The organism is Rhodococcus globerulus, assembly GCF_019334125.1.
Classification (GTDB): Bacteria; Actinomycetota; Actinomycetes; order Mycobacteriales; family Mycobacteriaceae; genus Rhodococcus_F; species Rhodococcus_F globerula.
On record NZ_CP079698.1, the window covers coordinates 4,577,882 to 4,808,567 of the forward strand.

At 61.6% G+C, this 230,686-nt stretch carries 218 protein-coding genes, 5 tRNA genes, 1 other RNA gene and 1 pseudogene (2 of these 225 cut by a window edge); 135 read left to right on the forward strand and 90 right to left on the reverse strand.

The annotated features are described in order from the left end of the window. From KYT97_RS20765 to dprE1, 3 genes are all read right to left on the reverse strand, one after another. Positions 1-631, reverse strand: the 5' portion of a protein-coding gene (locus tag KYT97_RS20765; RefSeq protein ID WP_245006176.1) for a galactan 5-O-arabinofuranosyltransferase. It extends 1,214 nt beyond the left edge of the window; only the first 631 of its 1,845 coding nucleotides appear in the window; its start codon is at positions 629-631; its stop codon lies beyond the left edge, outside the window. Positions 632-722: 91 nt separating this feature from the next. Then, positions 723-1,484 carry a decaprenylphospho-beta-D-erythro-pentofuranosid-2-ulose 2-reductase gene (dprE2, locus tag KYT97_RS20770; RefSeq protein ID WP_033235147.1) on the reverse strand — a complete coding sequence of 254 codons (762 nt, stop codon included), beginning with the start codon at positions 1,482-1,484 and terminating at the stop codon, positions 723-725. After that, positions 1,481-2,914: a decaprenylphosphoryl-beta-D-ribose oxidase gene (gene dprE1, locus KYT97_RS20775; RefSeq protein ID WP_092805617.1), complete on the reverse strand. Its 1,434-nt coding sequence runs from the start codon at positions 2,912-2,914 to the stop codon at positions 1,481-1,483. Before dprE1 ends, dprE2 begins: the two co-directional genes overlap by 4 nt. A gap of 64 nt (positions 2,915-2,978) precedes the next feature. Here dprE1 and KYT97_RS20780 point away from each other — a divergent pair, with 64 nt between their 5' ends. The 4 genes from KYT97_RS20780 (at position 2,979) to KYT97_RS20795 (ending at position 7,079) form a co-directional block, all read left to right on the forward strand. Further along, entirely contained in the window at positions 2,979-3,452 is a 474-nt protein-coding gene (locus tag KYT97_RS20780) for a GtrA family protein (protein ID WP_219110613.1), read from the forward strand. Positions 3,453-3,535: 83 nt separating this feature from the next. Then, on the forward strand, positions 3,536-4,507 hold the full coding sequence (locus KYT97_RS20785; RefSeq protein WP_219110614.1) for a PIN domain-containing protein: 972 nt from the start codon (positions 3,536-3,538) through the stop codon (positions 4,505-4,507). Positions 4,508-4,526: 19 nt separating this feature from the next. Further along, positions 4,527-5,483: an alpha/beta hydrolase gene (locus tag KYT97_RS20790; protein WP_045066366.1), complete on the forward strand. Its 957-nt coding sequence runs from the start codon at positions 4,527-4,529 to the stop codon at positions 5,481-5,483. 93 nt (positions 5,484-5,576) lie between these two features. Beyond that, positions 5,577-7,079 (forward strand): HNH endonuclease signature motif containing protein, encoded by a 1,503-nt coding sequence (locus tag KYT97_RS20795; RefSeq protein ID WP_245005891.1) that lies wholly within the window; start codon positions 5,577-5,579, stop codon positions 7,077-7,079. Positions 7,080-7,107: 28 nt separating this feature from the next. Here KYT97_RS20795 and KYT97_RS20800 read toward each other — a convergent pair whose 3' ends face one another. The 3 genes from KYT97_RS20800 to rfbA form a co-directional block, all read right to left on the reverse strand. Next, complete coding sequence (locus KYT97_RS20800) at positions 7,108-8,241, reverse strand: S1C family serine protease (protein ID WP_219110615.1); 1,134 nt, start codon at positions 8,239-8,241, stop codon at positions 7,108-7,110. A gap of 155 nt (positions 8,242-8,396) precedes the next feature. Continuing rightward, a complete protein-coding gene (locus KYT97_RS20805) occupies positions 8,397-8,978 on the reverse strand; it encodes a dTDP-4-dehydrorhamnose 3,5-epimerase family protein (protein WP_219110616.1) in 582 nt (193 codons plus the stop codon). Position 8,979: 1 nt separating this feature from the next. Next, positions 8,980-9,855 carry a glucose-1-phosphate thymidylyltransferase RfbA gene (rfbA, locus tag KYT97_RS20810; protein WP_033235232.1) on the reverse strand — a complete coding sequence of 292 codons (876 nt, stop codon included), beginning with the start codon at positions 9,853-9,855 and terminating at the stop codon, positions 8,980-8,982. A 188-nt stretch (positions 9,856-10,043) separates the two neighbouring features. Between rfbA and rfbB the strand changes: the two genes are divergently transcribed. Continuing rightward, on the forward strand, positions 10,044-11,048 hold the full coding sequence (gene rfbB / locus KYT97_RS20815; RefSeq protein ID WP_219113057.1) for a dTDP-glucose 4,6-dehydratase: 1,005 nt from the start codon (positions 10,044-10,046) through the stop codon (positions 11,046-11,048). 5 nt (positions 11,049-11,053) lie between these two features. Here rfbB and KYT97_RS20820 read toward each other — a convergent pair whose 3' ends face one another. Together KYT97_RS20820 and KYT97_RS20825 are read right to left on the reverse strand one after the other, a co-directional pair. Further along, positions 11,054-12,067 (reverse strand): lysylphosphatidylglycerol synthase transmembrane domain-containing protein, encoded by a 1,014-nt coding sequence (locus KYT97_RS20820; RefSeq protein ID WP_219113059.1) that lies wholly within the window; start codon positions 12,065-12,067, stop codon positions 11,054-11,056. Positions 12,068-12,167: 100 nt separating this feature from the next. After that, entirely contained in the window at positions 12,168-12,884 is a 717-nt protein-coding gene (locus KYT97_RS20825; RefSeq protein WP_033235140.1) for a DapH/DapD/GlmU-related protein, read from the reverse strand. Between the two features lie 110 nt (positions 12,885-12,994). Between KYT97_RS20825 and KYT97_RS20830 the strand changes: the two genes are divergently transcribed. Both KYT97_RS20830 and KYT97_RS20835 read left to right on the forward strand, forming a co-directional pair. Next, positions 12,995-14,095 (forward strand): DegT/DnrJ/EryC1/StrS family aminotransferase, encoded by a 1,101-nt coding sequence (locus tag KYT97_RS20830; protein WP_219110617.1) that lies wholly within the window; start codon positions 12,995-12,997, stop codon positions 14,093-14,095. 2 nt (positions 14,096-14,097) lie between these two features. Further along, complete coding sequence (locus tag KYT97_RS20835; RefSeq protein ID WP_033235138.1) at positions 14,098-15,078, forward strand: Gfo/Idh/MocA family protein; 981 nt, start codon at positions 14,098-14,100, stop codon at positions 15,076-15,078. On the opposite strand, the gene KYT97_RS20840 is transcribed toward KYT97_RS20835, so the two are convergent. Next, positions 15,033-17,240 carry a hypothetical protein gene (locus KYT97_RS20840; protein WP_219110618.1) on the reverse strand — a complete coding sequence of 736 codons (2,208 nt, stop codon included), beginning with the start codon at positions 17,238-17,240 and terminating at the stop codon, positions 15,033-15,035. The genes KYT97_RS20835 and KYT97_RS20840 overlap by 46 nt on opposite strands. A 164-nt stretch (positions 17,241-17,404) precedes the next feature. Between KYT97_RS20840 and KYT97_RS20845 the strand changes: the two genes are divergently transcribed. Further along, positions 17,405-18,232, forward strand: a complete 828-nt coding sequence (locus KYT97_RS20845; protein WP_219110619.1) for a glycosyltransferase — start codon at positions 17,405-17,407, stop codon at positions 18,230-18,232. Between the two features lie 68 nt (positions 18,233-18,300). Beyond that, positions 18,301-20,181 carry a glycosyltransferase gene (locus KYT97_RS20850; protein WP_219113061.1) on the forward strand — a complete coding sequence of 627 codons (1,881 nt, stop codon included), beginning with the start codon at positions 18,301-18,303 and terminating at the stop codon, positions 20,179-20,181. 3 nt (positions 20,182-20,184) lie between these two features. Here KYT97_RS20850 and KYT97_RS20855 read toward each other — a convergent pair whose 3' ends face one another. The 6 genes from KYT97_RS20855 to KYT97_RS20880 form a co-directional block, all read right to left on the reverse strand. Continuing rightward, positions 20,185-21,012, reverse strand: a complete 828-nt coding sequence (locus tag KYT97_RS20855; RefSeq protein WP_219110620.1) for a TylF/MycF/NovP-related O-methyltransferase — start codon at positions 21,010-21,012, stop codon at positions 20,185-20,187. Between the two features lie 46 nt (positions 21,013-21,058). After that, on the reverse strand, positions 21,059-22,189 hold the full coding sequence (gene rsgA, locus KYT97_RS20860; RefSeq protein ID WP_219110621.1) for a ribosome small subunit-dependent GTPase A: 1,131 nt from the start codon (positions 22,187-22,189) through the stop codon (positions 21,059-21,061). A 160-nt stretch (positions 22,190-22,349) separates the two neighbouring features. Continuing rightward, positions 22,350-23,261, reverse strand: a complete 912-nt coding sequence (gene glfT1 / locus KYT97_RS20865) for a galactofuranosyltransferase GlfT1 (RefSeq protein WP_095887660.1) — start codon at positions 23,259-23,261, stop codon at positions 22,350-22,352. Next, on the reverse strand, positions 23,258-24,064 hold the full coding sequence (gene wzt, locus KYT97_RS20870; protein ID WP_033235133.1) for a galactan export ABC transporter ATP-binding subunit Wzt/RfbE: 807 nt from the start codon (positions 24,062-24,064) through the stop codon (positions 23,258-23,260). The genes glfT1 and wzt overlap by 4 nt, the downstream gene beginning before the upstream one ends. 11 nt (positions 24,065-24,075) lie before the next feature. After that, positions 24,076-24,948: a galactan export ABC transporter permease subunit Wzm/RfbD gene (gene wzm, locus KYT97_RS20875; protein ID WP_092805639.1), complete on the reverse strand. Its 873-nt coding sequence runs from the start codon at positions 24,946-24,948 to the stop codon at positions 24,076-24,078. A 64-nt stretch (positions 24,949-25,012) separates the two neighbouring features. Then, the gene (locus KYT97_RS20880; RefSeq protein ID WP_033235131.1) at positions 25,013-25,576 is read right to left on the reverse strand and encodes a bacterial proteasome activator family protein; all 564 of its coding nucleotides are present in this window, start codon (positions 25,574-25,576) and stop codon (positions 25,013-25,015) included. 131 nt (positions 25,577-25,707) lie between these two features. Between KYT97_RS20880 and KYT97_RS20885 the strand changes: the two genes are divergently transcribed. Beyond that, positions 25,708-26,910 carry a cysteine desulfurase-like protein gene (locus tag KYT97_RS20885; RefSeq protein WP_045066388.1) on the forward strand — a complete coding sequence of 401 codons (1,203 nt, stop codon included), beginning with the start codon at positions 25,708-25,710 and terminating at the stop codon, positions 26,908-26,910. 16 nt (positions 26,911-26,926) lie between these two features. Here KYT97_RS20885 and KYT97_RS20890 read toward each other — a convergent pair whose 3' ends face one another. Further along, a complete protein-coding gene (locus KYT97_RS20890) occupies positions 26,927-27,916 on the reverse strand; it encodes an NAD(P)H-quinone oxidoreductase (protein ID WP_219110622.1) in 990 nt (329 codons plus the stop codon). Here KYT97_RS20890 and KYT97_RS20895 point away from each other — a divergent pair. The 15 genes from KYT97_RS20895 (at position 27,915) to KYT97_RS20965 (ending at position 41,189) form a co-directional block, all read left to right on the forward strand. Further along, positions 27,915-29,159, forward strand: a complete 1,245-nt coding sequence (locus tag KYT97_RS20895) for an alpha-hydroxy-acid oxidizing protein (protein WP_095887663.1) — start codon at positions 27,915-27,917, stop codon at positions 29,157-29,159. The two genes, KYT97_RS20890 and KYT97_RS20895, sit on opposite strands and share 2 nt — an antisense overlap. A gap of 184 nt (positions 29,160-29,343) precedes the next feature. Beyond that, a complete protein-coding gene (locus KYT97_RS20900; protein ID WP_033235227.1) occupies positions 29,344-29,814 on the forward strand; it encodes a MarR family winged helix-turn-helix transcriptional regulator in 471 nt (156 codons plus the stop codon). A gap of 53 nt (positions 29,815-29,867) precedes the next feature. Further along, positions 29,868-29,957: transfer RNA gene (locus KYT97_RS20905), tRNA-Ser, on the forward strand. A 576-nt stretch (positions 29,958-30,533) separates the two neighbouring features. Beyond that, positions 30,534-32,210, forward strand: coding sequence for an ammonium transporter (gene amt / locus KYT97_RS20910; RefSeq protein ID WP_245005893.1), 1,677 nt, complete (start codon positions 30,534-30,536; stop codon positions 32,208-32,210). Positions 32,211-32,268: 58 nt separating this feature from the next. Beyond that, entirely contained in the window at positions 32,269-32,571 is a 303-nt protein-coding gene (locus tag KYT97_RS20915; protein ID WP_033235127.1) for an urease subunit gamma, read from the forward strand. Between the two features lie 45 nt (positions 32,572-32,616). Beyond that, positions 32,617-33,054: an urease subunit beta gene (locus KYT97_RS20920; RefSeq protein WP_033235126.1), complete on the forward strand. Its 438-nt coding sequence runs from the start codon at positions 32,617-32,619 to the stop codon at positions 33,052-33,054. Positions 33,055-33,089: 35 nt separating this feature from the next. Then, positions 33,090-34,808, forward strand: coding sequence for an urease subunit alpha (locus KYT97_RS20925; RefSeq protein ID WP_033235125.1), 1,719 nt, complete (start codon positions 33,090-33,092; stop codon positions 34,806-34,808). A gap of 9 nt (positions 34,809-34,817) precedes the next feature. After that, a complete protein-coding gene (locus KYT97_RS20930; protein WP_245005894.1) occupies positions 34,818-35,438 on the forward strand; it encodes an urease accessory protein UreE in 621 nt (206 codons plus the stop codon). Beyond that, positions 35,422-36,135, forward strand: a complete 714-nt coding sequence (locus tag KYT97_RS20935; RefSeq protein WP_219110624.1) for an urease accessory protein UreF — start codon at positions 35,422-35,424, stop codon at positions 36,133-36,135. The genes KYT97_RS20930 and KYT97_RS20935 overlap by 17 nt, the downstream gene beginning before the upstream one ends. A gap of 10 nt (positions 36,136-36,145) precedes the next feature. Beyond that, a complete protein-coding gene (ureG, locus tag KYT97_RS20940) occupies positions 36,146-36,787 on the forward strand; it encodes an urease accessory protein UreG (RefSeq protein ID WP_033235122.1) in 642 nt (213 codons plus the stop codon). Further along, positions 36,784-37,743: an urease accessory protein UreD gene (locus KYT97_RS20945; protein WP_219110625.1), complete on the forward strand. Its 960-nt coding sequence runs from the start codon at positions 36,784-36,786 to the stop codon at positions 37,741-37,743. Before ureG ends, KYT97_RS20945 begins: the two co-directional genes overlap by 4 nt. A 37-nt stretch (positions 37,744-37,780) precedes the next feature. After that, on the forward strand, positions 37,781-38,824 hold the full coding sequence (gene yut / locus KYT97_RS20950; RefSeq protein ID WP_219110626.1) for an urea transporter: 1,044 nt from the start codon (positions 37,781-37,783) through the stop codon (positions 38,822-38,824). 89 nt (positions 38,825-38,913) lie between these two features. Continuing rightward, entirely contained in the window at positions 38,914-39,435 is a 522-nt protein-coding gene (locus tag KYT97_RS20955; RefSeq protein ID WP_185993105.1) for a gluconokinase, read from the forward strand. After that, entirely contained in the window at positions 39,432-40,214 is a 783-nt protein-coding gene (locus KYT97_RS20960) for an SDR family oxidoreductase (protein WP_219110627.1), read from the forward strand. The genes KYT97_RS20955 and KYT97_RS20960 overlap by 4 nt, the downstream gene beginning before the upstream one ends. A 48-nt stretch (positions 40,215-40,262) precedes the next feature. Then, a complete protein-coding gene (locus KYT97_RS20965) occupies positions 40,263-41,189 on the forward strand; it encodes a D-isomer specific 2-hydroxyacid dehydrogenase family protein (protein ID WP_219110628.1) in 927 nt (308 codons plus the stop codon). On the opposite strand, the gene nac is transcribed toward KYT97_RS20965, so the two are convergent. Next, complete coding sequence (gene nac, locus KYT97_RS20970; RefSeq protein ID WP_138871407.1) at positions 41,183-42,106, reverse strand: nitrogen assimilation transcriptional regulator NAC; 924 nt, start codon at positions 42,104-42,106, stop codon at positions 41,183-41,185. The genes KYT97_RS20965 and nac overlap by 7 nt on opposite strands. 176 nt (positions 42,107-42,282) lie before the next feature. On the opposite strand from nac, the gene KYT97_RS20975 reads away from it, so the two are divergent. The 6 genes from KYT97_RS20975 (at position 42,283) to KYT97_RS21000 (ending at position 48,092) form a co-directional block, all read left to right on the forward strand. Continuing rightward, positions 42,283-43,086, forward strand: a complete 804-nt coding sequence (locus KYT97_RS20975; protein ID WP_219110629.1) for a LamB/YcsF family protein — start codon at positions 42,283-42,285, stop codon at positions 43,084-43,086. After that, positions 43,083-43,790 carry a 5-oxoprolinase subunit B family protein gene (locus tag KYT97_RS20980; RefSeq protein WP_245005895.1) on the forward strand — a complete coding sequence of 236 codons (708 nt, stop codon included), beginning with the start codon at positions 43,083-43,085 and terminating at the stop codon, positions 43,788-43,790. Before KYT97_RS20975 ends, KYT97_RS20980 begins: the two co-directional genes overlap by 4 nt. Next, positions 43,783-44,856, forward strand: a complete 1,074-nt coding sequence (locus tag KYT97_RS20985) for a 5-oxoprolinase subunit C family protein (protein ID WP_219110631.1) — start codon at positions 43,783-43,785, stop codon at positions 44,854-44,856. The genes KYT97_RS20980 and KYT97_RS20985 overlap by 8 nt, the downstream gene beginning before the upstream one ends. Then, positions 44,853-46,187, forward strand: coding sequence for an MFS transporter (locus KYT97_RS20990; protein ID WP_219110632.1), 1,335 nt, complete (start codon positions 44,853-44,855; stop codon positions 46,185-46,187). Before KYT97_RS20985 ends, KYT97_RS20990 begins: the two co-directional genes overlap by 4 nt. A 94-nt stretch (positions 46,188-46,281) precedes the next feature. Next, complete coding sequence (locus KYT97_RS20995) at positions 46,282-47,037, forward strand: SDR family oxidoreductase (protein ID WP_219110633.1); 756 nt, start codon at positions 46,282-46,284, stop codon at positions 47,035-47,037. 11 nt (positions 47,038-47,048) lie between these two features. Next, positions 47,049-48,092, forward strand: a complete 1,044-nt coding sequence (locus KYT97_RS21000; RefSeq protein ID WP_219110634.1) for an L-idonate 5-dehydrogenase — start codon at positions 47,049-47,051, stop codon at positions 48,090-48,092. A gap of 59 nt (positions 48,093-48,151) precedes the next feature. On the opposite strand, the gene KYT97_RS21005 is transcribed toward KYT97_RS21000, so the two are convergent. The 4 genes from KYT97_RS21005 to KYT97_RS21020 all read right to left on the reverse strand — a co-directional run bounded on the left by KYT97_RS21005 (position 48,152) and on the right by KYT97_RS21020 (position 51,264). Beyond that, entirely contained in the window at positions 48,152-48,820 is a 669-nt protein-coding gene (locus KYT97_RS21005; RefSeq protein WP_219110635.1) for a 4-carboxy-4-hydroxy-2-oxoadipate aldolase/oxaloacetate decarboxylase, read from the reverse strand. A 25-nt stretch (positions 48,821-48,845) separates the two neighbouring features. Continuing rightward, positions 48,846-50,054: an aspartate transaminase gene (locus KYT97_RS21010; RefSeq protein WP_219110636.1), complete on the reverse strand. Its 1,209-nt coding sequence runs from the start codon at positions 50,052-50,054 to the stop codon at positions 48,846-48,848. A 160-nt stretch (positions 50,055-50,214) separates the two neighbouring features. After that, positions 50,215-50,619, reverse strand: a complete 405-nt coding sequence (locus tag KYT97_RS21015) for a DUF4259 domain-containing protein (protein WP_033235119.1) — start codon at positions 50,617-50,619, stop codon at positions 50,215-50,217. A 27-nt stretch (positions 50,620-50,646) separates the two neighbouring features. Continuing rightward, positions 50,647-51,264, reverse strand: coding sequence for a LysE family translocator (locus KYT97_RS21020; protein WP_033235118.1), 618 nt, complete (start codon positions 51,262-51,264; stop codon positions 50,647-50,649). A gap of 359 nt (positions 51,265-51,623) precedes the next feature. Here KYT97_RS21020 and KYT97_RS21025 point away from each other — a divergent pair, with 359 nt between their 5' ends. After that, complete coding sequence (locus KYT97_RS21025) at positions 51,624-52,640, forward strand: alpha/beta hydrolase (RefSeq protein WP_172936877.1); 1,017 nt, start codon at positions 51,624-51,626, stop codon at positions 52,638-52,640. 4 nt (positions 52,641-52,644) lie between these two features. Here KYT97_RS21025 and KYT97_RS21030 read toward each other — a convergent pair whose 3' ends face one another. From KYT97_RS21030 to hisC, 3 genes are all read right to left on the reverse strand, one after another. Continuing rightward, positions 52,645-53,514, reverse strand: a complete 870-nt coding sequence (locus tag KYT97_RS21030; protein WP_045066402.1) for an MYG1 family protein — start codon at positions 53,512-53,514, stop codon at positions 52,645-52,647. Positions 53,515-53,550: 36 nt separating this feature from the next. Next, positions 53,551-55,233 (reverse strand): bifunctional metallophosphatase/5'-nucleotidase, encoded by a 1,683-nt coding sequence (locus KYT97_RS21035; protein ID WP_219110637.1) that lies wholly within the window; start codon positions 55,231-55,233, stop codon positions 53,551-53,553. Between the two features lie 100 nt (positions 55,234-55,333). Then, complete coding sequence (gene hisC / locus KYT97_RS21040) at positions 55,334-56,410, reverse strand: histidinol-phosphate transaminase (protein WP_045066851.1); 1,077 nt, start codon at positions 56,408-56,410, stop codon at positions 55,334-55,336. A 62-nt stretch (positions 56,411-56,472) separates the two neighbouring features. On the opposite strand from hisC, the gene KYT97_RS21045 reads away from it, so the two are divergent. The 3 genes from KYT97_RS21045 to KYT97_RS21055 all read left to right on the forward strand — a co-directional run bounded on the left by KYT97_RS21045 (position 56,473) and on the right by KYT97_RS21055 (position 57,532). Further along, positions 56,473-57,189 carry a dienelactone hydrolase family protein gene (locus KYT97_RS21045; RefSeq protein WP_033235114.1) on the forward strand — a complete coding sequence of 239 codons (717 nt, stop codon included), beginning with the start codon at positions 56,473-56,475 and terminating at the stop codon, positions 57,187-57,189. Positions 57,190-57,285: 96 nt separating this feature from the next. Further along, positions 57,286-57,377, forward strand: a tRNA-Ser gene (locus KYT97_RS21050). A gap of 82 nt (positions 57,378-57,459) precedes the next feature. Then, a tRNA-Arg gene (locus KYT97_RS21055) sits at positions 57,460-57,532 on the forward strand. 132 nt (positions 57,533-57,664) lie between these two features. Here the strand turns inward: KYT97_RS21055 and KYT97_RS21060 are convergent. Further along, complete coding sequence (locus KYT97_RS21060; RefSeq protein WP_245005896.1) at positions 57,665-58,894, reverse strand: metal-dependent hydrolase family protein; 1,230 nt, start codon at positions 58,892-58,894, stop codon at positions 57,665-57,667. A 239-nt stretch (positions 58,895-59,133) separates the two neighbouring features. On the opposite strand from KYT97_RS21060, the gene KYT97_RS21065 reads away from it, so the two are divergent. From KYT97_RS21065 to KYT97_RS21075, 3 genes are all read left to right on the forward strand, one after another. Continuing rightward, positions 59,134-59,967: a MurR/RpiR family transcriptional regulator gene (locus KYT97_RS21065; protein WP_092805663.1), complete on the forward strand. Its 834-nt coding sequence runs from the start codon at positions 59,134-59,136 to the stop codon at positions 59,965-59,967. A gap of 85 nt (positions 59,968-60,052) precedes the next feature. Continuing rightward, positions 60,053-60,694, forward strand: a complete 642-nt coding sequence (locus KYT97_RS21070; RefSeq protein WP_095887673.1) for a dihydrofolate reductase family protein — start codon at positions 60,053-60,055, stop codon at positions 60,692-60,694. Between the two features lie 67 nt (positions 60,695-60,761). Further along, on the forward strand, positions 60,762-61,949 hold the full coding sequence (locus tag KYT97_RS21075; RefSeq protein ID WP_219110638.1) for a cation:proton antiporter: 1,188 nt from the start codon (positions 60,762-60,764) through the stop codon (positions 61,947-61,949). On the opposite strand, the gene KYT97_RS21080 is transcribed toward KYT97_RS21075, so the two are convergent. Genes KYT97_RS21080 through KYT97_RS21100 form a run of 5 tightly spaced genes read right to left on the reverse strand, consistent with a single transcriptional unit; the run spans position 61,946 to position 66,382 of the window. Further along, positions 61,946-63,184, reverse strand: coding sequence for an alpha/beta hydrolase family protein (locus tag KYT97_RS21080; RefSeq protein ID WP_219110639.1), 1,239 nt, complete (start codon positions 63,182-63,184; stop codon positions 61,946-61,948). The two genes, KYT97_RS21075 and KYT97_RS21080, sit on opposite strands and share 4 nt — an antisense overlap. A 29-nt stretch (positions 63,185-63,213) precedes the next feature. Continuing rightward, entirely contained in the window at positions 63,214-63,909 is a 696-nt protein-coding gene (locus KYT97_RS21085) for a DUF998 domain-containing protein (RefSeq protein WP_045066414.1), read from the reverse strand. 10 nt (positions 63,910-63,919) lie between these two features. Continuing rightward, positions 63,920-64,324 (reverse strand): very short patch repair endonuclease, encoded by a 405-nt coding sequence (locus KYT97_RS21090; protein ID WP_092805926.1) that lies wholly within the window; start codon positions 64,322-64,324, stop codon positions 63,920-63,922. Positions 64,325-64,344: 20 nt separating this feature from the next. Continuing rightward, a complete protein-coding gene (locus tag KYT97_RS21095; RefSeq protein WP_045066418.1) occupies positions 64,345-65,223 on the reverse strand; it encodes a hypothetical protein in 879 nt (292 codons plus the stop codon). Positions 65,224-65,236: 13 nt separating this feature from the next. Further along, entirely contained in the window at positions 65,237-66,382 is a 1,146-nt protein-coding gene (locus tag KYT97_RS21100; RefSeq protein ID WP_172936952.1) for a DNA cytosine methyltransferase, read from the reverse strand. 248 nt (positions 66,383-66,630) lie between these two features. On the opposite strand from KYT97_RS21100, the gene KYT97_RS21105 reads away from it, so the two are divergent. After that, a complete protein-coding gene (locus tag KYT97_RS21105) occupies positions 66,631-67,218 on the forward strand; it encodes a putative glycolipid-binding domain-containing protein (protein WP_072782699.1) in 588 nt (195 codons plus the stop codon). A gap of 10 nt (positions 67,219-67,228) precedes the next feature. Here KYT97_RS21105 and KYT97_RS21110 read toward each other — a convergent pair whose 3' ends face one another. Beyond that, complete coding sequence (locus KYT97_RS21110; protein ID WP_219113066.1) at positions 67,229-68,200, reverse strand: prephenate dehydrogenase; 972 nt, start codon at positions 68,198-68,200, stop codon at positions 67,229-67,231. Positions 68,201-68,248: 48 nt separating this feature from the next. On the opposite strand from KYT97_RS21110, the gene KYT97_RS21115 reads away from it, so the two are divergent. From KYT97_RS21115 to KYT97_RS21130, 4 genes are all read left to right on the forward strand, one after another. Further along, entirely contained in the window at positions 68,249-68,788 is a 540-nt protein-coding gene (locus tag KYT97_RS21115) for a tRNA adenosine deaminase-associated protein (protein WP_033235104.1), read from the forward strand. Beyond that, positions 68,789-69,250, forward strand: a complete 462-nt coding sequence (locus KYT97_RS21120) for a nucleoside deaminase (protein ID WP_033235103.1) — start codon at positions 68,789-68,791, stop codon at positions 69,248-69,250. It abuts the gene before it with no gap. Positions 69,251-69,392: 142 nt separating this feature from the next. After that, positions 69,393-69,584 carry a CsbD family protein gene (locus KYT97_RS21125; RefSeq protein ID WP_033235102.1) on the forward strand — a complete coding sequence of 64 codons (192 nt, stop codon included), beginning with the start codon at positions 69,393-69,395 and terminating at the stop codon, positions 69,582-69,584. A 56-nt stretch (positions 69,585-69,640) separates the two neighbouring features. Continuing rightward, positions 69,641-69,731 (forward strand) — tRNA-Ser (locus tag KYT97_RS21130). Positions 69,732-69,874: 143 nt separating this feature from the next. Here KYT97_RS21130 and KYT97_RS21135 read toward each other — a convergent pair. The 9 genes from KYT97_RS21135 to KYT97_RS21175 form a co-directional block, all read right to left on the reverse strand. Then, on the reverse strand, positions 69,875-70,369 hold the full coding sequence (locus tag KYT97_RS21135) for a DUF1877 family protein (protein WP_033235101.1): 495 nt from the start codon (positions 70,367-70,369) through the stop codon (positions 69,875-69,877). Between the two features lie 367 nt (positions 70,370-70,736). After that, positions 70,737-72,299: an AMP-binding protein gene (locus tag KYT97_RS21140; RefSeq protein ID WP_051730583.1), complete on the reverse strand. Its 1,563-nt coding sequence runs from the start codon at positions 72,297-72,299 to the stop codon at positions 70,737-70,739. Positions 72,300-72,464: 165 nt separating this feature from the next. Then, positions 72,465-73,898: an aldehyde dehydrogenase family protein gene (locus KYT97_RS21145; protein WP_033235100.1), complete on the reverse strand. Its 1,434-nt coding sequence runs from the start codon at positions 73,896-73,898 to the stop codon at positions 72,465-72,467. Positions 73,899-73,916: 18 nt separating this feature from the next. Beyond that, positions 73,917-75,020 (reverse strand): NAD(P)-dependent alcohol dehydrogenase, encoded by a 1,104-nt coding sequence (locus KYT97_RS21150; protein WP_024488211.1) that lies wholly within the window; start codon positions 75,018-75,020, stop codon positions 73,917-73,919. Beyond that, positions 75,017-76,261: an NAD(P)/FAD-dependent oxidoreductase gene (locus KYT97_RS21155; RefSeq protein ID WP_045066429.1), complete on the reverse strand. Its 1,245-nt coding sequence runs from the start codon at positions 76,259-76,261 to the stop codon at positions 75,017-75,019. Before KYT97_RS21155 ends, KYT97_RS21150 begins: the two co-directional genes overlap by 4 nt. After that, the gene (locus tag KYT97_RS21160) at positions 76,258-76,452 is read right to left on the reverse strand and encodes a ferredoxin (RefSeq protein ID WP_033235099.1); all 195 of its coding nucleotides are present in this window, start codon (positions 76,450-76,452) and stop codon (positions 76,258-76,260) included. Before KYT97_RS21160 ends, KYT97_RS21155 begins: the two co-directional genes overlap by 4 nt. Positions 76,453-76,482: 30 nt before the next feature. Then, a complete protein-coding gene (locus KYT97_RS21165; RefSeq protein WP_045066434.1) occupies positions 76,483-77,766 on the reverse strand; it encodes a cytochrome P450 in 1,284 nt (427 codons plus the stop codon). Between the two features lie 94 nt (positions 77,767-77,860). Next, entirely contained in the window at positions 77,861-79,033 is a 1,173-nt protein-coding gene (locus KYT97_RS21170) for a thiolase C-terminal domain-containing protein (protein WP_141485429.1), read from the reverse strand. Further along, positions 79,030-79,443: a Zn-ribbon domain-containing OB-fold protein gene (locus tag KYT97_RS21175; RefSeq protein ID WP_033235097.1), complete on the reverse strand. Its 414-nt coding sequence runs from the start codon at positions 79,441-79,443 to the stop codon at positions 79,030-79,032. The genes KYT97_RS21170 and KYT97_RS21175 overlap by 4 nt, the downstream gene beginning before the upstream one ends. Positions 79,444-79,841: 398 nt before the next feature. On the opposite strand from KYT97_RS21175, the gene KYT97_RS21180 reads away from it, so the two are divergent. The 4 genes from KYT97_RS21180 to KYT97_RS21195 all read left to right on the forward strand — a co-directional run bounded on the left by KYT97_RS21180 (position 79,842) and on the right by KYT97_RS21195 (position 83,894). Beyond that, the gene (locus tag KYT97_RS21180) at positions 79,842-80,702 is read left to right on the forward strand and encodes a MaoC family dehydratase (RefSeq protein ID WP_233364875.1); all 861 of its coding nucleotides are present in this window, start codon (positions 79,842-79,844) and stop codon (positions 80,700-80,702) included. A 60-nt stretch (positions 80,703-80,762) separates the two neighbouring features. Further along, positions 80,763-81,677 (forward strand): SDR family NAD(P)-dependent oxidoreductase, encoded by a 915-nt coding sequence (locus KYT97_RS21185; RefSeq protein WP_045066436.1) that lies wholly within the window; start codon positions 80,763-80,765, stop codon positions 81,675-81,677. A 126-nt stretch (positions 81,678-81,803) separates the two neighbouring features. Continuing rightward, positions 81,804-82,463 (forward strand): TetR/AcrR family transcriptional regulator, encoded by a 660-nt coding sequence (locus tag KYT97_RS21190; protein WP_095887678.1) that lies wholly within the window; start codon positions 81,804-81,806, stop codon positions 82,461-82,463. 348 nt (positions 82,464-82,811) lie between these two features. Then, entirely contained in the window at positions 82,812-83,894 is a 1,083-nt protein-coding gene (locus KYT97_RS21195; RefSeq protein WP_219110640.1) for a porin PorA family protein, read from the forward strand. Positions 83,895-83,900: 6 nt separating this feature from the next. Here the strand turns inward: KYT97_RS21195 and KYT97_RS21200 are convergent, their stop codons facing one another. Next, positions 83,901-84,074 (reverse strand): hypothetical protein, encoded by a 174-nt coding sequence (locus tag KYT97_RS21200; RefSeq protein ID WP_165826333.1) that lies wholly within the window; start codon positions 84,072-84,074, stop codon positions 83,901-83,903. 156 nt (positions 84,075-84,230) lie between these two features. Between KYT97_RS21200 and KYT97_RS21205 the strand changes: the two genes are divergently transcribed. From KYT97_RS21205 to KYT97_RS21215, 3 genes are all read left to right on the forward strand, one after another. Further along, complete coding sequence (locus tag KYT97_RS21205) at positions 84,231-84,914, forward strand: YceI family protein (protein ID WP_045066440.1); 684 nt, start codon at positions 84,231-84,233, stop codon at positions 84,912-84,914. Positions 84,915-85,024: 110 nt separating this feature from the next. Further along, positions 85,025-85,375 carry a YidH family protein gene (locus KYT97_RS21210; protein WP_045066442.1) on the forward strand — a complete coding sequence of 117 codons (351 nt, stop codon included), beginning with the start codon at positions 85,025-85,027 and terminating at the stop codon, positions 85,373-85,375. A gap of 1 nt (position 85,376) precedes the next feature. Next, positions 85,377-85,739 carry a DUF202 domain-containing protein gene (locus KYT97_RS21215; protein ID WP_202026362.1) on the forward strand — a complete coding sequence of 121 codons (363 nt, stop codon included), beginning with the start codon at positions 85,377-85,379 and terminating at the stop codon, positions 85,737-85,739. Here the strand turns inward: KYT97_RS21215 and KYT97_RS21220 are convergent. After that, complete coding sequence (locus KYT97_RS21220) at positions 85,711-86,646, reverse strand: sterol desaturase family protein (protein ID WP_219110641.1); 936 nt, start codon at positions 86,644-86,646, stop codon at positions 85,711-85,713. The genes KYT97_RS21215 and KYT97_RS21220 overlap by 29 nt on opposite strands. Positions 86,647-86,758: 112 nt before the next feature. Between KYT97_RS21220 and KYT97_RS21225 the strand changes: the two genes are divergently transcribed. Continuing rightward, on the forward strand, positions 86,759-87,214 hold the full coding sequence (locus KYT97_RS21225) for an RrF2 family transcriptional regulator (protein ID WP_033235089.1): 456 nt from the start codon (positions 86,759-86,761) through the stop codon (positions 87,212-87,214). 71 nt (positions 87,215-87,285) lie between these two features. Here the strand turns inward: KYT97_RS21225 and KYT97_RS21230 are convergent, their stop codons facing one another. After that, positions 87,286-88,401, reverse strand: a complete 1,116-nt coding sequence (locus KYT97_RS21230) for a GGDEF domain-containing protein (protein WP_219110642.1) — start codon at positions 88,399-88,401, stop codon at positions 87,286-87,288. Between the two features lie 245 nt (positions 88,402-88,646). Between KYT97_RS21230 and KYT97_RS21235 the strand changes: the two genes are divergently transcribed. The 5 genes from KYT97_RS21235 to KYT97_RS21255 all read left to right on the forward strand — a co-directional run bounded on the left by KYT97_RS21235 (position 88,647) and on the right by KYT97_RS21255 (position 96,308). Beyond that, a complete protein-coding gene (locus KYT97_RS21235; RefSeq protein ID WP_033235087.1) occupies positions 88,647-89,261 on the forward strand; it encodes a TetR/AcrR family transcriptional regulator in 615 nt (204 codons plus the stop codon). 87 nt (positions 89,262-89,348) lie between these two features. After that, complete coding sequence (locus tag KYT97_RS21240; protein ID WP_045066448.1) at positions 89,349-91,697, forward strand: MMPL family transporter; 2,349 nt, start codon at positions 89,349-89,351, stop codon at positions 91,695-91,697. 135 nt (positions 91,698-91,832) lie between these two features. Continuing rightward, on the forward strand, positions 91,833-93,566 hold the full coding sequence (locus KYT97_RS21245; protein WP_033235085.1) for an ABC transporter ATP-binding protein: 1,734 nt from the start codon (positions 91,833-91,835) through the stop codon (positions 93,564-93,566). Then, positions 93,563-95,494 (forward strand): ABC transporter ATP-binding protein, encoded by a 1,932-nt coding sequence (locus tag KYT97_RS21250; RefSeq protein WP_092805708.1) that lies wholly within the window; start codon positions 93,563-93,565, stop codon positions 95,492-95,494. Before KYT97_RS21245 ends, KYT97_RS21250 begins: the two co-directional genes overlap by 4 nt. A gap of 70 nt (positions 95,495-95,564) precedes the next feature. Then, positions 95,565-96,308: an IclR family transcriptional regulator gene (locus KYT97_RS21255; RefSeq protein ID WP_092805710.1), complete on the forward strand. Its 744-nt coding sequence runs from the start codon at positions 95,565-95,567 to the stop codon at positions 96,306-96,308. Positions 96,309-96,314: 6 nt separating this feature from the next. Here the strand turns inward: KYT97_RS21255 and KYT97_RS21260 are convergent, their stop codons facing one another. Both KYT97_RS21260 and KYT97_RS21265 read right to left on the reverse strand, forming a co-directional pair. Beyond that, the gene (locus KYT97_RS21260; RefSeq protein ID WP_219110643.1) at positions 96,315-97,523 is read right to left on the reverse strand and encodes a multidrug effflux MFS transporter; all 1,209 of its coding nucleotides are present in this window, start codon (positions 97,521-97,523) and stop codon (positions 96,315-96,317) included. After that, on the reverse strand, positions 97,504-98,355 hold the full coding sequence (locus tag KYT97_RS21265; RefSeq protein WP_051730581.1) for an alpha/beta fold hydrolase: 852 nt from the start codon (positions 98,353-98,355) through the stop codon (positions 97,504-97,506). Before KYT97_RS21265 ends, KYT97_RS21260 begins: the two co-directional genes overlap by 20 nt. A 101-nt stretch (positions 98,356-98,456) precedes the next feature. Between KYT97_RS21265 and KYT97_RS21270 the strand changes: the two genes are divergently transcribed. The 15 genes from KYT97_RS21270 to KYT97_RS21340 all read left to right on the forward strand — a co-directional run bounded on the left by KYT97_RS21270 (position 98,457) and on the right by KYT97_RS21340 (position 112,092). Next, on the forward strand, positions 98,457-98,942 hold the full coding sequence (locus KYT97_RS21270; protein WP_033235081.1) for an FAS1-like dehydratase domain-containing protein: 486 nt from the start codon (positions 98,457-98,459) through the stop codon (positions 98,940-98,942). Beyond that, on the forward strand, positions 98,939-99,337 hold the full coding sequence (locus KYT97_RS21275; RefSeq protein ID WP_219110644.1) for a hotdog family protein: 399 nt from the start codon (positions 98,939-98,941) through the stop codon (positions 99,335-99,337). The genes KYT97_RS21270 and KYT97_RS21275 overlap by 4 nt, the downstream gene beginning before the upstream one ends. An 81-nt stretch (positions 99,338-99,418) precedes the next feature. Next, positions 99,419-100,708 carry an aromatic ring-hydroxylating oxygenase subunit alpha gene (locus KYT97_RS21280; protein ID WP_033235079.1) on the forward strand — a complete coding sequence of 430 codons (1,290 nt, stop codon included), beginning with the start codon at positions 99,419-99,421 and terminating at the stop codon, positions 100,706-100,708. A gap of 122 nt (positions 100,709-100,830) precedes the next feature. Next, complete coding sequence (locus KYT97_RS21285) at positions 100,831-102,174, forward strand: M20 family metallopeptidase (protein ID WP_219110645.1); 1,344 nt, start codon at positions 100,831-100,833, stop codon at positions 102,172-102,174. Continuing rightward, positions 102,174-103,130 carry a DODA-type extradiol aromatic ring-opening family dioxygenase gene (locus KYT97_RS21290; protein ID WP_092805720.1) on the forward strand — a complete coding sequence of 319 codons (957 nt, stop codon included), beginning with the start codon at positions 102,174-102,176 and terminating at the stop codon, positions 103,128-103,130. The genes KYT97_RS21285 and KYT97_RS21290 overlap by 1 nt, the downstream gene beginning before the upstream one ends. Positions 103,131-103,161: 31 nt before the next feature. After that, the gene (locus tag KYT97_RS21295; RefSeq protein WP_116103802.1) at positions 103,162-104,034 is read left to right on the forward strand and encodes an alpha/beta fold hydrolase; all 873 of its coding nucleotides are present in this window, start codon (positions 103,162-103,164) and stop codon (positions 104,032-104,034) included. A 102-nt stretch (positions 104,035-104,136) separates the two neighbouring features. Then, positions 104,137-105,093: an NAD(P)-dependent oxidoreductase gene (locus tag KYT97_RS21300; RefSeq protein WP_172936869.1), complete on the forward strand. Its 957-nt coding sequence runs from the start codon at positions 104,137-104,139 to the stop codon at positions 105,091-105,093. A gap of 187 nt (positions 105,094-105,280) precedes the next feature. Next, complete coding sequence (locus tag KYT97_RS21305) at positions 105,281-106,264, forward strand: ABC transporter substrate-binding protein (RefSeq protein ID WP_219110646.1); 984 nt, start codon at positions 105,281-105,283, stop codon at positions 106,262-106,264. Continuing rightward, positions 106,261-107,100 carry an ABC transporter ATP-binding protein gene (locus KYT97_RS21310; protein ID WP_051730580.1) on the forward strand — a complete coding sequence of 280 codons (840 nt, stop codon included), beginning with the start codon at positions 106,261-106,263 and terminating at the stop codon, positions 107,098-107,100. The genes KYT97_RS21305 and KYT97_RS21310 overlap by 4 nt, the downstream gene beginning before the upstream one ends. A gap of 44 nt (positions 107,101-107,144) precedes the next feature. Further along, complete coding sequence (locus KYT97_RS21315; protein ID WP_230590189.1) at positions 107,145-107,933, forward strand: ABC transporter permease; 789 nt, start codon at positions 107,145-107,147, stop codon at positions 107,931-107,933. After that, complete coding sequence (locus tag KYT97_RS21320) at positions 107,836-108,732, forward strand: class II aldolase/adducin family protein (RefSeq protein ID WP_261984518.1); 897 nt, start codon at positions 107,836-107,838, stop codon at positions 108,730-108,732. The genes KYT97_RS21315 and KYT97_RS21320 overlap by 98 nt, the downstream gene beginning before the upstream one ends. A 132-nt stretch (positions 108,733-108,864) precedes the next feature. Further along, on the forward strand, positions 108,865-109,875 hold the full coding sequence (locus tag KYT97_RS21325; protein ID WP_033235071.1) for an NAD(P)/FAD-dependent oxidoreductase: 1,011 nt from the start codon (positions 108,865-108,867) through the stop codon (positions 109,873-109,875). 3 nt (positions 109,876-109,878) lie between these two features. Further along, the gene (locus tag KYT97_RS21330; protein WP_033235070.1) at positions 109,879-110,199 is read left to right on the forward strand and encodes a DUF362 domain-containing protein; all 321 of its coding nucleotides are present in this window, start codon (positions 109,879-109,881) and stop codon (positions 110,197-110,199) included. Further along, positions 110,199-111,023, forward strand: a complete 825-nt coding sequence (locus KYT97_RS21335; protein ID WP_219110647.1) for an alpha/beta fold hydrolase — start codon at positions 110,199-110,201, stop codon at positions 111,021-111,023. The genes KYT97_RS21330 and KYT97_RS21335 overlap by 1 nt, the downstream gene beginning before the upstream one ends. 166 nt (positions 111,024-111,189) lie before the next feature. Further along, entirely contained in the window at positions 111,190-112,092 is a 903-nt protein-coding gene (locus KYT97_RS21340) for an IclR family transcriptional regulator (RefSeq protein ID WP_033235068.1), read from the forward strand. A gap of 3 nt (positions 112,093-112,095) precedes the next feature. Here the strand turns inward: KYT97_RS21340 and KYT97_RS21345 are convergent, their stop codons facing one another. The 5 genes from KYT97_RS21345 to KYT97_RS21365 all read right to left on the reverse strand — a co-directional run bounded on the left by KYT97_RS21345 (position 112,096) and on the right by KYT97_RS21365 (position 118,901). After that, complete coding sequence (locus KYT97_RS21345) at positions 112,096-113,619, reverse strand: crotonobetainyl-CoA--carnitine CoA-transferase (RefSeq protein ID WP_033235067.1); 1,524 nt, start codon at positions 113,617-113,619, stop codon at positions 112,096-112,098. 47 nt (positions 113,620-113,666) lie between these two features. After that, positions 113,667-114,614: a quinone oxidoreductase family protein gene (locus KYT97_RS21350; RefSeq protein WP_095887688.1), complete on the reverse strand. Its 948-nt coding sequence runs from the start codon at positions 114,612-114,614 to the stop codon at positions 113,667-113,669. 49 nt (positions 114,615-114,663) lie between these two features. Next, the gene (locus KYT97_RS21355) at positions 114,664-117,003 is read right to left on the reverse strand and encodes a CaiB/BaiF CoA-transferase family protein (protein WP_033235065.1); all 2,340 of its coding nucleotides are present in this window, start codon (positions 117,001-117,003) and stop codon (positions 114,664-114,666) included. A gap of 116 nt (positions 117,004-117,119) precedes the next feature. Further along, positions 117,120-118,091 (reverse strand): ABC transporter substrate-binding protein, encoded by a 972-nt coding sequence (locus KYT97_RS21360; protein ID WP_033235064.1) that lies wholly within the window; start codon positions 118,089-118,091, stop codon positions 117,120-117,122. Positions 118,092-118,118: 27 nt separating this feature from the next. Continuing rightward, positions 118,119-118,901, reverse strand: a complete 783-nt coding sequence (locus KYT97_RS21365; protein WP_172936864.1) for an enoyl-CoA hydratase/isomerase family protein — start codon at positions 118,899-118,901, stop codon at positions 118,119-118,121. A gap of 197 nt (positions 118,902-119,098) precedes the next feature. Between KYT97_RS21365 and tgt the strand changes: the two genes are divergently transcribed. Beyond that, on the forward strand, positions 119,099-120,388 hold the full coding sequence (gene tgt, locus KYT97_RS21370; protein WP_372472349.1) for a tRNA guanosine(34) transglycosylase Tgt: 1,290 nt from the start codon (positions 119,099-119,101) through the stop codon (positions 120,386-120,388). On the opposite strand, the gene KYT97_RS21375 is transcribed toward tgt, so the two are convergent. Together KYT97_RS21375 and KYT97_RS31190 are read right to left on the reverse strand one after the other, a co-directional pair. Next, the gene (locus tag KYT97_RS21375) at positions 120,379-121,104 is read right to left on the reverse strand and encodes a queuosine precursor transporter (RefSeq protein WP_033235061.1); all 726 of its coding nucleotides are present in this window, start codon (positions 121,102-121,104) and stop codon (positions 120,379-120,381) included. The two genes, tgt and KYT97_RS21375, sit on opposite strands and share 10 nt — an antisense overlap. A 122-nt stretch (positions 121,105-121,226) precedes the next feature. Next, positions 121,227-121,997 carry an RDD family protein gene (locus KYT97_RS31190; protein ID WP_095887689.1) on the reverse strand — a complete coding sequence of 257 codons (771 nt, stop codon included), beginning with the start codon at positions 121,995-121,997 and terminating at the stop codon, positions 121,227-121,229. A 156-nt stretch (positions 121,998-122,153) separates the two neighbouring features. Here KYT97_RS31190 and KYT97_RS21385 point away from each other — a divergent pair, with 156 nt between their 5' ends. After that, positions 122,154-122,747: a DUF4190 domain-containing protein gene (locus KYT97_RS21385; protein ID WP_219110648.1), complete on the forward strand. Its 594-nt coding sequence runs from the start codon at positions 122,154-122,156 to the stop codon at positions 122,745-122,747. On the opposite strand, the gene KYT97_RS21390 is transcribed toward KYT97_RS21385, so the two are convergent. The 5 genes from KYT97_RS21390 to KYT97_RS21410 all read right to left on the reverse strand — a co-directional run bounded on the left by KYT97_RS21390 (position 122,744) and on the right by KYT97_RS21410 (position 126,725). Continuing rightward, positions 122,744-123,535 carry an EAL domain-containing protein gene (locus KYT97_RS21390; RefSeq protein ID WP_045066463.1) on the reverse strand — a complete coding sequence of 264 codons (792 nt, stop codon included), beginning with the start codon at positions 123,533-123,535 and terminating at the stop codon, positions 122,744-122,746. The genes KYT97_RS21385 and KYT97_RS21390 overlap by 4 nt on opposite strands. Positions 123,536-123,720: 185 nt before the next feature. Further along, positions 123,721-124,668: a tRNA glutamyl-Q(34) synthetase GluQRS gene (gene gluQRS / locus KYT97_RS21395; RefSeq protein WP_219110649.1), complete on the reverse strand. Its 948-nt coding sequence runs from the start codon at positions 124,666-124,668 to the stop codon at positions 123,721-123,723. Next, on the reverse strand, positions 124,646-125,251 hold the full coding sequence (locus KYT97_RS21400) for a TetR/AcrR family transcriptional regulator (RefSeq protein ID WP_033235057.1): 606 nt from the start codon (positions 125,249-125,251) through the stop codon (positions 124,646-124,648). Before KYT97_RS21400 ends, gluQRS begins: the two co-directional genes overlap by 23 nt. A gap of 52 nt (positions 125,252-125,303) precedes the next feature. After that, entirely contained in the window at positions 125,304-125,864 is a 561-nt protein-coding gene (locus KYT97_RS21405; RefSeq protein ID WP_033235056.1) for a TIGR03086 family metal-binding protein, read from the reverse strand. Between the two features lie 186 nt (positions 125,865-126,050). Next, complete coding sequence (locus KYT97_RS21410; RefSeq protein WP_033235055.1) at positions 126,051-126,725, reverse strand: response regulator transcription factor; 675 nt, start codon at positions 126,723-126,725, stop codon at positions 126,051-126,053. 188 nt (positions 126,726-126,913) lie between these two features. On the opposite strand from KYT97_RS21410, the gene KYT97_RS21415 reads away from it, so the two are divergent. The 4 genes from KYT97_RS21415 to KYT97_RS21430 are packed head-to-tail and all read left to right on the forward strand — an operon-like array spanning position 126,914 to position 129,947. After that, positions 126,914-127,222 (forward strand): hypothetical protein, encoded by a 309-nt coding sequence (locus KYT97_RS21415; protein ID WP_033235054.1) that lies wholly within the window; start codon positions 126,914-126,916, stop codon positions 127,220-127,222. Further along, on the forward strand, positions 127,223-128,971 hold the full coding sequence (locus tag KYT97_RS21420) for an alpha/beta hydrolase (RefSeq protein WP_051730577.1): 1,749 nt from the start codon (positions 127,223-127,225) through the stop codon (positions 128,969-128,971). It begins immediately after the preceding gene. Next, the gene (locus tag KYT97_RS21425) at positions 128,968-129,537 is read left to right on the forward strand and encodes a hypothetical protein (RefSeq protein ID WP_033235053.1); all 570 of its coding nucleotides are present in this window, start codon (positions 128,968-128,970) and stop codon (positions 129,535-129,537) included. Before KYT97_RS21420 ends, KYT97_RS21425 begins: the two co-directional genes overlap by 4 nt. Beyond that, positions 129,534-129,947: a YbaB/EbfC family nucleoid-associated protein gene (locus KYT97_RS21430; protein WP_033235052.1), complete on the forward strand. Its 414-nt coding sequence runs from the start codon at positions 129,534-129,536 to the stop codon at positions 129,945-129,947. Before KYT97_RS21425 ends, KYT97_RS21430 begins: the two co-directional genes overlap by 4 nt. 71 nt (positions 129,948-130,018) lie before the next feature. Here the strand turns inward: KYT97_RS21430 and KYT97_RS21435 are convergent. Further along, positions 130,019-130,106, reverse strand: a tRNA-Ser gene (locus tag KYT97_RS21435). 135 nt (positions 130,107-130,241) lie between these two features. Here KYT97_RS21435 and ffs point away from each other — a divergent pair. The 4 genes from ffs to KYT97_RS21455 all read left to right on the forward strand — a co-directional run bounded on the left by ffs (position 130,242) and on the right by KYT97_RS21455 (position 133,713). Further along, positions 130,242-130,341, forward strand: an RNA gene (ffs, locus tag KYT97_RS21440) — signal recognition particle sRNA small type. Positions 130,342-130,384: 43 nt separating this feature from the next. Next, positions 130,385-131,677 (forward strand): aspartate aminotransferase type Ic, encoded by a 1,293-nt coding sequence (locus tag KYT97_RS21445; protein ID WP_033235042.1) that lies wholly within the window; start codon positions 130,385-130,387, stop codon positions 131,675-131,677. A 98-nt stretch (positions 131,678-131,775) separates the two neighbouring features. After that, complete coding sequence (locus tag KYT97_RS21450; protein WP_033235041.1) at positions 131,776-133,119, forward strand: glycosyltransferase 87 family protein; 1,344 nt, start codon at positions 131,776-131,778, stop codon at positions 133,117-133,119. Between the two features lie 18 nt (positions 133,120-133,137). Beyond that, on the forward strand, positions 133,138-133,713 hold the full coding sequence (locus tag KYT97_RS21455; RefSeq protein WP_033235040.1) for an HhH-GPD-type base excision DNA repair protein: 576 nt from the start codon (positions 133,138-133,140) through the stop codon (positions 133,711-133,713). On the opposite strand, the gene KYT97_RS21460 is transcribed toward KYT97_RS21455, so the two are convergent. After that, positions 133,714-134,622 (reverse strand): LysR family transcriptional regulator, encoded by a 909-nt coding sequence (locus tag KYT97_RS21460; protein ID WP_033235039.1) that lies wholly within the window; start codon positions 134,620-134,622, stop codon positions 133,714-133,716. A 101-nt stretch (positions 134,623-134,723) separates the two neighbouring features. Between KYT97_RS21460 and KYT97_RS21465 the strand changes: the two genes are divergently transcribed. Further along, positions 134,724-135,776, forward strand: a complete 1,053-nt coding sequence (locus KYT97_RS21465; RefSeq protein ID WP_154883486.1) for a YeiH family protein — start codon at positions 134,724-134,726, stop codon at positions 135,774-135,776. 6 nt (positions 135,777-135,782) lie between these two features. Here KYT97_RS21465 and KYT97_RS21470 read toward each other — a convergent pair whose 3' ends face one another. Beyond that, positions 135,783-136,811 (reverse strand): AraC family transcriptional regulator, encoded by a 1,029-nt coding sequence (locus tag KYT97_RS21470; protein ID WP_033235037.1) that lies wholly within the window; start codon positions 136,809-136,811, stop codon positions 135,783-135,785. A 199-nt stretch (positions 136,812-137,010) separates the two neighbouring features. On the opposite strand from KYT97_RS21470, the gene KYT97_RS21475 reads away from it, so the two are divergent. The 4 genes from KYT97_RS21475 (at position 137,011) to KYT97_RS21490 (ending at position 141,493) form a co-directional block, all read left to right on the forward strand. Next, positions 137,011-137,985: a quinone oxidoreductase family protein gene (locus tag KYT97_RS21475; protein WP_033235209.1), complete on the forward strand. Its 975-nt coding sequence runs from the start codon at positions 137,011-137,013 to the stop codon at positions 137,983-137,985. Positions 137,986-138,011: 26 nt separating this feature from the next. After that, on the forward strand, positions 138,012-138,902 hold the full coding sequence (locus KYT97_RS21480) for a TauD/TfdA dioxygenase family protein (protein ID WP_033235036.1): 891 nt from the start codon (positions 138,012-138,014) through the stop codon (positions 138,900-138,902). 45 nt (positions 138,903-138,947) lie between these two features. Then, the gene (locus KYT97_RS21485; protein WP_033237424.1) at positions 138,948-140,000 is read left to right on the forward strand and encodes a beta-keto acid cleavage family enzyme; all 1,053 of its coding nucleotides are present in this window, start codon (positions 138,948-138,950) and stop codon (positions 139,998-140,000) included. Positions 140,001-140,170: 170 nt separating this feature from the next. Continuing rightward, positions 140,171-141,493 (forward strand): MFS transporter, encoded by a 1,323-nt coding sequence (locus KYT97_RS21490; protein ID WP_219110650.1) that lies wholly within the window; start codon positions 140,171-140,173, stop codon positions 141,491-141,493. A 97-nt stretch (positions 141,494-141,590) separates the two neighbouring features. On the opposite strand, the gene KYT97_RS21495 is transcribed toward KYT97_RS21490, so the two are convergent. Genes KYT97_RS21495 through KYT97_RS21505 form a run of 3 tightly spaced genes read right to left on the reverse strand, consistent with a single transcriptional unit; the run spans position 141,591 to position 144,226 of the window. Next, on the reverse strand, positions 141,591-141,977 hold the full coding sequence (locus KYT97_RS21495; RefSeq protein WP_033237408.1) for a carboxymuconolactone decarboxylase family protein: 387 nt from the start codon (positions 141,975-141,977) through the stop codon (positions 141,591-141,593). A gap of 33 nt (positions 141,978-142,010) precedes the next feature. Further along, positions 142,011-143,582, reverse strand: coding sequence for a long-chain-fatty-acid--CoA ligase (locus KYT97_RS21500; protein ID WP_033237406.1), 1,572 nt, complete (start codon positions 143,580-143,582; stop codon positions 142,011-142,013). Positions 143,583-143,626: 44 nt separating this feature from the next. Beyond that, positions 143,627-144,226, reverse strand: coding sequence for an RBBP9/YdeN family alpha/beta hydrolase (locus KYT97_RS21505; RefSeq protein ID WP_033237405.1), 600 nt, complete (start codon positions 144,224-144,226; stop codon positions 143,627-143,629). A 464-nt stretch (positions 144,227-144,690) separates the two neighbouring features. Here KYT97_RS21505 and KYT97_RS21510 point away from each other — a divergent pair, with 464 nt between their 5' ends. The 5 genes from KYT97_RS21510 (at position 144,691) to KYT97_RS21530 (ending at position 149,944) form a co-directional block, all read left to right on the forward strand. After that, positions 144,691-145,743 carry a beta-keto acid cleavage family enzyme gene (locus tag KYT97_RS21510; protein ID WP_033237424.1) on the forward strand — a complete coding sequence of 351 codons (1,053 nt, stop codon included), beginning with the start codon at positions 144,691-144,693 and terminating at the stop codon, positions 145,741-145,743. Positions 145,744-145,909: 166 nt separating this feature from the next. Next, positions 145,910-146,935: an ABC transporter substrate-binding protein gene (locus tag KYT97_RS21515; protein ID WP_033235858.1), complete on the forward strand. Its 1,026-nt coding sequence runs from the start codon at positions 145,910-145,912 to the stop codon at positions 146,933-146,935. Further along, positions 146,932-147,819: an ABC transporter permease gene (locus tag KYT97_RS21520; protein WP_095887703.1), complete on the forward strand. Its 888-nt coding sequence runs from the start codon at positions 146,932-146,934 to the stop codon at positions 147,817-147,819. The genes KYT97_RS21515 and KYT97_RS21520 overlap by 4 nt, the downstream gene beginning before the upstream one ends. Continuing rightward, positions 147,816-148,628, forward strand: a complete 813-nt coding sequence (locus KYT97_RS21525; protein WP_095887704.1) for an ABC transporter ATP-binding protein — start codon at positions 147,816-147,818, stop codon at positions 148,626-148,628. The genes KYT97_RS21520 and KYT97_RS21525 overlap by 4 nt, the downstream gene beginning before the upstream one ends. A 368-nt stretch (positions 148,629-148,996) precedes the next feature. Further along, positions 148,997-149,944, forward strand: a complete 948-nt coding sequence (locus tag KYT97_RS21530; protein ID WP_051730654.1) for a DUF1254 domain-containing protein — start codon at positions 148,997-148,999, stop codon at positions 149,942-149,944. A 72-nt stretch (positions 149,945-150,016) separates the two neighbouring features. Here the strand turns inward: KYT97_RS21530 and KYT97_RS21535 are convergent, their stop codons facing one another. Then, positions 150,017-150,961, reverse strand: coding sequence for an AraC family transcriptional regulator (locus KYT97_RS21535; RefSeq protein ID WP_207787506.1), 945 nt, complete (start codon positions 150,959-150,961; stop codon positions 150,017-150,019). Positions 150,962-151,206: 245 nt separating this feature from the next. On the opposite strand from KYT97_RS21535, the gene KYT97_RS21540 reads away from it, so the two are divergent. After that, positions 151,207-152,031 (forward strand): SDR family NAD(P)-dependent oxidoreductase, encoded by an 825-nt coding sequence (locus KYT97_RS21540; RefSeq protein WP_219110651.1) that lies wholly within the window; start codon positions 151,207-151,209, stop codon positions 152,029-152,031. 47 nt (positions 152,032-152,078) lie between these two features. Continuing rightward, positions 152,079-153,104: an ABC transporter substrate-binding protein gene (locus KYT97_RS21545; protein ID WP_133637976.1), complete on the forward strand. Its 1,026-nt coding sequence runs from the start codon at positions 152,079-152,081 to the stop codon at positions 153,102-153,104. Positions 153,105-153,113: 9 nt separating this feature from the next. Here KYT97_RS21545 and KYT97_RS21550 read toward each other — a convergent pair whose 3' ends face one another. Continuing rightward, on the reverse strand, positions 153,114-154,433 hold the full coding sequence (locus KYT97_RS21550) for an ammonium transporter (protein WP_219110652.1): 1,320 nt from the start codon (positions 154,431-154,433) through the stop codon (positions 153,114-153,116). A 163-nt stretch (positions 154,434-154,596) separates the two neighbouring features. Between KYT97_RS21550 and KYT97_RS21555 the strand changes: the two genes are divergently transcribed. From KYT97_RS21555 to KYT97_RS21565, 3 genes are all read left to right on the forward strand, one after another. Then, positions 154,597-156,789, forward strand: a complete 2,193-nt coding sequence (locus KYT97_RS21555; protein ID WP_219110653.1) for a DNA polymerase III subunit gamma and tau — start codon at positions 154,597-154,599, stop codon at positions 156,787-156,789. A 141-nt stretch (positions 156,790-156,930) separates the two neighbouring features. Then, the gene (locus tag KYT97_RS21560) at positions 156,931-158,145 is read left to right on the forward strand and encodes an acetyl-CoA C-acetyltransferase (protein WP_033235863.1); all 1,215 of its coding nucleotides are present in this window, start codon (positions 156,931-156,933) and stop codon (positions 158,143-158,145) included. 44 nt (positions 158,146-158,189) lie between these two features. Continuing rightward, positions 158,190-160,313 (forward strand): 3-hydroxyacyl-CoA dehydrogenase NAD-binding domain-containing protein, encoded by a 2,124-nt coding sequence (locus KYT97_RS21565; RefSeq protein ID WP_095888102.1) that lies wholly within the window; start codon positions 158,190-158,192, stop codon positions 160,311-160,313. 108 nt (positions 160,314-160,421) lie between these two features. Here the strand turns inward: KYT97_RS21565 and KYT97_RS21570 are convergent, their stop codons facing one another. Together KYT97_RS21570 and KYT97_RS21575 are read right to left on the reverse strand one after the other, a co-directional pair. Next, a complete protein-coding gene (locus KYT97_RS21570) occupies positions 160,422-161,723 on the reverse strand; it encodes a class I SAM-dependent methyltransferase (RefSeq protein ID WP_033235865.1) in 1,302 nt (433 codons plus the stop codon). Next, positions 161,720-163,165: an FAD-binding oxidoreductase gene (locus KYT97_RS21575; RefSeq protein WP_219113070.1), complete on the reverse strand. Its 1,446-nt coding sequence runs from the start codon at positions 163,163-163,165 to the stop codon at positions 161,720-161,722. Before KYT97_RS21575 ends, KYT97_RS21570 begins: the two co-directional genes overlap by 4 nt. A 260-nt stretch (positions 163,166-163,425) precedes the next feature. On the opposite strand from KYT97_RS21575, the gene KYT97_RS21580 reads away from it, so the two are divergent. Then, entirely contained in the window at positions 163,426-163,860 is a 435-nt protein-coding gene (locus KYT97_RS21580) for an SRPBCC family protein (RefSeq protein ID WP_092805784.1), read from the forward strand. Between the two features lie 7 nt (positions 163,861-163,867). Here KYT97_RS21580 and KYT97_RS21585 read toward each other — a convergent pair whose 3' ends face one another. From KYT97_RS21585 to KYT97_RS21595, 3 genes are all read right to left on the reverse strand, one after another. Continuing rightward, on the reverse strand, positions 163,868-165,346 hold the full coding sequence (locus tag KYT97_RS21585) for an alpha/beta hydrolase (RefSeq protein ID WP_219110654.1): 1,479 nt from the start codon (positions 165,344-165,346) through the stop codon (positions 163,868-163,870). Positions 165,347-165,352: 6 nt separating this feature from the next. Then, a complete protein-coding gene (locus tag KYT97_RS21590; RefSeq protein ID WP_045066502.1) occupies positions 165,353-165,577 on the reverse strand; it encodes a hypothetical protein in 225 nt (74 codons plus the stop codon). A gap of 99 nt (positions 165,578-165,676) precedes the next feature. Next, positions 165,677-166,426 carry an Rv3717 family N-acetylmuramoyl-L-alanine amidase gene (locus KYT97_RS21595; RefSeq protein ID WP_245005897.1) on the reverse strand — a complete coding sequence of 250 codons (750 nt, stop codon included), beginning with the start codon at positions 166,424-166,426 and terminating at the stop codon, positions 165,677-165,679. Between the two features lie 121 nt (positions 166,427-166,547). On the opposite strand from KYT97_RS21595, the gene KYT97_RS21600 reads away from it, so the two are divergent. The 4 genes from KYT97_RS21600 to KYT97_RS21615 all read left to right on the forward strand — a co-directional run bounded on the left by KYT97_RS21600 (position 166,548) and on the right by KYT97_RS21615 (position 169,609). Continuing rightward, entirely contained in the window at positions 166,548-166,886 is a 339-nt protein-coding gene (locus KYT97_RS21600; RefSeq protein WP_033235869.1) for a YbaB/EbfC family nucleoid-associated protein, read from the forward strand. A 12-nt stretch (positions 166,887-166,898) separates the two neighbouring features. Further along, positions 166,899-167,519 carry a recombination mediator RecR gene (recR, locus tag KYT97_RS21605; RefSeq protein ID WP_033235870.1) on the forward strand — a complete coding sequence of 207 codons (621 nt, stop codon included), beginning with the start codon at positions 166,899-166,901 and terminating at the stop codon, positions 167,517-167,519. Further along, a complete protein-coding gene (locus tag KYT97_RS21610) occupies positions 167,519-168,079 on the forward strand; it encodes a TetR/AcrR family transcriptional regulator (protein ID WP_033235871.1) in 561 nt (186 codons plus the stop codon). The genes recR and KYT97_RS21610 overlap by 1 nt, the downstream gene beginning before the upstream one ends. Positions 168,080-168,166: 87 nt before the next feature. Further along, a complete protein-coding gene (locus KYT97_RS21615) occupies positions 168,167-169,609 on the forward strand; it encodes an MFS transporter (RefSeq protein WP_219110655.1) in 1,443 nt (480 codons plus the stop codon). Here the strand turns inward: KYT97_RS21615 and KYT97_RS21620 are convergent. Next, on the reverse strand, positions 169,599-170,189 hold the full coding sequence (locus tag KYT97_RS21620) for a TetR/AcrR family transcriptional regulator (RefSeq protein WP_033235872.1): 591 nt from the start codon (positions 170,187-170,189) through the stop codon (positions 169,599-169,601). The two genes, KYT97_RS21615 and KYT97_RS21620, sit on opposite strands and share 11 nt — an antisense overlap. Positions 170,190-170,368: 179 nt before the next feature. Between KYT97_RS21620 and KYT97_RS21625 the strand changes: the two genes are divergently transcribed. Genes KYT97_RS21625 through KYT97_RS21685 form a run of 13 tightly spaced genes read left to right on the forward strand, consistent with a single transcriptional unit; the run spans position 170,369 to position 184,518 of the window. Continuing rightward, entirely contained in the window at positions 170,369-170,923 is a 555-nt protein-coding gene (locus KYT97_RS21625) for an FAS1-like dehydratase domain-containing protein (protein WP_033235873.1), read from the forward strand. Further along, entirely contained in the window at positions 170,920-171,366 is a 447-nt protein-coding gene (locus tag KYT97_RS21630; RefSeq protein WP_219110656.1) for a Zn-ribbon domain-containing OB-fold protein, read from the forward strand. The genes KYT97_RS21625 and KYT97_RS21630 overlap by 4 nt, the downstream gene beginning before the upstream one ends. 3 nt (positions 171,367-171,369) lie before the next feature. Next, entirely contained in the window at positions 171,370-171,780 is a 411-nt protein-coding gene (locus KYT97_RS21635) for a hotdog family protein (protein ID WP_219110657.1), read from the forward strand. Continuing rightward, the gene (locus tag KYT97_RS21640; protein WP_033235875.1) at positions 171,777-172,958 is read left to right on the forward strand and encodes a lipid-transfer protein; all 1,182 of its coding nucleotides are present in this window, start codon (positions 171,777-171,779) and stop codon (positions 172,956-172,958) included. The genes KYT97_RS21635 and KYT97_RS21640 overlap by 4 nt, the downstream gene beginning before the upstream one ends. Before the next feature lie 35 nt (positions 172,959-172,993). Further along, positions 172,994-174,202: a DegT/DnrJ/EryC1/StrS family aminotransferase gene (locus KYT97_RS21645; protein ID WP_033235876.1), complete on the forward strand. Its 1,209-nt coding sequence runs from the start codon at positions 172,994-172,996 to the stop codon at positions 174,200-174,202. Between the two features lies 1 nt (position 174,203). Then, positions 174,204-175,076 carry an SDR family NAD(P)-dependent oxidoreductase gene (locus KYT97_RS21650; RefSeq protein ID WP_219110658.1) on the forward strand — a complete coding sequence of 291 codons (873 nt, stop codon included), beginning with the start codon at positions 174,204-174,206 and terminating at the stop codon, positions 175,074-175,076. Next, positions 175,073-176,203 carry a steroid 3-ketoacyl-CoA thiolase gene (locus tag KYT97_RS21655; protein WP_219110659.1) on the forward strand — a complete coding sequence of 377 codons (1,131 nt, stop codon included), beginning with the start codon at positions 175,073-175,075 and terminating at the stop codon, positions 176,201-176,203. The genes KYT97_RS21650 and KYT97_RS21655 overlap by 4 nt, the downstream gene beginning before the upstream one ends. Positions 176,204-176,238: 35 nt before the next feature. Then, positions 176,239-178,446, forward strand: a complete 2,208-nt coding sequence (locus KYT97_RS21660) for an acyl-CoA dehydrogenase family protein (RefSeq protein ID WP_045066509.1) — start codon at positions 176,239-176,241, stop codon at positions 178,444-178,446. Between the two features lie 24 nt (positions 178,447-178,470). After that, entirely contained in the window at positions 178,471-179,679 is a 1,209-nt protein-coding gene (locus tag KYT97_RS21665) for an acyl-CoA dehydrogenase family protein (protein WP_033235880.1), read from the forward strand. 1 nt (position 179,680) lies between these two features. After that, positions 179,681-180,802: an acyl-CoA dehydrogenase family protein gene (locus KYT97_RS21670; protein ID WP_092805798.1), complete on the forward strand. Its 1,122-nt coding sequence runs from the start codon at positions 179,681-179,683 to the stop codon at positions 180,800-180,802. Next, entirely contained in the window at positions 180,799-181,869 is a 1,071-nt protein-coding gene (locus KYT97_RS21675; RefSeq protein ID WP_051730655.1) for an MDR family NADP-dependent oxidoreductase, read from the forward strand. The genes KYT97_RS21670 and KYT97_RS21675 overlap by 4 nt, the downstream gene beginning before the upstream one ends. Positions 181,870-181,927: 58 nt before the next feature. Continuing rightward, on the forward strand, positions 181,928-182,851 hold the full coding sequence (locus KYT97_RS21680) for an SDR family NAD(P)-dependent oxidoreductase (RefSeq protein WP_072782768.1): 924 nt from the start codon (positions 181,928-181,930) through the stop codon (positions 182,849-182,851). Between the two features lie 8 nt (positions 182,852-182,859). Then, positions 182,860-184,518: an AMP-binding protein gene (locus KYT97_RS21685; RefSeq protein WP_045066513.1), complete on the forward strand. Its 1,659-nt coding sequence runs from the start codon at positions 182,860-182,862 to the stop codon at positions 184,516-184,518. Between the two features lie 50 nt (positions 184,519-184,568). On the opposite strand, the gene KYT97_RS21690 is transcribed toward KYT97_RS21685, so the two are convergent. Beyond that, positions 184,569-185,486 carry a 3-oxoacyl-ACP reductase gene (locus tag KYT97_RS21690; RefSeq protein ID WP_219110660.1) on the reverse strand — a complete coding sequence of 306 codons (918 nt, stop codon included), beginning with the start codon at positions 185,484-185,486 and terminating at the stop codon, positions 184,569-184,571. Continuing rightward, a complete protein-coding gene (locus tag KYT97_RS21695; RefSeq protein ID WP_219110661.1) occupies positions 185,479-187,626 on the reverse strand; it encodes an acyl-CoA dehydrogenase family protein in 2,148 nt (715 codons plus the stop codon). Before KYT97_RS21695 ends, KYT97_RS21690 begins: the two co-directional genes overlap by 8 nt. A gap of 170 nt (positions 187,627-187,796) precedes the next feature. On the opposite strand from KYT97_RS21695, the gene KYT97_RS21700 reads away from it, so the two are divergent. Further along, on the forward strand, positions 187,797-188,966 hold the full coding sequence (locus tag KYT97_RS21700) for a low temperature requirement protein A (protein WP_045066873.1): 1,170 nt from the start codon (positions 187,797-187,799) through the stop codon (positions 188,964-188,966). A gap of 207 nt (positions 188,967-189,173) precedes the next feature. On the opposite strand, the gene KYT97_RS21705 is transcribed toward KYT97_RS21700, so the two are convergent. From KYT97_RS21705 to KYT97_RS21730, 6 genes are all read right to left on the reverse strand, one after another. Beyond that, a complete protein-coding gene (locus KYT97_RS21705; protein WP_092805804.1) occupies positions 189,174-190,517 on the reverse strand; it encodes an MFS transporter in 1,344 nt (447 codons plus the stop codon). Positions 190,518-190,557: 40 nt separating this feature from the next. After that, the gene (locus KYT97_RS21710) at positions 190,558-192,861 is read right to left on the reverse strand and encodes a cytochrome P450/oxidoreductase (RefSeq protein WP_219113075.1); all 2,304 of its coding nucleotides are present in this window, start codon (positions 192,859-192,861) and stop codon (positions 190,558-190,560) included. A 157-nt stretch (positions 192,862-193,018) separates the two neighbouring features. After that, a complete protein-coding gene (locus KYT97_RS21715; RefSeq protein ID WP_033235886.1) occupies positions 193,019-193,702 on the reverse strand; it encodes an IclR family transcriptional regulator in 684 nt (227 codons plus the stop codon). 106 nt (positions 193,703-193,808) lie between these two features. Beyond that, positions 193,809-194,522: a type 1 glutamine amidotransferase gene (locus tag KYT97_RS21720; RefSeq protein WP_033235887.1), complete on the reverse strand. Its 714-nt coding sequence runs from the start codon at positions 194,520-194,522 to the stop codon at positions 193,809-193,811. Further along, positions 194,515-195,768, reverse strand: a complete 1,254-nt coding sequence (locus KYT97_RS21725) for a Mur ligase family protein (RefSeq protein ID WP_141485470.1) — start codon at positions 195,766-195,768, stop codon at positions 194,515-194,517. The genes KYT97_RS21720 and KYT97_RS21725 overlap by 8 nt, the downstream gene beginning before the upstream one ends. Positions 195,769-195,793: 25 nt before the next feature. Next, entirely contained in the window at positions 195,794-196,735 is a 942-nt protein-coding gene (locus tag KYT97_RS21730) for an EamA family transporter (RefSeq protein ID WP_033235889.1), read from the reverse strand. A 72-nt stretch (positions 196,736-196,807) separates the two neighbouring features. Between KYT97_RS21730 and KYT97_RS21735 the strand changes: the two genes are divergently transcribed. Beyond that, a complete protein-coding gene (locus KYT97_RS21735; RefSeq protein WP_219110662.1) occupies positions 196,808-197,701 on the forward strand; it encodes a LysR family transcriptional regulator in 894 nt (297 codons plus the stop codon). 72 nt (positions 197,702-197,773) lie between these two features. On the opposite strand, the gene KYT97_RS21740 is transcribed toward KYT97_RS21735, so the two are convergent. Both KYT97_RS21740 and leuA read right to left on the reverse strand, forming a co-directional pair. After that, complete coding sequence (locus KYT97_RS21740) at positions 197,774-198,154, reverse strand: SHOCT domain-containing protein (protein ID WP_033235891.1); 381 nt, start codon at positions 198,152-198,154, stop codon at positions 197,774-197,776. Positions 198,155-198,361: 207 nt separating this feature from the next. After that, on the reverse strand, positions 198,362-200,170 hold the full coding sequence (gene leuA / locus KYT97_RS21745; RefSeq protein ID WP_033235892.1) for a 2-isopropylmalate synthase: 1,809 nt from the start codon (positions 200,168-200,170) through the stop codon (positions 198,362-198,364). A 271-nt stretch (positions 200,171-200,441) separates the two neighbouring features. Here leuA and KYT97_RS21750 point away from each other — a divergent pair, with 271 nt between their 5' ends. The 4 genes from KYT97_RS21750 to KYT97_RS21765 all read left to right on the forward strand — a co-directional run bounded on the left by KYT97_RS21750 (position 200,442) and on the right by KYT97_RS21765 (position 203,516). Beyond that, a complete protein-coding gene (locus KYT97_RS21750; protein ID WP_092805810.1) occupies positions 200,442-200,810 on the forward strand; it encodes a DUF8021 domain-containing protein in 369 nt (122 codons plus the stop codon). Between the two features lie 101 nt (positions 200,811-200,911). Then, positions 200,912-201,160 (forward strand): hypothetical protein, encoded by a 249-nt coding sequence (locus tag KYT97_RS21755; RefSeq protein ID WP_092805812.1) that lies wholly within the window; start codon positions 200,912-200,914, stop codon positions 201,158-201,160. A gap of 49 nt (positions 201,161-201,209) precedes the next feature. Then, positions 201,210-202,475 carry an aspartate kinase gene (locus KYT97_RS21760; protein WP_019746567.1) on the forward strand — a complete coding sequence of 422 codons (1,266 nt, stop codon included), beginning with the start codon at positions 201,210-201,212 and terminating at the stop codon, positions 202,473-202,475. Positions 202,476-202,481: 6 nt separating this feature from the next. Further along, the gene (locus KYT97_RS21765) at positions 202,482-203,516 is read left to right on the forward strand and encodes an aspartate-semialdehyde dehydrogenase (RefSeq protein ID WP_045066523.1); all 1,035 of its coding nucleotides are present in this window, start codon (positions 202,482-202,484) and stop codon (positions 203,514-203,516) included. A 63-nt stretch (positions 203,517-203,579) separates the two neighbouring features. On the opposite strand, the pseudogene KYT97_RS31295 reads toward KYT97_RS21765, so the two are convergent. Both KYT97_RS31295 and KYT97_RS21775 read right to left on the reverse strand, forming a co-directional pair. After that, a pseudogene (locus tag KYT97_RS31295) lies at positions 203,580-203,920 on the reverse strand (Imm51 family immunity protein). Positions 203,921-203,963: 43 nt separating this feature from the next. Then, positions 203,964-204,605, reverse strand: coding sequence for a TetR/AcrR family transcriptional regulator (locus KYT97_RS21775; RefSeq protein ID WP_033235896.1), 642 nt, complete (start codon positions 204,603-204,605; stop codon positions 203,964-203,966). Between the two features lie 147 nt (positions 204,606-204,752). Here KYT97_RS21775 and KYT97_RS21780 point away from each other — a divergent pair, with 147 nt between their 5' ends. Next, positions 204,753-205,685: an oxygenase MpaB family protein gene (locus KYT97_RS21780; RefSeq protein ID WP_084702613.1), complete on the forward strand. Its 933-nt coding sequence runs from the start codon at positions 204,753-204,755 to the stop codon at positions 205,683-205,685. Positions 205,686-205,768: 83 nt separating this feature from the next. Here KYT97_RS21780 and KYT97_RS21785 read toward each other — a convergent pair whose 3' ends face one another. Next, positions 205,769-207,085: an HNH endonuclease signature motif containing protein gene (locus tag KYT97_RS21785; protein ID WP_033235898.1), complete on the reverse strand. Its 1,317-nt coding sequence runs from the start codon at positions 207,083-207,085 to the stop codon at positions 205,769-205,771. 268 nt (positions 207,086-207,353) lie between these two features. On the opposite strand from KYT97_RS21785, the gene KYT97_RS21790 reads away from it, so the two are divergent. Genes KYT97_RS21790 through KYT97_RS21800 form a run of 3 tightly spaced genes read left to right on the forward strand, consistent with a single transcriptional unit; the run spans position 207,354 to position 211,280 of the window. Beyond that, the gene (locus tag KYT97_RS21790) at positions 207,354-209,129 is read left to right on the forward strand and encodes a multicopper oxidase family protein (RefSeq protein WP_219113077.1); all 1,776 of its coding nucleotides are present in this window, start codon (positions 207,354-207,356) and stop codon (positions 209,127-209,129) included. A gap of 38 nt (positions 209,130-209,167) precedes the next feature. Beyond that, positions 209,168-210,382 (forward strand): CaiB/BaiF CoA transferase family protein, encoded by a 1,215-nt coding sequence (locus tag KYT97_RS21795; protein ID WP_172937702.1) that lies wholly within the window; start codon positions 209,168-209,170, stop codon positions 210,380-210,382. 1 nt (position 210,383) lies between these two features. Then, entirely contained in the window at positions 210,384-211,280 is an 897-nt protein-coding gene (locus KYT97_RS21800) for a hydroxymethylglutaryl-CoA lyase (protein WP_219110663.1), read from the forward strand. Positions 211,281-211,294: 14 nt separating this feature from the next. Here the strand turns inward: KYT97_RS21800 and KYT97_RS21805 are convergent, their stop codons facing one another. After that, complete coding sequence (locus KYT97_RS21805) at positions 211,295-212,923, reverse strand: multicopper oxidase family protein (protein WP_342393894.1); 1,629 nt, start codon at positions 212,921-212,923, stop codon at positions 211,295-211,297. Positions 212,924-213,310: 387 nt separating this feature from the next. Between KYT97_RS21805 and KYT97_RS21810 the strand changes: the two genes are divergently transcribed. Further along, complete coding sequence (locus tag KYT97_RS21810) at positions 213,311-213,862, forward strand: TetR/AcrR family transcriptional regulator (protein ID WP_033235901.1); 552 nt, start codon at positions 213,311-213,313, stop codon at positions 213,860-213,862. Between the two features lie 33 nt (positions 213,863-213,895). Here the strand turns inward: KYT97_RS21810 and KYT97_RS21815 are convergent, their stop codons facing one another. Beyond that, positions 213,896-214,951: a lipocalin-like domain-containing protein gene (locus tag KYT97_RS21815; protein ID WP_095887731.1), complete on the reverse strand. Its 1,056-nt coding sequence runs from the start codon at positions 214,949-214,951 to the stop codon at positions 213,896-213,898. Between the two features lie 10 nt (positions 214,952-214,961). After that, complete coding sequence (locus tag KYT97_RS21820; protein WP_219110665.1) at positions 214,962-216,212, reverse strand: oxygenase MpaB family protein; 1,251 nt, start codon at positions 216,210-216,212, stop codon at positions 214,962-214,964. 177 nt (positions 216,213-216,389) lie between these two features. Between KYT97_RS21820 and KYT97_RS21825 the strand changes: the two genes are divergently transcribed. From KYT97_RS21825 to KYT97_RS21855, 7 genes are all read left to right on the forward strand, one after another. After that, positions 216,390-216,914 carry a TetR/AcrR family transcriptional regulator gene (locus KYT97_RS21825; protein WP_230590310.1) on the forward strand — a complete coding sequence of 175 codons (525 nt, stop codon included), beginning with the start codon at positions 216,390-216,392 and terminating at the stop codon, positions 216,912-216,914. After that, complete coding sequence (locus KYT97_RS21830) at positions 216,911-218,395, forward strand: flavin-containing monooxygenase (RefSeq protein WP_172937708.1); 1,485 nt, start codon at positions 216,911-216,913, stop codon at positions 218,393-218,395. The genes KYT97_RS21825 and KYT97_RS21830 overlap by 4 nt, the downstream gene beginning before the upstream one ends. Then, positions 218,392-220,107 carry a GMC oxidoreductase gene (locus tag KYT97_RS21835; protein WP_219110666.1) on the forward strand — a complete coding sequence of 572 codons (1,716 nt, stop codon included), beginning with the start codon at positions 218,392-218,394 and terminating at the stop codon, positions 220,105-220,107. Before KYT97_RS21830 ends, KYT97_RS21835 begins: the two co-directional genes overlap by 4 nt. Then, positions 220,091-220,738: an acetoacetate decarboxylase family protein gene (locus tag KYT97_RS21840; protein WP_219110667.1), complete on the forward strand. Its 648-nt coding sequence runs from the start codon at positions 220,091-220,093 to the stop codon at positions 220,736-220,738. The genes KYT97_RS21835 and KYT97_RS21840 overlap by 17 nt, the downstream gene beginning before the upstream one ends. Positions 220,739-220,990: 252 nt before the next feature. Beyond that, entirely contained in the window at positions 220,991-221,479 is a 489-nt protein-coding gene (locus tag KYT97_RS21845; protein ID WP_219110668.1) for a Fur family transcriptional regulator, read from the forward strand. Positions 221,480-221,531: 52 nt separating this feature from the next. Next, positions 221,532-222,983 carry a catalase gene (locus KYT97_RS21850; protein WP_033235909.1) on the forward strand — a complete coding sequence of 484 codons (1,452 nt, stop codon included), beginning with the start codon at positions 221,532-221,534 and terminating at the stop codon, positions 222,981-222,983. A 295-nt stretch (positions 222,984-223,278) separates the two neighbouring features. Beyond that, positions 223,279-224,268 (forward strand): LLM class F420-dependent oxidoreductase, encoded by a 990-nt coding sequence (locus tag KYT97_RS21855; protein WP_033235910.1) that lies wholly within the window; start codon positions 223,279-223,281, stop codon positions 224,266-224,268. Here the strand turns inward: KYT97_RS21855 and KYT97_RS21860 are convergent. Together KYT97_RS21860 and KYT97_RS21865 are read right to left on the reverse strand one after the other, a co-directional pair. Then, positions 224,165-225,544 carry a sensor histidine kinase gene (locus tag KYT97_RS21860; protein WP_045066538.1) on the reverse strand — a complete coding sequence of 460 codons (1,380 nt, stop codon included), beginning with the start codon at positions 225,542-225,544 and terminating at the stop codon, positions 224,165-224,167. The two genes, KYT97_RS21855 and KYT97_RS21860, sit on opposite strands and share 104 nt — an antisense overlap. After that, positions 225,541-226,245: a response regulator transcription factor gene (locus KYT97_RS21865; protein ID WP_033235912.1), complete on the reverse strand. Its 705-nt coding sequence runs from the start codon at positions 226,243-226,245 to the stop codon at positions 225,541-225,543. The genes KYT97_RS21860 and KYT97_RS21865 overlap by 4 nt, the downstream gene beginning before the upstream one ends. Positions 226,246-226,412: 167 nt before the next feature. Here KYT97_RS21865 and KYT97_RS21870 point away from each other — a divergent pair, with 167 nt between their 5' ends. The 3 genes from KYT97_RS21870 (at position 226,413) to KYT97_RS21880 (ending at position 229,790) form a co-directional block, all read left to right on the forward strand. After that, the gene (locus KYT97_RS21870) at positions 226,413-226,877 is read left to right on the forward strand and encodes a light harvesting protein subunit alpha (protein WP_219110669.1); all 465 of its coding nucleotides are present in this window, start codon (positions 226,413-226,415) and stop codon (positions 226,875-226,877) included. Between the two features lie 244 nt (positions 226,878-227,121). After that, positions 227,122-227,922 (forward strand): metal-dependent hydrolase, encoded by an 801-nt coding sequence (locus KYT97_RS21875; protein WP_033235971.1) that lies wholly within the window; start codon positions 227,122-227,124, stop codon positions 227,920-227,922. 122 nt (positions 227,923-228,044) lie between these two features. Continuing rightward, positions 228,045-229,790, forward strand: coding sequence for a cholesterol oxidase substrate-binding domain-containing protein (locus tag KYT97_RS21880; RefSeq protein WP_245005898.1), 1,746 nt, complete (start codon positions 228,045-228,047; stop codon positions 229,788-229,790). Positions 229,791-229,815: 25 nt separating this feature from the next. Here KYT97_RS21880 and KYT97_RS21885 read toward each other — a convergent pair whose 3' ends face one another. Continuing rightward, positions 229,816-230,686 carry the 3' portion of a DHA2 family efflux MFS transporter permease subunit gene (locus KYT97_RS21885; protein ID WP_219110671.1) on the reverse strand. Its footprint extends 746 nt past the window's final position, so the window shows 871 of its 1,617 coding nt (coding positions 747-1,617); the start codon falls outside the window, past its right edge; it ends in the stop codon at positions 229,816-229,818.

Genomic DNA, 230,686 nt, shown 5'->3' on the forward strand with positions numbered 1-230,686 from the left:
GGATGAGCACCGGCGGGATCAGGAGGTTGACGACGGCGCCGTACGCCTCAGGGGAGTTGTACGCCAACACAACCGCGGTGACGGCCAGCGCCGCGACTACCGCCCAATCGCGTCGAATGAGCTTGGTCCACAACACGAGTGCAATCACGGCGACAACGGCGATCGAGCCGATCGCATAGGGCTTGAAGGCTTCCCAGCCGTCCATACCCAGCAAATTTGCGACGCGTCCACCGACCCAGAACCAGCCGGCCGGGTAGAACGGCGGGAGATCCACATACGTCATGTCTTGCAGCGCAGCGGAATCCGTGAGCCGAGTCAGGTATTCGGTGCGGAATTGTTGATCGACCGAAACCCCGTGCAGATACAGCGTGGTTGCGGCGAGGGGGAGTCCGAGCGTCGTGGTGACGAAGCCCGAAAGCCCCGCCCACGAGAGGAGCTTTGCAGTTCGCTGCGCTTTGCGGGCGCGGAACATCAGCACCGCGACGCCGATCACGGCGATACAGACAACCTGCAAGACCGTCGTGACGGCTTGAGTGACATTCGACGACGTGAACGCCGGCCAGTCGACCTGGCTGAACGCGAACAGTCCGACAGCGGCGACGACGACCGCTACCAGTGCCGCGAGCGCCATTTCCACCACCGTCGCCGCGGCATTACGCCACGGCGACGGGGAGGCAGTTGTCAGAGCTGGTTCAGCTGTTGTCTGTGACACGAAAAAGAGCTTAGACGGGCAGCTTCCGGAAGATAGGTCGCGGCACGTGGCGCAGAGCCATCATCACGAAGCGGAACGGGCCCGGGGCCCAGACAATTTCCTTGCCCTTGTCCGACGCTGCAACAGCAAGCCGCGCGACGTCTTCCTTGTTGACGGTCAGGGGTGCTTCCTTGACGTGGGCGCTGAACTTGGTGCGCACCATGCCCGGTCGAACCACCGTTACGCTCGGGCCGAACTCCGCCAAAGCCTCGCCGAGGCCCAGATAGAAGCCATCGAGACCGGCCTTGGTGGAGCCGTAGACGAAGTTGGCGCGCTTCACGCGCTCACCGGCAACCGACGACATCGCAATGATCTTGCCGAAGCCCTGAGCCTTCATCTTCTCGCCGATCAGCACGCCGACGGAGACTGCCGCGGTGTAGTTGACGTTTGCGACCAGGACAGCCTTGCGCTGGTTCTGCCACAGCTCCTCGGCGTCACCGTCCAAACCGAACGCAACGATCGCGACATCTACGTCGCCGCCGGCCCATGCCTTGTCGATGACGTCGGGGTGGCTGTCGAACTTCACAGCGTCGAAGTCGACGACCTCAACCTTGGTGGCGCCCTTGGCTTCGAGGCCCTTGACCGCGGCATCGGTGCCGGGATCGCCGGGCAGCGTCGCCAGAATGATGCGCAGCGGCGACTTCTTCAAGTACTCCTCGCACATCGCGAGGCCGATCTCGGACGTTCCACCGAGAAGCAAAACAGTTTGCGGGTTACCTACAGCGTTGATCACAGTTCCAGCCTTCTGGACATATCGGAGGCGAAAACGCCTGTGGGGTCGTACTTTCGGCGCGTCGCCATCCACTCGTCGATGCGCGGGTACATGGAATGGAAGGTCTCTGCGGACGTCCGCGAATCCTTGGCCGTGTACAGGCGTCCGCCGAATTCGAGGACTCGCTTGTCGAGTTCGGTGACAAATTCGTTGAGGCCCGGCTTGATGCGGAAATCGACGCAGATGTTCCAACCCGGGATCGGGAAGCTCAGAGGAGCCTGATTGCCCTCGCCGAACAGCTTGAACACATTCAGGAACGAGTGATGACCACTGCGCTGAATGTCGACGATGATCTTCTTGAACTCTTCGACAGCCTCCGGCGGAACCACGAACTGGTACTGCAGGAATCCGTTGGATCCGTAGGCGCGGTTCCACTCACCGAGCATGTCGAGGGGGTGGTAGAACTGCGTCAGATTCTGGGCCTTGTCGCGGTACGTCGCGGACTTGCGGAACCATGCCTCGGTCATTGCGCCGAAGATCAGCTTGTTGCCCAGCCCATTGGGGAGTCCGTTGGGAACGGTGAGAAGTTGGGGCGCGTCGAACCGGAGCGGGTCCTTCTGCAGCTTGGTCGGAAGCTGATCGAGCTTTGCCAGACTGCCCCGCGAAATAGCTGCCCGGCCGAGCTTCGGCGGCGCGGACATCGCGTCGAACCATGCGGAGGAGTAGGTGTAGTTGCCTTCGCTACCGTCGCTGTGGAAGGCGATGGTCTCGTCAAGGCTGTTGGTGACGTCGCCGTCGGCGATGAAATATGCCGTCTCGGTCGGCGTCATCTTGATGGTGGCCCGCAGGATGATGCCCGTCAGGCCCATACCGCCGATCGTGGCCCAGAACAGCGCAGCCTTGGGATCGTTACGCCCGCCCTTGGGGGTGAGGGTGCGAACCTTGCCGTCAGCCGTCAGCAGATCCAACGACACGACGTGGTTGCCGAAGCTGCCCGCGCTGTGGTGGTTCTTGCCGTGAATATCGGAACCGATGGCGCCGCCGATCGTGACCTGGCGCGTACCTGGCAGCACGGGAACCCACAGGCCGAACGGCAGAGCAGCCTTCATCAGCTGATCCAGGTTCACCCCGGCGTCGACGTCTACCAAAGCGGTGTCACGATCGATGCGATGAATACGGTTGAGCGCATTCATGTCGATGACCAAGCCGCCTGCGTTCTGCGCCGGATCACCGTACGAACGGCCGAGACCGCGCGCGATGACACCGCGTCGCAAATGCGACGGCTTGGACTCGTTCTTCTCCGCAACCTGGGCGACCGCACTTGCGATCACTTCCACGTCGGGGGTGGACAACACCTGTGCGGTGGTGGCGGCGGTGCGTCCCCAACCGGTGAGGGTGCGGGCTTGGGTGTGGAGAGCCTGCTTGGGCGTCTCTTCTGCTGTCGTGGACATCAACGTAGAGGTTACCTGGGAGTACAGCCGGACGGCTTGGGCTGGAGTCGTTACGCTCGTCGTCGTGCCCGAAACGCCTGCGAACCACCAGCACGAACCCCACGTCCCTCTGCCGGTGGAGGTTCCCGTCACGACGGACCTCGCCGATGACGCTCTCGACCTGAAAACGCAGATCGTCCGGTTTGTTGCGACGGGCGGGTTGTCGGCGATCGTGGACTACGGGCTGTATGCGCTGCTCCACGCGTTGGGGCTGTCGTACACCGCAGCAAAAGCTCTGAGCTTCGTTGCCGGTACCACCACGGCGTATCTGATCAATCGCCGGTGGACGTTCAAGGCCGAGCCGTCGCGCGCCCGGTTTATCGCTGTTGTCGTGCTGTACGCGGTGACCTTTGCCGTTCAGGTCGGGCTCAACGCAGTGATGTTGCATGTGCTCGCCGACGAATGGTGGCGCATGCCTCTGGCGTTTGTCATCGCGCAGGGCACCGCAACGGTCATCAACTTCATCGTCCAGCGAGCTGTGATCTTCAATATCAAGTAAGAGTTGCAGCAATTAAGGGCTGTGTGAATTAAGGGCCGCGTGAATTAGCGCATTCGTCCCGTTCTTGAGGGAGAATGCAGGTCATGATCATCGTCCTCGACTCCTCCGCCTTGGTCCGCGGCGCACGGTTCGACAATTCCGTCGCCGACGCCAAAGCTCGCGGACTCCGCGTTGTGGTCCCGCGCCTCGTTGCCCTCGACGTCGCAAATCGCTACCGCAAGGAATCCGCGGACATGATCGCCGCTCTCAGCGTGCAAGCGCGGATGTACGACCGACTCGGTCTACGCCGGGACCTCACCCGATTCATCGACGCCGCCCACGACAAAGCGGACGGCTATGTGCAAGATCTGGTCGACGATCTGCAGGGAATCGGCATAGAGGTCATCGACCCTGTCGACGTGCCGCACCTGCTCGTGGCCGAACGCGCGATAGCGATGCAACGGCCGTACGTCGACAAGAAAAAGCGTGACGGCTACCCCGCGACACTGAACTGGTTGACCCTGCTCGATCTGGCCGATCGGAATCCCGGCACCGAAATACTGTGGGTCAGCGACGACACACGGGCGTTCGGTGACACGCAGGAAGCGTCGTGGCATCCGGATCTACTGCGCGAACTCGACTCACGTTGGTTGGACAGCCGCGTCCGATGGGCGCTGGAATTCCCAGTCTTCGACGGGCCGGCGCAGGTTGAGGCGACGTTTGTTGAGGAGCGGGTTGTTGAGGCGCGGGTTGTCTTGCCGGAGCTAGTCGAAGTGCCCGAGCTTGTCGAAGTGGCTGAGGTTGTGGTGCGCGAGGTTGTCGTTCGCGAGGTTGTGGAAGTCGCTGAGTCGGTTGGATATGCCGCGCCGGCTGCTCCTGTTCCTGCTGCGCCGGTGGCACCCGCTCCTAAACCGGTACAACGTGCAGCCCGCACCCGCGTTGCACCCCAGCGCATTCCGCCCGCACCCAAGCCGACGTCCGGTGGACTACGCAACCTCGGGAAAGTGATCGGTGGGCGGAAGCGAAAAGTCACTATCGTCGAAGATCTTGACGAAGTCGACCTCGCCGGAAACTGACCGCCCTTAATCTAGGCGGATGTCCCTGTCTCCGATAATCACTCGCCGAACCGGCACGCGGTTCGGCAGCCCGAGTACCTCGTCGCGGATTCTGTACAACGTGTGTCGCGCGATGGTGCGTCCGGTTGTCGGAGTGGCGCCGTTGACATACGGCGCAATTCGGCGCGCAGCGGTATTGGACTCCGCGGCACGGATGCGAATTCCGTCGGGAATCGATCGAGAGATGATTCGTTTTCCTGATTCCGGCGGGGGATCGGGCTTCGACGGAGAACTGGTGCGCACAGCCGGTTCTACGGCCGATATTCGCGACGGAGCGGTTTTGTACCTGCACGGGGGCGGCTTCATGTGTTGTGGCCTCAACACACATCGTCCAGTGGTTGCGAGCATTGCCAAGCGGACAGGTTTGCCGGTGTTGCATCTTGCGTACCGGCAGTTGCCGTACACGAGCATCAGTGGATCGGTTGATGATTGCCTGAGTGCGTATCACTGGCTTCTCGCGCAGGGCGGATTACCGGAAAAGACTGTCTTCGCCGGTGATTCGGCGGGCGGATTTCTGGTGTTCGCAACAGCGTTGGCGGCGGCTGCCACTGATCTTGCGCCTGCAGGGTTGGTTGGGTTGTCGCCATTCCTCGACCTGGACTGCACCGCAAAATCTGCACATGCCAATGCTCGACGCGATGTCATCGCCCCGGTTTCTGCCTTGACAGCAATCGGTTCGTTGGGCGGCGTAATGCCGTCGCCGGTCGACGGAGACCTTGCAGGGCTTCCGCCGTCGCTGCTGATAGCAGCGGAATCCGAAGTGCTCAGAGTGGACGCGGAACTGATGGCGCAACGACTTTCGATAGCCGGTGTCGAATGTTCACTGCAAATCTGGGACGGGCAGATTCACGCTTTCCCAGCGGTGTGGCCGAGTCTTCCGGAAAGCCGTGCAGCTCTCCGTGACGTCGCAACGTTTATTCGGGCGCGCATCGCCTGAGTCTTGACGGTGTTCATCTGACGCTCGTCTTGCCGGAGTTTCTTGTCGGACCCTCGGAATAGGGTGTGGTGCAAGTTCGAACCGGGGGGTTCAGTGAGCGATATTGCACCAGATGACGGGGGTCATCGCCAGTTGGTCGATGTGTTGTCGTGCGCTGCCGAAGAATTGGTGCAGTGCTCGTCTGCGGCGTTGACCGACGACGGAATCATCTCTGCATTGCGAGATCTCGAGCGAACAGTTCGGCTGATCGATGCTGTTGGTTATCAACTCGTGGCCGAAGGAATGGAACGTAGCCTGCACGTGGGACAGGGGCTTCGGTCGCCGAATCAACTGCTCGTGCAGGTTCTCCGTATTTCTGCGTCGGACGCATCACGGCGTGTGCGGGCGGCACGGTCTGTGGTGCAACAAGTTTCGGCCTTCGGGGAGCAGACTCCCGCGGTGCTCCCCGAAACCGCTGATGCAGCACGTGACGGGGATATCGGCCGTGATCACATATCGGCGATCGCGGATGTCATGCACAAAGCGCCTGCGGCACTTGATTTCGAAGACCGACAAAGCCTCGAAATGGTGCTCGCCGAATACGCGCGCACGGGCACTCCGGAAGGAGTGACGGCTGCCGGCATCGAGGCATTGGCTTGGCTCAACCCAGACGGTGAACTAACCGATGACAGGGATCGGCGACGTCGGCGGTACCTCAGTGTACGCAGACAGGACGCAGATCTGATGGCACGGATCTCCGGTGAGCTCGATCCGGTTGCAAAGGCACAACTTGATGTTGTGCTGGCCAAATGGGCGAGACCAGGGATGAACAACCCGGATGATCCGGAATCACCTGGCGGGGACTGCTCTGAGGTGGGCGAGTCGGCAATTGCGGCAGCAGCGTCACGTGACACACGTACCGCCGGTCAGCGAAACCACGACGCATTTTCAGCGCTGTTGAAATGTGTCCTCGACGGAGGTGTGTTGGGCAACCATCGTGGCCTTCCCGCGACAGTCATCGTCACCATGACATTGGAGCAGTTGGAGGAATCGATCGGCGGCGTGGCAACCACGGCAACCGGCGGTATTCTGCCGATTCGGGACGCGCTCGCGATGTCCGAGAAATCCCATCCGGTGTTGGTTCTCTTCGATCATGACGGCCGCCCGCTGCATTTCGGTCGTGGGAAGCGCCTCGCGACTGTTGATCAGCGCCTGGCACTTATTGCAGCTGACCGGGGATGTACGCGGCCCGATTGCGACGCACCGCCCTCGCGGTGCGCCGTCCACCACATGACGGAATGGAATGATGACGGACTCACCGACATCGAAAACCTCACACTCGTCTGCGACAGCTGCCACAGCTTGGTCAAAAAGGGCCCGCAGGGCTGGATCACCAACGCGCGGAACGAGAACGACGGGTACACCGGAAGAACGGAGTGGACACCGCCGGCGCATATCGATCCGGAACGGCGGCCTCGAGTGAACTCCCGGCACCATCCACGAGAATTGCTGGAACGAGCGCATTCGATCATTGCGTGGCGCAAGAAACTACATCGAGGAGACCCGAATCGGCAGAGACGGTCTTCGACAGAGGATCAAGATCCTGAGCCGAATTGAAGAGCTTGATACAGGTCAACGTGGCAGTTCAACGCGGCGGTCCCTCGTCGAGGACAAGGGAACCTGACCGCTGTTGGCCTTGCGCGTCGAACCAGATCAGGTCGACCGTATCGCCAGGGTGACGCATGCTCATCGCGATATTCAGGTCGGACGTCGAGGCGATAGGAGCTCCCCCGAAATTCGTGATCACGTCACCTTCGGTCAACCCGGCAAGCTCTGCTGGCGAATCGAAGCTCACTGCAACCACTTCCGCACCAGGCGGGGAGCCCACGTGATCTTTGACTGCTACGCCGAGCACCGGCGTGGGGCCTACACGTACCGTCTCCGAGGAGCGACCACTGAGTACTTGGTCGACAATCGGAAGCGCCGTGTCGATCGGGATCGCGTAAGACTGCGGGGCGGGTGAGACTTCCGTTCGATCTTCGATGGCGATGGCATTGCCGGCGCTACTGACTCCGATCAATTCGGCAGCAGCATTCACAAGTGGTCCGCCGGAATCGCCGGGCCGGATGTCGGCATTGACCTCGATGAGGCCCTTCAGCTGATTTCGTGAGCCATCCGTCGAATTGCGAGTGTTGACTGTGACCCCGAAACCGGTGATAGTGCCGAGCGCAGGAAGTGGAACTCCTTCTCCATCGGCATTTCCGATGGCGGTAACGGGATCGCCTCGCGCGGCTGTCTGTGAGCTTCCCACGGTGGCAACTGGAAGGTCGGACGCTCCGACGAGCCGGAGTACTGCGAGGTCTTGGCCGCTGTCGTAACCGAGTACTTCTACGTCGTAGATCAGTCCATTGGACATGTTCACGGCCGTGATTTCGGTGCCACCGCTGATCACGTGATGGTTGGTCAAGACCACCCCGTCCGGAGACAGGACAATACCTGTTCCTGCCGTGGTGGTGAACCTGGCGGACGAAGTGATGGTGACAATGCTGGAGACGACCCGCGCGACCAGTTCCTGTGGCGTCAGCGAAATCGCAGGCGGCGGCGGGGTGGTGGTGATGACCGTGACGGGTGACTGGGCGTTCGGTTGCAGTGAGTTCGGTATTAGTGAGCTCGGTGTCAGCGGCGGCGCGGCCAGCGTGAGACCACCGAGTCCCAGGACGAGCAGTACGGCGATCCACAGGCCCCGTTTGGTGCCGCGGCTACCACTGTCTTCGCTCATCCGTGGACCCATGTCGTCGGTGTACCCATGTCGCCTGTGTACCCATGCCCGTCGGTTACCAGTACCGGTGTATCTATTTTGGTGCAGATTACCGATTCGGCGGTGGTGCGGTCACAAAACGGGGCACTAGAACCTGGGCGCCTAGAACCAGGCCCCTAGAACCTGGGCAAGAGTCCTTGCGTGCGAAGTGCCTCGAGTGATGGTGCGGCACTATCTTTTGCAGACAGTTCATAGGCCAGGGGGTGACCTGCCCGGTCGGTTGTTGGCCAGGCGATGTTCAGTTCCGGATCGAAAGGGTCGAGGTCGCGGTCGAATTGCGGGGAGTATTCGATGCTGCAGAGATACATGACAGTCGATCCGTCTTCGAGGGACAGAATGGCGTGCCCCAGGCCTTCGGACAGGTAGACCGCTTTGCGGTCGATGTCGTCGATCAGGACGGAATCCCATTCGCCGAATGTCGGGGATCCGACGCGCAGGTCGACGATCACGTCGAGGAACGCCCCTTTGACGCAGGTGACGTACTTGGCTTGCCCGGGAGGTGTGTCGGTGAAGTGGATTCCGCGCAGACTGCCCGCTGCAGAAACCGAGCAATTAGCTTGCGCCAGTTCGAGGTTGCGGCCTGTTGCGGCCGTGAACGCTGAGCTCTTGAACCATTCGAGGAAAACGCCGCGGTTGTCTCCGAACTGTCGGGGAGTGATTTCCCAAGCTCCGGGAATTTTCAGTTCGCGGATGTCCATGTCACCATTCCTTGCCGTGTTCGAGTAGGGCGAGGAGGTAATCGCCGTAGCCAGATTTACCCAATGTTTCCGCTTGGGAGCGCATTTGGTCGGAGGTGATGAATCCCTGCCTCCAGGCAACTTCTTCGGGTGAACCGATTTTGAGGCCCTGACGATGCTCGATTGTCCGCACGTAGTTGGCGGCTTCGAGAAGGGAGTTCGAGGTGCCGGTGTCGAGCCAGGCGGTTCCACGGGGGAGGATATCGACTTGTAGACGACCCGCGTCGAGGTAGTGGCGATTGACGTCGGATATCTCGAATTCGCCTCGGTCGGAGGGCTTCAGGTCTCGCGCGATGTCCACAACGTCGCTGTCGTAGAAATACAGTCCGGGTATGGCGTAGTTCGATTTTGGGGATTCCGGCTTTTCCTCGATGGAGATCGCGCGTCCGGCGTCGTCGAACTCGATGACCCCGTAGGCAGTGGGATCGGAGACCCAGTAGGCGAAGATCGCCCCTCCGTCGATGTCGGAGAATCGCTTCAACTGGGTGCCCAGACCCGGACCGTAGAAGATGTTGTCGCCCAAGACAAGTGCAACAGATTCGCTCCCGATGTGTTCGGCGCCAAGGACGAATGCTGTTGCGAGTCCGTTCGGTTCGTGCTGGATCGCGTAGGTCAGATTGACCCCGAATTGGGAACCGTCACCGAGTAGGCGCCTGAATTGTTCGGAGTCGTGCGGCGTGGTGATGATGAGAATGTCGCGAATGTTCGCCAACATCAGGGTGGAAAGCGGGTAGTAGATCATCGGCTTGTCGTAGATCGGCAGCATCTGCTTGCTCACTCCGAGAGTGATCGGGTGCAGGCGAGAGCCTGTGCCGCCGGCCAGAATGATTCCACGCATACGTGCAGTGTCCTTCACGTGCGCATATCGAAGCAAACGCATCGGGAACCGATGGGCAAACGGATCGGGCACCGATGTGCAAACGGATCGGGCACTAATGGGCAAAGCGGTCAGATCCGACGAGCAAACCGGTCAGGCGCCGACGGGCGGTAAGGTTCGAAGGGTTCGGCAAGCTTGAGGAGATGAACGTGCGACTGCTGGTCACCGGGGGTGCCGGGTTTATCGGCGCCAATTTTGTTCACCAGACGGTGACTTCGCGTCCGGGCGTCGAGGTTACGGTTCTCGATGCTCTCACCTATGCCGGTAATCGGAGCTCACTTGCCGAGGTGGAGGATCGTATCCACTTCATTCACGGTGACGTCGCCGATCATGGCTTGGTGGACGAGTTGGTATCGCGATCCGATGCGGTGGTGCATTTTGCGGCGGAGAGCCACAACGACAATTCGTTGAGTGATCCGGAACCGTTTATCCGAACCAACGTGATGGGCACGTTCTCGCTGCTGCAGGCTGTTCGGGCGCATGAGGTTCGGTATCACCACATCTCGACGGACGAGGTGTACGGCGATCTTGAACTGGATGACCCGACGCGATTCACCGAGTCGACGCCGTACAACCCTTCGAGTCCGTATTCGGCGTCAAAGGCGTCGAGCGATCTGATTGCGCGGGCATGGGTGCGTTCGTTCGGGATCGAGGCAACGATCTCCAATTGCTCCAACAATTACGGCCCGTTTCAGCATGTCGAGAAGTTCATCCCGCGCCAGATCACAAATCTGATCGACGGTGTGCGTCCCCGGTTGTACGGGGAAGGTCGCAACGTTCGCGATTGGATTCACGTCGACGATCACAATCGTGCGGTCTGGGACATCCTGGAACGAGGCAAGTCGGGCGAAACGTACCTGATTGGCGCGGATGGTGAAACGGATAATCGGACGGTGATTGCAGCCCTGCTCGAGATTTTCGGGCGCAAACCAGACGAATTCGACTTTGTCACTGACCGTCCAGGGCACGACATGCGGTACGCGATCGATCCGACGCGAATTCAACGGGAACTGGGATGGCAGCCGTTGTATCGCAATTTCCGCAGTGGATTGGAAGCCACCGTGGAGTGGTATCGCGACAACGAACAGTGGTGGCGTCCACAGAAGGCTGTCACCGAGGCAGGCTATTCAGCGTCGGAAGCTGTCGTGGACTGAGCGGCTTACTGGACTTTGTCAGCTCTGGCTTTGCTGGGATCGGGTACCCGGGAACGCTCGTGCACGAGAGCGTTGCGCAGGACCCGCGATCCCGAGAGCGCAGCCACGACGCCGGCAAAGACTTCGCAGAGGGTGAAGAGCAGCCTCGACGCCAGCGCGAGGCCGAGCGCGACGCCCGCATCCATGAACGGCGAAAGCGCCGCGACGATGACGGCTTCGCGGACACCGATTCCGGACGGGACGACAAATACCAGGACGCCCGCGCACATACCGAGGGCGAGAGCCCCGATGCATTGGACGAGCCCACGAATTTCGAATCCCGCCGAGCTGGACGCGAGCAGCCACAGTTGGATGCCGTAGAGCACCCAACTAGCTGCGCACCAGCCCAGCGCGAGGGCTATTTTGTGCATTGTGAGCGGTTTGTGCAGGGGTGCGCGGCGGAGCAATTTCAGCGCGAGGTTCACCAAACGGGTGAGGACGGGTGGGTACGCGCAGACCAATGCGATCGGTACCAGGATGATCACGCCGACCGCTGCTACCGTGCTGACCTCGAACAGAGCAGGTAGACCGAAGAGTCCCACGACCAACGCCGAAGTTGTACTCAACCCCACCGTGACCAGCACTGCGACAAAGCCTGCGGCCCGGGACACGCCGGCGCGCCTCACGAGTTCCGTTTGCAGCACAAATGCCCACACACTGCCGGGAAGGTACTTGCCGAGTTGGCCGACCAGATAAGCGCGGGCAGCGTCGAACGCCGGGATCGGTTGTTCCAGGGCACCGAGTGCGTGTTGCCAGGATCGCACTGCGGCGCCCATGCCGAGGAAGATGAACAGCGACGACGCAGCGAGCGTCCACCAGTTCAGTTCGGTGATCGTGCTTTTGACGGCGGCCCATTGGGACTTCACCGCAAAAATGATTGCGATGACGATCGCGACGGTGACCAGAACTTTGAATCCGTTGACGAGCAGTCCGCGCAGAGTGTTCGGCTTCGCGGCTGGCTCGACATCGTCGACCGGCATTTCGGGTTTGGGATGTTCGGATTCGGGGGGTGTACTCACGCGCCTGGAACTTCCCACCCGTTCGTCATTTGCCTGACGATACCAACCAGGGTTCTCCCAGCTACACAACGAGTGGTTTGTCGGCCCGTTCGCGCCACCAGGTGAAGGCGTCGCGCAGAGAATCCGGGAAGGCGGCTAAACCGTCGAAGCTTCCGGCGGCGTAGATCGCCGCAACTGCCTCGATAGCTTCTTCGGAGATGCCCGAACGGCTCATACCGATCCGGTTGACGCCGTGCAGTGACACCGGATTGCCGAAGGCCTTGGCAAACGGAGGAACGTCTTTGACCACCACGGTTCCCATTCCGATCATGGATCCGGATCCGATGACGCGTCGCTGGTGAGCGACGGTATGCATCCCCAGATTGACGCCGTCTCCGACGCTGACATGCCCGGCGAGCGTAGTCCCGGACGACACGACACACCGGTCACCGACCTGAACGTCGTGTTCGATGCCGACACGGTTCATCACGAAACAATCGTCACCGATTTCGGTGCGTCGTTCGCTGCCCTGGTGGACGGTGGTCAGTTCACGGATTGTGGTTCGGGCGCCGATGCGGATTCCGAGGCCCGCGCTGTCGGACCACGAGGTGGGATGGTGTGCGCCGAGGATCTCCGGTGGTGCTCCCAGCACGGCTCCCGCCCCGATCCAGCAGTCGTCGCCGATGTCGAGTGGACCGGTCAGGACCGCGTTCGGTCCGATCGTTACACCGGTCCCGATCAGTACTTCGGCGCCGACCAGGGCGGTGGGATGGATATGGCAGTCAGGTCGTGAAGACATGCGTGTTCCGGAATCCTCTCGAAGTATCGAATTGCGTTTCGATACGCTTCGTTGGTTGTCGGAGTATTTCGTTCCGACGACGGTCGGATGAATCTATCGGAGGTAACTCAGTGATCGCGATATCCAGTATCTCGTTCGGGGAAGAAGTCGAGCGCGAGGTGCTGGACACTCTGCGATCGGGGATCGTCGCGCAGGGCCCCAAGGTCAAGCGGCTCGAGGACGAGTTCGCGGCTTTGGTCGGTACTCGTCATGCGGTGGCGGTGAACAACGGCACCACGGCGCTGATCGCGGCACTTCAGGTTCAGGATCTGCAGCCCGGTGACGAGGTTCTGACCACGCCGTTCACATTTGTTGCCACGTTGAATGCGATTCTCGAGGCCGGTGCGACGGCCAGGTTCGCCGACATTTCCGAGTCCGATTTCAATCTGGACCCCGCTGCCGCTGCAGCCAGAATCGGCGATCGTACGAAGGTGCTGATGCCCGTCCACCTGTACGGCCAGTCGGCTGACATGGGGGCGTTGATGCCATTGGCCGCGACGCATGGCCTGACCGTCGTCGAGGATGCCGCTCAAGCTCACGGTGCGACCTTCGAGGGACGCGGCGCCGGCAGTTTCGGGTTGGGCTGCTTCTCGTTTTACGCGACGAAGAACCTCACGACCGCCGAAGGCGGAATGATCACCACTGACGACGACGCGACAGCCGACCGACTTCGTGTCCTGCGTAACCAGGGTATGCGGGCTCGCTACCAGTACGAGATGGTCGGCCAGAACTACCGGATGACCGACCTACAGGCAAGCTTGGCGCTGCCGCAGATGGCGACGTACATGCAGCAGGTCGAGGCGCGTCGACGCAATGCGGAAGCCTTACGAGTCGGTTTGAAAGATGTCGACGGGCTGATCCTGCCGGCTGAGCTGTCCGGCCGCGGACATGTCTGGCACCAGTTCACCTTGTTGTTGGCCGAGGACGCACCGATTTCTCGCGACGAATTGAGCGAGCGTCTCGCAGCGAAGGACATCGGCAGCGGGATCTACTACCCCAAGGCTGTGTACGACTACGAGTGCTACCGCGAACATCCCCGTGTGGTGATCGAGGACACGCCGGTTGCGACGTCGGTGGCGTCGCGGTGCTTGAGTATTCCGGTCCACGCGGCATTGTCCGCCGGAGATGTCGATCAGATCGTTGCCGCAGTGCGCGGCGCTATGGAGGCCTGAAAATGACCACGAGCAAGCCCCGTATTGCCCTTGTCGGCTCCGGCCAGATGGGTTCGCTGCATGCGCGTGTCATCGCGCAGTCGGCTTTGTGCGAGTTGGAGTTGTTGATCGAGCCGCGCGAGGAACAGGGCAAAGCTGTTGCGGAGCGGTTCGATACGCGCTGGGCTGCGGATTTCGACACACTCGACGGTATCGACGCTGTGGTGATCGCCGCAGCCACACCGGCCCACTACGAGTTGGCCGGACGGGTTCTCGATCTGGGTAAGCCCGTTCTGGTGGAGAAGCCGTTGGCCGCGACGTACGAGCAGAGCGTCGACTTGGTCGATCGTTCACGCGCGTCCGGTGTTCCGCTGATGTGTGGTCTCCTCGAACGTTTCAATCCGGCTGTTCGCACTGCGCGCGAGTTCTCCGGCGATGTGTGGCAGGTTAACGGTATTCGCCACTCTCCGTTCGTTTCTCGCATTCCTACGGGCGTCGCGACAGACCTGTTGATTCACGACATCGACTTGGCTATCGGATTTGCCGGTTCGGAGCCGAGTTTGGCTAAAGGCGAGTTCGGATACTTCCATCCGACTTCCGTGCAGAACCGGTCGGAAGATTGCGCCGACGCTGTTCTGCGTTTCGATTCGGGTGCGGTGGCGACTATTTCGGCCAGCCGAATCAGCCAGCGCAAGATCCGTCAACTGTCGTTGCTCGAGGCTGATCGACTCATCGAGATCGATCTGCTTCGTCGCGACATCACGATCTACCGTCACATCGACGACAACATGCCCACCGATCGGGACGGCTACCAGCAGCAGACGGTCATCGAGATTCCGACGATCCGTTACAGCGAGGAGCCGCTGGCAGCGCAGTTGACGCATTTCCTCGGGTTGGTGCAGGGAACGGGTGATGCGGACGGTGAGCGGGCGTCAATTCTGCCCGCTCACCGTGCGGTTCACGAAGTCACGGAATCTGCGCTCGCTGCGACGCTTTCTTCCTGATTGCGCCGCGTTCGGAACGCCCAGGCGCCTTGAGACAAGGCGACCAGTAGTCCGACGCCGGCGATGCCCCATCCGAATGTGCTTCCAGGCGGGGCGAATTCGATGGTGAGTGTCGATCCGGCGTCGGCGCTCGGCGGTAGATCGACTTGCAAAAGGCCGCCGGGGCTGGCCTTCGTTTCCACCGACTGCCCGTCTACGGTTGCGGTCCAGCCGGGCCAGGCGAGCAGGGCGAAGGTGACCGTGCCTGATCCGGTGTACTCGACGGTTTCCCGGGTGTCCGTTGCGGCGGCGTCGCCCTGAACCTCGAGTCCCGGTGTGGTTGCGGAGACACGACCGTCCGGCCACTGGTGATCGGTGGTGCGGCGGCCGACCGTGACGACGCGATCGGGCGAGACGGTCCAGTCGCTTTTGGGAAGGGCGTCGAGGGCGCGTTTTCCACCGTACGGTCCGGAATTCTGAACGACGACGGTATCGATGCGCATCGCGTCGAGCCAGGACACGCCGGTGCCCGGTGACTCGGCGAGTAGTCGATCGACTGCGTCGGGGCACTGGACGCCGCCGTAGTAGTTCAGGCACAGGGCTTGAACGAAGTCGTTGTAGCTGATTCCCGCGTAGCTGTTTACGGCGTCGACGCCCGCAGGCTGCCAGGCATTTCCGAACAGCAAATCGCCCCATTGTCCGGTTTGGTTGTCGAGCGGAATGTTGACGGGATCGGCGATGGCGAAAGTTGTTCCTTGGTATCGGTCTTCGAATTTCGATTCCAGGAACGCGATCTGCCGCGGGAACTTCCACGGTGTGACGTTGTAGTTTCCGGTGAACCAGAAGTTTGTCTGGGCACTGAGCACTACGACGATGCCGGCCGCGAGTGCACCTGCCAGGTAGCGGGGTTTCCGGTAGGCCACGATCAGAGCGACGGCCGTCAGAACCACGGTGATGAGCAGCGATGCGAAGTGAATGCCGATGTCTTCGGGGACATTCGACCAGGCGAGATAGAACTGGAGCGCCAACAATCCTGCGGTGATGATCGATCGCGCGCGGATTCGATCACGCTGCAAGCCCGCGGACAGAGCAACCGCCGTGACAACGATGGCGGGCAGTTGGCCGTATTCGAGAAGTCTTGCCGGCCAACGGAACAGCCACAGATTCGACGGGCCGAGAAGCAGCACCACGTAGATTCCGCCGAAGACGAAGAGCGAAACACTGTGACGCCCCAGCGCCTTGAGCGAACTCCATCGAATCCAGGGAGCAAGCGGGATCAGGAACCAAGCCAGGTAGACCAGGGGAATCGTCATGGCAGGTGATGCAAATGCCGTGACGTACGGCTGGTTGGAAGGTCCTGAAACGTTGATCAGATCACCGAGATCGGGGCGTAGCGAGCCGTCGTTCGCGATGCCGGACTGCGTGCGCACGGATACGCCGGTGGTGAACAGAAGTGGCAGGTACACGATCAGCGACATCATGATGATCGCCGTGGCACTGATGAGAAGTGACCGGATACTGCCTGCCCGTTTGATCGCGATGCATTCCGCGATGACGGCGATATAGACGACAGCGACGCCAACCGCTCCGTACGGGTTGCCGGTGGTCATGGCGAGATAGCCGAATGCTATCGGTACCAGCGGATTCACGCGCCCGAGTGCACTGGCCCGCGTCGACCACCACACGTGGGGGATCCACGCGAAGGCGATCAGTCCGGATGCCCAACTGGAAGCGTCGAAGTAGAGTGTGTAACCGGCGAATGGCATGGCAAATCCGGCGATGAATGCCATCGACCGGTTTGCGCCGTACTGCCGAGCCACGAGGTAGACACCGACGGCAAGTATCGCCATGAATTGCATTTTGACGAGCGTGATCCCGATGCCGAGGTTCGGAATGAGCGCGATGGCAACCGAATCCAGAAGGATCACGGGATTGTATGTCCCGTAAAGGGCTTCGGCGGTGACGTTTCCACCGGCCCACAATTCGGGAATGAGCGTCGGCCACGAACCGGACAGAATTCGTTCGCCGATCGTGTGCCATCCCGGCGTGAAAGCTGCTGCACTGTCGTCCCAGTAGTAGAACCAGCGATTGGAAATCAGTGGGATTGCCGCGACGATCGAAACCAGAGCGGCGAGCAGAATCGGCGGCACTACGCGTTGAGCAAGCGGCAAGTCAGATTTCACGATGTGCTTTCGTCGTCGAGTCGATGGCTGTACTTCGGAGCCCGGGGCGTGCCCTGTCCCTCAGAGCCCTGTTTCTCGGTGCCCCTGTTTCTCGGAGCCCATTTCCTTGGAGCGTAGTATTCCGACGAGTTCGAACTGCAGTCGGGGAAGAAGGAGATCGGCACGTGGCGACATCGCGGACGGAACCCGTTCGTGGGGAATCAGCTACGCCGGAGCTTTCGGTGGTCATCCCCGCATACAACTCAGGTGAGGTACTGGAGTCGACGGTGCGACAGTTCGCCGAGTACTTCAGCGCCAACCCTGCCAAGAGCACCAACCCTGCCAAGAGCACCAGCCCAGTCGAGATCATCGTCGTGGAGAACGGTTCCACGGATAACACTGCGGACGTGTGTGCCGCGTTGTCGGCTGCCTGGTCCTGGCCGGCCGTGACTTTCCGCCCCATGACCAGTGACAAAGGTATGGGTGCGGCACTGCGCGCGGGAATCATCGCGTCACGGGGAGCGCGGGTGTTGCTCACCGCGGACGATCTGCCGTTCGGTTTCGGCGACATCGAAGGCGCGAACCGTGTGATGGCTGATTTGGGGTCTGTTCCTCCTGTGGTCATCGGTTCGAAGGCCCACGCGGAATCCGAGGTGCAGCGTGGCCTGTTGAGAGCGATCATGACCGGTGGATTTGCCACCCTTCGGCGAGCCATATTGGGTACCCGGACGGGTGATCCGCAGGGAACGTTCATCGTCGACGGCACCTTGGTGCGCCAGATCGCGCCGGCTTTGGCCGAGCGAGGTTTTCTGTTTACGACGGAACTGGACTACGCGCTGGAATTGGCGGGCGTGCGCCCTGTGGAGGTTCCGATTCGTCTCAGTGACGATCACCTCGCGCATGCCAGCCGGATTTCGCCGAAGGACGTCATTCAAATGGCAAACGGGTTGTTGTCGCTTCGCCGGCGAAAGAAGGAGCTGGCCGCGGTGGCCGGCCCGGGGTACCGCGGGTAGAACCAGCGTGGCCTGGTGCTTGCCGCGGGGGTGAGCGGGTTCGCGATACCCTGCGAGGTGTGGATACCGTGAAAGTGACCGATGGCCAGTCCGACACCGGGCAGTCCGACAGCGGGGTCGAGTTGATCGAACATCGTGCGAGCTCGGATCGCCTGGTGGCGCAACGCACGTTGTTCACCGGAACCTCTCCCGTCGCCAGTGACGAGTTGTACGCCGTAACCAAGGTCGGCATGTCGACACGATCTCGGTTCGAATTGCGACTTCAGCCCGGAGCTGTTGCGCACACCAATACTTTCTTCGGTCGATTTCCGGCCAGCTACTGGCAGCGGTGGACGGCTGTCACCGAGGTCACCGTCACCGCGCGCGTCGTAGCCGAGACGGCCTGCCGCGTTCAAATTCAGGCGTCCGACATCGGTGGTCACCGTCGTATCGTGACCAATGTCGTTGTTACCGGAACCGAGCAGATTTCCATGACGGCGCCTCTCGACACTTTTGTCGACGGCGGCGCGCTGTGGTTGCAGTTCGAAGCGCAGGGCGGCGGCGCAGTTGTCGACGACGTCGAATGGTCCGTCGTTTCACCGAAGCTGATCCGGCCGGTAGCGGTAGCGATCTGCACGTTCAACCGCGCCGACGACTGTGCTCGCACCGTCGAGGCTCTTGCGTCCGACGAACGCGTGTTGGGGTTGCTCGACGCGTTGTACGTCGTCGATCAGGGCACCGATCCGGTGGAAAGCCGTGAGCTTTTCCAGGAAGTGTCGAAGAAGTTCGGATCGCGTCTGCAGTACCTGCGGCAGGCGAACCTGGGCGGTGCCGGCGGTTTCACGCGAGGACTGTACGAGGCTTCGGAGGCCGGACCGCACTCCGACGTGATTCTGATGGACGACGACATTCTGTGTGAACCGGAATCGGTCCTTCGGCTGAGTGCGTTTGCGAACATGACAACGGAACCGGCCTTGATCGGCGCTCAGATGCTTTTCCTGTTCAATCCCGACTACTTGTTGGCTTCGGGTGAACGCGTCGATCTGGGCACCCTTCAGCGCGGTGTGCCGACCGACGAGCACGGAGTCCGTAACCGGAGCGTGCTCGAGAAGCTGCCGGAACGCCGAGTGGACGCCGAATACAACGGCTGGTGGACGTGCCTGATCCCGGCTGAAGCCATCGAGCGCATCGGATTGCCCCTGCCGGTGTTCTTCCAGTGGGACGACGTCGAGTACAGCCTGCGCGCCGGGCGAGCCGGAATTCCGACCATCACGTTGCCGTCGGCTGCCGTCTGGCATGCCGACTTCTACTGGAAGGACGTCGACGGCTTTGCCCACTACTTCAGTACTCGCAACGGTCTGATCACCGCGTCACTCGATCCGGGTTTTGCGCCGAAGACACTGGCCAAGCAACTGGCCCGGGATATTTCGCATTCGATAGTCGGTTTGCAGTACGGCCTTGCGCACACACAAATCCGGGCGATCGAGGGATTCCTCGAAGGCCCGGCGGGCCTGGCCGACGGTGGGCAGAAGGCGCTGGCGACGATCAACCAGGAACGAAAGCGGTTCCCGGAGACGGTGACTCGTCCGGCGTCTGAGTTGCCGGGAAGGCTGCCGATTCGCCGCGTTGCGCCCAGTCCCAAGACCGGCCTGTGGACCGATCTCGTTCTTGCGAAACGCGCTGTGATGCAGGCTCGCAACCAGCTCGAGCGGGGTCCGGTGGCGATCTCCTACGAGGACGCGCAGTGGTGGCACGTCGGACGCTTCGATCATGTCTTCGTGACCGACGCTTCGCAGGGTGGCGTGCGTGAACGCCGCTTCGACAGTGAGACGGCTGCCGAGATGAGTGGTCGCCTTGCCGGCGTGATCAAGCGATTCCTGGCCGAATCGCCAAGTGTTGCTGAGGCATTCGCCCGGGAGTTCCCGCAGCTCACCAGCCGCGAGAACTGGGCTCGCCTGTACGAGAAGTGACTCTCACCTGATTATCTTGGCTATCACCTGTTCGTTGTCGAAGGTGTAACCGACGTACTCGAAGGAGATGCCGGTGCGTGTGACGTATTCCGTCCACGCCCGGTATTCGTGGTTCTGCCACCCGGGGTAGTTGAAGAATTCGTCGAACACGATGATCGATCCCGGGACTAGGCGGTCTCCGAGGAGATCGAGCACCGTTTTGGTCGACGAGTAGAGGTCGGCGTCGACGTGCAGGAACGCCACAGTTTCACGTTCCTGGTCGAGGAATGTCGGTAACGTTTCCTCGAAAAGCCCTGGAACAAGTTGTGCCCCAGGCACTTCGGGGAGAGACTCCTGAGCGAACTCGCCGGCCGGAAATCCGGTTCGCCATGTTTCCGGTAGCCCGGAGAACACGTCGAAGCCGGCAACGATGCCATCACGTTCGTGAAATTCGTCGGCGATGATCTTCAAGGTCGTTCCGGATGCGACGCCGAATTCGAGTGCCATTCCTGGAATCTCGACCAAATTCAGTGCGTGTCGCAGTGTGTCGTGAGGATGACCGAACGTCTGCGCCACCCGCATGTGTTCCAGGATGAACGACGCGCTCGACGCGGTTGCTTCCAAATCGACTGCGTAGGCAAGGTCGCGGCGTTGGCGGAATTCCAGTTCGTCGATCCTGCTCCGAAGGCCCGCGATATCTTCGCGGGCCCCGGCCAGTTCGTCGTGCGAGCGCGTTAGTTCGTCGAGAATCTGCCGTGTGCGCTCGGCATTATGGCGGTCGGCGTTCTCGATCACCTCGGATACCGCACGCTGAAGCTTGGTCCTGGCGCTGGAACGGAACTGCTCGAACATGGCAACCTCTCGTCGGGATCACTCCCATGCTGCCAGGGTTCGGCCGCTACTGCCTTCGGCCCCGGTAATGATCCTTGATGCGGCGGGAGAGCACCTTGATCTCTCGCGTGCGTTCCGCCTGCAGACGGGCGTCGCTGCGTGCGGCGTTCCAGGCGTTCTCCCGCTGTAGTTTCCGATAACTTCTGAGTCTCCGCTCGTCGATATCACCGCGTTCGAGTGCGCCCACGACCGCGCACCCAGGCTCGGAGTTGTGTGCGCAATCGGAGAACCGGCAGGCCGAGATCAGTTCCTCGATCTCGGGGAACGTCTTGTCGATACCCTCGCCGGCGTTCCACATGCCGACGCCCCGCAGCCCCGGAGTGTCGATGAGCGTCCGGCCGCCGGAAAACGGAATCAGTTCTCTTGTCACGGTGGTGTGGCGTCCTTTGCCGTCGCCGGCCCGCACCCGGCCCGTTTCGAGTACGCAGCTCGCGGCGGTATCACCGAGGAGCGCATTGGCAAGAGTTGATTTGCCGGCGCCGGAAGGACCGAGTATCGCCACGGTGCCGTCCAGAACTGCGTCGAGTATGTCCATTCCCTCGCTGGTTTCGGCACTGACGGCGAGCACTGTTGCGCCGGGTGCGACGGCGGAAACTTCGGCAAGAACGGCGGAAATATCAGGAGCTGCATCGGTTTTGGTGAGCGCGACGACCGGTGTTGCGCCGCTTTCCCATGCGAGTGCGAGTAGTCTCTCGATGCGTCCGAGGTCGACGTCGCCGTCCGACGCCGTGGTGATGACGACGGTGTCGACGTTTGCGGCCAGTATCTGACCTTCGGATTTTCCGGATGCCGCGGATCGAACGATGCTGCTCGATCGTGGGAGTATCGAAGTGACCGAGGGTGTTTCGGTCTCACTCGTGGTGTTGACGGGCGTGGTGTTGGCGGGCGTGGTGTTGGCGGGCGTTGTGTTGGCGCGCGTGACTTTGGAGACTGCAACCCAGTCGCCGGTACACAGTGCATTGCTGCCACTGAGTGCGCGGACGGTACCGGTCGCGACGGCAACGTCACACTGGCCGCGGTCCACGCGTATGACGCGCCCAGGTTCCGTGTCAGGTGAATTGACAAGCAGTGCGTCGAATGTTTCCGAAAGTGTTGCGTTCCAACCGTATTCGGTCAGTAATGTGCTGTTTTCTGGCATGGTGAAGGTGTCCTCGAGTACGAAGAATCGTGAGTATTGACGGTGCGATAGGTGCAGAACACGACAGTCATCAATACTCACTCCTCGAAAATCTCAGGACGCACCATGCGTCGGTGCAGAATCGTCTCAGACGGTGGCAGAGCGGTGCAACCGAATTAAATTAACTCGGGCGCTCGAACTTCTCTTCCCGACCGAGTTTGCGCAGTCGCATCCATTCTCGCAGGCCGGCGGGATCGCGCCGCGTGATCAGGAAGTACCAGCCGAACCGAATCCATTCCTGCGGAAGCAGTTTGCGCATTCCGGGCTGTGCAAGGATGTACCCACGGTTGCGGTAGGTGAAGAAGCGCTTCGTATCGTTGTCCGGGTATTGCGTGTGCATCCGCCCGCCGAGAATCGGCTTGAATTCCTCGGCGCCGTTGGGATGTACGTAGGCGGTCTTCAGGCACGTGCCGAATTTCAGGCCGGATCGTACGAGTCGACGGTGTACTTCCACTTCGTCGCCGCGGACGAACAACCGAAGATCCGGAACACCGACGGCGTCGATGGCGTCGGCGGTGAACAGTGCGCCGTTGAAGAGGGATGCGATCCCCGGCAGAAGGTCCTCGTCGCCGAGTTCGGAGGTGTCGAGTTCGCTACGCAACCGACGCCACGAGGTGCCGCGGCGCAGGGGGAACGCCAGGCGGTCGGGATCGTCGATGTCGCAGACGACGGGAGAGACCTCGGCAAGGTCGTGTCGGAGCGCGCACGCGAGCAGTGTTTCGAGCACTTCGGGTCCCTCGGGGCGACCGTCGTCGTCGGCGAGCCAAACCCGGTCTGCGCCGAGTGACAATGCATACAGAATGCCAAGGGCAAATCCTCCGGCACCGCCGAGGTTGTGCTTCGAACCGATGTAGCTGGTGGGCAGGGAAGCGCCTTCGACCAGTTCGCGCACCGCGTCTTCGTCGGCGTTGTCGACGACAACGAGGTGATCGAGCGGCCGGGTCTGCGTGCTGAGCACCTTCAGCGATTCGGCCAGCAGTTCACGACGCTTGTGTGTGACGACGACCCCGATGATCTTCTCGGGTGTGCTCACGCGGGCGTCTCCCGTTCCATGTCTCTGATCACGTGGCGGACATGTTCGGCGGCGTCGTCGCCCTCGTAGGCACGGACGACGTCTTCGATGTCACCGTGCATGCGGATCTGGCCGTGGTCGATCCACATCGCGCTGTTGCACAGTTGGGCGAGGAACTCGTTGGAGTGGCTTGCAAAAACCAGGATTCCGGAGCGTTCGACCAGTTTCTGCAGGCGTACGCGGGCCTTTTTCATGAATTCCGCGTCGACGGCGCCGATGCCTTCGTCGAGGAGCAGAATTTCCGGGTCGATGCTGGTGACAACACCCATGGCGACGCGCACGCGCATGCCGGTGGAGTAGGTGCGCAGTGGCATCGAGAGGTACTCGCCGAGTTCGGTGAATTCGGCGATCTCATCCATTTTCGCGAGCATCTGCTTGCGAGTCTGACCGAGGAACAGGCCCCGGATGATGATGTTCTCGTAGCCGGAAATCTCGGGATCCATACCGACACCGAGATCGAAGACCGGGGCGACGCGACCACGGATGGTTGCCGTTCCGCGGGTCGGTTCGTAGATCCCGGAGAGGAGTCGCAACAAGGTGGACTTGCCGGCGCCGTTATGGCCGACCAGTCCGATGCGGTCGCCTTCTTTGAGGGTCATCGTGATGTCGCGGAGAGCTTCGACGACAACAACATCGGAGTCGTTACGGCCGATGGATCCGCCGGCCTTACCGAGGAAAGCCTTCTTGAGCGAGCGGGATTTGGCGTCGAAGATCGGGAAGTCGACGCACGCGTTCTGCGTGTGGATGCTGACTGGCTGACTCATGTGTTTTTCCTCTAGACCCAGTAGGGCACGCGTGCCCGGTACTTGCGGAGTGCCAGGAGCGCGACGGCCCAGCCGACAACGGTGAGGGCGATGACGATGTACCAGTGGTATGCCTGCTGATCGGCTCCGATAAGTGGTGCTCGGATGATCTCGAGGTAGTGGTACAGCGGGTTGAGTTCGGCAAGCTTCACCCGCTCGGCAGCTTCCGGACTCTGGTCCTTGAGAGCCTGCGTCGTCCACATGATCGGTGTCAGCACGAACAGCAGCAGGGTGAGGCTGCCGAGGATGGGTGCGATGTCGCGGTACCGCGTGGAGAAGATGCCGAACACGATCGATACCCACAGTGTGTTCGCCACGATCAGCACGAATGCGGGTATTGCCGCGAGCGCCGTCCAGCTCATGTTCTGCCAGATGCTGAACGCGAACAGGAGGACTATGTAGATCGCGAAGTTGTGCGCAAAGAACAGCACTTGACGCCACACCAGGCGATACACGTGCACGCTCAGCGCCGACGGCAGCTGCTTGATCAGGCCCTCGTTGGAAATGAAGACTTCGGAGCCCTCGAGGATGCTGGCGCTGATCAGGTTCCAGACGATCAACCCGACCGTGACGTACGGCAGGAACTCCTTGAGCGGGATGTTCAGCAGAGCGGAGTACAGGAGGCCCATCGCCGCGGCCTGGACACCGGTGGCGATGGTGATCCAGAAGGGGCCGATCACTGACCGGCGGTACCGCTGCTTGATGTCCTGCCAACCGAGGCTCAGCCACAACTCGCGCTGCCGTAGTCCATCGCGCAGGTCTTTGAAAGCGCGATGGAAGGTCTGGGAGTCGGACACGGGCACAGGTTGCTCCGACGTCTCGGATTCGGTTGCGGATGCTGACACGGAGGTCGAGCCTACCGGCCCCGGTGCAGTGCGAACTTTTCCTCGGGTGTTGTGGTGGCCGGAGTTACAGATATTGGCCGGTGCCGGGGGACTGTTGATCGGGGTGCCCGGGGTTCCCCGGTGTGTGCGGGACGCCGATGCTCATGCCAGGAGGTAGTGCACCTTGACGCATTTGTTCGAGCTGGGCACGTGCCGCCATCTGCTGGGCGAACAGTGCTGTCTGAATGCCGTGGAAGAGGCCTTCCAGCCATCCGACCAGCTGTGCCTGTGCGATCCGCAGTTCTGCGTCGGTCGGAACGGAGTCGTCGGTGAAGGGCAGTGTCAACCGTTCGAGTTCTTCGCGGAGTTCCGGTGCGAGGCCCTGCTCGAGTTCGCGGATCGAGGATCGGTGGATTTCCTTGAGCCGTACTCGGCTGGCGTCGTCGAGCGGTGCGGCGCGCACTTCCTCGAGGAGCTGTTTGATCATCGTGCCGATTCGCATGACCTTGGCCGGCTGCTCGACCATGTCGGCGATCGATTCGCCTTCGGGCTCCCTGGCGTCTTGCCGATCGGTGTTCGTCTCCGCGCCGTTTGTCTCCGCGCCGTCGGGGCCGATGACCAGTATCCGTTCTTCCTCTGGCTTGTTCATAGCTCCATCTTGTCGTGTCAGGGCGACAAACTGCACTTAACCCCGAAAAGGTAACCGAAAAGTAACTGTACTGACGGGTATTTCGGTGTCTGCCTTCGACTACAGAGCCGCATGCCCCTAGAGTGTCGAGCATGGCTTACGACGTTGCCCGCGTTCGGGGATTGATTCCCTCACTCGGTGACGGCTGGATCCACCTCGACCCGCAGGCGGGTATGCAGATTCCCGACGCAGTCTCTCGGACAGTGTCCACCGCATTCCGGGCAGCCGCGTCGTCGTCGTCCGGTCGGCACGTCTCGAACCGTCGTAGCGCGGCAATCCTGGACAGTGCTCGTTCCGCCGTTGCAGATCTCGTCGGAGGTGATCCGGCGGGTGTTGTCCTGGGCTCGGACCGGGCGGTCCTGCTGGCCTGGCTGGCGGAGTCTCTGAGTTCGCGACTGGGCCTCGGTACCGGTCTGGTGCTCTCCCGGCTCGACGAAGAAGCAAATGTGGCGCCCTGGCTGCGCGTCGCCGGTCGGTACGGCGCACAGGTGCGTTGGGCGGAAGTTGAAATCGAGACGTGCGAACTACCTAGTTGGCAGTTCAACGAGCTTATTACCTCCACGACGCGACTTGTAGCTTTGACTGCGGCTTCGCCGATCGTGGGTTCGGCGCCCAATGTGCGTGCTGCGGCGGATCGGCTGCACGAATTCGGCGGCCTCATGGTCGTCGACGCTGTTGGTGCTGCTCCCTACGCGCATTTGGATATGGCCGAACTCGGCGCCGACATCATCGCGGTCAGTGCGCCGTCCTGGGGTGGTCCGCAGGTTGGTGCGCTGGTGTTCCGCGATCCCGGCCTGCTCGACCGTATCCCCGCCGTCTCGCTCAACCCGTACGCGCGTGGTGCCGAACGTCTCGAAGTGGGTGGGCATCAGTTCGCGCTGCTGTCCGGGCTCACCGCGTCGATCGATTTCCTCGCAGGCCTCGATGAATCGGCCACTGGCAGTCGCCGGGAGCGCCTCGAAACGTCGATCAGTTCACTGCAGAACTATCAAGACGGCCTTTTCGAGCACCTGCTGCGGTCCCTGTCCGCGCTGCCCCATGTCATGGTCATCGGGCATGCCCCGACGCGGGTTCCGACGGTCAGCTTCACGCTCGACGGTACGGCTGCCGACAAGGTGGCAGCGCATCTCGCAGACAAGCGGATTGCGGTCATGAGTGGCACTCACGGCAATTCACGCCTCCTCGACGCGTTGGGTGTCAACGACGAGGGTGGCGCGGTCACGATCGGGTTGGCGCCGTATACGACGCGATACGAGATCAACCAACTTGTTGCCGAACTCGGCACGCTCGGCTGATCTCGTACCTGTTACGTCACTTCACGGTGAGGATGACCTTGCCTACCGTTTCGGGCGAATCCAGCAATTGGTGAGCTAACGGCGCTTCGGCAATCGGAAGCTCAATGGAAACGACCGGTTGGACGGAACCGTCGGCGATCAACGGCCACAGTTTGGCTCGAACGTCGGCCACGATTTCGGCTTTTCCGCCTGGCCCCGTTATCGGACGCCCACGTAGGCCTGTCGCGGTGATGCTTCCGCGTTTCCCCAACAACTTGCCGATGTCGACTTCGCCCTTGCGTCCGCCCTGCATCCCGATGACGACGATGTGCCCGTCCGCCGCGAGGGCGTCCACGTTCCGGCCCAGGTACGACGCTCCCATGTTGTCGAGGATGATGTCCGCGCCGTGTCCGTCGGTGGCTTCGGCGAGAGCGGCGACAAAGTCCTGTTCGCGGTAGTTGATCGTGATGTCCGCACCCAGCTCACGGCAGCGCGCCAGTTTTTCCTCCGAGCCGGCGGTCACGGCGACTCGCGCACCGAGAGCTTTGCCGACCTGGATGGCGTGAGTTCCGATTCCGCCGCCGCCCCCGTGGATCAGCAGAGTGTGTCCGCGGCGCAGTCCGGCGCGCATGACCACGTTGGACCAGACCGTGCAGGCGACTTCCGGCAAGGAAGCAGCGACTCGCAGATCCACTCCCTCGGGTACCGGAAGGAGTTGTGTCGCAGGTACTGCGACCTTCTCGGCATATCCGCCACCGGCAAGCAGTGCGCACACTTCGTCGCCGACGGCCCATCCGGTGACACCTTCGCCGAGCTGGCTGATGACGCCGGAGCATTCGAGTCCGAGGACGTCACTCGTGCCGGGCGGTGGCGGGTAGAAACCTTGGCGTTGCAGGAGGTCGGCTCGGTTGACGGCGGTCGCTGCGACGTCAACCAGAACATGCCCGCGAGGCACTTCCGGATCGGGCTGCTGCGCCCAGGTCATGACCTCGGGGCCGCCGGGCTGGTCGATAGTGATGGCGTACATGGATACGACGCTAGCGAATCGCCCCGCAATAGGAGGGTTTGGCGCTACCGTCGCTGTCGTGACTTACTTCGGGAACATGCAGAACGAGATCTACCTGAGCGGCCTGGGCGGCACCGTCCCGTCGCTGCCCATGACAGCGGCTGGGCTGGAAGCTGCCGCGCGTGAGCAACTCTCACCCGAAGCCTTCGGATATATCGCGGGCAGCGCTTCGACCGAACGCACCGCAGCATCGAACCTCCGGGCGTTCGAGAAGCACGCGATAGTGCCACGCATGTTTCGAGGTGCCGCCGCCCCCGATGCCCGTGATCTGAGCGTCGAGGTGCTCGGTACGCGTTTGGCTGCGCCGATTTTGACCGCGCCGGTCGGAGTACTCGGCTTGGTACACGACGACGCAGAGGTTGCGGTCGGTTCGGTCACGTCGGAATTGGGTATCGGCTCGGTTTTGTCGACTGCGGCCTCGTCGACCATCGAAGATGTCGGCGCGGTGTCGGGAGATAACTGGTGGTACCAGTTGTACTGGCCGGCGGACGACGAGCTTGCCGAATCGCTTGTCCGCCGTGCTGACATCGCGGGAGCGAAGGCCATCGTGGTGACGGCCGATACGCCCGGCATGGGTTGGCGTCCAAGGGATCTGGAACTGGGGCACTTGCCGTTCCTGCGGGCGAAAGGCATCGCGAACTATCTGTCCGATCCGGTCTTCCGTGCAAAGTTGGCGACACCGCCCGAGGAAAGTGCGGAGGCACTGCAGATTGCGGTTCTGACGTGGGTGTCGCTGTTCGGCAATCACGCCGTTCGGATGGCAGATATCGCGAAACTTCGCCAGTGGACGTCACTTCCGATCGCGGTCAAGGGAATTGTCCATCCCGACGACGCTCGCGCCGCGGTTGCGGCCGGTGCCGACGGAATCATCGTGAGCAACCACGGTGGTCGTCAGGTGGACGGGGCGATATCCGCGTTGGACGCGTTGGGGCCCATAGCGTCGGCCGTCGGACACGAAGCTGACATCCTGATGGATTCGGGTATTCGGTGTGGTGCGGACGTGATCATCGCGCTGGCGCTCGGAGCAAAGGCGGTTTTGTACGGGCGGCCGTGGGTATACGGCTTGGGATTGGCCGGAGCGGACGGCGTCCGCCATGCTTTGCGGAGCCTGCTCGCCGATTTCGATCTCACGATGGGACTGGCTGGGGTGTCGTCGGTGGGGGAAATCGACAGGTCCCTATTGGTGGCCACTTCCGGACATTAGCGCCCTTGGCCGCTTCAGGACTTCAGGCCTGTGAAGAAGACTGAATGTGGCGTATGCAGGTCTAAACTGGGGAGCCGTGACAACTGACACTACAACCGACGAGGCACCCGTACTCCGGGAGCCGTCCAGCGTACCGGCGGAAACGTCGCCTTCGCAGCAGGAAATGCCGCCTTCGCAGCAGGAAATGCTGCCCGCGCAGCAAGAGACTCCGTGGCTGACGCCTGCCGAGATGCGTGCCTGGCGCGGCTACATGGACGGCAATCAGCGGCTCATGGAGGTCTTGAACCGGGAGCTGCAGGATTCGCATGATCTCTCGTTGGCGGATTACCGCATCCTCGTGATGTTGTCGGAAGCCCCGGACGGTTCAACTCGGATGAGTGACTTGGCAGACGGTGTCCTGTCCTCTCGTAGCCGCCTCACGCACCAGATCCGTCGCATGGAGTCTCAGGGCATAGTCGAGCGCACTACCTGCGCCGAGGACGGGCGTGGCGTGCTTGCGCAGATCACCGACGAGGGCCGACGACGCCTCGCTGCTGCCGCACCCACCCACGTCGCCGGCGTGCGCAAAAATCTCGTGGATTTGTTGACGCCCAATGAACTGGAAGTGCTGGCAGACGTCTTCTCGAAGGTTGACGCGGCCATCGGCGATCGCTGAGTAACGGGGAGCCGTTTTCACAGTTCGCGAGTGCACCGGATAGTATCGCCCACGGAAGCGTGGCAGAGCGGCCGAATGCACTCGCCTTGAAAGCGAGCGTGGCGTTAAACCCACCGGGGGTTCAAATCCCTCCGCTTCCGCCAACAGTCCCTCATCTGCTTGCGCAGGTGGGGGACTTTTTTTGTCGCCAGCTGCAGTGTTGTCTCTGCGTTCGACCGTCGATCGCAGGGACACGGTTCAATCTATTTGTTGCAGTACGCAACCTTGCGGGGATATTCAAGAATGAATCGCGGATTTGTGGATGTTCAACTGAACAGTTAGGCCACTAATTCGCGTAATTACCTGACCATTCGGATAGGTATTGACGTGGACTTGGGCAACTTTTATTTCCACTTCGATGTTTTGCAATCGAAAGCATATTAAAGAAGCGCCGCGATGCGGTGTCGCGCCGTAACTGTGCTGACTGACTATTGTTATTGTTCGGTGACCGAAAGAATGAAATAAGTTCTGTCCGTTACTGTTTCGACTCCGAATTCAGGAACTCTCCCTAAGTTGGCAGAGCAGAGCAACCCCACCATTCGGTACGAAATGTGCAACCATGGCACCGGCGCCTTCGGTTGGATATTCGCTGTCGGTGTTAACCGCGCACCGTCGTTCGTACGCGTAACGAGAAAAATCGAGACCTATTACGGTCTTATTACTCGGAGGTGGATTTACCGATGCTCGCCGAACCCGTTATAAATAGTGGTGACACGGCCTGGGTGCTCATTTCCGCAGGGCTAGTCCTCTTTATGGTTCCAGGTCTCGCGTTCTTCTACGCTGGATTGGTGCGCGGCAGTAACGCGCTGGTGATGTTGCAGCAGAACCTGGTTCCGCTCGGCTTGGTGTCCATCACCTGGGTTGTCTTCGGCTACAGCTTTGCGTTCAGCGGCGACTGGGGATCCGGCTTCCTCGGCGACTTGAAACTCTTCGGCTTGCAGGACATTCACACCGCAGCCGCACCGGGATTCCACTTGATCGAGGGGGCTGTTGCAGTCCCGACCTTGGCGTTTGTCGCCTATCAGATGATGTTCGCGATCATCACGCCTGCTTTGATCACCGGTGCCACGGCAAACCGTCTCAAGCCGTTGGGGTGGGCTGTTCTCCTTGTTCTGTGGTCGATCATCGTCTATCCCCCGATCGCCCACTGGCTCTTCAATCCTGAAGGCTGGTTGGCGCTCCGTGGGGCGCAGGACTGGGCCGGCGGAATCGTCGTCCACGCGTCGGCGGGCGCCGCAGCACTCGCGATCTTGTTGGTTGTCGGCAAACGCCCGGGCTGGCCGAACGCGGAAGCCGTTCCTCACTCCGTTCCGTTGGCTCTGGTCGGCGCTGGCATCTTGTGGTTCGGCTGGTTCGGTTTCAACGCCGGCGACGGTCTGGCTGCGGATGGTGTTGCGGCGCAAGCCTTGATCAACACTCACATTGCCGCTGCCGGCGGCATGGTCGTCTGGCTGGTCATCGAGCGATACACCGAGGGTAAAGCCACGGCGATCGGTGGAATCACCGGCGCGGTCGGAGGTTTGGCGACCATCACACCCTGCGCGGGCTTCGTGAGTACGTTCTCCGCCTTGGCAATTGGTGTGCTTGCCGGATTGATCTGCCACTTCGGATTGGCGCTCAAGTCCATTTTCAAGTTCGACGACGCACTCGACGTCATCGCCGTCCACTTTGTCGGCGGCATCCTCGGATCGCTGCTTCTCGGTCTGTTTGCAGAGAAGGCGATCAACCCGATCGGCCGCGACGGACTTCTGTTCGGTGGCGGACTCGGTCTACTCGGTGAGCAGGCTTTGGCTCTGATCACCGTCATCGCCTTCTCGTTTGTCGTGACCTGGTTGATCGCCATGGGAATCGAGAAGACGATCGGGCTCAAGCTGGCTCCGAAAGACCAGGTGAACATCGACCGTCGTCAGCAAGGGATGGACGCATACCGCTACAACCCGGCGTTTGTCGAAGCAGGTGGAGCACCGCAATCGACCGGGTTCGACGGGGGAGTCGTAGCCGACGGAGAAAAGCTTGCTCCACATCCCGATGCGCCGAAGCATGAACTGATCACTGCGGTCCTCCAGACCATCGAGTCGGAGAAGATGCGTGAGGCATTGCTGGCTGCGGGAGCGGAGTCGATCGTGGTTTCGGAAGCCCATGTGTCCGCGAGTGATTCGGATTCTCTCAAGTTCCGCGGCCAACGCAACGACGTCGTCTTCACCGACCGATTGCGGGTCGAAGTTCTTGTACCGTCCGAGCGCGCCCAAGCCGTGCTCGACGCAATCAACCGGCACTCCCTGGGAAGGAGGAGCGGATTTGTGCAGCAATCCGCGGAACCGTTGTCGGGGTCGCGCGCACCTGGTACCGGAACCTGACCAGCTTTCCAGCTGACCACACGGAAGTGAAGAGTATGAGCGAGAAGGAGTTGTCGGAATGCATCTGACACCGAGAGAACTCGACAAGCTGACCATCCTCATGTTGGCTGACGTGGCTCTGCGACGAAAAGCAAAGGGGCTCAAGCTTAATCACCCGGAGTCGGTAGCTGTCATCACGGCGGCTGCATTGGAGGGTGCTCGCGAGGGGAAAACTCTCGAGGAAGTCATGGCGGACGCGTCGCACGCATTGACCGTCGACGACGTCATGGACGGTGTCGCGGACATGATTCCGCGCGTGCAGGTCGAGGCGGTCTTCCTCGACGGTAGCCGCCTCGTCACCGTGCATTCGCCCATCCAGTAGCCGTAACGAACTCAGGCTGAAAGACCAACTCAGGAGCACCCGAAGATGGCAACAAAATCATCGAAGAAGAATTCCGGCGACGAGAAGAAGGTTCCGGTCGGGGGATACGTCCTGCGGGATGAACCGATCGAGATCAACGAAGGTCGGCCGCGTCTGAAGCTGCGTGTGCGAAATACGGGTGACCGGCCCATTCAGGTGGGATCGCACTATCACTTCATGGAGGTCAATCGAGCATTGTCCTTCGATCGTGAGAAGGCGTTCGGCTGGCGTCTGGACATCCCGGCCGGTACTGCCGTGCGCTTCGAACCGGGAGACGAGAAGGAAGTGACGTTGGTGCCGTTCGGCGGCAAGCAGCGCGCCCACGGATTCAACAGTTTGGTGGACGGTTGGGCTCCCACGCACGCCGCGTATCGCCCGCGCTTACCCCGTGCCGTCGCTCTTGCAGATGAGCTCGGCTTCTTGTCCGAACCACAATCCGACTGAGCCTCGTTCACGGTGGCCGAAGGAGAGCAATACTCATGACAAGCATTTCACGGCAAGAGTATTCGGGCCTGTTCGGTGTCACGAAAGGTGACCAGATCAGGCTCGGCAACACGGACCTGTACATCGAGGTCGAGGAAGATCTTCGAACCATCGGTGATGAGTCGATCTACGGCGGTGGCAAGACTCTGCGCGACGGTATGGGCCAGGATCCGGCGTCGTGTAGTCGCGATGGCGCACTCGATCTGGTGATCACCAACGTCGTGATCCTCGACGCCACGATCGGCGTCGTCAAAGCCGATGTCGGTATCAAGGACGGCAAAATCGTCGGGTGGGGCAAGGCCGGCAACTCGAGCACGATGGACGGGGTGACGCCGGGACTCACGACGGGACCGGCAACGGATGCCATCTCCGGTGAGCAGCTGATTCTGACTGCCGCTGGTATTGATCCGCACGTCCACCTCGTTTCTCCTCAGCAGGCGTACCACGCGCTCAGTGGTGGTGTGACGACGCTGATCGGCGGCGGTATCGGGCCGTCGGACGGTACCAACGGCACCACCATCACCTCGGGTATCTGGAACATGGAGATGATGCTCAAGGCCAATGAGGGTCTTCCCGTCAACATCGCCATGTTGGGTAAGGGCAACTCGTCCGGCTATCCGTCTTTGATCGAGCAGATCAAGGCAGGTGCCGCGGGACTGAAGGTCCACGAGGACTGGGGCGCAACACCAGCCGCGATCCGGGCGTCGCTGCGTGCGGCCGACGAGATGGACGTTCAGGTTGCCATACACACGGATACGTTGAACGAGGCCGGCTATGTCGAAGACACCATTGCGGCATTCGAGGGCCGCACCATTCACACCTATCACAGTGAGGGCGCCGGCGGCGGCCATGCACCGGATATCCTGAGGGTGACCGGTGAGGACAACGTTCTTCCAGCGTCGACCAACCCGACGTTGCCGTACGGCATCAACACGCAAGCCGAGTTGTTCGACATGATCATGGTTTGTCACAACCTCAATCCCAAAGTGCCGTCCGACGTTTCGTTTGCCGAGTCACGCGTTCGCGCGGAGACGATCGGTGCGGAGAACGTGCTGCAGGATATGGGGGTTATCTCGATGTTCTCGAGCGACTCGCAGGCAATGGGCCGTGTCGGGGAGAACTGGCTCCGGGCGATCCAGACAGCCGACTGCATGAAACGTGCCCGGGGAAAGCTGCCGGAGGACTCCAAGACGCACGACAACTTCCGGGTCCTACGGTACGTCGCGAAGACGACGATCAACCCGGCCCTGACATTCGGGTTGTCCCATGTCATTGGTTCCATCGCGCCGGGAAAAATGGCGGATCTTGTTCTCTGGGAACCCGCTTTCTTCGGTGCGAAGCCTAAAATGATCATCAAGAACGGAATGATCAGTTGGCACGCCATGGGAGATCCGAACGCATCGTTACCGACCCCGCAGCCGGTGATCTACCGGCCGATGTTCGGTGGGTTCGGTAAGGCACTGCCCGAGAGTTCGGTGTCGTTTGTGTCCCAGGCCGCGTTGGATGACGGCATCAAGGATCGACTAGGACTCGAGCGTCAAGTTCTTGCCGTCGAGGGCACTCGCACCGTGACCAAACGCGACCTCGTGCGAAACTCTGCGACTCCGGAGATCAAGGTCGATCCGGAGACCTTCGCGGTGACGGCGGATGGCGTTCACGCCTACGTCGAACCGGCCGAATCCATTCGCCTGAACCAACTTTACTTCTTCAGTTAGGGGAATCCTGTGTCTGAAACAATCGCACACACTCACGGCGAGATGACGGCGTCGACAGACAAGCCCACTCGAGTCGACGCGCTACTCGGGAAGGAGACTGACGAAGAGTGGGCCGGTCGACTCGAGAAGGCAGTAGTCGACGTACTTTCACTCGATCAGTGGGAAGCGCAGAAGAGCCGGTTGCGACGCACGACGGTCGGCGGACGTGAGTTGGCGGTGTCACTCGACCGCGGTGTTCAGTTGCAGGACGGCGACATTCTGCTGTGGGACGAGCCGGAGAACACCGTCGTTGTCGCGCGGATCAACCTCAAGGACGTTCTCGAGATCGACCTCAGTGCATTGCTCGACGTGACACCGGAGAAGATGATCCAGACGTGTCTCGAGTTGGGTCACGCTGTGGGTAACCAGCATTGGCCGGCAGTGGTGAAGGGGATGAAGGTCTATGTTCCGCTGACGGTAGACAAGGCGGTCATGGGTTCGGTGATGCGCACCCATGCGTTCGAGGGCATCGAGTACACCTTCATTCCTGGCTCCGAGGTCATTCCCTACATTGCTCCGCACGAGGCACGCCGACTGTTCGGTGCGGCAGCGCGCGAGGGTGAGGGGCATACCCATGACCCCCTCGTGTGAAGGGTCGCAGCTGAGCATCAACCGTGCGATGCGGATGATGCAGTTTTCCGATTCGATGTTCCCGGTCGGTTCCTTCTCGTTCTCGAACGGGTTGGAATCGGCCGTGGCGCAGGGAATTGTCACCGATGCTCCGTCGTTGCGGGAATTTGTTCTCTCGGCCGCGCATCAGGGTGCGACATGCGATGGTATCGCCGTGCTGGCCGCCCACCGGGGTGCGTCGGACGGTAATTTCTCGGCAATTCTGGCGGCGGATCATGCCGTGATCGAACGCAAACTGAACGAAGAGTCCCGAACGATGACTACCCGGATGGGTAAGAAACTGGCGGAGCTCAGCGGCCGACTCGCCGGTGAGACGTTGTTCGACAAGTGGCTATCGGCGATCGAGGCTGGAGAAACCCCCGGCACGTATCCGGCGGGTCTCGGAATTGCCTTCGCGGAGATGGGTTCTCCGGAGCATGATGCCTTTACCGTTCATCAGTACGGTGTGGCGATGACGTTGCTCGGTGCGGCGCTCCGTATCGTTCGGGTAGATCACCTTGCCACGCAGGAGATTCTGTTCGAGGTGAATCAAACCGCCGACGGCGAGTATGCGGCCGTTCGCGAGTACGGGCTTGATGACATGTCCAACTTTTCCCCGATGATCGACATTCTGGCAGCGGTTCATGTCAAGGCGCATGTCCGAATGTTCATGAACTAGAAGGAGAATCATGAAGAAGACAACGCGCATCGGAATCGGCGGTCCTGTGGGTTCGGGCAAGACTGCCCTCATCGAGGCGATTACGCCTGAATTCGTGAAGCGGGGAACCAGTGTACTGATCATCACCAACGACGTGGTTACCACGGAGGACGCCAAGCATGTGCGCAAGGCACTCAAAGGTGTTCTCGTGGAAGAACGTATCGTGGGAGTCGAGACTGGTGCGTGTCCCCATACCGCCGTTCGCGAGGACCCCAGTATGAACCTCGCGGCGGTCGAGGACATGGAACGCACGTTCCCGGACACGGATATCGTGTTCATCGAAAGTGGTGGTGACAACCTCACTCTGACGTTCAGTCCCGCTCTCGTCGACTATTTCATCTACGTCATCGATGTAGCTGCGGGAGATAAGATTCCGCGTAAGAACGGACCCGGGATCTCGCAGTCGGACATCCTGGTCATCAACAAGACGGATCTGGCACCGTACGTGAAGGCCGATCTGGGTGTCATGGATCGAGACTCGAAGGGAATGCGCGGTGACAAGCCGTTTGTCTTCACCAATTGCATGACCGGAGAGGGAATCAAGGAAGTGGTGGACCTCATCGTGCACGGTGTCCTCTTCGACGAAGAGGAAGTGGGAGCGAGCGCCAAGTGAGCGCTCCAGCTGCCTCGGGGGCCGCGCGGTCGCTCCCGGGGCCGATCCCGACCGTTCCGGAACTCGACCAGTACCAGGATCAGCCGAAGCAAGCCCCGGCCGGCAAGGTGGGCAAGACCGGGGTGCTCGAGATGCGTTTTGTCGATCGCGGCGACAAGACGATTCTCCGGGACATGTATCGGAAGACGCCTTTACTTGTTCAACAAGCGCTGTACTGGGACGAAGCGTTGCCGGCAATGCCGTGCGTCTACATGATCTCGACGTCCGGCAGTGTGCTGCAGGGTGATCGGCTGTTCCTGACCATCGACATGGAACCCGGATCCTTGGCGCACGTCACGACACAGTCGGCAACCAAGGTGCATCAAATGGATGCGAATCATGCGTCGCAGTTGCAGAAGGTGACCTTGGCTGAGAATTCGTATCTCGAACTGATGCCGGGTGTGACTATCCCGCACCGCAATGCGAGGTACTTCGCACGCACCGATGTCACGGTGGATCCGTCTGCAACGCTGCTATTTTCGGAAATTGTGATGCCTGGCCGTAAGTATCACAGGAGCGCCCAGTCCGATACGGAGCTGTTTGTCTACGACCTGTACTCCACCCTGATCAAGGCGCGGCGCCCGGACGGAGCGGATCTCTTCACCGAGAAACTGGTGATCGAACCGCGGCGTTTCCCGGTGCGATACAAGGGAATCATGGGGGAGTACGACGTCTTCGGCAACGTCATTCTGCTCACTCCGAAAGAGAATGCCGACGAGATACTGGAACAGGTTGTTCCGGGGCTCGACGGGAAGGTCTTCTCGGGTGCGAGCCGACTACCGAACGATGCCGGGTTGATCTTCAAGGTCCTGGGTCCCGAGAGCGAACCGGTCAAAGCCAAGGTCCGTGATTTCTGGGCGCTCGTTCGAAAGTCGGTTCTGGATACCACTATTCCGCCCGTCCCGCTCTGGGGATGACGCGGTTCGCCGGGAGAAGAAGTGTGAGGGATGTGCGATGACCACCATCACCAAACCCTGGGACGATATCGCGGACAAGAACGTCGTGCTGCGATTCATCGACACCAACCTCAAGGGCTCCGGGCAGGTGATGTTTCAGGGCAATGCACTGACCGGACTGCTGTTTCTCGTCGGTATTTTCTGGGGTGCGATAGCCGCCGACACGATCACCGTGGCGATCGGCGCGGTAGTGGGTCTGGTGGTGTCCACGGTTACCGGGATGCTGCTGCATTCGGATGACGATTCGATGCGCATCGGTTTGTACGGATACAACGGAATCCTGGTCGGCGCAGCATTTCCCACGTTCCTTGCCGGCGGCGTGATGCTGTGGATTTACCTGGTTGTCGGTGCTGCGGCGTCCACTATCGCATTTCTTGCGGTTGCCAACGTCTTCAAGACCTGGGGTGTGCCGGCGCTGACCTTTCCGTTCAACCTCGTCAACTGGTTCTTCCTTCTGGCCGCCTTCCAGTTCCTGCGGATCGAAACGTCGGACCTCAGTGCCGCACAGTTCCCGCAGCACATCGGGGATTCATCGGTTCACGCCGACATCACGTTCGGCTTCCTCTGGGACACACTGTTTCGCAACGTCTCCCAGATATTTCTGATCAACAACACCATCACCGGAATCATCTTCGTGGTCGCCTTGCTCGTTGCGTCCCGGTGGGCGGCGGTGTTCGCCCTCATCGGTTCCGCCGTAGCGATCGGTTCGGTACTTGCGCTCGGCGCAAACACCGTCGACATCGGTAACGGCCTCTACGGGCTCAGTTCGGTGTTGACGGCTATCGCCTTGGGGTCGGTGTTCTACAACCCGTCGTGGCGTGTGTTTGTCTATACGGTATTCGGGGTGCTGGTGACGGTAGTCATTCACGGCACCCTGGTCTCGGCCTTCGCACCGATCAGTCTGCCGGCGGGTACCGGTCCGTTCGTGTTTGCGACGTGGCTGTTCCTGCTACCGAAGAAGAAGTTCGTTCCCGTCCAGCACGACACCATCAAGGGCGGCGCCGCAGAGGGCAAGGACTCGATCGTGAAAGCAAATGGTTAAGGGGGCCTAGATCGTTCCGCTATGGCACCCTCGCGAACCGGTATCGCTCGAGTATTGCCTGGCCTGCGGTAGTCGGGCATGGTCGAAGGATGACGGTGCAGGTAGTTGTGATGGGTGTGGCGGGCGCTGGAAAGAGCACCGTGGCAGTAGGTCTCGCCACGTCCCTCGGTGCAGACTTCGTCGACGGCGACGATCTGCACCCCGAGTCCAATGTCGCCAAGATGAGATCGGGCACGCCGTTGACCGACGAGGACCGAGCGCCGTGGCTCGACGCAATCGCCGCCTGGCTGTCCGAACGCGCCGATGCCGGCCGTACCGGCGTCGTTGCCTGTTCGGCTCTGCGGAAGCACTACCGGGACAGGTTGCGCCCCGACGGTCTCGACGTGCAGTTTGTGCACCTGGACGGTGATTTCGAGACGATCGTGACCCGGATGCGTGCCCGCGCCGGTCACTTCATGCCGGAGAGTTTGCTCATCTCCCAGTTCGACGCCCTGGAACCGCTTACGGACGACGAGCGTGGGATCACGCTGAACGTTGTCTCGAAACCGAGCACACTGGTGGGCGAGGCAGCCGATTACATTCATACATCTCAGAGGAGCGTCACAGCGTGAGTAGCACCGTCAATCCCGGCCCGTTCGATATTTCCGGGAAGGTTGCCCTGGTGACGGGTTCGAGCCGGGGTATCGGTTCGGCACTTGCCACGGGACTTGCCGAGGCCGGCGCCGTGGTCGTTCTCAACAGTCGAAATGCCGAGGTGCTGGAGACGGAGCGTCGACGCATTGCCGAGGCGACCGGCGCGAGCGTGCACGCGTACGCGTTCGACGTCACCGATTCGGCTGCCGTCCGTGACGCGGCGACGCGCATCGAATCCGAGGTCGGTCCGGTCGAGATCGTTGTCAACAACACCGGTGTCCAGCATCGTGCTCCACTGCTCGAATTCGGCGACGACGATTTCCGGCGCGTCATGGATACCAATCTGACCAGCGCGTTCTATGTCGGACGTGAATTCGCTCGGGCCATGGTTGAGCGTGGACGCGGCAAGATCGTCAACATCTGCTCCGTGCAGAGCGAATTGGGCCGAGCGGGCATCGCGCCGTACGCGGCCAGCAAGGGCGGGCTCAAGATGCTCACCCGCGGCATGTGCGCCGACTGGGCACCGTTCGGTTTGCAGATCAATGCGATCGCACCGGGATACTTCGACACCGAACTGACTTCCGCACTGGTCAACGATCCGGAGTTCACAGCGTGGCTCTCCAAGCGGACCCCCGCCGGACGCTGGGGTCGCACCGAGGAGCTGATCGGATCGCTACTGTTCTTGGCGTCCCCGGCATCGGATTTTGTCAACGGTCAGATCCTCTACGTCGACGGCGGCATGACAGCAGTCGTTTGATCGTCCGTTGTTTGATCGCCCGTCACTCTCGAAACAGAAAGTACCCACATGACAGACGCCAGCGCCCCCCGCATCCATCTCGGTCCCGTCGAGGAGCCGCACCTTGCCGACGGAATTCGCCGGGCCGGTGGAGTTCTCGTTCCACTGGCCGAGGCCGAGGGCGTCGTCTGGGCGCAGGGTCCGGATACGTTCCCGTCGTCGCTGCCTGATGCGGTTCGCTGGGTACAGTTGCCGTTCGCCGGCATCGAGCCGTGGTTCGACGCCGGTGTCATCGACGACAAGCGGGTCTGGACATCAGCTGCCGGAGCCTATGCGGGCAACGTCGCCGAGCATACGATGATGCTCCTCCTTGCCGGAGTGCGTTCTCTCCCCGAACAATTGGCGGCGCAATCGTGGCGCAAGGAAGAGTTCGACCCGCGAGTGGGCACGTTGCAGGGCTCGACCGTGGCGATCATCGGCTGCGGCGGAATCGGCCGCGCGTTGATTCCGTACCTCGCCGCGTCCAAGGTCAAGGTCATCGCGGTCACCCGTTCGGGAACCCCCGTCGAGGGCGCTGCCGAAACCCTCTCGGCTGACCGTACCGGCGAAATCTGGTCCAAGGCAGATCACTTCGTGATCGCGGCGCCGTCGACATCGGCGACCCGCCATCTGGTCGGCAAGGCCGAACTGGACCAGATGTCGGAGTCCAGCTGGATCGTAAACATCGCGCGCGGCACCGTCGTCGACACGGATGCACTGGTCGACGCTCTCGAGGCCGGTTCGATCGGCGGCGCGGCACTCGATGTCACCGATCCCGAACCGCTGCCGGACGGACACCGGTTGTGGAAGCTGCCCAACGCGATCATCACTCCGCACGTCGCCAACCCCGCTACGACGCTCACCCGCGTTCTGGCAGATCACGTGGCCGCCAACGTCGCTCGATTCGCTGCGGGCGAGGACTTGGCTGCCGTAATCGATCCGTCGGCGGGCTACTGACCGCTCGCGTTGGTTCCCTTCACGTAGTCGGCCACGACGGTGCGCAGAACATCGCGTACCGCCTCGGCCGGCTTGGAGAGGGGCTGATTGGCCGGAGTGCCCAGGGAGACATGGACTTCGATGCCCGGCTCGATGCGTCGTAGCTCCAGGGCTTCGACGTCCATGACCCGGCGGGCAACCGACCACGGTAGGACCGTCGCACCCAATCCGGTGCGCACGGCTTCGGACAGTGTCATCACCGATTCCACTTCGGCCACGACGTTCGGTTGCTGCTCTGCACGGTCGAAAGCCTGCTCCACCACTTTTCGGATGGTGTGCATCCGTCCCGGAAGCAACAGGGGCAGTTCGGTGATCTCGGACAGGGAGATGTCGGATCCCGATTCGCCTGCCAGTCCGGTGCCGAACGGCGCGACCACCACCAATTCCTCGGTGAGCAGCCGTTCGAACGTCACGCCCTTGATCGGGCCGGCGTCGTACAACAATGCCAGATCCATGCGGCCGGTCATCATTGCTTCGCTGAGCACACCACCGAAGTTCTCGTTGATGTGCAACAAGATGTTCGGGTGCTGCTCGCGCACGCGGGCCAAGAGCGGCAAGGCAATTGCCGTCGCGGTGCTGTACGGAGCGAGGCCGACGGAGACGCCGCCCGCGAGCGCCCGCCCGACCACGGATACCTCGGCCTGCGCACTCTCCACCTGACGCAGAATCACCTGAGCATGCCGATACAGCGCATGCCCCGCATCGGTCGGTTCGACGCCCTGTTTACTGCGGATCAGGAGTTGCTGACCGAACTGCGTTTCGAGCGACGTCATCTGCTGGCTCAGCGCGGGTTGCGCGATATGCAGAATGTCGGCAGCTCGGGTGATGCTGCCGGCATCCACAATTCGTACGAACGAGTAGAGCCTTCTCGTATCCATGGTGTGCAAACTACCAGCTCAGCCGACATATCGAATTCCGATCACCCCAACGCAAAATGGTATTAACAACCCTTTGGAGATCCTGAGTAGCGTCCCAGAAACACAAAAGGCAACACACAGGACAACGACGGGCAACGGCGCCCGTACGACTCCGCAAACAAACCGGGAGGACCGAAATGGCAACCAGTGTTGATCTTGTCGCCGATCTCGGCGAAGGTTTCGGCGCGTGGACTATGGGCGCCGACGAAGCTTTGCTCGACACTCTGACGTCGGCCAATATTGCCTGCGGATTCCACGCGGGTGATCCACGCACGATGGATTCCACAGTTCGCGGCTGCGTGGCCCGCGGAATCGGAATCGGCGCGCACCCGAGTTTCCCGGATCTCGCCGGGTTCGGCCGTCGCGCGATGGATCTCAGCGAGAACGAGGTGCGCACCGATGTGCTGTTCCAACTGGGTGCACTCCATGCTTTTGCAGTCGCGCACGGAACATCGTTGTCCCACATCGCTCCCCACGGCAAGCTCGGGAATCTTGTTGCCGTACGCCAGGATTACGCCCGTGCCGTGGTCGATGCGGTCACGGCCTTCGATCCGTCGTTGATCGTGCTCGCCCAGGACGGGGCGTTGGCGGACGAGGCGAACGCCCGGGGATTGAGCGTCGGCATCGTCGGCATCGCGGATCGTGCCTACAACGCCGACGGAACCCTTGTGGCCCGCAGCGAGCCGGGAGCGGTGATTCACGACGTCGACGTTCTGGTCGAGCGGACTGTTCGCATGGTGGTCGAAGAAGTCATCGAAGCGGTGGACGGCACCCTGATCCCGGTTGTCGCCGATACCGTCCTCGTGCACGGTGACAATCCCGGCGCCGTCGCGAACGCAAAGGCGATCCGCGCCGCTCTCGAAGCCGCCGGTGTCACCATTGCGCCACTGGCCCAGGTCGTGGCGTCACGTCAGGCACGTGATGTCGGGTGTTCGGCGTGAAGACCGCCGTCGACGACTGCGGTGACGCCGCAGTCCGGGTCTGTGTCCGAGGCGGAACCGTCGAGCAGAACTGGGACACCGTCCGCTCGATCGCAGCACGCCTCGACCCCAGCTCGGACGGCATCGTCAGCGTCATCCCGACGTACGACGCCCTGCTCGTCGAGTTCGACAACCTCCTCACCGACCACGACGCCGTCCGCGCACTGGTGTCCGATGCAGCGGCCGCCCCCGAGCCACTGTGGGGCGCACCCCGGACGTTCGAGATCCCCGTCGTCTACGGCGGCGAGTACGGCCCAGACCTACGCGAGACGGCACAGTTCCTCGGTGTCTCCGACACCGAAGTGATTCGGCTGCACTCCGAGGCTCCGCTCGTCATGCGTTGTTACGGCTCGCCCGGCGGCGCCCCGATGCTCGACGGCCCGGCGTTCGGCCTTCCCATCCCGCGCCGATCGAGCCCGCGGCCCCGCGTCGCGGCCGGTTCGGTTGCGGTGGCCGGACGTCAGGCAGTCGTTTCGGCAAAGCCGGCACCCGGCGGTTGGGCCGTCATCGGCCGCACCCCACTCATCTTGGTCGATCCGACGGCGGAACAGATTTCTGCTTACCGCCCGGGCGATCTGTTTGTCTTCCGCGCGATCGACGCCGATCGCTGGGACGAATTCGACGGACGCTCGCTCCTGCCGATCGGAGGTGATTCCCATGGCTGAGACCATCACCGTCCTGACACCCGGAATCAGTTCCGTGCAGGATTTGGGCCGCGGATCGGCGTCGCAGTTCGGCCAGGCGACGGGCGGCGCAGCCGACCAGATCAGCGCGGAGATCGCCAACGCGTTGGTGGGTAGTAGGCGCGAGGCCCCGCTGCTGGAGTTGACGGCCCTCGACTTTTCAGCGTCGGCGTCCACGGATCTGCTGATCGCCGTCACGGGTGCACCCGCAACGGTGACCGTGGACGGACATCGGCAACCGCAGTGGGAACCGATCGTCTGGCGAGCCGGTCAGCGGCTTGCCGTCACCGGAATCCACGACGGGCTGCGCGTCTACATCGCCGTCCACGGGGAGTTGACGGCCGACTACCTTCTGGGGAGCTGCGCTCCCGACCAGGTGCTCGGATTCGGCCATCACCTGACTGCGGGGGAGTCGCTCGTCATCGACGTCGACTGCCCGCCGATCGACCACCCGGTGTTCCGGTTGCCGCTGTTCCGGCTGCTACCGGACCGGCCCGCCTTCGGCAGCGTGTGGACGCTCGACGTGACGGGCGGCCCCGACATCGAGGACTTCGGCGACAGCGCTGCCGCGCTCTTCGACACCGAATTCGTCGTGGGCGATCAGAGCAACCACATCGGGCTGAGGCTGGCGCCGACAGATCAGCGCCCGCTTCCACAACGCACCAGCACCGGCGAGGTCCTTTCCCGCGGCGTCCCCATCGGAGCCATCGAAGTACCCGCAGGCAACGAACTTCTGGTCCTGCATCGAGGTAGAGGCGTCACCGCCGGCTATCCGGTGCTGGCCGTCGTCACCACCATTTCACTCTCACAGCTGGGACAGGCCCGACCAGGGCACCGTGTCCGATTCCGGAACTGCAGCGTCGCAACGGCCGTTGCAGAGCACCGTGAACAGCAGCACCGCATCGCCTTGCTGAGGCGGCGTGTGGAGAACGTATTCACCACCCTCCGGATACCTCTTCACACCTCGGAAGCCCGAGTACCGAGCCACGTCGGCACCACACGCCCCGCGAGCGCTCCGCGCCGCGCGTCTATTTTGGAGACAGCATGACCAACACCATCGAAGCGGTAGACGGCCAGGTGGCCGACCCGCGCAAGGTCCGGAAAGTCGTCGCAGCGGGCTGCGTCGGCATCTTCGTCGAGCTCTACGACAACGGCGTCTTCGCGTTCATGGCGACGGCACTGGCCATCGTGTTCTTCGACGTCTCGAAGTCGAGCGACGCTCTCATGCTGGTGTTCGCCGGCTACGCGGTCTCGTTCTTCGTCCGGCCCCTCGGCGCGGTGGTCTGCGGCATCCTCGGCGACCGGATCGGCCGACAGAAGATGTTGGTGTTCGTCATCATGCTGATCAGCGTGGCGACCGCCGGTATCGGCTTGCTGCCCACCTACGCGGCCATCGGCATCGCGGCACCGGCGCTACTGATCTTCCTGCGGATCGTGCAGGGATTCTCCGTCGGTGGTGAAGCGGCCGGCGCCATGACGTTCCTCGCCGAGCACGCCCCGGAAGGCAAGCGCGGCGTGATCACCAGCTACGCGCAGATCGCGTCGTTCCTGGCACTGCTGACCGGAACGATGATCGCGTTTGCCATGTCACCGTGGCTCAACGCCGAAGCCATCAACGGCGGCGGACTCGCATCGTGGGCGTGGCGCATCCCGTTCCTCATGGCCATTCCGATGGGAATCATCGGCTGGTACATCCGTCGCGCGATCTCCGATACCCCGAACTTCGAGCGGCTCAAGGAATCCGGCGGCTTGTCGCGCAATCCGCTCAAGGAAGCGTTCTCCACTCCCGAGCACCGTCGCGCCATGATTCTCGCCCTGTTCATCCCGCTGATGAACGGTTCCGGCTACTACGTTCTGTTCTCATACATGCCCACGTTCCTCAAGGGCGATCAGATCGGATTCTCCACCAGCACGGCACTTCTCGTCACCGCCTCCAGTCTCGTGGCGATCTGTCTCGCGATCCCGTTCATGGGTGCCCTTTCCGACCGGATCGGCCGTAAGAAGGTCATCGCCGGTGCTGCTGCGGCAATGGCGATCGGCGCGATCCCCTGCTACGCGATGATCGTGACCGGTAACATCGGACTCGCGGTTCTCGGTGCCTGCCTCATGGCGGTGATCTTCGCCGGACACACGGCCGTCATCCACATCCTGATCGTCGAACTGTTCCCCACTCGGGTTCGCTACTCCGCCTACGGTTTGGGATACAACATCTCGTCCGCACTCTTCGGTGGTACCGCGCCGCTGCTGATGACGTGGCTGATCCCCGAATTCGGCATCTACGTTCCCGCGTTCTACGCGGTCATCACCGCAGTCGGCACCCTGATCGCGGTCAGCACCATCACCGATCGCGCCCACGTTCCGCTTCGCGACACTCTGTGACTTCATTCGTGAGTCACTCCTGAACCGGCCCGGTGGTCGCCTGCAGTTGCGGCGGCCGCCGGGTCATACCAATTTCTTCCTGTAGGAGCACACAATGCCTTTCTCCGATTACCGCACAGCACTCGTCACCGGCGCCAATACCGGGATGGGCGCCGCAGTCACCGAGATGTTCACCAAGCGTGGACTCACCGTCTACGGCGTCGCCCGCAATGCCGACAAGCTCGGTGAGGTTGCCGATCGCACCGGAATGATCCCGCTGCCCGTGGACATCACCGACACCGCCGCGCTCGCCGAAGCTGTTGGCGGACTGGAGATCGACATCCTGGTCAACAATGCCGGTGTGTCCGCTACGGGAAATATTCTCGACGCCGAAGAAGCGTCCGTCGACGCGATGGTGGACGTGAATCTTCGTGCCGTACTGCACCTGTGCCGCATTCTGCTGCCGGGAATGGTGGACCGCGATCTCGGCCACGTCGTCAACATCAGTTCCATCGCGGGCCTGTACAACTTCTACGGCCACACGGCCTACCATGCGACCAAGGCTGCGGTGCACCAGATTTCGCGTCAGCTGCGAAACGACTGCATCGGCAAGCGGATCCGCGTGACCGAGATCTGCCCCGGCCGGGTCGAGACCGAGATCTTCGGCCGCAACCTCGGTGGCACGCCCGAAGCCATGAAGGAAGCGTGGGAAACCTTCTACGAGGGCTACGAATCCATCACCACCAAGGACATCGCGGATACCATCGAGTTCGCGATCGACGCTCCCGGCCACGTCAACCTGGGTCTCATCGAGGTGCTCCCCACCTTCCAGGTTCCCGGTGGCCTCGACTTCATCCGCCGCAACGACTGAGAGAGCGCATCATGAGTTTTGCACTACCGGATACGACGCTCGGAGTGGTGGCCCACGCGGCCGGTGACCTGCGAGTTGAGCAACGCGCGCTGACCGCGCCGACCGCAGAGCAGGCAGTGGTCGAGATCGCCTACGGCGGCGTCTGTGGATCGGATCTGCACTACTGGACGCACGGCGCGGCGGGGGAGTCGATTCTCAAGGCACCGATGCTGCTCGGCCATGAGGTAGTCGGCACGGTCGTGGCGGCCGCCGCCGACGGAACCGGGCCGGCAGTCGGAACTTCCGTAGCCGTACACCCCGCAACGCCCGGCGGCACCACTCCGCGGTTCCCGAGCGATCGGCCCAACCTCTCACCCTGCTGCACATACCTGGGCAGTGCGGCGCAATACCCGCACACCGAAGGCGCATTCGTGAAATACGCGGTGCTCCCGACGCGCATGCTCCGCGAACTGCCCGAGGGGCTGGACCTGCGGACCGCGTCGGTGGCGGAGCCGGCAAGCGTTGCCTGGCATGCTGTTTCACGAGCAGGCGACGTTCGCGGCAAGAAAGCGCTGGTCGTCGGTTGCGGTCCCATCGGCGCCCTGGTCGTAGCCGTACTCAAACGAGCGGGCGCGCAGTCGATCACCGCGGTCGACATGCACGACGTCCCGCTGCAGATCGCGTCGACGCTCGGTGCGGATCAAGTTCTGAAGGCCACCGACGCGGATGCCGTCGCCGCATCCGATGCCGACGTGGTCATCGAGTGCACCGGTAATCATCGCGGACTCGAATCCGCCATCCGCGGCGCGACGCGAGGCGGACGGGTAGTCATGCTCGGGCTCCTTCCGTCCGGACCCCAACCGGTACACATCTCGCTGGCGATCACGCGAGAGTTGGAGTTGGTGGGCTCGTTCCGATTCAACGACGAAATCGACGAGGTGCTTCTCGCACTCGCCGACGGTTCCCTGGCTGTTGATGCTGTTCTCACCCACGAGTATCAGGTGACGGAGGCTCTGGAAGCCTTCGCGGTCGCGAAAGATGCGTCGGTGTCGGGGAAGGTGTTGTTGAGGTTCTAAGGCCTTCGGCCCTGTGCGCCTTTGTTAACCGCGGGCGGTTAACAAAGGCGCACACCAGGTTATTCGACCACCAAGCCCTTGGCTTCCAGGAGCGCTGTCAGATTGCTTACCTCGAGTGGGGTTTCGCCCTGCTTGTAACGCTCGATGTACCCGGCTTCGGCTTCGTCGCGGGCGCGCGAGAGTTCGATCGCCTCGGCAACCTCCTCACGGCGGATGACGACAACGCCGTCGCAATCGCCCTTGATGACGTCACCGGGGTAGATGACCTGATCGCCGAAGACGAGGGGATGGTTGATCGGGCCGAGTGATTCCTTGACGGTTCCCTCGATGTACACGTGCTTGGAGAAGACGGGGAATCCGAGTTCACGGATCTCGCGGGTATCGCGCACTCCGCCGTCGGTGACGAGCGCGGTAATGCCTCGTGCGACACAGGCATTGGCCAGGACGTCGCCGAACTGGCCGGCTGCCTGATCGCCCGACGAGACGATCAGAACGTCGCCCGGCTGGGCGTAGCTGATCGCGACCTGCAGCATGAGATTGTCGCGGGGGTGGCACTTGACGGTGAAAGCTGAACCGCAGAACTTCATTTCGCGATCGATCGGCTTGATCGCCGGATGCAATGAACCCTTGCGTCCCTGTGCCTCGTGAATCGTGGCCGCGGAGAACGTCCCCAGTTCGGCAATCAGGTCTTTGTCCGCGCGGTCGATCTTGGTCTTGACGTGAATCATCTTGTACTCCAGAAGGTATGGAAAATCAGGAAAGGCGTTCGACTGCGTCGGCGATCTGTGCCGCAGCCTTTTCGAGGACAGCCTCCGACGTGGCGAAGGAAATGCGGAAGTACGGCGATGCGCCGTAGGCCGAACCTTGAATGGTGGCAACCGACGCTTCGTCGAGGAGGTAGAGAACCAGATCCTGGTCGGACTCGATCACGGTGCCGTCCGGTGTTAGCTTGCCGATCAGGCCGGCGCAGTTGACGAAGAGGTAGAACGCACCCTGCGGAACGACGGGTTCGAGCCCGGGGATCGCACCGAGGAGGCGAGCGGAGAGGTCGCGCCGAAGGCGGTAGCTCCGAACGGATTCGGTGAGAAAGCTCTGGTCGCCGGTGAGAGCTTCCACCGCTGCGGCCTGGCTGATCGAGGACGGGCAGGAAGAACTCTGGCCCTGCAGTTTGTTGATGGCGCCGATCAAACCGGAATTACCGAGACCGTATCCGAGTCGCCACCCGGTCATGGCGTGAGACTTCGAAACGCCGTTGGTGACGAGCACCTGATCGCGAAGGTGCGGGGCGACCTGCAGCAGGCTCGGGACGGGAGCGTCGCCGAAGTTGATCTCGTCGTAGATCTCGTCGACCAGCACGCTGACGTGGGGGTTAGCCTCGATCACGTCGGCGATGGCCTGCAACTGCTCGCGGGTGTACACCGATCCGGTGGGGTTGCCCGGGGCATTGAGGATGACCCACTTGGTATTCGGGGTGATCGCAGCGGCGAGAGCTTCGGGGGTGAGAAGGAAGTTGTCGGACTCCTCGCAGTTGACGATCACCGGAGTTCCGTCGTGTGCGAGCACCATATCCGGGTACGAAACCCAGTACGGCGCGGGAACGATGACCTCGACGCCGGCTTCGACGGTCGCCATCAAAGCGAGGAAGATGACCTGCTTCGCGCCGCCGCCGACGGTGATCTGGTTGTCCGCGTACTGGATTCCGGTTCGCGAAGCCGCGCGCGCTGCGATCGCCTCGCGCAGTGCCGGGATGCCGTTGACTGCCGTGTACTTGGTCTGGCCGGTGTTGATGGCCGTGATCGCCGCCGACTTGATGTTGTCCGGTGTGTCGAAGTCGGGCTCACCGACCGTGAGGTCGAGTATCTCGCGGCCCTGTGCCTTCAGCTCGCGCACTCGTTGTGCGGCAGCCACACTCGGCGACTCCCTGATTCTGTCGACGCGCGCAGCCGGAACGAATGTCGCCATGATGGTCTGCTCCTGGGTCCGGGGTGAGCGTGGATTCCCGTCGTCGACGAGCCACAATTCTCACTCGGTGATCCGTTCGACCATAGGGGTCTACCAGGGCATCTGACCAAGACCGAACCGTTGTGGCCCGATAAGCAAACGTGATGGAGCGCCGGTGAAATCAGACCGACAGCACACGCAGATCCTCGAGACCGTCGACAACCGGGATCCGCCAGGCCGCAAGTTCTTCCGGTCCCTGCTCGTCCCAGAGCTCGAACAGTTCCGAGTCGGTCGACGCGATGGTGCGCTCCACCATCTCGATCAGCCACGTGAGCCGCTCGCTGGTCAAGGCGTCGGCAAAGGCGTCGAGATCAAGTTCCTCGACGGCAGGATCCCGTTTGCGATCGGCGCGCACAATGAGCACCAATTCGAGTAAGGCAACGGCGATCTGGCCGCCGTCCACCTCGAGGTAGTCGTCCTCGAACGCCCATTCCACGGACTCGAAGGTGAAATCACCGTGCCCGATGGATGCAATCAAATCCCCCGCACCGTCGTTCTCGAACGGTCCCGATCCCCACGCGCCCACTGTTGTGCTCTTCTCTGATGTGTCGACTCAGCGCGCTTCCAGCGCGATCTTCGCTCCGAATCCTAGAAGAACCGTGCCGGTCACACGTTCAAGTGCCTGCCGCACTTTCGGCTTCTCGAAGGTGCTACGGGCGCGGGAGAGAAGCACGACGTAGGCGCTGAGCCACGCGATGGAGATCGCTGCGTGGATGATCACCAGGAGTGCGAGTGACGGACCCGTCGGCCATCCCGCTGGAACCAGTTGCGGCAGCAGGCTGGTGTAGAAGACCGCGATTTTGGGGTTGAGAAGGTTGGTGGTGAAACCGGTTTTCCAGGTCCCGGCCTTCTGCGAACGCGGTGCGTCGACGCTGCGCAGTTGGGATGAACGGCTGCCCCACAGCGCTCGCGCCCCCAAATAGATCAGATAGGCAGCGCCGGCGAGTTTCACGGCGGTGTATGCCTCCGCGGAAGCGGCCAGCAACGCCGACAAGCCGAGCACGGTGAGCAAGCCCCATACGAGCAGTCCGCTGATGATGCCTACCGCTACCCGGAATCCGGACGATCGACCGCCGGTGAGCGCTGCCTGCGTCACGACGGCCATGTCCGGTCCGGGCACGAGTGTGAGGAGTGCCAGAACGGCGGCAGCGGCCAACAGGGCGGAGATCATGGACTCAGTATGGGGAGTTGCCTCCTTGTGAACAAATCATGTCGCGTTGGGTCGGAACTGCATGGACACGCCCGAAACGGCAACGGTTCGGCGAATCTGAGGACAAAGTTATCCACACTGTGTAGAACCTTGTTAGTCGAGGTAGGTGGAATAACCTTGATGTAATTCATGTAGTTGTGCACAGGTTATGCACAGTCGTGGGCTGGATGTGAATGAAGTTATCCACACCTGTGTGTGCATCGGTGGAGAACTTGCCAAGAGTGACGCATACCCGGCTTTTGATCGACTCAATCCTTCGGTCGAATCGGCAGCCACGACCGAACAGTCTGACACGGCGTTATGTGAGAAGGTGGCCACTTATGCGGACGTCAGTGGTACTCGGAGTGATTCTCTCGGTAAGTGCATTCGGCCTCGTCGGTGTCGCGCACTCCGATACAGCTGTCGCTCACGCCGAGACAGGGATAGCTCACATCGAGACAGAGATCGCTCATATCGCACGGATCGAGCAGTTGACGCCCACTCGCAGTGCAGTGTTTGTCGAGTCCGCGTCGATGCGCCGCGAAGTTCAGGTTCAGGTTCTGCACCCCGAGAGGGCGCCGGGCCCTCGCCCGACGTTTTATCTCCTCGACGGGGTCAGTGCCGGGTCGGAGTCGGGATACACCGAAAGTACGTGGACGCAGAACACCGACATCGAGGCGTTCTTTGCCGACAAGGACGTCAATGTGGTTCTACCGGTGGGAGGTACCGGCAGTTTTTATACCGACTGGCGCAGCGACGACCCGAACCTCGGTGTGAACAAATGGGAGTCGTTTCTGACGCGAGAGTTACCGCCCCTCATCGATGAGGCATTCGCCGGGAACGGCACCAATGTTGTCGGCGGCGTATCCATGGGCGCGCTGGCTGCGGGCAACCTGATCACTCGGAATCCGGACTTGTACACGGGATTGGCTTCGTACAGTGGGTGTCTCGACACCACGGCGCCGTACTCACAGGACTTCGTGCGCGCCACGGTTGCCAGCAAGAACGGCGACGCCACGAATATGTGGGGGCCGGCCGGGGATCCGGATTGGCGCAATCACAATCCGTCGGGCAATGCGGAGGCGTTGCGCGGCAAAACGATCTACAGCTCTGCGAGCACCGGATTGCCAGGAGCGCACAACACAGTCCTCACCATGGAAGGAGCGACGGCGATTGTCCGGGGTGGGCCGCTCGAAGCGCTCGTCCATTCGTGCACCCAGGCCTTCGAGAGCAGGCTCGAAGGCCTGGGCATCGCGGGAGTGTTTGCCTACCGGGACAGCGGAACCCATTCGTGGCCGTACTACCAAGACGCACTGCACGATTCCTGGCCGACGCTACAAACCGCGCTCGGCCGCTGAGGGTCTACGCGGCGAGAGCCAATTCCAGCAGTTTCATCGCATCGTCGCGAGTGTGCGCGGCAGCGATGAATCCGGCCTTGTGGCAGAACACAGACGAGTCGACACCGGTTTCGGCCGCCAGATCCGAACCGTTGAGGCCGCGCCACTGCTCCGGCAACAGCTTTCGTGAACCGAACTTCGAATCAGCCGGCTTGACGGTCTGAATCGACCAGCCGCCGTTGGTGTTCGGGAAGATCGTGAACAACAGCTCGGGCTGAGCCGACGCCGCCCGGCCGTGCGGAATGAAGCGTTCCAGGACGACAAATCGCGGATCCGACGCTTTGGCGTACGTGTCCGCGAACTCCTTCTCAGCCGCCGCGTCGCCGGCGTACTTGGCGCGCAAGCGAATCAGGATCTGGGTTGCGAGCGCAACTGCGAGTTCGAATTGTGTGTCGAACTCCTCGTCGGTGGACGAGATGGGATTGAACAGATCCAGAACTGCGGACAGGTCGAATGGCTTGGTGCCGAACTCGTTGAGGGTGTAGATCTCCTGACCGTTGTCGACGGCGTCGATGCCCTCGACCAGGCGGCCGTCGATGCGACGGCACACGGACTCGTCGCCGTTGCAGAACTTCAGGCCGTATTCCTGCCACAGCAACCCGAAGGCCGAGTACAGGATGCCGTTGTTGCGTTCGCCCGCACCGCGCTGGTGGTGGTCGAAACGGCCGGCTGCCGGCTCGTAGCGTCCGCCGACGTCGAGCACGATGTCTGCGCTGTTCAGGACGTCCTCGTCACGGGTGCGGACGACGGTGGCGTCGGGGTACAGCTGCTTCAGGAGCGATACGCCGAAGACGTCGTCTGCGTGGAACTTGCCGTTATGGGTCGCGATGATCACCAGTCGAGACTAGGCAATCGGCTCGCTGATGCCTATTCAGCCGACCGTGCGGATGCGATCGGTGGCCGGCGGAGCAACTGGTGAGCCGGAGGTGAACAGGGCAACCAGGGCGTCGAGGTCGTTGCCCGCCCCGGTTGTTTCGATGGCGCTGCGCAGGGCTGTGAACCCGTCGCCGCCTTCGGCGAGGAACTTGTTGACCGCAACACGATAAACCGTGTCCGGGTTGATGTTTTCGCCGTTCAGGCGCATTTCCGAGACGCGTGACCCGGCGGGGGCTTTGCGGTCGAGTGTGTAGGTGAAACCAGCAGACGGGGCGAGGATTCGTTCGAACGGCAAGTATTCCGGCGAAAATTGGAACTGCTGTTCCAGCGCGTCTTTCAGCGCCGCACCTGTGATGGACAGCACCTCGAGGCTGTTGCCGAACGGTTGCACCGCATGGGCCTGGCGGTAGGTCACTGTTCCGTTGTCGAGGTCTTCGCGGATTCCGCCCGGATTGGTCAGAGCGATTTGGGCTCCCCGCGCGGTGCCAGCCGCCAATTGAGCGTCGGCGATCAGGTTGCCAATGGCGGATTCTCCGCTGGAGGTCTGGTCGCGAGTCAGGTCGGCGGTGATTGTGCCGACGGGACGTTGTGCCACTTCGGCAGCCGCATTCCATGCTTGATCGGCAAGCGCTGCCGTGTCGGGGTCCGGCGAAATATCGTGTGTCACTATCTGATTGAACGACGATGTCTGATCGCGCAGGACGTCCCGAGTGGTGCGGTCGATCACGACATCCGCAACGGAGACGATGCGACCGTGCGACGCACCCTGCATCACCACGCGGGGATTTCCGGCGGGATCGGGGTATTCGCAGTTGTACTGCTGATGACTGTCCGCGGTAAAGATGACGTCGACTTTCGGCGATGCGCGCAACGCGATGTCGCGAGCGGGACCGGACGTGACGTTGCAGTCGTTTGGCCCACCCGCAATGTCCGGTTCGTCGCCGCGGTGCAACAGCACGGTGATGGCTTTGACGCCGAAGAAGTCGAGAACGTCCGCGGTGCGATCGATTGCTTCGACCTCGTCGCCGAATTTCAGGGTCGAAACGCCGTCCGGTGCCACGATCTGAGCTGTGTTACTTGCCGCAATCGCAATCACGCCGAGGGGAACGCCGTCCACGATGTCGACCGTGAAGGGCAGCGTCGCCGGTGTGCCATCGGTATACGTCATGTTGGCCGCCATCAGCGGAAAATTGGCTCCGCCGAACGTGGGACTGAAGGTGCAGGCGTTCTCCGCGGAGCACCCACCCGATTCCATCCGACGAAATTCCGCGAGGCCGTCGTCGAGTTCGTGATTACCGATCGCCGACGCATTGATCTGCATGCGGTTGAGCAATTCGACTGTCGGTTCGTCGTTGAACATCGACGATTCCAGCGCAGACGATCCCCAGTTGTCACCCACGGAGTAGAGCAACGAATTCGACGCTTGGTTTCGCAGTTGGGACACGTACGCGGCGAGGTATGCGGCGCCGCCCGCGGGGGTGTACGAACCGTCGGCCTGCATGATTTGGCTGCGTTCGCCTTCTGGTGGCAGCAGACTGCCGTGGAGATCGTTGAACGCGAGCAACCGGACCGAGACGGTATCGGGGCTCTGGGCGCTAGCCACGCCAGTCACACTCAGGGAGGTTGTGAGGAGAGAAGTCGCGAGCACAGCACAAGCGCGTGTGATGCCTCGCGTCATACTTCGTGCTCCTTCCTCCGGACCGGTTTCGAACCTTCCTGAGTGTGCCTGGCCGCGAGAACGAATTCTAGGGCTGGGCGTAACAGTTATGTATCAAGTGTCACGCGCTGACGCCGATTCCCGCCAAGCGCTTGGCTTCGTCGGTCAAGGCAAATGCGAGGAAGGCATCGTTCTCGTCCGGATCGCCGATGGTCATGCGGACGCCCTCGGTGCCGTACTGGCGGATCAGGATGCCGGATTCGGTACTTGCATCGGCGTAGCCGGGAGAGAGTTCGCGGAGCGGCAGGTAGACAAAATTCGCCGACGATTCGGGGACGGTGTAGCCGGCCTCGATCAGTGCGGTGCGAACGCGAGTCCGCTCCGCGATGACGGCGTCGGTGCGGGCGAGGAGTTCGTCTGCTGCGGCCAGCGATGCGATGGCGGCGGTCTGCGCGAGCGCGCTCACCGAGAACGGTGTGTGGACCTTGCCGAGCGCGACGATGATCTCGGGATGGGCCACCGCGTAACCCACCCGGATACCGGCCAAGCCGTACGCCTTCGAGAACGTGCGCAGTACAACCACATTCGGGCGATTGCGGAACAGTTCGATGCCGTCCGCATCGGATCGGGAGTACTCGTAGTACGCCTCGTCGAGAGCGACGACGACGCGGGGCGGGACGGCGTTCAGGAAGCTTTCGAGTTCCGCTTTCGACAGTGCATTGCCGGTCGGGTTGTTGGGGTTGCAGATGAAGATCAGGCGCGTGCGGTCCGTGATCGCGGCGAGCATCGCGCCGAGGTCGTGCCCGAAATCCTCGGCCAGCGGGACCTTCACCGACACCGCGTGGCCAACCTGAGTCACCACCGGGTAGGCCTCGAAGGAGCGCCACGCGTAGATGACCTCGTCGCCCGGATCGCATGTGACCTGTACCAACTCTTGGCACAGCGTCACAGAGCCGCAACCAGCAGCGACGTTTGCCGGTTCGACATTCAAGAATGACGCAAGCGTCTCGATCAATGCCACCGCGCCGTTGTCGGGGTAACGATTCGCGTGTCCGACAGCTTCGGCCACGGCATCACGGACGCTGGGCAGCGGGCCAAGTGTCGTTTCGTTGCTCGCGAGTTTGATCGCACCCGGAAAATTGCGTCCGGGAACGTAGGCGGGGATCGAAGCGAGGTCGGGGCGAATGTGTGGGGTCACAGTCCGATTATGCGCGCTCTGATTCGGTGCGCTCGAGCCGTCCACGTGTCAGAGTAGGAAGCATGTCGGGAATGTTCCGAGATGCCGCGAATCTGCGGGTGGCCGACGGCGGCGTCGCCACTGTGCCACTGACCGTGGTGGAACCCGACGGCCCGACCCGTGGCGCGATCGTCGTATTGCACGAGGCGAGGCAATTCAGCAAAGCGCTCCTCGAGTTGATGGCTGCCCTTGCCGTCGACGGCTGGCTGACCGTCGCCCCGCATCTTTTTCACCGTGAACCCGAGGTAATCCAGGGCGATGTTTTTGGTGACAACCTCTTTGCCGACGTCGACGCGACCCTCGATTGGCTCACGGGCCGCGACGTCCCGGCCGACACCATCGGCGTCCTCGGTTTCGACGCGGCAGGCACCGCGGCGATGCTCGTCGCAACCAGTCGTCCCGTCGGTGCGGCTGTGAGTGTCGCCGCTCGTGGGATCGTCGAAGCGCTGTCTGTCGACGCGCAGGCATTGCTCGACGCAGCGGTGTCCTTGCAAGCCCCGTGGCTCGCCCTCTACGGGGAGGACGATCCCGACACTCCACCCGAGCACGTCAACAGGCTGAGGGAGGCGACGGCAAAAGCCGACGTGGCGACCCTGGTGGTGAGCTACGCAGGATTGCAGCATCGAGCGGACGAACCACCACAAGTCCCCGAAGGCCGGGACGACGACGACCCCTGTGCAGCCGCGATCATCGACGCCCGCACCCGGATCTTCGACTGGTTCGACGGCAACCTGCGATAACGCCATGAATCAGGGCTCTGACCACTCGTTTTGCCATTGGTGGTGAGAAGTGTGTAATCTTTCGTCCCGGCGGTCCGAAAGGATCGGAACCCCCAGGGAGGCGTGCCAGAGCGGCCGAATGGGACTCACTGCTAATGAGTTGTCCCTTTTACGAGGGACCGGAGGTTCAAATCCTCTCGCCTCCGCCACGCCGGTGATTTTGACCGGCGGGTAAGAAATGATAGAAAGTACGACGGCAAGACACGCAAGACCAGCAACACAACAGAACATGCGCCCGTAGCTCAACGGATAGAGCACTTGACTACGGATCAAGAGGTTAGGGGTTCGAATCCCTTCGGGCGCACAACAGAAAGCCCCTCACCAGCAGAGATGCCGGTGAGGGGCTTTCTTGTATTTCTGCACGTGCACACGGATGCATCCGATTGGCCTGATGTCTATTGGCGACGTAGGCCTCCGCATCCTGCTGTTACGTCCATCACTTCGCGATGTGGGTGACGCCGTCACTGTGGATCACGTGACGCAAGTACCGCTCCGGCGTGGTGAGGACGGTGAGATCCTGCTCCGGGTCCCCGTCCAACACGAGGAGGTCCGCGTGAGCGCCCGGCGCGAGGGTGCCGATTTCTCCTTCCATTCCGAGCAAGCGCGCAGCAGTGCTGGTGGCGCTGCGTATCACGTCGAGGATCGGCTGAACGCGCGCACGGATCGTGAGCTCTTCGAGTTGACGCGTTTGCAGATGCCCGAGCAAGTCGGTGCCGTAGACCAGATTCACTCCTGCCCGGTGGGCCTGTTCAAGCGCGCCGACGGCCGCTGTGCGAACCTCGTCGAGCTTCTTCAGTGATCCTGCGGACAGGCCGGATGCAGCACCGGCCTCGTACATCGCCTCGTACGTGATGATTGTCGGGACCAAGAAGGCGTCGTTCTCGACGAGCAGGCGGATCGACTCGTCGTCGATGAGGTTGCCGTGCTCGACGCATCGCACGCCAGCCCTCAGCGCCTGATTCACCGAGCGCGGGTGGTAGGCATGCACCGTGACGTACCGATTGTGGTTCTCGGCCTCGATGACAGCCGCACGTATCTCTTCCTGTGTGTACTGGACCGCTGAGATCTCGTCAGTCGGGGATGCGACCCCACCGGAGACGACAAGCTTCAGGTGATGCGCGCCCTTGCGGAACTCGTCGCGGGCCGCGTGGCGAACGGCATCAACGCCGTCCGCGATCCGTCCGAAGTCGGGTTTCAGCTGACAGCAGGGCACAGAGGTGTCATTGAGAGAGCGGAAGTCTCCGTGGCCACCGGTCTGCGATAGTGCTTTACCGCCGAAGATCAGTCGCGGCCCTGGGACCAAGCCCTCTTGCAAAGCACGGGCCATTCCATGGTCGGCGCCACCGACATCACGCACGGTGGTGAAACCACGTCGGAGCATGTCGCCCGCCGAGCGCAGCGCTCTGACAGTCGCGTAGCCGGGCGTCCATCCAGCAATTTCGGCGGTATTTGTCGTCGTCACCAGGATATGGACGTGGGCGTCGACCAAGCCGGGCATGACGGTTCCCCCACCTGCATCGATGATTCGAATGTCACCGGCCGAAGCGGGGGGCCGCCCCACCCCGCTGTCGACGATCCTCCCGTCGGCGATATCGATCCAGGCATTCTTCTGCCGCTCGCCAGTCGAGGGTTCGAGCGTGTGGGCGTTTATTACCCGAGTGTGCATGGTCTCTCCTTGAAAACGATTGATTGTTGTCCGTGGGCTGCGGGAATGTTCGCGTCGAGGCCGGGATGCGCGCAACATTAGATGCATAGTCGTGATTCATGCAACACTTTGTTCATGTGAAGTTCCCCCAAGAAGGCCTGAGATTGCGGTGATAGCGTGACTGCGACCAGTGACGTGTTTCAGGTCGTCAGCGACGCTTGATGCCATGTATTAGATCCAGTGAAAAGAGGCGCTCCGAGGTGACGGTTGGGACGATGCTCGCGCAACGAGCAGAGCGCGCGAACCTCGGAGCTCAGGCCGATCGGGTCCTACAAGTTCTTGCACAGATGCCGCAGTTCGCCTCGTATGCATCTGGCCGCGAAGTCGCCGAGCGAGCTGGGGTGAATGTCTCCACTGTTGTGCGGACCGCCCAGCAGCTCCAGTTCGAGGGGTGGAGCGATCTTCGTCAAGCGCTCCGAGCCGAATATCTCGACTCTCTCGTGACAACAAATCCCGAGCGCCCCGAATCAACGGAGGCGGCGGCGCAAATGCTGAGGCAGGACGTGGCAAATCTCGCCGCCGTCTCGTCCGCGGCCAACGTCACTGCTATCAAGAGCGTTGCCGACGCGATGAAAGCGGCCCGTCGAATCGTGTTGATCACCAGTGGATCCGGGGCAGGACCCGCACAGGTACTCAGTTACCTGGCGTCCGTCTACGGATACGACATCCGCCTCTCGGCCGGCTCCGCAACGTCGCAGGCGATACACGTGTCACACCTGGACGAACGCGACTGTGTCATCGTCATCAATGTTTGGCGCCTCACCAGTACATTGCGTGGATTAACCCGTCTTGCACGCGAAAGGGGCGCGACTATCGCCGTTCTCACCGACCTGCACTCGTCACCCCTGAACACATACGCCGATCACGTCGTGATCACCCCGATCGAGGGTATCTACGTGACTCCGTCGCTGACAGCCATGGTCGCTGTCGTCCAGGCCATCCTCGCCGAGCTCGAAAGCTCCGATGCTCGTTTTTCGGCCGGACGCATCGAGCAGGCTTGGGACACGCTCGGTCTCATGGACGATCAGGCTTGATGCATAGTCCCGCCGCCGATGAGTTTCACCTCTCCGCCGAGTCTTAATTCCCGTATTGCCATCATCGAGAGTGTGGGAGCGCACAGTGAATCAGCTACTACGGGTCCAGAACTTCACCATCTCCAGTGACGGAGTCGCCGCGGGTGAGAACCAGAGTTTCGAGAGCCCGTTCGGGTTCGACCATCGCGATATGTTTGCGTGGGCCGGAGCCACGGCCAGCTGGCCGAATCGAACCGACCCCGGTGGAAGTCGAGGGCTCGACGATTACTTCTCTCGCGACTTCGCCCAGAATATCGGCGCCGAAATCATGGGCCGCAACAAATTCGGATTCCAGCGTGGACCCTGGAAAGACCTCGAGTGGCAGGGATGGTGGGGCGACGAGCCGCCATTCCACACGCCCGTGTTTGTCATGACCCACCACCCAAGACCGTCGTTCACCCTTTCCGACACGACTTTTCATTTTGTCGACGCGGACCCGACGACCGCGCTCGAGCAGGCCCGCGAGGCCGCACAGGGTAAGGACGTCCGGCTCGGCGGTGGGGTGACCACAATCAAGGAGTTTCTCGACGCGGATCTCGTCGACACCATGCACGTCGCGGTTTCTCCGGTCGAGCTCGGTTCCGGGCTCCGTCTCTGGGAGTCGCCGGACGAGCTGCGTGACCGTTTCAATCTCGAGATCGTGCCAAGCCCGAGTGGGATGACCCACCACCTGTTCTGGCGAAAATAACTCAGAGCGGTAACGCGCCGCTGATGTAATCGCAGGCACATCTGTCGTAAATGCCCGATAATGATCCGTGCCCTCAATTGCCTCGTCGCTGTTCTGGATTGCGCTGATCGCTGCGCTCGCGCCCTTTGTCGCGGGCCTGTTCCCGCGGCGCCTGGTACCGGAAGTTGTGCTGCTGTTGGTCGCCGGCGCGGTTGTCGGGCCCTTTGCGCTCAACCTGGCGGCAGAGAGTGAGGCCATCGGGATACTTCGGGAACTTGGCCTCGGCATGCTGTTTCTGCTCGCCGGCTACGAGATCGACCGCAAGGAACTGAGTGGCGCTGGTGGCCGGCGAGCCCTGTACACGTGGCTGTTCTGCCTCGCCTTGGCGTTTGCGATTGTCGCGCTCTTGGGGGCGCAGGGTGTGATCTCCGCAGAAGCGGCCGTTGCGATTGCGATGACGTCAACGGCGTTGGGCACCCTGCTGCCGATTCTCAAGGACAACAAAATCCTCGACACCCGGCTTGGCCGGACGGTCCTCAATCACGGCGCTGTCGGCGAACTCGGCCCTGTCGTTGCGATGGCCGTATTGCTCGGTGCGCGTGGCGCTGTCCTGTCGCTGGTGGTCCTCGCGGCATTCGCGCTGATCGCGGTCATTCTTGCGGTGCTGCCGACCAAGCTGATCTCGCACGGATCGTGGACGCACACACTTGTCCGTTCCGGAGCGGACACCACAGCACAGACCACGGTTCGCCTGACGATCTTGTTGCTGGTCGGGCTGGGTGCACTCTCGGCCGTATTCTCGCTGGACGTTGTTCTCGGCGCCTTTGCGGCCGGTTTCATCCTGCGACGCCTGATGCCCGACGGCAACGAGCGGTTGGAGATCAAGCTCGACGGTATTGCTTTCGGATTCCTCATTCCGATCTTCTTCATCACTTCCGGAATGGCAATCGACGTGTCGGCGGTCGCGGAGAATCCCACCGTCCTGCTGGCGTTCCTTGTTCTCATCATCGTGGTTCGCGGTGTGCCGGTGTTTTTCACGACCAAGTTCGAGAAGGTCGAACCGCCTTTCAGCACCAGGGAGAGTGCGCAGGTCGCGCTGTACGGGGCTACTGGGTTGCCGATGATCGTGGCCGTCACCGGTGCTGCTGTCAGTGCCGGTCAGATGTCGTCGGACAATGCGTCGATTCTGGTGGCGGCCGGCGCAATTACCGTTCTGCTGCTCCCGATGTGTGCAACGCTGCTGAACCGTACGGCGAGGGTCGCTTCGGTCGTCTAGAGACCCAACTGCTCGTCGAGCCAGTCGAACATGCGTTGGTCTGTGAGGCGTCTTGCCATCGGTTGGCAGTGGAAACTCGCGCCTTCTGCTGCCGTGAACGGAACCACCGTGGTGGGCCCGCCGGACAATGAGGCGAGGCGTTGCGATTGCCCCGGCCAGAACTGTTCGTGTTCTGGATCGGTGATCAGCAGGGGAGTGGTGATCGAGCCCGCAACATGTTCGAGGCGATATTTCCGTACCTCGGCCAGAGTGTTGTAGTAGCCGTCCGTCAGGTAGGGCCGGGCTCGGAACCGCCAGGTGCGGGCCGTTTCCTTCGACGCTCGCAACCCCATCGCCATGTCCCGGTCGAAGGCCTCCGACTTGCCTTCTTCCAGCAAGTTCTGCATGCCGCGCGGTATGTGAACGAGCCACGACGCGGACACGTCGACCACGCCGGGATCGGCGATTGCGGCGGCGATCCGATGCTCGAACGCCAGTGACTGTGGCACCCAATAGCCGCCCTGACTGATGCCGCACATCGCCAACTTCGACGCGTCGACGTCGGGTCGGTCGATCAGGAAGTCGACGACAGGGGTGATGACAGCTTCCCAGTCATGGCGGAACGGAATATTGTTCTCGAACAACATGGACTGCTGACCCGGTCCGTCGAACATCAGCACGTTGTAGCCGCGTTCGAGCGCTCCGGCGCCGCCGTTGACCCACATCGAACTGATGGGGCCGTCGCTGCCGTTCACCATGATGAGCGTCGGCCGTCGCACGTCTCCGGGTGGGCGGAAGAAGTACCCCGGCATCGTGGTGTCCTCGTACGGAATCCGCACGCGCTCCACGGAGTGCGAGGTGGTGTCGACAAAACCGTCCCACGCGGCGCGGTGATGCCGGAACGTGGGAACTAAAACAGAGTCGTCGGTCAGTCCGTCGACGGCATTGACGGCAACAGCGAAGTACGACGCTGCCCGCAGGTACGCACTCGACGCGCTGCGCGGATGTCCGGCGCGCGCGGATTCCTCGGCTTCCTCGAAGATCCGTGATCCGAGGTCGAACCACGCGACGTACCAACCTTCGTGGTCTTTGTCGCCGACTTCGGCAATGGCAGCAAGAACTTCTCCGGTATCGGAGGCGCCGTACGTTGCCTGGCCGAGGAGAACTCGCAGTTCGTAGTCGAACGACTCGTTGCGATAAAACCCCGTGGTGAACGCCTGATGTGGGTGGGAGAAGAACGTCGACGCGAGTGACATGGGCACACCCTTCGGTAGGTCCGTGTATGTCAGGATCGCCCGAAATCGCTGTTCAAAAACCTTTCCTGTCGCCGCAATACCGCACAACCCAGGGTGCACAGCCACAAAGACATTCCCAAAACCTGTGCACGTTGGGCGATTCCCAAGCCCAGATTACCGCCGCCGGCCAGTTCTATGCCGTTAGTTGTCAACATCCACACCGTCGCAAGGGAAGTCACGATCAAAAGGCCCAATCCGACGGTGCGCAACAGCGGATGCTCGCGATAACGGAAGGCCCCGACGGTGAACGTGATCATCGCGGTGAAGATCGCAAAGACCGCTACGCTGCTGGTCAAAGCATGAACGTGATGTAGTTGCGGCAGTAGTCCGCCGGGCTCGCTCGCCGCGCAATCCGGGCCGGAGCAGTCCAGCGGAAACGACGCGTCCGCAATCGTGGCAACGCCGAACACAGCCAGTGCAATCCAGCCCGCCACATAGAATTTGCGTCGCTCCGTAACCAGTAGCCCGAGCGTCGCTGACACCAACATCAAAACGGCGGAGATAACGTCAGCGTTACCGAACACGTCGCGGTACTTCTGATTTGCCGCGTCGAGTTCACTGAGGAACGACGTCACCGGATCAAGTCCGGTGTCGAGGAAGAACTCCAGAACCCACGACGAGTACACGATTCCACCGAGAATCAACGCACCCGCCAGAACTACTCGCGCTCCACCAAGTCCGCTCACCTCACGAAGCTTACGGAGACAGAAGAGTGTTCCGGACGCGTTCGGCTGCCGTCGACGGATCTTCGTGCTCCCAGATGCGGATGACGGTCCAGCCCTGTTCGGCGAGGCGTGCATCGGTGTCCCGGTCTCGCAGCACATTGGCGGCCAACTTGTCCGCCCACCACTGCGCATTGTTCTTGGGGTATGTCGCGTGGAGCGGGCAGCAATGCCAGAAACAGCCGTCGACGAACACCGCCACCTTCCGCCGCGGAAACACCAAATCGGCCCGTCTACGAACACCTTTGACGGGAGCCCGATCGACGAAGTACCGCAGTCCACTCCGATGAAGTTCGCGCCGGATCGCGATCTCGGGTTTGGTGTCGCGTCGACGCTGTGCGCTCATTCGAGCGCTGGTTGTCGGATCCGTCGCGGGCACTGTCTTCACTTTCGTGGGGTTCAGCTGTCGGAGTCGTCGCCGTCGTCCGGGTCTGACCAGGTGGGGGCAAACCTGTTGCGACGCTCCACTTCACCGTGCACGATGGTGACAAAATCGTCAAACGAGAGTGTTTGACTCTCGGTGGGACGGCCGTTGCGGGGAGGCGGCTCGTCGACGTCGAAAAAGCGTACGCCGCCATCGGTTTCGTACAGTCCGATGAACACTTTTTCGAAGAGGTCGTAGCGCGTGTCCTCGGCGCCCAGATCAACCCACGCCTTACCCGGAACGCCGACAACCGCACGTTTGCCGCGGCCGGAACGCTTCGACAGCGTCGTGACGTGGTGGGCGAACGAGGATTTGCCGGTGTCGCTGGTCTTGGTGGGGTCGCCGTCGTCGCACGTGGCGTACGGCTCGAACATGACGGCCACCAGAACGCTGTAGGGCTGTCGCTGATGCAGAACCATTGCCTCGCCACGCAATTCGTGATCATTGCGGACGATGTTCTTGGTCCAGCGGCCGAGCTTTCCGCTGCGGGGGCTGTAGTCCTGGAAGTTGTACGTCTTGATCGACACGCACAGGATCAAGCCGAGTGTGGGGTCGAGTGCCTTGACATCCAAGCGCTTTCGGCCCTTCGCGACATCTACCGTCGCTTCCTGGCCTTCGCCCGTCGCAGTGGGGGTGATGTTGGGGTACAGCGGGCGCAAGGCGTCGGCAACCGTCTGGGCGAGTTGATTGGAAAGCCGCTGCGCGTAGTTCTTCTTCTCGCCGCGGTCGGCGTCTGCCGCAGGTTTGTCGCCCGCGAGTCGCAATGCGTCCCACAGTGGTTCGTGCTGGGGTTCCGGAAACAGCGTTTCGGGAAACAGGGTCTCCGGCTCGGGAAACAGTGAACCCTCGCTCATGCCACTGCCCCGTTCATGCCACTGCCTCGGGATATCCGCCCATCCGCTCGAGATGGCTTTCTACGTCCTCGATGAATCCGGGAATGAAGCGAAGGTTGCCCATCCGTGCGCGTTTGAGGAAGCCCGCAGTAGCCCGAGCGGACAGCAACCGAGTGTCTTCGAGGAATCCGCTCAGATCCTCGTAGTCGTGTTGAACGGGCCACGTCGAGGTGTGGACGCGGAACGCTTGGCGGTTACGGCCCCACGCGGCACTCGGCCAGGCGTCGCCAGGTTCGAGGGGTGTCTCGTACTCCGCGTCGTATTCGATGGGATCGACCAGACGGCTACCCACCCACGACGCCATTCGCACGCTCACGGCATTTCCGACGAGCTTCCAGCGATGGCTGTGGCGTAGGCCGGGAACGTCGACGGCCGGCAGTGTCCAGTCGGGATCAAAACCCTGTAGACGTTCGGCGTCGACCAGGCCTGGCGTGACGATCTCACCCGAAGGTAAGCGGACGGCCGGCTGGCTGGGGATTCCGACGGACGAACCGCCCTTGAGCGTCGGTACGGCGTTGACGGCCCAACCGAGTCCGCGGGTGCCCTCGGTCCAGTAGAAGCCGCACGGGAAATCGGCAGGGTCGCCGCCGAGTCGCTCACCGGCATCTTGTCCGAAGAGGATTTCGCGGGGATCTTCGGTGCGCGATGCCAGCATGATGACGCGCTGGCGGCGCTGAGGGAGACCGAATGCCCGGGCGTCGACAACGCGGTACGCCCACGTGTAACCGAGGTCTTCGAGAGCGTCGGTGATGTGCCGCATGGCTGCGCCCTTGCCTAGCTGCAGCATGAATGGCACGTTTTCGATGACCAGCCACCGTGGACCCTTTTTGCGCTTGACCAGTCGAAATACTTCGTCGACGAGGCCCGAGCGGGCGCCGGTAATGCCCGCAGTCTTACCGGCCTGCGAGAGGTCCTGGCACGGGAAACCGGCAGCAACCAAGTCGATATCGGCCGGGAGCGCGCGCAGTTTCGTGACGTCGCCGTGCAAAGGGACGTCCGAGAACCGGGAACGGAGAACTGCCTGGGCGCCCGGGTCGATTTCACACAGCAGTTCGGTGTTCCACCCGTGCTCCGACAGACCCAACTCGAGCCCACCGATACCGGCAAACAACCCCACCATGCTTTGCGACGACGTCACAGCACCCTTCCTCACGAACCGACTTGTAAGCACGTTACTCGAGAAGTCCGACAGCTTTTGCCACAACTTTTCGCGCACCGGCATTCCGCACGTATCGGTGGACGAATCGGGCTGTGAATCGCCTTACACACACAGTCGCAGGTCACCGACGCCGCGGAAAAGGTCCTTGATCGCGGTAATAATCACCAGCCAGCAGTGCTCTCGAGGGCATCGTCCATTACCGTGGTCGGGTGAGCATCCAACCTTCCGATAGCGCATCCTGGCCTGCGGTATTGACCTGGCAGGCGCACAACGCTCCTCGCATGGAGTCGGTACGCGTGCAGTTGAGCGGCAATCGCATCAAGGCGTCAGGCCGGATCATCGGTGGCGCGTGTAGCGAACATCCCGCATTCAGCGCCTCATATGACCTGGTCACAGACGAGGCGGGTATCACGCGCAGGTTGTCGGTGCGTACCGCCCTCGCTGCGGGTGAGCGTCAGATGTCGATCAGCCGAGACGAAGAAGGAACCTGGATGGTGGAGAACGGCGCCAACCACCAGCGCTCGTCCTTCTCCGGCGCGCTCGACGTCGACGTGATCCTCAGCCCGTTCTTCAACACCCTTCCCATCAGGCGCTTCGGCTTGCAGAACGACACTCAAGATGTCGAGGTTCCGGTTGTGTACGTCAACCTGCTGGATCTGCGGGTCGAAGCCGCAACCATCACGTACAGCAGCGGTACCGACGGCATCAGCGTGATGTCACCCGTATCGAGTGCAACGGTGACCGTCGACCACGAAGGATTCATCCTCGATTACCCAGGACTGGCCGGCCGGATCTGACAGCGGGGATCTACCTGCGTCGCCGGATCACGCCGCCACGGCGGCCGGCGTCGCGCATCCGGTCGATCCAGCCGGATTCTCCGACGCTCACCTCGGTGATGTCCCAACGCTCATGCGATTCGTAGGCTCCTCGCGCGGCAAACCCGGCATCGACGAGTTCCGCTGTCGAACCGTGCGCGTGCAGTTCGCTTCGCGCCCTCTGCAGTAGAGCAAGAGCCTCGTCCAGTGCGACCAGCAGTGCATCGCGGTTGCCCTCGCACATCGCCCGCACCAGTCCCGGCGCACTGCCGGCCACGCGGGTGCCGTCGCGGAACGATCCGGCGGCCAACCCGAGCGCGAGTTCACCACCGGCGGCGCCGGTGATCGCCAACGATTCGGCGAGCAGGTGCGGCAGATGCGAAATCCGGGCCACAGCCCGGTCATGTTCGAGAGATTCGGCCGGAACGACGACGGAACCGCAGTCCAGAGCGAGGTCCGCGACCTGCGTCCACACATCTGCGTCGACGCCGTCGTCGGTGGCCACGACCCACACGGCGTCGATGAACAGGTCTGCGTCGCCAACGGCCCAGCCAGACGCGGAGGTTCCGGTCATGGGATGGCCACCGACAAAGCGGGCACTCAGGCCACGACGCTCGACGGCTGCCTTCACCTCGCCCTTCACGCTCACGACGTCGGTGACCGGATTGTTCGGGGCATGTGCGGCAATGGCTTCGAGAGTGGCGTCGACGGCCGGCATGGGCACGGCGATCACGATGATTGCGCCGGTCTCCTGAGCTTTCCGAAGAGTGGCAGCAAGATCGGTGTTGGCTTCGAAACCGTCGGCGCGCGCTGCGTCGGCCGACTCGCTCGAACGGTTGTAACCCCACACCTCGCGACCGGCGCGGGCAGCGGCGCGCAACAGCGAACCGCCGATCAAACCGAGGCCGAGGACGCAGACGGGAGGGGCAGAATCGGTCGCAGACACCCGTTCAGGTTGGCATATCCGGGCGCGGACTTCACTCACGGGCACTAGCCGGGCTACCGTTGCGCCATGGGTGCACAGCGCGCGAGTAACAAGAGCGCCTCCTCGAACCAGTCGGAGGAGTTCGAAGGCTTCGGCGTGGCAGTGGTACGTGACGAAGGCAAGTGGACGGTCAAGGCTTTGACCTCTGCGGCTTTGACGTCGTTGTCGAGCGCCGAAACCGAACTCCGCGAGCTTCGTAGCTCGGGTGCCGTTTTCGGCCTAATCGACGTCGACGAAGAGTTCTTCATCATCTTGCGTCCTGCGCCGACGGGAACGCATCTGCTGATTTCCGACGCGACCGCCGCGATCGACTACGACATCGCAGCGGACGTCCTCGACGCGCTGAACGTTGAAATCCCCGACATCGATCCAGATGACCTCGACAATGTCGAGCCCTGGGAAGAGGGGGATCTGTCGGTCCTGGCTGATCTGGGGCTACCGGAACCCGTTCTCTCGGTGATCACCGCCGATACTGATCTGTATCCCGACGAGCAATTGGCGATGATCGCGCAGCGACTCGGATTCGAATCCGAATTCTCTGCCGTGCTCGACAAGCTCCCGCGGTAGATGTCACTCGCTGACGATCAGCGCATGATCCGTGCGGCCATCAGTGCCGCGCGCAGTGCATCGGTCTCCGACGTTCCCGTTGGCGCGGTTGTCTTCGACGCGGACGGCGTCGAGGTTGCCCGTGCGGCCAATGCGCGGGAAGCGTCGTCCGATCCCACGGCTCACGCCGAGATTCTCGCGTTGCGTGCAGCGGCGAAAATCTACGGCGACGGTTGGCGTCTGGAAGGTGCGACGCTCGCCGTCACTCTCGAGCCGTGCACGATGTGTGCCGGCGCGTTGGTTCTCGCCCGTGTCTCCAGGGTCGTTTTCGGGGCCTGGGAGCCCAAGACCGGTGCCGTCGGATCGCTGTGGGATGTCGTTCGGGACAGAAGATTGACCTACCGTCCGCAGGTGCGCGGTGGGGTGCTCGAAGACGAATGTGCTGGGCTTTTGGAGGATTTCTTCCGCGAGCAGCGGGGCTGATTCCGCTATTCCCGAGCGAGACGGATTCCACATCGGGGTGGCAGTAACCGGCAGACGCAGGCATGGTGGAGGACAGATGCCGTCACGGTATCTGCGAATTGCCGGAAGGTGATTTGTTTCGCGTTCACTCAAGGGAGTACTCGTGGGAATCGCAGACAAAGCTCAGAACAAGGCAGAAGATCTCGGCGGCAAAGCCAAGGAAGCTACTGGCAGTGTCACCGGCAACAAAGACCTCGAAAACGAAGGCAAAGGCGACCAGGTGAAATCGGCGGTCAAAGACGCTGGTGAGAAGGTCAAGGATGCTGCTTCCAGCGTCAAGGACAAGCTGACCTAACGATCCGCCACCAGGCGATTTCGGTCTCGGGCACACCATCCGGTAAAGTCACCAACGGTGGCGTGTCCGAGCGGCCTAAGGAGCACGCCTCGAAAGCGTGTGACGGGTAACCCCCGTCCGAGGGTTCAAATCCCTCCGCCACCGCCAAAAGCTCCCCACCTGTTCACGCAGGTGGGGAGCTTTTTTGTGTTTCTTGCCGGTGCTGCAGCTGCGTTGAGAGTCGCTCGACACAACGAGTAGGACACAACGAGTAGGACGATCGAGACCCGCCTGCTGACAGTGGTGGGCAGTCAGAACCGCACGGTGAACACCACGTGCCGATCGTCGCGGGCCGCGCGCTGGAAAAAGTCCACCACTTCCTGCAGCCAACCCCAGGCGTACGTGCGCTCGTCCACGCCGTACTCCGGGTTGCGGTCGTCGAGCGGCATCGCGTCATAGCCTGCGCCGAACTCGAATTCGGTGATTTCCGCCAGGTACGAGGCGACTTCGGCGACCCGATTGGGCGTCATATAGGTAATCAGTTGGTCGTCGGTGTTCGTGTTGAGGTCCTCGTCCCCCAAGATCACGCCACATGCCGGCCAGTTCTCGGGCGCGCGCTGGTACCCGCCATCGGAGAGGGAGCACAGGATCGGGTCCCACGCCTTGTCCGTGTCGCATGAGAACTCGGAGCGCCCTGTCTCCTCGATGTCCTCGACCAACGCATCGAGTCTGTCGTCGTCGCCACGTGCGTCGAGAAGTTCCGTTGCCACGTGGTCTGAAAGCGCGAAATGTACCCCAAGTTCCATGGCGTGATGCTAACGGCTGCCCCTGGTGGTCAACTCGGGTTCAAATCCCTCCGCCACCGCCAAAAGCTCCCCTGAGGCGCCTGAGCAGCCAGCGCCCGTGATTCTCGCTTCGGGAGAGGCGGATTACGGTGCTGCGGCGTAGAACGACTCATGGGCTCCTGGTTGGTCAGTGATTACCGAGGTCACTGACCAACCAGGAGCCCGCGAATGCGATCACCACAGGCGATCCTGGGAGCCGTGGCAGGAAGCAGGATCTTCCGTGGATTCTGCAAGGTCCACGAGGCGGCGCAGATTGTGTCGACGTGCCAACGTGAGGGGACTATTAGCTATGTCGGGCGGATGGGTCGCCCCGACGCATGGGGTGTCACTACTGACCGTTGGCAAGTTCCCGCAGTTTTTGGCGCGACACCTTGCCCGCGGCCGATCGCGGAAAGTCCACGACAAAGATGTACTCGCGCGGTCGCTTGAAGCCGGCGATCTGCTCACGTACGTGTTGGTCCAGCTTTGCGCGGAGGTCTTCGTCGTCGTTGAATCCGGACGCCAATTGGACGATCGCCACCACTCGTTGGCCCCACTCCGGGTCGGAGACGCCGATGACTCCGACGTCGGCAACGTCTGGATGTTCGAGCAGTGCGCCCTCGACTTCCGCTGGATACACGTTCACGCCGCCGGAGAGAATCAGGTCTGCGCGCCGATCCAATATGTACAGGTAGCCGTCGTCGTCGAAGCGTCCGACATCTCCCGACGTAGTGAATTCGCCCCACTGCGCAGCAGCGGTCTTCTCCGGATCTCCCAAGTATTCGAATGGGCTGGTCTTGAAATAGATAGTGCCCTCTTCACCGGGGGGAGCCTGCTCTCCGTCCAGCCCTCGGAGCACTACGGCGCTCGGGTCCGGTCGCCCGACGGTGCCCGGATGTTCGAGCCACTCGGCGGTGGAGCACACGCACACGAGCCCCTCGGTGGAGCCGAGATATTCAACCAGAACCGGACCGAACCAATCGATCATGGCGCGCTTGGTTGCCGGAGGACACGGAGCCCCGGCATGAAAAAGAACATCGACACTCGAGATATCACAGCTGTTACGAACGCCTGCCGGTAAATCGAGAAGCCGCTGAAAATGCGTGGGAACCATATGGGAGGAAGTAATGGCTTTGTCGCTGATCGTTCGAAGCACCGTTTCGGCATCGAAGCCAGGCAAGACGTACAGCGTGTGCCCAGCATGCAACAGAGAAAGTGAAACACCGCCCGGCGCAGCGTGATACACGGGCGAGCACACCAAATGCCGTCCAGGTCCATGGGGTATTCCCACGTTCCCGAAGAACGGACCGGTCGCCTGGAGCGGGCTCTCGGGCGTTGCATCGATCATCGGGCGGCGGACGCCCTTCGGTCGGCCAGTTGTGCCGGAGGTGTACATCATCGCCGAGCCCAGCGAGCGGGTGGCGGGAGTTTCGTCGGCGAAGAGGGTAAAGGCTTCGTAGCTGGACCAGTCGGCCGGCGCGCCACCGATAACCACGCGGTGCGGAACTGCGTCCTCTATCCGGCCGACAACCTTGTCGGCGAGCTCTGCGTGAACAATAAGGACGGACGCGTCGCAATCGCGCACGATGTACTCGACTTCAGGTCCCGCCAGATGAGTATTGATCGGAACGAAATACAAACCACTTTGCGTGCATGCCAGAGTAATTTCGTAGAACTCGGTACCGTTCAACAGTAGACCCGCGACGACATCGCCTCTGGTCAACCCCAGATCGGCGAACTTGTTGCTGAGCTGGTTGGCCTTACTGACAAGCTCACCGAAAGTTGTTGTCTTGCCTTCCATAACGATCGCGGGCCGACTGGGATCACGTTGGCCCAGAAGCCAGGCGCCGGGCATTGCTATGCCCGTCGGCTGTTGGCGATCCTCGCGCTCGCTGTTGACCACGGTAGACATGAATGTCCTCTTTCCTGGAGGGATATCGGTGACTATTGCGAAGTGTTCGTAATTTTTTCGGACGTGTGCGTTCGCCCACGCATTCCAAGTACCACTGGAAATCCGATGGCAACCAATGTCCAGCACTCTGTGGACATTGGTTGCCAAAGGTCGACCGCATAGCGGCTAGTGGCGCGAAGGTCCCGTGATCACCTGCAGTTCGGTGAAACTGTGTAGACCCCAAGGGCCATTTTCGACTCCGATGCCACTGGACTTGTGACCGCCGAACGGGAGATGCGGTAGAACACCGCTGCCATGCCCGTTGATCGAGACCTGACCGGCGTCGATCTGCGGAGCGAGCCTTGCGGCATGTTCGGCGTCGCCCGACCACACGGACGCGGTAAGTCCGTACTCTCCGCGGTTGGCGCGGACGATGACGTCGGCCTCGTCTCGGAACGAGACGATGGGAAGCGCCGGACCGAACTGCTCTTCGTCGACGATGCGCATACCGTCGTCGACCTGGTCGAGGATGGTCGGCTGATGAAAGTAACCCTTGCGGTCGATTGGTCCACCGCCGGCGGCGGCCCTCGCACCGTTGTTCAACGCATCCGCAACCAAGGTCTTGACCAGATCGAATTGCGGCTTGTTGTTGATGGGCCCGAGCACCGTTCCGTCGACAGTGCCCTCGTCGACCTTGACGGATTTGGCAATTTCACTGAGGGCCTCGACCAGTTGAGGCTGAATACTTTCGTGTGCGTACACGCGCTTGACGGCCAGACAGATCTGCCCGTTGTTGTTGAATGCGCTTTGGAACAGGCTGGGTGCGATCTTCTCGACGTCCACGTCTCCGAGAATGACGGCGGGATCGTTTCCACCGAGTTCCAGAGTGATGCGCTTGAGGCCGTCTGCAGCCCCGAGAGCGACCTTTCGCCCGACCGAGGTCGAACCGGTGAAACTGACTTTGCGCGGAACTGGGTGCGAAACCATAGTTGCGCCAAGCGGATCCGGCCCGGTGACCACGTTGAGTACACCGTCAGGGAAGGTGCCACGAAGGACGTTGGCGAGCGCAAGCGTTGCCAGCGGTGTGTACGGAGAGGGCTTGACGACGATAGTGTTGCCCGCGCGCAGTGCCGGCGCGATCTTCCACATCGCAAGCGCGATCGGAAAGTTCCACGGGGTTATGGCACTGACGACCCCCATCGGTCGACGGGTGACCTCCTCGAAGCCCTCGGCATCGTCTCGGATGATTTCCCGAGGGATGTCGAGATCGGCGTAGTAGCGCAGCCACATCGCCGCGACGCCGAATTCCATTGCGGCATCGGTGAGGGGCTTGCCCTGCTCCATCGTCAGGATCGGGGCCAGTTCGCCGATCCGGCTCTCGATGACGTCTGCGGCTCGGCGCAATGAGTCACGCCGAAATTCGTCGTCGAACCGCCAAGATTCGTACGCGGTCAGAGCCGCGGCGAACACACCGTCGAGCTGATCCGGCGTGACGGACGGTGCCTGTGCGAATACCTCACCCGTCGCGGGATTGATCACCCCGAAGCTACCCGTGGTAGGGAGATCGCGTCCGTTCGATGTTGCTGCGGCAGACAAGAATAGCGAATCCGTTGAGGTCATTCTCGATCCATTTCGTGGTCAGTGGTGCGCCGGCGTCAGCACCGGCTTGATTGCCTTGCCGGAGAGCGAATCCTCCACGGCCTGGTTGATCTGATCGAGCGTGTAGGTCTGGACGAGCTTGTCGAAGGGGAACCAACCGCGTTGCCACAGATCCACCAGCTGCGGGAGAAAGACCTGCGGGACCGAACTCCCTTCCAGCACATACGTCACTGACTTGCCTGCCAACAGAACTGGGTCGATGTCGAGCTTTCCGGAACCGCCGCCCACCAACACCGCCTTACCCGGGGTGTCGAGGATGCTGACAGCCGTTGTGATGACAGAGGTCACTGCGGTCGTTTCGAAGGAGAAGTCAAGTCCACGCCCGCCGTTCTTGATTGCCTCGACGAGATCCGGTGCATCGCCGCGCACCGTTCGGGTAGCACCAACTTCTACAGCCGTTTCGAGCCGAGAGTCGACCAGGTCGACCACGACGATGTCACGGGCACCTGCAGCCTTGGCTGCCATCACTGCCGCAAGTCCGACACCACCGGCTCCGAACACTGCAATACTTTGTCCAGCAGCCAGTTTCATTTCGTTGAGAACCGAACCAGCGCCCGTCTGCAAGCCGCAGCCGAGAGGACCGAGAAGCTCGAGCGGCAGCGCTTTGTCGACCACGACCACATTGCGTTCGGTTGCAATGGCGTGCGTGGCAAAGGACGACTGCCCGAACCACCGGTTCGCCACCGGGTTGCCATTCCGATCGAGCGCACCGGTACTGAGATCCGCGCGGCGCCCCGTGAGGTTTCGAGACATGAATTCGTCGCAGTAGGAAGGGCTTCCGGCAAGGCAGTTGCGGCAGCGACCGCAGGATTCGAAACTCATCAGCACGTGGTCGCCGACTTCGACGCCTCTGACCGCGCTGCCGACCGCTTCGACGATGCCGGAACCTTCGTGGCCGAGAATGATCGGCCCGGTCTGCGCCAGGAAATTGGGATCCCGTAGCAGAAGGTCGGTGTGGCACAACCCGGCGCCGACCACCTTGACGAGAAGTTCGTCCGACTCCAGCGGCCCGAGCTCCACTTCCTCGAGTTCGAACTTGCCGTCGCTGTCACGCAGAACGGCGGCTATTGCGGTAGTGGTCATGATTTCTTCTCCGTGGGATTAACGAGCTCGAGCGCATCTGCCCAGACGCCTTTACCTGCGATAATGCGACGCAGCTTCATGATCTTGCGTTGTTCGTTCAAGGTGGCAGCGCCGACCAGTCGATCGCCCGAGCGGTACAGCGCCACAAATTTGTCAGTGTCAGGATCACCGGAGGCAAAGACCACTTCATCGGCGACTGCCGTGCCGACGAACTGGATGCGGCTCTGATACCAGTCGCTCCAGAAATAGGGGACGGTCTCGTACGGCTTGGCATCTTCCGGCGCAACGGCATTGATGGCAGCCTGGTGCGCCTGATCGGCAGCATTGGTCCAGTTCTCGAGCCGCACAGACAGTCCGTCGAATGCAGGGTTGGGCCAGTGGACGACATCGCCCGCCGCATAGACGTCTTCAAGCGAGGTCTGAAGGAACTCGTTTGCCATCACTCCACCATCCACCGGGTGCAGTTCGATACCCGAATCTGCCAGCCACCCCGTCGCGGGAGACGCTCCCACACCGACGACAACAAGCTCAGCCGGCAACGAAGTGCCGGTACTCAGCCGGACCGCCTCGACGTGAGTGGTGCCGATCAGCCCCTCGACCTGAACATTGCACAGGAGTGGAATTCCGTTGCGTTCGTGAAGCTTTGCGAGCGCCTGGCCAACGGTCTCGCCGACTGCACGGACGAGTGGAATGGGGGCGGCCTCGACGATCGTCACGTCTGCGCCGCGATCTCGGGCGGACGAGGCGAGCTCGGATCCGATGAATCCGGCGCCAACTATCACGAGTTTGATTCCAGGGCGGAGTCTTTCACGAAGGGCGAGTGCGTCATCGAGAGTGCGAAGCCCGACAACGCCCTCCAGATCCGGCATGTCAGGAAGAGAGCGTGGTGACGCACCTGTCGCAATGATCAACTTCTGGTACGGAAGCCAGTCGTTGTCACCAACACGCACGCGGTGCGATGCGGGGTCCAGTCCCGTCGCCGGCGCCCCGAGGCGAAGCTTCACATCGAGGGCGGCGAGCTCCTCGGCCGAAGTGTGATAGTCGGGCGCGGCGCCGTCTTTCAGGAACTGCTTGCTCAGGGGAGGCCGGTCGTAGGGAAGATGGAACTCGTCGCCGACCAGCGTGATCGGTCCCGCGAACCCCGCTTGACGGGCGGACTCCGCAGCCCGCAGACCGGCCAGTGACGCCCCGACGACAACCAGTCCGGCTCCATGATCGATATCTGTTGCGTTCACGATCATGTCTCGTCGAGTGTCAGAGCTTTGGCCGGACATGCGCGAACAGCCTCCCGGGCGAGGTTCTCGTCACCGGCATCGACCAACTCCTTGTGGAGAATCAGTGAACCGTCGTCCGCCACCTCGAAGTAGTCCTCGGCTACCGATTCGCAGATTCCGATTCCTGTGCACCGCCCGCGATCGACAATGATTTTCATAGCGTCGTTCCTGTTCTTTGCTGGAGTTTGTTATACGCGTACCGGGAGGTGCTTGATCCCGTTGATGAAGTCGCTGAAGAGGTACACCGGCTCGCCGACCTCCATAGCAGGAAGTTTGGTGAGGATTTGTGAGTACAGTGCCCGCAGTTGGGCTTTGGCGACCATGTGGCCGAGGCAGTAGTGGACCCCGCCGCCGCCGAAGGAAACATGGTTGTTAGTGAAACTGCGCTGCAAATCGAATCGATGGGGATCCTCGAAGACGTCCTCATCCCGGTTTCCCGAGCCGTAGAACATGACGACCTTGTCGCCCCTTTTGAGCTGAGTTCCACCCAGTTCGAAGTCCTGAGTGGCCGTGCGCGCGAAGTTCTGGACGGGTGAAGCGTGGCGAATGAACTCCTCGATCGACTGCGCGATGCGGCCGTCGAAGTCTTCCGTCAGCCATCGCTTCTGGTCCGGATTCTTGTGCAGTGACAAGGCGGTGTGGCTGGTGGTCTGTTTGGTGGTGTCATTGCCGGCGACGCTGAGCAGGACCATCGTTGAGGCGATTTCGAGCTCGGAGAGAGGTTTGCCGTCGAACTCGGCGTTTGCCAGCGCAGTTGCGATGTCGTCGGCCGGATTCTCACGACGGAAATTGACCAAGTCATTGCCGATCTCCGACAGTCTTTCCATCTGCTGCATGGCGTACTCGGCCGGTGTGAGATCCGCTGGGCATTCGTCCGGGTCACCTGCGTTGACGAAGTTGTCGCCCGCTTTGGCGAACTCTTCGACCAGACTCTCGGGGACGCCGACAAGATCGGCGACAGTGAGCATCGGCAACTTCGACGCGACTTCTTCGACAAAGTCGAACTCGCCCGCACCGACGACTCGGCCGACGATCTGCTCGGCGCGTTCTTCGATCTTCTCGCGTAGACGCTTGACGGCCTTCGGAGTGAACGCCGAGCTGATTACCTGGCGGTATCGGGTGTGGTAGGGCGGATCCATCACGAGGAAGGTTGGGGCACCGACTGTTTCGCGGTCAATTGGCGGGAACATTACACCCCGCGCCGAGTCCTGATCGGAGCTGAAGATTTCGTGATTCTGGCTCACGAAGGCGATATCGGCACTTTTGACGAGTGCCCAGAACCCTTTCTCGCTGTCGTCGGGTTTGAAATGCGGGCGTTCCATCGGCTTGTGCCAGCTCACCGGAGCATTCTCGCGCAGCCAGGCGAATGTCTTGTCCCGCTCGGCAAATGTCCGACCCCAGAACTCGACACTTGTGACATCGATGTTCGGGGCAGTCACCGGGTGATCGGTGAATGGAAGTGAGGTGGTCATGCAGGTACCTTTCCGTGGCTCCTGGCGGTGATTTGTTCGGTCGACGAGGTTCCTGATCGTCGCAGGTGTTGCGTTCTGGGACAGAAGATTTCCCTCACGGACGCCGATTCGAGAGAACCAAACTGCCGGCGGCGCCGAAGAAGTATCCAACTCCCTGGACGAAGCTGATTTCGACTTCGGGAACCTGCTCGCAGGCCTCCCCGCGTAGCTGACGGACCGCCTCCTGGATGGCGAACATTCCGTACATCCCGCTGTGTGTGTACGACATGCCACCGCCGTTGGTGTTCATCGGAAGTCGGCCTCCCTTGGACGTATGTCCTTCGGCGACAAAGTCTCCCGATTCACCGTGACCGACAAACCCGAGATCCTCGAGCATGTAGAGCGGAACGTGGGCGAAGGCGTCGTATGCCATCAGGTGGTCGACATCGTCGCGGGTGATTCCCGCGGTGGCGAAGGCATCGGCGCCGGCATCACGGAATGCACGGAACGATCCGGGCTCGTGCATCTGCGAAACCAGTGGGCCTTCGGCAGATTCGCCGGAACCGAGCAGGTACACATGCCGATCGGATCCCGGCATGTCTGCCGCCCGTTCGGCACTGGTCAGGATCACGGCGCCGCCACCGTCGGTGAGCACACAGCACATGTCACGGGTAAACGGGTAGGCCACCGGTGGACCGGACAGCACTTCATCCACAGACGTCGGCTTGCGACGGAAAGCTCGCGGATTGTCGAGGGCCCAGTTGCGCTGTGCAACAACAACCTCAGCCAGGTGCTCAAGCGTCATTCCGCGGTCATGCAGAAAGCGCAGCGCCGGGACTGTAAAGGTCGAATACGGCATATTTGCGCCGTAGACGGCCTCGAACTGACCGGTCATGGAATCCAAAGGCGTCAAGTATGGTGGAGCGCCAACGCGGGACCGTCCGGACTCGCCATGCGTCACGAGCACGACGTCAGCGGCACCGGAAGCAATGGCGGCCGCGGCGTGACGGACATGAAGCATAAAACTGCATCCACCAACGCCTGTTCCGTCCAGCCAATGAGGCGTGATACCCAGGTGGTGACTGACTTCCATCGGAAGCAGGCCGGTGGTAGCGACGCCGTCGATGTCCGCTGGCGTGAGGCCTGCGTCGGCCATTGCGTTGCGGGCGGCATTGGCGTGGAGATCGAGGATGGACATGCCTGGCAATACACCGATTTCCGTCGTCTCCGACGCACCGACGATCACGATGTTTCCGTTGTGCATAGATGTCACATGGGTTCTTGTCATCTGGCCGACTCCTGCAGCGGCGTGAACATTGGGAGCTTCGTGTCTCCACGTTCGACGAACGTGACTTCGAGCGCGAGGTCGAGCGGGAGGTTCCCGGGGTCGGCATCCACCCCGATCACGTTGCTCATCAATTGTGGTCCCTCGTCGAGTTCGACCAGTGCGACGACGATGGGGGTCTCGGAATCGAACGGGGGAATCGGTCGGTAGTTGATTACGTAGGACACCAGTCGGCCTCGGCCGCTGACAGGGGTCCACACCACGTCGTCGGAGTTGCAATGCGGGCAGAAAGGTCGTGGATAAAAGTAGTGCTGTGTGCATGACTGGCAGCGTTGAATCGTGAGTTCCTCCCGCTGCGCACCCTCCCAATAGGGAGCGGTGGCCGGGGTCGGAACCGGTACAGGCCCTGTCATCGACAGTCCTTTCGTCGTATGGGTCTGGGATCAACTCATGAAGGTATTCAACGGAATTCAGTCCGTTAGCGTTGCAAAAAGAACATGTGCCGTTACTGTTCGCGTAAAGAAATACGTACCGTTACGTTTCATTTAAAGGAACACGTTCCGCTAGTTTTGCCTAAACGGAACGCGTTCTGTCACGACCAGAGTGATCCAGTTCATCCTTTATGTCAAGGCCTGGTCGAAAATCCGAAAAATCGAACTGTCCTCCTTGGATGAGAGACTTGCCAATCACATACGTAACGTGTTCTCTTTAGTTGGAGAGCGTTGTAAGGCAACGTTTTCGGCGTTCTCGTCGATCCGAATCACACTTACCGTCCGGTAACCCCGGTCCGCTCCTGCGGAATATCACTTGGATGAAATCGAGGTTCTACATGCCGATCGACAGCTCACTCGTCGGACGCACCGGCAAACCTGTCTGGAAGAGTTGGACGTCGAAAGACGCACTGCTGTATGCCCTGGGTGTCGGCGCCGGTCAGCCTGACCCGCTGGACGAGCTGGAGTTCACCACAGAGAACAGTGAGGGCATAAAGCAGATGGTGCTCCCGACCTTTGCCAATGTGGCTTTGTCGGGCGACGACTCCTTGCTACCCGACGATGTGGACTTCACCAAGGTGTTGCATGCATCGCAAGCGCTCAGCCTGACGGGCCCGCTTCCGACCGACGGCCGCGTTGAAACCACTGGCACGATCACCGGCGTCTACGACAAGGGTTCCGGTGCCTTGATCATGACGGAGACCGTTGCCCGCGACTCTGTCGGCCAGATCGTGGGAACTCTCGAGTCCGGGTTGTTCTTGCGAGGCTACGGGGGGTTCGGCGGTGAGCGAGGGCCGTCGACCGCATGGGAATTGCCAACGGGCAAACCGGATCACGTTGTCACATACACGACTCGACCGGACCAGGCGCTGCTCTACCGACTCAGTGGCGACCGGAATCCCTTGCATTCGGACCCGGCATTCAGTGCCCGCGGTGGGTTCAATATTCCCATCTTGCACGGAATGTGCACCTACGGCTACGCCGGCCGGGCCCTCCTGCATGTTGTGGCCGATTCGGACCCGAAACGCTTCACTGGGATGTCCGGGCGGTTCACCAAATCCGTGTTGCCCGGACAGTCGATTACCACCTCGATCTGGAACGACGGCAAAGGCGTTCGGTTCCGGACGGTCGACGATCTCGGTGACGTCGTCATCGACATGGGCACCGCCACAATCCGCTGACTCTCCACTCCATAACGATTCGCCGCGATGTTCGTCGAGGCACTAACAAAGGAAAGATTCATGGGTTCACTCGAAGGTCGCGTAGCGATCATTACCGGCGGCGGACGAGGCATCGGCGCGTCGATCAGCAAGTTGTTCGCCGCACAGGGCGCAAAGCTTGTCATCAACGACCTCGGCTCGTCACCGGACGGCCAGGGCGGGGACCAGGGACCGGCGCGTGACGTCGCTGCTGAAATTGTTGCCGGTGGCGGTGCCGCTGTCGCAGACGGCGGAGACATCGCCGACGTCGCGACCGGTCAGCGGCTGGTCGATCTCGCACTGGAGAACTACGGCAAGCTGGACATTCTTGTCAACGTTGCGGGAATCCTGCGTGACAAGATGATCTTCAACCTCCCGGAAGAAGACTGGGATGCGGTCATCCGCGTGCATCTGCGTGGCCACTTCAGCACCATCAAGCCGGCGGCAGCTTACTGGCGTTCGCTGCGGAATCCCGACGGCCACTTCCGCATCATCAACTTCACTTCCGATTCCGCACTGCAGGGTTCGCCGGGTCAGCCGAACTATGCCGCAGCAAAGATGGGCATTGTCGGCTTGACTGCCTCCACTGCAAATGCCCTGGCGCGATACGGCGTGACGGCCAACGCTATCGCTCCGGGTGCCGCCACCCGACTGACACAAACCATCCCCGACGAGAAGCAACTGGGATTCGACGCTGTTCCCGGCAACGACTCCCCGGACAATATTGCGCCCATCGTCACGTACCTCGCCGGTACGGGTTCCGATTGGCTGTCGGGCCGCACCCTCGGCGCCTCCGGCCTCGAGGTGAAGTTGTGGAACAACCCCGACGTCATTGCCTCGGTGTCGTCAGACGGGCCATGGGACCTCGACGACTTGGCCGCCAAGGTCGAAGGGGAGTTCCGACCGTTGGCAGACGGCCTGCACCCGTCCTTGTTCATGAGCCAGGTTCCTAGCTGACCAACGCATACTCGGCGAGAACGAGTACCGGACGCTGAGCGTGTGAACTGGGGTTGGGGCCGGGACGATATCGTGGTGGCTGATGCGACAGTGTCAGATTTCGGTACACGATTGGGGACAGCACGGATGGCCGCAGTGAAGGTTAATGGCCGCACACCTGAGGCGAAGGCATTCCGTGTCGAGCGAGTCGTGAAAGCGGCCCGTGAGTTGGCATCCGCCGGTGGCTACGAAGCCGTGCAGATGCGGGAGGTCGCTCGTCGTGCCCAAACCGCCCTTTCGACGCTGTACAAGTACTATGCGTCCAAAGACGAGCTGATCACGGCCGCCGTCAGTTCAGAACTGGACTCTCTGGCCGAGGACGTGCTCCGCCGTCCGCCAAGACAGCGGACGGCGGAGGGTCGTGCCGGAGAAGTGTTTGTCCGGGCCTTCGTGGCGATGGTCAAGGATCCGGGGTTCGCACACTCCGTGCTGGCCGCGGGCAATACAGTGCTCGAGTTCGACCCCGATCGAGTCCGACATTCTGCAGAAGTCACCGACATAACACCCTGGTCCACCCCCTTCACCTCTATTGCCGCAGTTCAAGCGTGGGGCCCCGACCATCGCTGCAGCCCAATGCAGTTACGCGCGCTGTGCATGGTGGAAACCCTGTGGGTCGCCAGTGTCGGCAGTTGGCTGAACGGGGAAACGTCAGCCCACGAGGTGAAACGGCGCCTGCGCTTGGCGGCGAAGCGCTTGCTTGCCGCGGATTCCGCTGACCCGAAAGATAATTCAGCAGACAACGGCTGACCGGAACAAACCAGTCTGTACAACTGAATAAGGCGCGATTGCGGCCCCGACTTTCCGAAGTCGGGGCCGCAATCTTGCCATGCCTGTGCCTTCCGCGAGGCCTGGATCGTCTCTGCGAGTGAACTTCAAACCCGGAAACAATTCTTCAAATGTGTCTTGTGTCACGCTCGTGTGTGGAATACCCTCCACAAGAACATATTTCGATGCTGAGTCGGTTTTCAATTGACAGCGTCCGATCCGCGGGTGGATTCAGTGCCTGCGATGAGCTGTTCACCAACCGTCGTCGAGTGACCGGACAACCGACCGCTCACGGCTGAGCAATTCGCTCGCTTTCCGAGGAGAAACCATATGGCCCTGCGCCGTTCGTCCATTGCACTCTTTATCGTCGGCTTGATGCTGATCACTGCTGCGGCGGTGATCAGGTACGTTGTTGTGCCGCATATGTCCAAGCTGCCCGCAGATACCAAAGAGGGCGCACTGTTCGAGGGCGCACTCCGCCAGATCGACCCCACGACCTTCGGGCTTGACGCGGGCACGCCGATCACCATTGACCGCTCGTTGAAAGTTGATCGGGTAGTAGGAGATACCGCGCTCGTCACGTGCACAGTGGTCACCCATCTTCCGAGCGGTGACATCACCGATGTCCGCTCTTTTGCCGTTAATCGCGTGGATTTCACCCAAGCCGCCCCGCCGGACGGAGTGTCGGTCGAGGACCAACGCGGCGGAATCACGCTGTCCTTCCCGATGAACCCCACCACCGACGACGCGCTCGTCTACGACCAGGTGACACGCACTGCTCAACCTGTCACCTACACCGGAACAACGACGCTTGCGGGGCGCGAGGTGTACGAATTCACCGGCACGGCAACCGCTCCCATCGTGGACCCCGCGGTTCTGGGTCCGGTCATGGCTGGAATCGCAGCTCTCGTCCCGGGCGGGGATGGCTCCACACTGCCGCGTGAGATAGTGCGGACCTTGATTCCCGCATTGTCGCCTGACCGGGCGGCTGCAGTGGAACAAGCACTAGCGGCTGCGCCCGACCCGGTGCCCCTCACGTACACCTCGGTGAACATGCTCGACGCCGCTGTCGACACTCATTTCGGTACGCCCATCCGCATCGCCCAGAACCAAACCGCAGTGCTCAATATCGCGTCGGGAGGCGCGTTGGTGCCACTTCTCGATCTCTCCCAGGTCCGGGCCCAGACCTCCGACGCGTCGATCCAGAAGGTTGCCGACAAGGTTGCACGGGGAGAACGGCAGCTGAAGATAGCGGAATTCTGGGTTCCGCTCGTGTCTGCGCTGGTGGGGGTGCTCCTTCTCGTCGTCGCGATCGTTCGGCGCAAGCCCGGTCGCGGTGGTGGCAACCACCTCGAGGTCTCCGGTTCGGGCACCGGCAATCCGGACGCGGAGTTTGTCCGCGCCCGCGGCTGACCGTCCTCAGGAGCGTCGCGCATTCCACTCTGCCGCGGCGTCGTCGATATCCTGCTTCAATTTCTCGAAGAACGACGGCGCCGGGGTAGGTATCAAATAGGCTGCGGCAGTGAGTGATTGACTGAGGGCGATTCGACGCTCGTCCAACTCGTCGTCGCTCAGGAGGGCCAGGTCCGACATTGTGAACACCTCCTTCGAAGCGTGGTGCTACTTTACCAAATCATTACCAAGTGCCGCAGATGACCTCTCGTGCCCAGTCGTCACGGAGCACATTCACAGAGTTCCCACAGTTGGCAACCCCTGACATCCGTTGAAGCTGCAACTATCGTCGAACGCATGAAAAAGATGTGGTGGATCGGCGGAGCAGTAGTCGTGGTCGTGCTCGCCCTACTCGTGGGGCCGTGGGCGTACGGGAAGTTCATCGCAGAAGATGACGCTCCCGCAGCCGTGGTGTCTACGGAAGGTGCCGAGGCGGCGTCCGGGTCGATCGACGGTGCGTGGACCGTCGTCGCGGGACAAGGGGACAACCAGACGGCAGCCGGGTACACCGTGCACGAGATTCTCAACGGATCGAGTGTGACTGTCGTAGGCACCACAGGAGAGGTGAGTGGCAATGCGACGGTCGACGGTGAAAAGCTCACGGCCGGCGAAGTGACCGTGCAGGTGGCGAGTATCAAGACCGACTCCGACCGGCGTGACAGCCAGTTCACGGGCAACGTGATGGACACCAGCACCTATCCGACGGCGACGTTCACGATGGACTCGCCGGTGGATCTGTCGTCGGTGCCGACGGATGGGACAACTGCGACGGTGACGGTGCCTGGCACGTTGACGCTCAAGGGCCAGTCCAAGCCGGTGTCCGTGGACATGACGGTTCTGCACTCCGGTGACACGCTGATCGCGTCCGGCTCCATTCCGGTGACGTGGACCGACTTCGGTGTGCAGCCTCCGTCCCTCGGGTTCGTAACTGTCGACGGCAGTGGCAGCGTGGACTTTCTGGTATCGCTCGACCAGTCCTGATCAAGCCCGGATGGCGGTGCGTTTCCGCCGCCAGGGAAGATTAAGGACATGAACTTGAATTCGCGGCGCGTCCTCAGGTACGAGTGTTGTCTCGGCGGACGGTCCCACTAATGCGATTGTGGAAGCCGTTCCGCTCAGGCGAAGACCCGGATCCGCGGTTCACTCTCGCAAACGAGCGGACATATTTGGCCTGGGTGCGCACCGCGACTGCGTTCATCGCGTCGGGCGTCGGCCTGGAGGCTTTTGGCGGCGACATTCTGAACGAGAGCGTTCGCTCCGGTCTGGCGGCGCTCCTCCTTGTTGGCGGAGCGCTGATCGCCATCACATCTTTTGTCCACTGGATCAGTGCGGAGCGGGCATTGCGAGCTGAACGCTCACTGCCGGTGCCTCTCATGGCGCCGGTAGTGGGAATCGTTCTGGTCATCTGTGCGACTGTCCTCGTGGTCGAGGTTGTGAACTAGCTTGACTACCGTAGAGCCGTCCGACGCAATCAGTCCTTCGGGCAGGAGCGCGATCAGCCCTCCTGACAAGGGATTACAGTCCGAACGCACGTCGCTCTCATTCGTGCGTACAAGTCTGTCCATCCTCGGTTTGGCCGTGGCGTGCCTGCGCTGGTTGCCGCCGTTCGGTTCGGTGGCGATGATCGGTCCGGCAATCGCGGCTGTCCTGATTGTTGCCGTCACGATCTACGAGCGTCGGTCGAGATCTGCGCGGCTCGAGCTCTTTGCCGGGGAAAAGGCAACGCCCGCTTTGGGTATGGGTGCTGTACTGGCGGTGAGCCTGCTGGTTCTCGCGGCTAGTGGGTTGTGGATTCTGGTGACGTGAGGTCGGCTTTCGGTGACCAGCCGGGAGGTCCGAACACATAGCCGGCGCGATTGCGCCATGACGTCGACGCTTTCCAATCGCGGGCAATGGCAGCGTATTCGCGCGTTTGCAGTGTCCAGATGTTGTACGTTCCGACTGGCGTCGTGAGTCCGTATGTCGGCCGGTGTGTTTCAGCGGCAAAGCTGCCGAAGATCCGATCCCAGACGATGAGGATTCCGCCGTAGTTGCGGTCCAGATAGTCGGCGTCCGACCCGTGGTGGACGCGGTGGTGTGATGGCGTATTGAAGATGAATTCGATGGGACGCCAGAGCTTTCCGACCCGCTCGGTGTGCACGAAGAACTGGTAGACCAGGCTGACGGAGAAGCCGACGAAGATCGTCCACGGCGGAATTCCGAGGAACGGCAACGGTAGCCACATGATTATTTCGCCGCTGTTGTTCCACTTCTGACGCAGGGCGGTGCTGAAGTTGAAGTATTCGCTCGAGTGGTGCGCTTGATGTGTTGCCCAGATAACTCGAACGCGGTGTGCGATGCGGTGATACGCGTAGTAGAGGACATCGATTCCGAGAAGCAGGATCACCCAGGTGTACCAGGCGCTCGGTGAGAGATGCCATGGCGCGAGATATACCCAGATGGCGGAATATCCGATCAGGGCAAGAACTTTCCAGAAGGCGCTGGTCGCGATGGAGACCACTCCGAGTAGGACGCTCGTGCGGGCGTCGACGCCACGGTAACCGCCCGTCGCGGGGTGTGCTCGGCCGTCGGCGCGGTCGGGATGATCCTCGAGTTTGCGTGCTGCTGCCCATTCGATCACCAGGAAGAGGGCAAACGCGGGGATGGCCAGCGCTACCGGGTCATGGAGTGGTTCCAGGAGAGACTTCCAAGATTCGAGGAGGGTGTCCCACACGCTAGTTGTCCTGTCCGTTCACGGGTTTATCGTTACATTATGCATTAATGTGTAACGACATGGAAGATGCATTCCCTTGCGCCTTTCCATAGGGGAATGGTAGGAATTGCCGGTGCACATCACCGCAAAGGTGGACTACGCCGTGCGAACGTTGGCGGAACTCGCAGCAGCTGGTCCAGGCCCGGCCAAAGCCGAGTTTCTCGCAACGTCGCAGGTGATCCCCCATAAGTTTCTCGAGGCAGTTCTGTCGGATCTACGACGCGGCGGCCTTGTGACGAGTAAGCGCGGACCCGAGGGTGGTTACTGGCTTGCCCGTCCCGCGTCGGAAATCACGATTGCCGACGTCATCCGTGCAGTGGAAGGTCCGTTGGCGTCGATCCGTGGGGAGCGCCCCGAGGATGTCGATTACACGGGTCCGGCGACGCAGCTCAAGGATGTGTGGATAGCGGTCCGCGTCAATCTTCGCGCGGTGCTCGAGAACGTCACGATGGCGGATGTGGCCGACGGCCACCTACCTGACTTTGTGAATCAGTTGACGGCGGATCCGGGGGCCTGGAAGCGGCGCTGACGTTGGGGGCTGTAGCGGCGCTGACGTTGGGGGCTGTAGCGGCGCTGACGGTGGGGGCTGTAGCGGCGCTGTCAGTTCCCGGATCGGTCGAAGCGCGTCATGTCGAGTGGCGCGGTATTCGCGGAGTTCCCGCCGGATGATTTCGCTTCGTACATCAGATGATCGGCATGGACTATCGCGCGGGAGAACGCGGTGTAGTCGAATTGCTCCATGTCTGGGGTGAACGGCATCGTGGAGGCGCCGATACTGACTGTCGCCAGGGGTGCGTCCGTGGCTTCGACAACTGCGCGGGGCAGAGTCGCTATGCGTTTGCGTAGTCCGTATGGCGTTCCGATCATGACGAGCGTGAATTCTTCGCCGCCGGTGCGCGCTGCGTATCCGAATCCGTTGACGTGTTGTTGAAGTCGGTTGCCGGTTCTGATGATGACGGTGTCGCCGACTTCGTGCCCGTAGGCGTCGTTGACGGCTTTGAATTTGTCGATGTCGACGACGGCGACCGCAACGTCGACGCGGTTGGCGTGTGAGGTCGACCAGACCCGTTCGGCCATGTCCCAGAGTCCGCGCCTGTTGAGGAGGCCGGTCAGTGCGTCGACTTTCGATCCGTTGGCGCGTGCGAGTAGTTGCCGCCAGGCGAGTTGGATGGTGGCCGGGATGAAGATGACGGCGCACAGGATTACGTCGGTGCGCGCGATGACGCCGGCAGTGGGCAGCGTCCCGCGGGTGATGGCGAGGATCGCCAGGGAAATGATGAACGTACAGGAGAAGGCAAGGTGGAAGGCGAGCCATCGAAAGTTGAGAAAGTACGTGAAGTAGGCGCCGGAGGCTACGAAGAGCACCGCGCCGAAGAGTGCTGCATCGTGGCTGGTGAACGTGATGATGACGGAGGCTGTTCCCAGATCTGCCCAGATCCCGAACAGTTTCAGAGCGCGTGACCCGCGAACTTTTCCGAGGAACCAAAGGGCAGTGGGGATGAGGTTTACGGTCGCGAATGCGATGAGCCAGGTGCGCGCGAACTGTCGGTCGGGGCCTTCGCCGCTGATCAGGAACAGATAGGCAACCAGGGAAAAGTTGAGCGAGCAGAACCCGATGGTGAAGTTGACGAGCCGCAGCATTGAGCCGGGGCCGTTCTTCGATCCCCACAGCATGGCCGAAGGCGGCACCGGCCAGCTTTGTAGGAGTGGGTCCATGAAATTCCTCAGTTGTTCAAGATCGGGTGGTTGATCCGCAGCGGTTAATCCATGAGGTTGGTTAATCAATGGCAACCGTTTTGACCATTGTCTGGTGTAGGCGTGGCTTTTGTCGAGGCGGTGCCGATCCGCGAGCCTGGCGAGTGTGACCTACCCGACAATTGCCGCGAGGCTGTGCCGGAATCCACAATTTTGCATGACTCTGCAAACTTGCAGATGTCTGCAAGTTCCGTAACGTGGAGAGAGTGATAACCGAGCCAGGTCTCCGAGACCGCAAGAAGGCGGCAACCCGCGCTGCACTCAGCAGTGCGGCAGAACGGCTCGCTCGGGCTCTCGGAATCGAGTGCGTCACCGCCGACGCGATTGCGTCCGAGGCTGGAGTGTCGACGAGGACATTCCACAACTACTTCTCCAGCAAGGAAGAGGCGGTACTCGCCAGCTTCGAGGAATCGGTAACTCTCTGGATCGAGGCGCTTGCATCTCGGCCCGCGGACGAACCGATTCTCGACGTCCTCGAGGATCTTGTGGTCGAAATCGTGACTGGCTCCGGTCCGACAGCGAGTAAGACAACAAGTATCTGGATGCTGTCGGACGCGAGTCCCGCTCTCTATCGGGATGCTGCGGACATGCATCAGCGGATCAACCGTGCAGTCATTCAGGCATTGGCCGAACGTACCGGCACGGATGTCGAGCGTGACCTGTACCCGACACTTCTCCTCGGAGCGGTGGCCGGAGCCGCTAAATCGGTGATCGACATCTGGTCCGGCGGAAAGTCGGATGCTTCCGGACCGGAAGAACTGGTCCATGACGCTTTTCGGCAAATTCGTGCAGGGTTGCCTGCGCCGCCACCGCGTCTCTGAGACACCGCGTCTCTGAGACACCGCGTCTTCAGCACGCACACCTAATACCTGTCCACGTACACGCACCGAAACAGCAAGGAGCCCGTCGTGGCCACCTATCTCTATCGGATCGGCAAGTTCGCCTACCGGCGAAAAGGCGCGGTCCTCAGCGTTTGGTTGATAATCCTGGTTCTGATGGGCGTCGGGGCTGCGACCCTGTCCGGTCCCACCAAGGACTCCTTCAACATTCCGGGTACTCCCGCGCAGCAGGCTCAAGACCTGATGGCGGAGCGTTTCCCGGACGCTCCCAACGCTATGGATTCGTTGAGTGCCCGATATGTTCTCCAAGCGCCTGCAGGTACGACGTTGGCTGATCCGGCAAACGTCAAGGCCATGGACGACATGCTCGCGCAGATCCGCGCGATCGACACGGTCGAGGACGCTGCCAAGGTCGATCCGGCGACGGCGACGCCGGAACAGGCCGCGAAAGCGTTGGTCAACCCGGTTGCCGCCAATGATTCGATGACGGCGATGTTCCAGGAGCAGGCCGCTGCTGCCGGAACTTCCGAGGCAAAAGCAAGCTCAGACGCTGCGGCATTGTCGCCGCTCAGCGCGGACGGCACGGTCGGATACATCGAGGTTCCCTTTGTCGGCGCTGTCACCGATGCCGATGAGGCGATGCGTGAGTCGATCAATGCTGCTGCCGATGTGGCACGGGCCGAAGGACTCAACGTCCAGGTCAGTGGTACTGCGGCGCAGGAAGCCGAGATGCCCGGTGGGCTCACCGAGTTGATCGGTATTGCCGTCGCTGCCGTCGTTCTGGCAATCACGTTCGGTTCGCTTGTGGCCGCCGGACTTCCGCTGATCACCGCGATCATCGGTATCGCAATCGGCAGCCTCGGTATTACCGTCGCGACGGGCTTCATGGACCTCGGATCGATGACGCCGACGTTGGCGATCATGATCGGTCTGGCAGTGGCGATCGACTACTCGCTCTTCATCATGTCCAGGTTCCGGCATGAGCTGACCTTGACCGACGACCGATCGGAAGCCGCCGGACGCGCAGTCGGAACTGCCGGTTCCGCAGTCGTATTCGCTGGTCTGACGGTCATCATCGCCCTCGTGGCATTGCGTGTCGTCGGCATCCCGTTCCTCTCGGATATGGGTGCGGCAGCGGCATTTACAGTGCTCATCGCAGTGCTCATCGCCTTGACGTTGTTGCCCGCGATCCTGGGTATCTTCGGCCGGAAGGCTTTTGCCGGCAAGATTCCGTTCCTCGGCAAGAAGGCTCAGGAGTCCGAGGATTCGGGTAAGCCAACGCTGGCTCTGCGCTACATCAGCGCCATCGTGCGACGCCCGCTCGTTCCTTTGATCGGCGGCGTTGTACTTCTGGGCGCTTTGGCTTTGCCGGCAACGGGATTGAGCCTGTCATTGCCGTCGGAGGCAACGGGTGATCCGGCAACAAGTTCGCGTCAGGCGTACGACTTGATCGACGAGGGCTTCGGTGGCGGTAAGAACGGTCCGCTGCTCGGTGTCATCGACGCACAGGGTGCAGACGTTCCGGCCGGCGAGGCATTCGAGAAGGTCGTCTCGACGATCTCGGGGCTGAACGGCGTCCAGAATGCACAGATCGTCAAAGTCAACCAGGCCGGCGATACCGCGCAGATGTTGATCACTCCGACAACCGGTCCCACCGATCCGGCAACCATGGAGTTGGTGAGCAGTCTCCGCAGTGCCGAAGCAGGACTGGCTGATTCGATCGGTGTGAGCTACGGAATCACAGGTCAGACTGCACTCGAGGGTGATATCTCGGATACCTTGCAGGACGCGTTGGTTCCCTACCTTGCGGTAGTGGTCGGCCTGGCATTCATCCTGTTGCTCTTGGTGTTCCGCTCGATCCTGGTTCCGCTGACCGCGACGTTGGGCTTCCTGCTCAGCGTGCTCGCGACATTCGGCGCCACGGTTGCGATCTTCCAGCACGGCTGGTTGGGAATTATCTCGAACCCGCAACCTTTGGTGAGTTTCATGCCGATCTTCCTGATCGGTGTCGTGTTCGGACTCGCGATGGACTACCAGGTGTTCCTCGTGACGCGCATGCGTGAGGAGTACGTCCACGGAGCTAACGCCAAGCAGGCTGTCACCATCGGCTTCAATCACGGTGCCCGGGTTGTCAGCGCTGCCGCGATCATCATGATCTCCGTGTTCGGTGCCTTCATCGCGGAGCCGAACTCGTTCATCAAGTCGATCGGGTTTGCGCTCGCTGCCGCAGTCTTCTTCGACGCCTTCATCGTTCGTATGGTGATCATTCCGTCGGTCATGGCGTTGCTCGGCGACAAGGCGTGGTGGCTGCCCAAGTGGCTCGACAAGATTCTGCCCAACGTCGACATCGAGGGTGAGAAGCTGAGCCAGCAACTCCGCGCCGACAAGGAAGCGGAATTGGCTGCAACATCTGCCTAACTGCACAGCAGGGTCCCACACACGTACCGCAATCGACTCCAAGTCGGTTGCGGCACGTGTGTTTTTGTCGGAGTTCCCGGTGGCCGAAAAAACCTTGCGGCACTTGTCGGCAGAGATTGGTAACCTTCGCTCACTATGCTGATCAGGCTGCTGCGCACTTACCTAGAGCCCTATCGTGGCGAACTGACGGGCGTTGTCGTCCTGCAGTTTATTTCGACTATGGCTGCCCTTTACCTTCCCAGTCTCAATGCCGACATCATCGACAACGGTGTGACAAAGGGGGATACGGGCTACATCCTGTCAACGGGTGGGGTGATGCTCCTTGTGACGTTGACGCAGATCCTGTGCTCCGTGGGTGCGGTGTACTTCGGTGCTCGTGTTGCCATGGGCATCGGACGCGATCTACGGGCGTCGGTGTTGCATCAGGTCGGTACTTTCTCGGCCCGCGAGGTCGGCTATTTCGGTGCGCCGTCCCTGATCACCAGAAATACCAACGACGTCCAGCAAGTGCAGATGATGGTCGTGATGAGTTGCACCATCCTCGTGATGGCTCCGATCATGTGCGTCGGCGGCATCATCATGGCGCTGCGTCAGGATCTGAATCTGTCCTGGATTCTGGGTATCAGCGTGCCGTTGCTGGCGATTTCGATGGGTTTTTTGATCGCGCGGATGGTTCCCGGCTTCCGGCTCATGCAGGGTCGTCTCGACGCGGTCAACCGTGTTCTACGCGAACAGATCACCGGTATCCGGGTTGTCCGCGCGTTTGTTCGCGAGCCTTCCGAGGTGAAGCGCTTTGGTGTAGCCAATGACGAACTGACCGAAACGGCGCTCGGTGTCGGAAAACTGATGGCGGTGATGTTCCCGCTGGTGATGCTGATCAGCAACGTCACCAGTGTCGCGGTCATCTGGTTCGGTGGGCATCAGATCGACAGTGGAGCCATGGAGATCGGCTCGCTCACCGCGATGCTCAGCTACATCATGCAGATCCTGATGGCCGTCATGATGGCTACTTTCATGGCCGTCATGCTGCCGCGTGCATCGGTCTGCGCAGAACGTATCTCCGAGGTGCTCGATACGGCGTCGTCGGTCATTCCGCCCGAGAACCCGATTCGAGAACTGAAGAACCCGGGCGTCGTCGAACTTCGCGGCGCTCAGTTCCAGTTCCCCGGCGCCGAGGAACCGGTGTTGCGCGACATCACTTTCCGGGCCGAACCAGGCAAGACCACCGCGATCATCGGCGGCACCGGATCCGGTAAGACAACGCTGCTCAACCTGATTCCGCGACTCATCGACGCCACATCCGGGTCGGTATCCGTCGGTGGTGTCGACGTCCGCGACATCGACACCGACCTGCTGTGTTCCGTTATCGGACTTGTTCCGCAGAAGCCATACCTGTTCTCGGGAACCGTCGCAACCAACCTTCGCTACGGCAACCCCGACGCCACCGACGAGTGGCTGTGGGAATGCCTCGAGGTCGCTCAGGCCGCAGACTTCGTCCGCGCGATGCCGGAAGGCCTGGACACCCCGGTGTCACAAGGCGGTACGACGGTTTCCGGTGGTCAGCGTCAGCGTCTGGCCATTGCGCGGGCACTGGTGCGCAAGCCACAGATCTATTTGTTCGACGATTCGTTCTCGGCCCTGGACCTCACGACAGACGCGAGACTGAGAGCGGCGCTGCAGCCCGTTACCCGGGACGCCTGCATCATCGTTGTCGCGCAACGTATTTCCACCATCGTCGAAGCCGATCAGATCATCGTGCTCGATGACGGTGCCATCGTCGGTGTCGGTACCCACGACGAACTGCAAGTCAGTTGTCCCACTTACGGCGAAATTGTCGCCTCTCAGCTAGCCGTACAGGACGCATCATGAGCAATCGGCCGAGTTCCTCACCTCCGATCGGACCTCCCGGCGGTGGTGACCCCACCAAGAAGGCCATGAATTTCGGCCCTTCGCTGAAGCGTCTTCTTTCTCGGCTCAGCCCCGACAAGCCCGCTGTCATCCTGATTTTTGTTCTGGTCACGGTCAGTGTGGTGCTGTCTTCGATCGCCCCGAAGATCCTGGGTAATGCAACCAACCTCATCTTCGACGGCATTGTCGGTAAACAGCTTCCCGCCGGAATTACCAAGGACCAAGCAGTGGCGGGTCTGCGCGAGCAGGGCCAGAATCAGTTCGCGGACATGGTGTCCGGCATGAACGTGGTCCCCGGTACCGGGATCGATTTTGCCGAGGTCGGCCGAGTGCTGATGATCGTGCTGCTGCTGTTCGTCTGCGCGTCGCTGTTCAGTTGGTTGCAGGCGTACCTGCTCAATATTGTCGTGCAGCGCACGGTTCGACGCCTACGCGAGGACGTCGAGCAGAAGATTCATCGACTTCCGCTGCGGTACTTCGACACTCATGCGCGCGGCGATGTTCTCTCGCGCGTGACCAATGACATCGACAATGTTGCGCAGAGTCTGCAGCAGACGCTGAGTCAGCTGGTGACGTCGGTGATGACGGTCATCGCGATCCTCGTGATGATGCTGGTCATCTCGCCGATTCTGGCTTTGATCGCCATCGCGACGGTTCCGCTGTCGATCATCGTCACGGCTGTCATCGCCAAGCGCTCGCAGAAACACTTTGTCGCACAGTGGAAGAGCACCGGCGGCATCAACGCGCAGGTTGAAGAAGCATTCACCGGACACGAGTTGGTCAAGGTGTTCGGCCGGCAGAACGAGGTCGAGGAGCGTTTCCGCACGCAGAACGAGAAGCTCTACCAGTCGAGCTTCAAAGCGCAGTTCATTTCCGGTCTGGTTATGCCTGCTGTCATGTTCCTCGGCAATCTGAATTACGTTGCCATCGCAGTTGTCGGCGGTATGCGGGTGGCCTCCGGCACGATGACGCTCGGTGATGTGCAGGCGTTCATCCAGTACTCACGCCAGTTCACGCAACCGCTCACGCAGATCGCGTCGATGACCAATCTGCTGCAGTCCGGTGTTGCATCCGCTGAGCGGGTGTTTGCGCTCCTCGACCAGGAAGAGCAGTCCGTCGATCCCACGGACGCTCAGTCCCCGGCCGTCTCCAAGGGACGGGTGGCATTCGAGGACGTCACGTTCAGTTACAAGCCGGAGCAGCCCCTCATTGAGGATCTGTCCTTGGTGGCCGAGCCCGGTCAGATGGTTGCCATCGTCGGCCCCACCGGTGCCGGCAAGACCACCCTGGTCAACCTGATTCTGCGGTTCTACGAGCTCAATTCGGGTCGCATCACTCTCGACGGTATCGATATCGCGAAGATGACGCGTGACGATCTGAGGTCGCGCATCGGCATGGTGCTGCAGGATGCCTGGCTGTTCGGCGGCACGATCCGGGAGAACATCGCGTACGGCAAGCCGGGCGCCACCGAAGAGGAGATTCAGCGCGCTGCCAAGATGAGCTACGTCGACAAGTTCGTGCACTCCCTGCCCGAGGGATACGACACCGTCATCGACGAAGAGGGCAACAACATCAGTGCCGGTGAGAAGCAGCTGATCACCATTGCTCGAGCGTTCATCGCGCAGCCGTCCATTCTGATTCTCGACGAGGCCACCAGTTCTGTCGACACGCGCACTGAGCTGCTGGTTCAGAGTGCCACCGCGGTTCTGCGCAGCGACCGTACAAGCTTTGTCATCGCTCACCGGCTTTCGACGATTCGTGATGCGAACTTGATTGTGGTGATGGAGGCCGGCCGCATCGTGGAACAGGGAAGCCACGAGGAGCTGCTGCTCTCGCGGGGTGCGTACTACCGGCTCTACAACAGTCAGTTCGTGGGCGCGGAGATCTAAGGCCTAAGTACACTGAAGCAGACTTGGTCCGCTGGGTGGACCACAATCTGTGTACTGGAGGCGCTCGGCGGTGCATTCGTTGCTGGGGAAGGCGCGCCTGATACTCGATTCCTTCGACGCGGATTCGGGCGCGCTTTCGCTGACCGAGCTTGCGAACCGAAGCGGCGTTGCGAAGGCGACGGTGCATCGAATAGCCGGTGAACTGGTGTCACTGGGCCTGCTGGAACGAGTCGGGACCAAGTACGGATTGGGGTTACGGCTTTTCGAACTTGGCCAGTTGGTGCCTCGTCAACGGATTCTGCGTGAGGCGTCGCTTACGTATGTGCAGGATCTTCATGCGGCAACCAGGGAGACGGTTCACCTCGTGATTCGTGACGGTCTCGAGGTTCTGTACATCGACAAGATCTCCGGTCATCACGGTGTGGACCTGCCGTCGCGGGTGGCCGGCCGGCTGCCGATGTATGCGACGGCCACCGGCAAGGCGATACTCGCGTACTCGCCGGATTCCGTATTTCGAGCGGTGGTAACCAACGGATTTGTCGAGTTCACCGACCGGACGGTGAACTCGGAGGACGGGTTACGTAGGCAACTCGATGCCGTTCGCTCGGAGCAATTGGCGGTGGAGAGCGAAGAGGTTCGGCTGGGGACGTCGAGTATCGCCGCACCGATCTTCGGAGGACACGGGGAAGCGGTTGCCGCGATCGGCGTCTCGAGTCCGCGGTATCGAATGGATACCGAGCGCTTTGCCGAGCCGTTGCGCGCGGCAGCTGCCGGAATCAGCCGGAAGGTGTCGGTTCTCGAACGCTCTGCGTAAGCGTTCCTATCGACGCACCCACAGCAGTGCTATCACTCCGAGAACCGAAGCCCCGGTCATGGAGATGGCCACTGCAAGACTGGTATTACCCAGCAGGCCGACGATCGGTGCAACCACTGCGGCAGCGCCGAACTGCGCAAATCCGATCAGCGCGGCCGCTGAGCCCGCGGCTTCTCCGTGACGCGACAGGGCAACCGCCGGTGCGTTGGGCATGACAAAACCCGTTGCGCACAGCATCAGCAGGATGGGGACGGCAAACCCGACGAAGCCCAACGAGTCGGTGGCAGCAACGGCAACAAATGCAGCGCCGACGACGCTACTGCCCCACATTGCCCAGATCGTGATGGAATTCGGCGACCACCGTCCGAGCAGCACGACGTTGAGTTGAGACGAGCCGATCAGCACTACGGCCCCGCCGGCGAAGGCAAACCCGTACGCTGTGGCGCTCAGACCGAACTGTTCCTGCATTACGTAGGACGACGCCGCGATGTACGACCACAGCACACCACGGCCGAGACCGCACACGAGAACCAACACCATGAAGTGAGCATCACGACCGAGTGCAATGTAGCTTCGCGCTATCGCGCCGATGCCCTTGCCTGACCGATTCTCGGGTGGAAGTGTTTCCGGGAGTGACGCTGCGGCGAGTGCAATCATGGCGATACCCAGGAGGAAGAGAGCGAGAAAGACTCCGCGCCATTGTGTTACGGACATCAGTGCCCCGCCGATGGACGGAGCCAGGATGGGCGCTACGCCCATGACCAACATCAGTCGCGAAAGTACCACCGCCGCATCGTGTCCGGTGAAGAGATCACGAACGATCGCCATCGCGATCACACCGGTGGCCGCGGCGCCAAAACCTTGAAGGGCTCGCAGCGTCGTGAGGACTTCGATGGACGGCGCAAAGAAGCACGCCAACGATGCGCCGACGTGAATCACTGTGCCCACGAGCAAGGGGCGTCGACGCCCGTAGATGTCGGAAAGTGGGCCGATGATCAACTGACCGAACGCAAGACCGAGAAGCGTTCCGGTCAGGGTCAGCTGAACCATTGTCTCCGACGTGCCGAATTCCTGCGTGATCTGCGGCAGCGCAGGAAGATACATGTCGACGGTGAACGGACCGAGGGCGGTGAGGATTCCGAGAAGCAGTACCAATCGGATCCGTGCACCGCCCGTCGGGGCGATTGCCGTTCGTTCAGTTGTGCTGTTGGTCAAGGAAACCCGAAACAACACTGTAGTAGTCGTATGGCCGCTCTTCCTGAAGATGATGCGACGCCTGGTCCATGATGTAGAGGTGGCCATGCGGGATCATCCGCGCCAGCATGAGCGGGTAGTCCGGGGTGAGGAACGCGTCGTGCATTCCCCAGGCGAAGAGCGTCGGTGCCTGGATCTGGCCGAGTTCGGCTGTGAGGTCCTGCCAATCGCCACGAGGGGAGTCTGCCGAGGCAGCCAAGGCCATTTCCTCGGGGTCGAGGCTTTGCTCGTATCGCATCTGGAGGGTTTCGGCGGGCAACTTCGATCCGTCGAACCATTCTAGGCTGGTGATCAAGGTGCGGAGTTTTTCGAGGGTGGGGCCGGTGCCGCCGTAGTAGACGTCGCGGGCGTTGCGGCCGCGACGGCCATCTTCGGGGAGGGGCGCGAGCGGGCCGTAGAAGACGGGCATACTGCCCGTGATCACCAGGGAGCGAACGCGTTCCGGGTACTTTGCCGCGAGATTGAGCGCTATGGTGCCGCCCCACGAGTTGCAGACGAAGTCGGCGCGTTCGATGCCGAGTTCGTCGAGCAGAGCAACCATCTTGGCGGCGTGGAAGTCCCACATGGGGCCGGTGATGGTGCACTTGTCGGACCGACCGTATTGCAGGAGATCAACGAGAATCGCCCGTCGATCCGAGGCGAAGAGAGGGGCCACCGGCCCGAAGTCGGACCACGCGGTGCAGCCGGGTCCACCTCCGTGCAGGAAAATCGTGGGGTCGCCCTCGCCGAGGTCGTAGTAGTGGAATGTGACGCCATCAGCTTTGGCGTACAAGCTCTTCGGTTGATCAGCCATGGCTATACCTGACCTCGAGGTGACAGCAATGGGAAGTATTGCGGTCCGGCAGGCGAACCCGGTTCGTGGCTGCGACACTTCCGAATGCCTAGCGTGCTGGCATGAGAACAGAACTCGAGCACGCGCGTGATCGCGCAGAGGCGATGATCGGAACGCGGGAAACACGAGAGCTGGGAACGGTGCGCCCGGCGGAGTCGATTGCTTTTGCGGTTGCCGCCGCCGAGACCGACCCCCGGTTTCTGGACCCGGAGCACCCGGCATTTGCGCTCCACCCGATGTATCTGCCTTCGCTTTTGCGTGGTCCGCAGGGCGGATCCGATCGAGAGTACCGATCAGACGGCATGTTTCGTGACGAAGTCCCGGGCACAGACGGCATCGATGTTCGCTTGATGGCAGGCGGGCAGAGTGTGACGTTCCTGCAACCAGCCCCGTTCGGCGAGCCGGTCACCGTAGCGCGGGTACTCGATACCGTGGCGATCAAAGGTCGGGCTCCTGACGAGTTTCTGCTGCTTTCGGTCACCAAGACCTATCGGGGTGCGCAGTCCGGCGCATTTGCCGAGGTCGTCGAGAAGTTCATCGTCCGATGACCGAAACCGTAGTCGTCGGCACACCGATCGAGTCGGTCGCTTTGGTATGCGATCCGGTCCGAGTCCTTCGATTCGGGGCGTCGACGCACAATTCGCACCGTATTCACTACGACGCCTCCTATGCTGCGACGGAAAAGCTGTCCGCGCCGGTTGTCATGGCTCAGTTGCAGGGCACGCTCTTCTACCGTGCTGCCGCACAGTTTGCCGGTGGATATGAAGGCGTTGTCTCCGTGTCGTGGCAGAACCGTGCGCCTGCTCCTGTCGGAGCCACACTGGAAGTCTCGGGTGAAATCACTGAGATACATGGTGAGAAAACAACTTTGACTCTACTAGAGCACTCCGATGACGGTGTCCTGTGTGCTGTCGGAACCGCTGTGGTGGTCCGGGTCTGCTGAGCGAACCGAATCCGTTGGCGTAGACCGCGATGTCGCCCAAGATCTGTTTCATTCAAACGTTCAGTGTCGAGAGGACTTCACATGACTGGTGTCGAGGCGTCGGAAGCCACGTTCGCGCTGCCCGAGCGGCCGCGAGCGGCCGGTCGGCAGGATTGGACGGCATGGCCGGGTTACAACGCAGCCGGCAGCGGATACCGCGGTTACTGGTACCCGGTCACGTGGTCGAACCACATCACCAAAAATCCCAAGAGCTACACGATTTGTGGTGAAAAGCTGGCGATCATCCGCGACGCCGGTAAGGCGTACGCCCTGCATGATCGGTGCCCGCACCGCGGTGTTCCACTGTCCGAGGGTGATCAGCAGTTCCCGGGCACCGTCAGTTGCCCGTACCACGGCTGGACGTACCGTCTTACCGACGGAAAACTGGCTGCGGTCATCACCGACGGTCCGGATTCCAAGATCTGCGGCAAGCTGAACGTCCAGACCTATGCGGTCGAGGAGCGACTCGGTCTGGTGTGGGTGTACATACCGATCGCCAACGAGCCGGCGCCGTCCATCGACGACCAGTTGCCGCGTGAGCTCGTGGAGAACAAGGGCATCGTCGGCGGTCGCATTCAGCCGCGAGAAGGTAACTGGCGCTTCGCATGTGAGAACGGTTTCGACGAGGGACATGCGAAGTACCTGCACCGCACCGCATTGTGGCGCTTGTTCAAGCCGATGCCTACGTGGAACATCACGAGCATCATCCCGGAGGGTCGCTGGATTTACCGGGTACAGGAAGAGGTGTACTGGGAGGCCGACTTCCCGGGCGTGGGAACCTGGACCAATAAGCGGTGGTGGAAGAAGAAGCCCGACGAGACCCAGATTTCGCAGATCGGAAACGTCGGTGCCGGTCTGGATGTCAATCCTGTGATCGCAGCACAGAACTTTCCCGGTTTTGCTTCGCTGTCGATGCCCGGCGTCCTGCGCATCGCGTACCCCAAGTTCATTCACTACGAGTTCTACGTGCCGGTGGACGAGGACAACCACAAATATGTCGGCCTCATGGTCAACTTCGTCTCCGGTGCAGCAAAATTGGGGTTCTACGCCAAGTACCTCGGCGCGATCCGCTGGCTGTTTCACGGCCAGTTTTCCGGGCAGGATGCATGGATGGTCGAGGTCACCGACGCGCCGCCGGAGAAGCTGTACCGACCCGACGTATCGCTGACAACGTGGCGAAATCTGGCAGAGGAAGAGTACGCCGAGAAGATCGCCGCCGCGGCCGAACACACCCCCAAGGCGCCGGTTCGGCCCACCCGCGAGCGTCGGACGGCTGCCCCGCGCCCGGCTCCGGTCACCGACGCCCAGATCCCCACCGGCACCAGCGAATAGGAGAAACGCATGTTCAAGATTCTGACGGCAGTCGCTATCGGTGCCGCTGTTGCCGTGGCAGTTCCCAAACTATGGCAGTTGGCGGGCGAACGCAGCAATACTCAGGTACATCAGGTCAATCCATGACCACTGCGAGGGCCGACGCTCTCGCAGGCCTTGACGACATGCGCCGGGAATGGGTCGAGCACGCCTGGGTCAACGTCGATCGCGTGAGATTGCGAGATCTCACCACCGGGGTTGTGGACATCCCCAGCCCCACCGGCGACGAAGCACCGCTGGCCCGCCACATCACGGCGGTCTTGACGGAGTCGGGCATCGAGGCCCATACGATGGATCTCGATGACCGGCAGGCGAACTCGTGGGGACGGTTGCGCGGTGACGGGTCCGGGCCGGATCTGTTGCTGTATGCGCCGATCGACACCGTCACGACAGGTGATCCGGCAGAAGATCTACCGTGGGTGGGAAACGAGTTGCGAGCCGACCTGACGTCGCACGCCCAGGTCGACGAGAACTACGTCATCGGGTTAGGTGCGTCGAATCCGAAAGGCCATGCCGCCTGCATCATCGCAGCGGCCGAAGCAATTGCCGCAGCCGGTATTCCACTCCGCGGTGACCTGGTGCTCGGATTCGGTGCCGGTGGTATGCCGACCAATGCCCGCCCCGGTGTCGGAAACCCCCGGCGCAATACAGGGCAGGGCGTCGGCTGCTCGTTCCTCCTGGAACAGGGAGTGTGGGCGGACTGTGCGCTGATCGCCAAGCCCGGCTGGACGGTCTCCTGGGAAGAGGTGGGGCTGGCTTGGTTCGAGATCACGGTGCACGGGCTGCACACCTACGTCGGCTCTCGCCACCGGCTGCCGTACCGCAACGCGATTACCGCGGCCGGTGAGGTTGTCGCGAAACTGGAGGAATGGTTCCCGAAGTACTCAGCGGCGCATCAGGACGGATTGGTTGCGCCGCAAGGAATTGTGGCCAATATTCGTGGCGGGTGGGAGAGAACAGCGTCGTTCACCCCTGAGCAGGTGCGCCTGACCGTTGATCTACGGCTGAGTCCACGGACGACGCCCACCGCCGCCAAACGTGAACTCACTGCCGTGGTTGCGGACATCGCACAATCGCTGGATCTACAGATCGAGGTCGAACAGGTGCTGGCAATACCGGGGGAGGGTTCGGATCCGCGGATGTGGTTGCGGCACTCGGCCGTCGACGCGTGGGAAGCCGCTGAGGGGAAGCCTCATCAGGACTTCTTCGACGCCAGTGGTGCAACCGACGCAAACATCTTGCGCAGCCGCGGCATCCCGACGATCCGGGTGGGTATGCCGAAGGTGGTCGACGCTCCGTTCGAGGTGGACTTCGCGATGGGGATGAACACAGTCGATCTGGCTGCAGCAGAAAGATTTACGAAGTATCTGATCCGAGTGGCCCTCGACACCGTCACCCGCTCGCTCGAGGAAGTAGGAATCGACTGATGGCGAAGATAGTTCTGGGTGTCGGTGCTTCCCACAGCACATTGATGAACACCCATTGGGAAGAGACGACGCACAAGGCGGAGGCCGAACGCTTCCGGGACGCGCTGCATCTGACCCGGGAGAAAATCGCGGAAGCGAATCCCGATGTTGTATTGATACTCGGCTCCAACCACTTTCGTGGTTTCTGGCTGGATCTTATTCCGGCTTTCACGCTCGGCGTCGGCGAGTGTATTTCCAGTGGCGAGTCCGGTACACCCAAGGGCCCGCAGCAGGTGGACGTGGACTTCGCGAGGCACCTTGCAAACGAGCTGATCGAAGGTGGCCGGTTCGATCTTGCCTACTCGGCTCGATTGCAGATCGATCACGGTCAGTCCCACGCGATTCAGTATCTTCTCGACGGAATCGATGTTCCGATAGTTCCGTTGGTGGTCAACGTATTCGCGCCGCCGCTGCCGACTTTCAAGCGATGCGAGGAAGTGGCGAAGGCTCTGCGGGACGCCATTGCGTCGTACCCGGCGGATACCCGCGTGGTGGTGATCGCCTCCGGCGGTTTATCCCATCGGCTGCCCTGGCCTGACTGGCGTGACCCGCACGGTGAGGACGAGGATTTCATGGTTCAAGCCTGGCTGGACGGTCGGGAGAATTGGTCCGACTACGACGTCCGACGGCGTCAGATCATCCGTGCCGCCGATGCCGCGATCACACCGGAGTTCGATGACCGAATTCTTGATCTGTTTGCCAGTGGCAAGGCAAGTGAGCTTGCCGAGTTCACGACGGAGCAGATCGAGGACGAGGCGGGCAATGGTGCGCAGGAGCTACGGACATGGCTCATGATGGCTGCCATGCTCGACTACATTCCGGGAGAACGCCTTGCCTACGAAGCGATTCCCGAGTGGCTCACCGGTATGGGCGTCACGGTTCTCGATCCAGCTGGAACAGCCAGCGTAACAACATAATCTGCCACCTTCAGCAAAGGAAGTTTCTCTCATGACAATCTGGACCGAACTTGCCGGACTCGATTTCGAGTTGACGACCGTCGACGCGGGCGGTGTCCCCACGCGCTCTCTGCAGGCCGGATCCGGCGACGAGGCCGTGATCTTCCTGCACGGCACCAGTGGACACCTCGAGGCATTTGCACGCAATATCGCGCCGCACGCCGAGTCCTACCGGGTTCATGCGATCGACATGCTGGGTCACGGCTACACCGGTAAGCCTGATTACCCGTACGAGATTCCGCGTTACGTAGAGCATTTGGTGAATTACCTCGACGCGGTCGGGCTGGATCGTGTGCACCTGGTGGGCGAGAGCCTCGGTGGTTGGGTCGCCGCCTACCTGGCCAGCGAGCAGCCCGAACGTGTCCTCTCGTTGCAGTTGCTCGCGGCTGGCGGTACCGTCGCGAATCCGACGGTGATGGAGCGTATCAAGACCTCGACAGCGAAGGCCGTTCAGAGCGACGACATCGAATTGACCCGCGCCCGCATGCAGTTGCTCATGCACGATCCGGCCAATGCAACGGAGGAATTGGTTCAGGCGCGTCACCGGATCTACCACCAGCCCGACTTCGTGGCCAACATCCACAACCTTCTTTCCTTGCAGGAGATGGAGGTTCGCCAGCGGAATCTGTTGCGCCCGGATCGGATGGCACTCATCAAGGCGCCTACCCTGGTGGTCTGGGGACAGGAAAATCCGTTCGGCGACGTTCCTGAGGCGAAGAAGATGGCCGAGGATATCCCGGGTGCTCAGCTCGAGCTCTACGCGGAGTGCGGTCACTGGCCGCAGCACGAGCAGGCAGCGAAGTACAACCCGCTGAGCCTCGAGTTCCTGGCCAAGGCGTCAGCAAGCGCGAAGGCAGCCATCTGAGAACCAAACAGACTGCTGCGTAACAGAGCCGGCCTCTCGATCAGGAGGCCGGCTCTGGCGTTTTCCGAAGGTACAGTCATCGTCTCACCCTGAGGAGTTCTCGTGAAGAAAGTACTTCTACTGACGGCAGACGCCGACAACGGACTTGGCAGCGCGATCCGTGACGCCGTGGGAAGTGAGGCCGAGGTAGTTCGCTTGCCCGAGCGCACTACGGAAGCACTACATGCACTGTTGCCGATGTGTGATGTCGTGGTGGGTGACTGGAGTGGTGATCTGCCGCTCGGCAAGCAGGAAGCCGAACTCGGACGGCAACTACTCCTTGTCCAACAGCCAGGTGCCGGAACCAATTTCATCGACGTGGATGCGTGGCGCGCCTTCGGGGTTCCGGTCGCGAATACACCCGGCGCCAACGCGGAATCGGTTGCGGAATGGGCAGTGCTGGCGGCAGGTGCGTTGTGCCGCTCCATGTTCTGGGCGCACAACGAGGTCACCGGCGGGTCCTGGCCACAGGAATCCATCTTGACGCGAGATTGTCGCGACTTGGCGCAGCGCCGGGTCGGCGTAGTAGGGGTCGGTTCGATCGGCCGTCGGTGTGCAGAGTTGTTCGGGGCCTTTGGTTGTGATGTCTACGTCACCGCGCGTTCGAGACCGCGCGAGCCTATGAATGCGACCTTTGTATCGCTCGAGGAACTGTTGCCTCTCTCCGACGTCCTGGTGCTCGCCGTCCCGCTCACGGAATCAACTCGGGGACTGATCAATTCCGGCCGAATTTCGCAGTTGCCCAACGGCGCGATCGTCGTCAATGTGGCGCGCGGCGCTGTTGTCGACGACGCTGCATTGGCACGAGCTCTGCGTTCGAAGCATATCGGCGGCGCGGCCCTCGATGTGTTCGACGTTGAACCACTGCCGATTTCGAGCCCCCTTCGCGGATTCGATTCGACGCTTCTGAGTCCTCATGTTGCAGGGGGTAGCGCCGGAGCGCGTGCGTCGATCTACTCGATGACGGCGCAGAATGTCGCAGGCGCGCTGCGCAAGCAGACAATTCGGTGGACATTGTGACCGAAGGCCGTGTTACCGCAGTATTTCGGTTCGCACGTTCCTCCAGGTGCGGTGTTTCGCCCAGGTAAGTTCCTGTCCCCGGTCCGCACGGTGGACCCGGTTGGTTCTCGGTCACAGGTAGGCACGGCTAGGTTTGCTCTCCACAACCCGCAACTGCGGCACAGATCACAAACAAAGGTGTGAGTAGATGGCCTCGCTGTCAAAGTTTGGAAGGACTGCTCTTGTTTCGGCTGCGCTGCTGCTGACCGTTGCAACCGGCGCATGCAGCCGCCCGGCGACGCAAAGCACAGCTGATTCCGCCGGAAGTGGACCACTGCGTATCGCAGTCGGAATCGACGCTTCCTATGCTCCGTTCTTCGTGGCGGATCAGGAAGGTATGTTCGACGCCGCAGGTCTGGACGTCGAACTTGTCCAATTCGGTCGTGGTGGCGAGGCCGTCGACGCACTCTCGACCGGGCAGGTCCAGATCGCCGGTAGCTCCGATACGACAACCATCGCCCAGTTGCGTCAGAATCCGTCGTTGCGCGCGATGTATTCGTACGAGGCGTCGGGCGACTACATCAAGGTTGTGCTGCGGAACGGCGTCGACTCACCGGCTGCGATCAAGAAGATGGGCATCGTCCCGGGTCTGAGCCAGATTTCGACGGACAAGTATCTCGCGGCCAATTCGATTGCCCCCGGCTCGGTGGAGATGATCTCGGCAACCCCGACGGACATGCCCGCGCTGCTCAGCCGCGGCGACATCGACGGGTTTGTTCTGTGGGAGCCGTGGCCGGCAACAGCCCTGGATCAGGGCACCGGCCACGTAGTGGCAGTCACCGGAGACTACGGCTGGTTCTACCATCACTGGGCGATCACGACGGCTCCCTGGCTGTCGGCCAACGAAGAGACCGCGCGGACCGTTGCGAAGGTGCTCGACGAAGCAACGCGCAAGGTCGAGTCGGATCCGGCAGCTGCAGCGTCCGCGACCAAGACCGCTGTGAACGTCAGGGAGGATCAGACTATTGCCGCGGTCGACGAGATCGACTTCTCCGTCGTGAATCTCGAAGCTGCGGATATCGAGTCGGCACAGTCGATCGTCGACTTCTACAAGTCGATCGGTGTTCTCAGTGAACAGCCGGATCTCGAATCGGCAATGCTTCTGGATTGGTACAAGGATGGTGCACAGTGAGTATCGCAACAAGTAGTACGGGCACGACCGGCCCCGGTAAAAAGAACACGGGTGTGGCCATTGACGTGGTCGACCTCGGGATCAGTTTCGGCGCGGCGGAGATCGTCGCCGGAATCGATATGCACGTGCAGCCCGGTGAATTCGTATGTCTGCTCGGGCCGAGTGGCTGCGGCAAGTCGACGCTGCTGTCGTCCATGGCCGGTTTCGTGGAACCCAGTGCCGGGGAGATTGTGTGCGACGGAGACGTCGTCGACGGCAGTAACCGCCACGCAGGCATGGTGTTTCAGAGTTCCGAAGCGCTATTCGAATGGATGACCGTAAGCCAGAACGTGGCGTACGGACCCCGGATGCGCGGAGCGAACCGCAGCGAGCAGGCCAGTATCGCCGCCGAGTACCTTGCGATGGTCGGCTTGCCCCACGCCGGGGCAAAGTTCCCCTCGCAGCTCTCCGGCGGTATGCGGCAACGTGTTCAGATCGCACGAGTTCTGGCCAACCAACCGTCGCTGGTTCTCATGGACGAGCCGTTCGGTGCGTTGGACGCTCAGACTCGTCAGGTTCTGCAGACCGAACTCGACCGTATCTGGCGGCACACTCGATGCACCGTGGTGTTCGTGACTCACGATATCGACGAGGCGCTGACATTGGCTGACCGTGTGGTTGTGATGTCGGCCGGCCCGCGGGCTCGGATCAAGAGCGTCTACGAGGTCAATGCGGCTCGTCCCAGGGACCGTAACGATCCCGAGGTGATCGAGCTCTACGAGAAGCTGCGCGACGATATTCGGGCAGAAGTGGTTGCGTCGCTGCGGAACCAAGGCATTGAGGAGGACGAGCTGTGACGGCTGTAGTGACCGGTGGTTCAGCCGGTGTGAGAACAGTAAAGGTGACACAGACGCAAAAGCGTTCGTCGGCGCGGCGATCCAAGATTGTCAAGGCGACACTGATGTATGCCGCTTCAGCGGCAATCGGTCTGGGTATCTGGTCGTTCCTGGCATGGTGGTACGGACCGACCACGATTGCATCACCGGCCGAGGTCTGGTCTGCGGCACAGGAACTGTGGGAAAGCGGCGTTCTGTGGTCGTCGATCACTGCGTCAGGTCAGCGAATTCTGATCGGTTGGTTTCTGGGCGTCGTGATCGGCGCTCCCGTCGGAATTCTGATGGGCCGCATCGCCATCGTACGACAGCTCCTCGATCCGTACATCGAGTTCTTCCGGTTCATTCCGCCGATCGCATTTGTCACTCTTGCCGTCGTCTGGTTCGGCATCGGTGAGACGTCGAAGGTTGTTCTGATCTTCTACACCTCGGTGTTCATCGTCACGGTCAGCACGATCGCCGCGACTGTTGCGATCAGCGAGAACAAATTGCAGGCCGCAGCCAATCTTGGTGCGGGCAAGCTGCAGATCATGAAAACGGTGGTCCTGCCGTCTTCGATCCCGGGTATCGTCACCGGTGCTCGCCTGGCCATGGGTAACAGCTTTCTCACCATCGTGTCGGCGGAGATCGTCGCCGCCGACCAGGGTATCGGCTCGATGATCTGGCAGGCCCGAAACTACGGTCGAATCGACTGGACGTTTGTCGGCATCATCGTCCTCGGCATCATGGGCTTCATCTTCGACCGGATTCTCCGAATTCTGTCCTCGCGGTACCTCGCCCGCTACGGCGTCAAATAGTCAGGAGCGCAGCATGAGTAAACCGCTGAGCATTGCAGAGCAGGCCGGAATTCCCGGCCCGCCCGAGGTCGTCGACGTCGAGAGCGAACGACGTCGACGTAAGACCGCCGTCATCGGCGGATATCGAATACTGTCGAAATTCGGTTTGGACGAAGGAATCTCGGGACACATCACGGCCCGAGATCCCGAAGAACCTGAAACGTTCTGGACGGCGCCGTTCGGTCGGCACTTCTCCCAGGTCCAGCCCGAAGAACTACTGCATGTGGCATCGGACGGCACGGTGATTTCCGGCGACGGACCGCTGAACCGGGCAGCGTTTGTCATCCACAGCAAGGTCCACGAGGCTCGTCCCGATGTGATCGGAGCTGTTCATGCACATGGTCTGAACGGCAAGGCCTTCTCTTCGCTGCACTGCCGCCTCGCTCCGATCACTCAGGACGCGTGTGCCTTTCACGAGGACCACTCGATCTACGAGGAATATCACGGGGTGGCACTCGACGAAGAGGAGGGTATTCGCATTGCGACGGCCCTCGGATCGAACAAAGCGGTGATCCTGACCAATCACGGCCATTTGACTGTCGGAACCTCTGTCGAGAGCGCAGTGTGGTGGTACGTGTCGATGGAGCGTTCGATGCAGGCAGAATTGGCGGCGCGAGCCGCCGGTGATCCGGTCGTCCTGCACGAGAAGATCGCTGCGCAGACCTACGAGGCTGTCGGCACCGAGAAGGTGGGGTGGTTTGCCTACTCGACCATCATCCAGAAGATTGCGGCAGACGAACCCGAGGTGTTCGCGCGCTGAATTTCGTGAGTACGGGCCCGTCGACCGAAAGGTCGGCGGGCTCTTTTCATGTTGTCCCGCAAACGTTACCGAGGTCTGTTGAGCGGACCGGTTTCATTTGCGAGGGTCCGTCGGCGCAATACCGTATCGGGTGTGAACACAACGTCTTCCACGGCGGCCGACAACGAGATCGGCGTCGATATTCTGATCATTGGTGCCGGCCCCGCCGGGCTGTACGGCGCGTACTACGCAGGCTTCCGCGGCCTCTCCGTTGCCGTGATCGATGCCCTTGCGGAACCGGGGGGACAGGTCAGTGCGATGTACCCGGAGAAGGCAATCCTCGACATTGCGGGATTCCCTTCGGTCAAGGGACGCAATCTCATCGAGGGCTTGATTGCCCAGGCTGCCCCATTCGATCCGGTGTACTTGCTGGGTATGCAGGCTCGTGAGTTGTCGCATGACGACGCCGGCCGGGTGCGAATCACCACCAGTACAGGCCAGGTGGTGGTCGCCGGCGCGGTTGTCATCACCGGCGGCATCGGAACCTTCACGCCCCGTCCGTTGACAAAGGGTTCGGAGTTCATGAATCGGGGATTGAGCTACTTCGTCCCGGATCTGTCGGCGCACACGGGGAAAGACGTTGTCATCGTCGGCGGCGGCGACAGCGCATTCGACTGGGCTGTCCACCTCGAACCGATTGCCAAGTCCGTCACTCTGGTTCACCGACGAGATCGATTCCGCGCGCACAAATCCACAGTTGCCAAAGTTCAGGACAGCAGTGTCCAGGTTCTTGTGAACGCGGATGTCTCGGAGGTACGTGGAAACGGGTGGATCGGCGAGGTCGACATCACCCACAAACTGGACAAGAGCACGTCCACGTTGCCGGCTCAATCCGTCATCGCAGCACTGGGATTCACCGCTGACCTGGGCCCGATGATGGACTGGGGGATGGAGATCGACAATCGCCATATCGCCGTCAACACGCGGATGGAAACCAATGTTCCGCGCGTGTACGCAGCCGGGGACATCACGGATTATCCCGGAAAGGTCCGATTGATTGCCGTCGGCTTCGGCGAAGCCGCGACTGCTGTGAACAACGCTGCGGCCGTGCTGGATCCGGAAGCGGAGATCTTTCCCGGACACTCTACGGAACAGGAGGGTTAGGCAATGGCATTTGTCATCGGTGAAGCATGCATCGACTACACGGACCGATCATGCATGGAAGAATGCCCCGTGGATTGCATCTACGAAGGTGACCGCAAGCTCTACATCAACCCGAATGAATGCATCGACTGTGGCGCTTGTGAATTGGCGTGCCCGGTAGAGGCGATCACCGTCGACCGCAAGGCAGACCCGGACTTCAAGGAAGACAACAAGCGCTTCTTCCTCGACATCTTGCCCACCCGCGGTGAACCCGTCGGAAATCCGGGTGGTTCGGCAAAGATCGATATTGTCGGCGTCGACACTCCGATGGTTGCGGCGTTCTGATGGGAAGCTGCACGCGATTCGGATACGTGGATTCGTCCTTCGGGCAATTGCATTACGCGCAGCAAGGTTCGGGTGAGACGATTCTCCTGCTTCATCAGGCACCCCGTTCGTCGGACGAGTTCCGCGAGCTCATCCCACTTCTTGCCGCCGACTTCCACGTGGTCGCGATGGACATGCCGGGGTACGGCAACAGTGCTCCGGTGCCCGGGCCGCAGACCATCGAGACCTATGCGCGAGGTGCGTGGGAATTGCTCGACGGGCTTGGCGTCGAACGAGTCACGGTTCTCGGCCACCACACCGGAGCGGCGGTGGCGCTCGAGATGGCGGCATCGCGCCCCGATCGGGTTGCCGCCGCCGTGCTCTCGTCGTGCCCGTGGGCCGACCGCAACTACCGCGAGGGGCACTCGGGACCCGGTGGGATCGACTGCGTCGACCGAGCCGCAGACGGCAGCCATCTCACCAGTCTGTGGGAGATGCGACGGCCGTACTACCCGGAACCCGGCACCGCGCTGCTCGACAGGTTCATCCGGGACGCGCTTGCCTACCGGGTTGATCCGGCGGAGGGCCACAAAGCCTGTGCTCGCTACGTCATGGAGGAAAGAATCGGTTCGGTGACCGCGCCGGTCTTGCTGATCGGCGCGCAGAGAGATCCCTTTTCGATGCCTAATGTCGCCCCGCTGCGTGCACATCTGACGAGTGCGGCAGTGGTGGAAACAGAGATCGTCGAATCCGGGACCGTAGCTCTCATCGAAGAGCACGCCCCGCAGATTTCATCCGCCGTCCGCATGTTTCTGGAGAATTACGCAGGTAGGCGCCCCGTGTAAACTCTGCGGGACGGGTTCACTGAGCGGACCGTGTGGCGTGCGTCTCATCGCATGGTCACCATAGTGTCGGTTCCGAAAGCACCTGCACCCAACGAGCACCCCGACTGATTCGGTCCCGTGGCAATCGGGCTCGGCAGGCTGTCACAGATCGTTCAGGAGGACACTCATGGCCGCTCCACAACAATCCGTCGGGTTCGGATCAGTACTGCCCATCGCGCCAAGTGCTGCTGCGCCATTGCAGCCCGCAGGAGAGCTGTCCTCGGTCCTGGGCAAGGCTCGAATGATCTTGGACGCTTTCGACACCGACCACAGTGACTTGTCTCTGACGGAACTCACTCGGCGCAGTGGGGTAGCGAAAGCCACGGTTCACAGGTTGGCCGGCGAGCTGGTCGAGTGGGGACTGCTCGAGCGCGCGGGCACAAAGTATCGGCTCGGCCTGCGATTGTTCGAGCTTGGCCAGTTGGTGCCCCGTCAGCGGATTCTGCGGGACGCCGCTTTGCCCTACATGGAGGACCTGCTGCTGGCGACACAGGAGACGGTTCACTTTGCGGTGCGGGACGGCATCGACGTCCTGTACATCGAGAAGATCATCGGACACCGCGGCCTCAATCAGCAGTCGCGGGTGGCCGGCCGGCTCCCGCTGTACTGCACCGCCACCGGCAAGATCATCCTTGCCTTCTCGCCGCAATCGGTCTTCGACGAGGTGGTCGAGCAGGGTTTCACCGCCTTGACCAGTCGGACGACGATGTCAGTCGGTGTGCTGCGACAGCAACTCGAGCGGATGCGTAAGGAACAGCTCGCGGTGGAGGTCGAGGAGACGCGGCTCGGTTACATGAGCGTCGCGGTACCGGTGTTCAGCGGCCCGCGCACTCTTGCCGGTGCGTTGTCCGTGACAGCGCCGACGGCTCGGCTCAACGTCAGTCGCATCACCGGGGCCCTGCGCACAGCAGGCGTCGGGATCACCCGCAAACTTCATGCCATGAAGTGCACGCATTCACCGAGTGACCCGCTCGCACTGCGTACGATTTGCAGTCCGGTGATGTGTTCGTTCAACGGCTGTGGCAAGTAGGCTCTACCGCCGTGCGCTGAACTTGCTCTTCTCGCTGTCCCAGGTGTGTTGGCCAACGCCCCGCTCGCGCAGCGGTGCTTTCTGCACCTTCCCGGTTTCGGTGAGTGGCAACGAATCCACGATGTCGATGTACCGCGGGAGGGCAAAGTACGGCAACTGTTGCTGGGCAGAATCCAGAATCGAGATGGGATCGAAATCGGCACCGGGACGGAGTATTACAGTCGCCATGACGTCGTCCTCGGCCAGCTCCGACGGCACCGGGAAGACGGCAACCTGACTGATCGACGGATGCAGCGCGAGAACTGTTTCCACCTCGGCTCCGGAAATATTCTCACCTCGCCTTCGAATCACGTCTTTGATGCGATCGACAAATCGGAACCAGCCGTCTGCATCACGAATCACCCTGTCGCCGGTGTGGATCCAACTGCCTGGCTCCGGAATCGGGTCGCCCAGATAGCCCTGTGAGCACGAGCCGGCAACCGTGGTGCGGACAACCAGTTCGCCAGGCACTCCGTCGGGTACGGCGCTACCGTCGTTGATCACCGCAGCGTCGTAGCCGCTCATCACGGTGCCCATGTATCCGGCCCGTCGATTTCCGGGAAGCGTGCCGATCACAAGATTGGTTTCGGTACTTCCGAATCCGTCCACGAGTTCCACACCGAATCTCTTGGCAAACGGTTCGATCAGATGCGCAGGGGTTGCGGGCGCCAAGGCAATCCGGATGTTGTGCTGCCGGTCGTGTAGTGCGGGGTCCGCGTTGATCAGCATCGCAACCATCGCACCTAGCAGATAGTCGACAGTCGCCCCGATCTCACGAACCTCACTCCAATGATTACGGACCGAAAACCGTTGTCCCAAGACAAAAGTAGACCCGGCCCAGACGGACTGAACAAAGGCATTGAGAGCATTGGTGTGAAACAGGGGCAGACAGTTGTACAGCACATCATCGCGAGTGAGTCCCAACGAGGCGCCAACGCTTTTGCCCCACTGCAGGAACTGCGCATGCGGGCATCGCACACCCCGGGGTATACCGGTGGTGCCGGAAGTGAAGAGTATCGCGGCCATGTCGAGGGGATCCACTGCTTCGGGTTCACAACCCGGATTCAAACCGGCCGTGGGGACGTGTGGTTCGCCCATGACCCACACGGTGCCATCGAATCCGGATACAACGTTTGCGCATTCGGGTGAAACCAGGATGCGTTGCACTTCAGCTTGTTCGAGTGCGCTGACAATACTGTCGGCGCGAAGAGCAGTATTGAGCGGAACGGCCACCGCGCCGATCCACGCGCATCCGAGAACAAGGTCTGCCAGTTCGATCCTGTTGCCGGACAGTGCCGCCACACGTTCCCCGCGGCCGACACCCGCGCTGCGGAGAGCAGACCCCATCGACGCAGCGCGTTCGAGCAGTTTGCGGTAGGTGACCGTGATCCCGCCGACGACAAGGGCCGGGTGCTCCGGACGCTCCAAAGCTCGCCTCCGGATCAAATCCGGAAGCGAGCGCGGAATGGCATGTGTGTCGCAGGGCATGAACGACTCCTTGCCGATGGCTCGTAGGGTGCGTAATTGTATCCCTCTCAGGGTACGACGACCGCCCGACCGGCAACCTTGCCCTCACCCATCAACTGCAGTGCACTTGCGATGTCATCCAACGGAAATTCCTGCACTGCAACGGAAATCTTGCCTTCGATGAGCAGTCGGATCATCTCGGGTGCCAGTTCAGCTTGGCGGGCAGTCTTGCGAATCATGTTGACGGGCAGGATCCGGACGTCGCTGAGCAACCAGTTCGGCAAGTCCAGCGTGAGACTCTTACCCAACGTGTATCCGATCAGGGCCGCCCGGCCGCCGGGGACAACACTTGCCAGCAGATGGGGCAAGCCGTCACCGCCCAGCGTGTCGATCAATGCGTCGACGGTAGGCTCGGATCCCAGCACACCGGCCAGTTCGTCACCTTGCCCGACGACGGGACGCACACCTTCCGGGATCAGGGCAGCTTGATCTTCGCGCGGTACAACACCGATCACCTCGGACGCTCCTGCGAGCAAAGCGAACTGCGCTGCCATCGATCCGACAGCACCCGACGCTCCGGCGACGACCACACGTTCGCCGGCTGCAACGGCCGCAACGTCATTCACGGCCACGTAGCCAGTTGTGCTTGGCAGAAAGAACGTTGCGGCAACGGCCGGCGACAGTGCGGGATCAAACGGTGTGAAGGCCTTGTCTGCTGCCACCAGATACTCGGCCCAGCAACCGTTCTTGAACAGGCCGACGCCACCGCCTCGGACCAGAAGGCGAGTGCCCGGCTCGTACGTGTCGGATTCGACTACCGTCGCGGCTCCGTCGGTTCCACCGATGTGCGGGAGATTCGGCTTGACTCCGAAGTTTCCGCTCGCGACGGTGATGTCGAGATGGCCGAGCGCAGCAGCGTCGATCCGCACCAGGGTCTGGCCGGATTCACGCGTGGGAATGTCGATGTCGTCGATTACCGGTGAGGTGCCGAACTGATGGAGTCGGGCCGCGCGCATTGTGTCTCCTTGTAGCGATCTGTGAATGGTTGTACGAATATGAGTGCGGTCAGGACAGGATCGACTGGTCGCGAAGTCCGGTGATCCGTTTGTCGCTGTAGCCGAGGACCGACTTCAGGACGTCGTCGGTGTCCGCGCCCAGCACCGGTGCAGCGCGCCGAATCGAACCGGGTTCGGAGTTGCGGCGAACAGGGATGCCCTCGTGGAGGAATGTTCCCGCGAGGGGGTGTTCCTGTACGGAATAGAAATTGCGTGCCCGCAGATGCGGATCACCGTCGACCAGGTCACGTCCGTCCTGGATGGCGCCTGCCGCGATTCCCGCCGATTGCAGGCGCTCCATGACGGTTTCGGGTGGCAGAGTCCGGGTCCAGTCGGCGATCGCGTCGTCGATTCGTTCGAGGTTGGCTCGGCGACCCTCCACGCTCCTGAAATCGGGATTGTCGATCCAGTGCTCCGCTCCGATGATGCGGCACAACGTATTCCATTCCGTCATGCCGCGGATGGCAATCGAGCACCACCGGTCTGCGCCGTGGCACGGGTACACGCCGTGCGGCGCCAGTTCGCAGTGGCTGTTGCCGATCGGATCGGGGGACTGTGAGCGAGCCGCTCGGAGAACACTGGTGCCCATGTGCGCTGCCATGGCTTCGAGTTGTGACAGGTCTACGTGCTGGCCTCGCCCTGTCCGGTCGCGGTAGTCGAGAGCTGCCAGCGCCGCGACTGCTGCTTGCAGTCCGGCAACTATGTCACCGTGGCCGTAGATGACTCCGACAACATCGTCGGCGTTCCAACCGGTCAGCGAGGTCAATCCGGTACTTGCAGATACGATGTCGGCGTACGATACCCAGTCCTTGCGAGGGCCGGTGTGACCCATCCCGGACATAGACACGTAGATGATGTCCGGGTTGAGTTCCCGCAGTTGTTCGTAGCCGAGCCCCATCTTGTCCATGACCGACGAGCTGAAATTCTCGACCACGACGTCGGATTTCCTGATCAGGTCGCGTAGGACCGAAAGACCCTCGGCGGATCGGGTATCGAGCGTGATGCTGCGCTTGTTTCGGTTGACGTCGTTGAAGTACCCGCTGGTGTTCGGATTGTCATGAGGCCCGCGCGACAGATGCATGAACGGTGCGAAGCGAGTTGGGTCCGGGCGTCCGATCGATTCGACCTTGATGACTTCGGCTCCATGGTCGGCGAGGATTCGGGTGCCGTACGGGCCGGCCAGCACCCAGGTGAGATCCAGCACGCGGACACCGTCGAGGCTGAGCGCGCCCGTGTCACTGAACTCCTGAGTTTCATGCACTGCCACAGTCGTGTTGGTGGACAAGAGTTCCTGATGCTGACCCAACCGGGCGGCCTCGAGCGTTCCGATGCGGTGGCCTTCGGGGAAAGCGAAGCCGAACCCGAGATCGCGGTAGGTGCCGTGATCCCCGGTCACGTCAGTGAAGAAGTCACGGTCGTTGAGTTGTGGGTTGCGCAGGAGTTCTTCGGGCCGGTCGACCGCTGCCCACGGCAACTTGCGAGACTGGGCGCTGACTGCAAATTCTTCCTTCGGCCACTTTGAGATGAAGGCTGACAGAACGTCGAAGATGTGTTCCTGGTGTGTCTTTCGGTAGACCGCGTCGGACCACTCGGGTTGGTCGAGATCGTCCTGGGCGTCGTTGTCGATCAGCCAGGCCAGCATGCCGTCCCACATACGGGGGCTACCGCCGAGGCCGCCACCGACATAACCGTCGGCGGCCTGGAACAGTCCGTGCGGAACGAGTGGATGTACGCGGCCAGGACGCGGCGGGACACGGTCCTCGTGAATGTAGGCAAGAGTGCCCGCTTCCAGCGCGGCGGCAACACATTCCTGAGCACTGATCTCCAGCAACGGGTTCTGGCCCGTGGACCGCGAACGCAGTCCGAGCAGCACGCCGATTGCGGCGTTGATTCCGGCGAGCTGCTCAGCCTGGAGTTCGGGGAGCAGGAGTGGAGGGTGTTCGGGATCACCGACCTGAGCCATCATTCCGCCGAGCGCTGCTACGGTCAGGTTGGTTGCCTGCCACTCACTTCGGGGACCCGATGTGCCGAATGGCGTCACCCGGACATGCACGAGGGAGCCTCGGCGCTCTAGCGGAACGCCGGTCGCGCTGCCGTCGAGCAGGACATCCGCGCTGCGAAGTAGTGTGTCGAATTCGGCGCGGTCGTTGCTGTCGCCCAGATCGAGAACCACCGACTTCTTTCCCGCATGCCAATGCAGGTACGAATCACCCTGGGACTCGGCGCGACTCGGGTCACCGGTGGGTGGTTCTACCAGAATGACCTCGAAACCCAGCCCGACCAGGATGCGCCCGGCGAATCGCGCAAACGGACTGGAAATCTCTACGACCCGTACCGGGGGATGCACCACAACTACTCCGTTTCAATCGAAAGATATCGCCGAACCGACTGGTGTCGAACGTAGTTCTCGGGTCCGGTGGGCGACATGATTCCGGTCTGCCCACCGGACCCGTTCTCACACGCCGCTCAGGCTGCGTTCTGCTCGACCCATCCCGAGAGAAGTACAGCCGACGGATCGATGTCTGCGGAGATCTTGCCCTGCTCGCGGAAGAACGCAACCAGTTCGTTTGCCCGCTCCACATCGTCATCGGTGAATCCGCGCCCGCCGAAATCGATTTGGGCCACCCGGTCGGCAGCCTCGGCCGGGTCCATCTGGATAGCCGAGGCAATTGCGGTTGCCGCCCGATCTGGATCCGAGTTCACGATTGCCGACGCTTCCGAGATCACCTTGAACACCTTGCCTGCGGTTTCTTCGTTCGCGGACAACCAGTTATCCGACGCGATGATCCACTGCGCGTACTTGGCGCCGAAATCACCGGTCGTGGCAACTACGCGTCCACCGGTATTCAAACTCTGTGTCACCCACGGGTCGAAGGACAGGAAGCCGTCGATATCGCCACGCGCCAGTAACGCGGGCTGCTCGGGCGGACTGGTGCTCACGAGTGTGACGGTCGCGGGGTCGATGCCGAGGCTGGCGAGGTACTGGTTCGTGAAGTAGAGACCGATACCGGGGAAGACGCCCATGGTCTTGATCGACTTCGGTTCGAGGCCATTGCGCAGCACAACCTGGAAGTACCGGTCGGATTCCTGGAAGACACCAAGAGCCCGCAGGCTCGGGTTGGCAGCCATGACGGACAGCGCTGTCGAGTCGGCATTGCCGGATAGCTCCGAAGTTCCGGCTACAACGTTCTGAGCACCCGCTGCTCCGCCTTCCGTCTGGATGACCTGGACGTCGAGACCAGCGGCCTCGAACATGCCCTCGTGGTCAGCTAAGAAGATCGGAGCGTACGACGGGTCCACACCAACAGCGATGCGTACCAGGCCACCACTTTCCGCGGAGTTGTCGGTAGCGGGACGGGTGCATCCGCTGACGGCGATCGACAGGGCGGCGAGAGTAGCGATCGCGCCCACCCATTTCTTTTGAAATCTGTTGAGCATGATGGCCTCTCGGTAAAGGGGGAGCTTTCAGCGTCCGGTGAAGATGGGGGAGCGCTTGTCGAGGAATGACTGAAGTCCCTCGGCAGCGTCGTTCGTCTTGATCAGTTCGAGCACTGCGTCGAATTCGAGGTCCAGCGCTTGATCGAGCGGCAACGACATTCCCTCGTCAACAATGCGTTTGATCATCCCGATGGTGGCAGTGGGTTTCGATGCGAGCTCACGCGCAAGGTCAGCGCAGTGTGCATCTAGGTCGTCGTCTGCAACGACAGCATCGACCAGGCCGATGTCGTGTGCGCGCTCGGCGCTCAGTCGATTGCCTTCGATCATGAGCACTTTGGCTCGGTGTGCGCCGATGAGGCGCGGAAGCCGTTGGCTGCCACCCGCACCCGGAAACAGTCCGAGGCCTATCTCGGGAAAACCGATGGTCGCCGACTGTGCCATAACGCGGAAGTCGCAGGCCAACGTCAGTTCGGCGCCGCCACCGAGTGCGTGCCCGTTGATCTTCGCGATAACGGGTTTGGGAGCCGTCTCCAGGATCCGCTGTACCTCGACCCACGGGCGCATCGCCCGCTGAGTCTCTTCGGTCAGCTCGCGCATCACGGTGATGTCGGCGCCGGCGACGAAGAACCGGCCAGTGCCCGTCATGACGATGGCGCGGATGCTCTGGTCCGACGCTAGTACCGGCAGTAGCTCCAGAAGTTCGGCGATCAGGCTGGGATTGAACGCGTTGGCGGGAGGTTTGTCGATGGTCACGGTGGCGATCGACTCTGTGACGTCGACGGTGACGAAGTTGTAGGTCTGTCTCGTCAATTGAGCTCCTGTCAGCGGGTTGGAGGTGTACACCGGTCGAGCCGGAGGATGCCTGGAGGAAGTATGGAGTGGGACTCTCGCGCGGCGATACAGCTCGGGTTCGGTCAGTAGACCAGGGCCGGATCGAAGATCGATGCTGTTGCTGCGCGTTCTGCGGTGATCACGGCGATTTTTAGTCCTGTGACAGGATTGAGTCCGTGACTTCTGTAGTTCCGACCCAGCCCGAGCCCGCTGTCGACAAGCGTCCCGAGTCGATTTTTACGATGGGGACGCGAATCGAGGACCGGCTCGGACGAACCGGCACCATCCACACACCGCACGGCGATATCGCGACGCCGTCGTTCGTGGTGGTCGGGACCAAGGCGACGGTCAAGGCTGTGCTCCCCGAGTCGATCAAGGAATTGGGCACGCAATCGGTTCTCGCAAATGCGTACCACCTGTATTTGCAGCCGGGTGCCGACATCGTCGACGAGGCCGGTGGCCTGGGCAAATTCATGAACTGGGACGGACCCACCTTCACGGACAGCGGCGGCTTCCAGGTGATGTCACTTGGCGTCGGGTTCAAGAAAGTACTCGCGATGGAAGCCGTCGGCGTGCAGTCCGACGACGTGATCGCGAAGGGCAAAGAGCGTCTTGCGACGGTCGATGACGAGGGCGTCACGTTCAAATCGCACCTCGACGGCAGCAAGCATCGGTTCACCCCCGAGGTGTCGATGCAGATACAGCATCAACTCGGCGCCGACATCATGTTCGCGTTCGACGAACTCACCACGCTGCTCAATACGCGCGGTTACCAGGAGCGATCGGTCGAGCGCACGCAGGCGTGGGCGATTCGCTGCATCAACGAGCACGAGAAGCTCACCGCCGAACGCGCCGACAAGCCCTATCAGGCTCTCTTCGGCGTGATCCAAGGCGCGCAGTACGAGGATCTGCGTCGGCAAGCGTGCCGTGGCCTCGAGTCGATCGAAGGCGAGAACGGGTACGGGTTCGACGGCTACGGCATCGGCGGCGCCCTCGAGAAGCAGAACCTCGGCACAATTGTGCGTTGGTGCAACGAGGAACTGCCTGAGCACAAGCCGCGGCACATGCTCGGAATCAGCGAACCGGACGATTTTTTCGTCGCAATCGAGAACGGCGCAGACACCTTCGACTGCGTCAATCCGTCCCGTGTTGCGCGCAATGCCGCGATCTACGTGCGCTCCGGCCGGTTCAACATCAACACCAGCCGATTCCGCCGTGATTTCACACCTATCGACGACGAGTGTGACTGCTATACCTGCGCCAACTACACCCGCGCGTACATCCATCACCTCTTCAAAGCGAAAGAAATGCTCGCGTCGACGCTCTGCACCATCCACAACGAGCGATTCACCGTGAAGCTGGTCGACGACATCCGAGCCAGCATCGAAGGCGGGTACTTCCACGACTTCAAGGCGGACATGCTCGGAAAGTTCTACGGCCCGAAGGCCCCGCAGACTCAGGCGTAAGTCGGTTCGCGCTTCTTCACGTAGGCGATGACGCGGTAGGTGATCGGCATGACCAGAATCTCGACAAGGGTTTTCCACAGGAAGCCGACCAACACGTAGTTGATGAAGTCTTCCCATGTGCTGATGCCGATGACGCCGGCCGCGATGGAGCAGAAGATGAGGGTGTCGGCGAATTCACCGACGACGGTCGAGCCGATGAGACGTGCCCACAGGTGCTTCTCCTGCATGCGCTTCTTCATCATGACCAGGACCAGGGAGTTCAGAAGCTGTCCGACGAGGTAGGCGGCCAAGCCGGCGACCAGGAGTCGGGGAATGACACCGACGACGGTTTCGAGGGCGGCCTGGTTCTCGTAGAAGGCCGCCGACGGCAGTTGCACAGCGATCCAGAAACATGCGGCAGCAAGAATCAGCGCGCCGAATCCGAGGTAGATCGCGCGCCGGGTGGCTTTGAAGCCGTAGACCTCACTGAGAACGTCACCGAGGACGTACGCGAGTGGGAAGAGGAAGAAGCCACCGTCGGTGATGACGGGCAGGATCTGCAAGGGCCCGAGGGACAACTCGGAATCCGCGAAGAAGGCGACCCCCTTGGTCGCCGCCACATTCGAGATCAGCAGCGTTGCGGTGAACAGCGCGACGATCGTCGGATAATAACCGAGGCTGACGTGCGCAAATTTGGTCTCTTGAGTCGATGAGTCTTGCTGATCCTGAGCTGTCACGTCCGCAATCCAAGCACCTCAGGGTGTCTCCAAGCGAGTTGGCGACCGTCCAGTTGCCCAGAACACAGCAGAAAGCCCGGCAATTCCTCGAGGAACTGCCGGGCTTTCGCGAGGGCTCTGGGTTATCCCTTGACTACCTGGGTGCCACCGGCCAGTTGGTCGTGCTTGCCCTGTTTGGTGGGGCTGTTGTTGATGGTCACCGCGATGACGATGTACGCGATAAACGCGAGGAGACCGCCGATGATCGGAATGATCGACAGCAGTGTGAACGCATTTCGGATCGCGGACTGCTGCGGTGTGGGCTTGGGAGCGCCGGCAGGTCCATGCACCGAAAGGCCGAGCATCTTCTTGCCCAGCGTCCAACCCTGGGTTACTTCCATCCCCACGAAGTACGCGAAGGTCAGGATCCCCGAGAACAGTCCGGAGATCAGAATCAAGCTGTCCGCGTCACTGACCAGGACTGCGAGAATTGCCGCGACGATGCCGACGATGATGCCGTCGATGATTCGCGCAGCGAGGCGCAACCACAGGTCACCCGGCTGAGCGCCGGAAGGCAGTCGCGTCGATCCGCCGTAAGCGCCCTGATCATTGAACTGCGGCGGCGGGGGAAAGTTCCCGCCCTGAGGCGGCGGCGGGTATCCACCGGGCGGCGGGTAGTTCCCCTGCGGTGGGGGGTAGTTGCCCTGCGGGGGCGGGTATCCACCGGGAGGCGGGTAATTCCCCGGGGGCGGCCCGGCAGGAGAGCCTCCCGTCGGCTGGTAGCCGCCACCGGGAGGTGTGACGGGAGGTGGGTAGCTACCGGGCGGCGGTGATTGCGGCTGGCTGTACGGATCTTGTGGTGATTGGTTTCCGTCGTTCGGATTCTTGTTGGGGTCGTAACCGCCGGTTGTCATTGTTTCCCCTCAGTCGTGAATGCGCGTCGAAGCGTTCAAGCCGGACACAGCATTCGAGTGTGACAGTGATTACGACCTTAACCGCCATAAGCGATAGATGTTGGTGTCACTTACGCCCTCGTGTGTTGATGTCACCTGTGGTTTAGGCTGCGTTTCATGACGAGTTCCGGGGAGAACGGCGAGATATCTCCCGATAAATACGTGCCTGAACCCGGATATGGCGAGGTTCCCAGCCTCCCGCAGGAAGGTTACGGAGAATCTGCGGGACAGCAGGAGTCGTATTGGGAGATTCCGGCGACACCATCGCCAATCGAGCAGTACCCGGGTTATCCACCGCCGTCGTACACCCCGACCCCAGAGCCACAAGCGCAGTATCAACAACCGCAATACCAACAACCACCGCAATACCAACAACCACCGCAGTACCAGCAGTACCAACAGCCGCCGCAGTACCAGCAGTACCAGCAGCCACCGCAGTACGGACCTCCCAGCCAGTTCGGTGGGTACGTGCAACCGGTGGGAACGAACGGCCTTGCGATCGCGTCATTGGTGACGGCGATAGTCGGCGGTTGCTTTTACGGACTCGGCGCGATTGTCGCGATAATTCTGGGCGTCGTCGCGCTCAATCAGATTAAACAAACAGGCCAGCAGGGGCGTGGGCTCGCGATTGCGGGTATTGCCGTCGGTGCCTCGGTTATCGCCATGTGGGTGATATTCGTGATTTTTATAGCGGCGGTGGGTTCCGTCTAACGCCAGCGTCGATGCTGCGCAGGTGATGCGACTGCGAGCGGCGGTTCCTGAATTGCTGTGGTGTGAGCGTCGGCGGGGAGGGGTTTGCCGAAATAGTAACCCTGGCCTGTGGTACACCCTGCGCGAGTGACGGCTGCTGCTTGTTCGGCAGTCTCGACGCCTTCGGCGATGGACTCCATTCCCAGTTTGTCGGCGATCGCGGCGATGGACTCCATCACGATGAATGCCCGCTCGGACGAGTGCTGCGCGTCGCTGAGAGCCCAGGTGAGGCTCTGGTCGATCTTCAGGATATCGAGTGGCAGTTCCGACAGAGCCGCAAAGGACGCAAAGCCGGCTCCGAAATCGTCGAGCGCTATCCGGATGCCTTCTTTGTGCAGCGTCGCCAGCGTGGCGGCGGCATTCTGGCCGACGACGCCGAGTTCGGTGACTTCTACGATGACTTTGTTGTGCGGGGTGCCGGAGCGGTCAAGGGTGTCGATTATTTCTCGGGCAGCATTGTCGGTCGACAGCTGGCGTGGCGAGAAATTCACCGCGATATTCAACTGATCATCCCAGTGGGAGATGTGTGCGCAGATCAAGTCGAGGGTTTGCAATCCGATGGGAATGATCAAGCCGGACAATTCAGCAGATCGCATGAAATCTTGTGGTTCGATGACTCCACGAAGGGGATGGCGCCAGCGTAGGAGTGCTTCGTAGCCGGTAACAGTCGAGGTTTCCAGGTGTACCTGGGGTTGGTACAGCACTTCGAATTGATGGTCGTCGAGTGCCTCGCGAAGCTCGCGAACCATGCGGATTCCTTTTCGTTCTGTTCCCGCCCTAACGCACTGCCGCGCGGTTGCCCTCCAGCGGGTGCTTTGGTCATGTCGAGGGCAAGCCCCGCTTGTAACCTGCCCAGGGCTCCTCGCCCTGGTTCCCTTCACCTATGCCGAAACGGTACTTCACTCCGCGGCAATTGCCAATGATTAACTATTGTCTAAGATCCCTTGACGGGATCCAGGGGATCGACAGATGTGAAGATCCAGGGGTCACCCGGAACCTTCTGTGGATCGAAGCGAACAGCCAATTCCGTCGGCGAAACTACTTCACCAGGTTCGGCCAATCCGATGCTCGACGCAATCAGAGTCAGAACTTCGGCTGGGGTGCGGCCGAGGTCGCGTTGATCGGAGAGCGTGACCGCCCCGTCCCGTTTGGCCAGACGCTTGCCTTCGGAATTGAGTGCGAGGGGGACGTGGGCGTAGATCGGCGGTGTAATGGCCAGGAGTGTTGCCAGGTAGGCCTGGCGCGGTGCTGATGTCAGGAGGTCGTCGCCGCGGACAACCTGATCGACGTTCTGGGCGCCGTCGTCGACCACAACTGCCAAATTGTATGCGGGAACCCCGTCTCCGCGGAGTAGCACCACATCGTCGACCAATCCGGATATGTTGCCGTGCAACATATCTCGCACGGTGAATGACGTCGTCTCGGCACGCAGGCGCAGTGCGGGTTTACGGCCGGAGGCCAGCTTGACGGCTTGCTCGGAAGGAGTGAGATTCCGGCACGTTCCGGGGTAGGCGCCGTCCGGGGCGTGTGGCGCGGAGGGTGCCTGCTGAATTTCCTTGCGGGTGCAGAAGCACGGGTACGTCAGCCCGCGATCGGTCAGCGACGTGATCGCGTCCGCGTACCGCGGCAGTCGGTCGGACTGTTTGACGACGTCGCCGTCCCAGTCGAGGCCCAGCGCTCGCAGGTCACTCAGTTGGCGTTCCATGGCGCCTGGCCGCACACGATCCAGATCTTCGACGCGAATGAGAAAGTCGCGACCGGAGGTCCGGGCAAACAGCCAGGCAAGGAGGGCAGTGCGAAGGTTTCCCAGATGTAGATCGCCGGATGGGCTCGGTGCAAATCGTCCTGATCCCGGCACGTCAGCCCCTGGATACAAGAGCATCGGGAATTTCCATGTCGTGGAGGGTGAGCTTTATCTGACTCTCCAGGGCGTACTCGAGATAGTGCGGCGGATACATGCCGGGATTGCCTATCGCGTCGAGTGCGAGTCCGTCGACGGTTGCGAGGAGCAGCGCTGCGCGGGTTTCAGCTTCAGGCAATCTGATTCCGATCAGAACTGCGCAGATGCCGGTGCGAATAGTGAACAGCATCGTCCGCCGAATTTCCGCCAACGATTCGCTGGTGACAGCCCGGATGGCAAATGCGGCAAGGACGTGTGCTTCGCGCGTGCGCTGCTCGTCGAGGGGAAGCAGTTGTGACAAAGCCTGGAACAGCGCAACGTGCGGGTCGGTTCCGGCTGGGGATTGGGTGAGACGGCTCAGCATTCGCTCTGCCAGAGTGCGCAGAGCAAATGTGAGCATCTCGTCCTTGGTCGAGAAGTGGTGCTGCACGGCGCCGATCGAGACGTCGGCGCGCTTTGCCACCTCGCGCACACTCGCATTGTCGAGTCCTGATTCGGCGGCAACATCGAAAAGCGCCGTGGCCAGCAAGTCCGGGTTGGTGGCTGATTTCCGACGTTCAGGCATGCGACGGACATTACCCGCGTATCGAAGCAATCCGCACGTCAGGGGTGGTTTTTCAGACGGCCCTGCCGAGATATGCGAGGAGTTTGGTTGCCTTGTCGGCATCATCGGCAACCGGGATCTCGGGGCCGCATACCCCTGCCATACGAATGGAATCACCGAGGCCGGCAGCAATCTGTGACACCCAATCGACGTCCTTTTCCGGAATCGAGGTGTCGGTGCCCGTAGCGGCTGCAAGGTCCCAGCCGTGAATGACCAGATCGAAGCACAGAAAACCGTCGACGGTGGCTCCCAGGTTGGTGCGGCCGAAATGTCCGTCGTATTCGAGGGTCGACCTTTCCGGATCGTCGAGAATCGCCTGCATCGAATCGCGCACTGCTGCCCAGGCGGCGGACGGGTTGTCGTCGACGGACGGTCCCGGCGCCAATTCGAGGCCGACGACCTTGACCATGTCGCGTTCGCTGTCGATCACGTGCCGGACCACATCGCGAGCCGTCCACCCTTCGCACGGAGAGTTGTTGTCCCACCGGTCCTCAGGTACTGCGTCGATCCGCTGGGTGAAGCCGGCGGCGAGGTCACGGTAGCGATCTGCGGGGGAGATATCGGCTGTAGTCATGCCACTGATTCTTCAGGATGGGGCAGGGGCGGCGATTGGTTATTTCGGACACTTGCCGAGAACGTGACCACGGTCCCCGGGGCCGTGCCAGTCGGGAGCTTCACTACGCAGTAGTTCTCGCAGATACCAGCTCATTTCGCGAACCTAGCCAGAGCTACCGACACCGTGGTTTTCCGATGATTCTTGTCAGTCGATCGGACCGAACCTGTATCCGAATCCGCGCACGGTCTTGATGTACTTGGGATTGGCCGGGTCGGATTCGATTTTCGACCGCAAGCTCTGAATATTGGCGTCGACGGCGCGAGTCTTGGTTGAATTCGTTTCACCCCACACCTTTGCGAGGAGCTGGGTTCGGGAGTAGACGTGGCCGGGGTGCATCGACATTTCGAGGAGCAGGCGCAATTCGGTTCGAGTGAGGTCGAGGCGTCGACGGCGGATGGTGGCGGTCATGGATCGGCGGTCGATCGTCAACTCGCCGTGGCGCTCTCGCTTGTCCGTCTGTGGGGTGGGCGTACTGCGGAGGAGGCTCGTTATCCGAGAATCGAGGCTGCGAGCGTCGAGTGGGTTGATGGCGAAATCCGACGCGACTTGTGGTGGTGCATCGTCGATGTCTTCGGGGGACTCGACGATCATGATGATCGGAATCTCGCTGCGGAGACGGATTTGGCGGGCGACCTCGAAGCCGTCGATGTCCGGGAGTGAAAGATCGAGAACGGCAACGTCGAAGCTGTCGGTGCCGAGTGCGTCGAGGCTGTTTCGTCCGGACGCGAACAGATGAACGGTGTGGCCGACGCGCTCGAGTTCGACGCCGAAGGTCTCCGCTAGCGCAGGCTGATCCGTCGCCGCGAGAATCACGCTCATGTAGTGCCGCCCTGTTGCTGCTCGTCTCGGTAACCCGTCAATACCGACTTCGGCCAGTGTCGCAGATCACTATCGGCCCGGCCACTTCGGGCACGAGGAGCGGGAGCTGACAAACAAGAACGACCAGGGTTCAGGCAATGCGCTGCTACGCTGCTTTTCGCACGTCGATACGTAGCCGGGGGGCTCAGGTGGGGAACGAAGTACTACAAGCAGACGCCGAGTCGCTACGGGCGTTGGCCGACGCGGTGAGAAACCAAGGAGCCGTGATTGCCGGCATCGACGTGTCGGGAATTCTCGCTGACGCGGCAGCGGCGATGCCCGATTCGGCGAGCGGCCCGGCCGCCGCGAGGGCCGGTGACCCGATTACCACCGGATACCGCGCTACCTCGGAGATGTTGACGTCGATGGCTGACGCTGCCCAATCCAGTGCGAGCAGCTACGACGCTGTCGAGGTCGCATTCCGGAACCGGCTGGCCACCTACCAAGCGGCCGTGTAGATGGCGACGATCTCCCAGGTCCGCGCCTGGGATCCGACTGGTTTGGCCGCCGCTGCAACGGCATTGGAGCAGAAGAACCGGGACTTCATGCACGCTGTGGAATCAGCGCATCGCGCGGTCGACTTCGCGCTCGATCAGTGGAAAGGCGAAGCCTCGGCTGCAGCGTCGGCGCGAGCCTTGGCTGACAGTATTGCCGCGACACATCTGACCACAGGAGTATTCGCCGAAGCCGACGCGTTGAGTGAAGCTGCTGCTGCGTTGGGGCCGGCGCGGGCGGCGGTGATCGACATTGCGGACAGTGCGATCGCCGAGGGCATGGCTGTCGCCGATGACGGTCGAGTGAGCGCACCTCGGTACGGAAGCGGTAACACTGCACTCGACATCTTGGGGCAGGCTGCGTTCGACGAGAAGGCGCACAGCTTCGAGGCGAGACTGGTTCCGGCCTTGCACATGGCGGGAAGCCTCGACGAGGGGGCTGCCGCGGCCTTGTCGAAGGCAGCAGGAGACCTCGCTGATCTCGCACAGTCCCCAAGCGCCCAGCAGACGATGAGCGCGGTGGTGGCCGCGATTCTCGACGGCAACGCGTTCCCCCCGGTCGGTGCGAGGGAGTTCAACGAATTCTGGGAATCGCTGTCCCCCAACGACAAAGATGCTCTCGCGGCGTTCGATCCGGGAATCGGGAACAGAGACGGGATGCCAGCCGTAGATCGCGATCATTTCAACCGGATCAACCTCGGCAACCTGCAGTCGTCGACGTCGACCGAACTCGCCGACCTCGACGGCAGGCACCCCGATTGGGCCAAGGGTCGCAACATTCCGTCGGATGCGGGCAGCGTGGACGAGGCGGACCAGCAGGCGCGCCGCGACTACGAGCGGTGGCAGCAGCAACGCGCGGACCTGCAGCAGCGTCTCGACGGTTACGGCGTCCTCGCCGACCAGATCGACCCCACTCTCGCCGAGGAGGGTGATTCGGAGAAGTATCTGCTCGGTGTCGACGACGAAGGTCGGGCCATCGTGGCACTGAATAATCCCGACACCGCGACGAACGTCGCAACGTTCGTACCTGGCACCGGCAGCCACCTGGGAACCATCGGCGGCGACATCGACCGCTCCCAAATGATGTTGGACTCGACGGAATACCAGCGACGGTTCGCGGGGCTCGAGGGATCGACCTCCGTGGTGACCTGGTACGGATACGATGCGCCGCAAACGATCCCGCAAGCAGGGCTCGACGGGTATGCCGATGGTGGGGCCGGATCGCTGGACCGGTTCCAAGACGGTCTCCGTGCATCCCACGACGGCACGCCTTCGCACAACACGGTTATCGGACACAGTTACGGATCGACCGTGATCGGCGCTGCGGCCTCGGGCGGACGATCGATCGACGCGAACGATCTGTTTTTCGTGGGTAGCCCCGGAGTGGGGATGGACCGGGTCGAGGGACTCTCCCTCGAGGGCATCGATCCCGGACATGTCGGCGGCCACGTATACGCCACCGCCGCGGCCAATGATCCGGTTCCGATGATTGGGGACGTGTTCGGCAGTCTCTCGCATGGCGCGAATCCCGCGAACGATCTTCCATTGATCGGATTCGGTGCCACCGTTGTCGAATCCGCACCCGGGACCGGGATCGACGCCGGTCTGCTGGGTGAGCTCCCCAGCCCGGCCGCGCACAGTGAGTACTGGGAAAACAACAATCCGGCTCTTGCCGGTATGGGCCATGTGATCGCCGGACTAGGAGCGCCATGACCAACGCAACTCGACGCCGTAAAGCATTCGGCTCGAGCAGTATCGCGGTGGCAGTGCTGCTGTCGGCGTGTACGACGACGGAGAACGGAAAAGTGATGGAAGCCGACATGAATCTGACCCGCCCGCAGGCCCAGGCCAAGGTGATCGAGTACCTGACCGAAACGATCGCGGCACTGCCGCCGGGTGCCTACCTGACGCGGTATTCCGAGCTGAACGAAAAAGTCACCCTCAGCCCGGGTGGCACCGTCCCGTGCAACGACAGCAATCTGTCGAAGGACACATCCGTGGACTACGGCGTGACGTATTTCCTCGAGTCTTCTGACGCTGCGAGCGTTCCAGGTTTCGGCGATACGATCCGCAATCTGTGGACTGAGCGGGGCTGGAAGTTTCGAACGTACGACTCCGCCGGGGACACGACGAGCACCGAAACCATTTTGCCGGATGGATATCGGATGGTCTTCGACGAGCATCCACGAGGAGCGGGCCTGAGCGGGTCGTCGCCGTGTTTCCCTCGACCCGAAGCGTCGGATCATCCGAACGCGCCCGTGCAGATCGATCAGCCATGACCGGGCCCGCATCCTCGTTTCCGGAGTTGACTGTCCTTGCCCGCCAAGTCGACATCGAGGTCGGGAAAGTTCGCGCCCGCGCAGATGCCGGAGGTGGTGCCGTCAGCGTCGAGGTCGACGCGTTCGGTGCGATTACCGACCTGCAACTGACTGAAAGTTGCCTCGGGGCCGGCGCCGCTGCACTCTCCGCCGCGATCACAGCGTCCCACCGAACCGCCTGCGCGGCAGCAGCGGCGGCCGCGCAGGAACTACGCGCGCCTCTCCTTCGCGACTCTCGCGTCGCCAGGGCAATGGAGGCGTTCAATCAGGTGCCGGCCGTACCCGAGACTCATCTGCTGCGACGAGCTGGCCGGGCACCGGTCGACGACGACCCGCCCTTCGGCGGCGGTTCGTTCATGCGACGTGCCTGAAACCCGGCAAAAACGCTCGCAAAAAAGAACCCCCTGTGAACCGCTTCTCAGCAGTTCACAGGGGGTTCCTTTGGCGGAGGATAGGGGATTTGAACCCCTGAGGGCGTTAACCCAACCCGCGTTCCAGGCGAGCGCCATAGGCCACTAGGCGAATCCTCCGTGGAGAAGCATACCCAAGAGAACGACTGAAGCGTTAAACGGGTATCTGACCTGCGGCTATGTGGCGGCAATTCGGCGCCCGGCCGAAACGCGGCGGGTGGTGTCCCAAGGTTCCGGAAGGCCGTCTACACTGTTCATTGGATCCCGCGCGGCGCGCATCCTGTGAACTCCCCCAGGGCCGGAAGGCAGCAAGGGTCAACGGGCTCTGCCGGGTGCGCGGGGTCCTCTATTTTTTTCACATATCCCGACCCCGCCTCGTCGGTGAAAGGCCGCTCCGGATGCCTATCCAAACCCAGATCGGGTTGATGAGCCATGAAGAACTCACCTCCGAGCATGAGAGTCAGAGCGCGAAGTACTCGCAGCTACAGGCCCAGAAGCTCGTCCTCGATCTGACTCGCGGTAAGCCTTCGCCTGAGCAACTCGACCTTTCCGCAGCGTTGCTTGCGCTGCCGGGCGACGGTGATTTCCGTGACGGCAGTGGCACCGACTGCCGCAACTACGGTGGCCTGACGGGGCTGCCGGAACTGCGTGCGATCTTCGGTGAACTGCTGGGCATTCCTGTTGCCAACCTTCTTGCCGGCAACAACGCGAGCCTCGAGATCATGCACGACAACGTGGTGTTCTCACTTCTTCACGGCACTCCTGACTCGGCGCAGCCGTGGGCGCGCGAAGAGAAGATCAAGTTCCTCTGCCCGGCTCCGGGTTACGACCGCCACTTTGCGATCACCGAGTCGTTGGGCATCGAGATGATCGCGATCCCGATGAACCACGACGGTCCTGACGTCGCGAAGATCGCGGAACTGGTTGCCGCGGATCCGCAGATCAAGGGGATGTGGGTTGTCCCGGTGTACGCCAACCCGACCGGTGCGGTGTATTCGAAAGAAATCGTCTCCGAGCTGGCGTCGATGCCGGCCGCGGCGCCTGATTTCCGTTTGTACTGGGACAACGCGTACGCGGTTCACCCACTGTTCGGTGAGATCGCACCGTCCTACGACGTTCTGACGATGGCTGCAGAAGCCGGACATCCCAACCGTCCGCTGGTGTTCGCGTCGACGTCCAAGATCACCTTTGCCGGTGCCGGCGTCAGTTTCTTCGGTGCCTCTGCCGAGAACCTTGCGTGGTACCAGAAGTACCTCGGTAAGAAGAGTATCGGCCCGGACAAGATCAACCAGCTCCGCCACTTGCGATTCTTCGGTGATGCGGATGGCGTTCGCGCACATATGGAGAAGCATCGCGAATTGCTCGCGCCCAAGTTCGAGTTGGTTCTGAAGATCCTCGAGGATCGGTTGGGTGCGTCGAAGGTCGCGTCGTGGACCGAGCCGAAGGGCGGCTACTTCATCAGCCTCGACGTTGTCGACGGCACGGCAAAGCGCGTCATCGAACTCGCGAAGAATGCCGGTATTGCGCTCACTGCAGCCGGTTCTGCCTTCCCGTACAGCACGGATCCGGATGATCGGAACATTCGTCTGGCCCCGAGTTTCCCTTCACTCGGGGATCTCGAGGTAGCCATGGACGGTGTCGCGACGTGTGTCCTGTTGGCGGCAACAGAATCGCGTCTCACCGAAAGCTGAGTCGCCTGTGACGGCGCGCCCAAGTCGTGAGCGTCGGTCATCTCTTGTAGCGTTCGGTGCACCAGTTCCTGACATTGGCGCATATCCGGAGGTTGTACGTGGCGGGTGCAGTCAATGCTTCGGAAAGTGCTGTGGTGGAGATGAGTTCAGGGGCATCTGAATTACGACAGGCGACTCCGCAGCGAATAATGCGGGTCGGTGTGATCGGCTTTGTCGTTCTCGTGGTGCTTGCTGTTGCTTCAGTCCTGATGGTTCTGTTCGGTGTTCCGATGGATGTGATCTATTGGGGCATTTTCCACAATTTCCTCGATCTTGACGTCTACCGCCACGGCGGCAGTTTTGTGGTGCAGGGACTGCCGTTGTACGACGGTCCGGTTCTCCAGGGAATGATGTTCACGTACACCCCGTTCGCGGGGATTCTGTTCACGGTGTGGGCGGTGCTCACGTTTCAACAGGCGATCGTCGTGTGGACGGTTCTCAATGTTGTCGCGCTTTTTGCGGTGGTCGTGCTGTGCTGGAAATATCTCGGGTACCGCCTCGGCGTCAAGACGTATGCAGTGAGCGCGTTGGCCACGGTCATTTTCCTGTTCATGGAACCGGTACGCACGACGCTGTGGCTCGGGCAGATCAACATTTTCCTGCTGCTGTTGATCGTGTGGGATTTGGGCCGGGACGAAAAAAGTCGCCTTCGGGGTATCGGCGCCGGGATCGCGGCGGGGGTCAAACTGACTCCGGCGTTCTTCTGGGCGTACCTGTTCATCACGAAGCAGTGGCGCGCCTTGGTGACTGCGGTGATCACGTTCGCCGCGACGGTGGCTTTGGGTTTCATCGTGATGTACAACGACGCGTTGACCTACTGGACCGGCACGCTCTTCGACAGCGATCGGGTGGGACGTACCGACTCACCGAGTAATCAGTCGGTGTCGGGTTTGATCGCTCAGTTGACGCATACGCCGACGCCGTCGAAGGTGCTCGTTCTCGGGTGCAGCGTGGTGGCTGTGTGTCTCGGACTGGGAGCTGCGTGGATGGCTCACCGCAGGGGGCAGAAGTTGCTCGGGCTGACCATGACCGGGCTCACCGCCACAACCGTGTCCCCCTTCTCGTGGGGTCACCACTGGGTGTGGTTTGTTCCGCTGGTGATCCTGGCTTCTCACTACGCGATGGCGTCGAAGAATATCTGGGCTTGGGTCGTGCCGATCGTGTTCCTCCTACCCGTCCTGAACTGGTCGCACACGTGGCCGATACCCGCGGCGGATATGCAGGGCACCGACCGCTTTATCGGCATGGGAATGTTTATGTTGCCCTCGCCCGACTACCTGCGAATCGCCATGGTGGCTGTCTATCTGTGGGTGTTTGTCGTGGCCGCTGCCATGACGCTGATCGTGTTCGGTTGGAAGAAATGGACAGTGCCGAATCTGGAAGCTGCGGACACACCGGCCTGACATGGCAGGATCGGATGTATGGCACTTCATCTGAATCTCGTCGGTGATCCCGAAGCGGATGCTCTCCTCTCCGAGGACCCGTTGGCCTTGTTGCTCGGAATGTTGCTCGACCAGCAGGTTCCGATGGAGACGGCATTTCTGGGGCCGAAGAAGCTCGCGGATCGCATGGACGGTCTCGACGTCCGTCGCATCGCGGAGATGGACACGGACGCGTTCATCGAGATTTGCGCGCAGACGCCGGCAGTCCATCGTTTCCCGAAGTCGATGGGCGAACGCATCCAATCCGTGTGCCAGTTCATCGTCGAAAAGTACGACGGTGACACCGCTGCGATCTGGACGTCGGGTGATCCGAACGGCAAGGAAGTGCTCAAACGACTCAAGGCGCTGCCCGGCTACGGCGATCAGAAGGCCCGAATCTTCTTGGCGCTGCTGGGCAAACAAATCGGGGTCCAGCCTGACGGTTGGCGCGAAGCAGCTGGGGATTACGGACTCGACGGGTCACGGCGGTCCATAGCCGACGTGGTCGACGAGCAGACGCTCCTCGAGGTCCGCGAGTTCAAGAAAGCCGCCAAGGCTGCAGCAAAGGCAAAATAGTCAGCCGAACTGCGTACTACTCGCCCGCACCAGCTTCACCAAGTCGCCTGCCGGCCCTTCGAGTTGTCGCGGCGGCCGCCAGACGGCTCGCAAGGTGCGTGCGAGGTCGAGGCCGTCCACCTGGACAACCCGAAGGTCACCCGATTTCACCTGTTCACTGACTGCAAGAGTGCTCAGCACTGCCGGTCCGACACCGCCGAGGACGCTGGTGCGGATGGCGGCCGAGCTACCGAGCTCGAGCAGGGGCGTCGCGCGCTCGTACTCCGAAAGCGCAACATCGAGAGTGGTCCGAGTACCAGATCCTGGCTCGCGGACCAGCAACGGCGTCATGGCCAGTTCGCCGATGGTGAGAGGTTTACGCCGACGCGCCCACGCGTGATCGGGATCGACAACGACCACGAGTGAATCGCGGGCGACGGTGATGCTGTGTAGGTGCCTCGGCACAGTCGGGGATTCGACAAATCCGAGATCGCACATTCCTACGTCGATCGCTTCGATGACACGCGTCGAGTTGTAGACCTGCAGATGCACTGTGACGTCGGGGTGTAACCCACGAAAAGTGCCCAGCCACGCCGGAATCAGATGTTCGGCAACAGTCATGCTGGCGCAGACCGTCAACTCTGCCGATCGCTCGGTCCGCATTCCTTCGGCCACGTCGAGTAGCTGTGTCGAATTGGCCAGGACACGCCGGGCCCAATGGACGATGACGGTGCCTTGCGGCGTTAGCGTCGCCCCGGTTGATTTTCGGTGGATCAGAGGCATACCGAGTTGGCGTTCCAGCGCTTTGATCGCACGGCTGGCGTTGGGTTGCGCGATATGCGCGAGACGGCTTGCAGCGCTGAGGCTTCCGTGATCATCGACGCCGACCAGTAGCTCGAATGTGGTGAGGTCCGGCCAGCGTCGGGTCATGCGTTCAGGCTATACCCAATTACCCGGACATATCGTATTGATATGCCGTGATAGCAGAAATCGAGCTACCGCACCAATGATTTCTGACGGACTCTGGACGAGTGAACAGCGATGTGAAGTCCGTAGTCGACAAACCGGCCGTTGCCTCGCCGGCGCCTGTGCGGCGGTGGGCGAGTATCACTGCGCTCGTGCCCGGAGTGGCCCTGTGCGCCGTCGGTGCGGCAATCGCGCTGGGGGTCGGGCGGCTCTTTTCCGCTGTCAGTCCGCTGCTGATTGCCATCCTCGCCGGCGCGATCGTGGCGAATACTGTCACCCTGCCTGCGAAATTCCAGCCGGGACTGACATTTTCGTCTAAACGACTGCTGCGAATCGGAATCGCATTGCTCGGTCTGCAGTTGATGTTCAGCGACATCGTCGGTCTCGGCTGGGGTGTGATCGCCGTCGTCGTGGCGATCGTTGTTCTTGGCATCGCCGGAACAATGTATGCCGGAAAGCTTTTGGGTCTGTCGTGGACACAGCGAATTCTGATTGCGTGCGGCTTCTCGATCTGCGGCGCCGCGGCTGTGGCCGCCGCGGATGGCGTGGTGAATGCAAAAGAAGAAGAGTTACTTACTGCGGTAGCGCTGGTGGTGATCTTCGGAACGTTGATGATTCCGACAATTCCGTTGTTGGCGAGGAGTTTCGGACTCGATGACGTCAGCGCGGGCATGTGGGCCGGTGGGTCGATTCACGAGGTTGCGCAGGTTGTTGCCGCCGGCAGTGCTCTCGGTGCTACCGCATTGGGTGTTGCCACCATTGTGAAACTTGCGCGTGTGCTGATGCTGGCGCCCGTCATGGCGTTCCTGAGTATCCGTCAACGTGCCATGTCCGACAATTCGAATCTCCAGGTGAAGCGGCCACCGCTGGTGCCCCTGTTCACGTTGGCCTTCATCGCATTCATGGGGCTGCGCTCAACGGGGATTCTCCCGGAAGAGGTTCTCGGCGTGGCGAAGACGGTGCAAACCGCATTGTTGGCGGCTGCGATGTTTGCCCTCGGGCTCGGTGTGCGACTGAGTGTGATCCGCGGCGTCGGAGTGCGCCCATTCGTTTTGGCTGCATTGTCGACGGTCTGGGTGGCCCTGATCGCCTTGGTCGGTGTTGTGCTGGTCAGCTGATCGTTCTCACCCTTGGCGCTGGGCTTTCCATTCGCTGGGGCTCATCGAAAACTGCGTGCGAAACCACCGCGAGAAACTGCCTTGAGTAGAAAATCCGAGGTGCACGGCAACGTCGGTCAACGAATAGCGTGGGTTCGACACCAAGCGTTGCGCGAGGCTACTGCGTACCGAATTGAGAACAGCCGTGAAGGTATCACCCGATTCTGCTAGATGGCGGTGCAGGGTTCGCCGATCGAAGCCGAGGCTCCGAGCCACATGTTCGACGGAGCATCGTCCGGTGGGGAGCAGCACTTCGATCAATTCCCTTGTACGGCTGAGGGTATCGGATGAATCCGCGGCGGGAAGCGAGTCGAGGAATGCTCGTGCATATGGGCGAAGTAACTCATCGGCCAGTTCGTTGCGGGCATCTAGATCGCTCGCATAAAACACGATTCCGGTGAACTCGTGATCGAAGTCCACCGCGTTGCCGAGAATTCGTCGATGTGTACTGGTGTCCTGCGGAGCACTGTGTGTGAATCCGACGCTCACCGGATGCCAGGCAGGCCCGAGAAAGCTCCGCAGGATCTGCACGGTTGCGCCGACGGCGAGTTCGACGGTCTGCCTGGTGTCGACCGAGTCTGCGGAAGGCCGCGTAGTGGCAGGATCGCCGACCTCCAGGCCGATCCGCAGGGTTGCCAAGCCGCTGACCTCGGTCAGGCGGATGCGAAGCGCCTCGTTGTAGGTGTGCTCGTACCGGATCAGGACGTCCAGTGCGCTCCTGACGTCGGGTTCTTCCCTGATGACCAGGCTGAGCGGCCCGAGATTGGACAGCCTGCGGAGTTCGGCGAGGAGGAGGCCGAAATCTTCGCGCCCGGATTCCGTTGCGGACAGTTCGAGGAGCGCGGCAATCGAGGCTGCTGGCACCCACTGATCGGGGTTGGCCAGGCTTGTCGGAGCGAGGCCGACGCTCCTCATCAGGTCGACGGCATCGATGTGGACCGAGCGACACAGGTCGACGTAGCGGTTGAGCGACGCATAGCGGGCGAGTGGCTTCACGAGGTTCCTTAGTTCTTGACTTAATGTCCCGAAATGTTGTGCTGCGTGTCTCGTACAGTTAAGCATGTGAGCCGGATCTCACCTAGTGTTGTTCACATCAGATCGCGACCCCGGAGTCGAAAGTAGCTTCTGGAAGTTGTTGCGTACGAACATAGCTCGACCGAATTTGTCGAGTATGCCCACAGAATTGGAGAGCATCGTGGCACACGCCATTCGATTCCACGAGATCGGTACCCCGTCTGTCATGCGTTGGGAAGAGGTCGAGGTAGGTCAGCCAGGTGCTGGCGAGGTCCGGATTCGCCACGGCGCCGTCGGACTCAACTTCGCCGACACGTACTTCAGAAGCGGCCTCTACCCTGCGCAATTGCCTGCCGGTATGGGCGTCGAGGGTGCCGGAACTATCGAGGCGGTCGGTGCGGGTGTTGCCGATTTCAGTGTGGGGGATCGGGTGACCTACACCGGCAGTCCGCTCGGGGCGTACAGCACCGAGCGCATCATGCCGGCTGCCGACCTGATCGCGTTGCCCGACGGTATCGATTTCGAGACGGCAGCAGCGATGACCATGCGCGGCCTCACGGCGGCTTACCTTCTGCGCCGCATCTACCCGCTGAAGGCAGGGGATACCGTTCTGCTGCACGCTGCTGCAGGTGGAGTTGGTTTGATCTTCACTCAGTGGGCAAAGCTGCTGGGCATCAAGGTGATCGGGACTGTTTCCACAGACGAGAAGGCAGCTGTTGCCCTGGCGCACGGGTGCGACGAGGTCATCATCTACACCCGCGAGGATGTTGTTGCGCGGGTCAGGGAGATCACCGGTGGTGTCGGTGTGCCGGTTGTCTACGACAGCATCGGGCAGTCCACGTTCGAGGTCTCACTCGACTCCTTGGCACGCCGAGGGCTGATGGTGTGCTTCGGAACCGCGTCAGGGCCGACGCCGCCGATCAACGCAATGCAGTTGGCGGTCAAGGGATCTCTTTTCGTCACTCGACCGGCCTTGGCCGACTACATCGCCGATCCGGCGGAGCGCGCCGAATTGGCCGCCGAGCTCTTCTCACACGTCGAAGAGGGTCGGATCAAGATCGGAATCAATCAGCGGTACGCACTCGAAGATGCGGTGCGTGCGCATCACGATCTGGAATCCGGCCGCAGTATCGGTTCCTCCGTCTTTACCGTCTGACGCCATCCGTCGAAAGGGGAATCGTCATGAATAACACTGCAACGCTGATTGATACGGCCACCAGGTCGATCACCGTCGAGAAGCTGACCTGCTCCATCGGTGCCGAACTGTCCGGAGTGGACCTCGGCGTTGTCGCTCGCGACGACGCTTTGTTCGCCGAAATCAAATCGCTCCTGCTCGAGCACAAGGTTCTGTTCTTCCGTGACCAGGACTTCAGCCGGGCGCAGCACGTAGAACTGGCACAACGCTTCGGCGACCTCGAGGATCATCCCGCGCTGGGTAGCGATCCCGACCATCCCGGGCTGGTCCGCATCTACAAAGACCTCGACAGTCCGCCGGAGCATTTCGAGAATGCCTATCACTGCGACGCGACGTGGCGCGTGAATCCACCGATGGGATGCGTACTCCGTTGTGTGGAAACACCACCCGTCGGAGGTGACACCATCTGGGTGAACATGGCACTGGCATACGACAATCTGCCTGCCGGCATCAAGGGCCAGATCAAGGACCTCAAAGCTCGGCACAGTATCGAGTCGAGCTTCGGTGCCAGGATGCCGATCGAACAGCGCCATCAGCTCAAGGAGCGCTTTCCGGACGCCGAACATCCCGTTGTGCGAACGCATCCCGAGACCGGCGAGAAGATTCTTTTTGTCAATTCGTTTGCGACGCACCTCGTCAATTACCACACACCGGAGAACATTCGATACGGCATCGACTTCGCTCCTGGCTCGAGTAACTTGCTCAACTACCTCGCAAGCCAGGCCCAGATTCCCGAGTACCAGGTTCGGTGGCGCTGGACCGAGAACAGCGTCGCAATCTGGGACAACCGTTCAACGCAACACTATGCAGTGCAGGACTATTGGCCTGCAGTTCGAAAGATGGAACGCGCCGGAATAGTCGGCGACGCACCGTTCTGATCGTCCCCCCTTCTTTCTCAGCTCTCATCTGATTGGAGTTTTGTTATGCATTTTCACGATGATGCCTTGTTCCCGGAGGTTCAGGAGAAGCTTGTGATTACGGTTGCGCCGTATGGTCCGGAGTGGGAGCCGGACGATTTTGCGGAGGATCTGCCGTTGACGATGGACGAGCATGTTCAGACTGCGGTGGATTGCTACAACGCGGGTGCGACGGTGTTGCATATTCATGTTCGTGAGCTTGACGGTAAGGGTTCGAAGCGGCTTTCGAAGTTCAACGAGTTGTTGGGCCGTTTGCGTGAGGCTGTGCCGGAGATGATTTTGCAGGTGGGTGGGTCGATTTCGTTTGCGCCGGAAGGTGAAGGTGCGGATGCGAAGTGGCTTTCCGATGATGTGCGGCATATGTTGGCGACGTTGGATCCGGCTCCGGATCAGGTGACGATTGCGATCAATACGTCGCAGATGAACATCATGGAGTTGATGACCCCGGATGATATTGCGGGGACGTCGATGGAGCGTCCGGAGTTGGCGAATACGTATCGGGAGATGACGGTTCCGGCGGGTCCGGAGTGGGTGGCGGAGCATTTGCGTCGGTTGCAGGAGGCGGGTATTCAGCCGCATTTCCAGCTCTCGAGTATTCCGCAGCTCGAGACGGTGGAGCGGTTGATCCGTCGGGGGATCTATACGGGTCCGGTGAATTTGACGTGGGTGGCGATCGGTGGTGGGTTCGACGGTCCGAATCCGTACAACATGATGAATTTCGTTTCGCGGGTTCCTGATGGTGCGTGTCTGACGCTCGAGACGTTGATGCGCAGTGTGTTGCCGGTGAACACGATGGCGATCGCGATGGGGTTGCATGCGCGGTGCGGTAACGAGGACACGATTTGGGGCCGTAAGGGCGAGAAGATGACGTCGGTGCAGCAGATCGAGCAGTTGGTGCGTATTGCGGGTGAGTTGGGCCGTGAGGTGGCTACGGGTAAGGAAGCTCGCGATATTTACCGGATCGGTCAGAGGTATGCCGATACCGATGAGACGTTGGCGAAGTTGGGTTATGCGCCGAATCGTCGGCCGGGTCAGTTGGGTTTCACCCACCACGCCTGACAATAATTCTCAGGGGGCATGAGCTGAGACAGTTCATGCCCCCGAGTCATCCCCAGAATTTGTTGCTACAGAATTTCCGAACCTTTTGTCCATCAGGCGATTTCCGGAAACTTATACCTCGACCAGGGTTCCGCCGTCGTCTTCCTTCCTCGAATGCTCCAAGGAGAATCATGGGATTACAGGCTACTTCCACGCTCAGCGTGGACACCGCACGCAGCAGCGGTGGACGGCGAAAGATATACCCCTGGATCGTTTTTGCGCTGGCCTTCGGCCTCCTGCTCTCGGACTACATGTCCAGACAGGTCCTCAGCGCGGTTTTCCCGATCCTGAAAGCGGATTGGGATCTCTCCGATTCGCACTTGGCGTCGTTGAGCAGTGTTGTCGCGCTGATGGTCGGGTTGCTGACGTTCCCGCTCTCACTTCTGGCCGATCGTTGGGGCCGCGTCAAGAGCCTGATCCTGATGGCCGTGTTGTGGAGTGTCGCTACTCTGCTGTGCGCGATTGCCCAGTCCTATGAACAGATGCTCGGTGCGCGATTCCTCGTCGGTGTCGGTGAAGCCGCATACGGCAGTGTCGGTATTGCCGTGGTGCTCAGCGTGTTTGCGCCGCGAGTGCATGCAATGCTGGCCGGTGCCTTCATGGCCGGTGGTTCGTTCGGTTCGGTGATCGGTGTTGCGATCGGCGGGTTCATCGCCGTTCAGTTCAGTTGGCGTTGGTCCTTTGCCGCGATGGCGATCTTCGGTCTCATCCTCGTTGCGCTGTTCCGCGCTCTGGTTACCGAGAAGAAGTTGGCCGCTCACGCCGTCGAGGGTTCCGCCGGCGCCGCAGTGGAACCGGATGGGTACCGGGCGCCGGTATCGACATTGTTCACCAATCCGGCGGTGCTGTTCGCCTATATCGGTGGCGGGCTGCAGATGTTCACTGCCGCTGTACTTCTGGCGTGGTTGCCGAGTTTCTTCAACCGCTACTACGATCTTGCGCCGGACAAGGCCGGGGTCATGGCTTCGGTGTTCGTTCTCCTGGTCGGCAGCGGCATGGTGGTCTGCGGATTCATCACCGACCGGTTCAGCCGTGACAACTCGGCAAAGAAGTGGACGACGGCGATCGTCTACTGTGTGATCTCCCTGGTGTCCTTGGGTATCGGTCTCCGGTTAGGCACGGGCACAGCGCAACTCGTACTTCTGGGAATCGGTGCATTCTTCTCCGCCGGCTGTTCGGGTCCGACAGCGGCGATGGTCGCCAACCTCACGCATCATTCGATCCGTGCATCGGCCATGGGAACGCTGACGGTCGCCAACAACCTGCTCGGACTGGCGCTCGGTCCCTTTGTCATCGGCATTCTTGCCGATCATCTCGGACTCCTGAGAGCGCTGCAGCTTTCACCCTTGGTCTACATTGCCGCCGTGGTTGCCTTTATTGCGGGCAAGCGTGCGTACCCGGCCGGTATTCGTCGTCTGGAGAATCTTCAGAAAGCGCCTGCAATGAATGCCTGATCCGGCATTGCAACTCGAATGGGCACCTACCCGCTATTTGCGAGTAGGTGCCCATTCGTCTGTCAGCTGATGTTGTGGCACAAAAGAACTGCCGAAGTCAGTTATCCGACTGACGCTGCTTGTGTGCTTCCATCTCCTCGACGAGGATCGGAACGCCGATGTTGCACGAGTGGATACCCACCACGGTCGCCAGCTTGAGGACCTCGAGAATCTCCTGCGGTGTCACCCCCATGTCCAAGGCTGCCTGAATGTGGCGCCTGGTACCCGGTGCATACATGTGGGTGGCGGAGGCGTCGACGGCGATACACAGCAGCTGAACAACTTTCGGTGAGAGGACACCGCTCTGGTACGGCTCCATCGCCATTTTCATATACAGTTCGGTCCAGTTCGGGTCCATGTCGTACAACCCGTCCCAGAGCGTATTCCAGCCGCCGCCGGCCTTCATCGCCTCGACTACTGGATAGCTGTTGGTGTCCTCGGTCATCATTCCTCCGTTTGTTGTTCGATACGAGCAGGTCTAGCGGGCGGTTGAGGCGGCCGCGAGTTCGCGCTTGAGAATTTTCCCGGTTGCGGTCATCGGCAGTTCGGTGACGAACTCGACGTGGCGGGGGTACTTGTAACTGGCCATCTGCTCTTTCGACCACGCGATCAGGTCGTCAGCCGTGATCTGCGCTGCCGGGTGGAGGATGACAAACGCCTTGATCTCCTCGCCATGTCTCTCGTCGGGCAACCCGACGACGGCGGCGAGCGAAACGGCGTCGTGGGTCACGAGGACTTCTTCGATTTCGCGAGGGTAGACGTTGAATCCACCTCGAACGATCAGGTCCTTCGCGCGATCCACTATGTAGTAGAAGCCGTCGTCGTCGACGCGAGCCAAGTCGCCGGTGCGGAACCAGCCGTCATGCATGACTTCGGCAGTGGCGTCGGGGCGGTTGTAGTAGCCCTTCATGACGTTGTGGCCGCGCAGAGCGATCTCACCGACTTGTTCCTGGCCGGTGACGGTGTTCCAGTGCTTGTCCACCAGTCGCGCCTCGATGCCCCAGATCGGGACTCCGATCGATCCCGGCCGAGGATCACGCTCCGGGTCGCTGAACAGTGCCAACGGCGAAGACTCGGACAGCCCGTAGCCTTCGAGGATCTGGACGCCGAACTGCCGCTTGAACTGGGTGAGAATCTCCACGGGCAACGCTGCGCCGCCGGAGATCGCCTTGCGCATGTTCCGCGCAATCTTCTCGACATCCACATTTCCTCCGTCGAGCGCGCCGAGCAGACCCCAGTACATAGTGGGCACGCCGGCAAAGACCGTGATGTTTTCCTGCTCCATCAACGCGAGCGCAGCGGCGGCCTCGAACCGGGGCATCAGGACCAGCGTCGAGCCGACGGAGAGTGCGGAGTTCATGGCGACGGTTTGGCCGAAGGAGTGGAACAGTGGGAGCGTGATCAGGCACGTATCGAGTTGTGTTGGGGTGCTGTCGAAGAGGCGATTGGCGCAGAGCGCGTTGAGAACCATGTTGGAGTGGGTGAGCTCTGCGCCTTTCGGAGCTCCCGTGGTTCCGCTGGTGTAGAGAATCACTGCCGTATCCGCCGGTTCTCGCACCACGGTTTCGAACTCGTTTGGCGTCGCAGCGATCGCCTGGGCAACCGTGTGGACGTCCGCGAGTTGCGACGGCCCCTGCGGATCGGCAGTGATCAGGAACATGTGACTGCACGCGGGAGCACCCTGGAACCCGTCGAGGCCGTACTCGCCGATCGGCAGGTCGGAGCCACCTTCGAAACAGAAGTATGCTTTCGCATCGGAGTCGTTGAGGTGGTACGCAATCTCCCGGCCCTTCAGCAAGATGTTGAGCGGTACCACCACTGCACCGGCCTTGAGGATCCCGTAATACACCGCGAGGAACTCGGGGATATTCGGGCAGGAGAGCGCAACCTTGTCACCGGGTTGCACGCCTCGGGCCACGATCAGGCTTGCGATCTTGTTGGCATGGCGGTTCAGTTCCGCGTATGACTGGCGTGCGTTGCCGAGCACGACGGCGTCTCGATCCGGGTATCGGCGAGCCGAATCTTCCATTAATGCAGATAAATTGAGCATCGCTGCGTGTCCTTCGAAGTGTAGGTAGGAGCTCAGGTCAGCGTTTACGAGACCACGTCTTCGCGAACCTGGGTCAGCTCGTCGATGAATTCCTCGGCCTGCGACCATTCCCCGTACCCGGAGGCAGGATTCAGGTGTCCGACGTCGCCGAGGTCGACCAGACGGCTGCCCCAGACCTCGGCCATGTTGGCCACCCGGAGCCGATCGGCCAGCGGGTCGTTCGAACTCACTGCGACGATGCTCGGGAACGGCAGTTGGCGACGGGGAATGGGCAACCATCCGTTGCTGTCGAGATCCTCCAGCATCGGATAACCCTCGGGTAGTTGGCGTTCCAGGTCCGCGGGAGTTGCCAGCAGCGCGCCCACGATTGGGTGACTCGCCTGTAGAGCCCAGTGGACTGTGATCATGACCCCGGCGCTGTGGGCAACAAGCACGATCGGTCCGTCGATGTCGCTGATCACCGCGTCGAGGGCTGCGATCCGGGCAGCCAGGCTGAGCTTGTTCTCCGAGAGGGGAGGCACGCTACGTACCCGGTCCAGCTTGTTTTCCAGCAAAGTCTGCCAGTGTTCGTCGACGTGGTCGCGTAGGCCGGGCACGATCACGACGGTGGGTACTGAGGGGGCGTTCGCGGAAGGGTTGGTCATTGCCGTCTCCGGGGTTGTTTGGTGATGTTCGGGGCGTAGCGCCGGCGCGGTTCTGCCACTGTGGTTGATCGCCGGGGGCGGAACCCGATTTACGTTGTGACGGCGCGATCTACGAGGCGCTCGACACTCTTGTATCGGGGTCACGATAGCCGGATCGGTCCATCGATATTTGACATAATGAGACAAGCCTGTTGACGTTTCGGGACTCGTAATCTCAGTCGGTCATGCGACCCTTGACTGCCCCAAGGGTCAAGAATCCTGTCTCAATGCGTCAAGTTGGATTGCTTCGACACGGCTATCGTGATCTCCATCACCAGGAAGGTCGAGTGCGCGGCAACACAGGCATTCGAGTGGAACGGGACGATACATGTTGTGATGCAACGACCTTCGGGTGCGAGCTGACACTGACGTCGTCTCGGGCTGCGCCCCTTATTTCTCAGCTCTCATCTGATTGGAGTTTTGTTATGCATTTTCACGATGATGCCTTGTTCCCGGAGGTTCAGGAGAAGCTTGTGATTACGGTTGCGCCGTATGGTCCGGAGTGGGAGCCGGACGATTTTGCGGAGGATCTGCCGTTGACGATGGACGAGCATGTTCAGACTGCGGTGGATTGCTACAACGCGGGTGCGACGGTGTTGCATATTCATGTTCGTGAGCTTGACGGTAAGGGTTCGAAGCGGCTTTCGAAGTTCAACGAGTTGTTGGGCCGTTTGCGTGAGGCTGTGCCGGAGATGATTTTGCAGGTGGGTGGGTCGATTTCGTTTGCGCCGGAAGGTGAAGGTGCGGATGCGAAGTGGCTTTCCGATGATGTGCGGCATATGTTGGCGACGTTGGATCCGGCTCCGGATCAGGTGACGATTGCGATCAATACGTCGCAGATGAACATCATGGAGTTGATGACCCCGGATGATATTGCGGGGACGTCGATGGAGCGTCCGGAGTTGGCGAATACGTATCGGGAGATGACGGTTCCGGCGGGTCCGGAGTGGGTGGCGGAGCATTTGCGTCGGTTGCAGGAGGCGGGTATTCAGCCGCATTTCCAGCTCTCGAGTATTCCGCAGCTCGAGACGGTGGAGCGGTTGATCCGTCGGGGGATCTATACGGGTCCGGTGAATTTGACGTGGGTGGCGATCGGTGGTGGGTTCGACGGTCCGAATCCGTACAACATGATGAATTTCGTTTCGCGGGTTCCTGATGGTGCGTGTCTGACGCTCGAGACGTTGATGCGCAGTGTGTTGCCGGTGAACACGATGGCGATCGCGATGGGGTTGCATGCGCGGTGCGGTAACGAGGACACGATTTGGGGCCGTAAGGGCGAGAAGATGACGTCGGTGCAGCAGATCGAGCAGTTGGTGCGTATTGCGGGTGAGTTGGGCCGTGAGGTGGCTACGGGTAAGGAAGCTCGCGATATTTATCGGATCGGTCAGAGGTATGCCGATACCGATGAGACGTTGGCGAAGTTGGGTTATGCGCCGAATCGTCGGCCGGGTCAGTTGGGTTTCACCCACCACGCCTGATTTTTCGTCAACCTGCATGTTTTGTCCGGGGCGCGCCAGTACTGCCGTGCCCCGGACACGCTCAGTACAGCCGCCGGCGCATTTTGCGCACACCAATTGTGTTGGCTCGCATCCCGGTTCGTAGCGACTACCTTCACAAGACACTAAAGGGTATGAGAAAAGTCAGATGAGTTCACAACGTTCTTGGGCACGGAAGGCGGCGGTCATCGCCGCCACTACAGCGACCGCATTCAGTTTGGGTGCCTGCGGCAGTGATTCTGCCTCTGCCGACGGCTCTGTCATGAAGATCGGAATCACTCAGGGAGTGCCAGGCGATCTGCTCACCGTCGTTGCTGAAAACGAGGGTTTCTTCGACAAGCGTGGGGTCAACGTCGAACTGATGCCTCCCTCCTTGACCACCGCCCTCTCCGCCGCCGTCATTTCGAACGACATCACTGTCGGGACCATGGTGCCCGGGACCTTGTGGCCGGCAATCGACAAGGGCGCCTGTGCAAAGGCTTTGGGCTCCACGCTCGGAAACACGATGGATGTGATTGCGCAGCCAGGCACCGAGATCGCCGGTGACCCCACCGATCCCAACACCACTATGGCGAGCATCAAAGGAAAGACCATCGGTGTCACTTCCCGTGGATCCGGCATGGAACTGTGGATTACGCAGCTGCTCAACGATGCCGGTCTGGACCCGGCCAAGGACGTCACGTTCGTGGGAGTCGGAGCGCCGGCCACAGCAATCCAGGCGTTCAAGGCCAAGCAGGTTGACGTTCTCTACTACGGCCCCACTATGGCCGAGCAGTTGCCCGAATCCGAAGTAGTGCGCGTGACGGACATTATCGGCAAGCCCGGGAATGCGCTTTCCTCGCTTGTTCAGGGATATCCCTCGGCGTCCTGCAACACGATCGAGCAACGCCCGAACGACTTGTTGAACTACTGCAAGGCGATGTGGGACACCTACGATTTTGCGCAGGATCCCAAAAACGCTGCGGCGATGGGCAAATGGATGTCCGAGCTGATCGGTGTCTCGCCTGCCGGGGGACCGGCAGCCTGGGACGCACTGAAATCGACGTATCTGCCGATGACCATCACGCAGGAATCGTGGGAAGCGCAAGCCGAGTTGGCTGGTTCGCCGGCTCCCGTTGCGCCGGATTTCGCCAGCTCGGTCTACGAGCCGTGCACGGGTGGTGATCCGCGATGACCCCTCCCGCTGCCGTCGCGACGACGCGCGTCGACCCGGTACTTCAACCTGTCCCACCAGAGGAAAAGAAGCCGAAGGGTAAGAAAGTTGTTGTCGGCGCTACCGGCGCCAAGGCCAAACTTTCCGGCGGATCATTACTCGCGGTGCAGATAGCGCTGCTGATCGCGATACTGGCTGCCTGGCAGATCAGCTACAACTACGCCGGTGAGAACAAGCTGGTGGTGTCGAACCCGAAGCTCGTGTGGGAGGCCTTTCTGGCTTGGCAGGAGAAAGGCACTTTCTGGCCTGACCTGTGGTCGACGGTGTCTGCGGCCTTCATCGCATTGATTCTGAGCGCGGTGATCGGTATTGCCGCGGGCATCGGGCTCGCGCTGGCGCCGAGCGTCGAGGCCGTGGTTTCTCCGTTCCTGGACGCGATCAATGCGATGCCGCGCATTGCTCTTGCCCCGGTGTTCGTCATCTACTTCGGTATCGGTTCGACCTCGAAAATCGTCCTGGCATTCACGCTGGTTGTCTTCATCATCACCATCAATACCAGGGCCGGTGTATCGAGTGCCGACTCGGAATTGCTTCGGCTGTCCGTGGTCATGGGAGCGAGTAAGTGGCAGCGCTTCTACAAGGTGCTCTTGCCGGTGGCCGTGCCGTCCATCTTCGCCGGTCTTCGGCTAGGCCTGATCTACTCGCTCCTCGGCGTAGTCGGCGCAGAACTCATCGCCTCGACAAGTGGCTTGGGGCAGCAGATCTCGGCATCCTCGGCTGCGTTCGACCTCGGGACGGTGTACGCCGCGCTGATCGTTCTTGCAGTGATCGCCGCAGTGTTCAACGCTGCCGCCGGGCGTATCGAGAAGTCGATTCTTCGTTGGCAACCCCCGCAGGACGCATGATGACGTATACAGGAGTGAAAGCTGTGGGAACCGACAACGCCGTTGCAGTCGAAGACCCCGCGTTCGAGATTCGTTCTGCAACATTGGATTACACGCCAGCTGGCGCGAGCACCTTCTCCGGAGTTCGAGATCTCTCGCTCACGGGTAAGCGGGGTGAGCTGTTGGTACTGGTAGGACACAGTGGCTGCGGAAAGACAACAGCGCTGAATCTGATGGGGGGATTGATTCATCCGACCACCGGCTCCGTCTCGGTGCTGGGCACCAGTCCGGCGCAGGCGCGTTCGGAGATGGGATACATGTTCGCCCGTGACGCGCTGTATCCGTGGCGTACGGCCAGGCAGAATGTGGAGCTCGGTATGGAGCTTGCTCATGTCGGAAAGGCCGAGCGGCGTGAGCGGTCGATGGAGATGCTGCGCAGAGTCGGACTCGAGGCTGCAGCGGACCGGTACCCGTGGCAACTGTCGCAGGGCATGCGTCAGCGTGCGGCTCTCGCCCGGACGTGGGTGATGAAGCCGGCATTGATCCTCATGGATGAGCCGTTCTCGGCGCTGGATGCGCAGACCCGCGACGTGGTTCGCGACGAATTCCTTGATGTGTGGAGCCAGGAACGGCAGACCGTGGTTTTCGTGACACACGATCTGAACGAGGCATTGCTCATCGCGGATCGGGTAGTTGCCATGCGCGCCGGTGAGGTTGTGGTGGATATGAAAATCGAGATGGATCGACCTCGAGATGAGGCCGGCCTGGAAAGCAGCAAGGAGTTCCGTGACATGTTGGGGGAGTTGCGCGCAACGCTGAACTCGCACTGATTCTCGCGCAGCGAGCACGCGCGGCGGTTGGCCCGTAAGGCAGCCGTGATTGATTAGTTGACCCCGCCAGTGAGAAGGCCCTGTCGCGAACACACGTGACAGGGCAGAGGTGTGGCGGTCGATCATGCACATCGTCGCGATCGGATGGGCGAGGGATCGCCAGAGTGCGCTGAACCGTCCACAGCGAAGGCGTCGGTCACGCCCTGACGCGAAAGGGTTCTCCAGGGATGCGGGCTCGATCTAACTCGGCCGATGATGCAGGGCGGGCAGATATCGCAGCCAGTGAATTCACCCGCGGCGGGCGAAGGCAGCGGTTCCACGGGCGATTAGCGTCGTCGTTGATCTGTTGGTTCGAGAAGGGACGCCCCGTGACCGAGATCGTAACCCGAGACAACTTCGTCGAGGCTGAAACCGCGCACTACTTCCGGGAGCAGCTCACCAAGGCCCCGGTCAACAGGTACTTTCACTCCAGGGTGCCGGTGAACGTCGAAACCCAGGTCGTGATCCGGTCGAACGTGGACCTGATCTACTCCTTCGCCGTCGTCGACGTGACCGAGGAAGCCACCTTCTCGCTCGCGCCGTCCAGCGAATACCAGGTGGCCGAGATCATCGACGAGAACCATTACGTCGTCGGTGTCATCTACCCCGGTGAGATTTTGACAGTGCGCAACGCCGACCTGTCCACCGGCACTCATGTGTATGTGGCGGGCCGCACCGCGACCGGGGGCGGGCTCGCCCGCGCCCACGAGTTGCAGGACGCACGCCGGATCACCGCCGCGACGTCCAATCCGTACCGAGGCCGGGAGTTCGACGAGGACACCCGCAAGTCGGTCGGCGCCGAGCTGGAAACTCATGCCGCCGAGGCGGACTTCTCCAAGGGCTTCGGTACCCCCGTCAGTACGGATTCTTACCAGCACCTGTTGGGCGCCCGCCTGGGCTGGGGTGGTCTGCCGCCCGAGGATGCCCAATACTTCCAGGCGGTGGCCACATCCACCGGTGTGGATGTGTGGACCTTTGCTGTTCCGCCGCTGGACTACGAGCGCAACGGATACTTCTCGGTGATCAAGTACGACGGGATGGGCTGGCTCGACGTCGACCGACCTGGCCTGTCCGACAGCGAACTGGTTCGCAACGACGACGGCACCATCAGCATCTGGTTCGGTGACGACCGCGTAGCGAACAAGCCGAACGTCATCCGCGCGACGGAGGGGCAGAAGTTCTATTACGGCATGCGCCTCTACCGTCCGCGTGATGCCGAGGAAACCCGCGAGTTCATCGAGAAGGTTCGGTCGACACCGATTACTCCAGTTGGCTGACGGCTGTACCGCCAGTCGGTCCACTATTGCCTACCTCGGACATCATCGAAGCAGCCGGTGAACGGCCCAGAGTTACTGTTGCGACCAGACCTTCGGACTGCATCCGAACTGTTGGCGGAACCACCTCGAGAACGCGCTCAACTCGGAAAACCCGAGTTCCACCGAGATTTCGGTGAGGGAACGATCTCCGCGCTCGATCGACATTGTGGCCTGATCGCGTCGCACCGCATCCAGGATCGACGAGTACGTCTCACCCGACTGCGCTAGTCGCCGATGCAATGTCCGCCTGTCCATCCCCAGACTGCGCGCGATACGCGTCACCGAGCAATGCTCTGTCGGTAGCAGTGTGGCGATCAGGTCTCGGACCTGTCCGGCCAGGGACGGGTTCTCCGGCGGTGCGAGTAGTCCGAGATACTCTTGGGCGAACGGACGAAGTACGGGGTTGGACAGTCGATTTGGTGCATCCAAATCGCTTGTTGCAATGATGATTCCGTCGATCTCGTGATCGAAGTGGATGGACGGGCCGAAGATGCGAATGTGCATCTCGTCGTCGGCGGGCGCCGCATGCGTGAAACAGGTGGATATCGGTAGCCATTCGTCGGGCAGGAAATCGCACAGGACTCGTAGGGTCGACGCGACAACCAGATCCACCGATTGCTGTCCCAGGATCATCCCGTCCATCGGCGTCACTCGAATCGTGGCCAGGCCGCGAGATTCTGTCAAATCGAGACGGATTGCTTCGTTGTGTAATTTCATGTGGCGCAATACGATTCCGAGTGCGCTCCGTACGTCGGGCTCCTCGCGTGCGATCAGGCCCACCGGACCGAGGTTCGACACACCGCGATCAAGGGACATTCTGAGGCCGAAATCGTCACGGCCCGATTGTGATGCGGAGAGTTCGAGCAACTCGCTCACGGACTTCGCTGCGATCCATCCCTGCGTCGAGGCAAACGAGGCGGGGTCGATCCCGGCAACCCGCATCAGGGGGTGAGGATTCAGTCCAACCGACTGTGCCACTTCGACATATCCGTTCAAGACAGCACTACGTAGCCTCAGCATCGACGGCCCGAACTCTCGACGTGTTGTCCCATGTTGTCAAGGATATCGACCCAATCTGTCAACGCGGTCGCCGGGGACGACTGTAGCGTGATGGTCGTCACATCGATTGGGCCGAGCATTGCCCCGCGACATGCTCGGTGCCCGAAAACCCTGTTGTCCACACCGTTTTGTCGGCACGAATTTCTTCGAGAAAGGGATTGTGCATGAAACTTCTCAACCGGGTTGCGGTTGTCACGGGCGCCGGACAAGGTCTTGGCCGGGCTATCGCACTCGCGATGGCCGAGGAAGGCGCGAACCTTGTCCTGTGTGATGTTCAGGGTGACAAACTCGCAGAGGTATCAGCCGAGATCGAGGGCTTGGGGCGCGAGAGTCTTCCGGTTCGTTGTGATGTCTCGTCGAAAAGTGAAGTGGCCGAGATGTTCACGGCTGCAGCAGAGAGATTCGGTACCGTCCACATTCTCGTGAACAATGCGGCAATTGTGCCGACCTCGCCGGCCGACGAGATTCGACGTAACAAGCACTACGAGTACGTCACGACACCTGTTCCTCGGCGCGCAGTCGGAATTACCAGCAGCCTCGATGATGACGACTGGCTCCGGTGGTGGGATGTCAACGTGCACGGCCTGTTTTACTGCACCCGCGAGGCACTGAAGTACATGGAACCTCAGCAGTACGGCCGGATCGTCAACATTTCCTCTGTCGCCGGTATATCCACCGCAAGCATGCACAGTCCTGGTTACTCCGCGAGCAAGGCCGCCGTAGCGAACCTGACCAAGACTGTTGCCCTGGATGTAGCCGGCGCCAACATCTTTGTGAACGCAATCGCGTGCGGAGGTGTGCTCACTCCGCCGTTCGAGGCCTACCTCGAACATGCCACCGACGAGGAAAAGCGGAATCTCTATCAAATGATCCCGGTCGGACGGCTCGGAAAGCCTGAGGAATATGCGTCCCTGGCGCTCTACCTAGCCGGTGAAAACCACTATCTCGTCGGCCAGGTGATCAGCGCCAACGGCGGCGTCGTCATCTAGTCCAGGCTCCACATTCCGTCACCCACTTGAGTATTCGAGGACATCAGTTGAACACGCAAAGTTTCCGGACATCGAAGACGATGTTCATCGCCGCTACGACAGTTGCCGCATTCACTTTGGGAGCATGCGGGAGTGATGCCGCTTCGGCAGAGGGTTCCGTCATGAGGATCGGAGTCACCCAAGGGGTGCCCACCGACCTGCTTACCGTCGTCGCCGAGAACGAGGGGTTCTTCGACAAGCATGGAGTCAACGTCGAATTGAATCCACCTGCCTTGACCAATGCTGTTGCCGCCGCTGTCATCTCCAACGACCTCACGGTCGGTTCGATGGTGCCGGCGATGCTGTGGCCGGCGATCGAGAAGGGCGCATGCGTGAAAGCTCTTGGCTCCCTGGTGGGCAACACGATGGATGTGATCGCGCAACCGGGAACCGAGATTGCAGGTGACCCCACCGATCCCGACACCACGATGGCAAGCATCAAAGGCAAAACGATCGGCGTGACAGCCCGTGGCGCGGGAATGGAATTGTGGATCAGCCAGATGGCACAAGAGGCGGGTATGGATCCGGCCAAGGACATAACTTTTGTCGGAGTCGGAGCGCCGGCCACCGCAATCGCGGCGTTCAAGGCCAAACAGGTCGACGTCCTCTATTACGGTCCCACCATGGCGTCGCAGCTCTCCGAATCCGAGTTCGTGCGTGTCACGGACATCATCGGTAAGCCCGGCAATGCGCTGTCGGGTCTCAATCACGGTTATCCCACCGCGTCCTGCAGCACGATCGCAGAGCGTCCGAATGACGTCATGAATTACTGCAAGGCGATGTGGGACACCTACGATTTCTCGCAGGATCCGCAAAACGCCGCCGTAATGGGGAAGTGGATGGCAGAGCTGACCGGCGTGGCTCCGGAGGCGGGAACTGCGGCCTGGGAAGCGTTGAAGGACGCCTACCTGCCGATGACCATCACCAAGGAATCATGGAAAGAGCAGGCGCCCCTCGCTGGTTCGCCGGCACCTACCGTCCCGGATTTCGCGAGTTCGGTCTACGAGCCTTGTGCAGGCGGTGATCCCCGCTGACCCCTGCCTTCAGTCCCGGTCGCGTTCTCGTTCCCCACGTTCCTCTCGCTGACGCTGAAGGAACGGACTGGGGTTCTGGCCGCCGATCGGACCGTGTCCGAGGACGCCGTGCTCGTAGGCGGACTCGGCGTGCAGTGCGACGTCGATTCCGCGGGCCTCGTCTTCGCGCGAGATGCGGAAGCCGAAGGTTCGATCGATCAGCTTGCCGAGGCCGTAGGTGACACCGAAGGCATAGAGCGCGACGACGACAACACCGACAAACTGCTTGCCGAGCTGTGCAAGACCGCCACCGTAGAAGAGTCCTTCAGGGCCGCCGGTCATGACGGCCGTCGCGAGGAGTCCGATCAACAGGGATCCGATGATGCCGCCGACGAGGTGCACGCCGACCACGTCGAGGGAGTCGTCGTAGCCGAGTTCGTGCTTCCAGCCAACGGCATAGGAGCAGACGATGCCGGCGATCAGTCCGATGATCACGGCCCCGAACATATTGACGGTTCCGCAGGACGGCGTGATTGCCACAAGGCCGGCAACGACGCCGGACGCGGCGCCGAAGGTCGTGGGATGGCCGTCGCGGTTCTGCTCGACGAACAGCCAGCCCAACAGACCGGTGCAACCGGCGACGAGGGTGTTGAGGAAGATCTGCGCGGCCATACCGTCGGCGGCAAGAGCGGAACCGGCGTTGAAACCGAACCACCCGAACCACAGCAGACCGACGCCGAGCAGGACGAAGGGAAGGTTGTGCGGACGCATCGACTCGGCTTTGAATCCCATGCGCTGACCGAGGACCAGAGCCAGCGCGAGGCCAGACGCGCCGGAGACGATCTCGACGACCAAGCCGCCCGCGTAGTCGAGGGCTCCCATTCGAGCCAGCCAACCGTCCGGATTCCACACCCAGTGAGCGACCGGTGCGTAGACGAGGAGGGACCAGATCGGGACGAAGATCATCCAGGCGGAAAACTTTGCCCGGTCTGCGATGGCGCCACTGATCAGTGCTGCGGTCAGGATGGCGAACGTCAGTTGGAAGGTCGCGAACAGCACTTCCGGAACGTTCCCGTGCACGGTCGACGGGTCGATACCTGCCATCCCGAGGTGTTCGAGTCCGCCGATGATGCCGCCGTGATCGTCACCGAATACGAGGCTGTAACCCACGAACAGCCAGGCCACGGTGACAAGCGCGATGGAGACGAAGCTCATCATGATCATGTTCAGTACGCCGGTCGAGCGGACCATGCCGCCGTAGAACAAGGCAAGGCCTGGAGTCATCAGTAGAACGAGTGCGGTGCTGATGAGCAACCAGGCGGTTGCTCCGGCGTCGATGGTGGCGGGCACAGTTTTCTCCTCCCACATGCGGACCTGTCCGCATGCTCGGCATCCACGATGGGTGCGTGTGGTTTCCACTGCGCTGCGACCATGTTGCGAACATGTTTCGTATCCGTCTGGGCGTTGCACCCGCACCGGGCGAGCTGTCGTACCTCGCCGGTAGTCTTTGCGCGTGGCCCTGTACCGGAAGTATCGACCGGCGTCCTTCGCCGAGGTGGTGGGGCAGGAACATGTCACCGCACCACTGAGCACCGCCCTCGACGCAGGGCGTATCAACCATGCCTATCTGTTCTCCGGCCCTCGTGGCTGCGGAAAGACGTCGTCAGCTCGTATTCTGGCGCGCTCACTGAACTGCAAGGAAGGCCCGACGTCGACGCCGTGTGGAGTGTGCAACTCCTGTATCGCGCTCGGTCCTGGCGGTTCCGGCAACGTCGATGTCACCGAACTCGACGCCGCGAGTCACGGTGGTGTCGACGACACCCGTGAGCTTCGCGACAAAGCCTTCTACGCGCCGGCCGAGTCGAACTACCGCATCTTCATCATCGACGAGGCCCACATGGTCACGGCGGCGGGTTTCAATGCACTCCTCAAGATCGTGGAAGAGCCGCCCGAGCATCTCATCTTCGTCTTCGCGACCACGGAACCTGAAAAGGTCCTTCCGACCATTCGGTCGCGTACGCACCACTATCCGTTCCGGCTTCTCGCGCCGTCCACGATGCGCGGGCTCCTCGAGAACGTGTGTGCGCAAGAGAACGTCGCTGTCGAGCCGGCGGTGTACCCATTGGTCATCAAGGCCGGTGGCGGATCGCCGCGTGACTCCCTCAGCGTTCTCGATCAGCTCCTGGCCGGAGCCGGCGACGAAGGCGTCACCTACCCGCGGGCTCTCTCACTTCTCGGCGTTACCGACGTGGCCCTCATCGACGAGGCCGTGGACGCACTGTCCGCCGGTAACGGTGCCGCGCTGTTCGGAACCGTCGAACGTGTCATGGACGCCGGCCACGATCCCCGTAGATTTGCACTCGACCTTCTGGAACGCCTCCGCGATCTCATCCTGATGCAAGCAGTTCCCGACGCTGCCGAAACAGGATTGGTCGACGCACCCGAAGCTGAACTGGTCACCATGCGTGAACAGATTCAGAACGTCGGACCGGCCACCCTGACGCGTTTTGCCGAGACCGTCCACGCCGGGCTGGGTGAGATGCGCGGCGCCACCGCACCTCGTCTGTTGCTCGAAGTGATGTGCGCGAGGATGCTGCTGCCATCGGCGTCGGATTCCGAATCGGCTCTGCTTCAGCGGTTGGAAAAGGTCGAAAGAGGTATCCCGGCAGCAGGTTTCGCGCCGGTAGGGTCCGTTGTCGCTGCTTCAAGTGCGGCTCCGCCGGCAGTGCATGCTGCGCCGACGCCGTCCCCCGAGCCTCCAGTGGAGTCCAAGTTCCAGCGTCCGTCGCAGCGCAAAGCAGAGCCGGAGGTTGTGCCGCCTGCGCCGACACCTTCGCCGGTAGTAGAGGCCGCGCCGGAACCTGCGCCCGCGCCGGTTGTTGAGCCCGAACCTGCTCCGGTAGTTGAGGCTGCACCAGAACCTGCGCCTGAGCCCGTTGTCGAGCCCGAACCTGCTCCGGTAGTTGAGGCTGCACCCGAACCTGCGCCTGAGCCCGTTGTCGAGCCCGCGCCGGTTGCCGAACCGGAACCCGAGCCCACTCCGGTTGAGGAAGAGGTACCGGTCGCGGCCCCAGCTTCGGCAGGCCCGACCGTCGAAACGCTCCGCGAGTCGTGGAATACGTTGCGCAACAAGGTGGGTGAGCGAAACAAGGTCCTGCCGGCCATGCTGTCGGCCGCGACGGTTCACGATGTGCGTGGCCATGTGTTGGTGATTGCGCATGTCACTCCGGTGCTCGGTGCGCGTGTCACCTCGCCGCACAATGCGGCGGTCATCTGTGAAGTGCTTTCCGAAATGTTCGGTGGCACTTGGCAAGTGGAATACCAGGAGGGTGCACCGGTTGTCCCGGCCGGTTCGGGTCCGGCAGCCAAGGCGGCCGAGGCTCCGGCGCGCCCGGCGGCAGCGCCACGGTTCTCGCGGCCAAGTCAGGAGCGGGCGGCCAAGGCTCCTGCGTCGACATCGCGGCCGCAGGGCGCAGATCGCGGTTCCGACGACATCCCGCCGCCCGAGGCTCCGGATTACCCGGACGACCCTGGACCGGCCCCCGAGGTCGACTACGAAGCGACACCTGCCGCGGCAACGCCGGAAGAAGAAAAGCAGATGTTCGCGGAGGCTGCGCAACCTGCCGATCCGACAACCCGTCGCGACCCGGAGGAAGTGGCAAAGGAACTGCTCAAGGACGTCCTGGGAGCACGCAAGCTCGAGTAGGTGCGGCCCGTCTGATCCTCTCGGTCATCAAGCACGATCGCTTTGGTCCTTCCCAATAATTTGGAACACGTTCTACAGTGGGTGGACCGGAGGTCTGACTGCAGGCCGGTTCGACGAATTAGACGGAAGGAACACCTCACAGTGACCACAGAGGCATTCATTTATGAAGCCATCCGTACCCCGCGAGGCCGCGGCAAGAAGACAGGGTCTTTGCACTCGGTCAAGCCGATTTCGCTGGTCACGGGTCTGATCCAGGAACTGCGCGTGCGCTTCCCCGATCTCGACGAAGACCGGATCTCCGATCTCATCCTCGGGATCGTCGGGCCGGTGGGCGATCAGGGTGCCGACATGGCGCGCATCGCTGTCAACGACGCGAAGCTTCCTGACACCGTCGGTGGCGTGCAGATCAACCGCTTCTGTGCGTCCGGTTTGGAAGCCGTGAACATGGCAGCCCAGAAGGTTCGCTCCGGTTGGGACGAGCTCGTGATCGCCGGTGGCGTCGAGTCCATGTCGAGGGTCCCGATGGGCTCGGACGGCGGACCGTGGGCACTGGACCCGGCCACCAACTACGACAACTACTTCGTTCCGCAGGGCGTCGGCGCAGACCTCATCGCCACCATCGAGGGTTTCTCGCGTGACGATGTCGACGCGTACGCCGTCCGCTCGCAGGATCTGGCCGCGAAGGCTTGGACCGGCGGATACTTTGCCAAGTCCGTTGTCCCGGTCAAGGACATCAACGGCATCACCGTTCTCGACAACGACGAGCACATGCGTCCGGGCACCACGGCGGCAAACCTTGCCGGACTTGCACCCGCGTTCAGTGTCGTCGGTGAGGTCGGCGGCTTCGACGCGGTAGCGCTCCAGAAGTACCACTGGGTCGAGAAGATCAACCACGTTCACCACGGTGGTAACAGCTCGGGAATCGTCGACGGCGCCGCACTGGTGCTCGTGGGCTCCGAGAGTGCCGGTCAGGCAATGAATTTGACCCCGCGTGCCCGCGTCGTCGCGACGGCGACCAGCGGTGCCGATTCCACGATCATGCTCACCGGCCCGACGCCGGCAACCAAGAAGGTTCTGGCTGCGGCCGGCCTGACGGTTGACGACATCGACCTGTTCGAGATCAACGAGGCTTTTGCCTCCGTCGTCCTGAAGTTCCAGAAGGACCTCAACATTCCGGACGAGAAGCTCAACGTCAACGGTGGCGCAATCGCCATGGGACACCCGCTCGGCGCCACTGGCGCAATGATTCTCGGCACGATGGTCGACGAACTCGAGCGTCGCGGTGGCAAGCGTGCTCTCGTCACGCTGTGCATCGGCGGCGGTATGGGCGTTGCCACCATCATCGAGCGCGTCTGACGCGACCGGACTACAGGAGACGAATCAGCGTGACCGAGAACAACATGATCAACTGGGAGCAGGACTCCGACGGCATCGTCCTGCTCACCATGGACGACCCCAACCAGGGCGCCAACACCATGAACGACCTGTACAAGGCGTCGATGCAGGCCACTGTCGACCGCTTGTACGAGGAGAAGGACTCCATCACCGGAGTTGTCCTCACTTCGGCCAAGAAGACGTTCTTCGCGGGCGGTGACCTCAAGAACATGATCAAGGTCGGGCCAGAGCAGGCTCCCGACATCTTCGCCGAGGTCGGAACCATCAAGGCCGCGTTGCGTCGCCTCGAGACCCTCGGCAAGCCCGTGGTTTCCGCGATCAACGGTGCAGCGCTCGGCGGCGGCCTCGAAATTGCCCTCGCGACGCACTACCGCATTGCCGCTGACGTCAAGGGCGTCAAGATCGGTCTGCCCGAGGTCACTCTCGGACTGCTCCCCGGCGGCGGCGGCATCGTGCGCACCGTCCGTCTGCTCGGCCTGCAGAACGCCCTCCTGAACCTGCTCCTGCAGGGTCAACAGCGCGGACCGGTAGAGGCCAAGGAAGTTGGCATCGTCGACGAGGTTGTCGGTTCCGTCGAGGAACTGGTTCCGGCCGCGAAGGCATGGATCAAGGCCAATCCCGAAGGCGGCGTTCAGCCTTGGGACAAGAAGGGCTACAAGATCCCCGGTGGAACTCCGTCCACCCCGGCCTTTGCCGCCAACCTTCCGGCGTTCCCGGCGAACCTGCGTAAGCAGCTCAAGGGTGCTCCCATGCCCGCTCCGCGTGCCATCATGGCCGCAGCGGTCGAGGGCTCGCAGGTCGACATCGACAACGCAATGCTCATCGAGGCTCGTTACTTCACGTCCCTCGTGACGGGTCGTGTTGCGAAGAACATGATCCAGGCGTTCTTCTTCGACCTGCAGGCCATCAACGGCGGCGGCTCACGTCCCGCCGGTATCGGGAAGACCCCGATCACCAAGGTCGGCGTTCTCGGTGCAGGCATGATGGGTGCAGGCATTGCCTACGTGTCCGCGAAGGCGGGCTTCGAGGTGGTCCTCAAGGACGTCACCATCGAGGCTGCCAACAAGGGCAAGGCTTACTCCGAAGGTATTGAAGCCAAGGCACTTTCGCGTGGCAAGACCACGCAGGAGAAGTCCGACGCACTTCTTGCCAAGATCACCCCGACGGCTGACCCCGCCGATTTCGCGGGCGTCGACTTCGTCATCGAGGCAGTTTTCGAGAGCCAGGAACTCAAGCACAAGGTGTTCCAGGAGATCGAGGACATCGTTGCGCCCAACGCGCTACTGGGTTCCAACACCTCGACGCTTCCCATCACGGGTCTGGCGACCGGTGTGAAGCGCCAGGAAGATTTCATCGGCATCCACTTCTTCTCGCCTGTCGACAAGATGCCGCTGGTGGAGATCATCCGCGGTGAGAAGACGTCCGACGAGGCATTGGCTCGCGTATTCGACTACGTCCAGGCCATCCGAAAGACGCCGATCGTGGTCAACGACTCGCGCGGCTTCTTCACCTCGCGCGTCATCGGCACCTTCATCAATGAAGCCATCGGCATGCTGGCCGAGGGTATCGAACCGGCTACCATCGAGCAGGCCGGTATGCAGGCAGGGTACCCGGCTGCGCCGCTGCAGCTTTCGGATGAGCTCAACCTCACTCTGATGCAGAAGATCCGCAAGGAAAGCGCGGATGCCGCCAAGGCCGAAGGCAAGGAATTGCCCGCAGATCCGGCAGGCGACGTCATCAACACCCTCGTCGACGGTGGTCGCACCGGTCGTCTCGGCGGCGGCGGATTCTACGAGTACGCAGACGGCAAGCGCACCGGCCTGTGGCCGGGTCTGCGTGATGCCTTCAAGTCGGGATCGACGGAAGCACCGCTTCAGGATCTCATCGACCGCATGCTGTTCATCGAAGCCATCGAGACCGTCAAGTGCTTCGACGAAGGTGTCCTCATGACGACGGCCGACGCCAACATCGGCTCCATCATGGGTATCGGCTACCCGGCCTGGACGGGTGGCGTCAGCCAGTTCGTCACCGGTTACGAGGGCGGCAAGGCTGGATTTGTCGCTCGCGCCGAGGAATTGGCAGCCAAGTACGGTGAGCGGTTCACGCCGCCGGCGTCGCTGAAGGGCTGATTCAGACCCACCTGAAAAGAGCGAACGTACCTTTCGGCGCATCTAACGCGCTGAAAGGTACGTTCGCTCAGTTCTGGGGAGAGAAAAGCACACAGGAGCCGAAGGCCCCTACCCCTTCCACCACGGGCGCAACGGCACATGTGCCTCGCCCTTGGCGCCGAGTTTGACGGCCAGAACCTGGTGCAGCTGAACGACATTGCGCTCGAAGCCCAGGCGTGAGCCGGCCATGTAGAGGCCCCACACGCGAGCGGTACCTTCACCGACCTCCGCGACGCAGACATCCCAGTTGTCGACCAGATTCTGGCACCATGCCGCAAGGGTCAGGGCGTAGTGCTCGCGGATGTTCTCCTCGTGCCGCACTTCGAGTCCCACGTTCTGGATCTCGGAGATGATGCGGCCGGAACCGGTGAGCTCCCCGTCTGGGAAGACGTACCGGTCGATGAACCCGCCGGCCTTGGCACTGCTGCGATTGTCCGGTCGGGTGATGCAGTGGTTGAGCAGACGCCCACCCTCGCGAAGTTTGCCCTTGAGAAATTCGAAGTACGCCGGGTAATTCCCGACGCCGATGTGTTCGGTCAGTCCGATGGAAGAGATTGCGTCGAAACCGGATTCGGCGACGTCGCGGTAGTCGGAGAAACGAACCTGGGCGAGGTCGGCGAGCCCCTCGTCCTCGATGGCTTTCTGTGCCCAGTCGGCTTGTTCGCGGGAGAGGGTCACGCCGATCACCTTGACGCCGCGGCGGGCGGCGTAGCGGACCATCGAACCCCAACCGCAGCCGATGTCGAGGAGGCGGTCGCCTGCTTGGAGTCCGAGCTTCTCGAACACCAAGCGGTACTTGTTCTCCTGTGCCTGCTCGAGAGTCTGTTCGGCGTTCTCGTAGGTCGCGCAGGTGTAGGTCATCGAGGGTCCGAGGACGTACTCGTAGAAAGTGTTGGAGACGTCGTAGTGGTGATGGATGACTTCGGCGTCACGAGATTTGGAGTGCCGCAGTCCTTCTGCGACGCGGCGCCAGCGGGGAAGGTGTTCCTGCGGCGGCGGCGCGATGGGACGCAACAAATCCCAGCCGAGGGAGCGGGTGATGCTGGCAAGCGTCAGTGCGGAGGGGCGCTTGAGGTGTAGTTCGTCGCCCATGACGCGAAGGATCTCGTACGGGTCGCCGGGATGAACACCCTCGGCTTCGAGGTCGCCGGAGACGTAGGCGCGTGCCATGCCGAGATCGCCGGGAGCTGTTGCAAGATAGGTGGTTCCGCGGGTCGACTTGAGGTGGAGGCCGTAGTCGGCATCCTCAGGTCCGGCGACACTACCGTCGTAGGCGGTGAATCGAAGCGGCAGCATGCCGTCGGAAAGCGTCTCGAGAATCTCTGCGATGGAGAGCTTTTCTTGGTTCTTGGAATCCTTGAACGTGGTCATTTCCGTTGCACCGCCTTAGAAAATAGGTCCAATAAACGCGAATTGGGGTCGTAGCGATCCTTGAGGTGCAGGTAGCGGTCGCCGCCGTAGTACTGCGCCTCGAAGTCTTCCTTCGAGTAATAGGAGTCCGAGTAGAGGGACTTGTGTCCGTCGAAGTCGCCGACCTTGTCCTCGATCAATCTGTTTGCTGCTCCCTCGCGCTCACCGGGAACGATCGGCACCGAAGACCAGAAGCCGATGTTGACGTAGGTGCGCTTGGGTTCGAGAGGGTACAACGGCCAAGGCCGCGCTGCGGAGGCTCCGGCGGGACTGGGCTCGCGAAGACGCAACGGGCACAACCACAGCGGTTCGATCGGGATTTCCTCGAGGAACCACGAGACAAAATCCGCGGTTCGTTCGATGGGCACCTCGACGTCCTGGACGACGCGTTCACGTGGGGGCTTTCCCTTGCGCTTTTCGAGGCGATCGCCGATGTCGTACTTGTGGTCGAGGGCGATCAGTTTCCAGTAGAAGCTGCTGCGGAGGTACTGCTTGGGCCACAAGCGCCGGATCTTGGGGTTCTGGGCTCCGAAGGCCCGCGAGCACCAGAACCAGTCGGTGTCCCAGCGCCACAGGTAGTCCCGGATGGTGAGGCGATCGGTTTTGGGATGCACCAGCGACGGATGCTGGATCGAACGGTAGAAGATGTTCTGTCCCGTGTAGTCGCTGACCGGCCCATCGTCGTCGGTCTGAACTCCGAGCGTGAGGTAGCTCTCGGCATCGGTAAAGACGACACCGTCGAGGTAGTCGACCGCGACGCCGTCGTACTCCCGGTCGGTGACGATGCGGTCCATCGTGGTTTCGAGTGCTTTCAATGAATCGAAACGCAGATGGCGCAGGGCTACATACTTTTTCACCGGTTCGAGGCTGATCTTGAGCCGCGTGGAATAGCCGAGGGTGCCGTAGGAATTGGGGAAACCGAAGAACAGTTCGGCGTGTTCACCGTCAGGTGTGGCGGTGATGATCTCGCCGTTTCCGGTGAGGATGTCGATCTCCAGAACGGATTCGTGCGGCAATCCGTTTCGGAAGGACGTGGATTCGATTCCCAACCCGGTGACGGCGCCACCGAGCGTGATGGTCTTGAGCTGGGGCACGACAAGTGGCGCGAGCCCGTACGCAAGCGTGGCGTCGACAAGATCCTCGTACGTGCACATGCCGGCGACGTCTGCCGTCCGCGCCACCGGGTCGACGGCGATCACACCGGTGAGCCCGCTGACGTCGAGGCCGGGAGTCGACGACTTGGCACGGGCCCGGAACAGGTTGGAGGTCTTCTTGGCCAGTCGGACCGAACCATCGGGGGGTATCGCGTGATACGACGCGAGAAGTCGCGCAACACCTTCCCGGTGCTGCGCAAAACCGGTTTCGCGCGCGCCGTCGGAACCCGGACGCTTACCTGCCCGGATCCTGGAAAACTTCGGAACTACCCCATTGAACGAGAGAGTCACAACCTCGACGCTATCCCTAGCGGTTGCTGGGGGCCATCGGTAGGGGTCGATTTGCGGGAATTTGATCGAGTTGTTGCAAACGGTCGCGGATTTGCGGCACCGATAGTGAACCAGCTCACATGATCTGGTCGATAGTCGAGATACCGGGCCGGAACAGGCAGTATGGAAACAAGGGTCTGTGCAGCATGCAGGTAGTCAACTGAGGAGTAGTACGGGTAATGGGTCAGGTCAACGCAATGAGTTCGACGGTCGTTCCACATGCACCGGAGCAGGTGCTCGCGGCACTCTCCGATTACGAGACCGTGCGCCCGCGCATTCTGTCGGAGCAGTACCTCGACTACAAGGTGCTCAGTGGTGGCCAGGGCAACGGAACAGTTGCAGAGTGGACCCTCAAAGCGACGGAAAAGCGTTCGCGCAACGTCAAGGCGACGGTCACGGTCGAGGGCAACGTCATCACGGAGAAGGATGCCAATTCCAGCATGGTGACCACGTGGACCGTGGCCCCCAACGGAACGGGTACCACCGTGACAACGCTGACGCAGTGGCAGGGCGCTACGGGTATCGGCGGATTCTTCGAGCGGACGTTTGCGCCCAAGGGCTTGCAGCGCATTCAGGCTACGGTGCTGGACAACCTCAAGCGTGAACTCGGATAGTTCCTGCTCACTTCCCGCTGATGATCCGGCCCAGAGTTTTCAGGGCCGGATTTTCTGCATTCCAGTAGTCGCTGTGCACTGCCAACCCCGGTGAGCCTGGCGCGCTCGTGAATACCTGGGCGCCGAACGTGGGGTCGGCCGGATCGAAACCGTGAATCCCGAGCGCTCTCGGTATCAGCTGCACGGGGTCCCAGAATGCTGTTGTTGCGTAGACGTGTTCACCCATATCGGCTTCCGCCGTCGTATCGAGTCGCAATTCGTCGACGCGCTCCGCGTCGACACCTGGGCTCGCGACGAAGACCAGATCGTCGACGTTCAGTGAGCCTCCGTCGGTGGTGGCGGCGCCGATGACGGTGCTGCCGTAGGAATGCCCGATGACCACGTTGTGAGAGGCCGGACCGTCGTGGGACGCGCGTAAGCCGTCCTGGAATGCGTCCAGCGCGGGTGCGGCAGCGTCGGCGTAGCGGTCGAGCCCCGCATCGGGAATGGTTGGTGGAGAATCGTATCCGGACCAGAGAATGACCGAGTTGACGGATCCGGGCGATGCCACACGGGCTGCGTCGTACATCGCCCTGGTTCTCTGAAGGTCTCCGCCGATTCCGCCGACGGTGGTCCCCGTTCCGGGAACCAGGGTTGCGACATTGTCTGCGGTATCGGGATTTCCGAGTGCGATGGCGGTGTGTCCGTCGGGGCTCACCGACAGGAGGAACATGTCCGGCCGCAGCTCTGCGGCGACGGCGGCGTAGGTACTTGGCGATGCTTCGCGCATCGATTCCAAGTAGCGTCGGTTGTAGTAGTCGCGGTCGAGCGCGGGGAGTCCGTCTCGATTCCCGATTGCCGGATAGCGCAGCGCCAGTGCGTCTTTTTCACTGGGGGAGAGGGTGTTCCAGTAGTTGCTCAGTTCGGCGGGGTTGTCGGGCAGGCCGACTGGATCGAGTGCAACCGCGGCGAGAGGTCCCAGAAGCTCGGCGAGTTGGCCCAATGCCGTTGTCAATGCGACGGCGGCCGTGTGGTCGACGTGCTCCACTGCATCGAGGGCTTCGGAGAGTCTGACGCCAAAAGTTGCTGCAGCCCCGGCATAGTGGTCTGCCTGCAGAATGTCTGCCAGACTCCCCGGTGTTGCAGGTGCCGGCGGAAAGACCTCGCCGTTGTCGGTGACGATCAGACCGTGTGTGAGAGTCGCGTCGTCGACGATCATGTTGACGGCGCGGTACGCATGACCGAGCGTATTTGCCGCTCCGGCATAACAGTCCGCCACATTTCGTACGGCAATGGAGATTCGACCGGACACGCGAAGTGTGGCCGAGAGTTCGGCGGCGGCCGCTGTTGCCGCTTCGCCTTTCCAGACGTCGAATTCGCGCTCTACCGTGCGTCGGGCCGCGTCGAGTATGTCTTCGACCCGCCGATCTGCCTCGATCAGTTGGGAACTCGCGGTTCGCAGTGGCTCAGGTGAGAAGGCGTGAACGTCGGAGATAGTCGGACGCATCGAAATTCAGATCCTGTGAAGCGCGGCAGCGAAGTCACGGTCTGCCGCTCCGAGCAGGCGCGCGGTGTGGGCGGTGGCGTCTGCTAATGCCGAGATTCGCCCGGCCATGAACAGATAGGCGTCGGCGACCGGTGCGATGGCGTCGACTCCGGCAACCTCGTCGGCGCGAGCTTGGAGATCCGTCGAAAGTTGCTGTAGTGCATCAAGATCTGCTTGAAGGAACGTGCCCATGCCGGAACGGTAGCTGGCGCGGCGCCGCTGTGGCGCTTGCGAAATCAGCCTGTGGATAAGCCGTGGTTATCCACAGGAAGGTTGTCCACAGAAAGATGACTACTGGCTTGTCAGAAACGCCTGCACGCCATCCGAGATCGCCGAGGCGTATTCGGCTTGGCCTGCGGGGCTGCTCATCCGGGCGGCTTCGGCGGCGTTACGCATGTTTCCCAGTTCCACGAGAATCGACGGTCGCTGCGCCAGATTGAGTCCGGTGAGGTCTGCGCGTGGCGACAGGCCGTTCTCGCCGATGTACGTCGACGGTGTGAGTCCGGCGGCGGTCAGGGAGTCGCGCATGGTTTCGGCCAGTGTCACGGAAGGTCCGGCCTGAACGGGGTTGAGGGGCGGCGCGGAGTAGCAGACGTGAAAGCCTTCTGCACTGGCGTCGGCGCCGTCGGCGTGAATGCTGACCACGATGTCGGCGCCGGACGCATTGGCTGCCTCGGCTCGGGCGTCGACGCATGATCCGACGCTCGTGTCGTCTGGCCGACTCAGGAGGACGGTGGCGCCTTCGGCTTCGAGTTCACTCTTGACCAGGCTTGTGACTTCCCAGTTGAAGGTGTGTTCGGCAAATCCGGCGTCGGTGTTGGTACCGGTGGTCTGGCAGTTCTTGGTGCCGCCGCGGCCGGTGGGGACCTGGGTGTCGATGGTGTCGTCGTTTGCGCCGTTGTGTCCGGGATCGAGGAAGACGACTTTGCCGATTAGTGGTTCGGTAGCGGGCGCAGCCGCCGGTGTGACCGCAGCGGCGCTCTCGGCTGTGCCCGTCGGGATAGTGCATCCAGCGGTGATCAAGGTAGCTGCGAGAGCCACACCAAGCGTGAGGCTACGACGATTAGGCAGTTTTGTGATCTCTGACGGGTTTCGGCGCACCCGCTCACGGTAGCGCGCACCGACTACGCTGGTGGGGATAACACTGGAGAAAGGACCGCACGTGCAACCAGGTGGAGCACCCGATATGTCCGCATTGCTGGCTCAGGCTCAGCAGATGCAGCAGCAGTTGATGGCTGCGCAGCAGGAAATGGCTCAGGCGGAGGTGACCGGCCAGGCCGGTGGCGGACTGGTTATTGCCACGGTCAAGGGCACCGGTGAGGTGGTCGGTCTGCAGATCGATCCCAAGGTCGTCGACCCTGACGATGTCGAAACCCTGCAGGATCTTGTGATCGGCGCCATCGAAGACGCATCGCGCAAGGCTCAGGATGTTGCAGCAGAGAAGCTCGGCCCCTTGGCCGGCGGACTCGGCGGAGGCCTTCCCGGTCTCCCCGGTTTCTAGAGACGAGTCCGCGTGTACGAAGGTCCCGTTCAGGATCTGATCGACGAACTCGGGAAACTTCCCGGGGTCGGTCCCAAGAGCGCCCAGCGCATCGCCTTTCATCTTCTGTCGGTTGAACCGCCGGAGATCGACAGGTTGAAGAATGCACTGCAGCGCATCCGCGACGGCGTTCAGTTCTGCACGGTGTGCGGAACTGTGTCCGATCAGGAGAAGTGCAGGATCTGCGCGGATTCTCGTCGCGACCGAACGGTGATCTGCGTCGTAGAAGAACCGAAAGACGTTCAGGCGGTGGAGCGGACAAGGGAGTTCAAGGGGCGCTATCACGTTCTCGGTGGAGCACTCAATCCGTTGTCCGGCGTCGGGCCGGATCAGCTCCGCATTCGGGAGTTGTTGGCCCGCATCGCAAACCAAGAGGATGGCGTGGACGTGTCCGAGGTGATCATCGCGACCGACCCCAACACCGAGGGGGAGGCAACGGCGACGTATCTGGTTCGGATGATGCGCGACATTCCGGGTTTGACGGTCTCGCGCTTGGCTTCCGGTCTGCCGATGGGTGGCGATCTCGAATTCGCGGATGAGCTGACCTTGGGCAGGGCATTGTCCGGACGCCGCGAATTGTCCAGGAACGCCTGATGACGAGTACACGGTCGGGGCGTCGTAGTTCGGAGGAGACGCGCGCGCAGATCATGGAATCTGCCGGCAAGGCCTTCGCTACGCGGCCCTATCGAGAAATCACGCTCAAGGACATCGCGGAAGACGTCGGGGTCAGCGCACCGCTCATCATCAAGTACTTCGGTTCGAAAGAGCAGTTGTACGACGAGTTGGTCGACTTCCGGGCGGCGGCGAATACCGTTTTCGACGCTCCGAACGATTCTCTCGGTGAGCGGATGGTGTCGCTGTTCACCAAACCGCAGGAACCGTACAAGCCGTTGTCGGTGAGCCTGCTCTTCATGAGTGGGGTGAGTGAGGAAAGCAACCGCAAACTGCGTGAGAACTATTCGACGCAGATGATCGACGCGCTGGCCGCTCGGTTGTCGGGGCCGGACGCGCGACTACGCGCCGAATTGGCGATGTCGATGGTGGCCGGAGTGGCCGTCATGCGTCGACGGATGTTGGCCGGTCACGCGACGGGCACTCAGGCCGAGGTTGTCGCGATTTATGCGCCGTTGGTGCAGAAACTTCTCGACGGGTGATCGTAGTCACTGTACTTGCGGGGTAAATATCCGTTCACCTACTGTAGGTGAACGGATATTTACTATTAGAGAACAGGTGGCGGTAGGTTGACGACGCTGGACCGTGCACCAGCAGTCCCACCGGTTGTAGCGCGCTCCCGTTTCCTGTTCCCCATCGTTTCCGCAGGCGCTGTTTTTCAGGCCGTCTTGCAAACCGTCATAGTTCCGCTGCTTCCCGAACTTCCGCACTTCACCGGCGCCAGTCGCACCGCGGTGTCTTGGCTTGTGACGGTGACACTTCTGGTCGGCGCCGTCGTCACGCCCATCTTCGGGCGTCTGGCCGACATGTTCGGCAAGAAGAAAATGTTGTTGGTCGCGTTCTTCTTGATGACGCTCGGATCGATGCTGTGCGCGGTGTCCTCGAATATCTCCGTGCTCATCTTCGCGCGAGCTCTCCAAGGTGCAGGCGCCGCTGTCATCCCCATCGGAATTTCCCTGCTGCGCGACGAACTGCCCCGGAACAAGGTGAACGGCGCCGTCGCCATGATGAGTTCGACGCTCGGAGTTGGTACTGCCCTTGGTATTCCGTTCTCGGCGATGATCGCTCAATACTCGAACTGGCATGTGCTGTTCTGGATCACCACTGCAATCGGGTTGTCGGTGACTCTTGCCGCCGGGTTGTTCATCCGTGAGTCGGAAGTCAGTCCGTCCGGCCGCTTCGACGGGGTCGGTGCGGTGGGCCTGAGCGCCGCGCTCGTCTTGCTGCTTGTCCCGATGACACAGGGCAGCAGTTGGGGATGGGCGAGCGGTTCGGTGATCTCGATGCTGTTGTCGTCGGCGCTTCTCTTCACGCTCTGGGTGTTTCAGCAACGACGCAACGTCAACCCTCTGGTTGATGTTCGCGCGCTGGTCAAGCGTGCGGTGCTGATCCCGCATATCGCCGCGCTTCTGGTCGGCTTTGCGTTCTTCGGGAACACGCTGATCACCACGCAGTTATTGCAAGGCGCACAGGGTCCTGGGGCCGGATACGGGTTGACCATCATCGCCGCGGCGCTGTGCCAGATTCCCGCCAGCATCGCGATGGTTCTGTTCTCGCCGGTCGCCGTGCGCATCACCGACCGATTCGGTTCGCGTACAGCGATGTTGACCGGCGCTGCATTTCTTGCCGGTGGCTACGGAATTCACGCTGTTGCGGGTAAACCCCTGTGGGGAGTGGTTGTCGCGTTGTTCATTACGGCTATCGGAACCGCGATCGTCTACAGCACCCTCTCGCTGCTTATTCTCGTAGCGGTGCCGCGTCAGCGCCTTGCGGCGGCAAACGGGGTCAACTCGTTGTTGCGTACCTCCGGCAGCACTCTCTGCAGTGCGACGGTGGCAACTATCCTGGCCGCTTATGTTGTCGCCGGTAGTGAGCATTCGACGTCGTGGGCAGGTTTTGCCGTCGCCTATCTGGTGTGCGCTGCGTGCGCGGTGGTTGTCTTCGGAGTGTCGTTCCTGCTCCCGCAAGGCCGCACCTCGATCGATATCGAGCTGCCGGAACTCAGGATTTAGGCGGGATTCGGAAACCGGAGAGGAAGAGCGTGATCATCAGATCGGCAAACTCCTCGGTGGTGTACTTCTGGCGGTCCGGCCAATGGTTTGTCGACCACAAGGTGTCGCGCACCGACCGATAGAAGATCTCGGGGGCGATGTCCTTGCGAAAGATCCCCTGTTCGACGCCTTCCGCAATGGCCTTGAGCCAATGCTCGCGAACCTCGCGAGAGGGGCCGTCGACGGACTGCAGCAGATCGTTGTCGCGAAGGTATGTCCGTTCGTTCTGGTAGATCGCGGTGGGGTGCGGGTGAAGTTCGATCACGATCAAGGTCTCCCGGATGAGGCCCCGCAACACCGCCTCCGGCCCGTCGGCCGATCGCTCGACCTGGTTGAACCGTTCCTGAATATCCGCCATGAAGACCCGGAGCAGTTCGGCGACAATCGCGTTCTTGGATTTGAAGTAGTGGTACAGGCTGCCGGAGAACACGCCTGCTGATTCGCCGATATCGCGGACCGTCGTGGATGCGACGCCCTTCTTCGCGAACAGTTCGGCCGAGCTTTCCAAGATTGTGTCTCGACGATCGGGTGTGGCTGCCACATGCTCTCCGCTGCTGATCTGTCCCGTTTCGGGCAGGTGTTCTCTTTCGAGCAATCCTGCCTGACGGCCTGAGTTCGTACCCGATCAGGTGTGATCCGGCGCCGTATTTCAACTTTCCGGCTCCTATGCTAACTTCAGGATCAAGCGCTTGATCAACTCTAACCCTACTGGAGGTTTCAGTGCAGAGCTTGGAGGCACAGTTCCCGCAATTCATCGGGACGGAGGCCGAACCGCCACGAGTTGCGCGTTACGCCGTCAACGAGGCGATGATTCGCAACTGGGTGGAAGCACACGAGGACAACAACCCGGTCTACGTGGACGCCGATGCGGCCAGGGCGACCGGTAGGCGCGACGTCGTCTGCCCGCCCGCGATGATCTCGACCTGGGTGATGTCCGGGTACCGGCGCTATCGCGAGGTTCAGCAGCTCCGCGCCGACGGCGTCACCGAGGACTTTTCCTACTCACGCCTACTCGCACTGCTCGACGAAGCCGGCTACACCTCGGTTGTCGCCACCAATGTGGAGCAGGAGTACTTCGCGGAACTGAATCCGGGCGACCACGTCACCGCTCACTTCACGATCGAGTCCATATCGCCTTTCAAGCAGACCGGCCTCGGGCACGGCTGTTTCATCACGTTGTTCAAGAACTACGTCGACGGCAACGGCAAGACCTTGGTGGAAGAGCGATTTCGGATCTTGAGGTTCAACCCCGACACGCAGGAGGTGCCCGCATGAGCGCGGCCGAAACATCGACAAACGCAGTACCTGTTCCCCGGACCTCGGTGCCGGGGCTGACCGTCACCGGAGACAACGACTTCTTCTTCGAGGCAGCCAAGGAAGGCCGTCTCGAGATTCAGCGTTGTGCCGACTGCAAGACGCTTCGCCACCCACCTGCGCCCGCCTGCCCGTCGTGCCGTTCGTTCAGTTGGGACACAGTCGAATCCACGCGTCGCTGCACACTGCACAGTTTCACGGTGATTCACCACCCCAAGGATCCCGCCTTCGAGTACCCGCTTGCCGTCGGCTTGGTCGACCTGGAAGAAGGGACCCGTCTGGTTGCCGACATCGCCGGAATCGACCACGACGACTTGGTATTCGGCATGGAACTCGAAGTCGGCTTCTCCGAGCACGCTCACGGTGAGATCCTGCCGCAGCTTCGGCGCCGCGGGGAGGCCTGAGAGATGACCTTTCCCCAGTGTGATGTGGGCTCGAACCTTCCCACACTCGAACTGCCGCTGGACCGGACGCTCATTGTCGCGGCGGCCATCTCGTCGCAGGATTTCGAGGACGTGCACCACGATCCTGGCAAGGCTCAGGAACGTGGCACCCCGGACATTTTCATGAGCATCAACTCCACGAACGGGTTCGTCGACCGGTACATCACCGATTGGTCCGGACCGAATTCTCGGATCGTCAAAACTTCACTGCGGCTGGGAGTTCCGAACTTTCCCGGTGACACGATGACCTTCACGGGCGAGGTAGTGGAGAAGGACGGCTCGGCCGTCACGATCGCCGTGGTCGGACGCAACGAACGAGGAACACACGTCAGTGCCAAGGTGACCGTGGCACCGGTAGAAGGAGTGTCGGCATGAGTCGAGGATTTTCCGGAGCAGCGGCAATCGCCGGCATCGGAGCGACGGAGTTCTCCAAGAATTCCGGGCGCAGCGAATGGCAGTTGGCGTGCGAATCGGTGATCGCGGCGCTCGACGACGCTCAGATCGAGGCAGAAGAGGTGAACGGATTTTCGCTGTTCACCATGGAGAACAACCCCGAGATCGCCGTCGCGCGCGCCCTCGGTATCCCGGAACTGAGCTTCTTCAGCCGGATCCCGCACGGCGGTGGCGGCGCGTGTGCGCCCGTTCAGCAGGCCGCACTGGCCGTATCGAGCGGTGTTGCCGACGTCGTGGTCGTCTACCGCGCCATGAACGAGCGTTCCGGGCATCGCTTCGGGGCCGGTCCGCCCGCCTTTGCGTACAACCAGACCACCGACCAGGAATACCGGAACTGGATCAACCCGTACGGATTACTCACTCCCGCTCAGCAGGAAGCGTTCCTGGCCAAGCTCTACATGCACAAGTACGGTGCAACCAGTGCGGATTTCGGGCAGATCTCGGTCCTCTCACGCAAGCACGCTGCCAACAACCCCAAAGCCTGGTTCTACGAGCGGCCGATCACGATCGAGGATCATCAGAACTCGCGCATGATCGCCGATCCGATCCGTCTGCTGGACTGCTGCCAGGAGAGCGACGGCGGGCAGGCGTTGGTCATCGTGAGTGCGGAGCGCGCACGGGATCTGCCGCACAAGCCGGCCATCATCACCGGAGCAGCACAAGGTGTTGGTCCACAACAGATTTCGATGAGCAGCTACTACCGTGACGACATCGACAGCATGCCGGAGGTCGAACTGGTCGCTCGTCAGTTGTGGAACCAGGCCGGTATCGGCCCGGACGACATCGACGCCGCGATTCTCTATGACGCTTTCACTCCGATGGTGCTGCTGCAGCTCGAGGAGTACGGCTTCTGTGGACGCGGCGAGGCCAAGGACTTCATTGCCGACGGCAATCTGGAACTGAACGGCCGTCTGCCGATCAACACACACGGCGGTCAACTCGGTGAGGGATACATCCACGGCGTCAACGGAATTGCCGAAGGTGTTCGGCTGATCCGGGGAACCTCCACCAACCAACCCACCAAAACTCTGGACAACGTGCTCGTGACCGGCGGTTCTCCCGTCCCGCACAGTGCGCTCGTCCTCTCGGCAGATCGCTGAATCTGCCGCACATATTCGAGAAAGCAGGAACAAAGATGAGCGAGCGGATCACCTACGCCAGGGCCACCCACGGCGAGGAAGAAATACAGGCGGTTGTCGACGTACTGCGCAGCGGGCACCAGGGCCTGCGCATCGGCAAGAACGTCTTCGAGATGGAAGAACGCATCGCGGCCTTGGCGGGCAAGAAGTTCGGCGTCATGTGTAACTCGGGATCCTCGGGTCTGTACCTGGCAGTCGAGCTGCTCGGACTCCCCGCCGGTAGCGAGGTCATCACATCGCCGTTGACGTTCTCCACCGACATCGCGCCGATCGTGCGTGCCGGCCTGGTGCCGGTGTTCGTGGACGTTGAACCCAACACGTTCAACGTCGACGTCACCAAGATCGAGGCCATGGTCACCGAGAAGACCGGTGCCATCCTGATGCCGAACCTGGCCGGCAACTGCCCGGACTGGGACGTCATTCGCGATATCGCAGATCGCCACGGGCTCAAGGTGATCGAAGATTCGTGTGATGCGATCGGAGCCACGCTCCGCGGCACTCCGACCGGCTCCCGGGCAGACATCGTTGTCACCAGCTTCTCCATGGCACACATCATCACGTGCGCGGGAACCGGTGGAATGGTGTGTGTCGACGACGAAGCCAGCCGCGACAAGGCTCTGCTGCTTCGCCGCTGGGGCCGTCGTAGCGAGCCGAACCTGTTCGGCAGCACCAAGTCCGGTCGAGTCTTCCGTGAAACACTCGACGGCGTCGACTACGACAACGACTTCATCTTCGAGCTCATGTCGTGGAACTTCGAGCCCTCCGAGCTCGGCGCAGCCTATGGCGTCGTGCAGCTCGACAAGCTGGAAGAGAACTACAAGACGCGTAAGGCCACGTTTGCTGCTTTCACGGCGGCGTACGGTGCTCACCCCGAATTCTTCACGACGCCGGTAGAACTCGACGGTCTCGATACGGCGTGGCTGTGCTACCCCGTGATGATCAACGAGAACGCACCATTCACGCGTAGCGACCTGCAGGAAGCCATCGAGGCCGACGGCATCGACACCCGAACTGTGTGGAGCGGCAACGTCACTCGTCACCCGATGATGAACAACATCGAGTTCCGTCAGCCGGCCGAAGGATTGCCGGAAGCCGACGCGGTCTTTGCCCGAGGAATGACACTCGGCATGAGTCACGGCCTACGTGACGACGAAGTTGCCCGGATTGCGGAGAGCATCAATCGCTTCGCCTCGAAGTTCAAATAGCATGACGAGGCGCTTTGACGGCCGCCGGGCGCTTGTCACCGGTTCCAGTCGTGGAATCGGTGCGGGCGTCGCAGAAAGACTGGCAGCGGAGGGTGCCGACGTGGCCCTCGTGGCTCGGACGCTCGGTGCCCACGCGACCCTGCCTGGCAGTCTCGAGGAGACTGCCGCTCGAATTGCGAAGTACGGAACCAAGGTCGAGATAGTGGTCGCGGATCTGACCGACGAGCAGCAGCGCGACACCGTCGTGGCTCAGGCAATCGAGAAGCTCGGCGGGACTATCGACATTTTGGTGAACAACGCGGCAGCAGCGATATACGCGCCGCTGTCCGAGTACCCGCTCCGTCGGCGGCGTGTGGTCTTCGAGGCAAACGTCCACGCGCCACTCGACCTGATGCAAGCCGTGATACCCGGCATGGTGGCAAACGGGTACGGCTGGATCGTCAATGTGTCCAGTGGAACCACGAAACAGTGGCAAGGTCCGCCGTTCTCCTTGATCGAACCGGGAACCGCGATGACCGTGTACGGCGCCTCCAAGTCCGCGCTGAACCGCATCAGCAACGGAATGGGTGTCGAACTCTACGGCGAGGGCGTGCGCGTCAACACGATCGAACCGCGGGCAGCGGTGCTCAGTGAGGGCGCAAGGGTCCTGGTCGGTGAGACTATTCGGCCGGATCAGGTCGAATCTATGGAACAAATGGTGGAAGCGGTCACGGCGCTGTGTGATTGCGACACCGAGTTCACCGCGCGTTCGTGCGTCAGCTTGGACCTGATCGACGAGTGGGCCTTGACCGTGCGCGGTCTGGACGGAACTGCATTACCGGACACAACAGCACTACCGGACTTGACAGCATTACGAACCGAGGAGTTGGCATGAAGCCCGTCATCGTGGACGCAGCACGAACACCGTTCGGCAAGCGTGAGGGATGGCTGTCCGGTGTTCACGCGGCGGAACTGTTGGGTTATGCGCAGTCCGGTGTGCTGGATCGGGTGGGAGTGGATCCGAAGGCTGTCGACCAGGTCATCGGTGGCTGCGTCACGCCGCTCGGCGAACAGTTCGGCAATATCGTGCGGACATCCTGGATGCATGCCGGGCTTCCGCTGAAGGCGGGCTGCACCACGATCGACGCTCAGTGCGGAACCGCGCAGCAGTCGGTGCAGTTGCTGGCGGGCCAGATTGCCATCGGAGCCGTCGACGTGGGTGTGGCCTGCGGGGTGGAACTGATGTCGCGGGCTCCGCTCACCTACAAGGTGGGCACCGGTCTCGGAACGCCGCGGCCCGAGTCGTGGTCACTCGATACCGTCGATCAGTACACCGCAGCAGATCGTATTGCCGTCAAACGTGGTTTCAGCCGCGAGGATCTCGACGCCTTCGGGCTGCGCTCGCAACAGCGGGCCGCTGCAGCGTGGGACGCCGGCCGATTCGACTCGCACATCATCGACGTGGTGGTTCCAGGGGAGGACACTCCGGTTCACCGTGATCAGGGACTGCGCGAGTCGAGCCTGGAAGGGCTCGCTAAGCTGCGCACCGTTCAAGAGGGTGGATTGCACACCGCTGGAACGTCTTCGCAGGTCTCGGACGGTGCGAGTGCTGCTCTGCTGATGTCGGCAACTCGCGCTTCGGCACTGGGCGTGCGGCCGCGGGCCCGGATACTGGCGCAATGCGTCATCGGCGGCGACACCGAGTTCATGCTCGACGGTCCCGTGGACGCCGCGTCCATCGTGTTGGAACGCACGGGCCTGACGATCGCCGACATTGATCTTTTCGAGGTCAACGAAGCGTTTGCCTCGGTGCCCATGTCCTTTGCGCAAGCACACGGCGTCGACCACGACCTGCTGAACGTCAACGGTGGCGCCATTGCGCTCGGTCACCCGGCCGGGGCAACCGGTATTCGTCTGCTGGCCAATGCGATCGACGAATTGGAACGACGCGACAAGTCCATCGCCCTCATCGCGATCTGCGCGTCGGCCGCAACCACCTGTCTGATTCTCGAACGTATCTGACGCCGAAGTAGAAACCGAAGATTGAGGAACCCACCATGGCACTGTCCCTGCTCGAAGACCACCGTGATCTCGCCGAAGCGGTAGCCGCGTTTGCGGCCCGCAACAGCGCAGTTGCCGATACCCGAGCCAATTTCACACGCTACGCAGCCGGCGAGCAACCGGATTCCTGGAAGGCGTTGGTCAGCCAGGGTCTGCATGCGGTGCATCTGCCGGAGGAATACGGCGGTGACGGTGCCGGTCTTGCAGAACTTGCAGTGGTCGTCGAGCAGTTGGGAATGACGCTCTACCCCGGATCGTATGTTCCGACTGTCATCACCGGTGGAGTCCTTGCGGCCGGTTCCGGTAGCGCGGCGGCAACCATGCTGGGCGAGTTGGGAAATGGTGCCACCGGTGCGGTCTGCAGCGGTTCTCTGGTTGCGGAGCGCTCGGCCGCCGGGTGGACTGTCAGTGGTACTGCCGACCCCGCCCTTGGCCTGCCCGGCGCGGATGTCGTTCTGGTACAGGCTCGTAGCAGCGAAGGTGCGCTGTGGTTCCGGCTTACGCCGGCAGCCACCGCGGTAGTGGAGGTCGAGGACGGAATCGACCTGACACGCTCCATCGGCACGTTGACTCTGACCGAGCATCAGGTGTCGGCCGCGGAGATTGTCGACGGATTATCGCCGCACCGCGTCGAGTTGATCGTCAATACCGTGTACGCCGCCGAGGCCAGCGGGCTTGCGGGTTGGGCGCTGCGCACAGCAGTCGAGTACGTCAAGACTCGGGTTCAGTTCGGCAGCCCGGTAGGCAGCTTCCAGGCCGTGCAGCACAAAGCGGCCATGATGCTCGTGCGTTCCGAAATTGCCTGTGCAGCAGCCTGGGACGCAGCCAGGTCGGAAGAACACGACGTGGACCAGCAGACGCTCGTTTCCGCTCAGGCTGCTCTTGCGGCGTTGCCGATCGGGATCGAGAACGCACTCGAATGTGTCACGTTGCTCGGCGGCGTCGGCTTCACCTGGGAGCACGACGCGCATCTGTACTGGCGTCGCGCGCTCAGCATCGCGGCTGTTGTCGGTGCGGAGGAGAGGTGGGCACACACACTGGGTGAGCGCTCTGCTGACGCGGTTCGTGACTTCTCGTTTGTCGATCCCGACATGTTGCCGGACTTGCGGGCTGAAGTACGTCGGGTGTTTGCCGACGTGGAACTGCTGCCAGACGACGGAACCACCGACGCGAGTTGGGCTCCGGCCAAGGGAAGCGCCAGGCGTGCTCGTTTTGCCGAGGCCAAACTTGTTGCCCCGCATTACCGCGAACCCTACGGTTTGGGGGCAGGTCCCCAGGAACAGGCAGTGATCGCTCACGAGTTCGCCACGCGTGGATGGGCGCAACCGTCCACAGTGATCGGCGAATGGGTGCTGCCGACGATTCTCGAACACGGCAATGCCGAGCAGCAGGACAGGTTCGTCGACCCGACTCTGCGCGCAGACATCATCTGGTGCCAACTCTTCAGCGAGCCGGGAGCAGGCTCCGACCTGGCCGGATTGAGCACCAAGGCGCGCAAGGTGGACGGCGGCTGGGTCATCTCGGGGCAGAAGGTCTGGAACTCGGGTGCGCACGAAGCGGACTGGGGCGTCTGCCTCGCCCGCACCGACGCGGATGCTCCGAAACATCGTGGGCTGTCGTACTTCTTGGTCGACATGACGTCGGCGGGCATCGACGTCCGGCCGCTCAAGCAGTCCACCGGCAAGTCGGAGTTCAACGAGGTGTTCCTGGACGACGTGTTCGTCCCGGACGAGTGCCTGGTTGCCGAACCGGGACAGGGCTGGAAGCTTGCAGCGACCACACTGTCCAACGAACGTCTGAGCATGGGTTCGCGTCTGCATCACGGTTCGAGTGAGCAGTTCCGTCAGGTTATCGCCGACGGTAGTCACGACTGCTCGCGCGAGGATGCAGTGGAAGGTCTGGGGCGCAGTATTTCTCGCGAACTGGCACTATCCGCCATGAACCTGCGCGGCGTTTCGGCCCGACTGGCCGGTCAAGAACCCGGCGCCGAGATCAGCGTCTCCAAGGTATACAACGCACTGGCCCAGCGTGAGGGTTCGCGAGATCTGCTCCGTTTGCTGGGACCACGTGCGGCAGTGGTCGATCCCCGTGCCAACTACGGCATCGATCACATCGGTTTGCCATCGATTCTCTTCGGCGGCGGAACCGTCGAAATTCAACTCAATGTCATCGCGCAGCGCGTTCTCGGCCTGCCGCGCTCCTAGCCATATTCTCGAGGAGTCTTACCCATGTACCTGGATTTGTCAGAGGAGTCGAAGACTCTGCGCAAGGAATTGCGCGCGTACTTCGCCGAAATCATCAACGACGAGGATCGCCGCGCGTTGGTCGATCAGACCGAAGGCGGACCCGTCTTCGATCGCATCCTGCGCCAGATGGGCAAGGACGGCTGGTTGGGCTTGGGGTGGCCGGAAGAATTCGGTGGCCGCGGGGAGAACCCCGAAGCTCTGTACGTGTTCTACGACGAGGTGATTCGCGCCAATGCACCGCTGTCGCTTGTCACGCTGAACACGGTTGGCCCCGCGTTGATCAAGCATGGAACCCAGGCGCAGAAGGACTTCTTCCTGCGCCCGATCCTGGCCGGCGAGTTGATCTTTGCCATCGGCTACACCGAGCCCAACGCCGGTACCGACCTCGCTGCTCTCGAAACGCGAGCTCGCATCGAGGGTGACGAGCTTGTCATCAACGGCAACAAGATCTTCACCAGCGCCGGCGTCTTTGCCGACTGGGTGTGGCTGGCCGTGCGCACCGATCCGGATGCTCCGACACATCAGGGCATTTCGGTGGTACTGGTACCGACAAGCGCTCCCGGATTCTCCGTTACGGAAATCCACACCGTTGGCGGAATCAGCACCTCGGCAACCTATTACGAAGATGTGCGGGTACCGCTCACCAACGTTGTCGGTGAACTCAATCAGGGTTGGAAGCTCATCACCAACCAGCTCAACCACGAGCGGGTTGCCTTGGCCGCCCGCGGTGGTATCGCCAACGAGCTTTTTGCCGAGGTGGTCGAGTGGGCGAAGACGGAACCGGCCGGTGACGGCCACGTCTACGACATCCCATGGGTCCGGGAAAAGCTGGCAGAGGTCTACGCGCTGCTCAGTGCAGCCGATCTGATGAACTTGCGACTCGTTGCCGACGTTGCCGCAAACACCTTGGGCGGTGGTGATTCTGCTGCCGCCAAGATCTTCGGCACCGAAGCCGTCGTGACTACGTACGGAATGCTGCAGGAAGTGCTGGGAGCCAAGGGATTGCTGCGTCCGGGAACTCCGGGTGCAGTGCTCGAAGGCCGCGTCGAGAACCTCGGCCGACGCGCTCAGAACAACACCTTCGGCGGTGGCACCAACGAAGTCATGCGTGAAATTGTCGCGGCCAAGTGCCTGGGTATGACGCTTGCTGCGCGTCGTCGCCCGGCTGCAACACCGAACGAAAAGAGCTGACATGGAATTCGAATTCGACGACAATCTGTCCGCGGTGCGGGATCTGAGTGAATCGATCTTTGCTGCGAAGTCCGGAGTCGACCGACTACGTACGGTGGAGAGTGCAGGCGGCTTCGACGCCGACCTGTGGAAGGTGCTGGCCGATTCCGACGTTCTGGGAATCGCCCTGCCCGAAGAGGTGGGCGGCGCGGGGCTCGGAATGCTTGGGCTCGCTGCAGTTCTCGAGCAGCAGGGTCGACGCGTTGCGCAGGTACCGCTGTGGTCGGTCGTCGCAACGGCGGCGCTGCCGATCGCAGAGTTCGGCAGCGAAGAGCAGAAAGCATCGTGGCTTCCAGGACTGCTCGACGGTTCCGTGATTGTCACCGGCGCGTTCGACATCGGACACGGTGCCAACCTGCGGGTGCGGGCAGAGGCAACGGGTGACGGATGGACGCTGCGCGGAACCGTCGATTCGGTGTCCGCTGCTGACGTTGCCGACGCTGTGGTTGTTCCGGTGGCGATGCCCGACGGCGGAACCAGCGTGATGATCGTGCGCACCGATCGTCTTTCGCGCACCACGTTGAACGTGACAAACCGTGAAAGTAACAGCACTGTGCAGTTCGACGGGGCCACCGTCAGCGCCGCTGACGTTCTGCCTGGCGACGGCACTGCCACTTACGAATGGACGCTGCGCCGAGCACGGGTTGCTCTGGCAGCCTTGGCTGTTGGGGTGTGCGAAGAGGCGCTGGCCATGGCAGCAAAGTACACCTCGGAGCGTATCCAGTTCGGTCGACCCATCTCCACCAACCAGGCTGTGTCCGTCCGGGCCGCCGACGCGTATCTCGATACCGAGAGCATCCGACTGACCGCGCAACGCGCGGCCTGGCTGATGGACACCGGAGTGGAGAGTGAAGCGGAAGCTGCTGCACTGGTGGCCAAGTGGTGGGCATCGCGCGGTGGACTCCGAGTTGTTCACGCAACGCAGCATCTGCACGGCGGTATCGGCGCTGATGTCGACTACCCGATCCATCGCTACTTCCTGTGGGGGCGTCAGATCGCCTTCTCCCTGGGAAGCGCGGGCGCGATCGGCATGGAACTGGGCAATGTTCTGGAGAAGGGTGCTTCGATCGGCGCACCTGTATGACCACGGGGGAGAACCTGGCGGTGCGCGTCCTGCGCGCACCACAGGGTCTTCCACAGGCGGAAGACTTTTCGGTCGAGAAGGCTTCAATTCAGCAGCCGCAAGACGGTGAGGTGTTGTTCCGGGCTTGCTATCTGGCGATCGATCCCAGCGCCAGGCGGCGCCTACCGTCCGCTGACGGACGCCCAGGACCGCTCGGAGCGGTGGCCGGGATCGGCGACATCGTGCTGGCAGGGGTGAGCCCTCCGCAGGCAGGCCTCGACGGTGCGTTGGTTGGTGAGGTTGTCACGTCACGCCACCCGGATTTTGTGCCAGGGGACCTGGTTCGTGGCGGAAATACGTGGCAGGTCTTTCACACGGTCCGAGGCGAGCACCTGGACTTGTTGGAGCCACGTCCGGGATTTCGACTGGAAGCGGAACTGGGAGTACTCGGTAGGCCGGGATTTGTGGCGTACTGCGGACTGCACTTCGCGTCGACGCTCGAAGCCGGTATGACGGTGGTGATCTCGGCTGCGGGTGGCGCCGTCGGGATGGTGGCCGGACAATTGGCTGCGCTGGCCGGCGCCCGCGTCGTCGGCATCGCAAGTGGTGACAAGGTCGCCTACGTCGTGAACGAACTCGGTTTTGCAGACTGCATCGATCGGACTGACGAGACGATCGCTGCGGGACTGGCGAGGACCTGCCCGGATGGCGTCGACCTGTATTTCGACAATGTCGGCGGTGAGACGCTGGCCGCGGTGTTCGAGCAGCTCAACGACTTCGGTCAGGTTGTGGTGTGCGGCATGGCAAGTGAGTACAACGGCGCCGAAGCCGACTTCGGGCCACCACTGCGCCCGGTTCTTCGCAAGCGACTGAAAATTCAAGGCTTTGTGGTGTACGACCATTACGAGCACTATCCGCGCTACCGCGAGTGGGCAATCGAACAACTCGACGCAAGGCGGTTGCGTTATCGCGAGGACGTCGTAGACGGGTTGGAGAATGCCCCGCAGGCGTTGGAAAACGTACTGACCGGCCGGAACCGCGGCCGTCAGCTTGTACAACTTGGTCCTCTGCCGCAAGTTCTGCGGTAGCGGACGCGTCAAGGAACCCAGCCCGACACGGTGGTCGGGGAAATGGAAGGTGTAACGCATGACGAATGACAGCACCAGATTCACAGGCCTCGCGGTCGTCACGGGAGCCAGCCGGGGAATCGGCCGGGCGATTGCGAGACGCATTGCAGCAGAGGGGATACCGGTCGCGGCGGTCTCGCGCACATTGCGTGCCGGCGACGGAAGCCTGCAAGGCTCGCTCGAGGAAACCGTCGGATTGATCAATGCGGCAGGAGGAACCGCGAAAAGCTTTGCCGTCGATCTGGGGACTCCTGAACTCGATCGCGCCGCACTGATCGCGCGGATCGAGGACAGCTTCGGACGACCGGTGAGCATCCTCGTCAACAACGTGGCTGCGTCGCGGCGCTACGAGACACTGTTTGCGGACATGCCGCGAGAGTGGTTCTACGACTCCGTCGAAACGAACGTGTGGAACACCTGGGACCTGATGAAGGCGGTCATCCCGAGCATGCGCGCGAACGGCGCGGGGTGGATCGTCAACATCTCGTCCCGGCAGGCCGGGCCACGCGTCGGGCCGCCTTTTGCGCCGCATCCGCTGGCCGGATCAGTTCTGTACGGCGGAACGAAGGCGATGATGGACCGGATCAGCACGGGATCCGCGATGGAGCTGTACAGCGACAACATTGCGGTGAATTCGCTTGCGCCCAACCGTGGCGTCGCAACCGAGCACGCTGCCGCAGCGGTTCCGGGATGGCCGTCCGAACCCGAGGACACGATGGCCGAAGCGGCACTCCTGCTCTGCACTGCTGAACCGTCCGAGGTAACCGGCCGTGTCGCATACAGTCTGCCCCTGCTCAAAGAGTTCGGTCGTTCCGTACATGCGCTCGACGGCAGTGGTCTGCTCGCCGGCTGGCAGCCCGACGACCTCGACGAGGACGGCTTCCCTGGGGACTATCTCACCTTCAACCCGCCCGCCCCGGTGCCGGCTGAACTACTGAAGTAAGGAGCGACGTGGATACGTACGCAGAAATCATTCGAAGCCGCGCCGAGGACGACAAAGTTGGACTTCGATACGAGGACACTTCGTGGTCGTGGCGTGAGGTGGTGCAGGAAAGTGCCGATCGTGCAGCGGCATTGACGTCGTTGGTGCCGCAACCAGGCGACCGTCAGATCCACGTGGGCATCCTGCTCGAGAATGTTCCGGACTTCGTATTCTGGCTGGGCGCCGGACCTTTGGCCGGCGCGGCCGTTGTGGGTATCAACGCCAGTCGCAGTGGCGCGGAGCTGGCACATGACATCAGCCACGGAGACGTGGACGTCGTCATCACCGAGAATGCCTTGGCGCATCTCGTCGACGGCACGGGCCACGGTCTGCCACCCGAGCGCATCCTGAACATCGACAGCCCCGAGTACGCCGACTTCCTGGCGCCGTTCCGCGGAGCAGCACTACCCGAGACTGTGCCGACACCGGAAGAAAAAGCGCTGCTGCTCTTCAGTTCCGGTTCGACGGGTGCACCGAAGGCCGTGATCGTCGGACAGGGACGGTTGGCACGCTTGACAGCTGCCATGGTCGATCGGGTATCGCTGCGCCGCGATTCCGTGACCTACCTGTGCATGCCGCTCTTCCACGGCAACGCGGTGATGTTGAACCTGGCTCCGGCGATGTGCGTCGGCGCGACGGTTGCGATGACAAGGAAGTTCTCGGCCAGCAAGTTCGGTCCGGATATCCACCGCTACGGCGTCACGTACGTCAACTATGTCGGCCGGGCACTGTCGTACACGTTGAGCAGCCCGGAGGATCCCCGGGATGCGCAGAGCACCCTGGAGTTGGCCTTCGGCACCGAGGCGTCGGAAACCGACGTCCGACGATTCTCGGAGCGGTACGGATGCACCGTGATGGAGGGCTACGGGCTCAGCGAAGGGGTGTTCCGGATCGGGCGCACACCGCAGACGCCCCGGGACTCTCTGGGTATTCCGCAGAACGGTCTCGACATCCGGGTTCTCGACGAAGCGACGGGTATCGAATGCCCGCCTGCGGAATTCGACAGCGACGGACGTCTGGTCAACGCCGAAGCGATCGGTGAGATGGTGGCAATCGGCCTGGCTCACACGTTCGAGGGGTACTACAAGAACCCCGGGGCGATGGCGGATCGAGTCAAGGGCGCCGATTTCTGGTCCGGCGACCTGGCCTACCGTGACAGCGACGGCTACTTCTATTTTGCCGGACGGTCTTCCGACTGGTTGCGCGTGGACAGCGAGAACTTCTCTGCCGCGCCGGTTGAGCGTGTCTTGCAACGGGTTCCGGGAGTGGCTGCCGCTCCGATCTTCGCCGTTCCGGACCCGCGGACCGGTGACCAGGTCATGGTTGTGGTCGAGATGGAAGACGGCGTGAGCTTCGACCCCAAGAGCTTCGGTGATTTCCTCGACGAGCAGCCGGACATGGGCGCAAAGTGGTGGCCACGATTCGTTCGGGTCATCGATCGGTTGCCCTTGACCGGAAGCAACAAGGTCAACAAGACGCCGCTACGGCGCGCAGCTTGGGCCACAGACGATTCCGTGTACACCAGGGTGGGACGAACGCGTGAGTACGTCTTACTCGACGACGGTGGCCGAGACGCCATAGAAGCGGAATTTCGCGCACATGGCCGATTGGCGATGTTGCCGAGCTAGCGTGCTGTGCGCCTTTGTTAACCGCGGGCGGTTACAAAGGCGCACAGTGGTTAGGTGCCAGTTGTATCCAGTTCGATGATGCTGCTCGCGGTGTAGGTTTGTCCCGCAGGTAGTTCGGCGACATAGGGCACCAGCTGATCTGCGAACTCTTCTACTGTGAAGACCCCCTCCGCGGCAACAAACTTCTGTTGCACCGTGGGCGGGGCCATCAACGCCACCATGTCGCCGTAGACGACAAACACCTGGCCGTTGATCGTCTGTGCTGCCGGAGTTGCCAGGAACGCCACGAAGGTGGCCACACGTTCGGGTGCCATGATGTCGAGTCCCGTATCCGGTTCGCCGTCGGCAAAGACGCCTGCCGTCATCTCGGTGCGGGCACGTGGGCAGATCGCGTTGGCGGTGACGCCGTACTTCGCCAGTCCGCGCGAGGTGGACAGCGTCAGTGCAACGATGCCGGCTTTGGCGGCAGCGTAATTGGCTTGACCAGCACCGCCGAGCAGAAACGCTTCGGACGCCGTGTTGATGACGCGTCCGTACACCGGGCCACCAGCAGCCTTGCCCGCGGCGCGCCAATGCACCGCAGCCGAGCGGGAGAGCGCCGCATGGCCTTTGAGGTGAATCGCGATGACGTCGTCCCACTGCTTCTCGGTCATGTTGAAGAGCATCGCGTCGCGGGTGATTCCGGCGTTGTTGACCACGATGTCCAAGCTGCCGAAGGTATCGACCGCGGCTTCCACCAGGCGATCTCCCAGCGACCAGTCGCTGACGTCGCCGGTCACCGCAATAGCACGGGATCCGAGAGCTTCGATTTCGCGCACGACATCGTCTGCAGCAGAACCGATGTCGTTGACCACGACACTGGCACCGCGAGAGGCCAATGCGAGTGCTTCGGTGCGGCCCAAGCCGGCTCCGGCGCCGGTGACGACAGCGGTGCGGCCGGTGAGCGAGGTATCAACTGAGTTAGGCAAGAGCTGGCTCCCTGGGTAGTCCGAGAATGAGTTCGCCGATCTGGTTGCGGAGGATTTCCGACGTACCACCGGCGATGGTCTGGAAGCGCACTTCCAGAAAACTGTGATGGACAGGCATTTTCAGTTCGCTGCCTGCGGGCAGGAAGCCGGAGAGCAGCAGTCCGGCGTCGGCGAGTCGCTGACCGTGTTCGCTGCCGACGAGTTTCAGGACCGCGCCCTCGGGGCCCGGTCCTGCGCCGAGCACCGCGAGTTCCGCGATTCGGGTGGTCAATGCCCGCAGCGCCAGATCCTCGGCAACCAGGTCGGCCACCGTGTCATCCATGCCCGAGTTCTGTTCGCGCACCACGGTGAACAGATCGTGGATGCTGTAGGTGACGCCAAGACCGAGTCGTTCCCGGCCTATGGTGACACGCTCGTTTCCGAGTGCGGACCGCGCAACTCCCCAGCCGCCGTTGACTTCACCGAGCACATCGGCATCGGGAACAAACACGTCGTCGAGGAAAACCTCGGAGAAATGAGAATCACCGGTGATCTGCTTGATCGGACGCACCTGCACTCCTGGCGCAGACATGTCGATCAGCATCATGGTGATGCCCTTGTGCTTTCGCGCCTCCGGGTCGGTGCGAACAGTTGCCATGCCGTGCGTGGAGGTCACACCGCCGCTGGTCCAGGTCTTCTGGCCGTTGACAATCCAGCCGCCGTCGACGCGCCGAGCCCTGGTAGTGATGCCTGCTGCGTCGGAACCGGCGCCGGGTTCGCTGAACAGCTGGCACCATTTCACGGTGCCCATGAGGCTGGCGTCGACAAAGCGTTCGTGTTGCTCCGCGGTGCCGTGTCCGACAACGGTGAGGAGCACCCATTCACCGATTCCGTACTGCGGCAACTCGAGTGCCGACAGTTCCTCCTCCAGAACCAACTGCTCAACGGCGCCCGCGCCGCGGCCCCACGGCTTCGGCCAATGGGGAACGGCATAACCCGAGTCGACGAGTAGGCGTCGAAGCTGATCAGCAGGTGCCGCGACGGCTTCTTTGACGAAAGCCCGAGCCTGCGTGCGGTACTCGTCGGCCTCGGCGGGCAGTTCGATGCTCGATTCGCGTCGGATCCCGGCGGCGGTGGCGTCGGCGATATCGGCTCGCGCGACAACGGGGGAGAAGGAGGCGTTCAGGGCGCCCGCACGACGCAGATACAGGTGGGCGTCGTGCTCCCACGTGTAGCCGATTCCGCCGTGCACCTGGATGCACTTCTGCGCTACCCGCATGGCGGCGGGGAGGGCGGTCACCACGGCAACAGCTGCGGCGAGGGCGCTCTGATCCTTGTTGTCGGAGGCTGCCTGGGCCGCATCCCACGCTGCAGCGGTCGACATTTCGCGGTCCACGAGCATGTTGGCAAGGATGTGCTTTACCGACTGGAAGGAGCCGATTGCGCGGCCGAAAGCAAAGCGGGCCTTGGCATATTCGACAGCCAGGTTCGTGGCCGCGGTGATCACGCCCGCGGCTTCGGCAGCCGCCAGGGTGCGTCCGATCGACACTGCGTTGGCACTCGCGCCGGGCAGAACCGCAACGGCGTCGACGCTACCGTTTGTGGTCACCGCAGAGAGCGGGCGCGTCGGATCGAGCGTCGGAGCTCCGGTGATCTGTACCTGTTCGCGCCGTAGTACAACAACGTCCTCACCGATCGCGACCAGAAGAATGTCGGCCATCGCAGCGCACAGAACCTCGACAGGTTCGGCAATCTCGACACTGACGCCCGATAGGGTGGCCGTCGCGGCGATTCCGACTGCTGCGACAGCGGTTCCGTCGATCAGACCCGGAAGCAGTTCGGCCTGTTGTTCGATAGCTCCTGCCGCGGCAATCACCGCCGATGCCCACACCGTCGGAAGCAGCGGCCCGGGAGTCACCGCGGATCCCAATTCTTCTACCACCACGGACAATTCAGGCAAGCCGAACCCGGCGCCACCGTATTCCTCCGGCAGGTGGACGCCCAACCAGCCAAGCTCGGCGAAAGTCGACCACCCCGACGGCAATTCGTGCGTCGGATTGTCGAGACTCTCGCGAGCCTCGGCGAGTGGGTCCGCTCGCGAGATGTAACTGCGAACCGACTGCGCAAGAGCGCGCTGGTCTTCGGAAAGTGCAATAGACATGGAGAACTACCTCGTTACGCGACTGAGCCCGCAGGCTGATTGTCACTGCCGCAGGACTACCGCAGACAGGAGTTGTTCCCTCTACACGTATCACGACAAACCCGGCTGTAGTGGACAATCTCGCTGAGTGGGTCCAGCGCATCCGCTATCGGAGCGCTACTCTGCGAACCGTGAGTCGTATCAATTCATTCATCCGGCCGTTGGTTCCCCGTGATCCGCATGAGGCACATCGAGTAGCCACACCCCTCGAACTGCTGACGGACCTGTGCTTTGTCGTGGCAGTTGCCCAGGCAGCCACGGGCCTTCACCACGCGATCAGTGAAGGGCACGCGGCCACCGGTGTCGGGCACTTCGCGATGGCGTTCTTCGCGATCTGGTGGACGTGGCTCAACTTCACGTGGTTTGCCTCCGCCTACGACAACGACGACGGCATTGCGCGACTTCTGACGATCTTCCAGATTCTGGGCGCGCTGGTACTCGCAGCCGGGATTCCGCGCTTCTTCGACAACGATCCGCTGCTGATCATTCTCGGCTACGTCATCATGCGAATAGCCCTGGTGATTCAATGGGTTCGAGTGTCGAGAAACGATCCCGAACACGCACTCACCGCCCGCAGATACGCCCTCGGTATCGTGCTCGTTCAACTCGGGTGGATCGGCTTCTACTTTGTACCGGCCGCGATCTACGTCCCGACGTTCCTGTTCCTGGTGCTGTGCGAATTTGCCGTGCCGGTGTGGTCGGAGAAGCCGGGAATGACGCCCTGGCATCCACACCACATCGCCGAGCGGTACTCACTGTTCTTCATCATCGTTCTCGGCGAAACGATTCTGTCCACCACCGTCGCGATTCAGGACGCGGTGTCCGGTGAACATCCGGCGGCCAAAGTGGCGTACGTCGTGGTCGGCGGAATCCTGATCGTCTTCAGCCTGTGGTGGCTGTACTTCCAGCGAAACGCCGGCGACGCTCTCGGCGGCGACAACGTCTCGCCCTTCGTCTGGGGTTTCGGGCACTACTTCATCTTTGCGTCCGCCGCTGCCATCGGTGCCGGCCTGGCTTCCCGCGTCGACTATTGGACCGGCCACGCCGAAGGCAGCGCGTTGGTGACCGGTGCGGCCGTCACGGTGCCGGTGGCCGTCATCCTGGCAGCACTGTGGTTCATTCACATCCGATTGCATGATTCGTCGACGCGAACCCTCGTGCCATTCGGCGTCGCTATTGCGGTGATCCTGGGCGGTACTTTCACCGCCGTCCCGGAATTGGTGGCCGGTCTGGCCTGCGCGGCACTGCTGGCAGTGGAGTTGGTTCTCACCGAGGGAACGAAGGACTCTGCCGCGCACTGATCGCGAGGCGTGTTCTCGAAATGACGACCAGAGTAAGGCCGTCGGTTCAGTCTCGCATCGTCGAAAATCCAGATCCCAGGCACAGATCCAGATTTCCGACGATGCGTTGCAAACCGAGTCTCTACAGACACCACACGGGAGTCGGAGAAGGTCCGCCCAATGACCTCGTTGCCGTTCTCGACGTCCTCGGAGTTTCAGCTGCCGGGACTACTCGACCTTGTCGAGGTCGACTCCCTTGGTCTCGCGGCTTGCCAAGAGGGCGATCACAGTGATCGACATCGTGATCACCAGGTAACCCACGACCATGCCGACGCCGTGGTTCTCGATGAGCCAGATGGCGATGAACGGGGCGGGTGCACCGGCGAGGATCGACGAGCCTTGGAACACCAGCGAGGAGCCGGCATAACGGTAGCGGGTCGGGAACAACTCGGTGATCCAGGCTGCTTCCGGTCCGGCGAGCATGCCGTGGAACAGTGCGCCGACGCACACACCGAGCCACAGCATCGGAAGACTCTCGAGCTGCACGAGCCAGAAGAAGACCGGCGCCCAGATCATGAGGACGACAGCGGGCACGAGCATTGCGATGCGGCGGCCGACACGGTCGGACCACGCTCCGCCACCGATCATGCCGACGAACTGGAACACCGAGGCGAAGGTAACGGCCATGATGACATCGCCGCGCGCAAAGTCGAAATATGTGGTGGCGTAAGCGATAACGAAGATCGTATAGATGTAGAAAGCGATGTTTTCGCCGATGCGCATACCGAGACCGATGAGCACCACACTCGGTCGCGACAAGGCTTCGAAAATGCTCGAGCGTTCTTCCTGCGGAGCCTGTGCGGCTTGCTCCTGTGCGGCCTTGAACACAGGCGATTCCTCGACGCCGCGACGCACCCAGAAGCCGATGGCGAGCAGCGGGATCGCGAACAGGAAGGCGATGCGCCAACCCCACTGGTCGAACGCCTCGTCCGGGACTGCGAATACGAGAATCGAGACCACGACAGTGGCCAGAACCGTACCCATCGGAGCACCGGCCTGCGGCCACGAGGCCCAGAAACCACGACGCTTGGGTTCGCCGTACTCACTGACCAGCAGCACTGCGGCACCGAACTCGCCGCCGAGCGCGAAGCCCTGGATCATGCGCAGTACCACCAACCCGACAGTGGCCCAGATGCCCACCTGTTCGTAGGTGGGTAGCAATCCGATCGCGGCAGTCGCCGTACCCAGCAGAATGAAGGTGGTCACCAGCATCGGCTTGCGGCCGTACTTGTCGCCAAGGTGCCCGAATACGATGCCGCCGAGCGGCCGGGCGACGAAGCCCAGGCCCTGGGTGGCGAGTGCGAGCAGCAGCTTCGCAACGCCGCTGTCGCCCGGGAAGAAAAGCGGCCCCAGTACGGTGGCGGCGAGGATGCCGTAGATCGCGAAGTCATACCACTCGAGAACGGCACCAGCCATGCTGCCGGTCAGTACGCGCTTGAAACTACTGCGGGGAACGGCGTCGCTGACGGGAGGCTCTTCCAGGTCGGAGACCTGGGTTGTCTGTGATCCCATGAGGATCCTTTCGGGTCGGGAAGAAACGGGGAAATGTGGGTCAGAGCGCGAGTGTGATCTTCTGTCCGCAGGCGCGCGAGCAGCAGGTCATCATCGATTTATTCTGAGCGCGTTCGGTTTTCGTGAGCACCATGTCTCGGTGATCCACCTCGCCGTCGAGTACGGGGGCCTCGCACGAACCGCACAGGCCTTCCTCGCAATCGCTGGGGATGTCGATATTGGAGGCGCGCAACGCGTCGAGGAGGGTCTGATCGGCAGCGACCTGGATTGTCAGACCTGAGTCGCGGAGTTCGACCTCGAACGCGTGCTCGTTGGACGGGTCGAGTGTCGCGAGCGTCGAGGTGAAATGCTCGACGTGCAGCGAGTCTTCCGGCCAGTGCGCAGTAGCCTCTTCGAGCGCGGAGAGCAGTCGTTCAGGACCACAGGAGTAGATCTGAGTGTGTGCCGTCGCAGTGGAGAACACTGTCGCGATGTCGAGACGGTTGCCAGCGGCGCTGGAATGCACGACAAGGTGGTCGCTGTGATCGGCATTCAGCCTGTCGAGCATCGCCATCGTGGCGACATCGCGTCCGCAGTAATGGATCTCGTAGTCCTTGCCGGCGGCCTTGGCGTGATCGGCCATTGTCACGATCGGCGTGATACCGATGCCGCCTGCCACGAAGACGTAGCGCTCGGCAGCCGGATCGAGCTTGAAATGGTTGCGGGGCCCACGCATTTTGAGTGTGTTTCCGGCTTCGAGAGTGTGGTGCACGTAGCGCGAGCCGCCCCGGCTTTCGGACTCTTCGCGCACGGCGATCTCGTAGCGGGACAGATCGTCAGGGTTGCCGCACAGCGAGTACTGCCGCGTCAGATCGCCGAGATCGATGTCGATGTGCGCGCCCGGCGTCCACTTCGGAAGTGCTTTGCCGGAAGGATCGGAAAGGGTCACCGTGACCACGCCGTCGGCGGCGGGAGTGATCGCCTCCACTCGCACCGTGCGCGAGATATTGGTCTTGGACGGCTCGCCGACCTTCACGGGCTGTCGTCGCAGGAGAATCGAAGCATCGCGGAGTTCAGGGTTTGCGTCCGGATTCCACTGCACCCAAACATGATCCGGACCTCTGAATGAGGTGTTCGGTAGGTAGGTGAACTCCTGATCGGGGACGAGTTCCAGGTGTGGGAGTCGTGTGGTGATCTCCTCGAGGAAGATCTGCATCTCCATGCGAGCCAGATTCTTGCCCATGCACTGATGGCTGCCGTAGCCGAAAGTGAGGTGATCGCTGGAGTTCTCGCGACGGATGTCGAACTCGTCCCCGCTCTCGAAATGGCGGTCGTCGCGGTTCGCGGACGATGTGACGATCAGGAGCTTGGAGCCCTTCGGGATGTCGATGTCGCCGATTCGGGTGTCGGCAGTGGCCAGTCGGCGCCACGCGGCAACTGAGCCAGAGTGTCGCAGGCACTCCTCGACGGCGTTCGGGATCAGACCGGGATCCTCGCAGATCTCCTGCCACACGCTCCGGTTTTCGAGCAGCAAGCGGAATGCGTTGGCTGATGCGTTGGCGGTGGTCTCATGAGCGGCAACGATTCCCGCCATCATCATCGAGTGCAGATAGGAGTCGGTGACGACCTCCGGTTGTTCCTTCTGAACGCGGAGACCGTAGGGCATCCAGCCGTGGCCGGAGGGATCCTTGCGCATCTTTTCGAGCACCGTGCCTGCGTACTGCCAGAACTTGCCTACGGCTTCGGCGACCGCGACCTGTTCCTCGGGTGCAGGTCGGCCCCAGGTGTTGACGGTGTGCGCGATCGAGTACTTGCGTAGGTCGTCCATGTCCTCCTCCGGCACGCCGAGGAAGTGCAGCGCCACGGTGAGCGGGACCTCCCACAGCATTTCGTCGACGAGGTCGACCTTGCCTGAGTTCACGAAGCGGTCGACGTACTCGCGGACGAGGCGCCGAACCATCGGCTCGTGGTGCACGAGTTCCGCCGGCGTGAACGGATCCATCAACGCGCGGCGACGCGGCATGTGCGCCGGCTCGTCTTCGTTCACCAGGGTGCGCGACATCGCGTAGTCGTATTTGGCGAGGGTGGCGGTGGCTTCCTCCGAGACAGGGGTGATCTTCTCCAGTGCGATGGACGGCGAGAACAGGATGTTGTCGCGGAAGACGGCCTTGACGTCCGAATAGCGAGTGACGACCCAGTAGCCGATCTCGGGACTGAAGAACACGGGCTCCTCGTCACGGGACCAGCGCAGCGACGCAGCGGGGTCCACCTGGTAGTCGCCGCCGAAGGGATTGAAGCTGGCTGCCTTTCCGGATACCGGACATCCCGAGTTAAGAGCCGCATGATCGATCGGGCATCCGTTCATGACTTCTGACATCTCTATAAACCGTCCTGAACTGTGAAGTTACTAATAGCGCACATAGTGTGCTTTGAGCGCACTTCGCACAGGGTAAGTGAGGTCACATTCAAAGGTCAAGATGGCTGAAAAACACAGTCGGGCGAAGATTTCCCCGACGGAACGATCAGGCAGAGATGAGGCGTTCGAGTTCTCGCGCTGTGGTCATCACGGCTTGGGCAGCGAGTTCGGTGTCGAGACCGTCGATCGCCACAACGCCGACGCTGCGTTCGAGGTTCGTAGCCGATCCGAGGTTCTCCGGCAGTGCAATCCCGGAGGCAATGCCGATGGCGCCGTGCTCGAGTTGCCCCACAGTCAGGCTGTATCCGTCCTTGCGTGCCCGTTTGATCTCTTCGGAATCAGACGCAGCGTCGGGCCGCATGGCCAATATCGCGATACCGGCAGCACCCTTGTCGAGGGGGTGTCGCGTGCCGGTTCTGTATCCCACTCGGATGAGAGTGTCTTCGGGTTCGGCGACCATCAGTACAACGCAATCCTGGCCTTGCGCAACGGATATGAAGGCGGTTGCACGCGTGGTGTTTGCCAGTGAGTGGAGTAGGGACTGCCCGTCCCGGTTGAGCTGTGGCTCGAAGCAAGAACCGAGAACCGCGGCTCCGACACCAAGACGAATCCGTCCATCCTCGATGCGAGCGATCAGCGAATGTGCTTCGAGTGTCGAAACGATGCGATAGCAGATGGCTCGGTGCACGTCGAGCTCACGAGCAAGGTCCGCAACCGAAATCCCGGTCGGGAACTGGGCAATGATGTCGAGCGCACGCAGCCCACGATCCAGAGTTTGCAGGGTACTCATTGGCGTCCTGTTCGTGGTCGGGCGGTCCGTGTCGACTTTACGTTTCCAGGCGCCCTGGTGCGGTAAGCAGAAGTGCCGGGATGCAGAAGCGCTCCAACTCTACAGATCAGCGAACCGAGAGTCGTTCCTTGCGAAGCTGATCGACCTCGGGCAGGTGCAGGGGCTCGAGTGAGTCCACGCCCAGAGCGCGCATCAGTAACAGGTCCGCCAACTCGGGATTGCGGGCCAGGACCGGTCCGTGCATGTACGTGCCGATGACGGAACCCTGGGTGACGCCCTCCAGGCCGTCGCCGACACCGTTGCCGACACCGTGCGTGACGCGTGCGAAGCCGGACGCGTCGGCGCCGAGAGTGGTTCCACCACGATGGTTTTCGAATCCAGACAGCGGTGCGGTGAGCCCCTTGATCAAGGGCTTCGTGATGACTTCACCGATCGAGCGCTTTTCCTGCGGTGCGGTCGTGACGTCGAGCATCGACACGCCGTCGACGCGCTCGCCGCTCGAGGTTTCGTACCAGTTGCCCAGAACCTGGATGGCAGCGCAGATAGCGAGGACGGGTGCGCCGCGCTCGGCTGCGCGCTGCAGTCCGGGGTATTTCGCGAGATGCCGGGTAGCGAGGCGCTGCGCAGAATCCTCAGCACCGCCGAGGGCATAGACGTCGAGTGAATCCGGCACCGGGTCGTTGAGCGTGATGTCGACGATCTCGGCGTCGTAGCCGCGCATGCGCAGGCGCTGACGCAGGATCAGGGCGTTACCGCCGTCGCCGTAGGTGCCCATGACGTCGGGGAGGACAAGCCCGATGCGCACTGTCGAATCAGACATCGCGAGTCTCCTTGGCGATTGCGGTGTTCAGATCGCGGAATGCCGTGTAGTTGGCAAGAACTTCGACGCGACCGGGCGGGCAGGAAGCAATGGCGCGCAAGGGATCCGGCTCCAAGGTGTGCTCGACGCCGGCGTAGGTGAGGCGCACTGCGAGGTCGGTTCCGCGCTCACCCGCTGCGACTACCTTGACGCCTTCGAAGTGTTCGAACTTCACGTCCCACAGCCAGGAGAGATCCTCGCCATCGGGGACCTGCCCGTTCACGGCGATGACCAAGCCGTCGACGGAAGGGTCGATCATCGACAGTGCTTCCTGCCAGCCGGCGGGATTCTTCGCGAGGAGCATGTGGACGGAATGGGAGCCCACCTGGACGGTGCTGTATCGCCCGGCAACTTCCTGGACCGTCGACGCGGCGGCAACTGCGCCGACCGGATCCGCGCCCAAGGCCACTGCAGCAGCGACGGCCTGAGCTGCGTTGCCGCGGTTGGCTTTTCCGGGAAGCGTCAGCGTCATCGGAATCTTCAAGCCATCAGGGCCGTAGAGATTGTCGTCGTCGAGCCACCACGCCGGCTCGGGCCGCGCGAAGTCCGAACCGGTACTGCGCCAGTGCTTTCCCTCCCACACGATGGGTTCGCCGGTGCGCGGGCAGCTGACGGAATCGCTTGCCCAGCCGCCGCCGGCCGCAACCCACACGACGTTGGGGGCGTCGTATGCCACGGAGGTGACCAGCACGTCGTCACAGTTGGCGACGATGACCGCTTTCGGGTGCGCGTTGACGCATGCCCGCAGTTTGCGTTCGATCATGTTGATCTCGCCGACGCGGTCCAGCTGATCGCGGCTCAGATTCAGGAGCACGATCACTTCGGGGTTCACGGCGTCGGCGACATGGGGAACGTGAAGTTCGTCGACTTCGAGTGCCGCGACCGGCGCGTTCATCCGGTTTGCCAGTGCCGCGACGATTCCGGCGTCCATGTTGGCGCCGTCGGCCTGTGTTGCTACGTCACCAAGCGTCGCGAGTGCCGCTGCCGTCATGCGCGTTGTTGTCGACTTGCCGTTGGTGCCGGTGACGACAACGGTTCGCTTCCCGCGTCCGAGTTGGGTCATCAGCGTCGGGTCGATCTTGAGGGCGATGAGCCCACCGATCATGGAGCCCTTGCCGCGGCCGGCTTTCTGCGATGCCCAGGAGGCTGTGGCGGCAGCGCGCAGGGCGAGCTTTCCGCGTGTCGTGATCGATAGTCCAGTTCCCACGGCCCGAGTTTGGCACAGCGCGCCGTCAGACTTCGAGTCGTGCAGGTGCTTGTCGTACGGGTGTGTTCGACGGAACAGCGGCCTTGGGGGTGCGTCGGATCTGGGCGGCGCTTGCCCCGGCGATCACGACTACGGCTCCCACCAGTGACAATGCGCTGGGATTTTCGTGCAGGAACAGCCAGGATGCGCCGATTCCCACTACCGGGACGAGCAGCGAGAGTGGTGCGACCGTGCCTGCGGGATAGCGTCCCATCAGGATGGTCCAGATGCCCGACCCGGCGATGGTGCCGATCAACACGATGTACGCGAGTCCGATCAGCGCCGGCCACCCGTCGGCACTGAACGAGGTTCCGAGGGCCTCCCAGCCCGTGCTCGGACCTTCGACGGCAGCGGACAGGGCAAGCATCGGCAGCGGAGGAATGACGCACATCCACAACATCAGGCGCATGGGCGCTGGGTCCCCGGTGGTACCCGCGGCCGCGAGGCGGCTACCGAGGTTGCCGAAAGCCCAGGACAAGCCGGCCAGCAGGGTCAGGATCACTGGTAACAACGCGGCCTGGTGCGAGCGATCCCATCCGATCAGGGCCATACCCGCCACGGCAACACCGATGCCGGACACCTGCCACGCGCTGAGCTTCTCCCGCAACAGAACTGCGCCCAGCAGAACAGTGAAGGGAGCGGACGACTGCAGGACCAACGAGGCGAGACCGGTCGGCATACCCGTGTGCATCGCCCAGTACAGGAAGACGAATTGGCCGAAACCGAAACCGAAGCCGTAGAGCAACAGCCATCGCGCCGGAACCTGAGGGCGCGGCACGAAGATCATCACGGGAATCGCGATGAGCAAAAAGCGCAGCGCGGCGAAGAAGTACGGCGGGAAGTGGTCGAGTCCGACCCGGATCGCCAGGAAGTTCAATCCCCACATGATCGCGACGGTCAATCCGAGAAGGCGGTCGCGAGGAGTCATGTCGTTAATCGTGAGCTGTGTAAAGCATCAGGACAAGCGAATAAAGATGGACCATTAATGTAGTTTTTCTACATGGATGCAACCCGGTTGAGAGTGCTGCGTGAGCTGGCGGACAGAGGAACGGTCGGAAGCACCGCCGACGCCCTCTCCATGACTCCGTCCGCAGTCTCGCAGCAGCTCAAGATCCTCGCCCGCGAGGCCGGTGTGCCGCTCCTGGAACCGGACGGGCGCAAACTCAGGCTCACCGACGCCGGCCGTGCGTTGGTGCTGCGCGCCGACGACGTGGTGGCCGCTCTCGAACGTGCGGACGCGGAGATGGCGTCGTACCGGGTTTCGCCGCGAGGCAAGGTGCGGGTGGCGTTCTTTCCGTCCGGGGCGGCGCTGCTGCTGCCCAGGGTGTTGACGGCACTCGAAGGGTCCGGCGTCGACATCGATGCGTGCGACGTGGATCAGCCGGCGTCTGCGGTGCCGCGGCTTCTGGCCGATCACGACGTGATCCTCACCCATCGCGACGAACGCGCTGCGGAGACGTCGTTTCCGCGGGTGAGCGTGCAGTCTCTGATGCGTGAGCCCATCGACTTGGTGCTGCGGCCGGATCATCCTCTGGCAAAGCAGGATTCGGTTCGGTTGGATCAGTTGGTGGACGAGAACTGGATCAGTGTGCGCGGAGGATTTCCGGTCGACGACGTACTGATGTCAGTCGCGGCTGTTACCGGTGTGCAACCTCGCGTCGGACATCGGATAAACGATTTCCGGGTTATCGAGGAGTTGGTCGCCGCCGGACACGGAGTGGCGTTGATGCCGCGGCACGCGATCACACATCCTGCAGTGTCGAGGAAACCGATCGCCGGTGTGCGTGCTGCCCGGGTCTATGAATTGGCCACGCGATTGCACGCCGATCGAAGTCCCGCGATCGCAGTGGTGCTCGCGGCGTTCCGCGACGTTGCACGGGCCGTCGGAGAATAAACAAAACGGGAGCGGCACGATTAGTGCCGCTCCCGCTTTGGTGGTGCAACCTGCAATTGAACTGAAGATGAATCAGGCTGCCAGAGCCTTGGCCTTCAGGGAGGCGAATTCGTCTTCGGTAATGGTGCCGGCGTCGAGAAGTGCCTTCGCGTCTGCGATTGCCTCGGCGGGAGACTTACCCGCTACCTCACGAATGTAGCTGTCCTGTGCCTGCTTGACCTGGTGCGCTGCCTCCATGGAGCGCTGAGCCATACCGTCGCTCTTGACGATCAGGTAGATGAGCGCCGTGAGCCAGGGAATGACGAAGAGGAAGAATACCCAGATAGCCTTCTTCCAGCCTGAAGTCTTGTGGTCGCGGAACAGGTCCGTAATGATTGAGAACAGCAGAATCAGGTATGCGACGAACGCAAAACTGACGAGTATCACCCAGAGGAAATCCCAGAAGGAATCCATGTCGAGCCCCATTTCGCAGGTCGGAATTGTCTGAGATGAACTATCTCACGCGGTGACCACATCCGCATCATCCTCAAAGGATGAAATAACGGTAATGAATTCTTTAATATCCGATTCAGGACGTACGTCGTTCATCGAAAATCGATGTGAAGTTCAGACAAGTGTGGCTCCTATCCGAATGGATAGGAGCCACACTCGACAGTTGTCCTAGCTAGCGCGGTTAACTGCCGAAACCACTGCTCGCAGCGACGCCGTCGTAATCGAGGTAGCGATACCGACGCCCCAGACGACGGTGCTCTGACCGTCGGGGCCGGTCACGGCGCACTCGACGTATGCGGCAGCCTGGGCGTCGTCACCAGCGGACATGGCGTGCTCGGAGTAATCGAGAACGCGAACGTCGAAGTTGATGCTTCCCAGAGCGTCGACAAAGGCAGCGAGCGGGCCGTTACCGGTACCCGAGATCTCCTGCTCCTTGCCGTTCACCTTTACGATCGCGGTGATCGCATCAGTGCCACCGTCCTCCTCGGACGCGGTGACCTTCTGCTTCATGCGCTCGAGCGGGCGGACGGGAGCCAGGTACTCCTCGTGGAAGACGTCCCACATTTCCTTCGGCGAAACCTCGCCGCCCTCGCCGTCGGTGATCTTCTGGACGGACTGCGAGAACTCGATCTGCAGACGACGCGGCAGCACCAGACCGTGATCGGCCTTCATGATGTACGCGACGCCACCCTTGCCGGACTGCGAGTTCACGCGGATGACGGCCTCGTAGCTGCGGCCGACGTCCTTGGGGTCGATGGGCAGGTACGGAACCTGCCACACGATGTCGTCGACGTCGGCGTTCTGGCCGTCGGCGTCGATCTTCATGGCGTCGAGGCCCTTGTTGATGGCGTCCTGGTGACTGCCGGAGAACGCGGTGTAGACCAGGTCGCCGCCGTACGGATGGCGCTCGTGGACGGGCAGTTGGTTGCAGTACTCGACCGTACGACGGATCTCGTCGATGTTGGAGAAGTCGATCTGCGGGTCGACGCCACGCGTGAACATGTTCAGGGCGAGGGTGACCAGGCAGACGTTGCCGGTGCGCTCGCCGTTGCCGAACAGGCAGCCTTCGATGCGGTCGGCGCCGGCCTGGTAGCCCAGCTCGGCTGCAGCGACGCCGGTGCCGCGGTCGTTGTGGGGGTGCAGCGACAGGATGACCGAGTCGCGGCGAGCCAGGTTGCGGTGCATCCACTCGATGGAGTCGGCGTACACGTTGGGCGTGGCCATCTCGACCGTCGCGGGCAGGTTCAGGATCACCGGGTTTGCCGGCGTGGCACCCAGGGTTTCGGTGACGGCGTCACATACTTCCTTGGCGTACTCCAGCTCGGTGCCTGTGTAGGACTCGGGGGAGTACTCCCAGCGCCAGTTGGTGTCCGGGTACTTCTTCGACTCGGCGAGCACCAGTTCGGCGGCGTCGGTGGCGATCTTCTTGATCGTGGCCTTGTCGGCGCGGAAGACGACACGACGCTGCAGGATCGAGGTGGAGTTGTAGAAGTGCACGATCGCGTTCTCAGCGCCTTCACACGCCTCGAACGTGCGCTTGATCAGCTCGGGACGCGACTGCGTCAGCACCTGGATGGTGACATCGGACGGGATTGCGCCGTCTTCGATGATTTCGCGGACGAAGTCGAAGTCCGTCTGGCTTGCCGACGGGAAGCCGACCTCGATCTCCTTGTAACCCATCCGGACCAGCAGATCGAACATACGACGCTTACGCGCCGGGCTCATCGGGTCGATCAGGGCCTGGTTGCCGTCACGCAGGTCCACGGCGCACCACTGCGGGGCGCGGTCGATGACTTTGTCCGGCCAAGTGCGGTCCGGCAGCGTGACCGTTTCGACTTCTTCGGAGAATGGCCGGTAACGGAACGTGGGCATCGACGAGTTCTTCTGCGTGTTCCACGCAGGCTGGTCGGCCGGTGCCGGCTTGGTGGGAGGCGTGATGATGCGAGTGCCGGTGGTGAATGCGTCAGCGGGGGACATGGGGTGATCTCCAACGATTGTGGACCCGGCCTGATGACCTGTTGGTCAAGACCGAAAGTCCGGAAGGCTTGGTCGACCGGCGCACACAAAACCCCGCGACGGGAGGCCAGTCTGGATCAGACCCCGTCGCGGCAACCAAGAAGGAGTGCGCGCTGCATGCACTGCACTCTACTCCTGGAATGTCGGCGAATGAGGTGGGGTCTCGGCGACATGCCGAAATTGTCGTTGAACGGTGCTGTTGTTTCGTGCTCCGAAATGATCGACTGATCGCATGGATGATCCTCGAATTGCTGTGGCGCGCGCATACCTCGATGCGCTTCTCTCACACGACGGTAATTCAGTACCGCTGGCTCCGGATGCCGTGCGACACGAGGCGGGGATCAAAACCGGGTTTTCGGGAAATCACTTGCGGCGCAGCCTGTCCGGCGGTCCACAGTTTCGTCTGGTGCGTGCGATCCGAGATGTGGAATGGAGCGTCGACGGCGATAATGTCGTAGCCGAGTACCTCCTCGACGCAGGGTTGTTCGGCAAGAATCTGATGACGGTCGACGTGCACGAGACCTTCCGAATACCTCCCGACGACCTCCGTATCCACCGCATCACGGCCAAGATCAAGCCCACTCGCGGCAATCGCCCGTGACCCGAGTGTCGCGATGGATACTCTGCTGTGTCCTGATCGTGACCGGTGCGTTGAGTACCGCGGCCTGGCGCTGACTGTCGTGCGCCGGGATTATTTACACAATGCAAGACATCGTGTCCCCTGACGCGGCCGTTGCAGTGTTCGACACCGTCGCGAGTTCACTGGTCAGCAGCATCCGCATCCTCCTCGCCTGCGGAGTTGCCGTCGCCGTTGTCGGTTACGTTGCCGGTGGTTCACGTTCCGCGACGTCAATGCGAAACGGGATCTCGCAACTGATCCGGCGTGAATCCGAACCCGAGGTAAGGGCCGAGGTCAGTACGCGTCGGGAAGTCCCAGGACCACGTCGGTAAGCTCGACCTCTGGTATCTGTAAACAATTTCGACCTGGAGGTAGAAACGCGTGGCTCTCGTCGTCCAGAAGTACGGCGGATCCTCGGTGGCAACCGCCGAGCGCATCCGACGAGTCGCTGAACGGATCGTCGAGACCAAGAAGGCCGGCAATGATGTCGTCGTCGTGGTGTCTGCGATGGGCGATACCACCGATGAGCTGCTCGACCTGGCTCAGCAGGTGTGCCCTTCCCCGCCGGCCCGTGAAATGGACATGCTGCTGACCTCGGGTGAGCGCATCTCCAACTCCTTGGTTGCGATGGCAATTCATTCTCTCGGCGCTGAGGCTCGTTCGTTCTCGGGCTCACAAGCCGGAGTCATCACGACCGGCAGCCACGGAAACGCCAAGATCATCGACGTCACGCCCGGCCGTGTTCGCACGGCGCTCGACGAAGGCTCGATCGTTCTGGTCGCCGGATTCCAAGGCGTCAGCCAGGACAGTAAAGACATCACGACGCTCGGACGCGGTGGATCGGACACCACCGCCGTTGCGTTGGCAGCTGCGCTCAACGCCGACGTGTGCGAGATCTACACCGACGTCGACGGCGTTTTCTCCGCCGACCCGCGCATCGTCCCCGACGCTCACCGTCTCGAGACGGTTTCCTTCGAGGAAATGCTCGAACTCGCAGCGTGTGGTGCCAAGGTGCTCATGCTCCGGTGCGTCGAGTACGCCCGTCGTTACAACGTGCCCGTGCACGTCCGTTCGTCATACACCACCAAGCCCGGAACAATCGTGTCCGGATCGATGGAGGACATTCCTGTGGAAGAGGCCCTGATCACCGGAGTCGCGCACGATCGCGGCGAAGCCAAGATCACCGTTGTCGGATTGCCGGACACACCGGGACATGCTGCCAAGGTGTTCCGCGCTGTCTCCGATGCCGAGATCAACATCGACATGGTGCTGCAGAACATCTCCAAGGTGGAGACCAACAAGACGGACATCACCTTCACGCTGCCGACCGCCGACGGCCCCCGCGCCGTCGAGATCCTGACCAAGCGTCAGGAAGACATCGGCTTCACACAGATCTTGTTCGACGACCACATCGGCAAGGTTTCCCTGGTCGGTGCCGGAATGCGGAGCCACCCGGGCGTCACGGCCACGTTCTGTGAGGCACTGGCCAAGGCCGACATCAACATCGACCTCATCTCGACCTCCGAGATCCGCATCTCCGTGCTGGTCAAGGACACCGAACTCGACGACGCCGTGCGCGTTATCCACGCCGCTTTCGGTCTCGGCGGCGACGAAGAAGCTGTAGTACACGCAGGAACAGGACGGTAATTTCTCATGACAACAATCGCTGTTGTCGGTGCGACCGGTCAGGTCGGCATCGTCATGCGCACTCTGCTCGAAGAACGTAACTTCCCCGCGGACAAGGTGCGGTTCTTTGCATCGGCACGCTCCGCCGGTAAGAAGCTGACGTTCCGCGGCGAAGAGATCGTTGTCGAGGATGCCGCAGCAACGTCCGACGAGGATCTGAAGGGCATCGACATCGCCCTCTTCTCCGCCGGTGCGACGCTGTCCCGTGCGCAGGCTCCGCGCTTTGCCGCGGCCGGTGCGACGGTTGTCGACAACTCTTCCGCATGGCGCAAGGATCCCGAGGTTCCCCTCGTGGTCAGCGAAGTCAACCCGCAGGACGCGAAGAACCTGGTCAAGGGCATCATCGCGAACCCCAACTGCACCACAATGGCAGCGATGCCGGTGCTGAAGGTTCTGCACGACGAAGCCGGTCTGCAGCGATTGATCGTCTCCAGCTACCAGGCTGTGTCCGGTAGCGGCATCGCCGGCGTCGAGGAACTCCTCGGCCAGGTGCGCGCCGTTGTCGGTGACGCCGAGAAGCTGGTTCACGACGGCAGCGCTGTCGAGTTCCCGGCCCCGAACAACTACGTCGCCCCCATCGCGTTCAACGTCCTGCCGCTGGCAGGTTCGCTGGTCGATGACGGCAGCGGCGAGACCGACGAGGATCAGAAGCTCCGCAACGAGAGCCGCAAGATCCTCGGGCTTCCCGATCTGTTGGTTTCGGGCACCTGCGTGCGCGTACCCGTCGTGACCGGGCACTCGCTCGCGATCAACGCGGAATTCGCCAACCCGCTCTCGGTTGCTCGCGCCAAGGAACTGCTGGCCGACGCTCCGGGCGTCGAGCTGGTCGAGGTTCCGACGCCGCTCGCCGCCGCCGGTGGCAACGCGTCGCTGGTCGGTCGCATCCGTCAGGACGAGGGTGTCCCCGAAGGCCGCGGACTCGCGCTCTTCGTCTCGGGCGACAACCTGCGTAAGGGTGCCGCGCTCAACACGATTCAGATTGCCGAGCTGCTGGTCGGCTAGATCTTTCGTTCGGTATCGGCCCCGCACCTAGGTGTGGGGCCGATGTCGTTTCGATAGGGAGTTCTAGTCGAGTTCGGAAATAGCGACGAGTCCGCCGAGGTACTCGGCATCCGAATACGCCTTGGCGAGAAGCACACCGAGTTCACCAAGAGCTTCGTGGTCGCCGCCGTACGCAACAAACATGCCCGCTTCGGATCGGTGCCGAAGCGGCCCTCAAGATGCTGTGCATCCCGACCCACCACGGCATGGGCCACCGACGCCCAGTCGTAGCCGGAACCTTCGAAGCCCTCTACCTGCTCGAATACCGCTGCCACCTTGCCGAAGTGCTGGTCGGTGAGCATCAGTGACCAGTTTCCGGGAGATGTTTCGAAGAGCTGCAGCGGTTCGATCGATGGTGATGTCATGCGTGTATTGAAGCAGATCCGACCGACAGGTTTCAGTGGTCTGCTAACGCCCGACCGACTGGGCGAGAGCAACCGCAAAAGCGGAAAGTCGTTCTCGGGTATAGGCTTCGGGGTCGCTGACGGCCAGTCGTCCGAGCATTTCGGCAAACGACATCATGGTGTGTGCGAGGAGAACCGGATCAAGGCCTTCGAGCTTCGGTTCGAGGGCAATCCCGGCGCGCGCCAGTTCTTCGGCGCGGGCGAAGACAGCTCCGCGAGAGAGCTTCAGCAAGCCGTGATACTCGCTGGGGGCGTTCTCGACAGACGTCAGAATCAGGCGCCAGCGCGTCGGGTTCTCGAGTACGGCGTCGACGAAGGCGCCAACGGTCCCGGTGTATGACGCCGCTGGGCCGAGCTCGCTCAGATCTGTCGGCATGGTTTCGAGCACCTGAGTGATGGCTCGCTCGTGCTCGCGGCGTAGGAGTGCGGCGACGAGATCGGTCCTGGTGTCGAAAATCGTGTAGAGGACAGGCTTGCCGACGCCGGCTTCGGCAGCGACGGATTCCATGCTGAGGTTGTGCAGGCCAACGCGGCCGGTGATCTCGAATGCTGCGTCGAGGAGCTGTTCGCGTCGTTGCTCCGGCGCCATGCGAGGGGCGTATTTGCGTCGCGGTGTGTCCGTTGTGTCTGCCTGTGACCTGGTCATCGTGTGCCTCACCTCCGCTCCCACCCTAATCTGCCTGCCACTTCTTCGTGAATAATACGCAACCGTTGTATTCGGCGTCCGCAATTGTTACGGTGGCGTTGTATTCAATGGTGGTTGGTGGGGCGGCAGAGATGAAGGGGACCTCGAATGTCTGGACTGGCTATGGATCGACCGCGTGAGGATTACGGCTTCTTCGGCCCAGGATCACCCAGTTGGAAGATCTGGGCCGCGCCGACAGCATTGATCGGCTTCCAGCGGTCGGTGGTGCTCGAGCACTTCGACCCCTTCCTTGCCGCGGCGGTGGCAGATATGAGTGGTATCTACAGTGATCCAGCGGGGCGACTCGACCGAACACTGGCATACTTCCTGACCGTCGCGACCGCCGATGGGCGGACGGTGATGGCCTTGTCCGACCATCTCATGACGGTTCATGCTCAGGCCACGGGCATCGAACCGATCACCGGAACTCGTTACAGTGCAAACAATCCGGCCTCGCAACTCTGGATCCATGTGACCGGTTGGCATTCGGTGCTCAAGTGCTACGAAATGTACGGTCCGGGTACACTTTCTGCCGTCGAAGAGCAGCGGTACTGGGAGGAATGTGTAGTTGCCGCGCAGTTGCAGACATGCAAGGCATCCGACGTTCCACGCTCCCGCGAAGAGGTACGTGAGTACTTTGCAGAAGTCAGGCCCAGATTGTGTACCTCCGAACGTGCCAACCGAGCGATGCACTATCTGCTGAGAACGCCCAGGGCGCAGGGGAAAACGAAGTTCGCGACTTTCAGTCGATTGGTCGCGCCGGCAACAATCGCAACATTGCCTGGCTGGATGCGAACCATGGGTGGATTTGATCAACCGGCGTTGCTGGACAAGGCAATTGCACCGGCAGTGCGAACTGCGGTGCGTGTGGGTAGTTCGCCGAAGAATATGACCGCTGCTCTGAAAGTCATTGCGCCGATGACCGGCAAGGTGCTGGAGCGTCATCTGCGTGACGAGCAACCTCTCGACCCGAGGGTGGTCACGCCGGCGGAAATTCGGGAGCGATTCCCGCGCATCACCAAAGTTCCGCAGGCAGTCTGACTGAACCCACGGCTTTTGGCACCGCATCGAGGTCTCCTTCGATGCGGTGCTCGGCCGTGTTCTGTTGTGCCTGAGACGTTTTCTCAGGTTCGATAGGTGTTGTTTGCCGGTCTGGGGTGTTGCTGCGGGTCGATCGCCGGCGGCGGAATGAACCAGGGTTTGTTGTCGGCGCCCATCCGAATCTCCCATTTGCCAACAAATCCGGTTTTGCGGTGCATGAGCCGATGATGTGAACGACACAGCAGGACAAGGTTGTTCATCACCGTCGGCCCGCCGTTCGACCAGTGACGGATATGGTGGGCGTCGGTCCATGCCGGCACGCACTCACACCCTGGGAAGGCGCAGCCTTTGTCCCGGGCGATCAATGCGACCCGTTGTTCGGCTGTGACCAATCGTTTTCCGGGTCTCGCATCGAGTGGCGCTCCGTGGTCGTCGAGTAGGACTGTCGACAGGAAGCAGTCGCAGCCGAGCAGTCTGGTCTGCGAGACCGACAGTGGTCCCATCCACGGCATGTGGCCCACGTCGAGATCGGAGAGGTCCGGATCGAGTGAAGCTTCTTCCTCTGCAACGGCTTCCTGCGCCGCGCAGTCGCGATGTTCGGCGAGATCTCGGGCATTGATGTGCACGTTCAGATGCGGCCGCTGGCCGCCGTCGATACCGGTTTTTGCGCAATCGAGATAGCGGCGGATCAGTTCGGTGAATCCGTCGGCTGTTCGCTTGGCTGCCGACCGGGCATCGGGGGTTCCATCCGCAGCGGGGGTGGGCATGGTCAGATTCGACAGGGCCGAGAGAATCATTTCGCCGGTGACGGCGTCGAAATCGCCTCGAACGACAACCCGACCGTTCAACGTCGACGCGATCCGGAGCTCGTTCCGGTCGATATCTTCGGCCGGTGGAATGTTGTCGGACTCGAACATTCGCTCCAACGTGGCGATGACGTACCGCAGCTTGGTTGTTGTCGCGTCGACTCCTGATGCTGCAGCCAGGAGAACGTCGATGCACTGGGGAAGTGCCTCGGCCGGCATTCCTTTTGGTGGGGACTCGCAGAACGAAATAATCAGTGCCGCATGATCGAACGAGCAATCTCCGGCGTCGAAGCGTTGTGCGACTGCGGGAAACGCCCGCAGTGCGACGCCAAGGGCGGCGATCTTGTTTCCGGCAGGGATCTGCAGCATCGTATTTGCTGCCAGCCATCGGCCGACGCCGCGGTAGCAGAGCACCTGGTCGTCCGGGCGCAGCGAGAGTTCGTCGACCACGGCCACGCGGATCGCTTCGAGTCGCAAAATCTCCGCGCTCGCCTCGATTGCGGCCGAACGAAGGTCAGCTACCGGCGCTTGCCACAGCCTGGACCGTAATCCCACGGCAGAACCGGAAACCACATCTGACGTATCGATTCTCATTGAATTCCCCCGATTCGGATCCCCCGATCCGCATAACTCCATCCTAATCGAACACAGTTTCGAGTTCAAGGGTTTTCTCGAACTCTCGACTCGGTCTCGTCGATCAGGATTTCGAGTCCTCGGCGGAAGGCAGTCGGTGTTTGACCTCGAAGCCGCAGGGGTAATCCGGTCCGGATGCCGTCAGCGATAGGGGCCTGTAGTGGATGAACCTGTGGTGGGCAAGCCGCACAAGATCCGTCGACGCGCGGTGCTGCAGGGCTTGGGATTGATGGCAGGACTTGGCGCGCTGTCGGTGGGGTCCGCTTCAGCTCGGGAATCTGCGCACGCAGCTTTGCCTGACATCGACCCGCTGCGGCCGCTCCAATTGCCTTCGCCACGGTTGGAACCCTTTCGTGAGGCGCTGGTATTTCCGCCGAAATTGGCCGGTAGCGACCTGGAGCTTCGTGCCGCGTCGTCGATGCACCGGTTCCATCCTGACCTGGCGCCTTCGCCTTCGCTGGGGTACGGCGGGATGGACTACCTCGGGCCGACGATCGAGGCTCATGTCGAGCAGTCGTTAACGCTGCGGTACGCCAACGACATCACCACGCATCCTCTTGCCGCTGATGTGGATTCGCGTCTGCACGGTCTCAGCGACAACGATCGGACACAGGTTCCCACGTCGCTGCACCTGCATGGCGGTGTCACCGCGCCGCAGTACGACGGGAATCCCGAGTTGATTCAGCGTCCGGGCGAAGGATTGGTGCACGAGTTCGGCAATGCCCCCGGTAACGGGAATCCCAGCGGTAGCGGTAATCACTGGTATCACGACCACGCCATGGGGATGACTCGGCTGAACGTCTACGCGGGCTTGGCCGGTATGTATCTGCTTCGCGACAACTACGACACCGGTACGGCCGGCAATCCGCTCGGCTTACCGTCGGGGGAGTTCGAACTGCCACTGATATTGCAGGACAAGGTATTCACCTCCGACGGACGGCAAAGCGTCAGGTCGACGTGGACAACACCACAGGGTGCCTGGGATCCAGCGACGCCCGGAGACGTTGGCGTGGTGAACGGCGTTGTGTGGCCCAGAATCGAAGTGGCGCGGGGGTTGTACCGCCTGCGTGTCCTCAATGCCGCGTCGTACTCGGTGTGGAATCTGTACTTCGGAAATCGTATGCGATTCTGGGTGATCGGCTCCGAATCCGGATTGCTCGCAGCGTCAGCGCCGACGGATCATGTGCGTCTGAGCCCGGGCGAGCGGGTTGATCTCCTGGTCGACTTCGGCTTGCTCGAACCGGGTACCAGTGTGGAACTGCGCAACGATGAACCGGTGCCTTTGGCTGTGGCGCAACGCGGTACGCAGGTGATGCCCCTGTTCGCGCGGTTCGACGTGAGTAGCGCGAAGGGTTTCACCGGGTCGGTGCCGCAGCAATTGAGTTCCGCTGCCCCACCACCCCCGGCCGTGCCCGACGTAGTCCGCAATCTGACGATCATGCAACTGTCCCGGCCGTCGAGCTATCCGTCGATCACCATGTCGCTCAACAACTTGCGGTATACCGACTCGGATATCGAATTGCCGCGTCAGGGAACCGTCGAGCAGTGGAATCTGATCAACGTCACAACAGAGCCGCATCCGATTCACCTACACCTGGTGACTTTCCGGGTCTTGGGTAGGCAGAGCATCAACACACCTGCGTACACGGCTGCGTACCCGTTGCCGGATCTCGGGACGCGCTGGACGCCGTCGGCGGACGATTTCGTGACCTCGCCGATGCGGGCGCCGGAAGTGTGGGAGACGGGCGCCAAGGATACCGTCATCGTGGATGCCAACTCCATCACGCGCATCATCGTGCGCTTCCCGACGGCCGACGAACTGGGCTTCGATCCCGACGCCACGTTCCCCCGAGCTGTGGTGGTAGATCCTGCGATGGAGGAACCTGCGATGGAACACAGTGGACACGGTGGTGGATCAGGCGATCTGCAAGGGTACGTCTGGCACTGCCACATGCTCGATCACGAGGATCACGACATGATGTTGAGGTATCGGCTGGTGACGTAACCTTTCGTAGGGAGAGACGTTCCCACGAGGAGGCTGCTGTGTCGGAAGGTGCGCCCACCGGGCCCCTGGACGGATACCGGGTAATCGAGCTCGGCACGTTGATTGCCGGACCCTTCGCCGGGAAACTGCTCGGCGACATGGGTGCCGACGTGATCAAGATCGAGTCGCCGGATCGCCCAGACCCGCTTCGCACCTGGGGACAGGCGGAGCAGGACGGTCACCGATTCTTCTGGACGGTCCACGCCCGCAACAAGCGCTGTGTCACGCTGGATCTGCGGGTCGAGAAAGGTCGGGAACTGTTTCTGGATCTGGTCGAACACGCGGATGTCGTGGTCGAGAACTTCCGCCCGGGCACTCTCGAGAAGTGGGGTCTGGGGTTCGACGTGCTCAGCGAGCGCAATCCGAAACTGGTGCTGGCCAGAGTATCCGGGTATGGGCAGACCGGGCCGAAGGCCAAGAGTGCTGGGTATGCCTCGGTGGCCGAAGCTGTCAGCGGTTTCCGGCACCTGAACGGTTATCCCGGCCAGGCACCGCCGCGTATCGCACTCTCGCTCGGGGATTCGCTCGGCGGGATGTTCGCGGTACAAGGTGTGCTGGCGGCGCTTCTGTCCCGTGAGCGAACCGGCCGCGGCCAGGTTGTGGACGTTGCACTCACAGAATCGTGTCTGGCAGTGCAGGAATCGACGATTCCCGACTACGATCGCGGCGGCATCATCCGTCAACCCTCGGGAACCAGGCTCGAAGGAATCGCGCCCTCCAACATCTATCAGACCTCCGAGGGAAACTGGGTGGTCATCGCGGCCAATCAGGACACGCTCTTCGTGCGGCTGTGCACGATAATGGGTCGACCGGAACTGGCGCAGGACGACCGATTCTCCAATCATGTTGCGCGCGGCAAACATCAGGACGAGCTCGACGAGTTGATCGGCGCGTGGGTCGCGCTGCAGGACCCCAGCAGTCTGGTGGAGCGTCTGACGGAGGTGGGAGTTGTTGCCGGACCGATCAATACCGTCGAAGACGTGGTCAAGGATCCACAGTTGATCGAGCGCGGAATGCTGGTCGGTCACTACGACGACCGGATCGGTGAGGACGTCCTGGGCTTGGGCGTTGTGCCGACCTTCAGTGAGACACCAGGTTCTGTGCGGAATGCGGGAGCGTCGTCGCCGGGTCAGGACAACGCCTCCGTCTGGGGTGGACTCCTCGGGCTTTCGGACGACGAGCAAGCAACGTTGCTCGAGAAGGGAGTGATCTGACATGACGGTTACCGAAGTCAGCATTCGTGAAGTGGGTCCGCGCGACGGGCTCCAGATCGAGGCCCCGGTGCCATTGTCGGAGAAACTTCGACTCGTAGAAGCTCTTGTTGCAACCGGTGTTCCGCGCATCGAGGCCACGTCATTCGTGTCACCGCGCGCCGTTCCGGCTCTAGCCGACGCAGAAGCGCTGGCAGCAGAACTGCACCGGTGGCCAGGTGTCGAGTTCTCCGCGTTGGTGGCCGGAATCGGCGGCGCAAAACGGGCGGTAGCGGCCGGTATGGGAACCGTCGAATATGTCGTCTCCGCCTCGAACGGTCACAGTGAAGCCAATACTCGATCCACCACCGAGCAGGCCGCCGAACGAATTGGGGAGGTGGTCAAGATTGTTCACGACGCCGGAGGTCGAGTCGAAGTCATCGTTTCGACGGCGTGGGACTGCCCGTTCGACGGACCTACCCATCCTGATCGAGTGTTGCGGATTGCGGAGCAGGCCAGGGAATTCGGCGCCGATCAGTTCTCGATCGCGGATACTATCGGCACGGCAACTCCGGGACGCGTCGCGCAGTTGATCGATGCGGTTGACGCCCATGTCGGCGACTTCAATTTAGGTGTTCATTTCCACAACACACGCGGCAGTGGTCTTGCCTGCGCGCTGACAGCGGTGCAGCACGGAGTTCGGAACCTCGACGCCTCCACGGGTGGGCTGGGTGGTTGCCCATTTGCTCCCGGCGCCAGTGGAAACATCGCCACCGAAGAACTGGTCTACATGCTGGGCGACATGGGCATTGCGACGGGCATCGATCTGGACGCGTCCATCCGCGCGGCAGGTGTCGCGGAAGAGATTGTGGGTCATGCCGTTCCCAGCAACCTCCTGCGAGCGGGTGACCGGATCAGGTAGTGGGAGCGTCGAGGTCATCGGACCGTACGATATTTCAGCATCATGTCGTGGTCCTCGTGGTCGAGAATATGACAGTGCCACACATAGCCCTGGATCTGTTGTGCCGCAGGGTAATGGCCGGAATGAGCTGTGGCGGCCGGGCTGAATAATGCGTCCGGATCGAATCCGAGTTCCTCGGCGGTGGGGAACCTTACGATGATTCGGGTGACGGTGCCGCCGTCGATCCGCACGGTGTCCTTCCATCCGGACTCCCACTGCGCCGGCCCGATCATGGGGCCCCCGAGAAATCCGTCGGCAGCAGGCGTCCACTTGTAACCGATGGGCGGTTGAGGATGTGCCGCTTGATATTCGAGGGTCTTCAAGGGTGCGCGTCCGAGAATGCGGAACATCACAAGGTGAAGGTGGATGGGATGCGGATCGGGCGTGATGTTGACGATGTCCCATTGTTCTACGGTGCCCTGCCGGGGCATTTCGATGTCGGTGCTGTCGAAGCGCAGATTGTTGAGAGACATGATGGCCGGAGGCAGGCGGAGTACGTACGGCTGAGAGACGGTCACCGTTCGGATCACCGTGGGAACCTCGAGCGGCGGAAGCGCCGACGGTTGCCGTGCGCCGCCGCGAAGCGAGTTCGGCACAGTGCCGATGAACCCGCGACGGGAATCGGCGACAAAACGGCAGAACACCGGCATCGCTACCTCGCCGAGCATTGCAGCCTGGAAGGGTGGTTGCTCGTCGTTGATCAATTCGACGGCATCACCTGCGCGGAAGCCGGTGAAATCCACGAGCACGTCGATGCGTTCGCCGGGTGAAAGCCGAAAGCTTGTCGTGCGTACCGGAGCGTCGAGTAGGCCATGTTCGTTGCCGATGACCGCGAAGTGCATCCCGTTGCTGAAGTGCAGGTTCCACACGCTGTACGACCCGGCATTGATGATGCGGAAACGGTACAAACCGCGTGCCACATTCATCCGCGGCCATACCTTGCCGTTAACCACACCGACGTCTCCGACGGCACCGCCCTCCCAGGAACCCTGCGGAACGATCGGGGTGGAACGCACGGATTGATACCCGTCGGCCGTGAAGATCTTCTCCTGGAGAATCAGGGGCATCTCGTACTCTTCGGCGGGTAGTCCCAGTGGGTTTCCCTCTCGGCCGGTGTCGAATTCGTCACGCAGGAAATACTGACCGGCCAACCCGGCGTAGACATTCAAGCGGGTGATGCCCATGGCGTGATCGTGGTACCACAAATGGCCCGCGTGCTGTTCGTTCGGAAAATGGTGAGTGATGCTGCGTCCGGGAGCTATGGCTAGAAGCGGATGCCCATCGCTGCCGGGTGGTGTGACACCGCCGTGAAGGTGCAGCGACGACGGGGGAGCCAGCCGGTGATCTTCGGTGACTCCGTGGATGCTGGTGTCCATGTCGTCTGCCAGTGGATGGCGTTCGAGCCGGTTGGTGAAGTTCAGTGTGAGTGCCTCTCCGACATGGCATTCGATGGTGGGGCCCAGGTAGTGGTCACCGCCGAACCCCAGCGACGGCACAGCATCGAAATCCCGGTGGAATTGGTGGCGGTGTACAGCGGCGTCGAGTGAGAGAGTGGTTCCGGAAATAACACGCGGCCGGGGGAGTTCGTCGACGAAGGGCGTCATGGGAGGTGAGTGAAAGATCAGTGGACTGCGCAGTTCGCTCCGGGTCGGAGTATGCGTAGCCGACACCAAAGCCGCGCTGGTTCCAGCGAGGCCGATCGCACGAAACAAAGCACGCCTCGTGAACCTTTGGCTCACCGATTGCACCTCCTCCGAGATTCAGTCTTCCATACCGCACCGTATGGTATGGATGTCGGCTATGTCCACAACTCGGTGAAATGCAGCTCGGTGCAGGAGAATTCGAATCACCCGTGGCGTAGGTCAGGCAACGAACTGGCGCTGTAAAGGTGGACGTGGTGTCACGCAGTGATGCGATGGACCAGCCGTAGGCATCTATGATCGAGGAGTGAGAGTGAGAACTGAACGCGCCCGCGAGAACGGCCTGCGCTGATGGCGCGGGCCAACCGTCTGAGCGTCGAGAGTTGGCTCGACGCGGCCTTTGATCTTCTCGTGCGAGAGGGGGTTTCCGGGGTCAAGATTTCCACGTTGTGCGACGAACTCGGAGTCACCAAAGGCAGCTTCTACTGGCATTTCGACGATCTCGGCGCGCTGATGGAAGCGATGGCCGACTATTGGTGCGGCACACAGAACGACGCTGTGCGAGGGCTCGCGTCTGTCGAATCAATTCCGGTGGAGCAGCGATTCGAGATGATGGCCCAACTGCTGATCGACGAGCGTAATTGGTCCGTCGAGATCGCGGTGCGAGAATGGGCACGAAGTGACGAGAAAGTCGCCGAGGCTGTGCGTCAGCTCGATCAACGAATCTTCGATATCATCCAGGAAGCACTGTTGGAGTTGAATTTTGACGCCGAAGGTGCACGCCTGCGGGCAGGTGCTCTGGTGTATGCCGGAATCGGATTCGTGCACGGCCGAGGCAGTCTCCCGACGCCCACCAGCGCCGAGCTCCGAAAAATCTTCACGTTGCTGACGCAGGAAAGCTGATGGCGCAACGTCCACACTCGAATGCCTGATCGCTCATTTGAGCGCAACCATCTCGTGCAGAGTTGATCCTGTCCGCTCGATCATTTCTCCGTCGATCGTCACCTTCAGAACGAAGTCGGAACGGAAACGAAAATATCCGGGGCGGCCGAGAAGTCGATTCAGTACGGGCTTGACCAGTCGGGTTCGGGCTACCGGAACGTCAGCCAGGAAGTCGTGCGCATGAACTACCTCGCGCACCGTCAGCGTGAGATCCACCGACCCCGGAATGTGCAGACGCAGCGTCGACGGAAACGAGCGATTCGCGACGTCGTGGAAGACCGTCGGCCCTTCGGTCATTTCCAGTTCACCGTTGCTCAGAACGACACTGTCACCGCGGGCCAGCATCAGCGGCAGCGACCAGTGCTCGCCGTATTTCTTCTGGGTGTGCACGGTGGCGTAGACCAGTGAGAAGTCGTCGACATACAACCGCCCCCAGTACCAGCGATCGATGATCCGCTTCATGTCCCCGACGCCCCAGTTGTGGTCGTGATAGCCGCGACCACGGGCATCGAGTGTGGCGCCGCCGATAGTGACGGTGCCCGTCACCGAGGCGCGCGGTGCGCCGACAACCCAGGCGAAGAACTCGGTGTCCCCGTACGTGGTCTGTCCGCGTCCGGGCATCCAACTCGGTACCTCGTTGCGAAATTCGAGATCGAACACAATGTCTTCTTCTTCGAGATGCACTCTGTGTACCGGCAGGTCTCCCGAATCGAATTCGGCTACAGCGCTGTTCGGGCCTATCCGAACATCGCACTTGTCCGTTGATGCACTGACGTCGGCGGAGGAATACGGCTTGACGACTTCCCGGCGCGTACCGTCCGGGGAATAGATATGGATTTCGATTCCGGGTTTGCGATTGACGAGTTCGCGCAGTTGTAGCATCGCAACCACGATGTGCCCACTGTCGAGGTGAGCGTCGAAGTACCAGTGTTCGAAAGCAAACTTGTTGTCTGATGGATGCGCGCCGTTGTCGCTCGGGTGCGTTCGAGTGATCTCACCGTCTTTGCGTCCCGGTCCGTTCCACGCTTCCACGATATTCATTGTCGTCATCGAGCGACTCCTATCGTCGTAGTGCGCCACTTGCATCGAATGTGGCCTCGCGGCCCTTCATTTGTGCCTGGTACCAGTTTTCGCGGTGCTTGACCATCACCTTTTCCACGATCGCGCCGGTTCCGGGGACGCAGCGCCTGATCAATTCCATCGCGGTGATGAGTGGCAATCTCAGGACGGGTATGAGTAGCCAGGGAATGACACCGGGCATCCGGTACTTGCGCCGTGTACCAGGGGCCATGAACATCGCGGCGTACACCGAATTGATGCGAAAGTTGTACGCCTCTCGTAGCCGGGTGAGTCCGCGGTGGCCGTCGCGTGGCGCAAAAGCCTTCGGGTAACTCTCGATCAACTCACTGCCGTGCTTGCCGGAGTCGTAGGACCGCGACACGATCGTCATGGCCAGTGCGCGTAGGGAATCCGTGGCAGTTTCCGGGTACCACGTGGTGCGCACCCCCAAAAGGTGTCCCATGTACTTCTGGAAGTGGATCAGAGCCCGGATCTCGGACGGCGTCGTGTGGTAGCCGAGTGTCCACAGTGCGAGGCCAGGGGTGACGCTGCCGGCGATCAAAGTCAGGAGCATGTAGCTCTGACTGATAGGAAGCCCCCACTTCGAGGTATCCCATTCCGGGTGATTGGCTACTCGCGACCGCACGGACACGTGCATCACGCGAACCCTGAGAGCTGTTGCGCGACCGGCGGATCCAGGTTGGAGCAGTGCGCCCGGTTGGGATACGTCGATCCAGAATCGGCAGGTTTCGAGGAACCGGCGTAATGCGTTGTCGCCCGCATACCCGCCGGCGAGGGAGAGCGGAGTGGCAACTGCGGATTCGGTGTAGATCTCCAGTGTTTCCGCGCCCGCGAAACTGAACAGCATTGTGCCCCAGCGCCGCCAGATTGCAGCGCCCTGCTCGACCAGTGCCGGATCAACCCAGGCCGGTACCGTTTCGAATTCCTCGAAGAGTGCGCGCATGGATTCCGGAGCCTCCGGCACGGCGTCGATGCCATGGGTAAGGGCGGTTTCGAGCATGGCGCGGCCGGTTTTCGCCCCGGTCTCGCCGCGATAGACCTCGTCGACAAATCGTTCGGCGACGGGATCTCCGGTGAAGAGATCATCACAGAACTGTTGTGCCTGTTCGGTAGTGGGGAAGATGTCGGCACCGGTCAGCTTTTTGACGATTGTGCGTGCTCGCGCGATTCCGGGTTTTTGTATGCCTTCCCAATAGGGGAATGCCGTAGGGGTTCGATCGCTTGCTGTCATGTCACCGCCTGATAGCAGAGTCGCGAGATCAACCATACTATACCGTATGGTACTGATTGCGAAAGTTTATTTGAAGTCAGCCTGGACTGTTTTATGTTTTCGATCTACAGTCATCATGTGACCGAGACCACTTCCGATGTGAAAGTAAGCCGTACGCAGGCAGAACGTACAGCCACGATGCGTGGGCGACTACTCGACGCAGCCATTGAATCGCTGGTCGAACTGGGTTACGCGCGGACAAGCACCCAGGAGATCGCTCGGCGAGCGGGTGTATCCCGCGGTACTCAGCTCCATCATTTCCCGACCAAGGAATCTCTGGTCGTCGCCGCTGTCGAATACCTGGTGGACAAACGGCTGGCGGAAATCCTTTCGGCAGAGGTGGACAGTGGCCGCGGACTGGAGATACTGGCCGACGCGTTTTCCGGTCCACTGTTCTATGCAGCCCTCGAACTGTGGGTGGCGGCGCGCACCGACCCCGCACTGCATGCGGCGACTGTGCCACTCGAGCGCAAGGTGAGTGAGGCGCTCGAGTTCGGTAGCGCCGAAGTCTTCGGTGATCGCTTCGACTCCGAGGCAGTCGAATTGACTGTCGAACTTGTCCGAGGGCTTGCGGTGTCAGCCCTGTTCCGTACCCCGGAAGCCGACGAAGCGCTGCGCGCGCGGCTGCTACCGGCCTGGCAATCCCGAGTGGAGAACAAGTGAAACTTCCCGAACATGTCGAAACACTGATCGTCGGTGCCGGATTCGCCGGTATGGGTCTGGCGGCCAGAGTTCTTCGCGATGACCCGGCAGCGGATGTGGTGTTGATCGAGCGAGCCGCCGACGTCGGTGGCACGTGGCGAGACAACACCTACCCCGGTTGTGCGTGTGATGTGCCGACGGCGTTGTACTCGTATTCCTTTGCCCCGAGCGCAGACTGGAGTCATACCTTTGCACGTCAGCCCGAGATCTATGCCTACCTGAAGAAGGTGGCCGCCGATACCGGCGTGGGAGATCGAGTGGTTCTGAACTGCGAACTCGAGGCCGCGATCTGGGACGAGGGAATGTCACTGTGGCACATACAGACGTCCCAAGGAGCGTTGACGGCGAAGGCTCTGGTCGCTGCGACCGGAGCGCTGTCCACGCCCAAGGTTCCCGACTTTCCCGGTCTCGACCAATTCTCCGGTACCACTTTCCATTCCGCGACGTGGAACCACGAGCACGACCTGCGCGGTGAGCGCATCGCGGTGATCGGTACCGGCGCCTCGGCAGTGCAATTCGTTCCCGAAATTGTGGAGGAGGCTACTCATGTCACCGTGTTCCAGCGAACTCCTGCCTGGGTGATTCCGCGGGCGGATAGATCACTCCCCCCAATTCAAAAGGCTCTGTACACCAAGGTCCCCGCTGCGCAGAAGGCTGTTCGCGGTACCGTCTACGGCTTTCGGGAAGCTTTGGGTGCGGCGATGTCGCATGCCACCTGGGTTTTACCGGCTTTCGAGATGGTGGCAAAGGCGCACCTGCGTCGGCAGGTGAAAGACCCCGGGTTGCGCCGGAAATTGACTCCCGATTTCACCATCGGCTGTAAGCGAATGCTCCTGTCCAACGACTGGTTGCGAACTCTCGATCGGGCGGACGTGAGCCTAGTCGACAGTGGGCTCGTCTCGGTCACCGAAGACGGAGTGGTCGACGGGCACGGAATCGAGCACAAAGTCGACACCATCATTTTTGCGACGGGATTCACGCCGACGGAACCACCTGTCGCACACCTGATAACGGGGAGGAGCGGTGCAACGCTGGCCGAACAGTGGAACGGTAGCCCCAGCGCGTACAAGGGAACGACGGTCAGCGGCTTCCCGAATCTGTTCCTGATGTACGGTCCCAACACCAACCTCGGCCACAGCTCGATCGTGTACATGCTCGAGTCTCAGGCCGAGTACGTCAACGACGCGTTGAACACCATGAAGCGGGAGGGGCTCGACGCCCTCGACGTCAATGAGTCGGTACAGGTGCAGTACAACAAGGGAATTCAGCACGAATTGAAGCGCACGGTGTGGAACAAGGGCGGCTGCTCGAGTTGGTACATCGATGCGGAGGGGCGTAACTCGGTGCAGTGGCCGACGTTCACTTTCACATTCCGTTCTCTGCTGGGGAATTTCGATCGGGAGAACTACTCGGCCCGGAAGATCGAAAGCGTCGAGGCATGACGGCAACGCACTACGACGTCGTAGTCATCGGGTCGGGGTTCGGCGGTAGCGTCGCCGCTCTTCGTCTGACGGAGAAGGGCTATCGCGTCGGAGTGCTCGAGTCTGGTCGCAGATTCGCCGACGACGAGCTCCCCGAAACCAGCTGGCGTCTGCGAAAGTACTTGTGGGCACCGTGGATCGGGTGCTACGGGGTTCAACGTATTCACCTGCTCCCGGATGTTCTGGTCATGGCGGGTTCCGGAGTTGGTGGCGGATCACTCAACTACGCCAACACCCTGTATCAGCCGCCCAAGCGGTTCTTCGAGGATCGTCAATGGGAGCACATCACCGACTGGCATGACGAGTTGGCGCCGTACTACGACCAGGCGAAACGAATGCTCGGGGTGCGAACCAACCCTTCGTTCACGCCCGCCGACGCCGTAATGAAGGAAGTCGCGGAAGAAATGGGTGTGGGCGAGACATTCACGTCTACCCCTGTTGGCGTCTTCTTCGGGGACGCCGGAGTGTCGGTGCCCGATCCGTTCTTCGGAGGCAAAGGACCGGAGAGAACCGGGTGTACCGAATGCGGTGGCTGCATGACGGGGTGCCGTGTCGGTGCGAAGAACACATTGGTCAAGAATTATCTGCACTTGGCCGAACATGCCGGGGCGCGAGTTCATCCGCTGACCACTGTGCGGGAACTTCGGCCACGCAAGGGCGGTGGGTATCAACTTCTCGCGCGCCGGACCGACGGTATTCGAAAGCGCGAACAGATTTTCACCGCCGACCAGGTGGTAGTGGCTGCTGGTACCTACGGGACAGCGCGATTGTTGCTCGGGATGAAGGAATCCGGAGCGCTGCCGCATCTGTCGAATGCACTGGGCACTGTGGTTCGGACCAATTCCGAAGCGGTGCTTGCGGCAACATCGAAGTCCCGTCGACGCGATTTCACGCAGGGCGTTGCGATCACGTCGTCGTTCCATCCGGACGATCACACGCACATCGAACCTGTGCGATACGGCAAGGGCAGCAATGCAATAGGTCTCCTGCAGACTGTTCTCAGCGACGGCGGCGGCAAGGTGCCGCGAGTCCTGAAGACGCTGGCAGTTGCCGCACGTCACCCGAGCGCATTTGCCCGGTCTTTATCTGTGCGGAACTGGTCCGAGCGGACTGTCATCGCGCTGGTCATGCAGACGGACGACAATTCGCTCGAACTGTCGAAGAACACAAGAAGGTTCGGGCGTTCTCTGACCAGTCGCCCCGGCCCCGGTGATCCGCCACCGACGTGGATTCCACAAGGTCACACTGCTATTCGTAAAGTTGCGCAGAAGATCGACGGTGATCCAGGTGGTTCCATCGCCGAAATCGTGAATATTCCGATGACGGCACACTTCCTCGGTGGGTGCGCGATAGGTGATTCGCCGTCGACCGGCGTGGTAGATCCTTATCTGCGCGCGTACGGGCACAACGGGTTACACGTGATGGACGGCTCGGTGGTGAGTGCCAATCTTGGTGTGAACCCCTCGCTGACCATCACCGCTCAAGCTGAGCGGGCGTGCGCGCTGTGGCCGAACGCCGGCAGAGATGACGCCCGGCCGGCTGTAGGTGATCCGTACGTTCGGCTCGTCCCGACACCGCCGTCCAATCCGGTAGTGCCCGAGCATGCTTCGGGCGCCCTGAGACTTCCCCTGATTTTTCCAACCGAGAAGGTGCCCGATGTGGAGCGTCCCTGAATCTGCAAGCGAACGCACGGACTGGCCGGCGAGTGATCCGCCGCCGTGGCCGGCGCGGGTGCGGGCCACGTTGTGGTGGCATCGGAGCACGTCGGCGGCACGTGAACTCGGGCCGGAGGGCAGAACTATCCCGATGACCTTGGCGATGATGGTCGATTATCTGGACTCTCCGGTGGGGCCGTATCGAGAAATCCTGGCGAGTCCGGTCCTGCGGGCGCCGGGTAGGCGGATCGGGCAGATACCTCGGATGGCGGTGCCCTTCATCGCAGTGGATTCGGAATCTTCGGTGCACGGTGGCCGCACCCATTGGGAACTGCCGAAGGTTCTCGCGCAGTTCGACGGGGATGTCCTGGGCCGTGTGGCTGCGAAGGGGGACGGTTGGCAGGTGAACACCACTGCGCGGGCAAAGGGGCCGCGCCTGCCCATCGTAGGAGCTCTGGGGTTTGCGCAACCCACCGAGGGCGGGCGGTTGGCTCTCGCGTCGGCGCGGCTCACGGGCAGATTCCGTTACGCGCGCGTCGACGTCGAATCCGAGGGATCGACCTTGCCGAACTGGCTGTTAGCAGGCTCGCACCACGGAATTGTCATCACGGACGGAAGGATGAGGACGGGCCCCGCCAAGCGCGTCTAGACCGAGAAACAGGTGAAGGCCGTACAGCAAAACGCTGTACGGCCTTCGGCGTCGACGCCCCACAGGCGCCTCTCGGCGGTAGGTCGCTCGCAGCGACAATGGGGTGGGGCCCGGGGCTTGTTCGGGCGCCGACGGAGTGATCAACGGACGCCCGAGCTGTTTTGTTCCCTGGCCAAGGCTATGAGCCGCGTCACTTATTTGGTTAGGGAACCCTTTTCTTGACTAATTCCAGAAAAGGCGCATACTGGAACCATGCAAGATGACGGGCAGGATCTCGACCTCCGGGCGCAACTGCGTGCGGCCGGGTTGCGAGTCACTGCGCCTCGTCTTGCAGTTCTGAATGCGGTTACAGCCCAACCGCATTCGGACGCAGATTCTGTTGCAGCGCAGGTGCGGCAACAGTTGGGATCCGTATCCACCCAGGCCGTTTACGACGTGCTGAAGGCATGCGTAAGCGCAGGGTTGCTACGACGCATCGAGCCTGCGGGTTCACCCGCACGATTCGAGACGAGAACCGGGGACAACCATCACCACCTCGTCTGTCGTAGCTGCGGCAATGTCGTCGACGTCGATTGTGTTGTCGGCCAAGCTCCCTGCCTTGAACCGTCCGACCGTCACGGCTTCGAGATCGATGAAGCCGAGGTCGTGTTCTGGGGCCGTTGCAACGATTGCCTGAAGAGTTCTGCCGAGTCGGGCATTGTTTCCGACGCGGTTTCACAGAATCACGATGCAGCCCGCTAGCAGTACGGCCCATATTGCCGCACAGCCCATTTGACTTTTAGGAGGCTTCGCCATGACCAAGCCCACCACGAACAACTTCGGTATTCCCGTAGCCAGCGACGACGAGTCGTTGACTGCAGGTACTCAGGGACCGGTCCTGCTTCACGACCACTACCTGATCGAGAAGCTGGCCCAGTTCAACCGTGAGCGCGTCCCGGAGCGCGTCGTTCATGCCAAGGGCGGCGGCGCTTTTGGTGAACTGGTCATCACGAACGACGTCAGCAAGTACACCAAGGCCAAGTTCCTGCAGCCCGGGAAGAAGACCGAGTCGCTGGTGCGTTTCTCGACCGTCGCCGGTGAGCAAGGTTCTCCGGACACATGGCGCGACCCGCGCGGTTTTGCCATGAAGTTCTACACCGAAGAGGGCAACTACGACCTCGTCGGCAACAACACTCCCGTGTTCTTCATCAAGGACGCCATCAAGTTCCCCGACTTCATCCGTTCGCAGAAGCGTCTGCCGGGTTCGGGTCTGCGCGATCACGACATGCAGTGGGATTTCTGGACTTTGCGTCCCGAATCCGCGCACCAGGTGACGTGGCTGATGGGCGACCGCGGCATTCCGAAGACGTGGCGCAACATGGACGGCTTCGGCTCGCACACGTACCAGTGGGTCAACGCCGCCGGTGAGCGGTTTTGGGTGAAGTACCACTTCAAGACCGATCAGGGCATCGAGTTCCTGACGCAGGCCGAGGCAGACAGTCTCGCCGGCAGCGATCCCGATTACCACCGCGCGGATCTGTACAACGCAATCGAAGCCGGCAACTTCCCGAGCTGGACCATGAACGTTCAGATCATGCCGGTCGACGAGGCCGAGGGCTACCGCTTCAACCCGTTCGACCTCACAAAGGTGTGGTCTCAGAAGGACTACCCCCTCATCGAGGTCGGCAAGTGGACTCTCAATCGCAACCCGGAGAACTTCTTCGCGCAGATCGAGCAGGCGTCGTTCGAGCCGTCGAACGTGGTGCCGGGCATCGGTTTCAGCCCGGACAAGATGCTCCTCGGCCGTGTGTTCTCCTACGCCGACGCCCATCGTTACCGCATCGGCACCAACTACGCCGATCTGCCGGTCAACGCACCGAAGAACGAGGTGAACTCCTACTCCAAGGAGGGCGCCATGCGTTACAGCTTCAACTCGCCGTCGACGCCGGTGTACGCGCCGAACTCGTACGGCGGACCGCACGCCGATCCGTCGGTTGCCGGTGACGAAGGCCTGTGGTCGTTCGACGGTGAAGCAGTTCGCGCCGGATACATCGAGCACGCTGAGGACGGCGACTTCACTCAGGCCGGAACCTTGGTCCGTGAGGTCCTCGACGACGCAGCACGTGAGCGCCTCGTGAGCAACATCGTCGGTCACGCAAGTGCCGGAGTAAGCGAAGCAGTTCTGCTGCGCGTCTTCGAGTACTGGAAGAACGTGGACGCCGATCTGGGCAAGCGCGTCGAAGAAGGCGTGCGCGCCGGTCAGTAACGGGCAACCTCGTACGTAAGAATGCGGGCCGCTGCAAGGGAATCCAACTCCTTGCAGCGGCCCGCTTTTTCTCGTTTCAGAGCAGCCCCCACCAGTAGAACAGCGTTGCAAGAATGAATTCGACGACAAAATCCACGACGATTCTCCTTCACTTTTCACGTACATTCCATGATCCGCGCCAGCCGACACTGTTTCGACTGAGGCTTCGGCGGGCAGTCGAGTCGTAGGACTGTCAGTGCGGCCAATTCGGCACTGCGCAGCCCTTTCGGCACTCGGGTTGAGGAGATGATCGGCCATGATGCGTATCGGCTACACGTTGATGACGGAGCAGGCTGGGCCAAAGGATCTGGTCCGACATGCGGTTCGGGCCGAGCAGGCCGGGTTCGACTTCGAGGTGATGAGTGATCACTACTCGCCGTGGCTGACCGAACAGGGGCACGCCCCGTACGCCTGGTCCGTTCTCGGAGCGATTGCGCACGCCACCGGATCGGTTGATCTGATGACGTATGTGACGTGTCCGAGTATTCGCTATCACCCGGTGGTGATCGCTCAGAAGGCCGCGACGGTGCAGATACTCGCGGACGGGCGGTTCACGCTCGGATTAGGGACCGGCGAGTGTCTCAACGAGCATGTGGTCGGTGACGGATGGCCGTCGATCGATGCCAGGATGGACATGCTGGAGGAAGCGGTTGCCATCATTCGGGCGCTGCATTCCGGAGATCTGGTGACCTGGAAGGGTGAGTACTTCGACGTTCAGTCGGCACGTATCTGGGATTTGCCCGAAATTCCTGTCCCACTCGCGATTGCGATGTCCGGTGACAAGTCCGTCGAGCGATTCGGGCCGATGGCGGACGATCTGATCGGTGTGGAACCTGATTCGCGGCTCGTTCATCAGTGGAAGCATGTTCATGGTCGCGCGTTCGGACTTCCTCCGGCGCGCACGGCAATCGGTCAGATTCCGATTTCCTGGGATGACGATCGAGACGTCGCCATCGCCAGGGCGCATCAGCAATTCCGATGGTTCGGCCTCGGCTGGCCCGTCAACTCCGAGCTGCCGACCCCGGCCGGGTTTGCTGCCGCGTCGCAGTTCGTCCGCAAAGAAGATGTGGCAGAAAACATCCCGTGTGGTCCAGATCTCGACGCGATCGTCGAAGCGGTCAAAGCCTACAAGGATGCGGGCTTCACCGATGTGGCGCTGGTGCAGATCGGTGGCGATACGCAAGACCGCTTTTTCGACGAGGCTGCAAAACCGCTGTTGGAGGCCCTGCACGTCGAATTGGGTTGATCGAGAAGGTCAATCGGGTTCCGCCGAGAGGGCTTGCGTCGAGTCGTGCGCTGCCACCGTGCAATTGAGCCTGTTGAGCGACAAGGGCAAGTCCGAGGCCGCTTCCGGACTCGCCTGCACCGGTTCCGCGAACAAAGCGCTCGAACATCGCTTCTCTCTCGGTCGGGGCTATCACGGCACCGTTGTCGTCGACGACGATCGTGGCGGATCCCGTGCTCACCCCGGCCCGGACGGTGATTTCGACCGCGTCGGCGTGGCCGTGCCGGACGGAGTTGGTGACGGCGTTGGTCAGCACCAGACGAATGCCTGCGGGAAATGCCTGGACCGAAAGCTCGTCCGGCGCTTTCAAACGGACGGCGACCTGGGGGTGCAGTCGAGCGACATCTGCGACGGCGCGATCGGCTACCTCCACGAGATCGACGTCGGCGCAGTCCTTCGGATCGGCCACGTCACCCAGGGCGAGTGTTTCCAGATCGGTGAGGGTGCGCTCGATCTGGCGCTGCGCCTCCAACAACTCGCCGGCCAGTTCGCGGCGTTGACTTTCCGTGAGGTCCAGCGTCGCGAGAACTTCCAGATCGGTGCGCATCGACGTCAGCGGGGTACGCAGCTCGTGAGCGGAGACGCGAGCGAAATCGCGTGCCGACTCCAGCGCTTCCTCGGTGCGGCTTCGATCGCTTTCGATCCGGCTGAGCATGCTGTGGATTGCTTCGGACAGTTCCTCGGCTTCGCGCGTCCCACGGACTGACGGTGCCCGGAGGGAGAGTCCTTCGACGTCGAGGTTGCTGCCGATCGAACTGGTGGTCTCGGTTAATTGCTGCAGGGGGCGGACAGCTCGGCCGGTGAGGAACCAACCGAGCCCGGCCGCGGCGAGAATCGCGACCACTGCCGCAGCCGCCACCTGGAACTGCTGCTCGCGGATTGCCTGCGCGAGTGGATCTTCGGGGATGGTGACGGCGAGTGCAGCTCCGCTGTCGCCCGGGAGGAGCACATCTCGACTGCGGACGTCGGTAGTAGCCAACGCGCTGATGCCCGTGGCATTGAAGCCGGGGTCGACTACGAGCGGTTGTGTTGTTGCGGTGGGTGACTCGAACAGAATTGCAGCCGGAGAACTCGACGCAATGCCGAGAGTGACCGAATCGAGAGTGCGTTCCAGTTGTTCGGAGCCGCCCACGCGCAGGAAGACCGCAAACGCAATTCCGATCGCGGCAATGACGATGCCGGCGGCCAGACCCGACGCGATGGCTACTCGGGTCTGCAGTGACAGCGGCCGCTTCACCGTTCGGCCCTCAAGACGAAGCCGACCCCGCGGACTGTGTGGATTACCCGAGGTGCACCGTCGATCTCGAGTTTCTTGCGTAGGTAGGTGACAAACACATCGACGACATTGGTGTCGGCGGCAAAATCGTAGCCCCAGACGAGTCGCAGGAGTTGTGCGCGGTTCAGCACCACGCCGGCATGCTCGGCGAGGACGGACAACAGGTCGAATTCTCGTTTGGTGAGTTCGATTCGCCGGCCGCCGATATGGGCGCGATGACCGCGGAGATCCACAGTCAGAGGTCCCACCGTGATCGGGTGATCGAGAGTCGGGGCGCTTCGCGTCGTTCGTCGTAGCAAGGCGCGCAGTCTGGCAACAAGCTCCGCCAACTCGAAAGGCTTGGTGAGGTAGTCGTCGGCGCCCGCCTCCAACCCGGCAATGCGATCCCCCACCGAACTTCGGGCGCTGAGTACACAAATCGGAACGTCGTTGCCGATCGCCCGCAAGGCTGTCACCACCCCGACACCGTCAAGACCGGGCATGTTGACATCGAGAACGAGGGCAGACGGGCACTGCTTGCTCACCGAGGCCAAGGCAGAACGGCCGTCTACCGCTGTTGCCGTGTCGAAGCCGGACAGTCGCAGTCCACGTTCGAGCGAATTCAGTACCTTTGCGTCGTCGTCAACGATCAGGATGCGCTCGCGTGTACTCACCCCAGCCATAGTGCCACCGGATTTCGGTCGACGGCCTCGCGCCGAGCGAGGGCCACCGCTTTCTCATCAACTCCTAAGAAACCGACAACAGATCTGCAGGGTTGGCTTCATAGCCTCGGGTTTCTCGGATGCGACCGCGCCGAGAATTCGAGAACGTTCGATCAAGGAGAGCAACGATGACGCGATTGACAGTGAACGGCAAGCGGGCCAGGCGGACCGGTGTGGTGGTGGCGTCCATGGCGGTACTCGGGCTGGCCGTGACTCCGGGAATCGCCTGGGCTTCCAACCCCATTGCCGACGGATCGCCGGTGGCCGTGCGATCCATCGCGACTGCTCCGTCCGAGCCCGGTGTGGAACCGGAAGCAGCGTGCGGTGCCGCGACGCCGATTTCCGACGAGGAGCTGCAGAAGCTCATCGACGAGGGCAAGGTGGTGCGCGCGGAGGAGGCCGGTACAGCGGCGCTCACGATTGAAGTGCCGAGCGAAGCTGCGACCTTCATTGCACGTGAGGGAATGCCGGCGCTGCCGACCGTCGAGTGGGCCCCGACGATCGAGGGTGTTCCGGCAGAAGTACTCGACGTGGCGGGCGTCGCTCCGCTGGTTGAAGGGGTTGCTCTGTCTTGCGCTGTCGCGGCGGGGTGACACGCGAAAGGACTCAGCGGGGTGACACGTGAAAGGAGCTACGCATGAACCGTTTTGACCGGGAACGGTACGACCGTACTGAACTTGAGAACGACGACGGTGATGTCTGTCGGTAGCACTTGCTACGTTCGTGGCGGTCTCGGCGAGCATGCCGAGGCCGTCGCCGTCGGCGTCATGTGTGTGGTGTCTTGGGTCGAGTCCTCTTGACTCGACTCAGGGCGCGTTTCGAAAGGTGTTGTGTTTCATGGTCATGGGCCCCACCCACGCGATGTCCGGTGCTGCTGTGGGTCTGGTGGTTGCCGAACTCTTGCCCCTCGACTGGGGTGGGCCTACCTCCACTGCCGAAACCCTGACGTTTGCCGGGGTGTGTGCGGGTGCTGCGTTGCTTCCGGATCTCGACACGAGCCAGTCGACGGTTTCCCGGTCGTTCGGACCACTGAGCAAGGCGCTGGCACAGGGTGTTGATGCGATATCGGTTGCCTTCTATCGGATCACCAAAGGCAAGAAGGACGGTAAGCGGCGTGGTGGTCACCGGACACTCACCCACACGGCGTTGTTTGCGGCCGGGTTGGGCGCCGGGGTTTCCGCGCTGGTTGTCCAGTTCGGAAAGCCCGCAATCATCATCACGTTGTTCTTCTGTCTGGGGTTGGCGATTCGCGGTCTCGCGGGGGACTTTGCGAAGGACAAGGGCTGGCTGGTCGTCTCCGCGTTGGCGCTGGTCCTGTCTGCGGTGACGTGGCAGCAGTATCCGAGTGAGGCTGGGTCCACCGGATTGGGCGTCGCAGTTGCGCTCGGATGTGCGACGCATTGTCTGGGTGATGCCATCACCAAGGAAGGCGTGCCGTTTCTTGCGCCGCTCATTCCGCTGGGTGGCAAACGGTGGTGGGAACAGCGACTTCCGTCGTTCCTGTCGATCCGCGCGGGTGGCAACCTCGAAAAGGTGTTGATCGGCCCGGCGCTCACGCTCCTCACTGTCTGGCTGATCGTCGGTGCGTTCGACGGTGCGTCCGAAGCCATCTATGCGGTGTTCTCACCGACTCCGTAACTTTTTATTACGGAACCACTGGCATCGTAATGGAACTTGTTCTAGGTTCATCTCTAACGTAAGTCCGATTCGGCAGAGACGAGTAGTCCGTGGAACGCAGCGGTTCAGCAGATCAAAGCGCAGTGGATCGACCATCCAACGCCGGATCCGTCAGCAGGCGGGGATTCCTGGCGGCCGGGGTCGGCGCCGCTGCGCTCGCAGGCCTGACCTGGTCGCCGGCCGGAGCGGTGCCATGGGGCCCACAATCCACCCTCGCTCCGCCGCCCGACTTCCCGGCCGGTATCCCGCTTTCCCAGCAGGCCTACGCCAACTGGTCCAAGGAGATCGTTCTCGATCACGTGTGGACGGCAACGGCTCGCAGCTCCGATGACGTGGTGACCCTTGCCAACTGGGCGCACCGCAACGGGTACACCGTCCGCGCTCGCGGCACGATGCACGGGTGGAGCCCGCTGACAGTGGTCCCGGGTGCACCAGTGGATCGAGTGCTGTTGGTGGACACAATGGTTCACCTGAATTCCGTCGAGGTGCACAGCGACGGAGAGCAATCCGTCGTAGCCGCCGGTGCCGGTGCCAGCATCGAGTCGATCCTCACGGCACTGCAGGACCATGGCTTGGGTTGGGCCAACTCTCCGGCCATCGGGGATCTGTCCATTGCCGGCGCGCTCGCAATCGGAGCCCACGGCGCAACCTATCCTGCAGCGGGAGAAACCATTACCCCCGGACAGTCGTTCGGATCACTGAGCAACCTGATCACGGCCGTGACCGTCGTGGTGTGGGACAGCAGTTCGGGGAGTTACACGCTTCGCGAATTCGCCCGCTCCGATGTCGAGAGCCCGGCATTTCTGACCCATCTCGGGCGCACATTCGTCACCTCCGTCACCCTGCAAGCCGGCGAGAACTACCGGCTGCGCTGCCAGAGTTTCACCGATATCCCGTGGCAGGAACTCTTTGCACCGCCAGGATCGCCGGGTCGCACCTACGAGAGCTTTGTCGAAGCGTCCGGACGCGTCGAAGCTATCTGGTTCCCCTTCACGTCCACTCCGTGGCTGAAAATCTGGACACCGACGCCGGTCAAACCGCCCGAGTCGAGGGAAGTGCACGGCCCGTACAACTACTTCTTCTCCGATGCACTCCCCGAAGCAGTCACCACCCCACTCGGGATGGTGGCCAAGGGATTGCAAGCGGCTACGCCACTGTTCGGCGCTTCCCAGTTCGGCGCTGTTGCAGCCGGATTGGTGCTCACGGACACCGACGACCTGTGGGGCTGGTCCAAGGACGTGCTGTTCTATCTGCGACACACCACGGTGCGAGTAGTCGCGGGCGGCGGTGCGGTCATCACGAAGCGTTCCAACATCGCCCGTGTCATCCACGAGATGACAACGTGGTTGAACGAGCGGATGACGCACCTCGCGTCGATGGGGCAGTATCCCGTGAACATGCCCTTCGAAGTGCGCCTGTGCGGCGTCGACGACAACGGCGAAGTCCTGGTGGACAGTGCCGGCGTGCCGGATCTATCGGCGGTGCGGCCGCGGTCGGATCGCGACGACTGGGACACCGCCATCTGGATGAATGTGGTGTCCATTCCCGGAACTCCGGGTTTGCCGGCGTTCCTTCGGGATATGGAACGGTGGATGGTCGCGAACTACTCCGGTGATTACGCCACCTTCCGGCCCGAATGGTCGAAGGGTTGGGCATTCACCAACGACGCCGCCTATCAGGACGACGAATTCCTCACGTGCACAATCCCTGCCACCTTCCGGGCGGGCGGTGACGGAAATTGGGACGCCGCCCTCGCGACCTTCGACAAATACGATCCGCACCGAGTCTTCAGCAACACCTTCATCGACCGGTTCATGCCGTCTGCCTGAGTCTCACCGTGCAAGTTTTTCTGCGTCAGCCGACGTCCGCTGCTGCCTTCGTTTCCTGCTCGGGTGACGAGAACGTCTTGTTCGGGATGAGCGCCGTGGCGATCAGGCCAACTACAACAAATCCGGCCGCAAGGTATCCGCCGAGTGTGATGCCATGTGTCATTGCGGATTGGGCCGCGTCGGCAACGAAGGCAGTGCTCGGCGAGCCGGCCAGCGAGTCGATGGCCGCGCCGGCGCTGTCGGTGACCGCCCGCGTCAACTGATCGGCCTGAGCTTGGTCGACACCGGATTCGGTGAGGTCGTTGTTCAGAGTGGAATTGAGAGTGCTGAAGAAGACCGTGGTGAGGATGGCGATACCCAGTGCGGATCCGAGTTGGCGGAACGCACTCTGAATGCCGGAGCCTTGACCGGCGCTCTGTTCGGGAATTTCCTCGAGCACGACGTTGGTTACCTGCGCCGTCGCGAAACCGACGCCGATGCCGTAGAAGAACAGCACTGCGGCAATGGTCCACCAGGGGCTGTCTGTCGCAGCGATGAATCCGAGACCAGCGAGGCCGAGCGCTTCGAGAGCCAGGCCGATACGGACCAAGCCCAACGGCGAGACCTTCGATGCCAGTCCGAAACTGGCGCCACTGGCGACAAAGCTGCCGATGGCAATGGGGACCAGGGCGAGTCCGGCTTGGAGTGCGCTGTATCCAAGCGTGAACTGAAGCCAGAGTGGAAGCACCGCAACGATTCCGAACTCACCGAGTCCGATGATCAGCGTCGCGATGTTGCCGTTGCGGAACGACGAGATGGAGAACAACCGCACGTCCATCAGTGCCCGCGACGGATCGTCACTACGGGTGAGCATGGTTTGCCGGTAGGCGAATGCGCCGAGCGAGATGGCGGCGAGA

Excerpts from the sequence above, each read along its gene's own strand:
- KYT97_RS21100 (WP_172936952.1), bottom strand. The coding sequence starts at position 66,382 with ATGGTGGGGTTGTTTGCCGGTATCGGTGGGCTCGAGTTGGGTCTGTCG.
- KYT97_RS21540 (WP_219110651.1), top strand. The coding sequence starts at position 151,207 with ATGAAACTTCTCAACCGGGTTGCGGTTGTCACGGGCGCCGGACAAGGT.
- KYT97_RS21185 (WP_045066436.1), top strand. The coding sequence starts at position 80,763 with ATGGGTTCACTCGAAGGTCGCGTAGCGATCATTACCGGCGGCGGACGA.
- KYT97_RS20915 (WP_033235127.1), top strand. The coding sequence starts at position 32,269 with ATGCATCTGACACCGAGAGAACTCGACAAGCTGACCATCCTCATGTTG.
- KYT97_RS21845 (WP_219110668.1), top strand. The coding sequence starts at position 220,991 with ATGCAAGATGACGGGCAGGATCTCGACCTCCGGGCGCAACTGCGTGCG.
- leuA (WP_033235892.1), bottom strand. The coding sequence starts at position 200,170 with ATGTCCCCCGCTGACGCATTCACCACCGGCACTCGCATCATCACGCCT.
- KYT97_RS21500 (WP_033237406.1), bottom strand. The coding sequence starts at position 143,582 with ATGCTCAATTTATCTGCATTAATGGAAGATTCGGCTCGCCGATACCCG.
- gluQRS (WP_219110649.1), bottom strand. The coding sequence starts at position 124,668 with ATGCTCTTGTATCCAGGGGCTGACGTGCCGGGATCAGGACGATTTGCA.
- amt (WP_245005893.1), top strand. The coding sequence starts at position 30,534 with ATGCTCGCCGAACCCGTTATAAATAGTGGTGACACGGCCTGGGTGCTC.
- KYT97_RS21410 (WP_033235055.1), bottom strand. The coding sequence starts at position 126,725 with ATGAGCGTGATTCTCGCGGCGACGGATCAGCCTGCGCTAGCGGAGACC.
- KYT97_RS21400 (WP_033235057.1), bottom strand. The coding sequence starts at position 125,251 with ATGCCTGAACGTCGGAAATCAGCCACCAACCCGGACTTGCTGGCCACG.
- KYT97_RS20975 (WP_219110629.1), top strand. The coding sequence starts at position 42,283 with ATGGCAACCAGTGTTGATCTTGTCGCCGATCTCGGCGAAGGTTTCGGC.
- KYT97_RS21160 (WP_033235099.1), bottom strand. The coding sequence starts at position 76,452 with ATGAAAATCATTGTCGATCGCGGGCGGTGCACAGGAATCGGAATCTGC.
- KYT97_RS21460 (WP_033235039.1), bottom strand. The coding sequence starts at position 134,622 with ATGACCCGACGCTGGCCGGACCTCACCACATTCGAGCTACTGGTCGGC.
- KYT97_RS20920 (WP_033235126.1), top strand. The coding sequence starts at position 32,617 with ATGGCAACAAAATCATCGAAGAAGAATTCCGGCGACGAGAAGAAGGTT.
- KYT97_RS21195 (WP_219110640.1), top strand. The coding sequence starts at position 82,812 with ATGGCCCTGCGCCGTTCGTCCATTGCACTCTTTATCGTCGGCTTGATG.
- KYT97_RS21350 (WP_095887688.1), bottom strand. The coding sequence starts at position 114,614 with ATGCGCGCGGCCCGACTCCATCAGTTCGGCACCTCACCGGTAATCGAC.
- KYT97_RS21655 (WP_219110659.1), top strand. The coding sequence starts at position 175,073 with ATGAAGCCCGTCATCGTGGACGCAGCACGAACACCGTTCGGCAAGCGT.
- KYT97_RS21455 (WP_033235040.1), top strand. The coding sequence starts at position 133,138 with ATGGCACTTCATCTGAATCTCGTCGGTGATCCCGAAGCGGATGCTCTC.
- KYT97_RS20955 (WP_185993105.1), top strand. The coding sequence starts at position 38,914 with ATGACGGTGCAGGTAGTTGTGATGGGTGTGGCGGGCGCTGGAAAGAGC.
- KYT97_RS21305 (WP_219110646.1), top strand. The coding sequence starts at position 105,281 with ATGGCCTCGCTGTCAAAGTTTGGAAGGACTGCTCTTGTTTCGGCTGCG.
- KYT97_RS21000 (WP_219110634.1), top strand. The coding sequence starts at position 47,049 with ATGAGTTTTGCACTACCGGATACGACGCTCGGAGTGGTGGCCCACGCG.
- KYT97_RS20820 (WP_219113059.1), bottom strand. The coding sequence starts at position 12,067 with ATGCCGGTCGACGATGTCGAGCCAGCCGCGAAGCCGAACACTCTGCGC.
- KYT97_RS21295 (WP_116103802.1), top strand. The coding sequence starts at position 103,162 with ATGACAATCTGGACCGAACTTGCCGGACTCGATTTCGAGTTGACGACC.
- rfbA (WP_033235232.1), bottom strand. The coding sequence starts at position 9,855 with ATGCGTGGAATCATTCTGGCCGGCGGCACAGGCTCTCGCCTGCACCCG.
- KYT97_RS20935 (WP_219110624.1), top strand. The coding sequence starts at position 35,422 with ATGACCCCCTCGTGTGAAGGGTCGCAGCTGAGCATCAACCGTGCGATG.
- KYT97_RS21385 (WP_219110648.1), top strand. The coding sequence starts at position 122,154 with ATGACGAGTTCCGGGGAGAACGGCGAGATATCTCCCGATAAATACGTG.
- KYT97_RS21650 (WP_219110658.1), top strand. The coding sequence starts at position 174,204 with ATGACGAGGCGCTTTGACGGCCGCCGGGCGCTTGTCACCGGTTCCAGT.
- KYT97_RS21740 (WP_033235891.1), bottom strand. The coding sequence starts at position 198,154 with ATGGATTCCTTCTGGGATTTCCTCTGGGTGATACTCGTCAGTTTTGCG.
- KYT97_RS21445 (WP_033235042.1), top strand. The coding sequence starts at position 130,385 with ATGCCTATCCAAACCCAGATCGGGTTGATGAGCCATGAAGAACTCACC.
- nac (WP_138871407.1), bottom strand. The coding sequence starts at position 42,106 with ATGGATACGAGAAGGCTCTACTCGTTCGTACGAATTGTGGATGCCGGC.
- KYT97_RS21425 (WP_033235053.1), top strand. The coding sequence starts at position 128,968 with ATGACCAACGCAACTCGACGCCGTAAAGCATTCGGCTCGAGCAGTATC.
- KYT97_RS21825 (WP_230590310.1), top strand. The coding sequence starts at position 216,390 with ATGCGTGGGCGACTACTCGACGCAGCCATTGAATCGCTGGTCGAACTG.
- KYT97_RS21695 (WP_219110661.1), bottom strand. The coding sequence starts at position 187,626 with ATGTCTATTGCACTTTCCGAAGACCAGCGCGCTCTTGCGCAGTCGGTT.
- KYT97_RS21155 (WP_045066429.1), bottom strand. The coding sequence starts at position 76,261 with ATGATCGTGAACGCAACAGATATCGATCATGGAGCCGGACTGGTTGTC.
- KYT97_RS21020 (WP_033235118.1), bottom strand. The coding sequence starts at position 51,264 with ATGATCTCCGCCCTGTTGGCCGCTGCCGCCGTTCTGGCACTCCTCACA.
- KYT97_RS21505 (WP_033237405.1), bottom strand. The coding sequence starts at position 144,226 with ATGACCAACCCTTCCGCGAACGCCCCCTCAGTACCCACCGTCGTGATC.
- KYT97_RS20800 (WP_219110615.1), bottom strand. The coding sequence starts at position 8,241 with ATGAGCGAAGACAGTGGTAGCCGCGGCACCAAACGGGGCCTGTGGATC.
- KYT97_RS21525 (WP_095887704.1), top strand. The coding sequence starts at position 147,816 with ATGATGACGTATACAGGAGTGAAAGCTGTGGGAACCGACAACGCCGTT.
- KYT97_RS21805 (WP_342393894.1), bottom strand. The coding sequence starts at position 212,923 with ATGACGCCCTTCGTCGACGAACTCCCCCGGCCGCGTGTTATTTCCGGA.
- KYT97_RS31190 (WP_095887689.1), bottom strand. The coding sequence starts at position 121,997 with ATGACAACCGGCGGTTACGACCCCAACAAGAATCCGAACGACGGAAAC.
- KYT97_RS21565 (WP_095888102.1), top strand. The coding sequence starts at position 158,190 with ATGATCAACTGGGAGCAGGACTCCGACGGCATCGTCCTGCTCACCATG.
- KYT97_RS21790 (WP_219113077.1), top strand. The coding sequence starts at position 207,354 with ATGGCAGGACTTGGCGCGCTGTCGGTGGGGTCCGCTTCAGCTCGGGAA.
- KYT97_RS21135 (WP_033235101.1), bottom strand. The coding sequence starts at position 70,369 with ATGGAACTTGGGGTACATTTCGCGCTTTCAGACCACGTGGCAACGGAA.
- KYT97_RS21280 (WP_033235079.1), top strand. The coding sequence starts at position 99,419 with ATGACTGGTGTCGAGGCGTCGGAAGCCACGTTCGCGCTGCCCGAGCGG.
- KYT97_RS21710 (WP_219113075.1), bottom strand. The coding sequence starts at position 192,861 with ATGAACGGATGCCCGATCGATCATGCGGCTCTTAACTCGGGATGTCCG.
- KYT97_RS21165 (WP_045066434.1), bottom strand. The coding sequence starts at position 77,766 with ATGACCACCTCACTTCCATTCACCGATCACCCGGTGACTGCCCCGAAC.
- KYT97_RS21775 (WP_033235896.1), bottom strand. The coding sequence starts at position 204,605 with ATGACCAGGTCACAGGCAGACACAACGGACACACCGCGACGCAAATAC.
- KYT97_RS21230 (WP_219110642.1), bottom strand. The coding sequence starts at position 88,401 with ATGGACCCACTCCTACAAAGCTGGCCGGTGCCGCCTTCGGCCATGCTG.
- KYT97_RS20825 (WP_033235140.1), bottom strand. The coding sequence starts at position 12,884 with ATGTCTTCACGACCTGACTGCCATATCCATCCCACCGCCCTGGTCGGC.
- wzt (WP_033235133.1), bottom strand. The coding sequence starts at position 24,064 with ATGAGTCAGCCAGTCAGCATCCACACGCAGAACGCGTGCGTCGACTTC.
- KYT97_RS21515 (WP_033235858.1), top strand. The coding sequence starts at position 145,910 with ATGAGTTCACAACGTTCTTGGGCACGGAAGGCGGCGGTCATCGCCGCC.
- KYT97_RS21750 (WP_092805810.1), top strand. The coding sequence starts at position 200,442 with ATGGATGATCCTCGAATTGCTGTGGCGCGCGCATACCTCGATGCGCTT.
- KYT97_RS21670 (WP_092805798.1), top strand. The coding sequence starts at position 179,681 with ATGGAATTCGAATTCGACGACAATCTGTCCGCGGTGCGGGATCTGAGT.
- KYT97_RS20925 (WP_033235125.1), top strand. The coding sequence starts at position 33,090 with ATGACAAGCATTTCACGGCAAGAGTATTCGGGCCTGTTCGGTGTCACG.
- KYT97_RS21045 (WP_033235114.1), top strand. The coding sequence starts at position 56,473 with ATGTCGGGAATGTTCCGAGATGCCGCGAATCTGCGGGTGGCCGACGGC.
- KYT97_RS21785 (WP_033235898.1), bottom strand. The coding sequence starts at position 207,085 with ATGAGAATCGATACGTCAGATGTGGTTTCCGGTTCTGCCGTGGGATTA.
- KYT97_RS21180 (WP_233364875.1), top strand. The coding sequence starts at position 79,842 with ATGAAATCGAGGTTCTACATGCCGATCGACAGCTCACTCGTCGGACGC.
- dprE1 (WP_092805617.1), bottom strand. The coding sequence starts at position 2,914 with ATGTCCACGACAGCAGAAGAGACGCCCAAGCAGGCTCTCCACACCCAA.
- KYT97_RS21850 (WP_033235909.1), top strand. The coding sequence starts at position 221,532 with ATGACCAAGCCCACCACGAACAACTTCGGTATTCCCGTAGCCAGCGAC.
- KYT97_RS21360 (WP_033235064.1), bottom strand. The coding sequence starts at position 118,091 with ATGCTCAACAGATTTCAAAAGAAATGGGTGGGCGCGATCGCTACTCTC.
- KYT97_RS21170 (WP_141485429.1), bottom strand. The coding sequence starts at position 79,033 with ATGACAAGAACCCATGTGACATCTATGCACAACGGAAACATCGTGATC.
- KYT97_RS21265 (WP_051730581.1), bottom strand. The coding sequence starts at position 98,355 with ATGGCTGATCAACCGAAGAGCTTGTACGCCAAAGCTGATGGCGTCACA.
- KYT97_RS21035 (WP_219110637.1), bottom strand. The coding sequence starts at position 55,233 with ATGACGCGAGGCATCACACGCGCTTGTGCTGTGCTCGCGACTTCTCTC.
- KYT97_RS21115 (WP_033235104.1), top strand. The coding sequence starts at position 68,249 with ATGGGTGCACAGCGCGCGAGTAACAAGAGCGCCTCCTCGAACCAGTCG.
- KYT97_RS21780 (WP_084702613.1), top strand. The coding sequence starts at position 204,753 with ATGTCTGGACTGGCTATGGATCGACCGCGTGAGGATTACGGCTTCTTC.
- KYT97_RS21250 (WP_092805708.1), top strand. The coding sequence starts at position 93,563 with ATGAGCAATCGGCCGAGTTCCTCACCTCCGATCGGACCTCCCGGCGGT.
- KYT97_RS21870 (WP_219110669.1), top strand. The coding sequence starts at position 226,413 with ATGACGCGATTGACAGTGAACGGCAAGCGGGCCAGGCGGACCGGTGTG.
- KYT97_RS21145 (WP_033235100.1), bottom strand. The coding sequence starts at position 73,898 with ATGACCTCAACGGATTCGCTATTCTTGTCTGCCGCAGCAACATCGAAC.
- KYT97_RS21405 (WP_033235056.1), bottom strand. The coding sequence starts at position 125,864 with ATGACTACAGCCGATATCTCCCCCGCAGATCGCTACCGTGACCTCGCC.
- KYT97_RS21025 (WP_172936877.1), top strand. The coding sequence starts at position 51,624 with ATGCGGACGTCAGTGGTACTCGGAGTGATTCTCTCGGTAAGTGCATTC.
- KYT97_RS21875 (WP_033235971.1), top strand. The coding sequence starts at position 227,122 with ATGGTCATGGGCCCCACCCACGCGATGTCCGGTGCTGCTGTGGGTCTG.
- KYT97_RS20985 (WP_219110631.1), top strand. The coding sequence starts at position 43,783 with ATGGCTGAGACCATCACCGTCCTGACACCCGGAATCAGTTCCGTGCAG.
- rsgA (WP_219110621.1), bottom strand. The coding sequence starts at position 22,189 with ATGCCAGAAAACAGCACATTACTGACCGAATACGGTTGGAACGCAACA.
- KYT97_RS21590 (WP_045066502.1), bottom strand. The coding sequence starts at position 165,577 with ATGGGCACGTTCCTTCAAGCAGATCTTGATGCACTACAGCAACTTTCG.
- KYT97_RS21290 (WP_092805720.1), top strand. The coding sequence starts at position 102,174 with ATGGCGAAGATAGTTCTGGGTGTCGGTGCTTCCCACAGCACATTGATG.
- KYT97_RS21190 (WP_095887678.1), top strand. The coding sequence starts at position 81,804 with ATGGCCGCAGTGAAGGTTAATGGCCGCACACCTGAGGCGAAGGCATTC.
- KYT97_RS21610 (WP_033235871.1), top strand. The coding sequence starts at position 167,519 with ATGACGAGTACACGGTCGGGGCGTCGTAGTTCGGAGGAGACGCGCGCG.
- KYT97_RS20785 (WP_219110614.1), top strand. The coding sequence starts at position 3,536 with ATGATCATCGTCCTCGACTCCTCCGCCTTGGTCCGCGGCGCACGGTTC.
- KYT97_RS21345 (WP_033235067.1), bottom strand. The coding sequence starts at position 113,619 with ATGCCCTGCGACACACATGCCATTCCGCGCTCGCTTCCGGATTTGATC.
- KYT97_RS21175 (WP_033235097.1), bottom strand. The coding sequence starts at position 79,443 with ATGACAGGGCCTGTACCGGTTCCGACCCCGGCCACCGCTCCCTATTGG.
- KYT97_RS20900 (WP_033235227.1), top strand. The coding sequence starts at position 29,344 with ATGCTGCCCGCGCAGCAAGAGACTCCGTGGCTGACGCCTGCCGAGATG.
- KYT97_RS21275 (WP_219110644.1), top strand. The coding sequence starts at position 98,939 with ATGACCGAAACCGTAGTCGTCGGCACACCGATCGAGTCGGTCGCTTTG.
- KYT97_RS21865 (WP_033235912.1), bottom strand. The coding sequence starts at position 226,245 with ATGGCTGGGGTGAGTACACGCGAGCGCATCCTGATCGTTGACGACGAC.
- KYT97_RS20995 (WP_219110633.1), top strand. The coding sequence starts at position 46,282 with ATGCCTTTCTCCGATTACCGCACAGCACTCGTCACCGGCGCCAATACC.
- KYT97_RS21150 (WP_024488211.1), bottom strand. The coding sequence starts at position 75,020 with ATGACCACTACCGCAATAGCCGCCGTTCTGCGTGACAGCGACGGCAAG.
- KYT97_RS21855 (WP_033235910.1), top strand. The coding sequence starts at position 223,279 with ATGATGCGTATCGGCTACACGTTGATGACGGAGCAGGCTGGGCCAAAG.
- KYT97_RS21330 (WP_033235070.1), top strand. The coding sequence starts at position 109,879 with ATGGCATTTGTCATCGGTGAAGCATGCATCGACTACACGGACCGATCA.
- yut (WP_219110626.1), top strand. The coding sequence starts at position 37,781 with ATGACCACCATCACCAAACCCTGGGACGATATCGCGGACAAGAACGTC.
- KYT97_RS21520 (WP_095887703.1), top strand. The coding sequence starts at position 146,932 with ATGACCCCTCCCGCTGCCGTCGCGACGACGCGCGTCGACCCGGTACTT.
- KYT97_RS21120 (WP_033235103.1), top strand. The coding sequence starts at position 68,789 with ATGTCACTCGCTGACGATCAGCGCATGATCCGTGCGGCCATCAGTGCC.
- KYT97_RS21630 (WP_219110656.1), top strand. The coding sequence starts at position 170,920 with ATGAGCGCGGCCGAAACATCGACAAACGCAGTACCTGTTCCCCGGACC.
- KYT97_RS21720 (WP_033235887.1), bottom strand. The coding sequence starts at position 194,522 with ATGTCTGATTCGACAGTGCGCATCGGGCTTGTCCTCCCCGACGTCATG.
- KYT97_RS21840 (WP_219110667.1), top strand. The coding sequence starts at position 220,091 with ATGTGGAGCGTCCCTGAATCTGCAAGCGAACGCACGGACTGGCCGGCG.
- KYT97_RS21510 (WP_033237424.1), top strand. The coding sequence starts at position 144,691 with ATGCATTTTCACGATGATGCCTTGTTCCCGGAGGTTCAGGAGAAGCTT.
- KYT97_RS21140 (WP_051730583.1), bottom strand. The coding sequence starts at position 72,299 with ATGTCTACCGTGGTCAACAGCGAGCGCGAGGATCGCCAACAGCCGACG.
- KYT97_RS21080 (WP_219110639.1), bottom strand. The coding sequence starts at position 63,184 with ATGTCACTCGCGTCGACGTTCTTCTCCCACCCACATCAGGCGTTCACC.
- KYT97_RS20895 (WP_095887663.1), top strand. The coding sequence starts at position 27,915 with ATGGATACGACGCTAGCGAATCGCCCCGCAATAGGAGGGTTTGGCGCT.
- KYT97_RS21640 (WP_033235875.1), top strand. The coding sequence starts at position 171,777 with ATGAGTCGAGGATTTTCCGGAGCAGCGGCAATCGCCGGCATCGGAGCG.
- KYT97_RS21570 (WP_033235865.1), bottom strand. The coding sequence starts at position 161,723 with ATGACCACGTTCAAGGATTCCAAGAACCAAGAAAAGCTCTCCATCGCA.
- KYT97_RS21010 (WP_219110636.1), bottom strand. The coding sequence starts at position 50,054 with ATGGCGACATTCGTTCCGGCTGCGCGCGTCGACAGAATCAGGGAGTCG.
- KYT97_RS21675 (WP_051730655.1), top strand. The coding sequence starts at position 180,799 with ATGACCACGGGGGAGAACCTGGCGGTGCGCGTCCTGCGCGCACCACAG.
- KYT97_RS21245 (WP_033235085.1), top strand. The coding sequence starts at position 91,833 with ATGCTGATCAGGCTGCTGCGCACTTACCTAGAGCCCTATCGTGGCGAA.
- KYT97_RS21340 (WP_033235068.1), top strand. The coding sequence starts at position 111,190 with ATGGCCGCTCCACAACAATCCGTCGGGTTCGGATCAGTACTGCCCATC.
- KYT97_RS21210 (WP_045066442.1), top strand. The coding sequence starts at position 85,025 with ATGCGATTGTGGAAGCCGTTCCGCTCAGGCGAAGACCCGGATCCGCGG.
- KYT97_RS20805 (WP_219110616.1), bottom strand. The coding sequence starts at position 8,978 with ATGGACATCCGCGAACTGAAAATTCCCGGAGCTTGGGAAATCACTCCC.
- KYT97_RS21800 (WP_219110663.1), top strand. The coding sequence starts at position 210,384 with ATGACGGTTACCGAAGTCAGCATTCGTGAAGTGGGTCCGCGCGACGGG.
- KYT97_RS21820 (WP_219110665.1), bottom strand. The coding sequence starts at position 216,212 with ATGACAGCAAGCGATCGAACCCCTACGGCATTCCCCTATTGGGAAGGC.
- KYT97_RS21390 (WP_045066463.1), bottom strand. The coding sequence starts at position 123,535 with ATGGTTCGCGAGCTTCGCGAGGCACTCGACGACCATCAATTCGAAGTG.
- KYT97_RS21270 (WP_033235081.1), top strand. The coding sequence starts at position 98,457 with ATGAGAACAGAACTCGAGCACGCGCGTGATCGCGCAGAGGCGATGATC.
- KYT97_RS21755 (WP_092805812.1), top strand. The coding sequence starts at position 200,912 with ATGCAAGACATCGTGTCCCCTGACGCGGCCGTTGCAGTGTTCGACACC.
- KYT97_RS21705 (WP_092805804.1), bottom strand. The coding sequence starts at position 190,517 with ATGGGATCACAGACAACCCAGGTCTCCGACCTGGAAGAGCCTCCCGTC.
- KYT97_RS21005 (WP_219110635.1), bottom strand. The coding sequence starts at position 48,820 with ATGATTCACGTCAAGACCAAGATCGACCGCGCGGACAAAGACCTGATT.
- KYT97_RS21835 (WP_219110666.1), top strand. The coding sequence starts at position 218,392 with ATGACGGCAACGCACTACGACGTCGTAGTCATCGGGTCGGGGTTCGGC.
- KYT97_RS21060 (WP_245005896.1), bottom strand. The coding sequence starts at position 58,894 with ATGCACACTCGGGTAATAAACGCCCACACGCTCGAACCCTCGACTGGC.
- KYT97_RS21580 (WP_092805784.1), top strand. The coding sequence starts at position 163,426 with ATGGGTCAGGTCAACGCAATGAGTTCGACGGTCGTTCCACATGCACCG.
- KYT97_RS21645 (WP_033235876.1), top strand. The coding sequence starts at position 172,994 with ATGAGCGAGCGGATCACCTACGCCAGGGCCACCCACGGCGAGGAAGAA.
- KYT97_RS21665 (WP_033235880.1), top strand. The coding sequence starts at position 178,471 with ATGTACCTGGATTTGTCAGAGGAGTCGAAGACTCTGCGCAAGGAATTG.
- ureG (WP_033235122.1), top strand. The coding sequence starts at position 36,146 with ATGAAGAAGACAACGCGCATCGGAATCGGCGGTCCTGTGGGTTCGGGC.
- KYT97_RS21585 (WP_219110654.1), bottom strand. The coding sequence starts at position 165,346 with ATGCGTCCGACTATCTCCGACGTTCACGCCTTCTCACCTGAGCCACTG.
- KYT97_RS20890 (WP_219110622.1), bottom strand. The coding sequence starts at position 27,916 with ATGTACGCCATCACTATCGACCAGCCCGGCGGCCCCGAGGTCATGACC.
- KYT97_RS21660 (WP_045066509.1), top strand. The coding sequence starts at position 176,239 with ATGGCACTGTCCCTGCTCGAAGACCACCGTGATCTCGCCGAAGCGGTA.
- KYT97_RS20790 (WP_045066366.1), top strand. The coding sequence starts at position 4,527 with ATGTCCCTGTCTCCGATAATCACTCGCCGAACCGGCACGCGGTTCGGC.
- KYT97_RS21635 (WP_219110657.1), top strand. The coding sequence starts at position 171,370 with ATGACCTTTCCCCAGTGTGATGTGGGCTCGAACCTTCCCACACTCGAA.
- KYT97_RS20880 (WP_033235131.1), bottom strand. The coding sequence starts at position 25,576 with ATGAACAAGCCAGAGGAAGAACGGATACTGGTCATCGGCCCCGACGGC.
- KYT97_RS21735 (WP_219110662.1), top strand. The coding sequence starts at position 196,808 with ATGGATGCAACCCGGTTGAGAGTGCTGCGTGAGCTGGCGGACAGAGGA.
- KYT97_RS21200 (WP_165826333.1), bottom strand. The coding sequence starts at position 84,074 with ATGTCGGACCTGGCCCTCCTGAGCGACGACGAGTTGGACGAGCGTCGA.
- KYT97_RS21765 (WP_045066523.1), top strand. The coding sequence starts at position 202,482 with ATGACAACAATCGCTGTTGTCGGTGCGACCGGTCAGGTCGGCATCGTC.
- KYT97_RS20885 (WP_045066388.1), top strand. The coding sequence starts at position 25,708 with ATGGCTTACGACGTTGCCCGCGTTCGGGGATTGATTCCCTCACTCGGT.
- KYT97_RS21815 (WP_095887731.1), bottom strand. The coding sequence starts at position 214,951 with ATGACGACAATGAATATCGTGGAAGCGTGGAACGGACCGGGACGCAAA.
- KYT97_RS21480 (WP_033235036.1), top strand. The coding sequence starts at position 138,012 with ATGAATAACACTGCAACGCTGATTGATACGGCCACCAGGTCGATCACC.
- KYT97_RS21715 (WP_033235886.1), bottom strand. The coding sequence starts at position 193,702 with ATGAGTACCCTGCAAACTCTGGATCGTGGGCTGCGTGCGCTCGACATC.
- KYT97_RS21285 (WP_219110645.1), top strand. The coding sequence starts at position 100,831 with ATGACCACTGCGAGGGCCGACGCTCTCGCAGGCCTTGACGACATGCGC.
- KYT97_RS21810 (WP_033235901.1), top strand. The coding sequence starts at position 213,311 with ATGGCGCGGGCCAACCGTCTGAGCGTCGAGAGTTGGCTCGACGCGGCC.
- KYT97_RS21335 (WP_219110647.1), top strand. The coding sequence starts at position 110,199 with ATGGGAAGCTGCACGCGATTCGGATACGTGGATTCGTCCTTCGGGCAA.
- KYT97_RS20990 (WP_219110632.1), top strand. The coding sequence starts at position 44,853 with ATGACCAACACCATCGAAGCGGTAGACGGCCAGGTGGCCGACCCGCGC.
- KYT97_RS21420 (WP_051730577.1), top strand. The coding sequence starts at position 127,223 with ATGGCGACGATCTCCCAGGTCCGCGCCTGGGATCCGACTGGTTTGGCC.
- KYT97_RS21680 (WP_072782768.1), top strand. The coding sequence starts at position 181,928 with ATGACGAATGACAGCACCAGATTCACAGGCCTCGCGGTCGTCACGGGA.
- KYT97_RS21485 (WP_033237424.1), top strand. The coding sequence starts at position 138,948 with ATGCATTTTCACGATGATGCCTTGTTCCCGGAGGTTCAGGAGAAGCTT.
- KYT97_RS21495 (WP_033237408.1), bottom strand. The coding sequence starts at position 141,977 with ATGACCGAGGACACCAACAGCTATCCAGTAGTCGAGGCGATGAAGGCC.
- KYT97_RS21730 (WP_033235889.1), bottom strand. The coding sequence starts at position 196,735 with ATGACTCCTCGCGACCGCCTTCTCGGATTGACCGTCGCGATCATGTGG.
- KYT97_RS20835 (WP_033235138.1), top strand. The coding sequence starts at position 14,098 with ATGACCACGAGCAAGCCCCGTATTGCCCTTGTCGGCTCCGGCCAGATG.
- KYT97_RS20855 (WP_219110620.1), bottom strand. The coding sequence starts at position 21,012 with ATGTTCGAGCAGTTCCGTTCCAGCGCCAGGACCAAGCTTCAGCGTGCG.
- KYT97_RS21095 (WP_045066418.1), bottom strand. The coding sequence starts at position 65,223 with ATGAGCGAGGGTTCACTGTTTCCCGAGCCGGAGACCCTGTTTCCCGAA.
- KYT97_RS20965 (WP_219110628.1), top strand. The coding sequence starts at position 40,263 with ATGACAGACGCCAGCGCCCCCCGCATCCATCTCGGTCCCGTCGAGGAG.
- KYT97_RS21430 (WP_033235052.1), top strand. The coding sequence starts at position 129,534 with ATGACCGGGCCCGCATCCTCGTTTCCGGAGTTGACTGTCCTTGCCCGC.
- KYT97_RS21205 (WP_045066440.1), top strand. The coding sequence starts at position 84,231 with ATGAAAAAGATGTGGTGGATCGGCGGAGCAGTAGTCGTGGTCGTGCTC.
- KYT97_RS21490 (WP_219110650.1), top strand. The coding sequence starts at position 140,171 with ATGGGATTACAGGCTACTTCCACGCTCAGCGTGGACACCGCACGCAGC.